This window comes from Geobacillus sp. BMUD (genome assembly GCF_013096845.1).
Taxonomy (GTDB): Bacteria; Bacillota; Bacilli; order Bacillales; family Anoxybacillaceae; genus Geobacillus; species Geobacillus vulcani.
On the sequence record NZ_SDLA01000003.1, the window covers coordinates 1 to 225,440 of the forward strand.

General features: G+C 51.2%; 192 protein-coding genes, 5 tRNA genes, 1 rRNA gene, 13 pseudogenes and 1 CRISPR repeat array. Of the genes and pseudogenes, 166 read left to right on the forward strand and 45 right to left on the reverse strand.

What is annotated here, in order from left to right; genetic code table 11:
* The 6 genes from ETC05_RS05715 to ETC05_RS05740 form a co-directional block, all read left to right on the forward strand.
* Positions 1-233, forward strand: a 23S ribosomal RNA gene (locus ETC05_RS05715); the annotation flags it as partial.
* Between the two features lie 474 nt (positions 234-707).
* Positions 708-779 (forward strand) — tRNA-Gly (locus ETC05_RS05720).
* Positions 780-788: 9 nt separating this feature from the next.
* Positions 789-862, forward strand: a tRNA-Arg gene (locus ETC05_RS05725).
* A gap of 100 nt (positions 863-962) precedes the next feature.
* A tRNA-Gly gene (locus ETC05_RS05730) sits at positions 963-1,033 on the forward strand.
* A 173-nt stretch (positions 1,034-1,206) separates the two neighbouring features.
* Positions 1,207-1,283: transfer RNA gene (locus tag ETC05_RS05735), tRNA-Arg, on the forward strand.
* A 567-nt stretch (positions 1,284-1,850) separates the two neighbouring features.
* The gene (locus tag ETC05_RS05740; protein ID WP_171660559.1) at positions 1,851-4,664 is read left to right on the forward strand and encodes a tetratricopeptide repeat protein; all 2,814 of its coding nucleotides are present in this window, start codon (positions 1,851-1,853) and stop codon (positions 4,662-4,664) included.
* A gap of 105 nt (positions 4,665-4,769) precedes the next feature.
* Here ETC05_RS05740 and ETC05_RS05745 read toward each other — a convergent pair whose 3' ends face one another.
* Positions 4,770-6,011, reverse strand: coding sequence for an aminopeptidase (locus ETC05_RS05745; protein WP_031408811.1), 1,242 nt, complete (start codon positions 6,009-6,011; stop codon positions 4,770-4,772).
* A gap of 344 nt (positions 6,012-6,355) precedes the next feature.
* Here ETC05_RS05745 and ETC05_RS05750 point away from each other — a divergent pair, with 344 nt between their 5' ends.
* Positions 6,356-7,792 carry a sodium/proline symporter gene (locus ETC05_RS05750; RefSeq protein ID WP_171660560.1) on the forward strand — a complete coding sequence of 479 codons (1,437 nt, stop codon included), beginning with the start codon at positions 6,356-6,358 and terminating at the stop codon, positions 7,790-7,792.
* A 145-nt stretch (positions 7,793-7,937) separates the two neighbouring features.
* Here ETC05_RS05750 and hpaB read toward each other — a convergent pair whose 3' ends face one another.
* Positions 7,938-9,383 (reverse strand): 4-hydroxyphenylacetate 3-monooxygenase, oxygenase component, encoded by a 1,446-nt coding sequence (gene hpaB, locus ETC05_RS05755; protein ID WP_171660561.1) that lies wholly within the window; start codon positions 9,381-9,383, stop codon positions 7,938-7,940.
* Positions 9,384-9,620: 237 nt separating this feature from the next.
* Here hpaB and ETC05_RS05760 point away from each other — a divergent pair, with 237 nt between their 5' ends.
* The 6 genes and pseudogenes from ETC05_RS05760 to ETC05_RS17785 form a co-directional block, all read left to right on the forward strand.
* Positions 9,621-11,288: a class I adenylate-forming enzyme family protein gene (locus ETC05_RS05760; RefSeq protein WP_202807094.1), complete on the forward strand. Its 1,668-nt coding sequence runs from the start codon at positions 9,621-9,623 to the stop codon at positions 11,286-11,288.
* A gap of 58 nt (positions 11,289-11,346) precedes the next feature.
* Entirely contained in the window at positions 11,347-12,894 is a 1,548-nt protein-coding gene (locus tag ETC05_RS05765) for an acyl-CoA carboxylase subunit beta (protein ID WP_031408818.1), read from the forward strand.
* Between the two features lie 313 nt (positions 12,895-13,207).
* On the forward strand, positions 13,208-13,492 hold the full coding sequence (locus ETC05_RS05770) for an autorepressor SdpR family transcription factor (protein ID WP_031408820.1): 285 nt from the start codon (positions 13,208-13,210) through the stop codon (positions 13,490-13,492).
* On the forward strand, positions 13,479-14,126 hold the full coding sequence (locus ETC05_RS05775) for an SdpI family protein (RefSeq protein ID WP_031408822.1): 648 nt from the start codon (positions 13,479-13,481) through the stop codon (positions 14,124-14,126). Before ETC05_RS05770 ends, ETC05_RS05775 begins: the two co-directional genes overlap by 14 nt.
* 22 nt (positions 14,127-14,148) lie before the next feature.
* Positions 14,149-14,931 carry a YhfC family intramembrane metalloprotease gene (locus ETC05_RS05780; protein ID WP_171660563.1) on the forward strand — a complete coding sequence of 261 codons (783 nt, stop codon included), beginning with the start codon at positions 14,149-14,151 and terminating at the stop codon, positions 14,929-14,931.
* Positions 14,928-15,068: pseudogene (locus tag ETC05_RS17785) on the forward strand (VOC family protein); the annotation flags it as partial. The gene ETC05_RS05780 and the pseudogene ETC05_RS17785, both read left to right, overlap by 4 nt.
* A 50-nt stretch (positions 15,069-15,118) precedes the next feature.
* Here the strand turns inward: ETC05_RS17785 and ETC05_RS05785 are convergent.
* Entirely contained in the window at positions 15,119-15,304 is a 186-nt protein-coding gene (locus ETC05_RS05785; protein WP_031408827.1) for a small acid-soluble spore protein H, read from the reverse strand.
* 206 nt (positions 15,305-15,510) lie between these two features.
* Between ETC05_RS05785 and bioF the strand changes: the two genes are divergently transcribed.
* The gene (gene bioF, locus ETC05_RS05790) at positions 15,511-16,683 is read left to right on the forward strand and encodes an 8-amino-7-oxononanoate synthase (protein ID WP_171660564.1); all 1,173 of its coding nucleotides are present in this window, start codon (positions 15,511-15,513) and stop codon (positions 16,681-16,683) included.
* Positions 16,684-16,762: 79 nt separating this feature from the next.
* On the opposite strand, the gene ETC05_RS05795 is transcribed toward bioF, so the two are convergent.
* From ETC05_RS05795 to ETC05_RS05800, 3 genes are all read right to left on the reverse strand, one after another.
* Positions 16,763-16,836, reverse strand: a tRNA-Pro gene (locus tag ETC05_RS05795).
* Between the two features lie 156 nt (positions 16,837-16,992).
* The gene (locus tag ETC05_RS18060) at positions 16,993-17,124 is read right to left on the reverse strand and encodes a hypothetical protein (protein WP_256371105.1); all 132 of its coding nucleotides are present in this window, start codon (positions 17,122-17,124) and stop codon (positions 16,993-16,995) included.
* Between the two features lie 19 nt (positions 17,125-17,143).
* Positions 17,144-17,605 carry a Uma2 family endonuclease gene (locus tag ETC05_RS05800; RefSeq protein WP_171660565.1) on the reverse strand — a complete coding sequence of 154 codons (462 nt, stop codon included), beginning with the start codon at positions 17,603-17,605 and terminating at the stop codon, positions 17,144-17,146.
* 73 nt (positions 17,606-17,678) lie between these two features.
* On the opposite strand from ETC05_RS05800, the gene ETC05_RS18065 reads away from it, so the two are divergent.
* From ETC05_RS18065 to ETC05_RS05880, 16 genes are all read left to right on the forward strand, one after another.
* Entirely contained in the window at positions 17,679-17,810 is a 132-nt protein-coding gene (locus ETC05_RS18065) for a hypothetical protein (RefSeq protein WP_256371106.1), read from the forward strand.
* Positions 17,811-17,982: 172 nt separating this feature from the next.
* Positions 17,983-18,954 carry a glutaminase A gene (gene glsA / locus ETC05_RS05810; protein ID WP_171660659.1) on the forward strand — a complete coding sequence of 324 codons (972 nt, stop codon included), beginning with the start codon at positions 17,983-17,985 and terminating at the stop codon, positions 18,952-18,954.
* Positions 18,923-19,327 carry a cytosolic protein gene (locus tag ETC05_RS05815; RefSeq protein ID WP_171660566.1) on the forward strand — a complete coding sequence of 135 codons (405 nt, stop codon included), beginning with the start codon at positions 18,923-18,925 and terminating at the stop codon, positions 19,325-19,327. The genes glsA and ETC05_RS05815 overlap by 32 nt, the downstream gene beginning before the upstream one ends.
* Positions 19,328-19,543: 216 nt before the next feature.
* Entirely contained in the window at positions 19,544-20,566 is a 1,023-nt protein-coding gene (locus ETC05_RS05820; RefSeq protein WP_171660567.1) for a LacI family DNA-binding transcriptional regulator, read from the forward strand.
* Positions 20,567-20,608: 42 nt separating this feature from the next.
* Complete coding sequence (locus ETC05_RS05825) at positions 20,609-21,934, forward strand: ABC transporter substrate-binding protein (RefSeq protein ID WP_171660568.1); 1,326 nt, start codon at positions 20,609-20,611, stop codon at positions 21,932-21,934.
* A gap of 32 nt (positions 21,935-21,966) precedes the next feature.
* Entirely contained in the window at positions 21,967-22,854 is an 888-nt protein-coding gene (locus tag ETC05_RS05830; protein WP_171660569.1) for a carbohydrate ABC transporter permease, read from the forward strand.
* The gene (locus ETC05_RS05835; protein WP_368668028.1) at positions 22,848-23,690 is read left to right on the forward strand and encodes a carbohydrate ABC transporter permease; all 843 of its coding nucleotides are present in this window, start codon (positions 22,848-22,850) and stop codon (positions 23,688-23,690) included. Before ETC05_RS05830 ends, ETC05_RS05835 begins: the two co-directional genes overlap by 7 nt.
* Positions 23,691-23,723: 33 nt before the next feature.
* Positions 23,724-24,779, forward strand: coding sequence for a zinc-dependent alcohol dehydrogenase (locus ETC05_RS05840; protein ID WP_171660570.1), 1,056 nt, complete (start codon positions 23,724-23,726; stop codon positions 24,777-24,779).
* A 23-nt stretch (positions 24,780-24,802) separates the two neighbouring features.
* Positions 24,803-25,603, forward strand: a complete 801-nt coding sequence (locus ETC05_RS05845; RefSeq protein WP_171660571.1) for a sugar phosphate isomerase/epimerase family protein — start codon at positions 24,803-24,805, stop codon at positions 25,601-25,603.
* 82 nt (positions 25,604-25,685) lie between these two features.
* Positions 25,686-27,374: a sugar phosphorylase gene (locus tag ETC05_RS05850; RefSeq protein ID WP_171660572.1), complete on the forward strand. Its 1,689-nt coding sequence runs from the start codon at positions 25,686-25,688 to the stop codon at positions 27,372-27,374.
* A gap of 33 nt (positions 27,375-27,407) precedes the next feature.
* On the forward strand, positions 27,408-29,519 hold the full coding sequence (locus ETC05_RS05855; RefSeq protein ID WP_171660573.1) for an alpha-galactosidase: 2,112 nt from the start codon (positions 27,408-27,410) through the stop codon (positions 29,517-29,519).
* 583 nt (positions 29,520-30,102) lie between these two features.
* A complete protein-coding gene (locus tag ETC05_RS05860; protein ID WP_171660574.1) occupies positions 30,103-31,419 on the forward strand; it encodes an ABC transporter substrate-binding protein in 1,317 nt (438 codons plus the stop codon).
* 184 nt (positions 31,420-31,603) lie between these two features.
* Complete coding sequence (locus ETC05_RS05865) at positions 31,604-32,911, forward strand: carbohydrate ABC transporter permease (protein ID WP_031408848.1); 1,308 nt, start codon at positions 31,604-31,606, stop codon at positions 32,909-32,911.
* Positions 32,912-32,928: 17 nt separating this feature from the next.
* Entirely contained in the window at positions 32,929-33,756 is an 828-nt protein-coding gene (locus tag ETC05_RS05870; RefSeq protein ID WP_031408850.1) for a carbohydrate ABC transporter permease, read from the forward strand.
* A 269-nt stretch (positions 33,757-34,025) separates the two neighbouring features.
* On the forward strand, positions 34,026-34,472 hold the full coding sequence (locus tag ETC05_RS05875) for a MaoC/PaaZ C-terminal domain-containing protein (RefSeq protein ID WP_031408851.1): 447 nt from the start codon (positions 34,026-34,028) through the stop codon (positions 34,470-34,472).
* 233 nt (positions 34,473-34,705) lie between these two features.
* Positions 34,706-36,001 (forward strand): MFS transporter, encoded by a 1,296-nt coding sequence (locus ETC05_RS05880; RefSeq protein ID WP_031408853.1) that lies wholly within the window; start codon positions 34,706-34,708, stop codon positions 35,999-36,001.
* Positions 36,002-36,444: 443 nt separating this feature from the next.
* On the opposite strand, the pseudogene ETC05_RS05885 reads toward ETC05_RS05880, so the two are convergent.
* A pseudogene (locus tag ETC05_RS05885) lies at positions 36,445-36,733 on the reverse strand (DUF4351 domain-containing protein); the annotation flags it as partial.
* Positions 36,734-36,970: 237 nt separating this feature from the next.
* Between ETC05_RS05885 and ETC05_RS05890 the strand changes: the two are divergent.
* The 5 genes from ETC05_RS05890 to ETC05_RS05910 all read left to right on the forward strand — a co-directional run bounded on the left by ETC05_RS05890 (position 36,971) and on the right by ETC05_RS05910 (position 42,275).
* Complete coding sequence (locus ETC05_RS05890) at positions 36,971-37,969, forward strand: LacI family DNA-binding transcriptional regulator (RefSeq protein ID WP_031408857.1); 999 nt, start codon at positions 36,971-36,973, stop codon at positions 37,967-37,969.
* Between the two features lie 116 nt (positions 37,970-38,085).
* Positions 38,086-39,165: a Gfo/Idh/MocA family protein gene (locus ETC05_RS05895; protein ID WP_031408858.1), complete on the forward strand. Its 1,080-nt coding sequence runs from the start codon at positions 38,086-38,088 to the stop codon at positions 39,163-39,165.
* Positions 39,166-39,284: 119 nt separating this feature from the next.
* Positions 39,285-40,034: a ThuA domain-containing protein gene (locus ETC05_RS05900; RefSeq protein WP_171660575.1), complete on the forward strand. Its 750-nt coding sequence runs from the start codon at positions 39,285-39,287 to the stop codon at positions 40,032-40,034.
* On the forward strand, positions 40,031-41,185 hold the full coding sequence (locus ETC05_RS05905; RefSeq protein WP_171660576.1) for a Gfo/Idh/MocA family protein: 1,155 nt from the start codon (positions 40,031-40,033) through the stop codon (positions 41,183-41,185). Before ETC05_RS05900 ends, ETC05_RS05905 begins: the two co-directional genes overlap by 4 nt.
* Positions 41,186-41,303: 118 nt before the next feature.
* Positions 41,304-42,275, forward strand: a complete 972-nt coding sequence (locus ETC05_RS05910; protein WP_031408864.1) for a sugar phosphate isomerase/epimerase family protein — start codon at positions 41,304-41,306, stop codon at positions 42,273-42,275.
* A 174-nt stretch (positions 42,276-42,449) separates the two neighbouring features.
* Here ETC05_RS05910 and ETC05_RS05915 read toward each other — a convergent pair whose 3' ends face one another.
* From ETC05_RS05915 to ETC05_RS05925, 3 genes are all read right to left on the reverse strand, one after another.
* On the reverse strand, positions 42,450-42,926 hold the full coding sequence (locus ETC05_RS05915) for a CBO0543 family protein (protein WP_031408866.1): 477 nt from the start codon (positions 42,924-42,926) through the stop codon (positions 42,450-42,452).
* Positions 42,927-43,073: 147 nt separating this feature from the next.
* Positions 43,074-43,406: a hypothetical protein gene (locus ETC05_RS05920; protein WP_031408868.1), complete on the reverse strand. Its 333-nt coding sequence runs from the start codon at positions 43,404-43,406 to the stop codon at positions 43,074-43,076.
* A gap of 70 nt (positions 43,407-43,476) precedes the next feature.
* Entirely contained in the window at positions 43,477-43,935 is a 459-nt protein-coding gene (locus ETC05_RS05925) for a CBO0543 family protein (protein WP_031408870.1), read from the reverse strand.
* 222 nt (positions 43,936-44,157) lie between these two features.
* Here ETC05_RS05925 and ETC05_RS05930 point away from each other — a divergent pair, with 222 nt between their 5' ends.
* The gene (locus tag ETC05_RS05930) at positions 44,158-44,484 is read left to right on the forward strand and encodes a nucleoside triphosphate pyrophosphohydrolase (protein ID WP_031408872.1); all 327 of its coding nucleotides are present in this window, start codon (positions 44,158-44,160) and stop codon (positions 44,482-44,484) included.
* On the forward strand, positions 44,477-46,924 hold the full coding sequence (locus ETC05_RS05935) for a DEAD/DEAH box helicase family protein (RefSeq protein WP_171660577.1): 2,448 nt from the start codon (positions 44,477-44,479) through the stop codon (positions 46,922-46,924). Before ETC05_RS05930 ends, ETC05_RS05935 begins: the two co-directional genes overlap by 8 nt.
* 148 nt (positions 46,925-47,072) lie before the next feature.
* Here ETC05_RS05935 and ade read toward each other — a convergent pair whose 3' ends face one another.
* Positions 47,073-48,803: an adenine deaminase gene (gene ade, locus ETC05_RS05940; RefSeq protein ID WP_171660578.1), complete on the reverse strand. Its 1,731-nt coding sequence runs from the start codon at positions 48,801-48,803 to the stop codon at positions 47,073-47,075.
* Positions 48,804-48,977: 174 nt separating this feature from the next.
* Between ade and ETC05_RS05945 the strand changes: the two genes are divergently transcribed.
* From ETC05_RS05945 to ETC05_RS05960, 4 genes are read left to right on the forward strand one after another with little or no spacing between them, the layout of a single operon-like run.
* Positions 48,978-49,607 carry a YhbD family protein gene (locus ETC05_RS05945; protein ID WP_031408878.1) on the forward strand — a complete coding sequence of 210 codons (630 nt, stop codon included), beginning with the start codon at positions 48,978-48,980 and terminating at the stop codon, positions 49,605-49,607.
* Between the two features lie 3 nt (positions 49,608-49,610).
* A complete protein-coding gene (locus ETC05_RS05950) occupies positions 49,611-50,315 on the forward strand; it encodes a polymer-forming cytoskeletal protein (RefSeq protein ID WP_031408880.1) in 705 nt (234 codons plus the stop codon).
* A gap of 5 nt (positions 50,316-50,320) precedes the next feature.
* Positions 50,321-51,043 carry a polymer-forming cytoskeletal protein gene (locus tag ETC05_RS05955; protein WP_031408882.1) on the forward strand — a complete coding sequence of 241 codons (723 nt, stop codon included), beginning with the start codon at positions 50,321-50,323 and terminating at the stop codon, positions 51,041-51,043.
* A gap of 15 nt (positions 51,044-51,058) precedes the next feature.
* Positions 51,059-52,570, forward strand: a complete 1,512-nt coding sequence (locus ETC05_RS05960) for an MDR family MFS transporter (protein ID WP_171660579.1) — start codon at positions 51,059-51,061, stop codon at positions 52,568-52,570.
* Between the two features lie 115 nt (positions 52,571-52,685).
* On the opposite strand, the pseudogene ETC05_RS17790 reads toward ETC05_RS05960, so the two are convergent.
* A pseudogene (locus tag ETC05_RS17790) lies at positions 52,686-52,903 on the reverse strand (LysE family transporter); the annotation flags it as partial.
* 366 nt (positions 52,904-53,269) lie between these two features.
* On the opposite strand from ETC05_RS17790, the gene ETC05_RS05970 reads away from it, so the two are divergent.
* The 9 genes and pseudogenes from ETC05_RS05970 to ETC05_RS06010 all read left to right on the forward strand — a co-directional run bounded on the left by ETC05_RS05970 (position 53,270) and on the right by ETC05_RS06010 (position 58,097).
* Complete coding sequence (locus ETC05_RS05970) at positions 53,270-53,635, forward strand: YidH family protein (protein WP_031408889.1); 366 nt, start codon at positions 53,270-53,272, stop codon at positions 53,633-53,635.
* A gap of 109 nt (positions 53,636-53,744) precedes the next feature.
* Positions 53,745-54,140: a rhodanese-like domain-containing protein gene (locus tag ETC05_RS05975; protein WP_171660581.1), complete on the forward strand. Its 396-nt coding sequence runs from the start codon at positions 53,745-53,747 to the stop codon at positions 54,138-54,140.
* Positions 54,107-54,367, forward strand: coding sequence for a metal-sensitive transcriptional regulator (locus ETC05_RS05980; protein ID WP_031408893.1), 261 nt, complete (start codon positions 54,107-54,109; stop codon positions 54,365-54,367). The genes ETC05_RS05975 and ETC05_RS05980 overlap by 34 nt, the downstream gene beginning before the upstream one ends.
* 102 nt (positions 54,368-54,469) lie before the next feature.
* A complete protein-coding gene (locus ETC05_RS05985) occupies positions 54,470-54,697 on the forward strand; it encodes a sulfurtransferase TusA family protein (RefSeq protein ID WP_031408895.1) in 228 nt (75 codons plus the stop codon).
* Between the two features lie 50 nt (positions 54,698-54,747).
* Positions 54,748-55,230, forward strand: coding sequence for a DsrE/DsrF/DrsH-like family protein (locus tag ETC05_RS05990; RefSeq protein WP_171660582.1), 483 nt, complete (start codon positions 54,748-54,750; stop codon positions 55,228-55,230).
* A gap of 90 nt (positions 55,231-55,320) precedes the next feature.
* Positions 55,321-55,449, forward strand: a pseudogene (locus tag ETC05_RS05995) (rhodanese-like domain-containing protein); the annotation flags it as partial.
* A 36-nt stretch (positions 55,450-55,485) separates the two neighbouring features.
* Entirely contained in the window at positions 55,486-56,055 is a 570-nt protein-coding gene (locus tag ETC05_RS06000) for a sulfurtransferase TusA family protein (protein WP_171660583.1), read from the forward strand.
* A gap of 51 nt (positions 56,056-56,106) precedes the next feature.
* Complete coding sequence (locus ETC05_RS06005; RefSeq protein ID WP_171660584.1) at positions 56,107-57,243, forward strand: MBL fold metallo-hydrolase; 1,137 nt, start codon at positions 56,107-56,109, stop codon at positions 57,241-57,243.
* Positions 57,244-57,314: 71 nt separating this feature from the next.
* Positions 57,315-58,097, forward strand: coding sequence for a sulfite exporter TauE/SafE family protein (locus ETC05_RS06010; protein ID WP_171660585.1), 783 nt, complete (start codon positions 57,315-57,317; stop codon positions 58,095-58,097).
* 331 nt (positions 58,098-58,428) lie between these two features.
* Here the strand turns inward: ETC05_RS06010 and desB are convergent, their stop codons facing one another.
* Together desB and ETC05_RS06020 are read right to left on the reverse strand one after the other, a co-directional pair.
* The gene (gene desB / locus ETC05_RS06015) at positions 58,429-59,547 is read right to left on the reverse strand and encodes a Delta(10) desaturase DesB (RefSeq protein WP_171660586.1); all 1,119 of its coding nucleotides are present in this window, start codon (positions 59,545-59,547) and stop codon (positions 58,429-58,431) included.
* 345 nt (positions 59,548-59,892) lie between these two features.
* Positions 59,893-60,306, reverse strand: a complete 414-nt coding sequence (locus tag ETC05_RS06020) for an EamA family transporter (RefSeq protein WP_031408908.1) — start codon at positions 60,304-60,306, stop codon at positions 59,893-59,895.
* Between the two features lie 187 nt (positions 60,307-60,493).
* Here ETC05_RS06020 and ETC05_RS06025 point away from each other — a divergent pair, with 187 nt between their 5' ends.
* The 10 genes from ETC05_RS06025 (at position 60,494) to ETC05_RS06070 (ending at position 72,868) form a co-directional block, all read left to right on the forward strand.
* Entirely contained in the window at positions 60,494-61,354 is an 861-nt protein-coding gene (locus ETC05_RS06025; protein ID WP_031408910.1) for a Cof-type HAD-IIB family hydrolase, read from the forward strand.
* A gap of 680 nt (positions 61,355-62,034) precedes the next feature.
* Complete coding sequence (locus ETC05_RS06030) at positions 62,035-63,429, forward strand: hypothetical protein (RefSeq protein WP_171660587.1); 1,395 nt, start codon at positions 62,035-62,037, stop codon at positions 63,427-63,429.
* A 285-nt stretch (positions 63,430-63,714) separates the two neighbouring features.
* Positions 63,715-64,557 carry a citryl-CoA lyase gene (locus ETC05_RS06035; protein WP_031408914.1) on the forward strand — a complete coding sequence of 281 codons (843 nt, stop codon included), beginning with the start codon at positions 63,715-63,717 and terminating at the stop codon, positions 64,555-64,557.
* A 3-nt stretch (positions 64,558-64,560) separates the two neighbouring features.
* Positions 64,561-65,994: an aldehyde dehydrogenase family protein gene (locus ETC05_RS06040; protein WP_171660588.1), complete on the forward strand. Its 1,434-nt coding sequence runs from the start codon at positions 64,561-64,563 to the stop codon at positions 65,992-65,994.
* An 18-nt stretch (positions 65,995-66,012) separates the two neighbouring features.
* Positions 66,013-67,011: a zinc-dependent alcohol dehydrogenase gene (locus ETC05_RS06045; RefSeq protein WP_171660589.1), complete on the forward strand. Its 999-nt coding sequence runs from the start codon at positions 66,013-66,015 to the stop codon at positions 67,009-67,011.
* A complete protein-coding gene (locus tag ETC05_RS06050; RefSeq protein WP_031408921.1) occupies positions 67,008-68,771 on the forward strand; it encodes a thiamine pyrophosphate-binding protein in 1,764 nt (587 codons plus the stop codon). The genes ETC05_RS06045 and ETC05_RS06050 overlap by 4 nt, the downstream gene beginning before the upstream one ends.
* Before the next feature lie 30 nt (positions 68,772-68,801).
* Positions 68,802-69,638: a sugar phosphate isomerase/epimerase family protein gene (locus tag ETC05_RS06055; RefSeq protein WP_168368650.1), complete on the forward strand. Its 837-nt coding sequence runs from the start codon at positions 68,802-68,804 to the stop codon at positions 69,636-69,638.
* A 260-nt stretch (positions 69,639-69,898) separates the two neighbouring features.
* The gene (locus ETC05_RS06060; RefSeq protein WP_171660590.1) at positions 69,899-70,915 is read left to right on the forward strand and encodes a TRAP transporter substrate-binding protein; all 1,017 of its coding nucleotides are present in this window, start codon (positions 69,899-69,901) and stop codon (positions 70,913-70,915) included.
* 84 nt (positions 70,916-70,999) lie between these two features.
* Positions 71,000-71,584, forward strand: coding sequence for a TRAP transporter small permease (locus ETC05_RS06065; protein ID WP_031408928.1), 585 nt, complete (start codon positions 71,000-71,002; stop codon positions 71,582-71,584).
* Positions 71,585-72,868: a TRAP transporter large permease subunit gene (locus ETC05_RS06070; protein ID WP_171660591.1), complete on the forward strand. Its 1,284-nt coding sequence runs from the start codon at positions 71,585-71,587 to the stop codon at positions 72,866-72,868.
* A gap of 103 nt (positions 72,869-72,971) precedes the next feature.
* On the opposite strand, the gene ETC05_RS06075 is transcribed toward ETC05_RS06070, so the two are convergent.
* Positions 72,972-74,288: an MFS transporter gene (locus ETC05_RS06075; protein WP_171660592.1), complete on the reverse strand. Its 1,317-nt coding sequence runs from the start codon at positions 74,286-74,288 to the stop codon at positions 72,972-72,974.
* 520 nt (positions 74,289-74,808) lie between these two features.
* Here ETC05_RS06075 and ETC05_RS06080 point away from each other — a divergent pair.
* The 6 genes from ETC05_RS06080 (at position 74,809) to ETC05_RS06105 (ending at position 83,151) form a co-directional block, all read left to right on the forward strand.
* Entirely contained in the window at positions 74,809-75,567 is a 759-nt protein-coding gene (locus ETC05_RS06080) for an IclR family transcriptional regulator (protein WP_031408933.1), read from the forward strand.
* A gap of 13 nt (positions 75,568-75,580) precedes the next feature.
* Positions 75,581-76,354: a type I 3-dehydroquinate dehydratase gene (gene aroD / locus ETC05_RS06085; RefSeq protein ID WP_031408935.1), complete on the forward strand. Its 774-nt coding sequence runs from the start codon at positions 75,581-75,583 to the stop codon at positions 76,352-76,354.
* A gap of 26 nt (positions 76,355-76,380) precedes the next feature.
* A complete protein-coding gene (locus ETC05_RS06090; RefSeq protein ID WP_171660593.1) occupies positions 76,381-77,580 on the forward strand; it encodes a CaiB/BaiF CoA transferase family protein in 1,200 nt (399 codons plus the stop codon).
* A gap of 187 nt (positions 77,581-77,767) precedes the next feature.
* Positions 77,768-78,796: a LacI family DNA-binding transcriptional regulator gene (locus tag ETC05_RS06095; protein WP_031408939.1), complete on the forward strand. Its 1,029-nt coding sequence runs from the start codon at positions 77,768-77,770 to the stop codon at positions 78,794-78,796.
* Between the two features lie 16 nt (positions 78,797-78,812).
* Positions 78,813-79,379 carry a shikimate kinase gene (locus ETC05_RS06100; protein ID WP_171660594.1) on the forward strand — a complete coding sequence of 189 codons (567 nt, stop codon included), beginning with the start codon at positions 78,813-78,815 and terminating at the stop codon, positions 79,377-79,379.
* Between the two features lie 514 nt (positions 79,380-79,893).
* On the forward strand, positions 79,894-83,151 hold the full coding sequence (locus ETC05_RS06105) for a hypothetical protein (protein WP_171660595.1): 3,258 nt from the start codon (positions 79,894-79,896) through the stop codon (positions 83,149-83,151).
* A 171-nt stretch (positions 83,152-83,322) separates the two neighbouring features.
* Here the strand turns inward: ETC05_RS06105 and ETC05_RS06110 are convergent, their stop codons facing one another.
* The gene (locus tag ETC05_RS06110) at positions 83,323-83,733 is read right to left on the reverse strand and encodes a hypothetical protein (RefSeq protein WP_031408945.1); all 411 of its coding nucleotides are present in this window, start codon (positions 83,731-83,733) and stop codon (positions 83,323-83,325) included.
* Positions 83,734-84,018: 285 nt separating this feature from the next.
* Between ETC05_RS06110 and ETC05_RS06115 the strand changes: the two genes are divergently transcribed.
* From ETC05_RS06115 to ETC05_RS06125, 3 genes are all read left to right on the forward strand, one after another.
* Positions 84,019-86,070: an ArnT family glycosyltransferase gene (locus ETC05_RS06115; protein ID WP_171660596.1), complete on the forward strand. Its 2,052-nt coding sequence runs from the start codon at positions 84,019-84,021 to the stop codon at positions 86,068-86,070.
* 242 nt (positions 86,071-86,312) lie between these two features.
* Positions 86,313-87,275, forward strand: coding sequence for a glycosyltransferase family 2 protein (locus ETC05_RS06120; protein WP_171660597.1), 963 nt, complete (start codon positions 86,313-86,315; stop codon positions 87,273-87,275).
* Complete coding sequence (locus ETC05_RS06125; RefSeq protein ID WP_031408951.1) at positions 87,247-87,657, forward strand: GtrA family protein; 411 nt, start codon at positions 87,247-87,249, stop codon at positions 87,655-87,657. Before ETC05_RS06120 ends, ETC05_RS06125 begins: the two co-directional genes overlap by 29 nt.
* Before the next feature lie 266 nt (positions 87,658-87,923).
* Here the strand turns inward: ETC05_RS06125 and ltaE are convergent.
* The 3 genes and pseudogenes from ltaE to proB form a co-directional block, all read right to left on the reverse strand.
* Positions 87,924-88,955: pseudogene (gene ltaE, locus ETC05_RS06130) on the reverse strand (low-specificity L-threonine aldolase).
* 81 nt (positions 88,956-89,036) lie between these two features.
* Positions 89,037-90,281, reverse strand: a complete 1,245-nt coding sequence (locus tag ETC05_RS06135) for a glutamate-5-semialdehyde dehydrogenase (protein ID WP_171660598.1) — start codon at positions 90,279-90,281, stop codon at positions 89,037-89,039.
* Positions 90,278-91,402 (reverse strand): glutamate 5-kinase, encoded by a 1,125-nt coding sequence (gene proB, locus ETC05_RS06140; protein ID WP_171660599.1) that lies wholly within the window; start codon positions 91,400-91,402, stop codon positions 90,278-90,280. Before proB ends, ETC05_RS06135 begins: the two co-directional genes overlap by 4 nt.
* Before the next feature lie 459 nt (positions 91,403-91,861).
* Here proB and ETC05_RS06145 point away from each other — a divergent pair, with 459 nt between their 5' ends.
* From ETC05_RS06145 to ETC05_RS06245, 21 genes are all read left to right on the forward strand, one after another.
* Positions 91,862-92,068 carry a hypothetical protein gene (locus ETC05_RS06145; RefSeq protein WP_156961396.1) on the forward strand — a complete coding sequence of 69 codons (207 nt, stop codon included), beginning with the start codon at positions 91,862-91,864 and terminating at the stop codon, positions 92,066-92,068.
* Between the two features lie 92 nt (positions 92,069-92,160).
* Positions 92,161-93,840, forward strand: coding sequence for a dihydroxy-acid dehydratase (gene ilvD / locus ETC05_RS06150; protein ID WP_171660600.1), 1,680 nt, complete (start codon positions 92,161-92,163; stop codon positions 93,838-93,840).
* 488 nt (positions 93,841-94,328) lie between these two features.
* Positions 94,329-95,660, forward strand: a complete 1,332-nt coding sequence (paaK, locus tag ETC05_RS06155; protein WP_171660601.1) for a phenylacetate--CoA ligase PaaK — start codon at positions 94,329-94,331, stop codon at positions 95,658-95,660.
* 94 nt (positions 95,661-95,754) lie between these two features.
* Positions 95,755-96,723 (forward strand): 1,2-phenylacetyl-CoA epoxidase subunit PaaA, encoded by a 969-nt coding sequence (gene paaA, locus ETC05_RS06160; RefSeq protein ID WP_171660602.1) that lies wholly within the window; start codon positions 95,755-95,757, stop codon positions 96,721-96,723.
* A 12-nt stretch (positions 96,724-96,735) separates the two neighbouring features.
* Positions 96,736-97,089: a 1,2-phenylacetyl-CoA epoxidase subunit PaaB gene (gene paaB / locus ETC05_RS06165; protein ID WP_031408967.1), complete on the forward strand. Its 354-nt coding sequence runs from the start codon at positions 96,736-96,738 to the stop codon at positions 97,087-97,089.
* Positions 97,065-97,892: a 1,2-phenylacetyl-CoA epoxidase subunit PaaC gene (paaC, locus tag ETC05_RS06170; protein ID WP_171660603.1), complete on the forward strand. Its 828-nt coding sequence runs from the start codon at positions 97,065-97,067 to the stop codon at positions 97,890-97,892. Before paaB ends, paaC begins: the two co-directional genes overlap by 25 nt.
* 156 nt (positions 97,893-98,048) lie before the next feature.
* On the forward strand, positions 98,049-98,525 hold the full coding sequence (gene paaD / locus ETC05_RS06175) for a 1,2-phenylacetyl-CoA epoxidase subunit PaaD (protein WP_031408971.1): 477 nt from the start codon (positions 98,049-98,051) through the stop codon (positions 98,523-98,525).
* Between the two features lie 24 nt (positions 98,526-98,549).
* The gene (locus tag ETC05_RS06180) at positions 98,550-98,861 is read left to right on the forward strand and encodes an EthD family reductase (RefSeq protein ID WP_031408974.1); all 312 of its coding nucleotides are present in this window, start codon (positions 98,550-98,552) and stop codon (positions 98,859-98,861) included.
* Positions 98,854-99,630, forward strand: a complete 777-nt coding sequence (locus tag ETC05_RS06185) for an enoyl-CoA hydratase/isomerase family protein (protein ID WP_171660604.1) — start codon at positions 98,854-98,856, stop codon at positions 99,628-99,630. The genes ETC05_RS06180 and ETC05_RS06185 overlap by 8 nt, the downstream gene beginning before the upstream one ends.
* 12 nt (positions 99,631-99,642) lie before the next feature.
* Positions 99,643-100,416, forward strand: a complete 774-nt coding sequence (locus ETC05_RS06190) for an enoyl-CoA hydratase-related protein (protein ID WP_031408979.1) — start codon at positions 99,643-99,645, stop codon at positions 100,414-100,416.
* A gap of 17 nt (positions 100,417-100,433) precedes the next feature.
* Positions 100,434-101,951, forward strand: coding sequence for an aldehyde dehydrogenase family protein (locus ETC05_RS06195; RefSeq protein ID WP_031408981.1), 1,518 nt, complete (start codon positions 100,434-100,436; stop codon positions 101,949-101,951).
* A gap of 303 nt (positions 101,952-102,254) precedes the next feature.
* Positions 102,255-103,118 carry a 3-hydroxyacyl-CoA dehydrogenase gene (locus ETC05_RS06200; RefSeq protein ID WP_171660605.1) on the forward strand — a complete coding sequence of 288 codons (864 nt, stop codon included), beginning with the start codon at positions 102,255-102,257 and terminating at the stop codon, positions 103,116-103,118.
* Between the two features lie 26 nt (positions 103,119-103,144).
* Complete coding sequence (locus tag ETC05_RS06205; protein WP_031408984.1) at positions 103,145-104,356, forward strand: acetyl-CoA C-acyltransferase; 1,212 nt, start codon at positions 103,145-103,147, stop codon at positions 104,354-104,356.
* Between the two features lie 259 nt (positions 104,357-104,615).
* Positions 104,616-105,473 (forward strand): phenylacetic acid degradation operon negative regulatory protein PaaX, encoded by an 858-nt coding sequence (gene paaX, locus ETC05_RS06210; protein ID WP_031408986.1) that lies wholly within the window; start codon positions 104,616-104,618, stop codon positions 105,471-105,473.
* A 293-nt stretch (positions 105,474-105,766) separates the two neighbouring features.
* Positions 105,767-106,717, forward strand: a complete 951-nt coding sequence (locus ETC05_RS06215) for an NAD(P)H-dependent flavin oxidoreductase (RefSeq protein ID WP_031408988.1) — start codon at positions 105,767-105,769, stop codon at positions 106,715-106,717.
* Positions 106,718-106,903: 186 nt separating this feature from the next.
* On the forward strand, positions 106,904-108,046 hold the full coding sequence (locus ETC05_RS06220) for a Leu/Phe/Val dehydrogenase (RefSeq protein ID WP_171660606.1): 1,143 nt from the start codon (positions 106,904-106,906) through the stop codon (positions 108,044-108,046).
* Between the two features lie 118 nt (positions 108,047-108,164).
* Positions 108,165-109,178: an ABC transporter substrate-binding protein gene (locus ETC05_RS06225; protein WP_031408991.1), complete on the forward strand. Its 1,014-nt coding sequence runs from the start codon at positions 108,165-108,167 to the stop codon at positions 109,176-109,178.
* Positions 109,179-109,192: 14 nt separating this feature from the next.
* Positions 109,193-110,185: an ABC transporter permease gene (locus ETC05_RS06230; protein WP_031408992.1), complete on the forward strand. Its 993-nt coding sequence runs from the start codon at positions 109,193-109,195 to the stop codon at positions 110,183-110,185.
* A complete protein-coding gene (locus tag ETC05_RS06235; protein ID WP_171660607.1) occupies positions 110,160-110,954 on the forward strand; it encodes an ABC transporter ATP-binding protein in 795 nt (264 codons plus the stop codon). The genes ETC05_RS06230 and ETC05_RS06235 overlap by 26 nt, the downstream gene beginning before the upstream one ends.
* 40 nt (positions 110,955-110,994) lie before the next feature.
* Positions 110,995-112,065, forward strand: coding sequence for a pyruvate dehydrogenase (acetyl-transferring) E1 component subunit alpha (pdhA, locus tag ETC05_RS06240; protein ID WP_031408996.1), 1,071 nt, complete (start codon positions 110,995-110,997; stop codon positions 112,063-112,065).
* On the forward strand, positions 112,062-113,057 hold the full coding sequence (locus tag ETC05_RS06245) for an alpha-ketoacid dehydrogenase subunit beta (protein WP_031408998.1): 996 nt from the start codon (positions 112,062-112,064) through the stop codon (positions 113,055-113,057). Before pdhA ends, ETC05_RS06245 begins: the two co-directional genes overlap by 4 nt.
* Positions 113,058-113,226: 169 nt before the next feature.
* On the opposite strand, the gene ETC05_RS06250 is transcribed toward ETC05_RS06245, so the two are convergent.
* Both ETC05_RS06250 and ETC05_RS06255 read right to left on the reverse strand, forming a co-directional pair.
* Positions 113,227-113,751: a gamma carbonic anhydrase family protein gene (locus ETC05_RS06250; protein WP_031409000.1), complete on the reverse strand. Its 525-nt coding sequence runs from the start codon at positions 113,749-113,751 to the stop codon at positions 113,227-113,229.
* Positions 113,752-113,909: 158 nt separating this feature from the next.
* Complete coding sequence (locus ETC05_RS06255; RefSeq protein ID WP_171660608.1) at positions 113,910-114,527, reverse strand: hypothetical protein; 618 nt, start codon at positions 114,525-114,527, stop codon at positions 113,910-113,912.
* Positions 114,528-114,857: 330 nt separating this feature from the next.
* On the opposite strand from ETC05_RS06255, the gene ETC05_RS06260 reads away from it, so the two are divergent.
* From ETC05_RS06260 to ETC05_RS06280, 5 genes are all read left to right on the forward strand, one after another.
* Positions 114,858-116,348 (forward strand): peptide MFS transporter, encoded by a 1,491-nt coding sequence (locus ETC05_RS06260; RefSeq protein WP_031409005.1) that lies wholly within the window; start codon positions 114,858-114,860, stop codon positions 116,346-116,348.
* A 185-nt stretch (positions 116,349-116,533) separates the two neighbouring features.
* Complete coding sequence (locus ETC05_RS06265) at positions 116,534-116,794, forward strand: DUF2642 domain-containing protein (RefSeq protein ID WP_031409007.1); 261 nt, start codon at positions 116,534-116,536, stop codon at positions 116,792-116,794.
* 337 nt (positions 116,795-117,131) lie between these two features.
* Positions 117,132-119,189: a BglG family transcription antiterminator gene (locus tag ETC05_RS06270; protein WP_031409009.1), complete on the forward strand. Its 2,058-nt coding sequence runs from the start codon at positions 117,132-117,134 to the stop codon at positions 119,187-119,189.
* A gap of 26 nt (positions 119,190-119,215) precedes the next feature.
* Positions 119,216-119,482 carry a PTS sugar transporter subunit IIB gene (locus tag ETC05_RS06275; RefSeq protein ID WP_031409011.1) on the forward strand — a complete coding sequence of 89 codons (267 nt, stop codon included), beginning with the start codon at positions 119,216-119,218 and terminating at the stop codon, positions 119,480-119,482.
* A gap of 134 nt (positions 119,483-119,616) precedes the next feature.
* Positions 119,617-120,879: a PTS ascorbate transporter subunit IIC gene (locus ETC05_RS06280; RefSeq protein ID WP_031409012.1), complete on the forward strand. Its 1,263-nt coding sequence runs from the start codon at positions 119,617-119,619 to the stop codon at positions 120,877-120,879.
* 337 nt (positions 120,880-121,216) lie between these two features.
* Here ETC05_RS06280 and ETC05_RS06285 read toward each other — a convergent pair whose 3' ends face one another.
* Positions 121,217-121,597 (reverse strand): hypothetical protein, encoded by a 381-nt coding sequence (locus ETC05_RS06285; protein ID WP_407059694.1) that lies wholly within the window; start codon positions 121,595-121,597, stop codon positions 121,217-121,219.
* A gap of 440 nt (positions 121,598-122,037) precedes the next feature.
* Here ETC05_RS06285 and ETC05_RS06290 point away from each other — a divergent pair, with 440 nt between their 5' ends.
* Positions 122,038-123,195 (forward strand): CapA family protein, encoded by a 1,158-nt coding sequence (locus ETC05_RS06290; protein WP_031409016.1) that lies wholly within the window; start codon positions 122,038-122,040, stop codon positions 123,193-123,195.
* Between the two features lie 46 nt (positions 123,196-123,241).
* Here the strand turns inward: ETC05_RS06290 and ETC05_RS06295 are convergent, their stop codons facing one another.
* Together ETC05_RS06295 and ETC05_RS06300 are read right to left on the reverse strand one after the other, a co-directional pair.
* Positions 123,242-123,835: a class D sortase gene (locus ETC05_RS06295; protein WP_171660609.1), complete on the reverse strand. Its 594-nt coding sequence runs from the start codon at positions 123,833-123,835 to the stop codon at positions 123,242-123,244.
* On the reverse strand, positions 123,836-125,149 hold the full coding sequence (locus tag ETC05_RS06300) for a processed acidic surface protein (RefSeq protein WP_171660610.1): 1,314 nt from the start codon (positions 125,147-125,149) through the stop codon (positions 123,836-123,838).
* Between the two features lie 198 nt (positions 125,150-125,347).
* On the opposite strand from ETC05_RS06300, the gene ETC05_RS06305 reads away from it, so the two are divergent.
* The 15 genes and pseudogenes from ETC05_RS06305 (at position 125,348) to ETC05_RS06365 (ending at position 137,812) form a co-directional block, all read left to right on the forward strand.
* Positions 125,348-125,665: a hypothetical protein gene (locus ETC05_RS06305; RefSeq protein ID WP_171660611.1), complete on the forward strand. Its 318-nt coding sequence runs from the start codon at positions 125,348-125,350 to the stop codon at positions 125,663-125,665.
* 537 nt (positions 125,666-126,202) lie between these two features.
* Positions 126,203-126,409 (forward strand): PaaD-like zinc ribbon domain-containing protein, encoded by a 207-nt coding sequence (locus tag ETC05_RS18280; RefSeq protein WP_253263957.1) that lies wholly within the window; start codon positions 126,203-126,205, stop codon positions 126,407-126,409.
* A pseudogene (locus ETC05_RS18190) lies at positions 126,348-126,722 on the forward strand (aldehyde dehydrogenase family protein); the annotation flags it as partial. The gene ETC05_RS18280 and the pseudogene ETC05_RS18190, both read left to right, overlap by 62 nt.
* Positions 126,721-126,992, forward strand: a pseudogene (locus tag ETC05_RS18145) (enoyl-CoA hydratase/isomerase family protein); the annotation flags it as partial. The pseudogenes ETC05_RS18190 and ETC05_RS18145, both read left to right, overlap by 2 nt.
* Before the next feature lie 128 nt (positions 126,993-127,120).
* A complete protein-coding gene (locus ETC05_RS06315; RefSeq protein ID WP_368668029.1) occupies positions 127,121-127,996 on the forward strand; it encodes a PaaX family transcriptional regulator in 876 nt (291 codons plus the stop codon).
* A 321-nt stretch (positions 127,997-128,317) separates the two neighbouring features.
* On the forward strand, positions 128,318-129,292 hold the full coding sequence (locus ETC05_RS06320) for an MBL fold metallo-hydrolase (RefSeq protein ID WP_171660612.1): 975 nt from the start codon (positions 128,318-128,320) through the stop codon (positions 129,290-129,292).
* Between the two features lie 281 nt (positions 129,293-129,573).
* Positions 129,574-130,509, forward strand: coding sequence for a Phenylacetic acid catabolic protein (locus ETC05_RS06325; protein ID WP_171660613.1), 936 nt, complete (start codon positions 129,574-129,576; stop codon positions 130,507-130,509).
* Positions 130,509-130,835 (forward strand): metal-sulfur cluster assembly factor, encoded by a 327-nt coding sequence (locus tag ETC05_RS06330; RefSeq protein WP_171660614.1) that lies wholly within the window; start codon positions 130,509-130,511, stop codon positions 130,833-130,835. Before ETC05_RS06325 ends, ETC05_RS06330 begins: the two co-directional genes overlap by 1 nt.
* Entirely contained in the window at positions 130,832-131,065 is a 234-nt protein-coding gene (locus ETC05_RS06335) for a hypothetical protein (protein WP_171660615.1), read from the forward strand. The genes ETC05_RS06330 and ETC05_RS06335 overlap by 4 nt, the downstream gene beginning before the upstream one ends.
* On the forward strand, positions 131,065-131,709 hold the full coding sequence (locus ETC05_RS06340; protein WP_171660616.1) for a Phenylacetic acid catabolic protein: 645 nt from the start codon (positions 131,065-131,067) through the stop codon (positions 131,707-131,709). The genes ETC05_RS06335 and ETC05_RS06340 overlap by 1 nt, the downstream gene beginning before the upstream one ends.
* Before the next feature lie 148 nt (positions 131,710-131,857).
* The gene (locus tag ETC05_RS06345; RefSeq protein ID WP_171660617.1) at positions 131,858-132,655 is read left to right on the forward strand and encodes an enoyl-CoA hydratase/isomerase family protein; all 798 of its coding nucleotides are present in this window, start codon (positions 131,858-131,860) and stop codon (positions 132,653-132,655) included.
* A 124-nt stretch (positions 132,656-132,779) separates the two neighbouring features.
* On the forward strand, positions 132,780-134,357 hold the full coding sequence (locus tag ETC05_RS06350; RefSeq protein ID WP_171660618.1) for a benzoate-CoA ligase family protein: 1,578 nt from the start codon (positions 132,780-132,782) through the stop codon (positions 134,355-134,357).
* 24 nt (positions 134,358-134,381) lie between these two features.
* Positions 134,382-134,831 carry an acyl-CoA thioesterase gene (locus ETC05_RS06355; protein WP_171660619.1) on the forward strand — a complete coding sequence of 150 codons (450 nt, stop codon included), beginning with the start codon at positions 134,382-134,384 and terminating at the stop codon, positions 134,829-134,831.
* A gap of 73 nt (positions 134,832-134,904) precedes the next feature.
* Positions 134,905-136,683, forward strand: a complete 1,779-nt coding sequence (locus ETC05_RS06360) for an adenine deaminase C-terminal domain-containing protein (protein WP_171660620.1) — start codon at positions 134,905-134,907, stop codon at positions 136,681-136,683.
* Positions 136,684-136,834: 151 nt separating this feature from the next.
* On the forward strand, positions 136,835-137,812 hold the full coding sequence (locus ETC05_RS06365; protein ID WP_171660621.1) for a bile acid:sodium symporter family protein: 978 nt from the start codon (positions 136,835-136,837) through the stop codon (positions 137,810-137,812).
* Positions 137,813-137,974: 162 nt separating this feature from the next.
* Here the strand turns inward: ETC05_RS06365 and ETC05_RS06370 are convergent, their stop codons facing one another.
* From ETC05_RS06370 to ETC05_RS06380, 3 genes are all read right to left on the reverse strand, one after another.
* The gene (locus ETC05_RS06370; protein ID WP_171660622.1) at positions 137,975-138,796 is read right to left on the reverse strand and encodes a rhamnogalacturonan acetylesterase; all 822 of its coding nucleotides are present in this window, start codon (positions 138,794-138,796) and stop codon (positions 137,975-137,977) included.
* Positions 138,797-139,046: 250 nt separating this feature from the next.
* Positions 139,047-139,502, reverse strand: coding sequence for a CBO0543 family protein (locus tag ETC05_RS06375; RefSeq protein ID WP_171660623.1), 456 nt, complete (start codon positions 139,500-139,502; stop codon positions 139,047-139,049).
* Positions 139,429-140,574: a DUF2515 domain-containing protein gene (locus tag ETC05_RS06380; RefSeq protein WP_171660624.1), complete on the reverse strand. Its 1,146-nt coding sequence runs from the start codon at positions 140,572-140,574 to the stop codon at positions 139,429-139,431. The genes ETC05_RS06375 and ETC05_RS06380 overlap by 74 nt, the downstream gene beginning before the upstream one ends.
* Positions 140,575-140,658: 84 nt before the next feature.
* Between ETC05_RS06380 and shc the strand changes: the two genes are divergently transcribed.
* The 5 genes from shc (at position 140,659) to ETC05_RS06405 (ending at position 146,642) form a co-directional block, all read left to right on the forward strand.
* Positions 140,659-142,515: a squalene--hopene cyclase gene (shc, locus tag ETC05_RS06385; RefSeq protein ID WP_031409036.1), complete on the forward strand. Its 1,857-nt coding sequence runs from the start codon at positions 140,659-140,661 to the stop codon at positions 142,513-142,515.
* 243 nt (positions 142,516-142,758) lie between these two features.
* The gene (locus ETC05_RS06390; RefSeq protein WP_171660662.1) at positions 142,759-144,009 is read left to right on the forward strand and encodes an esterase/lipase family protein; all 1,251 of its coding nucleotides are present in this window, start codon (positions 142,759-142,761) and stop codon (positions 144,007-144,009) included.
* A 960-nt stretch (positions 144,010-144,969) separates the two neighbouring features.
* Complete coding sequence (locus tag ETC05_RS06395) at positions 144,970-145,554, forward strand: Uma2 family endonuclease (protein ID WP_171660625.1); 585 nt, start codon at positions 144,970-144,972, stop codon at positions 145,552-145,554.
* A 9-nt stretch (positions 145,555-145,563) separates the two neighbouring features.
* Entirely contained in the window at positions 145,564-145,869 is a 306-nt protein-coding gene (locus ETC05_RS06400) for a 4a-hydroxytetrahydrobiopterin dehydratase (protein ID WP_031409044.1), read from the forward strand.
* Positions 145,866-146,642: a 3-hydroxybutyrate dehydrogenase gene (locus tag ETC05_RS06405; RefSeq protein ID WP_171660626.1), complete on the forward strand. Its 777-nt coding sequence runs from the start codon at positions 145,866-145,868 to the stop codon at positions 146,640-146,642. The genes ETC05_RS06400 and ETC05_RS06405 overlap by 4 nt, the downstream gene beginning before the upstream one ends.
* A gap of 219 nt (positions 146,643-146,861) precedes the next feature.
* Here the strand turns inward: ETC05_RS06405 and ETC05_RS06410 are convergent, their stop codons facing one another.
* Positions 146,862-147,389, reverse strand: coding sequence for a YceI family protein (locus ETC05_RS06410; protein ID WP_171660627.1), 528 nt, complete (start codon positions 147,387-147,389; stop codon positions 146,862-146,864).
* A gap of 163 nt (positions 147,390-147,552) precedes the next feature.
* Between ETC05_RS06410 and ETC05_RS06415 the strand changes: the two genes are divergently transcribed.
* The 4 genes from ETC05_RS06415 (at position 147,553) to ETC05_RS06430 (ending at position 151,898) form a co-directional block, all read left to right on the forward strand.
* Positions 147,553-148,410 carry a MurR/RpiR family transcriptional regulator gene (locus ETC05_RS06415; RefSeq protein ID WP_171660628.1) on the forward strand — a complete coding sequence of 286 codons (858 nt, stop codon included), beginning with the start codon at positions 147,553-147,555 and terminating at the stop codon, positions 148,408-148,410.
* A 134-nt stretch (positions 148,411-148,544) separates the two neighbouring features.
* Complete coding sequence (gene murQ, locus ETC05_RS06420) at positions 148,545-149,432, forward strand: N-acetylmuramic acid 6-phosphate etherase (protein ID WP_063165737.1); 888 nt, start codon at positions 148,545-148,547, stop codon at positions 149,430-149,432.
* Positions 149,433-149,456: 24 nt separating this feature from the next.
* A complete protein-coding gene (locus tag ETC05_RS06425; protein ID WP_171660629.1) occupies positions 149,457-150,821 on the forward strand; it encodes a PTS transporter subunit EIIC in 1,365 nt (454 codons plus the stop codon).
* A gap of 12 nt (positions 150,822-150,833) precedes the next feature.
* Positions 150,834-151,898: a MupG family TIM beta-alpha barrel fold protein gene (locus ETC05_RS06430; RefSeq protein WP_171660630.1), complete on the forward strand. Its 1,065-nt coding sequence runs from the start codon at positions 150,834-150,836 to the stop codon at positions 151,896-151,898.
* Between the two features lie 132 nt (positions 151,899-152,030).
* Here ETC05_RS06430 and ETC05_RS06435 read toward each other — a convergent pair whose 3' ends face one another.
* The 6 genes from ETC05_RS06435 to ETC05_RS06460 form a co-directional block, all read right to left on the reverse strand.
* Positions 152,031-152,936: a response regulator gene (locus ETC05_RS06435; RefSeq protein ID WP_031409058.1), complete on the reverse strand. Its 906-nt coding sequence runs from the start codon at positions 152,934-152,936 to the stop codon at positions 152,031-152,033.
* Between the two features lie 38 nt (positions 152,937-152,974).
* Complete coding sequence (locus tag ETC05_RS06440) at positions 152,975-154,234, reverse strand: sensor histidine kinase (RefSeq protein ID WP_171660631.1); 1,260 nt, start codon at positions 154,232-154,234, stop codon at positions 152,975-152,977.
* Between the two features lie 210 nt (positions 154,235-154,444).
* A complete protein-coding gene (locus ETC05_RS06445; RefSeq protein ID WP_031409061.1) occupies positions 154,445-155,095 on the reverse strand; it encodes an amino acid ABC transporter permease in 651 nt (216 codons plus the stop codon).
* Between the two features lie 16 nt (positions 155,096-155,111).
* On the reverse strand, positions 155,112-155,765 hold the full coding sequence (locus ETC05_RS06450) for an amino acid ABC transporter permease (protein WP_031409063.1): 654 nt from the start codon (positions 155,763-155,765) through the stop codon (positions 155,112-155,114).
* A gap of 84 nt (positions 155,766-155,849) precedes the next feature.
* The gene (locus ETC05_RS06455; protein ID WP_031409065.1) at positions 155,850-156,695 is read right to left on the reverse strand and encodes a glutamate ABC transporter substrate-binding protein; all 846 of its coding nucleotides are present in this window, start codon (positions 156,693-156,695) and stop codon (positions 155,850-155,852) included.
* A gap of 27 nt (positions 156,696-156,722) precedes the next feature.
* On the reverse strand, positions 156,723-157,451 hold the full coding sequence (locus ETC05_RS06460; protein WP_031409067.1) for an amino acid ABC transporter ATP-binding protein: 729 nt from the start codon (positions 157,449-157,451) through the stop codon (positions 156,723-156,725).
* A 453-nt stretch (positions 157,452-157,904) separates the two neighbouring features.
* Between ETC05_RS06460 and ETC05_RS06465 the strand changes: the two genes are divergently transcribed.
* The 20 genes and pseudogenes from ETC05_RS06465 to tnpA all read left to right on the forward strand — a co-directional run.
* The gene (locus tag ETC05_RS06465) at positions 157,905-158,852 is read left to right on the forward strand and encodes an aldo/keto reductase family protein (protein ID WP_171660632.1); all 948 of its coding nucleotides are present in this window, start codon (positions 157,905-157,907) and stop codon (positions 158,850-158,852) included.
* A gap of 332 nt (positions 158,853-159,184) precedes the next feature.
* Positions 159,185-160,900 (forward strand): sigma-54 interaction domain-containing protein, encoded by a 1,716-nt coding sequence (locus ETC05_RS06470; protein WP_171660633.1) that lies wholly within the window; start codon positions 159,185-159,187, stop codon positions 160,898-160,900.
* Positions 160,901-161,151: 251 nt separating this feature from the next.
* Positions 161,152-162,339, forward strand: coding sequence for an iron-containing alcohol dehydrogenase (locus ETC05_RS06475; protein ID WP_171660634.1), 1,188 nt, complete (start codon positions 161,152-161,154; stop codon positions 162,337-162,339).
* Between the two features lie 198 nt (positions 162,340-162,537).
* Complete coding sequence (locus ETC05_RS06480; protein ID WP_171660635.1) at positions 162,538-164,001, forward strand: CoA-acylating methylmalonate-semialdehyde dehydrogenase; 1,464 nt, start codon at positions 162,538-162,540, stop codon at positions 163,999-164,001.
* Between the two features lie 557 nt (positions 164,002-164,558).
* Positions 164,559-165,867, forward strand: a pseudogene (gene celB, locus ETC05_RS06485) (PTS cellobiose transporter subunit IIC).
* Positions 165,868-166,019: 152 nt separating this feature from the next.
* Positions 166,020-167,468, forward strand: coding sequence for a PTS mannitol transporter subunit IIBC (locus ETC05_RS06490; protein ID WP_171660636.1), 1,449 nt, complete (start codon positions 166,020-166,022; stop codon positions 167,466-167,468).
* A 382-nt stretch (positions 167,469-167,850) separates the two neighbouring features.
* A complete protein-coding gene (locus ETC05_RS06495; protein WP_171660637.1) occupies positions 167,851-169,944 on the forward strand; it encodes a BglG family transcription antiterminator in 2,094 nt (697 codons plus the stop codon).
* Between the two features lie 5 nt (positions 169,945-169,949).
* Positions 169,950-170,393, forward strand: coding sequence for a PTS mannitol transporter subunit IIA (locus ETC05_RS06500; RefSeq protein WP_171660638.1), 444 nt, complete (start codon positions 169,950-169,952; stop codon positions 170,391-170,393).
* Positions 170,393-171,556: a mannitol-1-phosphate 5-dehydrogenase gene (locus tag ETC05_RS06505; protein ID WP_171660639.1), complete on the forward strand. Its 1,164-nt coding sequence runs from the start codon at positions 170,393-170,395 to the stop codon at positions 171,554-171,556. The genes ETC05_RS06500 and ETC05_RS06505 overlap by 1 nt, the downstream gene beginning before the upstream one ends.
* A gap of 189 nt (positions 171,557-171,745) precedes the next feature.
* Positions 171,746-172,440: direct repeats of the CRISPR family, unit length 30 nt; unit sequence GTTTTTATCGTACCTATGAGGGATTGAAAC.
* A gap of 227 nt (positions 172,441-172,667) precedes the next feature.
* Positions 172,668-173,708: a tripartite tricarboxylate transporter substrate binding protein gene (locus ETC05_RS06510; RefSeq protein WP_171660640.1), complete on the forward strand. Its 1,041-nt coding sequence runs from the start codon at positions 172,668-172,670 to the stop codon at positions 173,706-173,708.
* Positions 173,709-173,761: 53 nt separating this feature from the next.
* Positions 173,762-174,217, forward strand: coding sequence for a tripartite tricarboxylate transporter TctB family protein (locus tag ETC05_RS06515; protein WP_171660641.1), 456 nt, complete (start codon positions 173,762-173,764; stop codon positions 174,215-174,217).
* A 13-nt stretch (positions 174,218-174,230) separates the two neighbouring features.
* Positions 174,231-175,758, forward strand: a pseudogene (locus ETC05_RS06520) (tripartite tricarboxylate transporter permease).
* Between the two features lie 71 nt (positions 175,759-175,829).
* Positions 175,830-177,428 (forward strand): ATP-binding protein, encoded by a 1,599-nt coding sequence (locus ETC05_RS06525; RefSeq protein ID WP_171660643.1) that lies wholly within the window; start codon positions 175,830-175,832, stop codon positions 177,426-177,428.
* 12 nt (positions 177,429-177,440) lie between these two features.
* Positions 177,441-178,133, forward strand: a complete 693-nt coding sequence (locus ETC05_RS06530) for a response regulator (RefSeq protein ID WP_171660644.1) — start codon at positions 177,441-177,443, stop codon at positions 178,131-178,133.
* A 51-nt stretch (positions 178,134-178,184) separates the two neighbouring features.
* The gene (locus ETC05_RS06535) at positions 178,185-179,111 is read left to right on the forward strand and encodes an AEC family transporter (RefSeq protein ID WP_171660663.1); all 927 of its coding nucleotides are present in this window, start codon (positions 178,185-178,187) and stop codon (positions 179,109-179,111) included.
* 69 nt (positions 179,112-179,180) lie between these two features.
* Positions 179,181-179,761: pseudogene (locus ETC05_RS17805) on the forward strand (RpnC/YadD family protein); the annotation flags it as partial.
* 376 nt (positions 179,762-180,137) lie between these two features.
* Entirely contained in the window at positions 180,138-181,154 is a 1,017-nt protein-coding gene (locus tag ETC05_RS06545) for a LacI family DNA-binding transcriptional regulator (RefSeq protein WP_031409101.1), read from the forward strand.
* A gap of 18 nt (positions 181,155-181,172) precedes the next feature.
* On the forward strand, positions 181,173-182,717 hold the full coding sequence (locus ETC05_RS06550; RefSeq protein WP_031409103.1) for a gluconokinase: 1,545 nt from the start codon (positions 181,173-181,175) through the stop codon (positions 182,715-182,717).
* Positions 182,718-183,130: 413 nt separating this feature from the next.
* Positions 183,131-184,480, forward strand: a complete 1,350-nt coding sequence (locus ETC05_RS06555; protein WP_171660645.1) for a GntP family permease — start codon at positions 183,131-183,133, stop codon at positions 184,478-184,480.
* A gap of 279 nt (positions 184,481-184,759) precedes the next feature.
* A pseudogene (tnpA, locus tag ETC05_RS06560) lies at positions 184,760-184,963 on the forward strand (IS200/IS605 family transposase); the annotation flags it as partial.
* On the opposite strand, the gene aspA reads toward tnpA, so the two are convergent.
* Together aspA and ETC05_RS06570 are read right to left on the reverse strand one after the other, a co-directional pair.
* Positions 184,953-186,365, reverse strand: coding sequence for an aspartate ammonia-lyase (gene aspA, locus ETC05_RS06565; RefSeq protein WP_031409107.1), 1,413 nt, complete (start codon positions 186,363-186,365; stop codon positions 184,953-184,955). The pseudogene tnpA and the gene aspA sit on opposite strands and share 11 nt — an antisense overlap.
* Complete coding sequence (locus ETC05_RS06570; RefSeq protein WP_031409109.1) at positions 186,366-187,376, reverse strand: asparaginase; 1,011 nt, start codon at positions 187,374-187,376, stop codon at positions 186,366-186,368.
* A 180-nt stretch (positions 187,377-187,556) separates the two neighbouring features.
* On the opposite strand from ETC05_RS06570, the gene ETC05_RS06575 reads away from it, so the two are divergent.
* Complete coding sequence (locus ETC05_RS06575; protein ID WP_031409111.1) at positions 187,557-187,886, forward strand: helix-turn-helix domain-containing protein; 330 nt, start codon at positions 187,557-187,559, stop codon at positions 187,884-187,886.
* A 14-nt stretch (positions 187,887-187,900) separates the two neighbouring features.
* Here the strand turns inward: ETC05_RS06575 and ETC05_RS06580 are convergent.
* A pseudogene (locus tag ETC05_RS06580) lies at positions 187,901-188,270 on the reverse strand (hypothetical protein).
* Positions 188,271-188,625: 355 nt separating this feature from the next.
* Here ETC05_RS06580 and ETC05_RS06585 point away from each other — a divergent pair.
* From ETC05_RS06585 to ETC05_RS06650, 14 genes are all read left to right on the forward strand, one after another.
* On the forward strand, positions 188,626-190,023 hold the full coding sequence (locus tag ETC05_RS06585) for a methyl-accepting chemotaxis protein (protein WP_171660646.1): 1,398 nt from the start codon (positions 188,626-188,628) through the stop codon (positions 190,021-190,023).
* 318 nt (positions 190,024-190,341) lie between these two features.
* Positions 190,342-191,598 carry an urea ABC transporter substrate-binding protein gene (gene urtA, locus ETC05_RS06590; protein ID WP_171660647.1) on the forward strand — a complete coding sequence of 419 codons (1,257 nt, stop codon included), beginning with the start codon at positions 190,342-190,344 and terminating at the stop codon, positions 191,596-191,598.
* Between the two features lie 65 nt (positions 191,599-191,663).
* Complete coding sequence (gene urtB / locus ETC05_RS06595; protein ID WP_216366352.1) at positions 191,664-192,557, forward strand: urea ABC transporter permease subunit UrtB; 894 nt, start codon at positions 191,664-191,666, stop codon at positions 192,555-192,557.
* A gap of 9 nt (positions 192,558-192,566) precedes the next feature.
* Positions 192,567-193,625 (forward strand): urea ABC transporter permease subunit UrtC, encoded by a 1,059-nt coding sequence (urtC, locus tag ETC05_RS06600; protein ID WP_031409118.1) that lies wholly within the window; start codon positions 192,567-192,569, stop codon positions 193,623-193,625.
* The gene (urtD, locus tag ETC05_RS06605; RefSeq protein WP_031409120.1) at positions 193,600-194,364 is read left to right on the forward strand and encodes an urea ABC transporter ATP-binding protein UrtD; all 765 of its coding nucleotides are present in this window, start codon (positions 193,600-193,602) and stop codon (positions 194,362-194,364) included. Before urtC ends, urtD begins: the two co-directional genes overlap by 26 nt.
* Complete coding sequence (gene urtE, locus ETC05_RS06610; RefSeq protein WP_144974746.1) at positions 194,343-195,044, forward strand: urea ABC transporter ATP-binding subunit UrtE; 702 nt, start codon at positions 194,343-194,345, stop codon at positions 195,042-195,044. Before urtD ends, urtE begins: the two co-directional genes overlap by 22 nt.
* An 80-nt stretch (positions 195,045-195,124) precedes the next feature.
* Complete coding sequence (locus tag ETC05_RS06615) at positions 195,125-195,430, forward strand: urease subunit gamma (protein ID WP_031409124.1); 306 nt, start codon at positions 195,125-195,127, stop codon at positions 195,428-195,430.
* 43 nt (positions 195,431-195,473) lie between these two features.
* Positions 195,474-195,800 carry an urease subunit beta gene (locus tag ETC05_RS06620; RefSeq protein WP_031409126.1) on the forward strand — a complete coding sequence of 109 codons (327 nt, stop codon included), beginning with the start codon at positions 195,474-195,476 and terminating at the stop codon, positions 195,798-195,800.
* Between the two features lie 4 nt (positions 195,801-195,804).
* Entirely contained in the window at positions 195,805-197,514 is a 1,710-nt protein-coding gene (ureC, locus tag ETC05_RS06625) for an urease subunit alpha (protein ID WP_031409128.1), read from the forward strand.
* 11 nt (positions 197,515-197,525) lie between these two features.
* Positions 197,526-197,972: an urease accessory protein UreE gene (ureE, locus tag ETC05_RS06630; protein WP_031409130.1), complete on the forward strand. Its 447-nt coding sequence runs from the start codon at positions 197,526-197,528 to the stop codon at positions 197,970-197,972.
* Positions 197,965-198,642: an urease accessory protein UreF gene (locus ETC05_RS06635; protein WP_031409131.1), complete on the forward strand. Its 678-nt coding sequence runs from the start codon at positions 197,965-197,967 to the stop codon at positions 198,640-198,642. The genes ureE and ETC05_RS06635 overlap by 8 nt, the downstream gene beginning before the upstream one ends.
* Positions 198,643-198,707: 65 nt before the next feature.
* Positions 198,708-199,322 carry an urease accessory protein UreG gene (gene ureG, locus ETC05_RS06640; RefSeq protein WP_031409133.1) on the forward strand — a complete coding sequence of 205 codons (615 nt, stop codon included), beginning with the start codon at positions 198,708-198,710 and terminating at the stop codon, positions 199,320-199,322.
* A complete protein-coding gene (locus ETC05_RS06645) occupies positions 199,319-200,134 on the forward strand; it encodes an urease accessory protein UreD (RefSeq protein ID WP_171660648.1) in 816 nt (271 codons plus the stop codon). The genes ureG and ETC05_RS06645 overlap by 4 nt, the downstream gene beginning before the upstream one ends.
* 20 nt (positions 200,135-200,154) lie before the next feature.
* A complete protein-coding gene (locus ETC05_RS06650) occupies positions 200,155-200,778 on the forward strand; it encodes an urease accessory protein UreH (RefSeq protein WP_031409137.1) in 624 nt (207 codons plus the stop codon).
* A 111-nt stretch (positions 200,779-200,889) separates the two neighbouring features.
* On the opposite strand, the gene ETC05_RS06655 is transcribed toward ETC05_RS06650, so the two are convergent.
* A complete protein-coding gene (locus tag ETC05_RS06655; RefSeq protein WP_144974738.1) occupies positions 200,890-201,369 on the reverse strand; it encodes a GNAT family N-acetyltransferase in 480 nt (159 codons plus the stop codon).
* An 87-nt stretch (positions 201,370-201,456) separates the two neighbouring features.
* On the opposite strand from ETC05_RS06655, the gene ETC05_RS06660 reads away from it, so the two are divergent.
* On the forward strand, positions 201,457-202,818 hold the full coding sequence (locus ETC05_RS06660; RefSeq protein WP_171660649.1) for a D-serine ammonia-lyase: 1,362 nt from the start codon (positions 201,457-201,459) through the stop codon (positions 202,816-202,818).
* A gap of 15 nt (positions 202,819-202,833) precedes the next feature.
* A pseudogene (locus ETC05_RS06665) lies at positions 202,834-203,395 on the forward strand (sugar O-acetyltransferase).
* Between the two features lie 141 nt (positions 203,396-203,536).
* Here ETC05_RS06665 and ETC05_RS06670 read toward each other — a convergent pair.
* The 6 genes from ETC05_RS06670 to ETC05_RS06695 all read right to left on the reverse strand — a co-directional run bounded on the left by ETC05_RS06670 (position 203,537) and on the right by ETC05_RS06695 (position 210,496).
* Entirely contained in the window at positions 203,537-204,187 is a 651-nt protein-coding gene (locus ETC05_RS06670; protein WP_171660650.1) for a cyclase family protein, read from the reverse strand.
* Positions 204,184-205,011, reverse strand: coding sequence for a carbon-nitrogen hydrolase family protein (locus ETC05_RS06675; protein WP_031409144.1), 828 nt, complete (start codon positions 205,009-205,011; stop codon positions 204,184-204,186). The genes ETC05_RS06670 and ETC05_RS06675 overlap by 4 nt, the downstream gene beginning before the upstream one ends.
* A gap of 1 nt (position 205,012) precedes the next feature.
* Complete coding sequence (locus tag ETC05_RS06680; protein WP_171660651.1) at positions 205,013-206,386, reverse strand: purine-cytosine permease family protein; 1,374 nt, start codon at positions 206,384-206,386, stop codon at positions 205,013-205,015.
* A 79-nt stretch (positions 206,387-206,465) separates the two neighbouring features.
* Entirely contained in the window at positions 206,466-207,926 is a 1,461-nt protein-coding gene (locus tag ETC05_RS06685; RefSeq protein WP_171660652.1) for an aldehyde dehydrogenase family protein, read from the reverse strand.
* Between the two features lie 33 nt (positions 207,927-207,959).
* On the reverse strand, positions 207,960-208,934 hold the full coding sequence (gene speB, locus ETC05_RS06690) for an agmatinase (protein WP_171660653.1): 975 nt from the start codon (positions 208,932-208,934) through the stop codon (positions 207,960-207,962).
* Positions 208,935-209,101: 167 nt separating this feature from the next.
* Positions 209,102-210,496 carry a sigma-54 interaction domain-containing protein gene (locus tag ETC05_RS06695; RefSeq protein WP_171660654.1) on the reverse strand — a complete coding sequence of 465 codons (1,395 nt, stop codon included), beginning with the start codon at positions 210,494-210,496 and terminating at the stop codon, positions 209,102-209,104.
* Between the two features lie 160 nt (positions 210,497-210,656).
* On the opposite strand from ETC05_RS06695, the gene gabT reads away from it, so the two are divergent.
* The 4 genes from gabT to ETC05_RS06715 all read left to right on the forward strand — a co-directional run bounded on the left by gabT (position 210,657) and on the right by ETC05_RS06715 (position 216,820).
* On the forward strand, positions 210,657-212,003 hold the full coding sequence (gabT, locus tag ETC05_RS06700; protein WP_171660655.1) for a 4-aminobutyrate--2-oxoglutarate transaminase: 1,347 nt from the start codon (positions 210,657-210,659) through the stop codon (positions 212,001-212,003).
* A gap of 389 nt (positions 212,004-212,392) precedes the next feature.
* Positions 212,393-213,730, forward strand: coding sequence for an aspartate aminotransferase family protein (locus ETC05_RS06705; protein ID WP_171660656.1), 1,338 nt, complete (start codon positions 212,393-212,395; stop codon positions 213,728-213,730).
* A gap of 147 nt (positions 213,731-213,877) precedes the next feature.
* The gene (locus tag ETC05_RS06710) at positions 213,878-215,287 is read left to right on the forward strand and encodes a sodium:solute symporter family protein (protein WP_031409157.1); all 1,410 of its coding nucleotides are present in this window, start codon (positions 213,878-213,880) and stop codon (positions 215,285-215,287) included.
* A gap of 105 nt (positions 215,288-215,392) precedes the next feature.
* Positions 215,393-216,820 (forward strand): aldehyde dehydrogenase family protein, encoded by a 1,428-nt coding sequence (locus tag ETC05_RS06715; RefSeq protein WP_171660657.1) that lies wholly within the window; start codon positions 215,393-215,395, stop codon positions 216,818-216,820.
* A 95-nt stretch (positions 216,821-216,915) separates the two neighbouring features.
* On the opposite strand, the gene ETC05_RS06720 is transcribed toward ETC05_RS06715, so the two are convergent.
* Positions 216,916-218,376 (reverse strand): glycosyltransferase family 39 protein, encoded by a 1,461-nt coding sequence (locus tag ETC05_RS06720; protein WP_031409161.1) that lies wholly within the window; start codon positions 218,374-218,376, stop codon positions 216,916-216,918.
* 194 nt (positions 218,377-218,570) lie between these two features.
* On the opposite strand from ETC05_RS06720, the gene ETC05_RS06725 reads away from it, so the two are divergent.
* The 5 genes from ETC05_RS06725 (at position 218,571) to chvE (ending at position 225,282) form a co-directional block, all read left to right on the forward strand.
* Positions 218,571-219,335 carry an enoyl-CoA hydratase gene (locus ETC05_RS06725; RefSeq protein WP_031409162.1) on the forward strand — a complete coding sequence of 255 codons (765 nt, stop codon included), beginning with the start codon at positions 218,571-218,573 and terminating at the stop codon, positions 219,333-219,335.
* Between the two features lie 453 nt (positions 219,336-219,788).
* Positions 219,789-220,790 carry a substrate-binding domain-containing protein gene (locus tag ETC05_RS06730; protein WP_031409164.1) on the forward strand — a complete coding sequence of 334 codons (1,002 nt, stop codon included), beginning with the start codon at positions 219,789-219,791 and terminating at the stop codon, positions 220,788-220,790.
* Between the two features lie 30 nt (positions 220,791-220,820).
* Entirely contained in the window at positions 220,821-222,599 is a 1,779-nt protein-coding gene (locus ETC05_RS06735) for a cache domain-containing sensor histidine kinase (RefSeq protein WP_031409166.1), read from the forward strand.
* 13 nt (positions 222,600-222,612) lie between these two features.
* On the forward strand, positions 222,613-223,818 hold the full coding sequence (locus ETC05_RS06740; RefSeq protein ID WP_171660658.1) for a response regulator transcription factor: 1,206 nt from the start codon (positions 222,613-222,615) through the stop codon (positions 223,816-223,818).
* Between the two features lie 387 nt (positions 223,819-224,205).
* Positions 224,206-225,282, forward strand: a complete 1,077-nt coding sequence (chvE, locus tag ETC05_RS06745; protein WP_031409169.1) for a multiple monosaccharide ABC transporter substrate-binding protein — start codon at positions 224,206-224,208, stop codon at positions 225,280-225,282.
* Positions 225,283-225,440: the final 158 nt, after the last annotated feature.

A 225,440-nucleotide genomic window follows, 5' to 3' on the forward strand; every position in this document is an offset into this window, starting at 1 on the left:
GGGATGGACGCACCGCTGGTGTACCAGTTGTCCCGCCAGGGGCACCGCTGGGTAGCTATGTGCGGACGGGATAAGCGCTGAAAGCATCTAAGCGTGAAGCCCCCCTCAAGATGAGATTTCCCACCGCCAAAAGCGGGTAAGATCCCTCGAAGATGACGAGGTCGATAGGTCCGAGGTGGAAGCGTGGCGACACGTGGAGCTGACGGATACTAATCGATCGAGGGCTTAACCTAGAAAAGTGGAAGCGCCGCGTTTCGCTCTCGAAGCCAAATGTTCTTCACCCGCAGGGGCGCTCGCGCCCCGAGGGGGAAGGTTATTTGGCAGAAGAGAGCTAGGCGCTGGAACTGGACAATAGAAAAGCGCAGGCGAGCGGTTCGCCGCGACGGGCAAATGTTCTTCGCCCGCAGGGGTGCTTGCACCCCGAGGGAGAAGGTTATTTGACCCCGAGCGGCGGCGAGCCGGAGCTAGACAGTGCGAAAAGCGGAGGCCGCCTGCCTATCGGCGAAACGCGCTGGAGGGCCTGCGAGGAGGCTCGAACCAAGCAAAGCTTGGTTCTGCGTGGGTGGTGCCACAGGAGCGTATGCAATGTGTCGCCGCCACAGCAGGACCGAAGCGTCGCGAGCCGATGGCGGCCGGAGCTAGACAGTACGAAGCGCGGCTTCTTCCGACGGTTATCTAGTTTTGAAGGAATGAATTCCTCTCATGATGCGGAAGTAGTTCAGTGGTAGAACACCACCTTGCCAAGGTGGGGGTCGCGGGTTCGAGTCCCGTCTTCCGCTCTCAATGATGCGCTCGTAGCTCAATTGGATAGAGCATCTGACTACGGATCAGAAGGTTAGGGGTTCGAATCCTCTCGAGCGCGTTTATCCACTAGCTTTAAGAAAGATATTGACAAAAAAGAAATTAGCGATTATATTTTTATTGCAGTCGTTTCTAAGACAAGCTCCAATGATATTGATCATGCGGGTGTAGTTTAATGGTAAAACCTCAGCTTCCCAAGCTGAAGTCGTGGGTTCGATTCCCATCACCCGCTTTCCTTTATTTTATCGTGAATATCGTGTAGATATCGTCCCAGTAGTTCAGCAGGATAGAGCAACGAGCGAGACATCTTCGAATGGGCTGCGAGTTGCCCCGACGCATCAGGCTTCTTTGTGTTAGCTGGTAGAGGAAGGGGCAGCAGGAAGATTAGAGTGTCGTCTTGGTTATGTCCCAGTAGCTCAGCAGGATAGAGCAGCGGCCTTCTAAGCCGTCGGTCGGGAGTTCGAGTCTCTCCTGGGACGCCACTTACATACGATCGGTTCGGGTTAACATTGCCGAAACCCTTGATATGACCGCGTTTGCGGTCATTTTTCATTTTTGGGGAATCCTGAAAAAAACGATAGAATGCGAAAAAATTTTGCACGAATTTTGCACAGCTATTTAGCATGGTACAGCTCCTCCATTGCAAGGTCAACTTGCCTAAAATATGCGAGTATGTTTGCGGCGTGGTTACAATATCTTTATGTCCGAGACTCCAAAAAACGTATTTGATATTCCCTCCTTAATATAAAGCATGGAGACGTGAGTATGCTTGAGCCCATGGCAAGCGATTGTTTCCATCCCGTTTTTTTTGCGTCTCCCATTTCGCGCCCTCCTGCTGAAAATTGAAAGGATCTATTGGTTGTGTGTCGAATGCTTGCCCATCTTTCTCTTTTTTTGCATCCCGCGCTTACCGCGATCGCAGAAGCATTTTTTCGTTAATGGAACAGCTATGTTTTGTCTTGCAAATGAAAACAAATTGAAACGTTCCTTTCCGCGAAAGTTTGTTAAAATATATGGGATAGAAATAAAATCATAAATCGTGCCATACAATGAACATGCATGGCAAATATACGAGTCAGGTGATCGACATGGGGTTTGAACAGCAACTGGTTCATAAAACATTTTACGAGACGTTGATCGAGGCGGGAGAATGCGACATTGTCAGCGCGCTTGGCGATATTTTTTTCACGGCGCATCGGGATGGCACTGATTTGTCGTCCATTCGCTTTGCCCAAGGGGAAGTGTATTTCCACCGCCGCGACTATGAAGCGGCGATCTTTAAATGGGAACAAGTCCATCATGACGATTTGCGCCCTTGGGCGCAAAAAAACATCGCCGACAGCTACTATGAGCTTGGACGGCTCGAGCTGGCAGAGGAGCTGTACCGCTCGATTGAGACGGAAAGCGAAACGTTGCATGCGGAAATCATTTTATGCCTGTTTTCGCTCTACCGTGAGTTGGGGGAAAAAGCGAAAGCGGATGAAATGATTAAGCGCGGCGTGACGTTGTATCCGGATTATCCGAACATGACCGAATGGGCGCGCGCCTTTTTCGAGGAGCAAGGTGATTGGGAAAGCGCCGTCGAGCTTGCTTTAGGAGAGGCGGTGCGGACCTCGGCGCGCCGCTGGGCGGACATCTTGACCGGTTATGTGGAACAAGGACATGCGCGAACGATGGCGCCTGCGCGGTTTTCACGCTGCCTAGCGCTGTTGTACGAAACCGATCGCGTGAAGTTTGAACGGCTTGTGCAGGCACTATGGAACGGTTATCGAGATGGAGACCTCTATTTTTCGTGGCTCGCGGAGTGGAATCGCCTCTATGATGAGTTGGCGATCGGCCGCGACTATGACTGGAAGCGAATTCCCGGCCTTTTAGGGGAAGCCTATGCGGGATTGATGAAAGGGCCGTATCGATTGAAAGAGTTGGTGGAAGTTGTTCCACCGCTTGTCAAAAGCTGGGTGAGTTTAGCTGACGGTCCGGAGACAGCCGTGGCCGCAGCTGCCTTGTTGGCGTGGAGTGAGAAATTTCCTGAGGCGTTTGAAGAAGAGACGGTCAACGACGCCGCTAAGCGGCTCGTCCATGCGAAACGGCAGGCTGGGGAAGCGGGTGTGTCGCTATTTGAAGAAATTGCCGATTGGGCGGAAGAGCAGCGGGCGGGCTCGCATTTCCGCTTCCGCTGGTTCGTGCGGCAGCTGTCTGATTCGCGGACGCATTTCGTTTTGATCGCTGGGGCGTCGCGCCATGAGCGGTTGGCGTTTTTGCGGACGTTGGTCGGCGAGGCAGCGTTGGCGGCGCCGTCTGCGCCGGTGATTGCGTGGAGAAACGGTGGGGAGATGGAAGTCGCGAAAATCAGTGACGACCAGTTTACCGTTTTTTCGAGTATTGACGAATTTCAACAGGCAACGGGCGGCCGCGGAAGCCGATTCCCTGATGACGCTGTCATTGAATGCAAGGCGCCGTTTTCACTCGTGCCGCAAGGGATTGTCTTGTTGGATATCGGCCCGCTCGGCGGGCGCGCTTCATCCGACCATGAAGCGCTTGTGTCGTTTTCGCTTGCTGACAGCATTCTCTTTCTTCTCAACGGAGAGGATCCGTTTTCTAGCGCCGATGAACAGTTGATGCTACAGCTTCGCGAGCGGGCGCCGAATGCGCCGATGTACGTTTTGCTTCCTCCGGGCGACGGAATGGTGGATGAAGAGGAGACGGCGAGAATCGTTGAGGAAGTGGAAGCGCACGTTCGTACGATTGTTCCGGGGGCCCATGTTATGGTCTATTCGCCCCATGCGCCAAGCCGCAAGCAGCAACAATTCCTCGTCGGCTGGTTTGAGGAGATGCGCCGCCATGTATCATCGGTCCGCCGCGAGGAAGCGATTTTAACGACGATCCGCCAGTTCATCGCTCATTTGTTCCGGCAGCGGGCCGAGGCGGAAAGCCGGTTGGCGGAGCTGGTCGTGTGGAAAAAAGAAATGGCGGCTAAACTCAGCGGCGCTATTCATCAGTTTGGCGACCTGCAAGAGGAAAAAATGTCCAAAACGGCAAAGTCATTCCATACTGTCTTGGCGGAAATGCGGGGCGAGCTGTCTGCGGCGATTCCCGATCTGTTGCGCAACATGGCGGATCTTGTGAGCGAAGACAGCGATTTTTCCCGTTTGCATCTTGAACTGAACCACAAAGCGAACGAACGGCTTCGTGCTTACCTTGATGAACAGGCGCTGCCAAAGCTGCGCCGCTCCATGGAACAGTGGATTGCAGCGACGGAAGACGAATTCAACGAATGCCAGGCGTTTTTGCATGAAATGGGTGAAGGGTTTAACGCCATGTTTGGCGATGAGCGGCTCAAGCTCGAATGCGATTTTCGCCTTCTCGCCGATTGGCGGCGCGATATGGATCGGTTGATCAGCGGGGTGCAAATAGACAAGGTGAACGTTTTCTTGCGGAGAACGCCAAGCCAGCTGCTGTTGAAAGGGGCGGGAAAACTGCTCGGTGCTTTTGCGCAAAACAAGGCAATGCTGGCGCAAAAGTATAAGCAGTTCATCCAGGCGCAAGATTACGCTGAGGTGGTGGAGGCGATCATCCACCAGTTGCTGCTGCCGTTTGAATGGTTTGCTAAATCGCTTGAACGCGATGTCACCCGATTTTTCCATGCGCCGTTGACAGGGCTCGATGAAACGTTGAAACGGTTGGAGCTGGAGATTGCTGCCCAGGAAGGTGAGCTCAAACATATGCGCACAAATCCGGAGGCGTACCGCGACCCGCTCGTTCTCTTTAGCATTCGTTTGCGGCAATGCGAGCAACTGGCGCAGGCGGCATCGGCCGCTGTGCATTTGCGGCAAGATGAAAACAACCCTATCGGTTCGCTTTGATCGTTGCGTGTGAATCCGTGTTGGAATGGAATCAGGCTGCGCCAACGGTCGGGTCTGCCCGCCTGTTGGACGCAGCCTGATGGCTTAGAGTGAAGGGAAACCAGCTTACGACAATTCGAACGCCCAGTTGCCGCGGCGGAAAATCGGTTCGCGCTTGCCGTCTTTGGTGACGCCGTCGATGTTCAGTTCGGCCGAGCCGATCATAAAGTCGACGTGGACGAGGCTGTCGTTGACGCCGCGGCGGTCAAGCTCTTCTTTGGACAGCGCCGCGCCGTTTTCGATGTTCGTCGGGTACGCTTTGCCCAACGCAAAATGGCAAGCGGCGTTTTCATCAAACAGCGTATTGTAAAAAATGAGATTGGACAGCGATACGGGCGACTGATGCGGCACGAGAGCGACTTCGCCGAGGCGGCGCGCCCCGTCGTCGGTGTCAAGCAAATGCTTGAGCGTCTCATATCCTTCTTCGGCGCTGAAGTCGACGACTTGACCGTCTTTGAACGTGAGCGTAAACCCATCGATGACGTTGCCATTGTAATTGAGCGGCTTCGTGTTGCGGACGGTGCCGTTGACGCCGTCTTTATGCGGCATCGTAAACACTTCCTCGGTCGGCATGTTCGGGTTGAAGCGCACCCCGTTTTGACTGGTCGCGGCGCCGCCGTGCCAAACATGCCCGTCGACGAGCTCGACCGTGATGTTGGTGCCCGGCGCTTCGTAAACGAGCTGTTTGTATTGCTTGTTGTTTAAGTAATCGACGATGCGGGCGAGCCGATCATTATGTTCGCGCCAAGCAGCGATCGGGTCCTCTTGGTCGACGCGGACGATGCGGAAAATCGCTTCCCATAGTTTGTCGATGGCTTCTTCATCACGCAGATCCCCAAATACTTTTTGCGCCCATGCCGCCGTCGGGACGGACAGGAGCGACCAACAGTTCCGATCGGCCATGATGGCGCTCCGATAGTTGGCGAGCGCTTGGGCGGCCGTTTTATTGGCGGTGGCGATCCGCTTCGGATCGACGTCTTTTAACAAGTCAGGATTAGGGGCGTAAATGGATAAAAAGGCTGCTCCTTGTTCGACGAGCTCTTCCATCGCTTTGGCCCGCCACATCGGATATTCGGAAAACGCTTCCTCAGGGGCGTGATGAAATTTGATGTATGTAAGCGCCTCATCGTTCCACTCGACATACACGTGTTTCGCCCCGGTTTCGTACGCCGTTTTGGCGATTTTGCGGACGAGCGGCGCCGCCTCGAGCGGGGCGTTGACAAACAGCGTCTGCCCAGGCTGAATGTTGACGCCGACTTTCACGGCCAATTCGGCGTATTTGTCCAATTCCTTCTCCCAACGGTTCATCTTGTTCACTCCTTTTTTTGGATTCATCTCCACTTTATTATAATTCGAGCCGTCTGGCAACTTGTAGTGTTCCACATGTTGATTCTGTCCGAGCGAAACTTTGCAAGGTGAGACGCGGTGTCATGCTGGAATAACTGGCTCGTTTGCCACATATGTAAAGAGTAAACAGATGCCTGTGAGGAGCAACCATTCTCGCTGTCACTGGCATGATCGTCGATCGTCGCAGTCTGATGATAGCGCCATGTTTATGGAAGGGGAGTGGGATTGGCAGGCCGAGAAGAGAAAGACATCCCTGCAGATTCCGTGTGCGCCTGTGCAAAACCGTACAACAGGGAGGAACAGCGATGAGTGGCATCATCTTGGCGGAACTCGTGCTGTATTGTCTTGTGATGGCGGCGCTTGGCTATTGGTATGGGAAAAAGGAGATGAGCCATTCCGACTTTTTGCTTGGGGGAAAACGACTGCCGGGTTGGGCGCTCGCTTTTTCTGAGCGGGCGACGGGCGAATCCGCCTGGCTGTTGCTTGGCTACACGGGGTTTGTATTCGCCAATGGGCTTTCTGCGATTTGGGTGGCCGTCGGCATTGTCATCGGCATCGTCTGCGCCTGGCTCTTTTTGGCCGACCGGTTTCGCCAAGAGGCGGAGCGATACGGTGCGCTGACGTTGCCCGGTTATTTAGCGAAACGGTTCGGCGCGCATGGGCAAACGATTTTATGGCTTGCGACTGTCCTTATTTTTAGCTTTATGATGTTTTATTTCAGCGCGCAAATTGCCGGAGCGGGCAAGACACTGTTTGCCGTGTTTCATATCGATCCGCAGCTTGGCATGGTCATCAGTGTGGCGATTGTCATTATCTTGTCATACACCGGCGGGTTCGTCAGTGTCGTTTGGACGGATATGATTCAAAGTATGCTCATGCTGGCGACGCTCGTGATTTTGCCCATTGTGGCGTTCGTGGAAATTTATAGTGGTGGCTTGTCGATCAGTGAAGCGCTTCATCACGCGAAGCCGGGCCTCGATTCATGGACGGGGGGAGTCACTGGATTTGCGCTTGGGCTATTGTTGTTTAACAATTTTGCTTGGTTTTTTGGCTATCTGGGCGGACAGCCGCAGCTGAGCGTCCGCTTCATGGCGTTGAAAGACGCCCGCGAGGCGAAAACGGCCAAAACAGTGGCGATCATTTGGACGCTGATGGCCTATGGCGGCGCGTTTTGCATCGGTCTTGCGGCGATTGCCCTTTATCAGGGCCATTCCTTCGCCGACGTGGAAACGGTATTGCCGCATATGGCGCTCGATTTGTTGCCGCCGTGGCTCGCGGGGGTATTGCTGTCGGGCATTTTGGCGGCCATCGTGACAACGGCCGATTCGCAGCTGCTTGTCATCACGAGCGCCATTAGCGAAGACATTGCGCGCCGTTCATTGCGCCTTCGTCTGTCGGAAAAGCAGCTTGTCGCGCTTTCCCGCGCGGTGGTGGTCATCGCCGGACTGCTCGGTTTGGTGCTGGCGATGACATCCGAGTCGCTCGTCTATCTCGTTGTCAGCTGGGCATGGGCGGGAATCGGCTGCACGTTGTCGCCGGCGATTTTGCTCTCTTTCTTCTGGAAGCGGTATTCCGGCATCGGCGTCATCGCCACGATCGTTGCTGGGTTTCTCAGCACGGTCATCTGGATTTCCTCGCCGCTTGAGGCCATCATCAGTTCACGGTTTACGACGTTTGTCATTGCGCTGGCGGCCGGGGTGTTGTTTAGCCTGCTGTTTCCCGATCGTCAGCGGACGACGTGATCGATCACGTCAATCCATTCGCATGAGGGTGTCCCGAAAGAGGCGGGACACCTTTTTTCTGGACGGAACGCTTGATGATCTCCCGCCTCTTTGAAGAAAAGGCGGGCGTTTATGCCAGCCCGGTGCTGTGGTTGCTGCCGTTTTGTCAACGTTGTTCGCTGTCTAAAAACCGTCGCACCATTTGGGCGCATGCTTCCCGGTCGCAGCGATGGTAAAAGGTTGTCGCAAACCGGGCTGGATCGCCGAAGAAAAACCGTTCGTACAGCGTCTGCCGCGTCCCGAAGGCGCTCATCGCCAGATCCCAGGCGAAGCGGAACAGCTGCACCCGCTGTTCGGCCGGAAGCGTCGCTGCCTGCAAATACCGGTCCAAATCCGGGCGGAGCGGGGAAGAAAAGTCTGCTTCCGTCGGCAGGCAGACAAGCCCGCTGGCGCCAAGCAGCTGAACGATGTCGGCAAAGCGCGGGTACAAGCGCGGATACAAAAAGGCGGCAGCGTAAAGCGGGGCAGGATCGGGCACCATGGTGCCGCGCCGGTCCGGTTTCGCGTGGAGCTCGGCGGTGAGAAGCATCCCCCGAAGCGCTTCAAGGGCGGCGGCGATTTCCCCGATTTTTTCTTGCACATGCTGGTATCCGCCAATTTGGATGGATTCGCTGAGCAGCTCCACCGTTCCAAGGAAAAATTCGGTTTTCACGATGCGCCGCGCCAGCACTTGGTGCAGTAGCATAATGGCCAAATGGGTTTCTTCATCCAGCTCTTTGACCACCCATGCGTTTTTGTAGAAAAAGATCCGATCCCACGGAACGAGCACATCGTCAAATACGACAATGGCGTCGATTTCATCAAAGTGCGCGCTGAGCGGGCCGTCAAACGAAGAGGCGCCGGCAGCAAAAGAAGGGCGGCAGATGAACTTCAACCCCGGCGTGTTGCTCGGAATCGAAAACGCGTACATGTATTCATCGCCAAGAAGCGTCCCGCCGGCCGGCAAAACGAGAAGTTCGTCAGTCATGCCGCCTTGAGTGGCGAGCAGGCGCGCGCCTTTGATGACGAGTCCGTCTGTCGTTTCGCGGATCACTTTGGCGGCGATCGGCTCGCCGTCTTCTTCCATATAGCCGAGGGAACGGTTCACTTGCGGGTTGACAAACGTATGGGTGAACGACAAGTCGTTGTTGATCGCCCGCTCATAGAGGTGTTCGATATGTTCGGCGTAGGACGGGTGCTGCTGCCCGAAAAAATCGGCCGCGGAAGCGAGCGCCATCACGGCGGTGTTCATGTAGTCGGGAGACCGCCCCATCATCCCCGCTGTCAAGCGCGCCCATTCTTGGAACGCCAGGCGCCGGTGTTCGAGATCGTCTTTTGTCGTCGGCCGCAAAAACGCCGCGCCGGCCAGCTCCCCCGTCGATGTGCGGAACGTCAGCACCGGCTGTTTGTTTGGATGGTGCTGGGCGTCATATAAGCGCGCTTGGCTTCGCATCACGCCGGCAAAAGCCGGGTGTTCCGACAGCTTTCCCTCGACCTGAGCGCCGTTGATCCATACATTTGACCGAAGATTGTCAATGCGCTCGATATATTGGGTTCCGTTACTAATGGCCATAGTCTCCATCCCCCTTTTTTCCGTAAAGACCGTTTATGGCCATTGTATGCGCGCCTAGAAAAAAGGGGAGGAGTTCATCTGCGTTGCCATGTCGGAGAAAATAATGGGTCGTTCGAAAAAGGAAATCAACGAATGACAGCGAAATTCTATTCATAGGAATGAAGCAGAGGACATGATCATAGGTTGAAAGCGTTTTCTAAAACGAAAATACTGACCGTTCAGTATTCTATTCGGAGGATGGTGAAACAGGTGAACCAAACGCGCCCGTATTGGCCGAGCGGGTTGCCGAAGAAGCTCCGCTATGTGCTCGGCGAACAGCCGCTCTATCATTATTTGCGCCACCGCGGTGAACGTGAAGCGAACGAACCAGCGTACATCTTCTACAATACGGTGATCACATGGGGGACGTTGCTTGACCATGTCCACCGGTTTGCCCGCTATTTGCGGGAAAAGGGGGTGGAAAAGGGGAGCTGCGTGGCTTTGTACATGCAAAACTGTCCACAATACATCATCGCTCACTTCGCCGTTCAGCAGCTTGGCGGCATTGTCGTTCCGCTCAATCCGATGTACCGCGAATCTGAACTTGCCTACTTCTTTTCCGAAGTGCCGCTTGTCGGCATCATCGCTGGGGAAGAAGGATTATCCCGCATTCAACAAGCTGAACAACAAACGGCGCCGCTGTCGTTTACGGTCGCTTGTCATTACGGTGACTATGCGGATCCGGCAGGGGAGATCCCGCTTTGCGAAGAGGTGCTGCAGCCGAAGCAGACGTGTGAAGGCGCGGATGAGCTCACCGCCATCATCGCCGCTTCTCCGCCGCTTGATGAGACCGCTCCCATTGACTTGTGGAACGATGTCGGGTTGATCGTTTTTACGTCCGGGACGACCGGTCGGCCGAAAGGAGCGATGCTCACCTATGGTAATGCGCTATTTAAGACGGCCGCATCGGCCCAAGCGAACCGGCTGACGGAAAAACCGGAAACGTTGATGGCCCATTCCCCGCTTTGCCATATTGCCGGCATGGTGATGGGACTGAATATGCCGGTGTACACGGGACATCCGTGCGTATTATTCACCCGCTTCGACCCGCTGGCGACGATCAAAGCCATCGAAACGTACAAAGTCACGGCATGGTACAGTATCGCTCCGATGAACGCGGCCATCCTGCAGGCGCTCTCTTCTGTCAATGCGGATTTATCGAGCCTAAAACGCAACTTAGCGACAAGCTTCGGCCTGCCGGTGACGAAAGACCTTGCTGAGCGGTGGGCGGAAGCGACCGGTGGCTGCCTGTTGTATGAAGCCGCCTACGGGTTGAGCGAGACGCATACGTGTGACACGTTCATGCCGGATGACCGTGTGAAATTTGACTCGTGCGGCATCCCAACGTATGAGACAGACATTCGCATCGTGGACCCGGAAACGAAACAAGAGCTTGGGACCGGACAGTCGGGGGAAATTGTCGTCAAAAATCCGGGGGTTTTTAAAGGCTACTTCCGCCGCGATGACGCGACGAACGAGACGCTGAAAGATGGGTGGGTGTACACCGGCGATATCGGGTATGTCGATGAAGACGGCTATTTGTATTTCCAAGGGCGGCTGAAAGAGATGATCAAAGTGTCCGGCTACAGCGTCTTTCCAGAAGACGTCGAAGCGTTGTTGAACGAACATCCGGCCGTCAAGCAATGCGCAGTCATCGGTGTGCCTGACCCGATGAAAGGGGAAGTTCCGAAAGCGTTTGTTGTTCTTCACGATTCGTACAAAGGAAGGGTCGCGCCGTCTGACTTGATCGAATGGGCGAAAACGCATATGGCGGCGTTCAAGTATCCGCGTTATATCGAGTTCATTGATGAATTGCCGGCGACGCCGTCAGGCAAAGTATTGCGAAAGCTGCTTCCAAGAGAATAACATAGCGGCGGGGACACGGGCCGCCCTGCCTTTTCCAAAAAAAAAAAGGGGGATCATGGTGGAGAATTTGCGGCAATTAACAGACGAACTGATGGCGAAAAAAGCGAGCGCTGCGTTGGGCGGCGGCGAAGAGAAAATCGCCAAGCAGCACGAGAAAGGGCTGCTAACTGCCAGAGAGCGGATCGCCCTGCTTGTGGATGCGGGAACTTTTATCGAGTTCGGACAGCTGAACGCGTCCGACCAGCCCGGCTTGGAAGAAACAACGTATGGAGACGGGCTTGTCGCCGGCATCGGCAAAGTGAATGGCCGACCGGCGGTCATCATCGCCGGGGATAAAACGGTGCTCGCTGGAACGGAGGGGAGCGTTCATTTGCGCAAGTCGCGGCAAATGCATGCACTGGCTGTGCGCAATGGCTTGCCGATGTTTTTCCTCCATGAAGGCGGTGGGTTGCGCATGCCGGACGGGATGGGGTCGGACGGGATCAGCGACAAATTGTTTCCACGCGAGCTGCTCGCCCACCACCGGCAAGTGCCGACGATGGCGGCGATTTTGGGGGACAGCTACGGTGGGCCGACATGGACGGCGGTCAGCTGTGATTTTGTCACGCAAATGAAGGGGACATGCATGGCGATCGCTGGGCCGCGCATGCTCGAATTGGCGAATGGGCAGCGCGTCACGCCGGATGAGCTCGGCGGCGTAGACATCCACCATAAATATACCGGACAGATTGACGCCGATGGCGAGACAGAGGCAGAATGCATCGAGCAACTAAAAAGGTTTTTTTCATACATGCCGCAAAACGCTAACGAGCGGCCGCCGATGCGGAAGACGGATGATGACCCATACCGGATGGTTGAGGAAGTGTTTTCAATTTTGCCGGACAAACGTAGCCGCGTCTATGATATGCGAAAAATTATCGCCTGCCTTGTTGATGAAGGAGACTATTTTGAGTATCAGAAACAATTTGGCAAGGCGCTGATCGCCGCTTTGGCGTATCTAAACGGTCATGTAGTCGGCATCATCGCCAATCAGCCCAACCAATACGCAGGAGCGCCCGGGCCGCAGGAATGCCAAAAGGCGACGGAATTCATTTGCTTGTGCGACTCGTATCATATTCCGATCATCTTTTTGCATGACACACCGGGGTTTCGCATCAGCGTCGAGGCGGAAAAAGCGAAAATGGCGACGAAAATCATGGTGTGGAATCAGGCGCTTGCTCTATCAACCGTCCCAAAAATTTCGGTTGTCATCCGCAAAAGCATTGGCGCGGCGTACGGCAATATGTGCGGACCGGGGATGGGAGCGGATGTGGTCGTCGCCTGGCCGAGTGCGGAAATCAATTTCACCGGTCCGGAAGTCGGCATCAACGTCGTATACGGCCGCGAGCTTGAACGTGCCGACAACCCGCATGAGCGGCGTCAGGAGCTGCTCATGCAGTGGTCGTTTGACAGCTCGCCGTATGGGGCGGCGCGCAAACATTTGATCGACGATGTCATCCATCCGGCGGAGACGAGAAAATTCCTTTGCCAGACACTTGAATATTTGCTTACATCCAAGCGCGAAAAAAGTGAGCGCTTGCTCGCCGCTTGGCCCACGGGGTTTTAACGGAAATCAGTGGGAAGCCAAGCCCCACGTTACCATGGACTCCGGGGGCGCCTAGCTGTGCGTCCTCCTTTCCACTGATATCTACGAGGGAAAACGGGAAAAGACATTGACAGTCAAATGGAATATTCTTTAATTAATAGCGAATCGTTTATCCGATATTTAGATGTTTTTCTAAATATCTAATTATATACGTATACATGTATGAAAACCTGTTCACATTGGTGCATAAGAGACAACGACAAACGAAAGCTCTCCCGGTGGTTGTCAACCCCTTAAGATGCATCCCAAAATCGTTCACAAGGTGGGATTACCATTGTCGTTCAACGAGGCGTTTAAAGCGATTGCTGATCCGACGCGCCGGAAGATTTTAACGTTGCTCCGGGAAGGAGAGTTGACGGCAGGAGAAATCGCTTCGCATTTTGCTATGCAAAAGCCGAGCGTATCGCATCATTTGAAAATTCTCAAGCAGGCTGATTTGGTGCAAGACCGGCGTAGGGGACAGCATATCTACTACTCTCTGAACACGACGGTGTTTCAAGATTTGCTTCGCTGGTTTTACGATTTTGTCGAAAAGGGGGAGAGACATGATGAACGTTAGCCGGCTGACGATCGTGTTGGCGATTCTCGCTTATTTCTTGAGTTTGGCCGTCCTTCCGTATTTGCCGGATCAAGTGGCGATCCATTGGAACGCATCAGGGGAAGCTGATGGCTTCAGCAACAAATGGTTTGGCGCCTTGCTGCTGCCCGTTCTCATGACGGTGTTCACGTTTTTGACGGCGGTGTTGCCGAAGCTCGACCCGAAAAGAGAACATTACGCCCGCTTTCAAAAAAGCTATCGTATTGTCAATGCGGCGCTTTCCTGCTTTTTCTTGGCGCTGCATGCCGTGACATTGGCGTACAACCTTGGATTTTCCATCGATGTTGGGGCGTTCATGCCGCTTGCCATCGGCGGTCTGTTTCTTGTCATCGGAAATTATCTGCCGAAAATCAAACACAATTATTTCATCGGCATTCGCACACCGTGGACATTAGCGAGTGAGACGGTTTGGCACAAAACGCACCGTCTTGGCGGCAAAGTGTTTATCGCCATGGGGATTTTGTCGATGCTCACCGCGTTTTGGCCCGGAGAGATGAGGGCTGTTTTGTTTCTCGTCATCATCGTTGTCGGCAATTTGTATCTTATCGTTCGATCGTTTCTTTATGAGCAGCAAGAACAACGCAACCGCTCATAAATAAGCGGGAGGGGGAGAGGACGTGGGAATGATCGGTGCGGCGGTGCAGCTCGCCATTTCGTTGTTTGTTCCAGTTGGTCTCGCATGGTACGGAAGAAAAAAAGGATGGCTTTCGTGGAAAGCGCTCGGCATCGGAGCGCTGATGTTTCTCTTGTTTTCACAAGTGTTGGAAAAAGCGCTTCACATCGCTCTCCTCGAACCGGGACGGCCGGCGCTGAAAGGGACGGACAGCGTTTTGCTCTTTGTGTTGTACGCCGCGCTTGCTGCCGGCGTGTTTGAGGAAATCGGCCGTTATGTCGGGTTTCGCTGGCTGTTGAAAAAAAACCGGGCGTATGGCGACGGCTTGTCATTCGGGCTTGGGCACGGCGGGGTGGAAGCAGTGCTGCTTGGCGTGTTTGGCGCTGTGAACACGATTGTGCTTCTGAGCTTGATTCAATCAGGCGCCTTCGACAAAACGATCGCCCCATCGCTCCCGGCAGGCCAGGCGGAGCTGATCAAAGAACAAGTGCTGCACACGCCGTTGGCAATGTACGTGTTGGGCGGCATAGAACGGCTGTTTGCTTTGGCGGTGCATGTGGCGCTGTCGCTCCTCGTTTTGCTTGGCGTGCGCCAGCGGCAGTTCCGTTATGTCCTGTACGCGATTTTGCTTCATGCGGCAATGGACGTCTTGCCGGCGCTTTATCAAGCGAAAGTGGTCACAAACATCTGGGCGGTCGAGGGAGTGCTGCTCATTTGGGCGGTTGCTGCGGTTTCGTTCATCCGCCGGATCAAACCAGCGTTCGCACAGGGGGGAGAGGAACGATGATTCGTATCAAACGGCTTGATCATGTGCAAATTTGCATGCCATTTGGCGCTGAGGATGAGGCGCGTGCGTTTTATACGGATGTGCTCGGTTTTCAGGAAATCGAAAAACCTGAGTCGCTGAAGGCAAACGGCGGACTTTTGATTAACAAAAACGCGGGAGAAAGGACGATCCCTTTCTCCCGCGTTTTTCATGACGAATGCTCTTCTAAGCTGGCGACCGGCACGCTTTGTTTTTGATTCGGATTGTCAAGCGGATGGATCGTTGCCATCCCTTTTTGCTGGTCGACATGCTCAATGTAAATGCGCTGGCCGTTGTACGTGACGTTCGCCATCACCGGCGACGACGCGATTTCTTGTGCCCGACGGACATCCATTTCTAACACCTCCTTTTTGCCGATAACACGTATAGTATGACATGTCTGCGGTTGGACTATGCATGTGGTCGAGGGTGGAAATCAATAATTAACAGAACTATGTGCTAAATAATCAGCAAACGAAACTGACCATCTTTTCCTAGCCGATTCGCGGTTTTTAATGTAAACTATTTTTTATAAAAAGTTTACATATAAGGGGGATAGGGATGAAAACCGAACTAATCGCCAAACTGCACGAATGGGAACAAAAAGCGCAAAAGCGCCAGCTGCGCCGAGCACAGGCCTCAGGCGCTTCGGTCATCCTGAACGGAAAGCCGATGTTGAATTTAGCGTCCAACAATTATTTAGGGTTGGCGGATGACCAACGGCTCATTGAAGCGGGTTGCGAGGCGATGCGGGCCTACGGAGCCGGAGCGGGTGCGTCACGGCTTATCGTCGGCAACCATCCGCTCTATGAGCGGGCGGAAGCCGCGTTGAAACAGTGGAAAAAAGCAGAGGCGGCTCTTATTTTCAACAGCGGCTATACGGCCAACATCGGCGTGTTGACAGCGTTGATTGGCCGAGATGATCTTGTCTTTAGCGATAAGTTGAACCATGCGAGTTTGATTGATGGCATCCGACTGAGCAAAGCCGCCTGTTTCCGCTACCGGCATAATGACGTCGATCAATTAGAATCATTGTTGAAGCAATCTTCGCCTGCGAAGCGAAAATGGATCGTCACCGATGCTGTTTTTAGCATGGACGGCGATCTGGCGCCATTATCGGAGCTTGTCGAGTTGAAACGGCGCTACCGCGCGATATTGATTGTGGATGAAGCGCACAGCGGAGGGGTGCTTGGGCCGAACGGCGAAGGGCTGCTTCACCATTTCGGGCTCGAGAAAGAAGAAGATGTGATCGCCATCGGCACTTTCAGCAAAGCGCTCGGCAGCTTCGGAGCGTATGTAACCGGCGAGCCGTGGCTGATCGACTACTTGATGAACAGTGCTCGCAGCTTCATTTTTACGACCGCCTTGCCGCCTGCTGTCCTTGCCGCCAATGAAGCGGCCATTCGTATCGTCCAATCCGAACCGGAGCGGCGTGAGCGGCTGCACGCCTTAAGTGAACGGTTCCGCATGAGTCTGAAACAGCTCGGCTTTGACACTGGCGGCAGCGAGACGCCGATCGTTCCCGTACTGGTCGGTCCGAACGACCAGGCTGTGGCGATGAGCGAGTTGCTGCAGGAAGCGGGCCTTGCCGCCATCGCCATCCGGCCGCCGACCGTCCCTGAGGGAACGGCGCGCATTCGCTTTTCCGTCACCGCCGCCATGACGGCAGAAGACGTTGATATGGCTGTTGACCGTATCGCTTGGGCAGGAAGGCAGATCGGATTGATTTCATAGGGAAAAACGGCGTCAAGAGGAGGAAACGCGTGAGAGAACAAAAAAACCAGCCGGATGTTTTTCGGCTGGTTTCCTTCGATCGGGATGACAGGATTTGAACCTGCGACCCCACGCACCCCATGCGTGTGCTCTACCAAGCTGAGCTACATCCCGAAATGGTTTGTCAGACATACTTCATTATACAAGAAAAACAGGATAAGATCAATGGCTAATTTTCCATGAAGTCAGAAAAGGATGCCGTTGAAAGGCCATTGGCATCCGACAAGGCTTCGTCTGTCAGCCATGGATTAGCCGTGCTGTGAAACGAGGTTATGCCATCGATCGAGCGATTTGCTCCAACTGTTCACGAATCTGGCCGCGGCACACTCTGCTGTGGTAACAGACGACCGTCTCGATGTCAAAATCAAGCAACTTTCGGACAGACCGCCTCGCTTCGTCCATATCGGGCGTTTCCTCTTTTCTACACGCCTTGGAACACGAGCGCCGTGTCAATCGTTCCGATGACAGAATCGAACATTTCGCCACAGGAGATGATCGTTTCGGCGTATCGATCATGTTCGAGTGTGCACTGACGGATCGTTTTGTTGTAGGGGTCGGCGATCCAGTATTCTTCCACTCCGTAGGCGCAGTACAAATCTTTTTTCAGCGTCACATCGATTTTGTAGGTTGACGGGCTGACAACTTCGATGACAATGAGCGGCCGCCCCTTATAGCCGCCGATGATTTTTTCCGGTCGTTCGCAATAGACAGCGACATCCGGCTGGATAAACTCGTTCATCACGTTTCCGTTCTTTTCGAGTTTCACGGATAAGTTGGAAATCGGTTGGCATGGGCTTTTTCCTTTGATCATGGAAACAAGATTGTCGCAAACGATTTGATGTTCCCATGACGGGGACGGGGACATGTTGATGGCTTCTTGCATGCTCCTCACCTCTTTTTTTATTATACTTGAAACCGTTCTCCCTTGCCTACAACAAGGTTGTTGGAGAAAGACGATGGATGTCTATGTGCTTGAAGAAGGGAGATTCCGCCATCAAGGGATGTATGTTCGCGATGAGACGATTCCTGTCCGCATGTTTCCTGGATTTGCGATCGAATTAAAAAATGTGTTTGCCGAAGAAGAGTAAGAAAAACGGCTGCTGTTCAAACAGCAGGCTCAGGCTGCCGACTTGAGAGGAGCGGGGCGGTTTTTTGCCGGCGGTCCGCTTGGCGAGGGCAAAGCGCCCCCGTCGGAAACCGCCGCTGTTTGAATCGTTTGGGCATAGAAACGGAAAAAATAGGCGATACTAACGATCGGTGATGCTTGTGTACAATCAAGAAGAACTGGCCCGCTTTGTCGAAGAAGCGAAGCCGTACGCCTGCTATGGCAAAGTGGCCGATTATATTCCCGCTCTAGCCAAAGCGAATCCGAATGAACTGTCAGTCGCCGTTTACACCCCGGACGGTAAGGTGGTGAGCGCCGGCGATGTGACGGTGAAAGTGACGCTCCAAAGCATCTCGAAAATCATTGCGCTCGCCCTTGTCTTGATCGACCGCGGCGAGGATGAGGTGTTTCGTAAAGTCGGCATGGAGCCGACGGATTATCCGTTTCATTCCATTGCCAAGTTAGAGGAAAAACCGGCCAAGCCGCTGAATCCGATGATTAACGCCGGCGCGCTTGTCGTCACGTCGATGATTGAAGGCGGCTCGGTGCCCGAACGGCTGAAACGGTTGTTGGCGTTTGTCCGCCGTCTCGCTGGCAACGAACACATCTCGTACTCCGACGAAGTGGCCCGCTCCGAATTTGTAACCGCGTTTTTAAACCGATCGCTTTGCTATTTTTTGAAGCAACACGGCATTATTGATGAAGACGTTGAAGAGTTGATCGACTTGTACACGAAGCAGTGTGCCATTGAGATGACGTGCGTCGACTTGGCGCGCATCGGCTTGGTGTTCGCGCTTGACGGGCGCGACCCGCATTCGGGCAAACCGCTCATGCCGTTGGATGTCGCCCGCATTTGCAAAACGTTCATGGTCACGTGCGGCATGTACAATGCGTCGGGTGAATTTGCCATCAAGGTTGGCATTCCGGCGAAAAGCGGCGTCTCGGGCGGCATTCTCGCCGCCGTGCCCGGGCGGTGCGGCATCGGCATTTTCGGCCCGGCGCTTGACGACAAAGGGAACAGTCTAGCCGGGGTGAAACTGCTCGAGCGGCTGTCCAAAACGTATTCATTAAGCATTTTTGGAGGAGGGAATGACAGTGAAAACATTTACGGTCCAGTTTCACCGTGAAGATGATGTGGAAGCGATGAACGTCGGCAAGTTGAGCCAAGAGGATTTTGACAAGGCGACCGAAGGCGGAACGCGGCATTTGTTTGATCTTGACACGAACATCGGCTATTTTGTCTTTTTCGATGCCGAGGATCGCGAAGGCAACGTGTCGTATTTAATGCTTCAATACGAAGAAGACAGCGAAGATCCAAGCGCGTGCTACAGCTTTGAGCTGAAAGACTTTTATGAGTTTATGGCGCTCTACTTAAACGATCTCGAATTCGCGGAAGAAGAGGAAATGACGGAAGACGGCGAAGAGGAATACGGTCCGATTCACCATTTGGCGCATTTGCTGTATCATATCGTCGAGGAAGGGAAGAAAATAGACATATAAAAGGGAGACTGATCCTGAACAGCAAGGTTCAGAGCTTTTACATGCTACGGATCAATATAAAATTTCCAGTCAAGCTCTGTTAGCGTGCAGTTGTATCAAGAGAAATTCGGCCATAGTTTTTAATAAAAAAATAAAATTCTTAATATTGACATTAATGTAGAGGTCTTGATAGAATGAAAACGCAACCAAAAACGTTTTCGATTAGGGTGGTTGATATTGGTTTCCATTAGAGAAATTGCAAAAAAAGCTGGTGTTTCTGTCTCCACGGTATCGAGAGCACTGAACAATTATGGAGACGTCAGCCCACAAACACGTGAAAAAATTTTGCGGATTTGCAAAGAACTCAACTATTTCCCTAATGCAGTGGCACGAAGTCTTGTTCAAAAAAAGACGAATACGATTGGAATTTTCTTTGGTAATAAGGTGAACTCGGGTTTTGATCACCCTTTCTTTCTTGATGTGATTTCTGCTGTTCGTGAAGAAGTTGGAAACGCGGGGTACGATTTGCTGATTTTTACGAACAAGAACAAAAAGTTGGCCACGTATACAACACTGTGCCGAGAACGCAGTGTAGACGGTGTTGTTTTATTGCTAACGGGTGAGGGAAAAAGAAAAACGGAACAACTTGTGGAGCTTCAAAACAGCGGGATTCCCTGCATTGCGATCGACATTCCTTTAGAAGGGGAAACATGCACATATGTGGAGTCCGATAATTACGGGGGCGCTCGGAAGGCCGTGCAACATTTAATTGATCTTGGCCATAGGGTTATTGGATTTATAGGGGGTGATGAAATTAGTAAAACAAGCTATGATCGAATGAGAGGTTATCAGGATGTTCTTATGGAAAACAGAATAGGGGTTGATCCGTCACTGATTCAATTAGGGTATTTTTCGCGCGAAAAAGCCATGGAGTCTGCTCGGAATTTAATGGTGTTCCGTCCGGAGATTACTGCTTTTTTTGCTGTAAGTGATGAGATGGCGATGGGGGTTATTGACGGATTAAATGAATTAGGATATCGCGTTCCCACCGATGTATCGGTAGTGGGATTTGATGACATCAAAGAAGCAAAATACAGCCAACCTCCATTAACCACGGTGAGACAAGATAAGTATGGATTGGGAAGTATAGCAGCGAAAACGTTATTGAAAATTATTGACAATCCGGGGGTGAAAGTGACACCAACTGTTTTACCCTGCAACCTGATTATTCGAGAATCAACTTCGCCGCCAAATAGATAATTTTTTTGAAATGACCAAAAACGTTTTTGGAGGTGGGTTAGATTGTTCAACAAAAAGAAGATTTGTGCATTCCTTTCTCTATCACTTTTCTCGCTATCCATTTTGTCAGCTTGTAGTCAAGAAGGTGATCAGTCTAATGCCAAAAATGGAAACGGAAAAGATGTAACGATTCAGTATTGGCATGCTAATGTCGAGGAAGAGAGAGTTCAGTTGTTGAAAGAGTTGATTCAAAAGTTTGAAAAACAAAATCCAGGGATTCATGTGCAACAAGTTCCTGTTCCGGAAGAGGATTTGCCAAACAAAATCTCTGCGGCGATGGGAGCTAATCAATTACCGGCTATTATTGAGAGCGGTATTGAACAAACGTTACTTCTTAGTGAGGAAGGAGTCAGCGATACGAAACTTCATGAAGAAATTATCAATGAGATAGGCAAAGATGATTTCTTCAGGGGAGTTTTAGATACAACGAAATCTCCTGATGGCAACGGGTATCTTGGCGTTCCGATATACGGGTGGGTACAAGGGATTTGGTACAATAAACGGCTGTTTGAAGAAAAAGGATTAGAAGCTCCGACTACTTGGGAAAATATTTTAAAAGCAGCAAAAACGTTCTATGATCCTGCAAACAAAAAATACGGCATTGTAATAGGAACCCAGAAGGATCAATTCACAGAACAAACGTTTAGTCAGTTCGCTCTCTCGAATAATGCGGCCATTTTTGACGAAAAAGGAAAGATAAACGTTGATTCCCCTGAGATGAAAGAATCCCTTAATTTCTATAAAGAATTAGCCAAGTATACACCTGAAGGGGCGGAGAGCTGGCGTGAAGCAAAAGAAATGTATTTGTCAGAACGTGCCCCGATGGTCATGTACTCCACGTATATTATGGGAGATTTGTCACAGAATACACAGTTAGCACAATCGACAGGTTTTGCAATTCCAGAAAAGAAAAAGAAGGCTTCGTTTGGCCAAATTACATCATTTGTGATTACGAATACGATAAGCGAAGATGAACGAAACGCGGCCAAGCGGTTTACTAAGTTTTTGATGGAAAAGGAAAACTATATTAAGTTTTTGCATATGTCACCGGGAGGGCAAAATCCAACGAGAAAGTCGATTGCTCAAGATCCTGAGTACCTAAATAATGAGGTGCTTAAAACATTCGGGGAAGTAGCAAGCCAAATCCCATTCGGACTGGAGAATTTACAGCGTTTTGATGTCGTGAACGGCAAAATCTATCCAGAAATGAGCGATATTTCAGCGCAGTTTATTATTAGTGAAGGCATTTATAATATGACAGAGCATGGAATCCAGCCGGATGAAGTGACCAAAACGGTCAAAGAGAAAATAGAAAAGGTGATGAAATAAAAGATAATAATATTTTTGAAGGAAGTGAAATCGTGTTCAACCTAAAAAGAAACAGGGGATCTTTACAAGCCCAAGAAGCTCATTTAGGATACCTCTTGATTGCGCCAGCTTTTTTGCTGGTGGCACTGATCATCTTTTACCCTGTCACCTATAATATTTGGCTCAGTTTCCATGATGTTTCATTAAACCCGAATAAACCGGATATTTTCATTGGTTTGGAGAATTACAAGACCCTGCTTGTTGATCGAGAGTTTTGGCATTCTGTCATGATTACGCTAATATTCACAGTTGTAACGGTTGCCGGGGCCACTATTGCTGGCCTTGGCACTGCCCTTCTGTTAAATCGACCGTTCGTGGGAAGAAAATTAGTGCGCTCCGTTATTTTGTTGCCGTATGTAGCGCCGATTATTTCATTGGTTTTCGTTTGGCAGTATATGTTTAATCCCGTTTACGGAATGGTGAATTATACGTTGGTTGAGCAGTTGGGGTTATTTAAACAAAGTATAGACTGGTTAGATAATCCTGTCGCGGCGATGTGGTTAGTCATTTTGTTTGATATTTGGCATCTATTTCCATTCTCTTTCATGATGATCCTTGCTAAATTGCAGGCTATTGATTCTACCTTATATGAAGCGGCAGAGATGGATGGAGCTGGCGGATGGCAGAAGTTTCGGTATATTACATTACCTGAATTGCGATTTGTAATTGGTGCTTTGGTGATCCTTCGTTTTATTTGGAATTTTTACAAATTTGATGAGATTTATTTGTTAACCAAAGAAGTGCCTGTTGTGAGTGTATATGCCTATGAAACAGCTTTTGCTACTTATGATCATGGACGGGCGGCTGCCATTACAGCGCTGTTGTTTGTACTCATTATGGTTCTGGTGGTAGTTGCAGTAAGGAGAGTGCTCAAGTGGTGACGAAAAAAGGAATGGTGCACCGATTTGTTTTCTATTGTCTCCTTGTTCTAACGGTAGTAACGACGGTATTCCCGTTTTTGGTCATGCTGAGTACAGCACTAAAATCCAATGAAGAGGCTCTATCTTATCCTCCTACATTCATTCCGAATGAAATTACTTTTAAGCATTTCCTAGATGTGTTAAATCCAGAAAAATTTCCATATTGGACGTATTTTAAGAACAGCATGATCATCTCTCTATCTACTGCTTTCTTGGCTGTGGTAGTAGGAACTTTAGGGGCTTATAGTTTTGCTCGTCTGCAATATAAAGGAAAAGCGCTTTTTCAAAAAGGCGTGATGCTCATATACATGTTTTCAGGAGTATTGTTAGTCGTTCCTCTTTATCAGATGGTCACGGCTATTGGTCTTTATGATTCAAAAATCTCATTGATCGTGACCTATATTGTTCTAACTTTACCTGTGTCTTTGTACATGTTAGGAAATTACTTTCGAACAATTCCTGAATCTCTTGAGGAAGCAGCAATGATTGATGGGCTTAGCCGTATACAAGTGATATGGAAAATTGTGCTTCCTTTGTCGATGCCGGCAATCGTCTCCGTGTTCATATATGTGTTCATGATCGCATGGAATGAGTACTTGTTTGCTTCAGTGTTTATTATCTCTGAAGAAAATATGACGTTGCCGTTAGGGTTGAGTCATCTGTTTCATACTAAGCATTATATATGGGGACGGATGATGGCTGCCTCACTTTTGACTGCTTTGCCTATCGTCATTTTGTATGCCCTTATTGAAAAGTATTTTAGCAGTGGTTTGACTGAAGGCGGAGTCAAGGAATAATGACTAAAAATATGATAAGGGAGAGAAGAACCAATGCCTAGACAATTAGTTGCTATTGCCCCACGACAAGCCAGTCTTGTCGAATATGAAGATAGAGATATTTTGCCTCACGAAGTGAAGATTGAGGTGAAATACGCTTCACCCAAACATGGAACAGAGATCGCCGATTTTCGGGGAGAAACCCCATTCTTGGATGAACGGTACGATCAAGAGTGGAAGTTATTTGTCCGTAGAGATCAAGATGAGGAGAAGGGTGTAAAGTTTGGTGAATGGAATCTCGGCAATCAGTGGGTAGGAATTGTTACAGAGGTGGGATCTGAAGTAACAGATTACCAGGCAGGGGATTGGGTATGTGGCTACGGGGGCATACGAGAGACCCATATTGTAAATGGGGTCAATAACTATCGGCTTCGTAAAATGCCATCAACTATGTCGTGGAAAAACGCGTTATGCTACGACCCTGCGCAGTTTGCCTTGGCTGGTATTCGAGATGCTCATATGCGCCCGGGGGACAGGGTGGCTGTCATTGGTTTAGGAGCGATTGGACAAATTGCCGCGCAGATTGCGAAAAAATGCGGTGCCAGTTATGTTGCGGTTGTCGACCCGATTGCCCTTCGTCGGGAGGCGGCGCTAAAAGCGGGAGCGGATGAGGCGTTTGATCCTACAGTCCAAGATGTAGGGTTGGAGTTAAAAAAAGCTACAAACAAACTGGGAGTCGATGTCATCATTGAAACGAGCGCGAGCGCATCTGCCCTTCAGGATGCTTTCAGAGGATTGGCGTATGGGGGGACCATCGCTTACGTTGGTTGGGCAAAGGAATTTAAGGGAGGATTGAATTTGGGCAAGGAGGCGCACTACAATAACGCAAAAATAGTCTTTTCACGCGCGGCAAGTGAGCCGAATCCAGATTATCCGCGCTGGGATCGAAGAAGGATCGAGGATGTATGTTGGGAATTTCTAAAATCGGGTGTCATTGATTGTGAGGAAATTATTTATCCAGTGATTTCGTTTGAAGACTGCGCTCAAGCCTATAGTGAGTATGTAGACCGCCATCCAGAGCGAAGTATTAAATTGGGCATTACATTTTAAATTTTAAGGTCAGGAGGAGCAGCATGAAGCTTGCGACTCAGGATAAATCATTTTTTCCGCAGAACATGAAAGAAAAATTGGAAGCTATCCGTTTGATGGGATTTGACGCTTTTGAGATCGATGGAAGTAGATTGATCAATGAATTTCAGGATGTAAAGAAGGCTGTGCAAGAGACTGCTGTGCCGGTAGTGACGGCATGCGGTGGATATCGTGGTTGGATCGGTGATTTTGACAAGGAAAAACGCAAGAGTGCTGTTCAAGATATTATAAGCATCCTGTGTCATCTTGAGAGAATTGGGGCGCAAGGGATTGTTGTTCCCGCTGCGTGGGGAATGTTTTCCAAACGATTGCCTCCTCTTATTCCTCCTCGATCGGAGGAACAGGACCGGGCTGTTCTATTGGACTCGTTGGATAAACTGAATGAAGCGGCCAAAGAAACTGGAACTTATATTTACTTAGAACCATTAAACCGTTATGAGGATCATATGTTAAATCGACTGGAAGATGCTGTTTCCCTCATCGAAGAAGGAAGATTTTCCAACGTAAAAATTACAGCAGACTTTTTTCATATGAATATTGAAGAGCCAAAAATTGAGGATAGCATACGTAAAGCAAAGAAGTATATAGGTCACGTTCATCTGGCCGATAGTCACCGCTATCAGCCTGGAGACGGGCATCTAGATTTTTCTTCAGGATTGAAGGCGTTAAAGGAAATTGGTTACACGGGTTACTTGGCATTTGAGTGTCGAGTTCTTGGAGTGCCAGAACTTGAGGTGTATCGCCAATCGGTTAAATATATTCGGGAGCTCCTGCAGAGGATATAATTTGATCTTTTTTGGCAGAAGGTTATGAAATAAGCTGTGCCAGTATTGAAAATGATTAGTAGTGGAAGGGAGAACATAGGCAATGATCATCCCTCTTGAAAAAGAGCAGAGTATGCGCCGGAAGCTAAATTTATTATATGGAGAACAAGAATACACAGTTTATAAGAGAATAACAGAATTATTACAACCATACATGAATAGAAGACCAGAGCCTAAACCTTGGGTAACAGAAAAAGACATTATGTTAATTACATATGGCGATTCTATTAAAGAGGAAGGTACTCTCCCGCTACAAACCCTTAAGGAATTTCTATTAAAGTATGTTAAGAAGACCATAACAGCTGTCCATATTTTGCCTTTTTATCCTTATACTTCAGACGATGGTTTCTCAGTAGTCGATTATCGGCAAGTAAATCCTGAGTTAGGGGATTGGACGGATATTCAGTCACTATCGAACGAGTTCGATCTGATGTTTGATGCTGTAATCAATCATATTTCAAAAAGTAGTGAATGGTTTCAAGGCTATTTGCGTGGAGAGAAAAAATACGCAGAATATTTTATTGAGGCTGATCCTAACCTCGATTATAGCCAGGTAGTTCGCCCGAGGACGTTGCCATTGTTGACTGAGTTTGACACGACTCATGGAAAAAAGTATATTTGGACCACGTTCAGTGATGATCAAATTGATCTCAATTATAAGAACCCTGATGTTTTGTTGGAAATGCTGGATATCCTTATTCTATATGCTTTAAACGGGGCAAGGTTTATTCGTTTAGATGCTGTTGGGTTTTTGTGGAAGAAGCAGGGGACTTCGTGCATGCACTTAGAAGAAACCCATGCTCTTATTAAACTTATACGTGACGTAATCGATTTGGTTGCACCGGGAACGATTTTAATTACAGAGACGAATGTTCCTCATAGCGATAATATTACTTATTTTGGGAACGGTTATGATGAAGCGCACATGGTATATCAGTTTCCGCTTCCGCCGTTGACCTTATTTTCTTTTCATACCCAAAATGCTCGCAAACTGTTAGAATGGGCAGACCGTTTAGAACCCCGTTCTGATGCTACCACATTTTTTAACTTTTTGGCCTCCCATGATGGCATTGGGTTGAGGGCAACAGAGGGGATTTTAACCGATGAGGAAAGACAATTATTAGTCGATAAAACGATTGAACATGGTGGGCGGGTTTCATACCGGGATAACGGTGATGGCACAATGAGCCCCTATGAATTGAATATCACTTACCTCGATGCGCTAACTCACCCGTTCGAAGAAGAAAGCGTACGCATTAAGAGATTTTTAGCTGCCCATATGATTTTGCTGTCTATGGCCGGGATGCCAGGGATCTATATTCATAGTCTGATCGGTTCCCGTAACGATTATAAGGGCATGGAAGAGTCGGGAATCAATCGCCGAATCAATCGTCAAAAAATAGACAAAGATCGGTTGTATATGGAGCTTGAATCAAACTCATTGCGCCGCAACATTTTTGTGCAGTTAAGCAAGTTTATTCAACAACGGAGAACACAAAAAGCGTTTAATCCACAAGCGGAACAAAGAGTTCTATTCTTAGACGAACGGGTATTCTCCATATTAAGAACCAATGAACAGACTGGCGATCAAATTTTGGTGCTGGTCAATGTTTCGAAACAAAATGTTGAGCTGAAAACGGAATATGTGGGAATGGATATCATTTTAAATCAACCGATCGACAGAACGATTTTTCTAAGGCCATATCAGACAATGTGGATTAAGACAAAATAGTGTCAACTCGATATTCGAGCGGACGGTGAGAAAATGCCTATCAAATATATTCCAGAAAAGCAAATATGGGTTATCACCACTGATCTTACTGATTACGTGATCGGAGTAGATGCAGAAGGAATTTTGCAACATGTATACTGGGGAGGAAAACAACCGCTGCTGTTAGACTATATGGACTTGCCGAAATCCATTGAGCATCCTGGTGGGGGACCTATTGGGCCCCACCGAGATGAGATCATGCCTTGGGGAGGGTTGCGATTTACGGAGCCAGGGATCAAGCTTACATTTTCTGACCATATCCGTGATTTGCATCTTATCTATGACAGGCATGAACTCTTGAATTCGGATCAGTTAGTGATTTATTTGAAAGATACCCTCAAGCCGCTTACGGTGAAACTGAACTATAAAGTGATCAAAGAATATGATTTGATTGAGCGTTATGTTGAAATCGTAAATGAAGGAACGGAAGGGCTCCAAATTGAGCAATTGATGGGAGCTATCTGGCATTTGCCAGTCTATCCTGAGTACCGACTAACATATTTAGCCGGTCTTTCTAGAGGAGAGACTCAAGTCAGAACAGAGTGGATTCAAGAGGGCAAAAAGGTGCTGGAAAGTCGACACGGGAGAACCAGCCACCAGTTCAACCCTTGGTTTGCGATCGACTTTGGGCAGACAACTGAAGAATATGGTGACGTATACTTTGGAGCCATCGCTTTTAGTGGCAACTGGAAGATAGTGATTGAAAAAACTCCGTATCAGACGCTACAAGTGGCTACAGGATTCAATGACTTTGATTTTGGTTGGACATTAAAACCGGGTGAGATACTTCGATCCCCAATCTGTATAGGAGGATTTACAGCGAAGGGGTTTGGGGAAGCAAGCCGTCAAATGCATCGATACCAAAAAAAATATATTCTTCGAAATGGCCATAAAGTAAGAAAAGTGATGTATAACTCTTGGTACGCTACGGAATTTGACGTGACTGAGGAGGGGCAGAGAAGGTTAGCTGAACAGGCAGCAAAGTTGGGAGTTGAACTGTTTGTAGTGGATGATGGCTGGTTTGGCGCTCGGGATCATGATCGTGCGGGATTAGGAGATTGGTTTCCAAACAAAAGGAAATTTCCAAAAGGTCTGCATCCATTAATTCAACACGTGAAATCGTTAGGAATGGATTTTGGAATTTGGGTTGAACCGGAAATGGTCAATCGTGATAGCGATCTTTACCGGAGCCATCCGGATTGGGTTTATCGTTTTCCGGGAAGGAGAAACACGGAACAACGAAATCAGCTTGTCTTAAATCTATCTAGGCCTGATGTCGAAGAGTATATTTTCTCTATGTTAGATGATTTGCTGTCCAATCATGAAATTGATTACATTAAGTGGGATATGAATCGTTCATTCAGTGAACCTGGTTGGCCGGAAGCCCCTCCGGAACACCATAAGGAAATATGGGTGAGACATGTTCTTGGCGTTTATCGTATACTGGAGCGGTTACAAAGAAAGCATCCTCATGTGGCATTTGAATCGTGTTCAGGTGGCGGAGCCAGAATTGACCTTGGGATCATGAGATATATCGACAATGTTTGGCCGAGCGATAATACGGATCCCTTTGACCGGTTGTTTATTCAGGAAGGATATACCTATGCCTATAATACGAAAGCGATGTTATGTTGGGTAACGGATGTGCCGGATGAAAATAATTTGCGTACAACGACGTTAAAATATCGTTTCCATAGCGCCATGATAGGGTCTCTTGGCATTGGATTGAACTTGAATAAATGCAGTGAATTGGAGCTTCAAGAATGTAAAAAATATATTCGCCAATACAAAGAAATCCGTCCCATCATCCAAGATGGGGATTTGTACCGGATTCTTTCTCCGCGCTCTTCTTACGGAGCGGCCTTTCAGTATGTGAGTCCAGATCGCTCTCGGTCTGTTTTGTTTGTATTTCGACATCGTCAACAATTCCGCCATCCTTTTCCTCCTATTCAGTTGAGGGGACTTGATCCAGAGGCGGTATACTTGTGCAGACAGTTAGGTATAAAGCGCAGTGGCACTTCACTGATGACCAGAGGGATTTCGCTTGACCTAAGAGGAGATTATGCTAGTGAGCTTATAGTATTTGAAAAAGATATCAATTACTGATTGTTTACAGTTGATGACTCAAAATGAGAGCACAAGAAGGAACAGATTCCGTTGATTAGAGCTCAACGTTGGAGAAAAAAGCAAGTTTGACTAATCTAAGTGCTTCATTAAATATTAGAGTTGGTTTTCCGTAACGGAAAGAGCGGCAATCCCAGCCAAACGGCTTGGGGTTCTTTGTTTATAGGACAAAAAAAGAATTTAGGGACTTGACGAACGATTTTGCGGCGATGTAAGATGGTTTTGTAATCGATTACATAACGAAGTTTGTGAAAGGAAGCCGACAAAGCGGATAAGGGGCGCGATGATGATAGACAAGTTGTCTTCATTGAAAGGAGAAACGGATAGACGGTGTCCCCTTTTCGCCTTTGACGAGAAAAGAACAGAATAGGCGAAAACGAGGATGGTTCGTCCATTTGTATGTAATCGATTACAAACAATCGATGCATAGACAAGCAGTGGGGGCTGCCAAAGCAAAAGGCGATGGATGTCATGTCCGGGGGGTGATTCGGGCAGTCGAAGCAACCACCATATGCGACGCCGTGCGGTGTTTGACAAATCAAAAATCTAAAGGGGGAGAACGACGATGAAAAAGACGTTGAAATCATCCGCGCTTTTGTTAGCGCTTACGATGGGGCTTGCGGCATGCTCCGGCGGCCAAAGCGCCAGCGATGCGGGCCAAGACAGCAAAAAAGAAGAAGGGAAAACAGGGCAATCCGAAAAAGTCGTGAAAATTGTCTATGCCCGCGGCCAAGATTCCACGAAAGCCACTGAAAAAATCATCGAAGCGTTCGAGAAAACGCATCCGAACATCGATGTGGAATTTCGCGAAATGCCGGCTGACACCGGGAAGCAGCATGATGCGTATGTGACGATGTTAAACGCGCAGTCGTCGGAAATCGATGTCATGGATCTCGACGTCATTTGGCCGGCTGAGTTTGCTCAAGCGGGTTATACGCTGCCGCTCGACCGCTTTATTGAGAAAGACGGCATTGACCTGAGCAAATACAACCAAGGGGCGCTCGCGGCCGGCAACTTCAATGGCAAGCAATGGGCGATGCCGAAGTTCATTGATGCCGGCATGCTGTTCTATCGCACCGACTTGGTGCCGAAAGACAAAGTGCCGAAAACATGGGATGAACTCTTGAAAGAGGCGAAAGAGCTGAAAGGAAAGGGCGGCACGAAATTCGGCTATTTGATGCAGGCCAAACAATATGAAGGATTGGTGTGCAACGCCGTCGAATTTATCGCCTCTTACGGCGGACAAATCGTCGATAAAAACGGGAATGTCGTGATCAACAGCCCAGAAACGATCAAAGGGCTGAAGAAAATGGTGGAAATCGTCAAGTCCGATGTTGTGCCGAGCAATATCACCACCTTCACTGAACCGGAATCGCATACCGCGTTCATTGAAGGGCAATCGCCGTTTATCCGCAACTGGCCTTATCAATACGCGCTGGCGAATGACAAAGAACAATCGAAAATCGTCGGCAAAGTCGGCGTGGCTCCGCTCCCGGCCGGGGACAAAGGTTCGGCTGCCGCGCTGGGCGGCTGGATGACCGCGATCAACAAATATTCGAAACATCCGAAAGAAGCATGGGAATTTGTCAAATTTATGACGGGGCCGGAGGGGCAAAAAATTTCCGCGATTTACGGTGGTTTAGCGCCGACGCTTCCGGAGCTGTTTAAAGACCCGGATGTCTTAAAAGCCAATCCGTTCTTTGCGGAAGAAGGATTTGTCAATGCCTTGAACGCTGCTGTGCCGCGCCCGGTCGTCCCGAACTATCCGGAAATTTCGGAAATCATCCAAATTAACGTATCCAAAGCGCTGGCCGGGGAGCTGACGGTCGAACAAGCCGTGGCCAATATGGAAAAAGAAATGAAAGCAACCTTGAATAAATAAGGAGAATGACTTGGCCGGCGCTCGGCAGCGGCCCGAATCTGGCCCAACGCCGGCCAATGCCCCATCAGCCAAACAAAGAGAACGCGATGTTGATTTTACCATTTTTGATTCATTAGCCTTCAGGCCGTCGTCTGCCCGGTGCTGAAGGCTAATATCCTTTCCAAGCAGAAGGGAGAGAACAGCGATGAGGAATGAAAAGCGAATGGAGCGCCTGTTGGGCTATTCGCTTGTCGCGCCGGCCATGCTGCTTATTTTGGCGATTGCCATTTGGCCCGTCATCCAGTCCTTTTATTACAGCTTGTTCGACTATCGGCTCAATGATCCGACCAAATCGTCGATTCACTGGAGTTACAGCCTCGATCTGGAAGGATATCTACAAAACTATCCGTTCCTCAAAAGCGCCCTCAAGCAGGAAATGGAGGCTGCGGATGAACAAACGAAACAAACATTGGCGCAAATCGAACGAAAACTCGCGAAACTGGACGCGGCGATCCGTTCCGACGATCAAGTGGCGAAGCAATATGACAAAGTGAACGAAGTGCTCGACAATTTTGGGACGCCAAGCGATGAGCTGAAGATCGCCGAGCTGGACAAACAGACGGCCGAGCGGCTGACCGACACGGTTCATGATGTCGTCCAGACGCTCAAGGAGATGAAAAAAGCGGGCGAACTGCGGCAAGCGGATAAAGTCGTCGGCTTGGCCGAAGGGCTCGAAGGGGTTGTGATCGAGCCGAACTTTGTCGGCCTCAAGCATTATAAGGACAGCTTCAGTGACATGCGCTTATGGAAAGCGTTATGGAATACGACGTTCTTTACGGTGGTGTCGGTCGCCATTGAGCTCGTGTTAGGGCTTGGAATTGCGTTGCTCATTAATAAGGCCTTTTTTGGCCGCGGGTTGGTGCGGGCAACGATTTTGATTCCGTGGGCGATTCCTACCGCCGTATCCGCGCTCATGTGGAAATTTTTATACGATGGACAAAACGGCATTGTCGCCAAATATTTCGAAACGATTGGCCTTGTCGACCGAATGGGGGATTTGTTGACAACGGAAGCAGGGGCGATGTTTGCGGTCATTTTTGCCGATGTATGGAAGACAACCCCCTATATGGCGCTCTTGTTGCTCGCCGGGCTGCAAACGATCCCGAGTTCGTTGTATGAAGCCGCCTCGATCGACGGAGCGACCAAATGGCAGCAGTTCACGAAAATCACGCTGCCATTGTTGAAATCAAGCATTTTAGTCGCGCTGCTGTTTCGCACGCTCGATGCGTTCCGCGTCTTTGACTTGATTTACGTCTTAACCGGCGGAGGGCCGGCGAACTCGACGGAGACGATTTCGATTTTAGCGTATAAAGTCATGTTCTCGCAGACGAATTTCGGCGCGGGATCGGCGCTTGCTGTCATCGTGTTCCTCTGCGTGGCGGTGATTTCCATGATCTATATTCGCTGGCTTGGGAAAGATTTGTTGTCTGATGGCTCCAGCGTCAAACGATAACGAAAAGAGGTGAGACCATGCAAAAAAAAGCCGGTCCGTTCTTTTATGTGTTTTTGGCTCTGTTCGTGTTCTTTGTGATGTTTCCGTTTTTATGGGTTTTGCTTAGTTCCATTAAGCCGCTCAGCGAATTGTTTGGCGACAAAGCGTTTGAATGGTTTACGAGCCATCCGACGTTGAAGTCCTATGTATCGGTCTTTGTCAATTACCCGTTTTTGCGCTATTTATGGAACAGTACGGTCGTGGCGACCATTACAACGGTGTATACGGTCTTTGTTGCCGCGTTTGCGGCTTATGCGATTGCGCGCCTCGAGTTTAAAGGCAAGACGGTCATTCTCGGCTTGGTGCTGGCCGTATCCATGTTTCCGCAAATTGCCACCATTTCACCAATTTACATGTTTGTGAAAAAGTTCGGGTTGACGAACAGCTACTTGGGATTGATCATTCCGTATACGACGTTTGCTTTGCCGTTGTCGATTTGGCTGCTCGTCACCTTTTTCCGCAAGATTCCGTTTGATTTGGAAGAAGCGGCGAAAATGGATGGGGCGACGCCGATGCAGACGTATTTTAAAATCATTTTGCCGCTTGCGGTGCCAGGGGTGTTTACGACGTCCATTCTCGTCTTCATTGCTGCATGGAACGAATTTTTATTTGCCTTGACGATCAATACAGCGGAAAAATACAAAACTGTCCCGGTCGGCATTGCCATGTTCCAAGGCCAGTATACGATCCCGTGGGGCGAAATTTCCGCGGCCACTGTGATTGTGACGATCCCACTCGTCGTCATGGTGCTGTTGTTCCAGCGCCGCATCGTCTCTGGGCTCACGTCCGGCTCGGTAAAGGAATAAGGGATCAATTCGAAAAAGGATGCCAGGTGAGCATCCTTTTGTTTTTTGCGGCAATGCGAATGTTGAAACACGAAACAGAGAAAGAGAAAGTTCTATCCGCTCCACTCCGTTCATATGTTAATGGCAGACGTCTAGCGGGGAGGGATGCGTAAAAGCCAACGATATGCACGATTAATATTCTGAATATTTACAAAAATGGAGATGGCAGCCGGAAAGGGGGTGGAATTTGTTTTTCCTCTTTTTTGCACCAGTCAAGGGGAGGGGAAGGCGTGCGATTTGACCGTCCGTTTGAACAGTATGTGCTTGGCGAGCGCCACCGTTCGCGCGGGCGAACGATCACCGAAGCGGATATTGTTCAGTTTGCCGGCGTTTCCGGCGATTTTTATCCGTTGCACATGGATCGGCAATATGCCGAGCGGACGCCATTTGGCGAGCGCATCGCCCATGGGATGCTGACGCTGTCGGCGGCGACAGGGCTGTGGGTGATGGAGCCGGGATGCGTGCTCGCCTTTTATGGGATTGATGCGCTCCGTTTCGTCCGTCCGGTGAAAATCGGCGATACGATTTATGTAGAATCAGAAGTGACGAAGCTGACGGTACGGGGGGAGCGAGCGGGGTTGGTCACGGTGCATCAGCGGATCGTCAACCAACGAGAAGAAACGGTCGTCGATGCCGTTGTGCATGTGCTTGTTGCCCGGGAAGGGAAAGCTCCATGACGGGCTTATGACATGGTGTCGCGGTCCGATAAAGAAACGAATGCATGACATTTCGGTTTTTGGAAGCGCTAACATTATGTTTGTTTTTTTGCTATCATCTATTTGTTTTTCCATTTCCGTGAAAATCCCACGTTGGTGAGTGGTGATTTTCATGCCCGGGTGGAGGGTAAAGTTGCTCATGGACCTTTTCTATAAAATGCGCGCAGTTTGATTGCGTGAAAGGGGTGTTGTGAATGGCCGTAGCGATGATGGATGCGGCGGAATTGAAGCGCCAAAAAAAGAGGGCGGCGATTTCAAGTGTGGTCGGCACGACGATTGAATGGTACGATTTCTTCCTTTATGGGACGATGGCCGCTCTCGTGTTTCCACAGTTGTTTTTCCCACAAAATGATTCATATGTAGCGCTCATGCAGTCGTTTACGACATTCGCCTTAGGGTTTATTGCGAGACCAGTAGGGGCGGCGATTTTCGGCCACTTTGGCGATCGGATCGGACGCAAGGCGACCTTGGTCGTCACCTTGCTGTTGATGGGATTGGCGACGGCGTTCATCGGCCTGATGCCGACATATGAGCAAATCGGCCTGTGGGCGCCGGTGCTGGTGACTGCGCTGCGCCTGATTCAAGGCATTGGCGTCGGCGGGGAATGGGGCGGTGCCATTTTGATTGCGATGGAGTGGGAAGAAGGCAAACGGCGCGGGTTGATGGCTTCGCTGCCGCAAATGGGTGTGCCGTTCGGGCTGTTGTCCTCTTCCCTTGTGACGACGCTCATGTTGGCGGCAGGCGGCGACAGCTTTTATGCGTGGGGATGGCGCGTTCCGTTTCTCGTCAGCTTCCTTCTCATCGCCGTCGGGCTGTATATCCGGTTGAAAGTGCTCGAATCGCCGCTGTTCCAAGAAGCGATGAAAAAACAAGAAACGAGCAAGATGCCGGTCGGCGAAGTGCTGGTCAAGCATCCACGCGAAATTCTCTGGTCGGCGCTTGCACGGGTGATTGAAAACGGGTCATTCTACATTTTTGTCACGTTTATCGTCAGCTATGGGACGACATTTTTGGGGATGGAAAAAAGCATTTTCGTCAATGTGACGATTATTGCCGCGATCATTAACGCGCTCTCGATCGTTTATTCCGGCCATTTATCCGACCGGTGGGGGCGGCGGCGCGTCTATATGACGGGAACGATTTTGTTGATGCTTTGGGCGTTTCCGTATTATTGGCTTGTCAATACAAAAAGTGTTGGGCTGATCTTTTTGGCGACGGTCGTGGCCATGGTGTTCCACGGCATGCTGTATGGCCCGCAGGCGGCCATGATCGCGGAAAACTTCCCGACGCGCCTGCGCTACAGCGGCGCCTCGCTCGGCTACCAGTTGGCATCGATCATCGCCGGCGGTCCGGCGCCGCTCGTGAGCACGTGGCTGCTGCATAAATACGGCAGCGCAACGGCCATCTCCTTCTATATCGTCGTCATGGGCTTGATCTCGCTGGCCGGGGTGAAAATGCTGCAAGACCGTGCGCGCCAGGCGCTTGAGTAATATCGGATCGGCGCCTTTGCTTCGATGCAAAGGCGCCTTTTTACCTTGTCTGCTTACAGTGTGGATGGTCGGATAGGTTTGGGTGAACTACCCACCACCTACGCTTCGCTTAGAGGTGGGGCTTCAACATAATTCCGAAAGAAGTCTCCCACTTCAAGCGTGTGAAGGGCGTAGCCCAACGATCAGTGGGAGATGAATTTCGGTTGGCGTTAGCCAAATCTTATGATAAATTGAATATATCATATGTTTCTTGATAAGTGGCTATATGGGGGTTGAGTGGACAAATGAATAGGCGAGAACCAAGCAGATTCCTTCCACTCGTAAAATAGCCAAGGTAGAAAAGAACTTCCGTCATGTCGGATATCTAGGGTTGGGACGACCCGAAGTCACGCTCAGGGAGACGAAAGGTTGCTTTCGTCGCGGAACTGAGAAGCTCTCACTTCAAGCAAAGCTAAGTGGGAGTAGTTCACCTCGATTTTCTCACTTTCAGTATACCCCCATTTTGCCAAGAAGGGCAGCCGCAATCAGATTGTCATGCCGAATAGAATCCCGCCAATGTTTCTTGCGCAGCTCTACGGGGAAAAAGCGAAACTGCAGCACATCGCCAAAGGGAAATTTGATCGAGAATACGGACGGTTCCTCACGGAGGGCATCATAGCTGAAGACGGCGATCGGAACGATGCGGGTGCGGTACTTTTCGAACAAACGGCTGAAATAAAGAAACATTCGCTCCCGAACTTTTGGTTCTTGTCGAAAGAGTGGGGGGCGCTAGTCTTGGACAATGCCCGTATTCATCATGTGATACGTCTTTTATAGAGACGAAGATTTGAACCCTGTCCCGCCTACGCTTGCGGTTGGAGTGGGAGGCATCGATTCATCGACGGATCGAAAAAACAATGCTTGACAACCGCCCAGTCTTTTCGATACGATGGTGATGTAATCGATTACATAACTGAGAGGACTGCACCGATGGCAAGCATAAAAGATGTAGCGAAGCGGGCAAACGTATCGACGGCCACCGTGTCGCGCGTGCTGCGCAACGCGAGCAACGTCACTGAAGAGACGAGGCAGCGCGTGCTCGAAGCCATTGAAGAGCTGAACTACCAGCCGAACGTGCTTGGCCGGTATTTGCGGCGGATGGAGACGGAAACGGTGCTTGTCGTTGTGCCCGATATTACGAATCCGTTTTTCTCAAAGGTGTTGCGCGGCATTGAAGCGGTCGCCCTCGAGCATGGCTATCAGGTGCTGCTTGGCGATACGCAAAACGATGCCCGGCTTGAGGAGCAGTATTTGAATTTGCTGCCGCAGCGGCAAGTCGACGGGATGATTTTTTTGACCGCCCGCATCCGCAAAGAGCTGGTGGAAGAGATGGCGCGGCAGTTTCCGATCGTCTTGGCGTGCGAGTATTTGGAAGGGACGGACATCCCGACCGTTTCGATCGATAACATCAGCAGCGCCCGCAAGGCGACAGAACACTTGATCCGCCTTGGCCATCGCCGCATCGCCCACCTATCCGGGCCGATGAACATCATTTTGAGCCGCGATCGGCTGCGCGGCTATCAACAGGCGCTGGCCCAGCATGAGCTTGAGGAGGACGCTGCGCTCGTGCAGGAAGGCGATTTTACCTATGAGTCCGGATATAATGTCACATTGAAGCTGCTCGCTCTTGAGAAGCCGCCGACCGCGATTTTCGCCGCCAACGATGAGATGGCGATCGGGGCGATCAAAGCGGTTCGCCATCGCGGCGGGCGCGTTCCGGACGATGTGGCGGTCGTCGGATTTGACGACATTCAAATGGCCTCGATTTTTGAACCGAGCCTCACGACAATCGCCCAGCCGATGTTTGAGATCGGCCAAAAAGCGATGGAGCTGTTGCTTCAATTGATTGAAGGAAATGACGTGGAACGCCGCCAGTTTGTGTTGCCTGATCAGCTCGTTATCCGCGAATCGTGCGGGGGGAAGCGCTAAGCGCCATGGAGGCGCTTCTTCCCAGCGGCGGGGCAAGGAATCATTTTTTGTCGCTTGATGTAATCGATTACATCGGGCGGCAATCGCAGATCAAATCGACGCAAGGGGGAAGAATGATGAAAAACAACCGTCCAATCCGTCTTGGCTTGATTGGAGCCGGAGGGATTTCCAACGAACACATCAAGGCGGCGCTAAAGCTTTCGGAGCGCACCGTTTTGCAAGCGATTTGCGACGTCAATGAACAAGCAGCCGCGGAAAAAGCGAAAACGTACGGCATTCGCGATGTGTACAGCGACTACAAAGAGTTGCTCGCCTCGCCGGACGTCGATGCGGTCATCATCACGGTGCCGAACTTTTTGCACGCCCGAGTGTCGGTCGACAGCTTGCGGGCCGGAAAACACGTGCTTTGCGAAAAGCCGATGGTGACCAAAGCGGAAGAGGCGGACGCCATCATCCGCGCTCGCGATGAATCGGGCAAGCAGTTTATGGTAGCGCTGAACAACCGGTTCCGCCAAGCGGCGCAATGGCTTCATGAGCGAATCCAATCCGGCGCGTTCGGCGAGATTTATTACGCGAAAACAGGCTGGGTGCGCCGCCGCGGCATTCCCGCATGGGGGGCATGGTTTTTTGACCGTGAGCGCTCCGGGGGCGGCCCGCTCATCGATTTGGGCGTCCATATGCTCGATGTCACGCTCTGGCTGCTCGGGAATCCGAACCCGGTTGCCGTGACCGGGAAAACGTACGCCAAATTCGGTCCGCGCCATCAAGGAGCATGGCCGGGGACATCGTTTGCGCCGAACGCTGCGTATACGGTCGAAGATTTTGCTTCCGCGTTCATCCAGCTCGAAAACGACGCGACGGTGCTCCTTGAGACGAGCTGGGCGTCGCACATTGAAGAAGAGCGGGCGTATGTCGAGTTTCTCGGCACGGAAGGCGGCGTGCGTTGGGAGTGGAATGTGGCCGGCAACCGCCAAGAAGTGAAATGGTTCCGCAATGAATACGGCGTCCCGGCTGATGTCACGCTCCATTTTGACGATCAAAGCGAACGGGTGGCGCTACTTGACCATTTCTTGACGAGCATCGCCGAGAACACACCGCCGCTTTGCACCGCTGAACAAGGGCTTACGATCGCCAAAGTGTTGGAAGCGATTTACGAATCGTCTGAACAAGGTCGGCAAGTCCGCCTCGAATGGTGAGAAACGCTCCATGAATCGCGCTGGAGTCCCAACGAGTCGCGAACATGGAGAAACATTCCAAAAAAACACTCCGCCTAGCCGCGTACAGGCAGGCTGAAAAAACAAGGGGGAGCGAACGGATGACCACACCGATCCGCGTCGTCGTTTGGAACGAATTTCGCCATGAAAAAAAAGATGAACAAGTCAAAGCGATTTATCCGGAAGGGATGCATGCCGTGATCGCAGGCTACCTGGCTGAAGCCGGGTTTGACACGGCGACCGCTGTGCTCGACGAACCGGAGCACGGCTTGACCGACGAAGTGCTCGACCGGTGCGACGTCCTCATCTGGTGGGGGCATATCGCCCATGATGAAGTGAAAGATGAAGTGGTCGAACGCGTCCACCGCCGCGTGCTCGAAGGAATGGGGCTCATTGTCCTTCATTCCGGCCACTTCTCGAAAATTTTCAAAAAGCTGATGGGGACGACATGCAATTTGAAATGGCGCGAAGCCGATGAAAAAGAACGTCTCTGGGTCGTCGCCCCGGGCCACCCGATCGTCGAAGGAATCGGGCCGTACATCGAGCTCGAGCAGGAAGAAATGTACGGCGAGTTTTTCGACATTCCGGAGCCGGACGAAACGATTTTCATCAGCTGGTTTGAAGGCGGGGAAGTGTTCCGCAGCGGCTGCACGTTCACGCGCGGGAAGGGGAAAATTTTCTACTTCCGTCCTGGCCATGAAACGTACCCGACGTACCATCACCCGGACGTGCTGAAAGTGATCGCCAACGCCGTCCGCTGGGCCGCGCCGGTCAACCGCGGGGAAATCGTCTTCGGCAACGTCAAGCCGCTGGAACCGATCAAAGCGAAACAAGGGGGAGTGACGCTGTGAAACCGATCAATGTCGGCATCATCGGCACCGGCTTTTCCGCTTCATCCCATATCGAGGCGCTCCGCCGCTTGCCGTTGGTGAACATTGTCGCCATCGCCTCAAGCAGCCAAGAAAAAGCGGAAGAAGCCGCGCGCCGGTTCGGGATTCCGAAAGCATACGGCGACTACCGAGCGCTGATTAATGACCCGGACGTGGAAGCGGTCCATAACTGTACGCGCAACGTCTTGCATTTTCCGATCAACAAGGCCGTGCTGGGGGCGGGGAAACATTTGTTGTCGGAAAAGCCGCTCGCCATGGACAGCGAGCAGTCGGCCGAACTGAAACAACTGGCGGAAAAAAGCCCGGGGCTGAGCGCTGTCTGCTTCAACTACCGCCACTACCCGCTCGTTGCTGAGGCGAAAGAGCGGCTCGCCCGCGAAGCGAAGCGCGTTCATTTCGTCTATGGCGGCTATGTGCAAGACTGGCTGCTTTATGACACCGACTACAACTGGCGGCTTGACCCGGCGCAAAACGGCCCGTCGCGCGCCATCGCCGACATCGGCTCGCACTGGTGCGACACAGTGCAATACGTGCTCGGCAAACGCATCGTCGAAGTGTTCGCCGATTTGCGCACCGTCCATCCGGTTCGCTACAAGCCGAAACAGGAAGGAAGCACGTTCACATCCGGACACGCTCAAGACGCTGAACCGGTGCAGATTGATACGGAAGACGGCGGCAGCGTGCTTGTCCATTTTGACGACGGCACCCACGGCGCATTCACGATTTCCCAAGTGAGCGCCGGCCGGAAAAACCGGCTGTATTTTGAAATCGCCGCCGATGCCATGACGCTCGCTTGGGACCAAGAGCACCCGAACCGCCTTTGGGTCGGGCGCCGCAACGGCCCGAACGAAGAAGTCGTCCGCGACCCGGCGCTTTTGTCGCCGCGCGCCGCCTCGCTCGCCCATTACCCGGGCGGCCATGAAGAAGGCTGGCCGGACGGGCTGAAAAACTTGTTCCTGGACTTTTACAGCGCCATCAGCCGGAAACAGCGCGGTGAGGCGCTCGGCGAGTTGCCGTTTGCGACGATCGCCGACGGCCATCATACGATGACGATCGTTGACGCCATTTTGGAAAGCCACCGGACGAAACAATGGGTGCGGGTGGCGGAATAAATGGTGTCAGTTTGGCCGCCGCCAGCACGGGCGCGAACGGCGCGCCAAAACGAAATGAAACGTTGGGGCCGACCGCCGACTGACCGGCCCTACACCGCGAGAAGGGGGAGAAAAACAAATGAAAGTAGGCGTATTTACCGTCTTGTACCAACAGTTGCCGTTTGAAGACATGCTCGACAAAGTGGCCGCGATGGGCATTGAAGCCGTCGAGCTTGGCACCGGCAATTACCCAGGCAGCGCCCATTGCGATCCGGATGCCCTGTTAGATCAGCCGGACAAAATCAAGGCGTTGAAAAAAGCGGTTCACGACCGCGGACTTATCATCAGCGCGCTCAGCTGCCACGGCAACCCGCTCCATCCGGACAAAGCGTTTGCGAAACAATCGCATGACACGTGGCGGAAAACAGTGAAACTCGCTGAGCAGCTCGAAGTCCCGGTCATCAACGCCTTCTCCGGCTGCCCGGGCGACCATCCCGGCGCCAAATATCCGAACTGGGTCACGTGCTCCTGGCCGCCGGATTATCTGGAAATTTTAAAGTGGCAATGGGACGAAGTCGTCATCCCGTACTGGCGCGAAGAAGCGGCGTTCGCCAAGGAGCACGGCATCACGCAAATCGCCTTTGAAATGCATCCGGGCTTTGTCGTCTACAACCCGGAAACGCTCCTCAAACTGCGCGAGCACGTCGGCGAAGCGATCGGCGCCAACTTCGATCCGAGCCACCTGCTTTGGCAAGGCATCGACCCGGTTGAAGCGATCAAACTGCTCGGCCGCGAAAAAGCGATTTTCCACGTCCATGCGAAAGATACGTACTTGGACGAAGCGAACATCCGCAAAAACGGCGTGCTGGATACGAAGCATTACAGCCAAATTCTCGACCGCTCGTGGGTGTTCCGCACCGTCGGCTACGGGCAAAGCGAAAAACGGTGGCGCGACATCGTCAGCGCCTTGCGCGCCGTCGGCTATGACTATGTACTCTCCATTGAACACGAAGACATGCTCGCCTCGATCGACGAAGGGCTGTCCAAAGCGGTGGCGCTCCTCAAACACGTGCTGTTCAAAGAAGAACTGCCCGAGATGTGGTGGGCATAAAAAGAAGGCGGCAAGGAGCAGGGCTCTTTGCCGCCTGTGTGCTTGCTTCGACATCTGCTGCCAAGAGGACCTCGCGCTGTCGCCATAGGGGCTTTATGCGGACATTCGTCCGGCCGCCAACGGCTTTTTGCGGAAAACAAAAATGGGCTTGGGTGCTTTTAGAAAGAAAAACGGTCATGAACGACAGCGGACAGACTCTTCCCAGCGGTTGATCAGCTTCATCAGGATTCGAACGAAAAACGATAGGAGAAAGATCGTGACAAACGAATGCATCCATGTCCACGTATGATATCGAATCAAATTTGTATGCCTTTCATAAAGAACCTCCACGAATGTCAAAGCAGCTGTATACAAGACACATTGCCCGACAATGCCGAAAATGCTTGAATGGTATGATGTTCGATAAAAATACACGCACATGACTGGGTAGAGAACATATTCAAACAAGATGCTGGTGTCGAAGTATTGCCCCAAAAACCTCACCGGATAATCGAGCAAGTGCTTTTCGACCACAATCACACCGAAGAAGGTGGAAAAATAAGCTTTCAATAAAAACACGAGAATCACGTCTTTAATGGGTGGTTTGCGCAAACTGAAAGCCAGTAGGATGAGCCCTAGAGCCAACAACGCCCATAAATGGATTCGATCCATGTCTTCACCCTCTCCTGTTAGGGCACTCTGTTGCCCAGTCTATGCGGTCAATAAGGATAGCATAGTTTAGTTCGCTGGGAGGAATCAGGCATGTGTGCCAGCGCGTCTGTCAGCTGTTCATGTAGGATGGCTCGGGGGCAACCGCTTTTACATAGCGCGCGCTGTCTGGCTGCGGATGCGCCCCTTGAGCAGCAGAAGCTGATGACCATCCACCGTCAAATCAATCATCGCCCCGTTCAATATGTCTTCGCCTGATTTTCGCCCGTCCGCCTGCAAATACTTCACTCGATACCATTTTCGTCCATATTCAAAATACAGATACTGTCCGCGCTGGAAGTCGATCCAAAACTTCACCCGCTCGCCGTTTACAGTCTTCCATACATATCCCCACGCCCGGTCTTGGCGGATTGGCGCCATTTTCGGGCGCGCGGAATTGATGGCTTCGTAATACAGGCGGTGTTTGATGTCAAACAGCACCATCCCGTTCGCCTCCTTTATGGACAACTATACTATATGTATAGCGCGAACTAGGAGAAATAGACATGCCAACTCACCCGTTTTCTTGAAGCAGCCGTCCGGCAAGCAGGCGAACCGCGAGCGTTAAAAGGAACATGGCCACGAAGGAGTGCACCCATGTCCAGCCATGGTACTCAATCAAATCCGTATATCGTTCAAATACTACTTCTAATGCCGTCATCGCCGCCGCATACCCCGCACATTGGGCCACCACGCCCAACCCGCGTGAACGCCTTGATGTCGCATACACGTATACGCTAACGACCGGATAGAGAAGATATTCAAAAATGACACTGTTGCCCGTATAAGCCGCAAAAAAACGGATCGGATACTCGAGCAGCCCGGCCCCCGCCGTGACCGTGCCCAAAAAACTCGTCGCATACGCATTGAGCAGAAAGGAGATCGACACCTCTCGCAACGACAACAAGCGGAAACTAAGCAAAAGCAATCCGATGCCGATCGCCACGAGCAGCCAAAGCAGCAGCCATTCCATACAAACCTCCAAGCACGAATCGTGTCGATTTTTCTTAGTATGGCACGGGGGAGGGGGGAGTATGTGAAGTTTTTGGCTTAATTATTTGTAACGATTGATAACGGTTTTATTTAGGCAGAAACAATATTCCTTAGGAAAAGGGGCCTTCTGCTTGTTCTTTCTATGAAAAAAAGGCGAGATTTTGTAAAATAATCGTATAGTCTCGTAGATGGAGGAATGGATATGCCGATATACAATAAACTCGTTCGCGACCGCATTCCGGCCATTATCGAACAAGCCGGAAAAACGTTCACTACTCGCATACTCGACGCGGAAGAATATAGGAAAGAACTACAGAAGAAAGCGTTTGAAGAGCTTGAGGAGTATGTTCAGTCAGCGACCGACGAGGCCGCCCTCGAAGAGCTTGCGGATGTGTTGGAAATTATTCATGCCTTAGCCGCATGTCATGGCGCTTCGATCGAACAAGTGGAACAAATCCGGGCGAAAAAAGCAGAAGAGCGCGGCGGCTTCCGTGAAAAAATTTTTTTGGTCGAGGTTCATGATGAGTAAAGTCGAGTTGATTTCCCGGCGGCTCATTGACAAGCTGCGGGAACAGATAAGCCGCTCGTCGACAATATACATACTGACATCGTTTGCCATGAAATCTGGAGTCCGCCTTTTGAAAGACAGTCTAGAGGCGGCTGCACGACGGGGTGCAGACATCAAAATTTGTGTTGGGGATTATTTGTTTGTCACCCAGCCGGAAGCGTTGCGTGAACTGATTTCGATTCATCCCGACATCGAAGTGCGCCTGTTTAGAAGTGATGGGATTTCGTTTCATCCGAAGGCTTACTTGTTTGAAGATAGCGAACAAGGCTACTTTGTCATCGGGTCTTCTAATTTATCCCGTTCGGCTCTCACAGACGGCATCGAGTGGAATGTGGGGCTGGATAAAAGTGTTGATGAAGATGTATTTGCCGAAGCGATGGAGCAGTTTTTAAAGCTGTTTTACGCTCCGGAAACGGTGCCGGTCAACACCGAAACAATCGCTGACTATGAAAAACAGTATCAAGATAATCACCAACGCCATCCTAACCTATCTCGTACATGGGTTGAGGCAGAGGAAATCGAGTTGATGCTTCCGACGGAAACGGAAAAGAAGCAGGAGGTGGAAACGGCAGACAAGGCCGATGTTGTTCATGAGACGGCTACTCCATATGGAACGATCCAGCCGCGCTTTGCCCAAGTTGAGGCGTTGGAGCGGTTGGAAGCTGCGTATGAAGAAGGATACGATAAAGCGATGGTTGTCATGGCGACCGGGCTTGGGAAAACGTATTTGGCCGCTTTTTTTGCCCGCCGTTTTTCGCGAGTGCTGTTCATCGCCCACCGCGAGGAAATTCTTCGCCAGGCAAAACAGTCGTTCGAACGTGTGATCCCGGATCGAACGGCGGGTATATACGACGGCAATCAAAAAGACGGAAGTGCGGATATGGTGTTTGCCTCGATCTTTACGCTGAGCATGAAAAAACATTTGTTTTCGTTTCGTCCTGACTCATTTGACTTAATTATTGTGGACGAGTTCCACCATGCGGCGGCCCGCTCGTACGAACGCGTCCTTCGTTATTTTCAGCCGAAATTTTTGCTTGGCATCACCGCCACTCCAGATCGGAACGACAATAAAGATGTGTACGCGATTTGCGATGGAAACGTTGCCTACCGCATTGACTTTATTGAAGCAGTGCAGCGCGGTTGGCTTGCGCCGTTTCACTATTATGGCGTGTACGATGATACCGATTATTCGCAAATCAAATGGCTCGGCAACCGCTATGATGAGGAAGAGCTGCTTCAAGCGCAACTTCGCGAGGAGATGGCGGAGAACATTTTGCGAGCGTGGGAGCAGTATAAGAAAACAAGAACACTCGTCTTTTGTTCATCGATTCGGCAAGCCGATTTTCTGTCCCGATATTTCCAACGCCATGGCTACCGGACGATCAGCCTTCATTCGAAGCAGACGGCCATTTCGCGCAAGCAGGCCATTGACATGTTGGAGCGCCGTGAACTGGACGCTATCTTCACCGTCGATTTGTTCAATGAAGGGGTCGATATTCCTTCTGTCGATACACTTTTGTTCGTGCGGCCGACGGAATCGCTGACCGTCTTCACCCAGCAAGTCGGGCGCGGGCTGCGGCTGTATGAAGGCAAGGACTACTGCGTCATTATTGATTTAATCGGAAACTACCGCAATGCCGATGTCAAGCTGCGCCTGTTTGATGCACAGCGGGGCGAAACGAAGAAAAAAGCGAGGGAATCCGTTGTGCCAACGGTTCCGGAACCATGCGAACTGCATCTTGATGTCCAGGCCATCCATCTTCTCGAGGAGATGCAGAAAAAACGCCAACCGCGCAAAGAACGGCTGCTGGCCGATTACAGACAGCTCAAGCAGGAGTTGGGCAGACGACCAACGTATTTAGAATTGCATCTCCAAGGCCGAAGTGAAGCGGCGGAGTACAAACAAGAGTTCAACTCTTATGTCGGCTTTTTATATTGGGCCGGGGAGCTGTCAGATTTAGAGAAGGAAGTGTTTCTCAAGCATGAACCGTGGCTTGTTGAGGTTGAGCGGACGGTAATGTCGAAAAGTTATAAAATGGTTGTCTTAAAAGCCATGCTCGAGCGCGGGCCTTCGGGCTGGCATGAGCCCATCACTCCGCAACAAGCGGCACCGTTCTTTTACCAGTATTTAACAGAAAAAGAATACCGGAAGCGCATCGATTTTTCCGACGGGGAAACGAAACGACTTTGGGAGTATGATGAGGAAAAAGTGAGCAAACTGATCGCCCGCATGCCGATGACGAAATGGAGCGGCAGCTCAAAGGGACTGATTTCCTTTGTAAACAATGTGTTTGCGCTCCAATTTTCCATCGCCCATGAACATGAAGAAATCTTGTACAATTGGACGAAAGAAATTTGTGAGTATCGGTTGCATGTGTATTTTGAGAGGAAAAGTGGATAGATGGACAAGTCATCAACTACATGTGTTCACAAGCCGTATAACGTGAATGTCGATGCTGCACATCGCAGTGAAAAGGGTGTCTCGTCGCTTTGGGAGACACCCTCTTCGCTTATAGCGAGACTAGGCTCGTATATGTGGAGTCCATCCGTTATGCTTCGACCGGGATAAACTCCCAACGTTTAACGTCAAATAGTCCTTGATCGGTCAGCTTGAGCTCGGGAATGACCGGCAAGGCGAGAAATGACAGGGTGATGAACGGATTGAAAGAGCCGTCTGCGCCGATTGCTTTAAGTGCTTGTTCAATCTGTTTCAATTCGTTTAGCACCTCGGTATAGTCTTTTCCAGTCATCAATCCGCCGATTTCAAGCGGCAGGCTGGCGAGCACCGTTCCATTTTTGACGACGGCAAGTCCGCCTTGTTGTTGGCGGAGCTGTTCGATGGCGATGACGAGGTCACCGTCGTTTGTTCCGGCGGCGATGATGTGGTGCGAATCGTGTGCGATCGAAGAGGCAATGGCGCCTGCTTGGAAGCCGAAGCCACGGACGATGCCAAGGCCGATGCCAAGCCCGCGATGGCGTTCGACGACCACAAGCTTCAACAAATCCCGTTCGACCGAAGGGGAAAAGGCTCCGTCCTGGACATCGACTTCGGTGATGCGATGATTCGTGTGCAAGTGGTTCGGGATGATCTCCATGACATGGGCGTTGTTTCCTTTCCGCATCGGAATGCGAAGATCAGCTTCGGTGACCGGTTGGCAACGGATTGATTGCCGTAATTCCGATTGGACGCGGCAAGCTGACGATTCAGAGTGGAAGGTGGTTCGGCCGTGTTCGGCGACGAGTCTGCCGGATTTGAATACATGGGTGATATTCAGTGTTTCCAAATCTTCCAACAGCAGAAAATCGGCATCGTATCCGGGGGCGACCGCGCCTTTGGTCGACAACCGGTAGCACTCGGCGGCATTTAACGTAGCCATTTGGATGGCCAGAAGCGGATCGAGCCCAGCGCGAATGGCCAGCCGCACGTTATGGTCGACGCTCCCTTCGAACCATAAGTCGTCCAGATGTTTGTCATCCGTGCAAAACAGAAAGCGGCGCGCGTTATGCTCAGTGACGGCGGGAAGAAGTTTGTCAAGATCTTTGGCGACTGAACCTTGGCGAATGAGCACGTACATGCCGCGGCGAATGCGTTCTAACGCTTCGTCGGCGGTGACGCATTCATGATCCGTATGGATGCAGGCGCTACGGTAGACGTTGATGGCATCGGCATCCAGACCGGCCAAGTGGCCGTCGATGAGACGGTTGGAGTTGGCCGCGAGCGCCAGTTTGTCAAGCATGGACGGGTGTTGTTCCCTTAATGACGGATAGTCCATCACTTCCGCCAAGCCGAGAACGCGCTCATCGTTGAAAAACGGTGCTAGGTCCGCAGCTGACAAGACGGCGCCGGCATGTTCAAAGGAAGCGGCCGGCACGCACGATGGCAACATGATATATACATCAAGCGGCGTCCGCTTGGCGTCGTCGAGCATAAATTGAATGCCGTGGACGCCGGCGACGTTCGCGATTTCGTGCGGGTCGGCGATCACCGTAGTGACCCCATGCGGCAGAACGACGCGGGCGAATTCGCTCGGGGGCACCATCGACGATTCGATATGCACGTGTCCGTCAATCAGTCCAGGACAAATATAGCGTCCTTTGGCGTCCATCGTTTCTTTGCCTTCATAGCGGCCGATGCCGACGATCGTCCCTTCGGCAATGGCGAGGTCCCCTTCGACGATTTCGCGTGTAAACACGTTGACGATTTTTCCGTTTTTGATGACGAGATCGGCTTTCGTTTGTTTTGCGGCAGCGGCGATTTTCTTCTGCAACGTTGAATGCATGTTTCTCTTTCTCCTCTCTTCATAATGTGAATCGCGATGCCAGTGGAAATTGGCTTCATTGTACTGAGCTAGACGGCAGGTTGTCAATCGCCTTGTCTCATTTTTTGACATATGCCCCTTTACAACGTAACAATGTTATGTTACATTTATGGTTGTGAGGGAGGTGAGCTGCTCATGGAACAGGAATTGATTTCGAAAAAAGAACTGCTTGAGCTGACCGGCATTTCATACGGCCAGCTGTATCGCTGGAAGCGGAAAAAGCTGATTCCGGAAGAATGGTTTATTCGCAAATCGACATTCACTGGGCAGGAGACGTTTTTTCCGAGAGAAAAAATCTTGGCTCGCATTGAGAAAATCAAGGAGCTGAAGGATGAGCGGTCTCTCGATGAGTTGGCGGCGATGTTTGCGCCTGATCCGGCGACGGTCGTCATGACGAAAGAAGAAATCGTAAAACGTCACATTGTTTCGGACGTCGTGTTGCAATTATTGAACAACCAGTTGAGCGATCGAAACGACGTTTCGTTTGTGCAGCTTCTTTCTCTTTATCTTGTTGATCGGCTGCTTCTTTCCGGCGAGATCAGCATGGAAGAGGGAAAAAACATATGGAAGATGTTTGAGAGCCATTATCCAAAACTGCAAGGAAAATCATGTGAGCTGATCGTTCTTCGCAAAATGGGGATGGCGACTTGCTTTTTGGCGGAAGGGGCAGTCAACTTGTACATCGAAGAAGGAGCAAAGCTCGCAGCGCGGCTGCATGTGCCGGCATGTATTGAAGAGTTAAAGCTGAAGCTTTCGGAGGGATGAGAAATGGAGCGGCGTGATTTGGTCATTGCCGGAACGGGGCATGCGTCCGGCGGGCTGTACAGCTTGGTGAAATTATCGGGGAATGGAAAGCTGTATGGCGATCTCGATTGCTTGGAGATGCAAGTGCAAGGAAATGCGACCGTCGAAGGAAGCGTGAAAGCCAACAACGTTCATATTGCCGGGAAAGGCCATGTGACAGGTGGGATGGAGTGCGAGTGGATGAAAGTGAGCGGGAGTGTGAAAATTGGAGAACATGTGCAATGCCAGGAGGCGACGGTTCGCGGCCACGGCTTGGTGAAAGGCTCATGCACGGCGGAGACGATCCGTGTCCATGGCGAGCTCGACGTTGGCGGTGACTGTTCGGCCGAGCGGATGGAGGTCGAAGGGCATTTCTCCGTTGGCGGGCTGTTGAACGCAGGCTATATCGAAGTAAAGCTGTTTGGTCCGAGCCGCGCTACGGAGATCGGCGGGGAAACGATTATGGTAAAGAGGCAAGGAGGTTCGCTGTTCAAAAAATGGTTTTTTCCAGCGGAGTTGACCGCCGATGTGATCGAAGGGGATGTCATTCATCTCGAACATACTACGGCGAAAACGGTGCGCGGCAACCGCGTGACGATCGGGCGGGGATGTCACATCGAGCGGGTCGAGTACCGAGAAGCATTGGAATGTGATGAAGAGGCGAAAATCGGAATCATAGAGAAAGGGTGAGAACGATGGCGGCGAGAAATTTGACCATTAACGGATCGGCGTTTTCGGGCGGCGGCACGTTCCATCACGTGACGGTCCGCGGCGATGCGACGATTCGCGGCGATGTCGAATGCGACCGCTGCAAAGTGTTTGGCTCGGCAGACATGAAAGGAGCGCTCACCGCCCGCCAGCTTCGCCTGTTTGGCCAAGCGAACATCGACGGTCCTGTGCGTATGGAGAAAATGGATGTGTTCGGGGAAGCAGACATTCGCGGCCATGCCCATCTGCAGCATCTTCAGCTGCGCGGGATGGTGCAGGTGGAGGGGAACGTGGAAGCGCATGCGATTCGCGGCTATGGCGAGCTGTCGGTGTCGGGAAGCTGCGAGGCGGAAAAGGTCGCGTTGACCGGCGTCGTGCGAGTCGGACAGACGCTGAATGCCGAACAGGTGGAATTGTCGCTCTATTTTGCCGACAGTTCGGTCAAGGAAATTGGCGGCCGGACGATTTCCGTCAAGCGAAACAAAACGTGGAACGCCATTCACTGGCTGACGCGTTTTTCTTCCTTATCCGCCACGTTGGAGGCGGACACGATTGAAGGCGATGAGATTTATTTGGAATATACGAAAGCCGCGATCGTCCGAGGAGAGCGGGTGACGATCGGCCCAGGCTGTGAGATCGGGCTTGTTGAATATCAGATGGCGTTTGCCCAAGACGAACATGCCATGGTGAAAGAAAAAAGACAGAGGTAGAGGGAGAGGGAACGGATGAAGAATAAGGAAACGAAAACGGGATTGGTCGTGATCGCGCTGTTGCTCGGCATTTTTGTCGCCTCGATGGACAATACGATTGTGGCAACAGCGATGGCGACGATTGTCGCCGATTTGGGCGGGCTCAAGCAGTTTGTTTGGGTGACGTCGGCGTATATGGTGGCCGAGATGGCGGGGATGCCGATTTTTGGGAAATTGTCCGACATGTACGGACGGAAGCGATTTTTCTTATTTGGCATCATCGTGTTTTTAATTGGGTCGGTGTTGTGCGGCATGGCGCAAACGATCGTGCAGCTCAGCATTTTCCGCGCCATTCAAGGCATCGGTGGCGGGGCGCTCGTGCCGATCGCGTTTACGATTATGTTTGACATTTTCCCGCCGGAGAAGCGCGGGAAGATGGGCGGGCTGTTTGGCGCGGTGTTTGGCTTGTCCAGCATTTTCGGCCCGCTGCTTGGCGCGTATATCACCGATTATCTCAACTGGCGCTGGGTGTTTTACATTAACATTCCGCTTGGGATTGTCGCGTTTTTCTTGCTTTGGATCTACTACCGCGAGTCGCCGAAGCATGCGAAGCAAAGCATTGACTGGCTTGGCGTGATGACGCTTGTTCCGGCGATCGTCTGCCTGATGTTTGCGCTGGAGCTTGGCGGCCAGAAGTACGCGTGGGACTCGGCCGTGATCATCGGGTTGTTTTCGGCGTTTGCCTTGCTCTTTCTCGTGTTTTTGTATGTAGAAACGAAAGCACAAGAGCCAATCGTATCTTACCATATGTTTCGCGAGCGCCTGTTTGCGTCAACGACGTTGGTCGCCTTTTTCTCCGGCGCGACGTTTGTTGTCGCCACCGTGTACATCCCGATTTTTATCCAAGGGGTGACGGGCGGTTCGGCGACGAATTCCGGATTGATTTTGTTGCCGATGATGCTTTCGACGACGGTATCAGCCCAGCTCGGCGGCTTTTTGGCCGGGAAAACGAGCTACCGCAACGTGATGTTCGGGTTTATGTTGCTGTTTACGGCTGGGATCGGGCTGCTTGGCACGATTGATGAGCATACCACGCGGCTTACGGTGACGTTGTACATGATTATTGTTGGGTTAGGGGTTGGAGCATCGTTTTCGGTGCTCGGCATGGCGGCGATCCACCATTTTTCTGAAGCGGAACGGGGAGCGGCCAGCTCAACGAACTCGTTTGTCCGGTCGCTCGGCATGACGGTCGGCATTACCGTGTTTGGCATCATTCAGCGCAACTTGTTCACCGATCAATTGGCCGAGCAGTTTCGCGGCATGGCGCAAGGGGCGCCTGGAGCGAATATGCACGATCCGCGCGCGATGTTGTCGCCGGAAGCGCGGGCGCACATCCCGGCCCCTGTGCTCGACCGTTTGACCGAAGCGCTCGCCTCGTCGATTGCCGATACGTTTTTATGGGCGCTCATCCCCGCGGCGCTGACGATCGTTTGTGTGCTGTTGATGTCCAACGATCGGCTCGCTGCGCCAATGAGGATGAAAGAGTAAGAGATGGAGAAAGGGTGTCTCAAACGATTCGAGACACCCTTTTCATCTATACGCCCCTGGAAGGAATGCGGCTTTTGCTCTTTTGGATGCGAAACAGAGGCCAGTGTCTGGCGGGGACAGCGCCAATGTACTTGAGCAGCGAAAACAGCAGCGCGGATTTCATAATCATCGCCGAAATCCCAAGGGCGGCCGCCAACGCATGGATCGACAAGGCGCAACAAACGCCGAGCGTGGTTTTCATCCCGCCTTTTTCCCTATGGAAATGGTGTTTTTCGTCACAATCGCCGTATCCGGACCAGGCAAAACGATGAGAAAAGCGGATAAGAATAACAAAGGAAGGAAAGATGAATCAACGCGAATCGCCGCCTTTCCAAACAGGCTGCGGTCAGAATCGTCTCACAACAATGATTATATCGTCAGATTGTTTTTGTGCTGGGACGTGGAAAATGCCGCTTTTCCCTCCGCAAACGGTTGGGGCAAGACCATTGACAACCTATTGAATCGCTAGTTAATATACCTATAGGGGTAGATGTGTACGAAAAACGCTGTTTCAGTTGCCCCTAGATTGTAAAGCATGTTGGATGTCAAAGCCATCCATCTGGGTGAACTCGCTTATTCCGCCGGCTGATGGATGGGGGAAGGTGAGGATTCGTTGGCCGATCAGGCGGCAGAAAGGCAAGAAGGCGGGGGAGAAAAGAGATGAAGGAGGAAAAACAACCGACAGAGGATTCCAAATATATTCAGCAACATTTGGCGAACGAGCGGACGTTTCTCGCCTGGATTCGCACGTCGATCGCGGTGGTCGGGATCGCGTTTTTGGTCATCCATTTGCATGAAAAGTCAACGAGCAGTGCATTGTCTACGGCGATTGTCCAATGGATCGGAGCGTTGGCGGTCGTGATTTCGATCTGCACCATTATTTTTTCTACCGTCAGTTATGCGATAAAGGCAAAACAAATTAATGAACAGACATTCCGACCGTCACGGCCCTTAATCTGGTTTTTAGCGTCTTTGTTGCTGTTGATTACGGGGTTGTTCGGTTACTATTTTTTGAGCTTGCTTTAGCAACGACACTGTATGGGGAACAAAGGTTTTGGAAATAGATGTTTGTTGGACATATACCATGCGGGGCATATCATCGCCTTGCATAGGTGAAGAAGAGGAGGGTGAGCTGTTGATCGGGAGCAGTTTGTTGCTGATTTTTCTGATTGTGTTCGTCGTGGCGCTGTATCGACGCTACGGTTCGGTAAAAGGTGTTTTGTGTCTTCCGGTCGATCAAGTGCCGAACCGCTTGCTTATTGTCGATTTGCGTGATTATAATGAAGTCAATGGCCCTATGTTTCGGCACGCACTGCATATTCCCGTTGCCTATATCAAACGGCAGCTGCCGTCCATTCCGCGGCAGCCATTGCATGTGATCGCCCAAGATGCGGTCGAAAAAAATATCGGCATTCGGTTGCTGCGCAGCTACGGTTATGAGGTGAAAAGCTACTCAATCGCGGCTTGTGATTGTCAAGAAAGGGGGCGAACGAGCCGGTGGAATATAACAAAGAAATCAAAAACCGCTTAAAACGGATTGAAGGACAAATTAAAGGCATCCTTGGCATGATGGAACAAGGCAAAGACTGCAAGAGCGTCGTTTCCCAGCTATCGGCGGCGCGCAATGCCATTGACCGCGCCATTGCGGTGATCGTCAGCACCAATTTGGAACATTGTCTGCGGGAAAGCATGGAAAAAGGAGAAAGCACAGACCATCTTGTCAAAGAAGCAGTGGAGTTGCTTGTGAAAAGCCGTTAATACGTTGCTCAACAAAAAGTGTTGACAACGTTCTTTTTCTCATGGTAATATACCTATAGGGGTAATGGTAATAAAATTTCTGGTGTGAAGGAGGTCATCATCATGAACGTCGCAAAAGTATTGGATGCAAAAGGATTGGCTTGCCCGATGCCGGTGGTGAGGGCGAAAAAAGCGATAGACGAATTGCAATCAGGTCAAGTGCTCGAGGTGCACACGACCGATAAAGGGGCGAAAAACGACTTGCCTGCATGGGCGAAAGCGAGCGGCCATACGGTGCTTGATGTGAAAGAAGACAATGGTGTGTTGATGTTCTGGATTCAAAAAGGATAATTTTCACCTTTTTATATACCCACACAGGTATAAGGAGAGGAGGTAGCAAGATGACACAGCCGAAGAAAAAGACAACGATCATTTTGTTCAGCGGCGACTATGATAAGGCGATGGCGGCTTACATCATCGCCAACGGCGCTGCGGCTTATGATCATGACGTGACGATTTTCCACACGTTTTGGGGGCTGAATGCCTTGCGGAAAGAGGCGCCCGTTCCGGTGCAAAAAGGGTTTCTTGAAAAGATGTTCGCCAAAATGATGCCGCGCGGCGCCGACCGCATGGGACTGTCGCGCATGAATTTTGCCGGCATCGGCCCGAAGCTGATCAAAAAGGTGATCAAAAAGCATAACGCCATGTCGCTTCCGCAGTTGATCGAGATGGCGAAAGAACAGGGTGTGAAGCTTGTCGCCTGTCAAATGACGGTCGATTTGCTTGGACTGAAGCCGGAAGAATTGATTGACGGCATTGAGTTTGCGGGGGTGGCTGCCTATTTGGCCGATGCTTCGGAAGGAAATGTGAACTTATTTATTTAAAATGAGGGAATGGTATGTCGCAAACCATCATCAACATCATTTTGTTTCTTTTGCCTGCTTCGTTGCTCGCCGGCCGCTTCATTCTGCCGAAAAGAATATATTCTTGTCTGCCGTTCCGGCGGACGGAGCGGCCGCGCGGCGGAGTTTCTTGACAGCCGCGGTTGCCGCGTCGTCAACATGACAGGCGGCATGCTGGCCTGGGAAGGGCCGATCGAATAAACCGGTCGAATAAACCATCAAGGAGGGAATTTGTCAATGATTAAAGTCGATATGACGGTAGACGCGAAAGGATTGTCCTGTCCGATGCCGATTGTCCGCACGAAAAAGGCCATCGGTGAGCTGCAGCCAGGCCAAGTGCTGGAAGTGCAAGCGACGGATAAGGGCTCCAAAGCCGATATTAAAGCATGGGCGGAAAGCACAGGGCATCAATATGTAGGAACGATTGAAGAAAATGGGGTGTTGAAACATTATATCCGCAAGTCAGCGGAACATGAAACACGCAAAGAAATGACATTTCCTCATGTCGTATCGAATGAACAACTGCAAGAAAAACTTCACGATCCGGATTCGTTTGTCTTGGATGTCCGCGAACCGGCGGAGTATGCGTTTGGCCATATTCCGGGTGCGGTCTCGATTCCACTTGGGGAGCTCGAGAATCGGATGGCTGAGCTTCCGAAAGACAAAACGATTTACGTCGTGTGCCGCACAGGGACGCGGAGCGATTTGGCCGCGCAAAAGCTGGCCGAAAACGGATTTGACCGTGTGCGCAACGTTGTTCCAGGCATGTCGCAATGGAACGGGCCGCTTGATTCCGCTCAATCGTAATAGAGCGGCCTTTTTCAACAATCAAATATACATCGGGGGGTATATGATAAGATGGTGAAAGAAATGACCGTACAACAAATGACGGAAAAGGTGTTAAACAAAGCATCGTTGTTCATCTTGGATGTTCGCAATGAAAGTGATTTTCGCGATTGGAAAATCGAAGGGGAAAACTTCGCGTATTTGAACGTGCCGTATTTCGAATTGATTGACGGCGTGGATTCGATTGTCGACCGTCTTCCGAAAGACCAAGACATCGTCGTCGTGTGTGCGAAGGGCGGATCGGCGGCGTTTGTCGCTGAGCAGCTGGCAGAAGCCGGGTTTGACAACGTGTATACGCTCGCCGGCGGGATGCAGGCGTGGAGCGAGCATCTCCATCAAGCGAAGGTATACGAAGATGATCAATTGAAAATTTACCAATTCATCCGCGTCGGCAAAGGATGCCTGTCGTATATGGTCATCTCAGGAAGCGAAGCGCTTGTCGTCGATCCATTGCGGTTTGTCGATGTGTATGAACAAGTGGCCAAACAAGAAGGGGTAACGATCACGCATATCGTGGATTCGCACTTGCATGCCGATCATTTGTCCGGCGGCAAAGCGCTGGCTGAACGAACGGAAGCAGCGTACTACTTGATGAAAAGCGAAGGGGCGGTATTCGATTTCGAGCCGCTTGAACAACATGAAACGATCGACTTTGAAAACGTTCATCTTGAAGTGCTGGCGGTGAAAACGCCAGGGCATACGCCAGGCAGCGTCTCGTTCTTCGTCAACGGCAAATGGCTGTTCTCGGGTGACACCATCTTTGTCGGTGGTCTCGGACGCCCGGACCTTGGCGGCAAAGTGGCCGAATGGGCGGAAGATTTGTATCACACCGTATATGAAAAAGTGGCAGCCATGGCTGATGATGTCATCGTTTTGCCGGCGCACTACGCGAACTTAGACGAAGAAATCAACGCCGAGGGGTATGTCGGCGATACGCTAGGCCGCATCCGCGCCCGCAATGAGATGATGCAAAACAAACCGAAAGACGAATTCATCGATCTCGTCATCCAAAGCGCCAAAACGGAAACCCCGCCGAACTTCGAAGACATTGTCGCCATCAACCGCGGTCTCAAAACGGTGGATATCGAAACACAACGAGAGCTTGAGATCGGCCCGAACCGCTGCGCGCTGCATCATACTCATGCCTAAAGAAGCGGCACAGATTAGCAAGGGACGGGGGCGTGCCCCGTCCTTTTTGAAAACAAAAGGGGGGATGGTCAATGGGTGTTTCGCTCGCATTTCTCATTGTCATCTTTTTAATCGGTTTTGTCGGTTCGTTTATTTCTGGGATGGTGGGGATCGGTGGATCGATTATTAAATATCCGATGCTGTTATACCTCCCGCCGTTGTTTGGGCTGGCGGCGTTCAGCGCCCATGAAGTGTCCGGCATTAGTGCCGTGCAAGTGTTTTTCGCCACGATCGGCGGTGTGTGGGCGTATCGAAAAAGCGGCTATTTGAACAAATCGCTCATTCTCTATATGGGCGTAAGTATTCTTGTCGGCAGTTTCGTCGGCGGCTATGGTTCGAAGTTGATGAGCGAGGGAGCGATTAACGTTGTTTACGGCATCTTGGCCGCGTTGGCGGCGATCATGATGTTTGTGCCGAAAAAAGGGATCGATGACATCCCGCTTGATCAAGTGACGTTCAACAAATGGCTGGCGGCCGCTTTGGCGTTTCTGATCGGCGTCGGGTCCGGCATCGTCGGGGCGGCGGGGGCGTTTTTGCTTGTGCCCGTCATGCTCGTTGTCTTGAAAATTCCGACGCGCATGACGATCGCCACGTCGTTGGCCGTTACATTCATTTCCTCGATCGGCTCGACGTTCGGGAAAATCGCCACCGGCCAAGTCGATTACGTTCCAGCATTCATCATGGTCATCGCGAGCTTGCTTGCCTCACCGCTCGGGGCAAAAGCCGGACAAAAGATGAATACGAAAGTGCTGCAAGTGATCTTGGCAGTATTGATTTTGGCGACAGCGGTGAAAATTTGGGTGGATATTTTATGAGTGGATCGATAGACGACGAAAAATGATATGTGTGAAGGCGAAAACGGATCATGTTTCGCCCGGCAAACGAACTCGTTCATGGTTGGACCGGCTGCGTGATGTGAGCAAGCGGGAAAAAGGAAGGAGGAGGTTCACCAAGCGGTGAGCCCCCTCTTTTTCACTGCCTATCTGTATCCGCTCCGCCAAGAAAACGTGTCTCTCGGCCGCATGCCACGGTCGTTTCGCCTTGTTGCGGATCGGCTTGCGCCCGCCAGCGCTTTCCCCTGCGGCGGATGCAGCGGCATCGGGCGCTAATCATTCCGTTGATGATGCAACGTTTGGTGCGTCATGTTTATGCCTTGCCCGCTCCGGACGCGTTTTTCCATTTTGTCTTCCGCGTCGCCGGCGATGCTTCGGCGTCTTCTTCCCGCCTGCGGGGCACGATCTCATCGGGATCGAGTCCGTTGCCAAGCGTGCCGTACACATGACCTTGCTTTGGTTCGATGAGCTCATTGTGCTCGTAGTAGACGCGCGGCGTTTTCCAAAGCGCGGCCAGCGCTTTGGTCATCGGCATCTCGTGGTAGCGGTCCGGCCACATCCGTTTGATCTGCTCTTTCACGAGCGGATAGTATTTTGAGCTCATCGCCGGAAAAAGATGATGTTCGGTATGATACGAGAAATGGAAGTGGAGAACATCCACCCACTTCGGCACGGTGACCGACAAGCTGTTCGCCAACGGGTCGTTGACCGGCACCAATGGATTGAGGCGGTGGTTGGTCGAAATGTAGCCCATGACGATCATGTTGGCGACAAGCAGCGGAAGCAAAAAGGCGAACAGCCACTTTTCCCAGCCGATCAGCCATAACAACCCGATCCAGGTCGTCCACGGCAAGAGAAATTGACATAGGACAACGATGCGATTTTTCCAGCGGAAGTCTTGCCAAAACGAAACGAGCATCCGAATCGAGTGGACGGTAAACATCACCGACAAGGAGGCAAACGCGAAACTAGCGCGAACTGGGAACGGAATGCGGTAAACCCAGCGAAGCAGGCGGCTTTTCGCCAATTGTTCCATGCTTGGCCAGGCGTCAGGGTCTTTTTCTTCATGTTGGGTATGCACATGGTGGGTGGCGTTATGCCATTTTCGCCATAGCTTCGGCCCGGTGCATAGCGGCCAAAAGGCGAGCGCCCCGAGAAGATCGCGCAGCCACGGCGTTTTGACGACCGTGCCGTGCAAAATTTCATGGCCTAAAAATCCTAGCGCCGCAAAACTGAAACCGAGCACAATGGAAATGAGGAGGTTCCATACAGGATGGAAGTCGAAAAGGGACACAGCGAGGATGCCGCCAGTGACCACCAGCAAATAAGCCAAACCTCCCAACAGACGGGATCTCACAGGCTGAAACGCTTTTTTCGGCAAATGCGGGGAAATTTTCGCCGCATACCAGCCGAACGGGTGAAAATCATTCATTCAAAAATCTCCTTCCACATCACTCTTCGCTCGATGTGCCGCGCGATCATGCAAGCGCGGGTTCATCGCCGCGATCATTCATTGAATGAAGGTGATCAAATGCCGAGTGGCTTTTCATCATAGTGAAGACCATCATATCATCTTTTCCCTCGTCCTGTCTATAAAAAAGCGAAAAAATTGTGGCGCGTGCCAGGCAGAGAGAGGGAATGATGCGTGGCGCCGTCAAACGGCGGGCTCGTTCGCGGAGCTCGGGAGGGGGCGGAGAGGAGGGCTAGGGCGCATCGTTCCCCTGATGGCCGGCTGGCAGCCGAGAGGGAAGACAAGGCGCCCGCTGAGACGGACGGGCTACAACATCATCAGCAACGTCCCCGCGGTGATGAGCAGCACCCCGATCACGACCTTCGCGGAGAGCGGTTCACCGAGAAACATCGCCGCAAACAAAATCGTCAGCACCAAGCTCGATTTGTCAATGGCCGAAACGCGGGACACATCACCGATTTGGATCGCTTTGTAAAAACAAAGCCACGACAATCCGGTCGCCGCCCCGGACAAACATAAAAACCACCAGCTCTTGGGAGAGATCGATTTGATGCCATGGTGGGCGCCGGTCAACCACACGATGGCCCAGGCGAGCACAAGCACGACCGCAGTGCGAATGGCGGTCGCCAAGTGAGAATTGACGTTTTCAATCCCGATTTTCGCCAGCACCGACGTCAGCGCCGCAAACACCGCCGCCAACAAGGCGTAAACGATCCACATGGGCATCCCTTCGCTTTCATTGAGAATTTTTTTCATCTATTATACTATGAAAAGCGGGAAGATTTCACGTTTTTGCCATCGTTTTGTTATAATAGGGGAGCGCCTATGAGGACGGCTCTAGTGGAAAGCGAGCTGCTGGTTTACGGGCCGCGGTGTGGAGAACAGCGAAAGAGAGAGGGATGGATCTATGCTTATTGCCTTAGATATGGATGGAACGCTGTTGAACGGGGAGGGAAAAATCAGCGAACCAAATCGGCAAGCGATCGCAGCCGCACAAGCGCAAGGCCATATCGTAGCCGTCGTCACCGGCCGGGCGCGCAAAGACGCACTCGCCCCGCTTCGCGAGGTGGGGCTCGTCTGCCCGATCGCCAGCTTAAACGGGGCGATCGTCACGCTCGAAGACGGCACTGTCATCAGCGAGGCGCCGCTTGAGCGGGCGACGGTCCGCCCAGTGCTTGAGTGGGTGCGCGAACAGGCGGACTTGTATTGTGAGACGTACACGGGCGATGCGGTCTATGTCGGCTTGCATAACCGCGCTCAGTGGGAAGCGCTCGCTTCGGAGATGGCTGAGGCGGCGCCAGAGGTGAAATGGCTCGTGAACAAACAGTTCCAGCAGGCGCGGGTGACGTACGTCGACGACATCCGCACCGTGTGGGACGACCCGGCGCGGGTGATGTATAAGCTGCTGATTTTCGCCCTTGACCGCAAGCGGCTTCTTGATGCGGCGTCCCGTTTCGCCCCGCTCCCCGGCGTCACGGTCACCTCGTCGCATCCGCACAACATTGAGATGAACAACGAACGGGCGACGAAAGGGGAGGCGCTTAAGCAACTCGCCGCCCATTACGGCATCGATATGCGCGATACGGTCGTCTTTGGCGACAGCCATAACGACTTGTCGATGTTTGAGGTGGCGGGCTGCCGCGTCGCCATGGCCAACGCCGCCCCCGAATTGAAAGCGAATAGTGATTTCGTCACCCTCTCCCATGAGGAAGACGGCGTGGCGGTGGGGCTTGAGCGGGTATTGGCGCGGCAGGGAACAAGCCGATGACCTTCCTCAGCTGCACACCCCAAAACACCCGCAAAAACGGCAGGGGGGTGTGCAAGCCTCTTTTTCTTTCGATTCACGAAATATAGTATTGATAGATCAACAGTTTGAACGTTTGACAGATTCGGTCAGATGTACAAGTTGACATAACCACTTTTTATGTTTTGCAGGGGTGTGAGGGGTGTGCAAAATGGCCTCTTGCCGCCTTAGAAGGCTGGTGAAAAACAGCGATCGCCCCTAGCCGACGTCGGATGACGTGAAACGAGAAGCTGATGTCGCAAAGTTTCTCAATTTGAGAAACAAGGCGGTGAAGCAACCTGTTCCTTTTGTCACCATCCTTTTAGAGAATCAATGGTAAAATAAAGGTGCTGTTGAAAGTAGTGGGCCTCGCGGAGAGGATTGAAACAGGTTTACGTTGCTTTTCCTGACCTCGCTTGGTTTCACGTTGAAAGAATTGGTCCTTGCGGAGAGGACCTAAATCGGCCATCCCGCCGGATTGCTTGACAAAGGATGGGGCATTTTTCGGCGGTTTGGTCTATGGAACACCTAGGAAGGGCGATGTTGCCGTTTTCCTAGGTGTTTTTTGTTTGGAGGGAATGAACATGCGGGGGATGAAAGTGAGAAAAAGTCTGTCTTGTCTTGCGGAAGAAAGCCGGTTTATGATTGGAGAGAGGTGAGTGATCATGGAAGGAAGGAATCTAAAGCGCATGATTGGAACACTGCGGGTACCGTTGTATACAGCAGTGGTGGTGTTGTATGTCGTCGCTCAGTTTGTTGATGCAGTGGTGATCCGCTACGTGATGGGGGGTGCGGCTGTTTTGGCACTGGCCGTTTCGGCGTTTTACGTTCGGGGGGTGTATGCGGTGTCAGGGACCGTTTTTTTCGTGTTGGGGGTCAGTCTGTTTCTTTATTATGGCGATTCGTTGTCGACGTTTGTCCTTCATTTTGAGCGGGTGTTAGGGCTATTGGCGCTGTTTTTCGTTCTGCCGTTTATGAACACGCTCATTCGTGTCGGGCGGTATGATCAAAGTTTAAGCCAATGGCTGCAATGGAAAACAGGGCGTGCCGCATCGCTATATCGGCGCAGTTTCAGTGTCTGTCATTTGCTTGGACTGTTTTTAAATATTGCGACCATCCCGCTTCTTGTCCGTTCGTTGCGGGCAGCGCTGCAGAATTGGGACAGAGGGAAGGCCGAGACGTTTTACGTGCGGAATTTGTTGCGGGCGTATGCGCTTTGTCTAACATGGAGTCCGATGGAAGTGATGATCAGCACGACCATTGACTTCACCGGTGTGCGCTATTATGAGGTCGCGCTGTTTTTGTTGCTTTTAGCAGTGACGATGGCACTGATCGATTGGGGAGTGGCAGGTGTTTCGTATCGCAACGATCCGTTGGCTGACAATGGGGAGGCGAATGGGGAAACGGTTGGTTCGGTTGGCAAAAAAGCCACCCAGTTGCTTGCGGTGCTCGTCGTGTTTACGGTGTTCGTTTCCTTGTTGCAACACTGGCTTGGCAAAGGCTTTTTGTTTTCGGTTGTTCTGTTGCTTGTTCCGTTTTGTTTCGGGTGGGCGCTGCTCGCGCGTCGGTTGAAACGGTATGGGACGATGGCACTTCGTCATTGGAAAGAGAGAACGGAAGGACTGGCCAACTACTTTTTCATGTTTTTAGGAGCTGGGTTGTTTGTGGAGATGCTGTCCCGGTCCTCGCTCCTTGCCGTGCTCGAAGGATGGTTTCGCGCGGGGGCGGAGCATGCCGTCTGGTTGTATGTCATGATTGCCGCTTACTTTTTCGTTACATCGTTCGTTGGCTTCCATCCGCTAGTCAGTTTAACGCTGCTGATGCCGCTGTTAAAGCCCATTGTGACGCTCGTTCCGGCGGTGCCGCTGTCGATTGTGCTCATTTGTTGCAGCTTGTCCACGGTGATGTACAGTCCGTACAATATTTCCGTTTCGCTGTTGGCCGATGAGCTTGGTGTCAATCCGTACCGCGTCGGGAGATGGAATATCGGTTTTGCGATCGCTTATATGGCGGCAGGGATCGGTGTCGCGATGGTTGCTGAAATGTTAGTTCATCGTTGACAACGTTTTCAGTGGTGGATATAATGAAGATGAAGCTGCTGAATTTTTTGATAAGTTCCAATGGTTTGACGTTAGATCGATCCAAAAGAAAATAGATTTCACTTCGAGTGATCAAAGGGAGACAGGCGGGAGAGCAAGGGAAAGTAAGCTTGGCCCTTGTCTAGATCGATCTAATCGTCAGCAGCCGTTAGTTTAGATCGATCTAAATATAAGTTTCTGGCGTTTTTAGATCGATCTAATAGGCAGGTGGCTCGATCAACGCTCAGAAGGAGGGACAGCCTAGCCATGAAACAACGAAGCGCCCTCGATATGTATGCCGATGGGGCGGCATGGTGGGAAACGTCGATCAGCGACGTTCGCAAAAATGAAATTCTCGTTCGTGGTTATCCAATCGAAGAACTGATCGGCAACGTCTCGTATACGCAAATGCTTTATCTCCTATTATGCGGCGAGATATTGAGCGAGAAAAAAGCGAAGTTATGGGAAAGCGTCCTCGTCGCTGGGGCGGACCATGGTCCGCGCGCGCCATCAATTGCGGCAGCCCGCATGGCGGCGACGTGCGGTATTTCCTTTAACTCGTGCGTCGCGACCGGCATTAACGTGCTTGGCGATGTACACGGGGGAGCGGTGGAGAAAGCGATGGCGCTATTTTATGAAACGAACGGGCAGATTGAAGCTCGCGGTGGAGACGACGCGATCAGCACCGTGGTCAGTGAACGGTTTGAACAGTTTCGGCGCGAAGGGCGGAAGCTGCCTGGATTTGGCCACCAGCTTCATGACGATGATCCGCGCGTCAAGCGGCTGTACGCGTTGGCTGAGCGGCTTGTGGAAGAGGGAGAGATCAGCGGGCGATATTTAACGATCGCAGAAACGTATCGCTCCCAGCTCGAGAAGGCGAAAGGGAAAAAAATGACGATGAATATCGACGGGGTGGCGGCCGCGATCCAGTGTGAGCTCGGCGTGCCGGCTGCAGCGGCGAAAGGTGTGTTTGCTTTGTCGCGGGGAATGGGCATTGTCGCTCACGCGTTTGAAGAATGGCAAAACGGGGTGTTGATCAAAGGGCCGTGCCCGAACCGCAGCGATTTGGTCCGCTACACTGGGCCGGAGAGACGTCATTTTAAAAAGTAGGTGATGAACGTGAGAAAGGCGCAATTGTACATTAATGGAACATGGGTAGGAGACAACCGCGCGGTGGAGCCGGTGAAAAACCCGTATACAGGGGAAGTCATTGGTGAACAGCAACTGGCGACGCCCGACGATGTCGAAAACGCCTTAGCTGCGGCGTTTGCGGCGAAAAAAGAAGTAGCTCGCATTCCAGCTTATGAGCGGGCACGCATCTTAAAAAAGGCGTCGGCGCTGCTTGAGGAACGGAAAGAAACGTTTGCCCGCTATATTTCCGAAGAACTTGGAAAACCGCTGAAAAATACGTTGGATGAAGTGTCTCGTTCGATTGAAACGCTCGAACAGTCCGCGGAGGAAGCGAAACGGCTGTTTGGGGAAACGATCCCTGGCGATGCCTCGGCGCGCGGGACGAAGGCAGTGGCGCTCACCTTCCGCGTGCCAGTTGGTGTGGTGGCGGCGATTACGCCGTTTAACGCCCCACTGAACTTAATTTGCCATAAAATCGGTCCAGCCTTTGCGGCGGGCAACAGTGTCATTTTAAAACCGGCGCCGCAGACGCCGCTCATTGCGGCGGAATTGTTGAAGCTGATGCTTGAGGCCGGTCTTCCGCCGCGCGCCATCAACATGGTGCTTGGTGGTGCGGAAGTCGGGCAGCAAATCGTGAAAGATGACCGCGTCAATGTCATTTCGTTTACCGGCGGCGTGGTAGCGAGCCGCAACATCTGCGCGCTAGCTGGCATGAAAAAAGTATTGCTTGAACTTGGCGGCAATGCGGCGACGATTGTTCACGAAGATGCCGACCTCAAACGAGCCGCCGCGCTTTGCGCCAAAACCGGCTACAGCAACTCCGGGCAAAGCTGCATTTCTGTCCAGCGTATTTACGTACATGAGTCGGTCGTCGAGACGTTTACCGACTTGCTTAAACAGGAAGTCGAAGCGTTGAAAGTTGGTGATCCGCTCCTGCCGGACACCGATGTCGGCTGCATGGTCGATGAACGGGCGGCGGATCGGGTGATGGATTGGATCGATGAGGCCATCGCGGGCGGGGCGACGCTTGTCTGCGGTGGAAAACGGCGCGGGGCGACGGTCGAGCCGACAGTGCTCTTTAACCCGCCGAAGCGAAGCAAAGTCGTTTGTGAGGAAGTGTTCGGCCCGGTCGTCAGCGTTATCCCGTACCGGACGATTGACGAAGCGATTGCGGAAACCAACGATTCTTCGTTTGGCTTGCAAGCGGGGCTGTTTACGAATCGAATGGATGTTGTTTATCAAGTCGCCGAAGCGTTGGAAGTCGGTGGGGTCGTTATTAACGGCACATCGAATTTCCGGTTGGATCACTGGCCGTACGGCGGCGTGAAAAATAGCGGCATCGGCCGCGAAGGCCCGCGGTATGCGATCGAAGAAATGACGGAAATGAAAATGATTGTATGGCAGTTTCCACAGTGATGATGGGTGGTGGACAACATGTTAGGGCTTTATGTCGCCAAGCCGAATGAGCTGGAATTGCGGCACCTCGATTCCATCCGTTCTCCGGTGGGGGATGAGGTGAAAATCAAGCTGATTTACGGGGGGATTTGCGGATCGGACCTCGGGGTGTTCAAAGGAAAACTCCCTCACGCGAACTATCCGGTCCGGGCCGGCCATGAGCTAGTCGGTGTCGTCGTGGAAAAAGGCGAACAGGCGGCGTATGACATCGGGACACGGATCGTTGTGTTGCCGAATACGTATTGCGGAACGTGCGACTTATGCCAAAAAGGGTTGACGAACATCTGCCGGCATAAACAATCGCTCGGCATTAACGTCGACGGTGGGTTTTCGCATGAGTTCGTCATCTCGTCGAAGTATGCGCTTCCTGTTCCTGATGATCTACCGGACGAAAAGGCCGTGCTCGTCGAGCCGTTTGCGGTTGTCGTGCATGCGTTGCAAAAGGTGAAAATCGAACAAGGGATGAAAGTAGCCATCATCGGCTGCGGCAATGAAGGGATGATGGCGGCGGTGTTAGCCCGCCATTTGGGAGCGGACGTGACGGCGATCGACATCAATCCGCTGAAACTCGAAACGGTGAAAGCGATGGCGGATATTCGCACGCTTGCGCCGAATGCACTGGCCAATGAATCGTTTGACGTGGTCATTGAAGCAGCGGGTACGCGCGAAGCGGTCGAACAGGCAGTGGAGCTCGTCGCCCCAGGCGGTCATCTTGTGTTGATCGGTTTTGCGAATGAAGCGACGTTCCCGGTCGTGCGCCTCGTTCGCAACGAAGTAACTGTGCATGGCTCGATCATCTATCGCTTCCCGGATGACTATGTGCAAGCGATTCATTATTTGCGGACGATGCCGTATCCGATCGAGCGGGTGATTTCGTGCATTTTCCCGGTCCGCGACTATCAGCAGGCGTATGACTTGGCGTCATCTGGAAATGCGGGCAAAGTGGTTTTAAGTTTTCAAGAGGAGGAAGAGCGATGAAAAAAGGGGTAGCCGAACAGTTAGTCCGGTATTTGGAAGACCGCGGTGTCACGCATATTTTCGGGCTTTGCGGCCATACGAATATCGCGGTGTTGGCGGCGCTTGAGCATAGTCCGATCAAGTTTGTCAACGTCCGCCATGAACAAATTGCTGCTCATATGGCGGATGGCTATGCGCGGGCGAAAAAAGAAACAGCCGTCGTATTATGCCATGTCGGCCCGGGGTTGACGAATGCGGCGACAGGGGTCGCCAATGCGGCGCTCGACTCCATTCCGATGGTCGTCATCGCCGGCGATGTGCCGAGCCATTATTATGGGAAACATCCGCACCAAGAAATCAACTTGCATGCGGATGCGTCGCAATATGAAATTTACCGCCCGTTTGTGAAGCGGGCATGGCGGGTCGACCGGCCGGATTTGTTCCCGGAAATTTTAGAAAAAGCGTTCCAGCTGGCGGAGAGCGGTCGTCCGGGTCCGGTGCTCGTCTCCGTACCGATGGATATTTTCTCAAAAGAGGTGGACGTGTCGCTGTTTGAAAAACAAAAGCGGCATACGAAAGCGTTGCATAAGCCGTCGATTGATGATGAAACAGCAAAACAAGTCATTGAAAACATCATGCAGGCAGAGCGTCCGCTTGTGTATGTTGGCGGTGGCATTATGCTTGCCGATGCCGCGGAAGAACTGAAAGCGTTTGTCGAACACTTTGACCTTCCTGTTGCTCACACGTTAATGGGGAAAGGAGCGATGCCGGATGACCATCCGCTGGCGCTGGGCATGAGCGGATTTTGGGGAACGAAATTTGTCAATGACATGTGCCGCAACGCCGATGTCATTTTGGCATTGGGGACGAGATTTTCCGAAGCCGATTGTAGCTCGTGGGAGTCGGAGTATACATTCAATATTCCGGAAACGAAACTCATTCATATTGACATCGATCCGAATGAAATCGGACGCAACTATCCGACGGAACTCGGTATTGTCGCCGATGTCAAGCAAGCGCTTACCGTGTTGAACCGCGTGGCCAAACAAGTCGTGCCGCAAGGGCGGTCGGACGAAGCGCTGAAAGAACGGATCGCCAGCTATAAGCAAGAGTTCCGGCAACAAAACGAACAGCATATTCGCGATGACAGCTATCCGATGCGTCCGGAACGCATTTTGCATGAAGTGCGGGAAGTGTTGCCAAGAGACGCCATCATTACAACGGATGTCGGTTGGAACAAAAACGGGGTCGGCCAACAGTTCCCGGCGTATGGAGCAGGGACGATTTTAACGCCAGGTGGCTATGCGACGATGGGCTTTGGCGCTCCGGCGGCGCTCGGGGCGAAAATCGCCTGCCCGGATCGCGTCGTCGTGTCGCTCGTTGGAGATGGCGGATTTGGGCAAAATCCGGCGGTGCTGGCGACAGCGGCTGAGGAAAACATCGCCGTTGTTTGGGTCATTATGAACAACTACGCTTTTGGCACGATCGCCGGACTGGAAAAAGCGCATTTTGGCACGACACACGGAACAGTCTTCCAAAAAGATGGCCAACCGTATTCGCCGGATTATGCGGCCATTGCCCGGGCGTACGGCATCGAAGGAGTGAAAATCCGCTCGGCGGAAGAGTTTAAACCAACGCTCGAGCGAGCCATCCAAGCGAACAAACCGTTTGTCATCGATGTGGAAATGATCAACGTCCCAACGCCGACATCTGGCCACTGGAACATTATGGATATCTATTCCCCGGGTAAGCGTGTTCACCATGTTGCGGTTGAGCGGTAATGAGGAACATTGAAGATTGGGGGGACGGATATGGCGAGAACCTTTTCATTGGCTCATCTAACGGTGCTCGGCTGCCCACCGCCGGAGATGACGCACATCGCTGCCCGAGCAGGATATGATTACGTCAGTTTCCGGATCATTTACATGGGGTTGCCCGGTGAGCCGAATTATGCGTTAGCCGAAAACCCGCAGCTGCTGCGGGAGACAAAGGAAGCGTTGCGGGAAACGGGAGTTAAGCTGTTGGATATCGAACTGGCCCGCATTGATGCCGATATTGACCCCAAACGGTATGAACCGGCCATGGAAGTGGCGGCTGAGCTTGGCGGCCGCCACGTCTTAAGCAGCATTTGGACGACCGACCGCAGCGTCTATATCGAACGGTTTGCTGAGTTGTGCGAGTTGGCAAAGCCATACGGGCTGACTGTTGATTTGGAGTACGTGCCGATTGCTGCTGTGACGAATTTGGCTGGGGTCATCGATGTATTAAATACGGTGAAACAAGACAATGCCGGAATCATGATCGATCTTCACCATTTCCATCGCGCGGGAGATTCGCCGGAAGCGTTAGAGAGCGTGCCGAGAGAATGGTTCCATTTTCTCCATCTTTGCGACGCTCCTGGCGAGATTCCAGCATCGAAAGAAGAGATGACGAGAATTCTCCGTGAAGAGCGGCTGTATATTGGGGAAGGCGGGATTGATATCGCCGATATTGTTCGCCGTATGCCGGAAATTCCTTGTTCGATCGAGCTGCCGAATATCCAGCGGGTAAAGGAATGGGGCTATGAAGAACATGCACGACGTTGCCTGCAGTCGGCAAAAGAGTATTTTGCCCGCCATTTTACGGAACAAAGCGACCTGTCGGCGTGATCGACAAACAAAAGCTTGGCAGCGCTTCCTACAGGGAAGGCTGCCATACACACAAGTTTAGTTATCTGAAAATTTAATATATAAATAAATGCTTCATTCATTTGGTTGTTTCCCGCATAGCCGACCGCGGTCGAGAGGGAACACAACGGTTTGCGGCAGAGCAGGAATGCGGGTTCAACATACAAGGCGTACAGCCGATGGATCCATTCGGCTGTATCGACCAGCTTACATTGAAAGAAGAAATAAAGGGGGAAAAGTGAATGAAAAAGATGTTGGTATTGTTCGTTGCTTGCCTGTTGGTTTTTGCGGGGTGTTCATCAAAATCGGAGACACAAGGGGGCGGCGCGGCGAAAAAAGCAGAACCAAAAGTCATGAAGATGGCCGTTGCGACATCGAAAGACCGTTCACTGACAAAGGGATTGTACAAGTTTGCTGAAATCGTAGAAAAAGAGACAAACGGATCGATTAAAGTGGAAGTGTACCCGGACGGACAACTTGGAGGAGACTTAGCCGTATTTGAAGCGCTGAAGATGGGAACGATTCAAGGATCAACGATGTCGACAGGCCCGATCGCTTCCTTTGCGCCGCGCCTTGGGGTGTTAGATCTTCCCTTTTTATTCAAAGATCGAGAAACCGCTTACAAAGTACTGGATGGGGAAATTGGACAAGAATTGCTAAAAGATTTGCCTGCTACCGGAGTGATTGGCCTGAACTATTGGGAAAACGGGTTCCGTCATTTGACGAACAATAAACGGGAAATCAAAAGCGTGGACGATATTAAAGGATTGAAAATCCGAACGTTGGAAAATGACCTGCATATTGACTTGTGGAAAGAGTTGGGAGCCACTCCAGTGCCGATGGCCTTTACGGAGCTGTTCACTGCTTTGGAACAACACGTGGTGGACGGTCAAGAAAATCCGGTCGGAAATGTCGCGATCAACAAGTTTTACGAAGTGCAAAAATATTTGACGAAAACTGGGCATGTGTACAATGCGAGCCCACTGCTCATCAGCAAAAAGTTTTGGGATACGTTGACGGACAAAGAAAAAGACGTGATCACGAAAGCGGCGGAAGAAGCAAGAGATTACCAGCGTCAATTGAATAAAGAAGAAGACGACAAAATGTTCGACTATTTAAAACAGCAAGGAATGGTCATTACCGAACTATCTGAAACAGAAAAACAAAAATTTATTGACAAAGTGCAACCGGTCTATAAAAAATATGCGCCGAAGTTCGGTGAAGATTTAGTGAACCAACTGCTTGAAGCAGGAAAATAACAGAATGGCACAACGGCTCTTAAGGGGAAATGCCCCTTAAGAGTCATTCCATTCTTTGATGACAGACTTTAGGGGAGGAACACAATGAAAAGGATCGGAGCCGTTCTGGAGAAGACGCTCAATGCATTGATGGCGCTATGTCTCGCTTTGATGTCTATTCTTGTTTTCGGCAACGTTGTGTTGCGCTACGGATTTAACTCTGGCATTACGTGGTCGGAAGAAATGTCCCGCTTCCTCTTTATTTGGATGTCGTTTTTCGGGGCCATTGGCGCGTTAAAAGACAACGACCACTTAGGCGTTGACACGCTGCTTAGGAAGCTGCCGTCTAGCGCCAAACGCATCGTCTTTGTCATTAGCAACGCGATCGTACTTTATGTGCTCTATTTGCTTTTTGATGGAAGCTGGAAGATGACAATCAGCGGCTTGGAAAGCAAAGCCCCAGCGACTGGGCTGCCGATGGCGTTCATTTATGGAACCGGGCTTGTCGTGAGCATCGGCATGGGCATCATCACTTTGTTTCATATGTATCAGGCGCTGTTTCGCCCCGGTGCGATTGATGAGCTGACGAGAATGAAAGAATCGGAAGATGAGATCATCACTGTCGCTCACAGTGAGGCAATAGAGCTGCCACACGAACGGAAACAGAGCGCCGCCGGAGGTGAGCGGTAGATGGCATTGGTGGTATTTGTCGGATCGCTGCTCGGCGTGATGGCGCTTGGGATGCCGATCGCGTTTGCCTTGCTCGTCAGCGGAGTCGCTCTTATGTTTTACTTGAATATTTTTGATACGCAAATCATCGCTCAAAACTTGATCAGCGGGGCGGACAGCTTTCCGCTCATGGCCATTCCGTTCTTTATTCTCGCCGGGGAGTTGATGAACGCCGGGGGCATTTCCAAGCGGATCATCCGCTTTGCCTTGGCGCTGGTTGGCCACATTCGTGGAGGGCTCGGGTATGTGGCGATCATCGCAAGCGTACTGTTCGCGGGGCTGTCAGGATCGGCGGTGGCTGACACGGCAGCGCTGGGCGCCATTTTGATCCCGATGATGGTCAACGCCGGATACAACCGCAACCGTTCGACAGGCCTCATTGCCGCGGGCGGCATCATTGCGCCAATCATTCCGCCGAGCATTCCGATGATCATTTTCGGGGTAACGAGCGGGGTATCGATCACCAAGCTGTTTATGGCCGGCATCGTTCCCGGAATTTTGCTTGGAATTACGTTGGCGGTGTGTTGGTGGTGGGTGACCCGAAGCGATCAAGTGGAAGTGCTTCCGCGTCAGTCGGCGAAAGAAATTTGGCGGGCGACCCGCGAGGCGTTTTGGGCGCTGTTGTTGCCGGCGATTATTGTCGGTGGGCTTCGCGGAGGGGTGTTTACGCCGACGGAGGCCGCAGTGGTGGCCGCGTTTTACGCCTTGTTTGTCGGTTTGTGTATTTATCGTGAACTGAAACTGAAAGACTTGTTCCACGTGCTCGTGGCCGCATCGAAAACGACGAGTGTCGTCATGTTTTTGGTGGCGGCGGCCATGGTGTCAGCGTGGTTGATCACTGTCGCCAATATTCCGGCCATTGTCACGGACGTGCTGGCGCCGTTTATCGATCATCCATTAGCGCTGCTGCTGGCCATTAACGCGTTGGTGCTGTTGGTCGGGACGGCGATGGATTTGACGCCGACCGTGCTCATTTTGACCCCGGTGTTAATGCCGATTATCGAAAAAGCCGGGATCGATCCAGTGTACTTTGGGGTGCTGTTTATTCTAAACAACTGCATTGGACTGCTCACTCCGCCGGTCGGCACGGTGTTAAACGTCGCCTGTGGGGTGGCGAAAATCAACATGGAAGACATTATGAAAGGGGTTTGGCCATTTTTGCTTGCCGAAACGATTCTCTTGCTTTTGTTGATTTTCTTCCCGTCTCTCGTCACCGTGCCGCTCGGATGGTTTACGGGGCATTGAACCGGATCGATTTCGCATTGAGGTGGGGCAAAGCTTTGTTCACTGCAAAGCGGCAGCATGAAAAGACGCCTTCGCTAGTTGGACGAAGGCGCTTCTTTTTTCGTTACCGCACTTTTATGTGCTTGATGTTTGTATTTTGCTTTGTTTCTGCTTCAGCCATCGGCTCAATTGGTTCTAAATCTGTCAACAGGAATAAATAGCTGAAAATGCCGGCAAGCAAAATGAGTGCGGCGACGAGAAACGCGTACATAAACGAGCCGGTCGCTTGAACAATAAAGCCCGTAACGATCGGCGCGACGATGGCCATCGAGTTGTTGCCGAACGTCAATAGACCGGTCAACGTTCCGATGGTGCCTGGCGGGGCAATAAACGTCGGAATGCTGTAGGCGATCGATGACGTGATAACTAAACCGCCGAGCGCAATGGAAATGCAAACAATGGCGATGTTCGGGTTTGTCGTAAAGGCGGCGCCGATGACGGATAGCCCGAGCAACATCCCGGCGACAAGAAACGTTTTTCGCACGCGCGTGGAGTTGCCTCCTTTGTGCACCAATCGGTCGATGAGCCATCCGCCGATCACGATTTCTGAAATCGTGCCGACGATCCACGGAATCGAAGCGTACCAGCCTGATTTTAGCACTGACATGTGCATTTCCGTTGCCAAATAGCCGGGAAGCCATGTGAGAAACAGAAACCACGAGTAGCCATACGCGGCAAACCCGATCAACGTCGCCCATACTTTTTTCTTTGTCAGCAAATACCGAAGCGTCTCCCAAACGTTGCTGGATGTTTCATCCGACTTTTGCGCTCCACCTTGGACAATGTAGTCATACTCTTCCTTGGACAGCCGTTTGTCTTCATGTGGCTCTCGGTACATCGTCCAGAAGATGACAGCGTAAATCAGGCTGAGCACCGCGGTCGTATAAAACCCAGCTCGCCATCCCCATTCAGTGATGATCCAGGCGATGATCGGGGTGCCAATGGCGTTTGAGAGCTTCGACTGGGCGTCGTAAAGAGAAATCGCGGTAGCCCGCTCATGGCGCGGAAACCATTGGCCGACCGCTTTAGCGGCGGAAGGGAAATACGGTGCTTCCCCAACTCCTAATAATACGCGTGACAAAATGACAAGCCCTTGGCCGCTGGCGATGGCGGTGAGGAAACAGGCAACCGTCCAAATGATCGTTCCGACACGCGTCACCCATTTAACACCAATTTTATCAAGGATGACACCAGCTGGGATTTGCAAAATGGCGTACGACCAGGCAAAGGCAGACAACAAAATGCCGATCTGTCCGGGCGTGAGGCCGAATTCTTTGGACAGCGGCTGAATGCCGACGGACATATTGATGCGGTCAAAATAGTTGATAATGACTCCTAAGGCGATCAAGAATGCTATCGCCCAACGGCGTTTGTTCTTCATTACCTGCTCACCACCCTTGTTTTGATGAGAGAAAACGCATACAGTGTTAGACCGAAAAAATAGCGTGGTTTAATCCGCCATCGCATTGGGACATTCCGTCATTTATCAAACGCTTGGCTTGCCGATGTTCACTTATCATTCGCCCCCTTCCTTGTTCCATTGTATGTAACTCATTTTCTTTTAACGGAACCCTTGAGTGGATTATAACAAAATTCGTTTTCTTTTGTCCATCATTTGTTAAAAAATTTGGACTGTTTATGTTAATGCATTCAGATCATGGACGGACATTGGGCTAAAAACGGCTTGCGTTCTGCGGCTGGATAGTTGAATAGGAGAGATGAATGAGAATGGGACGCCCTGTTCCTTGGGGACGGCTTGCGGTTGTCTTTGAAAGCGAAAAAGAAGGAAACGAAAAAACTTGAATGACGTGGAGCAAAGATGCTAAAATGGGAGTAAGGTTCCACTGAAAGAAATTAAATTCCGTTAAACGGAACTTAGGGAAGCGAGGGAGACGAACAAGTTGAAGGAGGAAAAGAAACACGAGGCAGGCTTACGAACGGTGCAGAGGGCCATTGATATCTTGTATTGTTTTACCCTCGAGGAGCAAGAGCTATCACTCACGGAAATTGCGAAAAAAATTTCGCTCGCCAAATCGACGACGACGCGCTTGCTCGCCACACTTGAACAAAACCGCCTGATCGTCAAAGACCCGGAGACGTTGAAGTATCGACTCGGTCAAGGGTTGTATTATTTAGGACATATTGCCGGCAAGTCCATCGAAGTAAGAGAAATCGCCAAACCGGTAATGGAACGTCTGCGCGATGAGACACGGGAGACGGTGAACTTGTATGTGCTCGAACAAGACGCCCGCGTTTGCATCGAACAGTGCGAGGGGCTTCAAGCGCTGCGCCATATGGTAAAAATCGGCGAACGGCTGCCGCTTTGGGCGGGAGCGGGGGGAAAAGTGCTGTTGGCGTATCAATCTCCTTCGTTTCAGGAGCGCATTTTGGCCCAAGTGCCGGCGAAGGAGCGAAGGACTCGTTTAACCGCTGAGCTGGAGATGATCCGGCAGCGCGGCTCTGCCTCAAGTATTGATGAGCGAGAGGTCGGTTCGGCGGCGGTCGCCGCCCCGATTTTCAACATTCACGGAGAAGTAAATGCCTGCCTATCGATCTCAGGACCGACGCACCGTTTTACGCCGGAGACGATCGGCTGGTTTGAATCGCTAGTCAAAGAGGGAGCCCAAACGATTTCAGAAAAGCTAGGTTACCGTCAGTAAGGGGGAGATCAATATGGCTATTTCAAAAGGCGCGATCAACGTGCGCAACATATCCATCGGGGGTGAAGAGCCGTGCATTTGCGCTCCGGTTGTGGGGGTGGACGCCGAGCAAGTGTTAGCTGAGACAAGGCAAATCAGCGCGAAAAAACCGCATCTCATCGAGTGGAGAGCCGACTTTTTTAACGGTATCCATGATGATCGTCAAGTGGTAGCGACGGCGAAACAGATGCGGACGATCGCCGGAGAGATTCCGATTTTGTTCACGGTCCGCTCCGAGCGCGAAGGGGGAAGACCGATTCCGTTGACGGAAGAGGAAAAAATACGACTGTTTGAAACGGTGTGCCAAAGCGGAGCGATCGATTTGCTTGATTACGAGCTCGTCCATGAGCCGTATGTGGCCACTGTACGCCAGCTTTCCCGCCAATACGGGGTGCGGCTCATTTTGTCCTACCATAATTTTGACTTCACTCCGGCCAAAGAAGAGCTCGTAGCCAAAATGCGCCAGGCCGGGAAATATGGCGCTGATATCGCCAAAGTGGCGGTGATGCCGAAATCGCTGCAAGATGTGCTTGTATTATTGCAAGCGACGGAGGAAGCGCGGCAGGAGCTGCCGATTCCGCTGATTACGATGTCGATGGGGGGGCTGGGTGCCATTACCCGCTTGGCCGGAGGGCTGTTTGGCTCGGCAGTGACGTTTGCGGTTGGCCAGCAAAGTTCGGCCCCGGGGCAAATTCCAATTGAGGAAGTCAAGGACGTCTTATCGGTCATCATGAAATATAGCCAATGAATGAGAATTTGAGGGAGGAGAAGCCAATGGGACGTTTGCCGTTAGAAGGTGTCAAAGTGCTTGATGTTTCGACGATGATCGCCGCACCGTTTGGCGCGGTATTGCTCGGCGACTTTGGCGCTGACGTCATTAAAGTGGAGTTGCCGGGAAAAGGTGATACGCTGCGCCATGTCGGGCCGTTTAAGGATGGCGAGCCGCTTCGCTGGCCAGGGCTGGCACGTAATAAGAAATCGCTCACCCTTGATTTGCGCAAAGAAGAAGGAATGAGCATTTTCAAGCAACTCGTCCGCCATGTTGACATCGTCATTGAAAACTTCCGCCCTGGCACGTTGGAAAAATGGGGCGGCGGATATGAGGAGCTGAAACGGATCAATCCGAAGCTGGTGATGATCCGCGTCTCCGGTTACGGCCAAACGGGGCCGTTTCGGGAAAAAGCCGGGTTTGGCACACCGGCGACGGCATTCAGCGGGTTTACGTACTTGCAAGGGTATCCAGACCGCCCGCCGGTCAGCCCGTCTTTTTCGTTGACAGACTACATCACCGGCATTTACGTGGCGTTTGCGGCGGTGACCGCCATTTACTACCGTGATGTTCATCCGGACGGGGAAGGACAGATGGTTGATATCGCTCTTTACGAATCAGTATTCCGCATGATGGAATTTTTAATTGCCGAATACGACCAATTGGGCAAGGTGCGCGAGCGGTCGCCGGGATTGTCGGGACATTCGAGTCCAGCCGGCACGTTTATGACGGAGGACGGGCATTGGGTCGTGCTCGTCGCAAGCACCGATTCGACGTTTGAACGGTTGGCAAAGGCGATGGGCAGAGAAGATTTATTGACGCACGAGAAGTTTTGCACCAATGCACGGCGCCTCGCCCATCATGAAGAAACGAACGGGATCGTTGCCGACTGGATTCGTTCCAAACCGCGCGACGAACTGCTCCGGATTTTGGACGAACACGGGGTGCCGGTCAGTCCGATTTTAAGCATCAAAGATATTTTCGAGCATCCGCATTATCAGGCGCGGGAAAATATTATCGAAGTGGCTCATCCGCGTCTTGGCAAGATTAAAGTGCCTGGAATTGTTCCAAAATTCGAAAAAACGCCGGGCTCGGTGCGTCAGCTTGCGCCAGACTTGGGGGAGCATACGCAAGAAATTTTGCAAAGCATGCTCGGTATGTCTGAGGAAGACATTCGGCGACTGAAAGAAAAAGAGATTATCTAAGCGGGGTGGCACGTCCCGTCTATTCCCGGCATCTCATTTGGAGATGGCGGGCTTTTTTGTGAGGCTTAACCGTGCGGGTGAAAACGTTTCTTTTTGGCGACCGCCCGCGCCTTGCATTGACACTGCTTGCGGCCACCCTTTATACTTTTGGTAGGCGAAAGCGACGGTAAAGCAGGTGATTCGAACGGTGTCAGATAAAAAACGTTCCCGCGTGACACTCGAACAAGTCGCCAAACACGCTGGCGTGTCGCGGGCGACCGCCTCCCTTGTCGTCCGCGGGAGTCCGAATATTTCGAAAGAAACGCGGGAAAAAGTGCTTCAATCGATGAAAGAGCTCGGCTACGTCTACGATCGCGTGGCCGCTAATTTGCGCTCGCAGCGCTCTTCGACGGTCGGGCTGATCATTACTGAGCTTGACAACCCGTTTTTTTCCGAGTTGCTTGTCGGGGTTCATGAGGCGCTCGACCAAGAAGGATATACGGTGATTTTGGGCACAACATTTGATCGGCCGGAAAAACAAGACGCATTGTTGTCGACAATGCTCGAACACCGGGTTGGTGGGGTTATTATGAGCCCGGTTCCAGGTTGTTCGACAGAGATGCTCGAACGGTTGCGGCAATGGGATATCCCGGTGGTGCTGTTTGCTCGCGAGGAAATTCCTGCGGGACAATTTGATTATATTGGCATCGATAATGTAGCTGGCGGGCGGATGGCGGCCGAGCATTTGATCGCTCAAGGGCATCGCCGCATTGCGTTTATTGGCGGTTCTCCGCATTCGTCCGTATGGAAGGCGCGCCAAAGGGGATACAGCGAGGCGCTGCGCGCTGCAGGCATCGAGGTAGATGACGCATTGCTTGTGCCGTCGGCGACAACAAGACAGGGCGGGCGAATGGCGACGAAACGTGTTTTGCAACAACCGAATCCGCCGACAGCGCTCTTTTGTTATAACGATGTTGTCGCCTTCGGGGCGATGCTCAGCTTAAAGGAGGAAGGAATCGTTCCAGGGCGTGATATCGCGGTCGTCGGATTCGATAACATTCAAGAATCCGCTTTGTTTCAACCGCCGCTTACGACTGTCGCCGCATTTCCTGAGAAAATCGGCGCCTTTGCCGCCAAACAGTTGCATGAGCGCATGAAAGGGGATGCGGGCGCGCCAAAGCGGACGATTTTGCCGCCGGAGCTCGTCATCCGCCAGTCCTCAGGGAAGAGAGAGTAAAAAGAGGTGAAGCAACGTGGAGAGGCAGACGATCATCCCGCTCCGCGAGCGGAACATCATATTGATCGGCTTTATGGGGGCGGGAAAAACGACGATCGGGCAGCTGGTGGCGAAAAAGCTGTACCGCGATTTTATCGATGTCGACGCGGAAATCGAGCGGCGGCACGGGATGTCGATTCCGGAAATCTTCGCGCAAAAAGGGGAAGCGTACTTTCGCAAGGTGGAGCGCGAGGTAATCATCGATTTATGCACGAAGACAAGGTTGAAAATTTTATCGCTTGGCGGCGGCGCGTATTTGCAGGAGGAGGTGCGGCGCGCATGCCTCGCTCATGGGATCGTTTTTTTCCTTGACTTGTCATGGGATCAATGGAAAGAAGAGCGCCTGCCGCTCATTGTCGACAGCCGGCCGGTGTTGAAAAATAAAACATTGGAAGAGGTGGAGCAGCTGTTTTTCCAGCGGCAGTCGGCTTACGCCCTCCATCATTCCCGCGTGGTGCTGAATGAGCTTGAGGCCGAACAGGCGGCCGAGCAAATCGTCGAGTCGATCAAATGGACGTGGGATGTATATGAACCGAATCGATAGATGGTCATGACGAAAAGGCAGGCTCTTGTCGGGAGCTTGCCTTTTTGTGTTGGATGGCCGCGGCGAGAGCCGGTGGCGGAGCGGTAATCTGACAGTAATGATGCAGGCCGACTTCGTGCCTCGGTTGAATGGCTGCATCGAAAGCCGGTGACGGAGCGGGAGAGGCTGGCGTTGTCATCGCGGTTTTTCCAATAGCGAGTTTTGTGGGCGTGGCCAAAGCGGTTCGGGGGCCAGATCCGCTTGTCCTCACCTTGCGTTCAGTCTCGCGTCCTTGATCGGCAAGGGTGTGGATGTGAGTGATGGACGGACTCGTTTTCGGAAGCCATCAGAGAGACTCACTTTGTGTTGGGGATCGGACATTGGGGGCGCGTTCAGCGAGCGGGGGAGGACGAACGACCCTGCGTTTCTTTTCTTTTTTGGGCAGAAATGCCTGTTTGTTTCTTTGTTTGTTCTTGCCGGACAAGCGCTCCTTTTGTTATTAAGGAAGATACCGGGTGTGAGGGAGAGTGGGAAGATGGAGAAAAGGGCGTTCCGCTGGCTTTATGTGTATATTGTCTTGGCGGTGCTGCTTCTGTCGGCGCCGTATTGGCTTTGGTGGCTGAAGCCGGAAACGGAGCTTGAGCTGCTCATTGTCGATGACACGGTGCCGGATCGGTCGTACCGCGAGCACCAAGGGCTTGTTTGGCTGCTCCGGGCGCAAAAGTACGTGCACCGGAACGGTGAGACGTATGATGCGGCGCGCGATTATGTCGGATTTGTGCCAAAGGGCGGCGGGGCATACGAAGTGCGCCCGCTTCCGAACACGATGGATCGCTATGATGCCGTGTATGTCGTCGACACGTACGGCGTCTATGAAGAAGAGTTCATTCGCCAGCGGACGGACGGAGCGCGGTCGGCGAAAGTGCACGGCGGGCTGGACGGCGAGACGGTGAAGGCGCTTTGGCGGTTCGCCCGGGAAGGGGGAAACACGTTGATCGCCGAATTCAACTCGATGGCCCACCCGACAGCGCAGGAGGTGCGCGCGTCGTTTGAATCGCTGTTCGGCTTCCATTGGACGGGGTGGATCGGCCGTTATTTTCCCGATTTATCCAGCCGGGAAGTGCCGGCGTGGGTCAGGGAGAACTACGAACAACAATATGGGACGCCGTTTGCGTTTCGCGGTCCGGGAATTGTGCTTGTGGATGAACGCGATCGGTTGATCGTTTTGGACCGGCGCGATCTTGGCGGCGATGGCGTCGTGTTTTCGTATACGAAAGCGGGAAAAGCGCGGTGGGGCCAACATGAGCGCGCTCCTTATTCGTACTGGTTTGACATCGTCCAGCCGCTTGATCCGGACGATGTGTTGGCGACCTATACGTTGTCGCTTTCCAAACGCGGGAACGAGAAACTGCGCGCCATCGGGGTTCCGGTTTCGTTTCCGGCCGTTGTCCGCTATGAGACGCGCACGTACCAGTCGTACTACTTTTGCGGCGATTACGCCGATCAAGGCAGTGTGCCGTCGATTTACCAAACGGTTGGATTCGATCGATGGCGCAAGTGGACGGCGAGCAGCCGCCCGGATGATGAGACGGCGTTTTACTGGAAAGTGTACGTGCCGATGATGAAAGCCATTTTGCAAGAAATCAAAACGTATCAAGAGGAGAAGAAGCGGCCTGCCGCTACAGAAACGGCGGAGCAGGACGGCATCCGCTTGGCGGGGACGGTCGGGCGCGACGATCTGCAAGTATACCGCCGCGGGCGGTGGGAGCCATTGCTCATCAAAGGCGTCAACCTCGGCATCAGCAAACCCGGCGCGTTTCCGGGCGAGGCGAAAATCACGAAGGAAGAATACTTCCGCTGGCTTCAGTATATCGGGGCGATGGGGGCGAACGCCGTCCGCGTCTACACGATTCATCCGCCGGCGTTTTACGAAGCGCTCTACGAATACAATCAAACCGCCAAGCAGCCGCTCTATTTGTTTCACGGCGTTTGGATCGATGAAGCGATGATGCTTCGGATCAAAGATGTTTGGTCCCCCGCGGTGGACGGGGCGTTTCGCGCCGAGATTCGCCGCACGATCGACATCATCCACGGCAACGCCAACATTCCAAAGCGGCCGGGCCACGCCGGGGGAGTGTACCGATATGACCTTTCCCCTTATGTCCTCGGGTGGATTTTCGGTGTCGAATGGGATCCGGACGTTGTTGCCGCCACGAACAAAGCCCATCGCGGATCAGGGGATTACCGCGGGACATATGTGTATACGAAGGGAGCAAGCCCGTTTGAAGCGTGGCTCGCGCGTGCGGTCGACGAAGCGGTCGGCTATGAGACGGAAACGTATGGGTGGCAGCGGCCCGTGAGTTTCACCAACTGGGTGACGACCGATTTCCTTCGTCATCCGGCCGAGCCGTTTGTCAAAGAAGATCTTGTTTCCGTCAATCCGAATGTCATGTACGCCACCGACAAGCTGCGCGCCGGATGGTTCGCTTCGTATCATATTTATCCGTATTATCCGGATTTTTTGAACAGAGAAGAAACATATATCCGCTATGTCGACTCGCGCGGCGAGCATAACAGCTATGCCGGCTACTTGCATGAGATGAAGGCGGCTCACCGGATGCCGATTCTCGTCGCCGAGTTCGGTGTTCCTTCGTCGCGCGGCATGGCGCACCGAAACGTGCACGGCAAACACCAAGGGTTTCTGTCGGAACATGAACAAGGGATGATCGACCGGAAGTTGTTTGAAGATATCGTTCATGAGCGAATGGCCGGCGGGCTGTTGTTTTCGTGGCAAGATGAGTGGTTCAAACGAACGTGGAATACGATGGAGTATGACAATCCAGACCGCCGCCCATTTTGGCTGAACGTACAAACGAACGAGCAACATTTCGGCCTGCTTCGCTTCGACCCGGGGCCGAGCGCAGCGGCGACGATCCAAGTCGATGGGAGGAAAGACGATTGGACGTTCAATGGAATCGATCCCGTATGGTCGGACGGAGAGCGGGCGCTGTATGTCACGAGCGATGAAGGATATTTGTACGTGCGGCTTGACGGTGCGCGCATCACCTATGAAACGACGACGTACATTGCGTTTGATACAATTCCAGGCCAAGGGCAATCGCGCCTCCCGGGCCTTTCCGGCGTGCGCACGTCGGGGATTGACTTTGCTTTAGTCATCCATGGAAAGCAGCGTGCCCGGCTGCTTGTCGACAGCTACTATGACACGTTTTCTTATCATTACGGCCATCAGCTGCACATGATGCCGATGGCGCCGTACGCCCATCGCAAAGATAACGGAGTATATCATCCGATCCGGTTGACGCTGAATAAAAAGCTCGAGGAAGCCGATGGCAAGGCCGTGCCGTTTGATTCGTATGAGACCGGGGTGCTTCGCTTCGGCACCGCCAACCCGGCCGATGCGGCCTATGACTCGCTTGCCGATCTCAGCGTGAGCCGCCGCGGTGATATGTATGAAATCCGCCTGCCGTGGGCGCTGTTGAATGTCACTGATCCAAGCCGGCGCGAGGTGATGGGCGATATCTGGTCAAAAGAAGGTCTAAAAAGCCGAAAGATCATCCCCGGCATCCGCCTCGGCGTGTACGTCGCCGACGGGGAGCGCTCATTTTCGTTCCCAGCGCTGGAAGGAAATGTGCTGCCGGCTCGGCAGTTTTACACGTACACGTGGCCGACGTGGGAGACGCCGCGCTACCACGAGCGGCTGAAGCCGTCGTATGAAGCGATGAAAGCGGCGTTTTCCGGCGCGGACATCGCCAAGCGGCAAGGAAACGAATAAGAAGAACGCCCCGCAACATTGGCCGCTGTTCGACACATCGATGACCGATCAAGGCGGTCGTCTGTTCAAAAAAGAATCTGCCTTGAAGAGGGGCAAGCACGAGACAAAAGCCCAACCGGCCGTCAAGCAGAAACATGCTGGCGGCCGGTTGGCTTGTTTCTTTTTCAGTTTTCAGGAGATTTCGTTTTGTCCAGCCCGGGAACGGAGTTTTCGTTCATGTTGGAGGGTTTTGCGGGCGAGGAAGTCGACCGTTTCCTGCGTTTCCGACCATTCAAGGCGCCAATAGTTCATTTTCGTTTCCAAGCGCTCAAATCGAGCATCCGTGCGCTTTTCCAGATCCAAAAGTTTTTGGTGCAACCGGTCTTCCGTCTCTCGAATTTTGGCATATAGCCGATTTTCGGTATCCTGAATCTCGGCGCGCAATCGGTCTTCTGTTTCTTGAAGTTCAGTACGTAATCGGTTTTCTGTATCTTGAATTTCGGCGCGCAATCGCTCTTCCATTTCCTTCATTTGTTGACGGAGTTGATCGGAATGCAAGTCAAGCGCCTTTAGAATTTGCTGCACGATCGTTTCGCCTTCCATGAGTTTCACCTCCTTTACTCTGATCATAGCACATGGCCGGCATCGGGAAAATGAAAATCTAGTCCACTCGTTTCATTTTTTCACCAAACTTTCACCAACACTATGTAACGTAACCATAGAAGACGGGTGATGATAAGAAGCGTGTTGTATCACCCCCTTGTTTTTTAAATGAAGAAACCTTGGGTGGGATCGGCTTCTCGTTTCATGTCATCTGACGTCAGTTAAGGGGCATCGCTGCTTTTCCCCCTTAGTAGGAAAAAAGAAAACGAGGGAAAGGGAGAGTTCATGAAGAAAAAACAATGGAAATTGGACGGATGGATCATCGCGATCATGGTCTGGTCGGCTTTTTTGCATCTCTATCAAATAGGAAACAGCGGTTCCAACGTCTATTACACAGCAGCGGCGAAAAGCATGGCAGCAAGCTGGAAGGCGTTTTTCTTTGCCGCCCTCGACCCAGAGGGATTTATTACCGTTGATAAGCCCCCAGTCGCTCTTTGGTTGCAGGCGCTCAGCGTGAAGCTGTTTGGCGTTAGTGATTGGAGTGTTTTGCTTCCGGAAGCGGCGGCGGGGATCGCGGCCACATGGATGATTTATGTCATCGTCCGGCCGTGGGCCGGACAGACAGCGGCGCGGTGGGCAAGTTTCGCCTTTTCTTGCACCCCGGCGTTCGTCGCTGTGGCGCGGACGAACAATATTGATGCCGTTTTGGTGTTCACATTGCTCTTTGCGACTTGGATGCTGATGAAAGCGGTGATGACGCAACGATGGACGTGGCTGGTTGGCAGTTTTGCGGTCGTCGGCATCGGGTTCAATATGAAAATGTTGCAGGCGTACATGGTGCTCCCGGCGTTTTACTTATTTTACTGGCTCGCTGGGCGGGTGCCGTGGAAAAAACGGGTGGGACATTTGCTGTTGGCGACGATCGTGCTGCTTTCGGTTTCGCTTTCGTATGCGGCTGCGGTGGCGCTGATTCCTGCTGATAAGCGTCCGTATATCGGGGGCAGTCAGACGAATTCTGTGTTAGATTTGGCGCTTGGATATAACGGAATTGAGCGGTTGACCGGGGAAGCTGGACCGGGTGGAGGAAAGGGGAGGGCGGATGTTAACGGCAACGCGCAGCCACCTGTTGATGACAAGCCACCGTTCAACGGCAAAGCGGGAACGGCGTTTCCGGATGGGTCAGGAGGGGCGCCGCCAACGGTGGGCAGCCAACTGCAAAGTCCGCCATCTGTGCCTGGAGGTGGGATGGGTGGCATTGGTCGCGGCGAGATTGGTGACCCGGGCGTCCTTCGTTTGTTTCAACTGCCGCTTGCCGGGCAGGCGAGCTGGCTGTTGCCGTTTGCGGCCGTTGTAGCGATCGGCTTGGGAATAGACGTATGGCGACGCCGGCAGATGACCGCGTTTCATCAATTCTTGCTCTTTTGGTTCGCCTGGCTTGGTCCGATGCTCGTATTTTTTAGCATTGCCGGATTTTATCACCGCTATTATTTAAGTATGCTGGCGCCGGCTATAGCAGTATTAGTGGGAGCGGGTGGAGCGATGTTGGCCTTGTTGGCGTCCAGCGAACGGTGGACGAGGTGGTTGTTCCCGGCCGCCCTGGTGGCGACGTATGCGTTCGAAGTATGGACAGCCTGGCAATACCGTAGTTCGTTCTCCCCAGTATGGCCGCTCGCTGTCGGATTTTATGGGTCTGCAATGGTTTGCCTTTGGTTCGCGATGGAAGGCCGCGAGCATGGAAGGCGGATCGTCTATCGAGCTGCGCTCATTGGCGTGCTGGCATTGCCGGCCTATTGGTCGCTGACGCCAGTGCTATATGGGACAAACAGCACCATTCCATACGCTGGACCAGATTTACAACGAGATAGAGGCGCGCCCATGCCGACAGCCGCGATGCCGGATGGACAAGAGGAGCGTTCGCTGAGAGGAGAGACGGGACAACCCGGCGATGGAGCGGGGCGGTGGCAAACTTCCCGCTCGTTGACAGCGTTAGTGTCCTATTTGGAGCAGCATGCGGGTGAAGCCAAATATTTAGCGGCCACCATCCGTGCGACCGAGGCGGCGGAGTTGATGCTTCACACCGATCGAGCGGTGATGGCGATGGGCGGATTCGGCGGAACGGATCCCGTACTAACGCCGAAGAAGCTAGAGGAAATGGCTCGCAACGGTGAGGTGAAGTATTTTCTCCTTTCCGGTGAAGGGCGAGGAAATCATGAGCTTGTTCAATGGATTCAAACACATTGCAAAGAAGTTCCATTTTCAGAATGGAATGGCGGAGAAAAGGCCTTAAACGGTGGAATGGAGCGCAGAGAAATGACGCTCTACGTATACAATGGATAAAGGGCTCGAGAAAAACAAGCCGATATCCATCGCTGTTTTTCAAAACTAGGACATTCGTAGAAAAGCGTTTTTTATGGGATTCTCCATTAAAATAATTGAAGCTGATTCAAGCCGATCATTGGCGGGTGATCAGCTTCGTAGCCGAAGAAATCCATAGAGGAAAACGTAAAGCAGGCGGTGGCAAAATTGGTGAGGGTGTTCGTAGCCGAAGAAATCCATAGAGGAAGCAAGGAGGGAAATCGATGGCGACCTATTCTGTCATTATTCCTGTCTATAATGAAGCGCTCGTGATCCGTGAGACGTACCGACGGCTGAAAATAGTGATGGAGCAAACGGGTGAGCCGTATGAATTGTTGTTTGTGAATGACGGCAGCACCGATGGGACGCTCGATATCTTGAGGGAACTGGCCGTGAAAGATGAAACGGTGAAGTACATTGACTTCTCCCGCAATTTCGGTCATCAAATCGCGATTACAGCAGGAATGGATTACGCCTCTGGCCAAGCTGTCATCATCATTGACGCCGACTTGCAAGATCCTCCTGAACTGATTTTGGACATGATCGCGCGTTGGAAAGAAGGGTATGATGTTATCTATGCTCGGCGCGTCAAGCGGAAGGGGGAGACGTTGTTCAAGCGATGGACAGCGTATGTGTTCTACCGCTTGCTGCGGGCGGCGACCGAGATCGACATTCCCGCTGATACCGGCGATTTTCGTCTCATTGACCGGAAAGTGTGTAATCAGTTACGCTATATGCGGGAGCGAAATCGTTTTGTCCGCGGGCTTGTCAGCTGGGTCGGTTTTCGGCACATAGCGGTGGAATACGAGCGAGAGCCGCGGCTGGCTGGGGAGACAAAGTATCCACTGAAAAAGATGATTCGTTTTTCGTTAGACGGCATTACGTCTTTTTCGCATAAGCCGCTCAAATTGGCGAGCTGGCTTGGGTTTGCTTTGTCGGCGGCAAGTGTGGTCGGCATGATGGCGGTATTGTACTTGAAGTGGTTCACCCATTCGACCGTGGCCGGATGGGCATCGCTTTTGATGGTCATGCTGTTTTGCAACGGAGTGACGATGACGATGCTTGGGATTACCGGTGAATACATCGGCCGCATTTACGATGAAGTGAAAGAGCGGCCTCTATATATTGTCAATGAAACATGGGGAGTCGGAACGAGACATGAACGAAAGCCTTCCTACATTCCGTAAAGAAAAACAAGCCATATGGCGGTTTGCCGTCGTCGGGGTGGGCAATACGGCGGTCGACTTCGCTGTCTTTTTTCTGCTCACTGCCGCAGGCGTTCCTGCGGCCGCGGCGCAAGTCGCTTCTTACGGCGCCGGGGTGGCAAACAGCTACGTTTGGAACCGGCGCTGGACGTTTCAAATGAAGCAAAAGGCGAATATCGGGGAATTGCTTCGGTTTCTTGCGGTCAACGGGCTGTCGCTTGGGGTGTCGCTTGTCGTCTTGTTGGCGGCCGAACGGCTCGGCCCGCTTTGGCTCGCGAAAGGTGCGGCCACGGTCATGGGCATGGCGGTGAACTTCGTTGGCAGCCGCTGTTGGGTGTTTGCGGCACCGCGAAGCGAACGTTGACAGAAAGCAGGGACGGAGAACAACGAAAACGACCCGAAAGCCATAGGCGGTCCAGGTCGTTTTCTGTTTAGAAGGGACTGTAAAGGAAAACGATATTTTACAAAATCTATTGCCTTTCAGAAAAGGTCCATGGGCAACGTTTTGCCCTCCACCCGGGGATGAAAATCCGCGCCAGTTCGGCATTTTCACGGAAAAAAGAAATATGGTGTTCAAAAGGTGTTTCCAAATCGGGAAGGATGAAAACTCATACCTATTTGCTGAATCTGTTAGAACAATTGCCGCTTGATTCGTTCGAGTGCGGTTTGCACTAGATCGGCGGTGATTTCCCGGTGGGTGACGAAGCGAATGACGCCGTCATCAAACGGGCTGGCCAAGATGCCGGCTGTTTTCAAAAGGGCGATAAACGCTTCGTTGGAAAGCCCGGTGTCGCGAATATGGCAAAGGACGATGTTCGTTTCGACTCCATCGACATCGACGGACAGGCCGGGAATGGCCGCCAGCCCGTTCGCGAGCAGGCGGGCGTTTGCGTGGTCTTCGGCGAGGCGGTCGACCATTGTTTCAAGGGCGATGATGCCCGGCGCAGCCAAGACGCCGGCTTGGCGCAGACCGCCGCCGAGCCGCTTCCGCCATTTGCGCGCCTCTTTAATGAAGGAGCGGCTGCCGGCCAGCACCGATCCGACCGGTGCGGATAGTCCTTTTGAGAGGCAGATTTGCACCGTATCGGCATATTTCGTGAATTCCGTCACCGGCACTCCGGCGGCAACGGCGGCGTTAAACAGCCGCGCTCCGTCAAGGTGGACGGGAACGCCGTATTCGTTGGCGACATGGTAGATCGCTTTCATCGTTTCCACGGAAATGACTTTTCCACCGGCTTTGTTGTGGGTATTTTCCAAGCAAACGAGCCCGGACCGCGGATGGTGGATGTCGTCGCTGCGGATCGCTTTTTTGACGTCATCCGGGTCCATCGCACCGTTTGTCCCGCGGATCGGCCGCGTTTGGACGCCGGCGAGCGCCGCTGCCGCTCCCGCCTCATACAAGAAAATGTGCGATTCGGCTTCCAATATCACCTCATCCCCCGGGCGGCAATGCGTCAAGATGGCGACTTGGTTTCCTTGCGTGCCGCTTGTGACGAACAAGGCGTCTTCTTTTCCAAGCATTTTGGCCGCCAACGCTTCTCAACGGTTGACGGTCGGATCTTCGCCGTATACGTCGTCGCCGACTTCGGCTTCCAACATCGCCCGGCGCATCTCTGGCGTCGGTTTGGTCACGGTATCGCTGCGAAAATCAATGAACGGCATCGTGGCACCCCTTCTTTCCTGATCGTTGTATGCATCAAAAGGACGGGAGCGCACGGGCGGGGGCCCGCTTCCCGCCCTTGGTCATACGGTTCGAATTTGCCCGCTCCCATACACGAGCGATTTCGTTGTCGTGATGGCCACAAGCCCCATCGGCCCGCGGGCGTGCAGCTTTTGCGTGCTGATGCCGATTTCTGCCCCGTAGCCGAACTGTTCGCCATCCGTGAAGCGGGTGGACGCGTTATGGTACAACACCGCCGCGTCGACCGCTTGGAAAAAGCGGCGGACGTGCGCCTCGTTTTCGGTGATGATCGCTTCCGAATGTTTCGTCCCGTAGCGGCGGATATGCTCGATCGCTTCATCGACATCGTCGACGAGTTTCACGGCTAAAATCGGCGCCAAATATTCCGTATGCCAGTCTTCTTCTGTCGCTTCGTTGACAAACGGATGCATAGCGGCAAGGCGGTGGTCGCTGCGCAGCTCGACGCCGCGAGCGTGAAGCGCCTCAAGCAGTTCGCCAGCGTACGGCCACCGTTCATGAATGAGCACCGTTTCAACGGCGTTGCAGACGGACGGACGCTGCAGTTTGGCGTTTACGACGATATCGATTGCCATCAGCCGCTCGGCCGATTCGTCGATGAAAATATGGCAGTTGCCGACGCCGGTCTCAAGCACCGGTACGGTGGCGTTTTCGACGACCGAGCGGATCAGCCCCGCTCCGCCGCGCGGAATGAGGACATCAAGATAGTCGTTGAGGCGGAACATGCGCTGGGCCGTTTCCCGGCTCGTGTCTTCGAGCAGCTCAATGGCGGTTTCCGGGATGGCCGTTGTGCGAAGCGCCTCTTTCATGACCGCCACAAGCGCTTTGTTGGAATGAAGCGCCGACGAGCTGCCGCGGAGCAAGACGGCGTTGCCCGTTTTCAGGCAAAGGCTGGCGGCATCGACCGTCACGTTCGGGCGCGCCTCATACACCATGCCGATCACCCCAAGCGGCACGCGCACGGTTTGAATGCGCAGCCCGTTTGGCCGCGTCCATTCGGCAACGATTTCCCCGACCGGGTCAGGCAATGAAGCGACTTGGCGGACGCCGCCGATGATTTGATCGATCCGTTCATTCGTGAGCTGCAGCCGGTCAAGCAAAGCCGGCGACAGCCCTTGCGCGCGGCCGGCGGCCATATCGTTTTCGTTTGCCGCCAAAATGACGGCCCGTTCGCGGTCGATGGCTTGGGCGATCTGTTCCAATGCCGCATTTTTTTCTTCGGTAGACAGCATGGCCAACGTTTGTGCCGCCGTTTTCAACCGTTCGGCTTTTTCCAGCAGTTCGTTCATCTTTGGACACGCTCCTTTCGCAAAGTGACCCAATTGTTGCGGTGGATGACTTCCGGGCGGTGAAGGTAAGAGTATTGCCGGGCCTCTTCGCTCGGCCGCCCTTTCACTTTTTTCAAATCGGCGGCGGCGTAATACACTTGGCCGCGGCCGATGGTGACGCCTTTTTCATTGACGACGTCGACGACATCCATCGCATGGAAGTCGCCGGAAACGGCCGTGACGCCGGCCGGAAGCAAGCTTTTCCCGCGCACAAGCAGCGCTTCCTCGGCGCCGCTGTCAACGGTGATCGTGCCGGAAACGGGGGCGTGATAGGCGATCCATTGCTTGCGCATTTGCATTTGTTTCGGAAACGGAGCGCCGATGTACGTGCCGTCCCCTTTTCCAGCCAAAATATCGGCGAGTTTTTCTTTGCCGCTTCCCGTGCCGATGAAGACGCTGACACCGAACGAGAGCGCTTTTCGGGCGGCCAACAGCTTTGAGCGCATGCCGCCGGTGCCGACTGCCGAGCCGCTGCCGCCGGCTGAGGCGAGCATCTCGCTTGTAATCTCCGGCAAAAAGGCGTACTTTTTCGCCTGTGGGTTCGTTTTCGGATTGGCGTCGTACAGCCCGTTAATGTCGGTGAGCAAAACGAGCGCATCGGCGTGCAAAAAGCCGGCGACCAAGGCGGAAAGCATGTCATTGTCGCCAAACGTCAGCTCCTCAGCGGAAACCGGATCGTTTTCGTTAATGACCGGGACGGCGCCGTGCTCAAGCAATGTCGTGATCGTCGCAAACAAATTGCGAAACCGCTCGCGGCTGTAAAAATCGCTGCGCGTCAACAACAATTGGGCGGCGGTGAAGCCGAATCGGGCGAACGCCGAACTGTACGCCTGCATGAGCAGGCTTTGTCCGACGGCGGCGGCCGCCTGTTTGCCGGCGAGCGTCGTCGGCCGCGCCGGGTAGCCTAACGGTCCGAACCCGGCAGCGACCGCCCCCGAAGTGATGAGAATGACGTCATGGCCAAGCTGTTTCAGGTGCGCAATGGCTTCGACGTGATCATGAAGTTTGTCAAGGCATAGGCCGCCTTTTGGATCGGTGAGCGAGCTGCTCCCGATTTTGACGACGACGCGCTGCCGTTTCATGGCGTTCCCTCCTTTGCGTGTTTTGCCGCTGTCTATGCCATTGTTGTTTGCCGCCCGTTGGAAAGGCGGCCAACAAAAAAACGCTTCTCCTCCTTTGGCAAAAGGACGGAAAAGCGTTCCGCGGTACCACCTTTTTTGGCGCACAAAGCGCCCACCTCTGGCCTATAACGCAGGCATGCGGCTTATGTTTGCATAAGCGGCCGTCTAGGGCAGGTTCAACCGGCTTCCCGCGAGGAACCTTCCAGCCTATGGGTTCCACTCTCTGGCGCGTTCCCTCGGTTTACTAGTCCCGTGCCGTTCCCGTCGATCCATTGTCATCGTCCAGAACGATAGATAGTTTGTAAGAAATTATGCCGGCAAATTCGGCTGTTGTCAAGAGAGAAGGAAACGGAACGATCAACGCAGCGCAAACCGCTCGTTGTCCTCCGCCGGGAAACCTGGTGACCGCCGTTCCGTTGGGTGGAAGCATGGAGAAAAAGCGCAAACCGCCTTTATTTCCCAGCGAACGCCGGCGATGGTACGAACAGCATTTTCACCAGCTTTTCCGGTCTGTTTGGCGAGGCGATCGGGATACAGCCGCTTTCGCTGGCGCAAAGGAATGGCGAACGGCCGGAGCTTGGCTGGGAAGCGGCGCTGCCGCTGACTTGGACTGCGGGCAGCAAATGAAAACGTATTCAAAATAAAGATAATTGTCTTTCTATTAGAAAAAGTGGTACAATACTAGCAACCTAGCACTTTGTACGATGGAGGGACAACAGATGAAAAAACGGCGCAGCGACATGATCAAAAAAGGGTTTGACCGCGCTCCGCATCGGAGTTTGCTGCGGGCAGCTGGCGTGAAAGACGAAGATTTTGACAAACCGTTCATTGCCGTGGTCAACTCGTACATCGACATCATTCCGGGACACGTCCATTTGCAAGAGTTTGGAAAAATTGTCAAAGAAGCGATTCGCGAGGCGGGCGGCGTCCCGTTTGAAATGAATACGATCGGCGTTGATGACGGCATTGCGATGGGCCATATCGGGATGCGCTATTCGCTTCCGAGCCGGGAAATCATCGCGGATTCGATTGAAACGGTCATTTCCGCGCACTGGTTTGACGGTATGGTGTGCATTCCCAACTGTGACAAGATTACGCCGGGGATGATGATGGCAGCGATGCGGCTCAACATCCCGACGATTTTCGTCAGCGGCGGGCCGATGAAAGCCGGTGTCACGAAAGATGGGCGCAAAATCTCGCTTTCGTCCGTGTTTGAAGGCGTCGGCGCGTATTTGGGTGGAACGCTCGATGAAAAAGGGTTGGAAGAGCTCGAACGCTACGGCTGTCCGACGTGCGGGTCGTGTTCCGGCATGTTTACCGCCAACTCGATGAACTGTTTGGCTGAAGCGCTTGGGTTGGCTTTGCCGGGCAACGGCACGATTTTGGCGGTCGACCCGGCGCGTAAAGAGCTCGTCCGCCGCTCAGCGAAGCAGCTCATGTATTTGATTGAGCATGATATTAAGCCGCGCGACATCGTGACGGAAAAAGCGATTGACAACGCGTTCGCGCTCGATATGGCGCTCGGCGGCTCGACGAACACGGTGCTGCATACGCTGGCGATCGCCAATGAAGCTGGCATTGACTACTCGCTCGAGCGGATCAACGAAATCGCCGCCCGCGTGCCGCACTTGGCGAAGCTCGCACCGGCCTCCGATATTCATTACATTGAAGATTTGCACGAAGCCGGCGGCGTCTCGGCGGTGCTGAATGAATTGGCGAAAAAAGAAGGGACGCTGCATTTGGATACGCTGACCGTCACCGGCAAGACGCTCGGTGAAAACATCGCCGGCTGTGAAGTGAAAAACTATGACGTCATTCGGCCGATTGACAACCCGTATTCGGAAACGGGGGGCCTCGCCATTTTGTTCGGCAACTTGGCTCCGGACGGTGCCGTCATTAAAACGGGCGCGGTTCAAGGCGGCATTACGCGCCATGAAGGCCCGGCGATCGTCTTTGATTCGCAGGAAGAGGCGCTGGAAGGCATCGCCAGCGGCAAAATCCAACCGGGTCATGTCGTCGTCATCCGCTATGAAGGGCCAAAAGGCGGCCCAGGCATGCCGGAAATGCTTGCGCCAACATCGCAAATTGTCGGCATGGGGCTTGGCACCAAGGTGGCGCTTGTGACCGACGGCCGCTTCTCCGGCGCCTCGCGCGGCCTGTCGGTCGGGCATGTGTCTCCGGAAGCGGCGGAAGGCGGCCCAATCGCCTTCATCCAAGACGGCGACATCATTGAAATCGACACAGTGAAACGGACGATCAACGTCAAGCTGTCCGACGAAGAGCTTGAACGCCGAAAAGCGAGCTGGAAAGGCTTTGAGCCGAAAGTGAAAACCGGGTACCTCGCCCGCTACTCGAAACATGTCACCTCGGCGAGCACGGGCGGGATTATGAAAATTTAGTAGTTTGTCGTATGGATGAATCGAAATCCGTTCACGCAACGCTTCCGAGGATGATGAAAATTTAGTGGTTTGTCGGAAGGGGATCCAGCCGTTTACGGATCCCCCTTTTTTATTTTTTCTCGCGCCGATTGCCTCAACTGAAAAGCGTATTCGACTAAATATGAAGCATGGGGGCGTCGCGAACGTTTTTCTGCGCGGACTTCCGCCGCAAACGGCAAGTGTTCGGGAGAAAGCGGGGCGCCTGTTTCTGCTTGCCTTTGTCTGAAACGAAGAACCGAAAGCGACTGCTCCTTTCTCACTTGGATGCAGGCAAAAATGATATTGACATTTTATACTATTTAGACTATTTTAAGATTAGATATGATATTTTATATATGTTACGTTAATATAACGTTATATATTTCTTGTATTTTTGGAAGCGTTTTAAAAACTATTCAACTCACTTGATCATGTGGCTGAATAGTTACAAAAAAGAGGGGGCGGAAACGATGATTTTGCATGACATCGAGACGGCTGCACGCCGTGAGCTTGAGGCGCTCCAGCTCGAGCGGCTGCGGGTGACGGCGGAGCGGGTGTATGCGCGGGTGCCGTTTTATCGGCAACGGTTTGATGAATGCGGAGTGAAGCCGGAGGACATCCGGACGCTTGAGGATGTGCGCAAGCTCCCGTTTACGACAAAGCGGGATTTGCGGGATCATTATCCGTTTGGTTTGCTCGCGGTCGATCTTTCCCAATGCGTCCGTGTGCACGCTTCAAGCGGCACGAGCGGCAAACCGACGGTGGTCGCTTACACGAAGCAGGACATTGAGCACTGGGCCGATATTGTGGCGCGGGCGATTGTCATCGCGGGCGGAAAACCGGGGGATGTGATTCACAACGCCTATGGATACGGGCTGTTTACGGGCGGGCTCGGGCTGCATTATGGCAGCGAGCGGCTTGGCGCCGTGACGGTGCCGGTATCCGGGGGCAACACCGACCGGCAAGTGATGATCATTGAAGATTTTCAGCCGACTGTCATTTGCGCCACGCCGTCCTATGTATTGAACATTGCCGAACGGATGAAGGAGCTGGGCAAAGATCCGCGGCAAACATCGCTCAAATACGGCATCTTCGGTGCAGAACCGTGGTCCGAGGAAATGCGGCGCACGCTTGAAGAAACGTTTGATATGAAGGCATGCGACATTTACGGGCTGAGTGAAGTGATCGGCCCGGGGGTGGCGATGGAATGCCACGAAGCGCAAAACGGCCTCCATATCGCTGAGGACCATTTCCTTGTGGAAGTGATCGACCCGAAAACGCTCGAGCCGGTGGCGGAAGGGGAAGAAGGAGAGTTGGTTTTTACGAGCTTGACGAAAGAGGCGTTTCCGGTCATCCGCTACCGGACGGGCGACATCGCTTCCGTGACGAGAGAGCGGTGTGCTTGCGGGCGGACGACGGCGCGCATGTCGCGGGTCAAGGGGCGGGTTGATGATATGATCATCATCCGCGGCGTCAATGTGTTCCCGTCGGAAATTGAGCACCATCTGCTTCGTGTCTCGGAACTGGCTCCGCACTATCAGTTGCACCGTCTCCGCCACGGACATTTGGAAGCGCTTGAGCTACATGCGGAAGTGACCGACCGTTTTTACAGCGAGGTCGGGGGAGATTTGCAAAGCGAGCAGGCCGCGGCCCTTGCCCGGCGCATTCAGTCATTGTTGAAAACGCACTGTCTTATTTCGATTGACGTCCATCTCCATTCGCCGAAAACGCTCCCGCGGTCGGAAGGAAAAGCAGTGCGTATCGTTGACCGTCGCCATCTTGAAGCACCGCAATCCATTTGATCAAGAAAGAGAAAAAACGATTGCAAAATGTATAACATTAAAATATAATAACGTTAAACAAACGTTATATATATTAAATGAGAGGTGTATGGGGATGGCGTCTATCATGACGTTCACCCGCCTGTCAGATGAGGAGAAATACGAACGGTTTATGCAGCGCATCGAGGCGGGGGAAAAGATCGAAGCCGATGACTGGATGCCGGATGAATATCGAATGACGCTCATCAAGCTGATTGCGATGCATGCGGTGAGCGAAATTATGGGAGCGCTTCCGGAAAAAGAATGGGTGCCGAAAGCGCCGTCGCTGCGCCGGAAGCTTGGCATCATGGCGAAGGTGCAGGACGAGATGGGGCACGGCCAGCTGCTGCTGCGGGTGGCGGAAGATTTGCTGGCGCCGCTTGGGAAAACGCGGGAAGACATTATCGAAGATTTATTAAACGAACGGTTGAAGTTTCATAACGTGTTTCATATGCCGGCGCCGACATGGGCGGACGCCGGGCTGATCGGATGGCTTGTCGACGGGGCGGCGATTATGACGCAGACGAACATGCTGGATGCCTCATACGGACCGTACGCACGGGCGCTGAAGCGCATTTGCGCCGAGGAAGTGTTTCACGCCCAGCACGGCGAGTCGATCATTTTGGCGCTCGCCGAAGGGACGAAGGAGCAGAAGGAGATGCTGCAAGAGGCGCTCAACCGTTGGTGGGAGGCGTTGCTCATGTTTTTCGGCCCGCCGACGGCCGACACGACGGGAACCTCGAAGCAAGACATCACGATCAAATACCGCATCCGCACGAAAACGAATGAACAGCTGCGCCAAGACTTCTTTACGAAATATGTGCCGCGCATTTGGGCGCTTGGTCTGAAGATTCCGGATGAGACAATGCATTTTGACAAAGAGAAGGGCCAATGGATTTACCAGCAGCCGGACTGGGAGAAGTTTAAACAAATCATTCGCAATCATGGACCAAAATCGCAAGAGCGGCTGGAGCTGAGGCGGACGGCATACAAGCAAAACGCCTGGGTGCGCGAGGCGCTCAGTGCGGTGCGGACGGCCGGATGAGGAGGGATGGCCATGGCGGGGAAAGAACGAGGATTTTATCAAGTGTTTGAGGTGTTCAGCCGCAAAGCGCCGGATGCACCGATGCAGCATCAATTCAGTCTGCTTGCCCCCAATGAGGAGATCGCGCTCGTGATGGCGCAGGAAAACTTTATGCGCCGTGAGCCGGTCGCTGACCTTTGGGTCGTAAAGCGGGACTATATCCGGCGGATGAGTGAAGACGAAAAAGCAGCGCTCAAGCGGCTTGACAACAAAGATTACCGGCTGACGCGGGGATATGGGGATTTGAAAAAGCGGTGGCGCAAATATGAACAACAGGCGTTTGACGAAAAAGAAATTTTGTCATGGAAAGGCGAGATTCAACGATGAGTGAAAAGCATGTCGATGCGAACGGCCGGGATGCGTTGACGGAGCTGTTGTTCCAGCTGGCCGACGATGACTTTTTGCTTGCCTACCGCGGCTCGGAATGGCTCGGCCTGGCGCCGCATATTGAGGAGGACATCGCTTTTTCTTCCATCAGTCAGGACACGATGGGCCATGCGGCCATGTATTATCAGCTGCTTGAAGATCTTGGCTGTGGATCAGCCGACGAACTGGCGCACGCCCGCCCGGCTTCGGCCCGGCGCAATGCGGTTTTGCTCGAACGGGCGAACGGCCCGGGGCATTATTTGCGTGAGCCTCGCTATGATTGGGCGTTCACCGTTGTTCGCCACTATTTTTATACGCAGGCCAAGCGCGTCCGTCTCGAATCGCTGACCAAAAGCAGCTATGCCCCGCTCGCGGAAGTAGCGGCGAAAATTCAAGTGGAGCTGCACTACCATTTGCTTCATTGGCATACGTGGTTTGTCCAGCTGACGAATGCCCCTGGGGAAGCGCGGACGCGAATGACCAAAGCCATTCAAGACGTGGCCGCTGATTTTGCCGGTGTGTTGACGCTCGGAGCGAAAGGAACGGACATGGTGCGGTGGGGGCTGATTGATGAGGAAAAGGTGCTGACCGAAAACACCATTGCCGCGCTGGCGCCGGCGTTTGCCGAGGTGGGGCTTGAGTGGCCGATGCCGTTTGGCATGAAGCATGGCAACGGCCGCAACGGCGAACATACGCCCGATTTGGACGAAGCGCTGGCGACGTTGTCAGAAGTATACCGCGCCGTCCCGCATGCGATATGGTAATGCCGGCGCCGCTGTTTGCCAACATGCGGCGTTGGGCGTGACGCCTCTTTATGACGGACGAAGTGTTTGTTCAAGGAGCAAAACGGTGCACTATTGGCGGCACTAGGCAGCCCAAGCGGGAAAGCGGCAGCGGGTTGGAAAATGTGAGGGAGAGCCATGACAAATGAAGAGGTTTGGAAAGCGTTAGAAACGGTGAAAGACCCAGAGATTCATTCGATTAGCATTGTCGAGCTTGGGATGGTGGAACAGGTTGACGTTCGGGATGAAGCGGTCTCGGTCTGTCTGCTGCCGACGTTTCTCGGTTGTCCGGCGCTTGATATCATCCGCACGCGGGTGGAGGAAGCGGTGAAGCAAGCAGGGGCTTCGGCGGTGACGGTTGAGTTTCTCCGCCATCCGCCGTGGACGTCCGATCGGATCAGCGAAGCCGGACGGGAGCGGCTGAAGCAGTTTGGCATCGCTCCGCCGCCGCGGCAAATGCCGTCAGGGGCGTGGCAAGTCGAGTGTCCGTATTGCGGGGCGGAGCGGACCATCATGGAAAATTTGTTCGGCCCGACCGCCTGCCGCAGCATTTTCTACTGCAAACAATGCAAAAATCCGTTTGAGGCGATGAAGCCGGTATTGATTTCGGGATAAGAAAAGGGAAAGGAGACGTTCGTGATGTTTAAAATGATTGCCTTGTACAAACAGCCGAAAGATAAGGAACAGTTTGACGCCCATTATTATGGAACGCATGTGCCGCTGACGGAAAAAATTCCTGGCCTCCGAAAAATCGAGGTGACGAAAATTACGGGGACGCCGATGGGGACGGAAAGCGAGTACTATTTGTTGTGTGAAATGTATTACGACAGCCAAGAGGCGTTCCAAGAGGCGATGAAAACGAAAGAAGCGAAGGCATCGGCCAAAGATGTCATGTCATTTGCCGGCGATCTCGTCACCTTTATGGTCGGTGAGGAAGTGGAACATGAGTGAGTGGACGTTCCTTGCGGTGCGGCAAGAGGGAGCGGTTGGCGTCATTGAACTGGCCCGCCCTGATGTGTTGAATGCGCTCAGCCGTCAGATGGTGGCGGAAATCGTCGCTGCCGTCGAATCGTTCGACCGGGATGAAGCCGTGCGTGTCATTGTGCTCACCGGGCGCGGGCGGGCGTTCGCCGCTGGGGCCGATATTCAAGAGATGGCGGACGATGACCCCATTCGTCTTGAGTGGCTGAACCAGTTTGCCGATTGGGATCGCCTGTCTCTCGTGAAAACGCCGATGATTGCCGCTGTCAACGGCTTAGCGCTCGGCGGCGGCTTCGAGCTGGCGCTGTCATGCGATTTGATCATCGCTTCGGCCGCGGCGGAATTCGGTTTTCCAGAAGTCAATCTCGGCGTCATGCCAGGAGCGGGAGGCACGCAGCGGCTGACGAAGCTCATCGGGCCGAAGCGGGCGCTCGAGTGGCTTTGGACCGGGGCGCGCATGTCGGCGAAAGAAGCCGAGCAGCTAGGGATTGTCACCCGCGTCGTCAGCCCAGAGCTTTTAATGGAAGAAACGATGCGGTTGGCCGGGCGTCTTGCTGAACAGCCGCCTTTGGCTCTTCGGCTGATCAAAGAGGCGGTGCAAAAAGCGGTCGACTATCCGCTGTATGAAGGCATGCAATTTGAGCGGAAAAACTTTTACCTATTGTTCGCCTCGGAAGACCAAAAAGAAGGAATGGCGGCCTTCCTCGAAAAACGAAAGCCGCGCTTCCAAGGAAAATAAGGGGGGCGTCCGATGTACGAAACGATCCGTTATGAAGTGAAGGGGCAAGTCGCCTGGCTGACGCTCAACCGCCCGGATCAGCTCAATGCGTTTACGGAACAAATGAATGCGGAAGTGACAAAGGCACTGAAGCAAGCAGGAGCGGATCAAAACGTCCGCTGCGTGGTGATCACCGGCGCCGGCCGAGCGTTTTGCGCCGGCGAAGACTTGAGCGGCGTGACGGAAGAAATGGACCATGGCGACGTGTTGCGCACCCGATACGCGCCGATGATGAAAGCGCTTCATCATCTGGAAAAGCCGGTTGTCGCCGCGGTGAACGGAGCGGCGGCCGGCGCGGGCATGAGCTTGGCGCTGGCGTGTGATTTCCGGCTTCTCTCGGAAAAGGCGAGTTTCGCTCCCGCGTTTATTCACGTCGGTCTTGTGCCGGATGCGGGGCATCTGTACTATTTGCCGCGCCTCATCGGGCGGGCAAAGGCGCTTGAGCTTGCGGTGCTCGGGGAAAAAGTGGCTGCCGAGGAAGCCGTTGCTCTTGGGCTGGCCACCAAGGTGATTCCGCTCTCGTCTTGGGAAGAGGAAGTCAAGCAGTTTGCCGAGCGGCTGGCGGCCATGCCGACGAAGGCGATTGGACTGATCAAACGGCTGCTTCGCGAAAGCCAAGAAGCGACGTTTGACCGCTACCTCGAACGGGAAGCGGAATGCCAGCGCATCGCGGGATTGACATCCGACCACCGCGAAGGCGTTAAGGCATTTTTTGAGAAACGGAAACCGATTTTCCAAGGAAACTAAGCAAGGGGGAAAAAACGATGGCGACTGTCAAGCAAAAGAAAATGGAACCGATGCCGACGAAACGCGATTTCTATCATTTGATTATAAATGGGGAGCGGGTCGAAAGCGCCGCGGGCGAAACGTTGGTCGTCACCAATCCAGCCACGGGCGAACCGGTCGCTCGCGTCGCCAAAGGGACGCGCGAGGATGCCGAGCGTGCGGTGCAGGCGGCGCGGCAAGCGTTTGACCGCGGGAAATGGCGTCATTTTCCGGTGCAAAAACGGGCGCGCATCTTATACCAAATTGCGTCCATCATGCGCGAACGTTTCAATGAATTGGTGGAGTTGGAAATTTTGAATACCGGCAAAGCGTTGTCGGCGGCTCAAGGGCAAGTGATGCAGGCGATTGAAGACTTTGAATTTTTCGCTGGGGCGATCATTGGGCACCGCGGGGCGGTCAACCCGATGCCGGGGGCGTTTCACAACTATACAGAAAAGGAGCCTGTCGGCGTGTGCGCCCAAATTATTCCTTGGAACTATCCGCTCATGATGGCAGCTTGGAAAATTGCGCCGGCCATTGCCGCGGGATGCTCGGTTGTCGTCAAACCAGCGTCGCTGACGCCGCTCACCTGCCTTGTGCTGGCGGAAATTTGCCATGAGGCTGGCGTGCCGGAAGGGGTCGTCAATGTGGTGACAGGCGCCGGAGCGGAAGTGGGGGACTATTTGGTCGAACATCCGCTTGTCGACAAAGTGGCGTTTACCGGATCGACGCCGGTCGGGAAGGAAATTATGGAGAAAGCGGCGAAAACATTAAAACGGGTGACGCTCGAGCTGGGTGGCAAATCGCCGAGCCTTGTGTTTGCGGACGCTGATTTGGAAGCCGCTGTCGCCGGCTCATTGTTCGGCATTTTCTACAACAGCGGCCAATCGTGCGAGGCGCGCTCCCGCTTGTATGTGCATGAAAGCATCTATGACGCGTTTATGGAAGCGTTCGTGGCCAAAACGAAACAGCTGAAGCTCGGTGATCCGTTTGATGCCGGCACGCATGTGGGAGCGATCATCAGCCGCAGTCAGCTCGAAGTGATCGATGAGTATGTGCAATCCGCGGTCGCTGATGGAGCGACGATCGCCGCCGGCGGAAAAGAGGCGGTCGTGGCCGGCTTTGAAAACGGTTACTGGTATGAACCGACGATTTTGACGAACGTGAACCATCAAATGAAAGCGGTTCGCGAAGAAATTTTTGGACCGGTTGTCGTCGTGATGAAATTCCGCGATGAAGCCGAAGCCGTTGAATTGGCGAACGACAGCGACTATGGACTGGCCGCCGCGATTTGGACAAAAGATCATGGCCGCGCTGTTCGCGTAGCCAAACAGCTGCGTTCCGGCATTGTCATGGTCAACAGCCCATTCTCCGCTTTCCCAGGCACGCCGTTTGGCGGCTACAAACAGTCCGGATTTGGGCGCGAGCTGTCTGTCGAGGCGCTTGATTTGTACACAGAAACGAAAAGCGTGCTGTCGTATTATGGTCCGCGTCCGCTTAATCCGTTTGGCGTCTAAGGCTTTTCACCGTTTTGCGTTTGTCACGATACGAGAGCGTGTCGCGTCCTTGGAAGCAGCGTCCAGTTTGTCGCCCTTGAAGGCAAAGGCCGGTTAGGGCGAGCGATGGAGAGACACGTCCGCTCGATTGATGCGTTTCCATTTTTGGTGGCGGGCGGCCATGAGACAGATCTGTCCGGCTATCGAGCACCCCGTCGCTCGTGATGGGGTGCCCATTCATTTGACGGCGTCCGCTGCTTGGTGAAAGGCACACCGGCTTGAGGCATCCGCCATGATATGCGAGAGCAGGAGAGGGGGAAGACGATGATCGAACGCCTTGTTGTCGTCGGCAGCGGCGTGATGGGGAGAGGCATTGCCTATGTCGGCGCTGTCGGCGGATTCCAGACGATAGTAGTGGACATTCAGCAAGAACAGTTGAAGAGCGCCCAGAAAGAGATTGCTTCGCTGTTCGAACAAGCCGTTGCTCGCGGGAAATTGACCGACAGCGAGCGGCAAGAAGCCGAGGCGCGCCTGTCGTATTCACTTGATTTGGCGTCCGCTGTGCGTGATGCGGATTTGGTGATCGAGGCGGTGCCGGAAAAGCTTGAACTGAAAAAACAAGTGTTCGAGACGATGGACGCCCATGCGCCGGCGTCGTGCTATTTTGCGACGAATACGTCCACCATGAGTCCGACCGAAATCGGTTCGTTTACGAAGCGGCCGGAGCGGGTGATCGCCATGCACTTTTTCAATCCGGTCCATAAAATGAAGCTGGTGGAAATCATCCGTGGCCTTGAGACGAGCGACGAGACGGCGCGAGTGGCGAAAGAAGTGGCCAAGCGAATGGGGAAAGAGACTGTTGTCGTCAATGAATTTCCGGGATTCGTCACCAGCCGGATCAGCGCCCTTGTCGGCAATGAAGCGTTTTACATGCTGCAAGAAGGGGTCGGGACGCCGGAAGAGATCGACAAGGCGATCAAGCTCGGCCTCAATTTCCCGATGGGGCCGTTTGAGCTCGCAGATTTAGTTGGGCTTGATACGCGACTGAACAACTTAAAATATTTGCACGAAAAACTCGGAGAAAAATACCGCCCGGCGCCGCTTCTTGAGCAATACGTCAAAGCGGGGCGGCTCGGCCGCAAAACCGGCCGCGGCGTCTATGACTATACGAATCGGGAAAACAGCTGATCCGCTAGAAAAGGAAGGGAGAGAACATGGGCAGAGAAGTCGTGATTGTCGATGCCGTGCGCACACCGATCGGCCGCTATAAAGGGGCGTTGAAAGACGTGCGGCCGGACGATTTGGCCGCCGTCGTCATCCGGGCGCTCATGGAACGCAACCCGAACGTGCCGCTGGAGCAAATCGACGATGTCGTATTTGGAAACGCGAACCAGGCGGGGGAAGACAACCGCAACGTCGCCCGCATGGCGGCGCTGTTGGCCGGGCTGCCGATTGAGGCCGCGGGGGTGACGGTCAATCGGCTGTGCGGTTCGGGGCTTGATGCGGTCAATTATGCGGCGCGGGCGATTTTGGCCAATGAGGCGGACATCGTGATCGCGGGCGGCGTGGAAAGCATGACGCGCGCTCCGTTTGTGATGGCCAAACCGTCAAGCGATTTTCCGCGCGGCAATATGGAGATGTACGACACGACGATCGGCTGGCGCTTTATCAATCCGAAGATGCACGAAATGTACGGCACCGACAGCATGCCGCAAACGGCGGAAAATGTGGCGAAGCGATTCGGTATTACACGCGAGGCGCAAGATGAGTTTGCTTACGAAAGCCAAATGAAAGCGAAACAAGCGCTCGAAACGAACCGGTTTGCGGATGAACTCGTGCCGGTCGTTTATGACGATCGGAAAGGAAACCGGATCGTTGTCGACAAGGACGAGCACCCGCGCCCGGATACGACGTTGGAGAAGCTGGCCAAGCTGCCGCCGCTGTTTGAAAACGGCACCGTAACGGCTGGCAATTCCTCGGGCATTAATGACGGGGCGGCGGCGCTGCTAGTCATGAGCGCTGAGAAGGCGAAAGAGCTTGGCCTCAAGCCACTGGCCACTTATGTTGTTTCGGCGGTCGCCGGCGTTGAACCGGCGGTGATGGGGATTGGCCCGGTTGTGGCGACGCGCAAAGCGCTGCGGCGCTCCGGGTTGTCCATCGATGACATTGGGCTGATCGAGCTGAACGAGGCATTTGCCTCGCAAGCGCTGGCATGCATCCGGCAGCTTGAGCTTGATCGGACGAAAGTGAACGTCAACGGGGGGGCGATTGCGCTTGGCCATCCGCTTGGCGCGAGCGGCGCCCGCATTTTGACGACATTGATTTACGAAATGCGAAAACGCGGCGTCACCTATGGCTTGGCAACGATGTGCATCGGCGTCGGCCAAGGAATCGCGACGATTGTGAAAAACGCCGATGAACGGTGAGAGCGCCTTGCCTTGGTTCGGTAGAAAGGTTGGTTATGTTCAAACGACGGCCCGTCATACAGCCAGCTCAAATGATGCCTGCCTAAGTTAGATGAAGCTACCGAAGCTGTGGCCGCATGTTTTTATCTCATCGAGAGCCGCCTGCCTTTTTAGTGGTGCGGCTCTTTTTTATTCCTTTTGTTTTTTCGTCCGTCTTGCCAGCGTGATAAAAGTTTGTTACGATTATAGTTCGAAAACAAGATAAAGGGAGTTTCGTCAGATGAATACGCGCTCACTCATTTTTACGATTTACGGCGACTACATCCGCCATTACGGCGGTGAAATTTGGATCGGCAGCTTGATCCGCCTTCTTCGCGAGTTCGGCCATAACGACCAGGCGGTGCGGGCAGCGGTGTCGCGCATGAGCAAACAAGGCTGGATTCGCGCGGAAAAACGCGGCAATAAAAGCTACTATTCGCTCACGGAGCGCGGCGTCAAGCGGATGGAAGAAGCGGCGCGGCGCATTTACAAAACGCGTCCCGAGCATTGGGACGGGAAATGGCGCATTCTCATCTATACGATTCCTGAGGATAAGCGGCATTTGCGCGATGAACTGCGAAAGGAGCTTGTTTGGAGCGGTTTCGGCACGATTTCCAACAGCTGTTGGATTTCACCGAATAATTTAGAGCAACAAGTGTACGACTTGATCGACAAGTATGACATCCGCCCGTATGTCGACTTCTTTCTTGCCGAATACGATGGACCGCATACGAATAAGCAACTTGTGGAAAAGTGCTGGAACTTAGAAGAGATCAACCAAAAATACGAGCAGTTTATTGCGGTCTACAGTCAAAAATATGTCATTGACAAACATAAAATCGAGCGCGGCGAAATGTCGGACGCGGAATGTTTTGTCGAGCGGACGAAGCTCGTCCATGAATACCGAAAGTTTTTGTTCATCGACCCCAGCTTGCCGGAAGAGCTGTTGCCGAATGAGTGGATGGGAAGCCATGCGGCCGCCTTGTTCAACGATTATTACCAACAACTCGCGGCACCAGCCAGCCGTTTCTTTGAAGCGGTGTTTCAGGAAGGGGCAGAGCTTGACAAAAAAGAAGAGGAAGAGATATCTGTGGAATGAACCGGGATGCACGGCGCAACGCTGTGCATCCCGGTTGCCGTTTATGGAACGTTTGGTATGGGACTGTGGCAGAGGAAAGTTGCCGCCGAATGAACATCGTCGGTTTGCCCGTGCACCGATCGTTGCAGGTTTTTCATTGCGGGCGTCGTATTGAATGATGACGAAATGACAAAATGCCCAGTTATATTGGGAAGGAAACATGAAATTGATGTTACACTCAAATCGTTCTCATCTTCGAAAAAATGTGGTATTATGTATAACATATAACGTATTTTTTACGGAGTGTGAACATAATGAATGATGTTTGCCGTTTGCTTGACCTTCATTATCCGATCATTCAAGGCGGGATGGGCAACATCAGCAACGCGGAACTGGCGAGCGCCGTATCGGAAGCCGGGGGGCTTGGAACGATCGGAGCCGGAACGATGCCGCCCGATGAGGTGGAGGCGCTGATTATCGAAACGAAGCGGCGCACCAACCGTCCGTTTGCCGTGAACATCCCATTGCAGGTGACGCCGCACGCCGCGGAGATCGCCGAGCTTGTCATCAAACATCAAGTGCCGGTCGTTTCGCTTTCCGCCGGTAATCCGGCGCCATGGATTCCACGTTTTGCCGAAGATGGCATCAAGGTGATCGTCGTCGTCGCGTCGGTCAGCCAGGCGAAAAAAGCCGAGGCGGCTGGGGCGGATCTCATCGTGGCCGAAGGATATGAAGCGGCAGGGATTAACTCGCCGCTCGAGCTGACGACGATGACGCTCATCCCGCAAGTGGCTCGCGCCGTCCGCGTTCCGGTCATTGCCGCCGGCGGCATCGGCGATGGGCGTGGGCTGCTTGCCGCGCTGGCTCTCGGCGCCCAAGGGGTGCAGCTCGGCACAAGGCTTGTGGCCACGAAGGAAGCGCCGTTTCATGAAGCGTATAAACAGCGGCTTGTCGAGGCAAAGGAAAATGAAACGGTTATTGTCGGCCGCTCGGTCGGGCGCATCCGCCGTGTTATGCGCACGCCATATGCGGAGAAGCTGCTGGAGTATGAGCAGCAGGGCATGCCGCTCGAGCAGTTTCAAGAATATACATCGGAGGAGCGCCATCGCCGCGGCGCGCTTTCTGGTGATTTTCAGGAAGGATTTATCAACGCGGGGCAAATCGCTGGCCTCATCGATGACGTGCCAACGGTGGCCGAGCTGTTTGAACAAATGATGACGGAAGCCAAAACGCAGTGGCAATCATTATCCACGCTATTTCGCTGATCGAACGAAGACGCCTGTCAAACGGCGTCTTTTTTTGGCGATGAAAAATTGGTTGACAGAGGATTGACACTAACAATGAACATCGTTACTATAAAAATAGTATTACGTTATTTTAACGTGATAATATTTTTTGTTATATTAACTTGAAAACGCTTTCAAGCGGTAAAGCAAAGGAGAGGGGAAGCGATGAATGTCATGCTATCCGCAAATGTGCCACAAACTTTGGATTTGTTTTTTCAAATGCGTGAACATGAACAGGTGGTGTTTTGCCTCGACGAAGCGACCGGCCTAAGGGCGATCATTGCCATTCATAGCACGGCTCTTGGGCCGGCGCTCGGCGGCTGCCGGATGCATCCGTATGCCACGACGGAAGAGGCGCTCGCCGATGCGCTTCGGCTGTCGAAAGGGATGACGTATAAATGCTTGGCTGCCGATGTCGATTTTGGCGGCGGCAAGGCGGTGATCATCGGCGACCCGCGCAAAGACAAATCGCCGGAATTGTTTCGCGCTTTCGGCCAGTTCGTTGAGTCATTAGGCGGCCGGTTTTACACGGGCACGGATATGGGGACGACGCCGGACGATTTCGTGCACGCGCTGAAAGAGACGAATTGTATTGTCGGCGTTCCGGAAGCGTATGGCGGAAGCGGAGACTCATCGGTGCCGACCGCCGAGGGCGTTGTTTACGGCATTCAGGCGACGAACAATGTGGTGTTCGGCAGCAAGCACTTGCATGGCAAAACGTATGCAGTGCAAGGACTCGGAAAAGTCGGAAAGAAAGTGGCGCTTCGTTTGCTTGAAGAAGGGGCGGATCTGTATGTGTGCGATTTGAACGAAGCGGCAGTGGAAGAGGTCGTAGCGTACGGCAAGCACATCGGGGCGTCCGTCAAACCGGTAAACGGAACGGATATTTATCGCGTCGAAGCCGATGTGTTCGTCCCGTGCGCATTTGGCGGTGTCATCAACGATGAAACGATCGCCGAGCTGCGAGTGAAAGCGGTCGTTGGCTCGGCAAACAATCAGCTGGCTGACAAACGCCACGCCCGCATGTTGAAAGAAAAAGGCATCGTGTATGCTCCCGATTATATCGTCAACGCCGGCGGGCTCATTCAAGTGGCCGATGAACTGTATGGAGCGAACAAAGAGCGGGTGCTGGCGAAAACGAAGGCGATTTACGATACGCTGCTCGCCATTTATGCGCGGGCCGAATCGGAAGGAATGACAACGATCGAGGCAGCCGACCAATTTTGTGAAGAGCGGCTCGAAAAACGCAAACGCCGCAATCATTTCTTTACACACCAAAAGCGGCCGAAGTGGGAGATTCGACGTTAATGCGAAGCCTATCCATATGAAAATATTTATCTGAAAATACACAATATAACACCTTATTTTTGTATTCAGATAAAAACTTTTGAAAAGCAGCGATCAAAGGAGCGAGGAGGAATCATTCATGAAACAAGCGATCAAACGCTTCGCGATACCGATCGTTTTCGGAGTTTTGGCGCTCTCAGGGTGTGGGGGAGAAGAGAAGGCTGCGACGAACGGTGCGAAAGAAAATGGAAAGCAGAAAACGTTTACGATTGGCGTCACCCAAATCATTCAACATCCGTCGTTGGACGCCGCCTTCAATGGATTTAAAAAGGCGCTTGAAGACGGGGGATTTAAAGAGGGAAAAAATGTTCGGTACCATATTCAAAATGCCCAAGGCGACATGAACAACAGCCAAACGATCGCGAATAACTTTGTATCGGACGGAGTTGACCTCATTTTTGCCAACTCGACTCCGAGCGCGCAAAGTGCGCTCAATGCCACGAAAGACATTCCAATTGTGTTTACATCTGTGACGGATCCGGTCGGTGCCGGTTTAGTTCCATCAATGGACAAGGCAGGGGAAAACATCACGGGAACAACGGACAGCCATCCCGATGCGATTCGCAAAACGATTCAATTCATCGATGAGCAAACGGATGCGAAAACCGTTGGGCTTATTTATAACGCGGGCGAACAAAACTCAGTGGCGCAAATTGAAAAAGTGAAGGAAGCGGCGAAACATACGGATTTGAAGTTGGTGGAAGCCTCCGTTTCGACCACAGCCGAGGTGAAACAGGCGGCAGAGTCGTTAGTTGGCAAGGCAGATGTGTTTTACATCGTGACGGACAACACCGTTGTATCTGCCATTGAATCGGTTGTCAGCGTTGCCAACGAGAAAAAAATCCCTGTTTTTACGGGAGAGCTCGATTCATTAAAACGAGGCTGCTTTGCGGCGTATGGGTTTGATTACTACGATATCGGCTATCAAGCGGGGCAAATGGCAGTCGCCATTTTAAAAGGAGAAGCCAAACCATCAGAGATCAAACCAGAATATCCGAAAAAATTAAAATTGGTGATCAATAAACAAGCAGCGGAAAAACAAGGAATCAAACTGAAGCCTGAATGGGATCAAATGGCAGAATACATCGAATGAAAGGATGAACGATTTTGTTGACGGCAATGACAGGAGCGGTGGAATCAGGACTGATTTATGCCATCATGGCATTAGGCGTCTATTTATCGTTTCGTATTTTAGATTTTCCGGATTTAACGGTGGACGGCAGCTTTGTGACCGGGGCTGCGGTGGCGGCGACGTTGATCGTCAATGGGGCCAATCCATTTATGGCGACGTGTCTGGCGCTTTTCGTTGGATTCGCTGCAGGGTGTATGACCGGGCTTCTTCATACGGCGGGGAAGGTCAATCCGCTTTTGTCGGGCATTTTAATGATGATCGCGCTGTACTCGATCAATCTTCGTATCATGGGACGTTCGAATGTACCTCTTTTAAATCAAAAGACCGTCTTTACAACCATTCAAGAATGGGGGACAACGTTCGGACTTGACTCGGCCGCAGCGAAAACATGGGGAATTCTCCTGTCGATGACGTTGCTTGCTCTTTTGTTTAAATGGTTCACAGACTGGTTTTTGCAGACGGAAATGGGGCTTGCGATTCGGGCGACGGGCGATAATCCGCGCATGATTCGCAGTCTGTCGGCGAACACCAACTTGCTCATTGTCTTCGGGTTGGGCCTTTCCAATGCCATGGTCGCGTTCTCGGGGGCGCTGGTTGCCCAGTACGGCGCGTTTGCCGATGTCGGGATGGGAATTGGCATGATCATTATCGGTCTGGCTTCTGTGATTATCGGCGAAGCGGTATTTGGAACGAAAACGATCGCGCGAGCCACGCTGGCCGTGATCGGTGGAGCGATCATGTACCGCATTGTCGTGAGTCTCGCTTTGCGCGTCCAATTTCTCGAGACAGGGGATGTGAAGCTCATTACGGCATGCATTGTCATTTTGGCGCTCGTTGTTCCGCAAATGGCTCGTCAACAAAAAGAGAAAAAACGCAAAGAAGAAAAAAGACGGAATCGGGCGCAGGTGACGGCCGTGGCCGCAACAGGAAAGGGTGAGGCGGATGTTGCAGTTAAAAGGGATTTATAAAGTGTTTCACGAGGGAACGCCTGATGAAAAGATCGCGCTCCAAAACATTCATTTAACGCTTCGAAAAGGCGATTTTGTCACTGTGATCGGCAGCAACGGAGCAGGCAAATCGACCTTGATGAATGTGATTTCAGGAGTGTTGTTTCCTGATGAAGGAACGATTTGGATTGACGGTCAAGATGTCACCATGATGCCGGAATACGTCCGCTCCCACTATATCGGGAGAGTGTTTCAAGATCCGATGGCCGGAACAGCGCCAAACATGACGATTGAGGAGAATTTGGCGATGGCGTATACACGCAATCAAAAGCGCACGCTCCGCCGCGGAGTGACGAAAAAACGGCGCGATGAGTTTCGCGAGTTACTCTCCACCCTTCATCTCGGTTTAGAAAACCGTCTTCAGGCGAAAGTCGGCTTGCTCTCGGGCGGAGAGCGGCAGGCGTTGTCTTTGCTGATGGCGACGTTCACCGAACCTGCCATTTTGCTGCTCGATGAACATACAGCGGCCCTCGATCCGGCTAGGGCGGAGTTGATCACCAACTTAACAAAAGAGATTGTGGAGCGATATCGATTGACGACCTTGATGATCACCCATCATATGCAGCAAGCCATCGATTTAGGGAACCGTCTCATCATGATGGATAAAGGGCAGATCATTTTGGAAGTGGATGAGAATGAAAAGAAACGCTTAACGGTAGAAAAGTTGCTCGCGGAATTCCAACGCATTCGCGGGGAACAGCTCGTGAGCGATCGTGCGATATTGAGCTGATGGATCGGCCATTCGACATCATGGAGAGGAGGAATATGATATGGAACTCGATTTTCCGATGGTGCAAGTATTGAATGAAGAAGGAGCGATCGTGCAGCCTGAATATCGTGAACAAATCACGAAAGAATTGACGATGTCGATGTATCGCCATCTGATTCGCACGAGAATGGTTGACCGAAAATGTGTCAGCCTGCAGCGGCAAGGGCGCATTGGGACGTACGTGCCGTACGAAGGGCAAGAGGCGTGTCAAGTCGGAAGCGCGCTTGCCCTCAACGACGGCGATTGGATGTTTCCGACTTACCGCGATCATGGAGCGATGATGACGTTCGGCCGTTCCTTAACGCAAACGCTTTTATACTGGAAAGGTCGGACGGAAGGGTGTGTTCCACCTGAAGGGAAAAAAATCGTTCCGCCGAGCGTTCCCATTGCCACGCAACTCCCTCATGCAGCGGGGGCGGCGTGCGCTGAAAAATGGAAGGGGACGAAAAATGCGGTGATTGTGTACTTCGGTGATGGGGCGACATCGGAAGGAGACTTCCATGAGGGATTGAATTTCGCGAGCGTTTTCCACGCGCCTGTCGTCTTTTTCAACCAAAACAACCAATATGCGATTTCCGTTCCGATTACCCGTCAGATGAAGACAAAAACGATCGCGCAAAAAGCGTTGGCGTACGATATTCCCGGCCTTCGCATCGATGGAAATGACGTGTTTGCTGTGTATTTCAAAACAACTGAGGCGCTCGAGCGGGCGAGAAATGGAGGGGGGCCAACGTTAATCGAAGCGGTGACATGGCGTTATGGCGCCCATACGACGTCCGATGACCCGTCCAGATATCGCGATCAGGAGGAAAGCAAGAAACGGCGTGAAACAACCGATCCAATCAAGCGGGTCGAGCGCTTCATGCAGCGGGAAGGGTGGTGGGATGAAGAATGGGTGAATCAAGTGCAAGAGGAAGTGAACGCCGAAATCGAGCAGGCGGTTGTGGAAATGGAACGTTACCCAAAAGCGAATGTGTCGGACATGTTTGATTTTGTGTTCGCCCAACCGACATGGACGATTGCCGAGCAGAAAGAAGCGTATCTTCAGTGGAAACGGGGGATGGAAAGATGATCACCAAAGTAGGCGTCAAATCGCTCACCATCGTGCAAGCGGTCAATGATGCGCTTCGCACCATGCTCAAAGAGCGTGAAGATGTCATTCTGCTTGGGGAAGACATCGGGAAAAATGGCGGTGTGTTTCGCGCGACCGAAGGATTGCTGGAGGAATTTGGCGAGGAGAGGGTGGTGGACACGCCGCTAAGTGAAGCTGGATTTACGGGTGCGGCGATTGGAATGGCGCTGAATGGATTTCGTCCTGTCGTCGAAATTCAGTTTTTAGGTTTTATCTATCCAGCCTATGAACAAATCATGACCCATGCGGCGCGCATGCGTGCGCGGACAAGGGGGCATTTTACCGTGCCCTTGGTCATTCGCGCCCCGTACGGAGCGGGCGTGCGAGCCCCGGAAATTCATTCGGACAGCACGGAAGCGCTGTTTACCCATATGCCGGGAATCAAGGTCGTCTGTCCCGCGTCGCCATATGACGCCAAAGGGTTGCTCATCGCCGCGATTGAAGACCCGGACCCTGTCCTCTTCTTAGAACCGATGCGCAGCTATCGCGCGTTTCGCGAAGACGTTCCGGAAGGAAAATATACGATTGAAATCGGCAAAGGAAAAAAACGGCGGGAAGGGGACGACGTGACCGTCATTGCGTGGGGGGCCATGGTGCCCGTTGCGATGAAGGCGGCGGAAGAAGCGGAGAAAAAAGGGATTTATGCCGATGTCATCGACTTGCGTACGCTTTATCCGCTTGACAAGGACCTCATCGCCGAGTCGGTGCAAAAGACAGGGAGAACCGTGATCGTTCAGGAAGCGCATGCAACGGGTGGATTGGCTAATGACATTCTTGCTGTCATCAACGATACTTCGTTTTTCTATCAAAAAGCGCCGGTCGAACGGGTGACGGGATTTGACGTTCCGGTGCCGTTTTTCGCTTATGAAGACGATTATTTGCCAACGCCAGCGCGCGTTTTGCATGCCATTGAAAAAGTTATGAACTTCTGAAAATAGAAGCAAAACCGCGTGATGAGTGTGGAAGATGATTGTGCAAAACGCGGATGAATCATAAACGAAGAGCCATGCCCTCTGGCTGGCTCTTTTTCTTTTAACGATAAGGTGTACAGACAGATGGCTGTGAATATCGTTTTTTTGTGCAACCAGCTGTTTTATAGCGTTATTGCCGATGATTGGCCAGCTGTTCGCGATACTCTTTTCCTTTTTGAACGTATGTATCAATCGACAGCTGGATGAGCTCAAGGTCTTTGTCCGTCAGCTCACGCACTACTTTTCCGGGGGAGCCGATGACGAGCGAGCGGGGTGGAATCTTTTTGCCGGATGGAATCAATGTGTTGGCGCCGATGATGCATTCTTCGCCGATTTCGGCTCCATCCAAAATCGTCGATCCCATGCCGATGATCGAGCGCCGGCGGATCGTGCAGCCGTGAAGGATCACATTATGCCCGACCGTCACTTCATCTTCCACAACGAGCGGCGATCCTTCGTACAAATGGCATGTCGTATTGTCTTGAATGCTCGTCCGTGCGCCGATCGTAATCGGCCCTTCATCGCCGCGCAACACGGCGTTAAACCAAATCGTCGATTCCGGCCCGACGGTGACGTCTCCGATCAAATAGGCCCCCGGAGCGATGAATGCAGTTTCATGAACATTCGGACGTTTTCCGTTATACGGATATAGCATCCCCACATCCCCTTCCATTGGTGATCGGTATGACAATAAGTATAACACATTTCGTACGAGAACGGAAATGGCCGGAATGGAAAATGCCTTTTTCCGTGTTGGGAAGCATCGATCAATGTGCAACGCCAAGGGGAGCGAAAGCGGCAATGGGGCGGATATTAGCTTTTGACGGCAAGACGGAGATCAGCGATCGCCGCTTCATGTTCAAGCGTCCGGCGGCATAGCACATCGATGACTCGCTCTTGGCGCAGCAATAGTTGCATTTGTTGCTCTTGATTTTGCTCAAGCCGTTTCACGATCGCATCGATTTCCCGAATAGCTTGATGAACAGTGGCAAATCCCTTTGCCATGTCGGCTTTGATTTCATTCAACTCCGCTTTCGTCGCCATATTCGCTTTCATGTCCTCAAGTTCTTGCTTGGTGGCCATGTTGGCTTTGATGTGTTCAAGTTCTTCTTTGGTGGCCATGCGGATTTTGATGTCCTCGAGCTCCTGTTTGGTGGCCATGTTGGCTTTGATGTGTTCAAGTTCTTCTTTGGTGGCCATGCGGATTTTGATGTCCTCGAGCTCCTGCTTGGTGGCCATGTTGGCTTTGATGTGTTCGAGTTCTTCTTTGGTGGCCATGCGGATTTTGATGTCCTCGAGCTCCTGCTTGGTGGCCATATTGGCTTTGATGTCCTCAAGCTCCTGCTTGGTGGCCATATTGGCCTTCATCTCTGTCATTTCCCGCTGCATGATTTCCAGCTTGTCCAAAATCAGATGCCACGGCTCGCTCATGGGCAACATCCTTTCTTAATTGTCAATAAGATAAGGAAATTGCGGTGGATGCATAGATGCAGATGAGATGGAAAAGAAGAAATGGTGCTGTTGGGGAAACCACGATTCCCTGCCATTGATTATACATGATCCACGAAAAGCGGAAAAGGATTTTCCGGGAGCGAAGAAAACGGAAGGGAGAAATGTTTTCAGAACTTTTATTTAAATAATATTATTTTTCTTAATGTTATTGTTTTATTTGCTATTTAATAAATCATACAAAATTTTTTTGACAATATAAACATAATGAATTATTATATTAAAAGAATTTAAAGGAGGTAGGTAGTAGTTATGGCATCCATCGACAAACAACAAATCGCTGCCAGTGTTCCGCAGCGGGGCTTTTTCGGCCACCCGAAAGGGCTGTTTACGCTCTTTTTCACCGAGTTTTGGGAGCGCTTTTCGTACTACGGCATGCGCGCCATTTTAGTGTACTACATGTATTACGAAGTATCGAAAGGCGGGCTCGGTCTTGATGAACATCTAGCGCTCGCGATTATGTCGATTTATGGGGCGCTTGTGTACATGTCCGGAATCATTGGCGGCTGGCTTGCCGACCGGGTGTTCGGTACGTCGCGCGCGGTCTTTTACGGCGGCCTTCTCATTATGGCTGGTCATATCGCCCTGGCGATTCCGGGCGGGGTGGCGGCGCTGTTTGTTTCGATGGCGCTCATCGTCCTGGGAACGGGGTTGTTGAAACCGAACGTCTCAAGCATTGTCGGCGATATGTACAAGCCTGGCGATGACCGCCGCGACGCCGGATTTAGCATTTTTTACATGGGGATTAATCTGGGCGCCTTTTTGGCTCCGCTTATTGTTGGAACGGCCGGGATGAAGTACAACTTCCACCTTGGCTTCGGACTTGCGGCTGTCGGGATGTTTCTCGGGCTTGTCGTGTTTGTGACGACAAGAAAGAAAAACCTCGGTTTGGCGGGGACGTACGTGCCCAACCCGCTGACGCCGGAAGAAAAGAAAAAAGCGGCTTTGATCATGGCCACGGGAGCGGTCGTGATTGCCGTGCTGCTAGCAATCTTGATTCCAAACGGTTGGTTCACGGTGGAAACGTTTATTTCCCTTGTCGGCATCTTAGGAATCATCATCCCGATCATCTATTTTGTCGTGATGTATCGCAGCCCGAAAACGAAGGCGGAGGAGCGATCGCGTGTGATCGCTTACATTCCGTTGTTCGTCGCTTCAGCGATGTTTTGGGCGATTCAAGAACAAGGATCGACGATTTTGGCGAACTATGCGGACAAGCGGACGCAGTTGGATGTAGCAGGCATCCACTTGTCGCCTGCATGGTTCCAGTCGCTGAACCCGCTATTTATCATTATTTTGGCTCCGGTGTTCGCTTGGATGTGGGTGAAGCTCGGTAAACGGCAGCCGACGATCCCACAAAAATTCGCACTGGGTTTGTTGTTTGCCGGCCTGTCGTTCATCGTCATTCTCGTGCCGGGCTATTTGAGCGGCGGGGGGCTCGTCCATCCGATTTGGCTTGTGTTAAGCTATTTCATCGTCGTGCTCGGCGAGCTTTGCTTGTCGCCGGTCGGTCTGTCGGCTACGACGAAACTCGCCCCGGCGGCGTTTTCGGCGCAAACGATGAGCCTTTGGTTTTTGTCAAACGCTGCGGCGCAAGCGATCAACGCCCAGCTTGTCCGTTTTTACACGCCGGAAAATGAAACGGCCTATTTCGGCACGATTGGCGGGGCGGCGCTTGTACTAGGCTTGATTTTATTGGCCATCGCTCCAAAAATCGAGAAATTGATGAAGGGGATTCGTTAAAGAATGTGATCCTCCTAGCCTTGATTGGCTGGGAGGATTTTTTGATTTTTACCCCTACATTTTGTTTAGAGGCGGGAGACTTCTTGGCAAGTGGCGTGAAAAATCCGCTGTTGCATTGGTTAGCATGACCATACCTTTTTCTTCTGCCAACATTAACATAATTAGTGTAGAAAGGAGGGGAAACGATGGATTTTAAACATCAAGCCCGTCAGCTAATTGGACAGCGTGTAACTGTTGTGACGGTGCATGGAAAATTTCACGGGACATTATTGGGAGTCGGCGATGATTTTATTGTTATGCGGGTGAATATTGGAGGAAGACTACGGCGTATTCTGATCCGTTTGGCATTAATTATCGCGCTGCTTCGGTTAATAGGAACAGGAAGCGGATATGAACCTCATCGTTCGTCTGACGATGAGGAATGGGAACGATATTTAGAGGATTGAACTATTCTTTACGATCGGGATATGATCGTGCAAAGATAAGTCGAAGAAAAACTGGGGGGGCAATGACAACTGCCTTACGTTCACTCCTTCTTAGGAAGCGTCCACGCACGGTTAGTGCAGGAGTTCGGACAAGGAAGGGACAGATAGTTTAGATGGTGCCACACAAGTCGATCGTGTGGCTTTTTTATTGAATCAGTCCAATTTTTGCGCAATTGGGGTGTTGGAATTTGGGCTTATCTTTTCAAGAAAATCAACTATAATGAGCAGTAAGGAGGATTCGGATTCTCTAATCAAAAGTCCAAGAATTTGCACGACTGAATAAAAGGAGCGCTCCATCATGATGCTCAATGCCCGTTGTATCCAACTTGTGAAGTTGTTGCTTCGTTCTTCTCTTTATCTTACCGCTGACAAGTTGGCGCAATCATTGAATGTATCCAAACGAACGATTTATTACGATATACAAAAAACGAATGAATGGTTGCGTCACGAAGGGATGAAGCCGATTCAATATGCGCGCGGGCTCGGATTTCGCTTGGATGATGAAGTGAAACAAGAAATAACAACAAAGTGGAACGCATTACAACCTGCCCGACATTACACATATCAGCCCTGGGAGCGAAAAGCTTGGATTGGTTTATGGATTTTGACTCGCGTTCATCCGCTGTATTTGTGTGATTTTTTAGAGAAATTACAGGTAAGCAGGAGCACGTTGCTCAATGACATAAAGGAACTGAAAGAAGATTGGCGGTCATTTCAGTTGCAACTGGTGTTCCATCGCAAAAAAGGGTATTTTGTGGTAGGTAAGGAAATCCAAAAGAGGAAATTGATGATTCGTTGTGTTCATCAACTATTAGGGACGATGGATGACCAGCATTTCGCTGCAGAGTTGTTGGTTGGGTTTCAATGGCCAATCTTTGATTGGATTCGCCAATTCGAGTCTGCTTTTTCTATTCGCTATGCGGGTGAGGTGATTCAAACTTTACCTATTTATCTCGCATTGTTCCAAAGACGGTGGGCTAGAGGCAAATTTGTACAAATGGATGAGCAAGAGAAAGAAGTGTTAAGGTCAATGCGGGAATACCGGATTGCTGATCATCTCGTTAGACAAATTGAAAACGTTTCCCAAATATCCATTCCGAATGATGAGGTTTGTTATTTGACGACCCATTTACTCAGTTTTCGAATTGCAGATGACAAGCAAATGGATCAGAACGATGACATCGCTGCGTTGAAACGAATCATTCGACATATGGTAGATGATTTTCAAACTTATGCCTGTGTACAATTCAAGCGTCGCGAAGAGTTGGAAAAAAATTTATTGGTTCATATGAAGCCTGCCTATTATCGACTGAAATATGGTTTTCATTTACAAAACGACCTGACCGAATCGGTCAAAGCCAACTATCCAGATTTATTTATCTTAACAGAAAAAGTCGTCCATCATTTGGAAAATGTAGTTGGCCAGCCGGTCAGCGACGATGAAATTGCTTATATCGCCATGCATTTTGGCGGATGGTTGGACAGAGAGGGAGTGTCGGTTCCAGTACGGAAAAAGGTGTTGATCGTCTGCGAGAGCGGGATTGGAACATCGCGAATGTTGCAAAAACAATTGGGGGAACTGCTATCAACGGTTGATGTCATTGGTGTCGTTTCAACAAGGGAATATAATTATACTTCTCTTGCGGGACATGTAGATTTTGTGGTGACGACAACACCATTGCAACCGAAGGATGTGCCTGTTTATATGGTTCATCCTATTTTAACAACGGAGGATAAAATGTTGCTTTTGAGGGAGATCGAAGGATGGACAGAAACTGTATCCCTTGATCTTGAAGCGGTGATGGACATCATCAAAAAACACGCAATGATCATCGATGAAAAAACATTATATCAAGAACTAAAGGCTTACTTCAGCCACAGTAAAAGAAAGGAGATTGGGCAAAAACCGATGCTAAAAGATTTGCTTACGAAGCGACATATTCAGATTATTGAAGAGGCAGGTGATTGGAAAGAGGCGATTGTGTTAGCGGCAAGACCGTTATTGGAAGAGGGCTATATTACAAGTGAGTATATTGAAGCTATGATTCAAAACGTTCTCACACTTGGGCCTTATATTGTGGTTACACCAGGAGTGGCCTTGCCTCATGCCCGGCCGGAGCAAGGCGCAAAAAAACTAGGCATGAGCTTTCTTCGAATCAAAAAAGGTTGTCTGTTTTCTGACAGGGAAGAAGATCGAGTGTATGTTCTGATTGTGTTGGCTGCCATTGATCATGAGGCTCATTTAAAAGCGTTATCTCAGCTGACAACGTTGTTGTCCAATCAAGAACATATGCAAACGTTGTTTAAAGCTGAATCTGTAGAAGAAGTATTGACATTAGTGGAAAGGTACTCTTAATAAAAAGCAAGTAGGAGGCGGGAAGGATGAAGAAAATCTTGGTTGTTTGTGGAAATGGGCTGGGCAGCAGTTTTATTATCGAAATGAATGTGAAAAAGGTGTTAAATGAACTAGGAATCGAAGCAGAAGTATCCCATACAGATTTAACAACAGGCCAAACAGAAAAGGCGGATTTATATCTAGGAGCGAGAGACTTAGTAGAAGTACTTGATGACGGTACACGCAATGTAGCCAAGTTGACGAATATTCTTGACCTTGATGAATTAAAGCGGGTCCTAAGAGAGAGATTGTGATAACACTAAAAAAGCAGGCAATTCGCCTGCGACAAAGGAAAATTTACTATATAACAAAGTATACAAAAATAAAATTAGAAAACAAGAAAAAGTCCATTAATCGCTCATTTATGAGTGAAAAGGGGGAGTACGTGGTGTTTCATTTCCTTATGAAAGATGTGCTTGGTTCACCGGCCATTCTAGTGGGATTGTTTGCCTTAATCGGTTTGTTGCTGCAAAGAAAGAGTTTTCCAGAGATCGTTTCAGGCACATTAAAGACTGTCATGGGATTTATCATTCTTGGCGGCGGGGCCAATATTTTAATCGGTTCGTTGAATATTTTTGGGAGAATGTTCGAAAAAGCTTTTCATATTAAGGGGGTCATTCCAAATAATGAGGCGATTGTAGCCATTGCCCAACAAACATTTGGAAAAGAAACAGCGCTGATCATGTTATTTGGAATGATAGTGAACATCTTGATTGCGCGATTGACCCCTTTTAAATACATTTTCTTGACAGGGCATCATACGTTATTTATGGCGTGTTTAATTTCTGCTGTTTTTGCGACGGGTGGAGTAACAGGAGTTCCGCTTGTGGTCATCGGTTCTATTATTTTGGGAAGTTTGATGGTGTTGATGCCCGCCATTTTGCAGCCATACATGCGCCAAGTGACCGGAACGGATCAGATCGCGTTAGGGCATTTCGGTTCGCTCGGCTATTTTACATCAGCATGGATCGGGAAGCGATTTGGAAACAAGACCCAATCTACTGAAGATATTAAAGTGCCAAAGTCATTGGGGTTTCTTCGTGATACATCGGTGGCCATGTCGTTGACCATGGTGCTATTATTCTTTATTGTTGCGCCGTTTGCCGGAAAAACGTTTATCGAGAAGGAGTTAAGCGGCGGTGTCAATTTTCTTGTCTTCTCTCTTATGCAAGGGATCACGTTTGCTGCAGGAGTATATGTCGTACTAGCAGGGGTGCGGATGCTTATTGCTGAAATTGTTCCGGCATTCAAAGGAATTGCGGATAAGGTTGTACAAGATGCGAAACCAGCTCTTGATTGCCCAGCAGTCTTTCCATATGCCCCGAATGCCGTTATTGTTGGATTTTTGTCGAGTTTTGCAGCAGGGATTCTTTCGATGTTTATTTTGCCGCTCGTTGGGTTAAAGGTCATCGTTCCAGGGTTAATTCCGCACTTTTTCACGGGAGCCGCTGCCGGTGTATTCGGCAACGCTACAGGCGGTAGGCGGGGAGCAGTGCTGGGTGCGTTTGCTAACGGCATTTTGATTTCCTTTTTGCCGGCACTTTTGCTTCCAGTACTTGGATCGCTTGGGTTTGAAGGGACGACGTTCGGGGATTCGGATTTTGGGATTGTAGGGATTTTGTTAGGGTATTTGATAAAGTGGCTTTCATAAGTTAAAAACGGATATGCTGGATGCTTTCTCATTACAAAGGATTGTACTGGCCCTATTGGAGAGGAGATCGCACGGCGAACTCTGGAGATGGCGGGACGTTGAGAGCAGTTTGCCCGGCGCAAGCGAGGCTTGCGCCGGCACTGTGCGAAGGATTTTCATATCTTTAGATCGCTTCAACCCTGCGAGTGTGAGGTTATTGTGGTTATTATAAAGAAAAAACATGTTTTCTCTACTGTAGCCTTATGGTGGGGTAGCGGGGTTTTTTCGAAAGACGATGGACGGTGAAACGGGAAAAGTAGACCATGCATTTGGAAACAGTCGGGATGAAAGGAACTTGTTACTCCACCTTCTTCAGCAAATAAATCTCCTCTTCCACCCGCGCGATGCGGCCAAGTTGATAATCAAGACGCTGATGAATGAGGGAGATGTCTTCTTTGGTCGCCATGTTTCCGTGAATGTCGGCGACTTCGCCGCGAAGGTTGGCGATTTCATGGCGAATGCCGTCTTGAATGCTTCGTTGCTCGAGTTGATTGTCGCGGATCGCTTTGATCATCTCAGTATTTTCTTTTGTTTGCTCCTTTAGCCAGCGCAGTTCTTCTTCTTGTTTGTCCATTCGCTGTTCAAGCTGATCCATGCGCCGTTCGAGCTTGTCCACCTTTTGTTTCACCAGCTGGATTTCCTGTTTCATGGCGTCCATGTCTTTCTTCACGGTGTCCATGTCTTTCTTCATGATGTCCATGTCTTTTTTCATGATGTCCATGTCTTTTTTCATGATGTCCATGTCTTTTTTCATGATGTCCATGTCTTTTTTCATGGCGTCCATGTTTTGCATGACCGTTTGCATGTCTTGTTTCATGACGGTCATGTCCTCGACTAGGCCTTGGACAAGCACAGTCAATTGGCGTAAAAGCTCTTCCATTGAGAAACTCCTTTCTGTGTAAGATTAGTGTTCATGAGGGGCGTTTCAACCATGAAATGTGAGGAGTTGAAGATGTGGAAATGGGGGAGGAAACGCCTGCAAGCTCATTATATCATGGCTTGGCTAGGTCATCACTCCTAAATTGAGGAAAAGAAAAAGGATAAATAGGGGGTGTGTTGAATACGTCATTAGCAGAAGTTTTGGTAGTTTGAAGAAAATAGATTGATAGGAGAGGGAACATGAACGCATGGATCAAGGGGAGAAATACGGCGCTTATGTGTATGGCGTCCATCTTTTTATTTTCATGCAGCAATGCGGCTGATCGCGGCGTCGAGGAAGTGCTGGCGGCGCCAACCGAACTGACCGGGCAAACAATTGAGCATCCACCGTTGCCGAGTCCGATCGATAAGATGGCGATAGCGTCAGCCTCTGCCAAACAAGCGGCGCCGAACCCGAACGAAGTGCGCATCACCATCAGCGCTGCGGGCGATGTGACGCTTGGGCGTGATGAAAACTACGGTTATGCGTATTCGTTTGATGAAGAAGTGAAAAAGCACGGATTGCGCTACTTTACGAAATACATTGAGCCGATCTTCAAGAAAGATGATTTTACGACCGTCAATTTGGAAACGACGCTGACGACCTCGACGCGGAAGGCAAGCAAGAAATTTCGTTTTCGCGGCCACCCGAGTTATGCGAAAATCTTAACCTATGGCGGCATTGATGCGGTCAATCTCGCGAACAACCATACGTACGATTATTTGCAGCAGGGATACAAGGACACGATTGCCAGTTTAAAAAAGGAAAATATCGGTTATTTCGGTCGCACGCTCCGGCTGTTGAAAACGGTGAAAGGGGTCCAAATCGGGGCGCTCGGCTATGAAGGCTGGAGCAACACCAGCACGCTGCGCAAGCAAATCGCCAACGATATTCGCATGCTTCGGAAACAAGGAGCCGATCTCATCCTCGTTCATTTTCATTGGGGAGTGGAACGAAGCTATGTGCCAAACAGCACGCAAAAGGCGCTCGGCCGCTTTGCGATTGACAGCGGCGCCGATTTGGTCGTCGGCCATCATCCGCACGTCGTCCAGGGGATTGAAGAGTATAAAGGCAAATTCATCGTTTACAGCCTTGGCAATTTTATGTTTGGCGGAAACAAAAATCCGAGCGACAAAGATACGTTTGTCTTCCAACAAGTGTTTTCTTTTCAAAATGGCAAGCGGACGGCCAAAAAAGAAATCCGTGTCATCCCATTTCGCATTTCATCGGTGACGACAAGAAACAATTATCAGCCGATGCCGTTAACGGGAAAGGAAGCAGACCGGGTGAAACGGAAAATTGTCTCGCTGTCGGCGAAAATCAAAAAGCCGACTTGGACGGCGTACGAAGGGAAGTAAAAAAAGGATGGCCCTTGTTTCGGCCATCCTTTCGATTTTCGCAAGGTTAAGAGCGTTCATTGATTAAGTTGGCGACGAGCACGTACCGCTGCGGAGCGGGGCCGACGTAGCGGAATGGATAACACGTGGAAACGGTGAGTGTCGCTTTCGGCTTTGGAACGATGACCGTCCGGTCGTCGGCATCGACGATGCGCACTTTGCGCACTTTATAGGTGAATGTGCCAGCGGACGTGCGGACGATCAAGAGATCGCCTTGGCCAACTTCGCCAAGACGGCGGAAGACCGTGTCGCGATGGCCAGAAAGCACGCAGTTGTCCGCCTCGCCTGGCAGGACACTGCCCGCGTAATGGCCGACCCCTTTTTCCAACTCGTCTTCATCTGTACCGTGGTAAATCGGCAGGCTGGCGTTGAGCTTCGGAATGATGAGTTCGCCGATTTGTTCACCGATTTTTGGTTGTTTTGAGTAGAGAGGAGCCTGGCTTCGAATCGGCGCGGCGTCCACTGGTCGCTCTGTTTCAGCGGACAGCGGCTTGGCCGCTTCCAGGCCGCTTTTCCATTTCAGACCACTAACGCCGACTACGGCGATTCCCGCTGCGATCAAGCTTGCTCCAAAAAAGCGCACGAGCCGTTTCCAGTTCATTTATTTCGCCTCGGCTCCTTGGCGGAAGCGGACAAGGAATGCACCGGCACCGATGAATGCCAAGCCAAACAGCATATAAGCGGCATACGGGGATGCCGTTTTCGGCAGTTTGGCTCCGGCTTCGGTCCGCTTCAGCGGTTTCGGCGTCGCCGGCTTCACTACTTTTTCGATTTTCGCTGCCTGGCCGCCTTGTTGTAAGTCTTTGCCGATTTCATCGAATAGGTCAGAGGCAAACATCTCTTCGGTCACGACAAAATCAGCCAGTAGCTCGCCGTCAGTGCTGTAAATTTCAACAAGCAAATCGTAGCCGTTCGCTGATTCCATTGTCAGCAGCGTCGACAGGCTGAGCGGCTTTTTCTCGCCGTCTTTCGTCAAATAAAACTTTGCTTCCAGCTGGAATGTGGAAAGCAGATCGGTCCATACATCGGCGATCTCAGCGATTTGCGTTGGCGATAGCTCCGTCATGCTGGTGAAATCGTACGCCCCGATCGCCTCAAGCCGTTGGCCGATTTCTTCCATTTTCTTGGCGAATTGCGGATCTTCCATATTCAGCGATTCAAAATGGGTATAGAGCTTTTCCAACTCTGCGTCCGTCAAACCGAGCTCGTCCAAATCCGGAAGCAAGTAGTCGATGACGGCCTCCGACAGTTCCTCGACCGTCGCATAATGGTCAAGCGAATCGCCGTTTTTAGACAGCAGTTTTTCCAACTGCGTCTTCGTCATGCCAATTTCTTGCAAAAATTCGTTTAATGTTTCCTCGGTCAACGGCGTCAAATTTTGATAATAATCGACAATATCTTTCAGCTCGCCGATTGAGTGGTAATCGGCCAACGATTCGCCGTGCCGATCAAGAAGAGCGATGAGCTCTTCCTTTGTCATTCCGCGTTCGTTTAGAAAGGCGGCTAGCGTTTCATCAGTGATCGGAACGGAGTAATTTTTAAACAGTTCGATATATTCTTCGAGATCATTGTAAAATAAAAACACATCGGTAATGGCCTGTGCCTCTTCCATTTCTCCATTGTCGATAAGCATTTGTCGAAGCTGTTGTTCGGTCAATCCGTGTTTGGCGAGCAACTGAGCTAAATTTTCTTCCGTGAGCGGCTCGCCGAGTTCGCGGCGTAATTCGTCCACGCTGTCAAACTCATCGAGCGAATAGCCTTCATAGTCCAAATAATTTTCCAGCTCTTCGACTGTGATCCCGGCTTCATTTAAATACTGCTCTAAAGCTGGATCGTTGCGTTCAATGGCGAACGCTGAAGCTGGCCATACAGTGGCTATGGATGCGGCCAAGGCAAAAGGAACGATGTTTTTCATGTCGTGACCTCCGTTTGTTTTTATATACGAATTCAGTATACAGGGACATGAAAAGGATGAAAATAGAGAAATATATGGAATTTTTTATATAGAAAAACCTTCCCGCTGGCATCTAATGTTTTCCATGTATGACTTTTTAGAGGCAACGTATGCTAACCGTTGAACGGGAGATGTCGAACAAAAGGAGGTGGAGGCACAATGGACCGCTTATTCCGTTTGTTCCGTGTTCAGCGCGGCCGCGGGTTATGGAATCCATGGTTGCGGGTTGTTAGACGGCGAAGAAACAATAACGCTATCTGGACGCTCGTCAGCGTAAGTTTAGGAGCGGCGGCGGCCGCGATGTTGAGGGCGAGACAAGGGGGACGCATGGCGTCGATGACGCAAGGCCCGATGCGAAACGTGATTCGCAGCTTCAACCGCTGGATGGGCCGGCGGATGGGAACGATGCGGCCTGTTGCAGTGGAGTTTGCTGAAGAAATGACTCCAGAGCGTCCGGGCAATCAGCAGGACCAATAACGGTTTTTTGCGTGTCCCACAAGCCGGTGATATTGCGCTCGCCGGCTTTTTCTATAGCGCCTGGTTTGATGGTTTGTGCATATAGGCGACACGAACGCTGCAGTGAATGGGCAAAATCATGGGATTCATTGATGTATCTTGCTTCGGAGATCAATATAAAAGATAGGTGTTATCACTTCTTGAAATCGGAAAACGACGGGACGAAACATGGAGTTGGCGTAAGGGAGTGTACGGCAAAAACAAATGTGGGGAAACGAGTCAGACAGTGGAGCAACGTTGCTCTACCTGTTTCAAGGCTTTTGAGGAAACCCGATGGAATGTAACGTGTCCCGTCGTTTTTCTTGATTAAGACGATCGTTCCTGTCCCACATCATTCAAAAAGCCATGAGCTGTCTCGAGTCGAATGAAAGGGCACAAGAAATATTATAAATTTTCATTCTTTTGCGTCTAATGATTGACAACGTGTTTAGATTTTTTGTATTATTATGTTAAAATGACGATATTAAATAAAACATAATAAGGAGGGGTGCCTAGCCGATGCCGGTACGTGGGGAGGTGCGCTGCGCGTTTTGCGGCTCAACGAACGTAGCGCCTCTATCGATGTTTGGGACCGCTCAGCTCGTTTCCCAATACTATTGCCATCAATGCAAAAGCGCGTTTGAGCGGGTGAGATGGAGAGACGATGCCAAGGAGGAAGGGGAAGCCACTGATGAGGATCAAGCAACATTATCCGCTGTTTACTAAACGGCTAGTATGTCGAGAGAAGCAACAGAGAAGTGTTTGAAACGATCAATCCGGCGACAGAAGAAGTGATTGCGGCCGTCGCCCAGAGCGACGAAAGAAGAGAAAGAAGATGTAGACCATGCCGTCGAGGCGGCGCGCGCGGCGTTTGAAGTCGGAGAAATGGCCAAAAATGACGGGGGCGAAGCGAGCTCTCCTGTTGAATCAAATTGCCAATTTGATGAGAGAGCGATTCGATGACTTGGTGTATGCGGAGGGGTTAAACAGTGGTAAAATGGTTGATGCAGCCAAAGGACAAATGATTATGCCATCAGAGAGAGGCGTTGGGCATTGGGCTGATGAATCGAGTGTTTTTGCAGGCGGGAACGAGAGAGCGAACATAGGAGTATGCACGCAAGCTCGCGAGTAAGCGCAACGCATGCAGTCTCCAACATCAACTTGGCGATCACGAACGGGAAGAAGTGCTGCTGAATGTGGCGATTCGCTATGAAGGGGAGGCGCGAAACTTGCTGTTTTGCTCGGAAGACGCCAGAGAAGGGGCGAGTATTCTTTTTTGGAAAAACGCCCGCTGAATTGGAAAGGCATTGAGAACGCATATCGGCCAAAACGGCCGATATGTTTTTATGACGCAATATGCATTTCAATGCTTGAAAGGGAAGGTGATTTGTACCATAATATAAAGAAAAATTCAAAAAAGACAAGGTGTGAACAGCAGTGAGGCCGAGATCGCTCATGTTTACGTTATTTGGGGAATATATTCAACATTATGGGAACGAAGTATGGATCGGAAGCTTGATCCAAATGATGTCCCACTTCGGCATTTCCGAATCGTCCATCCGTGGAGCAGCGCTGCGTATGGTGCAGCAAGGGTTTTTTGACGTCCGGAAAATCGGCAACAACAGCTATTACTCGCTGACGCCGAAAGGGAAACGGACGATGATGGACGGGTTCAACCGCGTCTATTCGCAACGGAACTACAAATGGGACGGTCAATGGCGCGTGTTGACGTACTCCGTTCCCGAGGAAAAACGGGAGCTGCGCAACCAAATTCGCAAAGAATTGAGTTTGATGGGGTTTGGTCTCATTTCCCACGGGACGTGGGCGAGCCCGAATCCGATCGAACCGCAAGTGATGGAATGGGTTAAAGACTATCATTTGGAGCCGTACGTCATTTTGTTTACGGCGAGCTCCATCGTGTCGCACAGCAATGAGCAAATCATCGAACGCGGCTGGAATTTCCCGTACATCGCCAAGGAGTATGACCGGTTTATTGAAACTTACGAACGAAAGTATGAAGAGTTCCAACATCGAGCTTGGAACAATGAACTGACCGACCGTGAATGCTTCATTGAACGGACGAAGCTCGTGCATGAGTATCGGAGCTTTTTCTTTATCGATCCAGGATTCCCGAACGACTTGTTGCCTGATGATTGGAGCGGAACGAGAGCGCGGGAGCTGTTTTTCAATGTCCACCAGTTGCTCGCCATTCCGGCCATCCGTTATTTTGAAACGTTGTTTGAGACCGCACCGGATCGTGAGGTGATATTTAATCGCGATAAGGCGATTAATCCATTTATGGAAATGATTTAACGTAATTTCCGAAAGAAGTCTCCCCCTCTCAAGGAGCGTGAAGGGCGACAGCCCAGTGAGTAGGTGGGAGATGAATGTGGGTTGGCTTTAGCCAAAGGTTCCTTTTCTAATCCTTTTCTCAACAGCTCTAGGATCGCTCGGTCCATTTCCCGTCACTAGACGGGATTACCCGAGAAGCCCCACTTCCATCGACCCATAAGGGGCGATAAGTGGTGGGGAGTTCACGCGTCCAAAAATAGGTTTTCGGATATCGGCGCTTAGCATGTCGACTTAAGGGAGCACGTGAACGGGGAAGAAAAAGATCAGGGGGAGGGGAAAAGAATGGCGCAGATTGAAATGGAAATAGTGGGAGATGGAATTTACCGCGTTCCGATCCCGGTTCCATTTCCGATGAAGTATGTCTATTGTTACATAGGTCGGGAAACGGATGGATGGAGCATCGTTGACGTCGGTTTTCGTTGTCTTGAGGCGATTCGCGCCTGGGAAGCAGTGTTTCGGCAGTTGGAAATCAAGCCGCGGCATGTTCGCGCCATTTACATCACTCACTTTCATCCGGATCATTTTGGCTTGGCCGGGTGGATGCAACAGCAGACGGAGGCGCCTGTCTGGATCAGCGAGCCGGATTATGCGATGGCGGAACGAGTGTGGGGGGAAGAGAGCGTTCAGGCGAGCGAAGTGGGTGCCATGTTTCGCCGCCATGGTGTGCCGGATGAGCTGGTAACGGACATTGAGGAGAGCATGTGGAAGCTGTCGTTGCGCGTCAGCCCGTTTCCGGTGCTAACCATTCTAGATCAGTCGGAGATTATGCTGGGGCAGCGGCGGTGGGCGGTCATACCGGTCCCAGGGCACAGCGATGGATTGATCAGTTTTTATCAGGCGGAATCGCGCCAACTGCTTGCATCGGACCATGTGCTTGATCGCATTACTCCGAACATTAGTGTATGGCCGGGCGCTTATCCGAATCCGCTCGAGCAATATTTCGCCTCGCTTCGCAAAGTGGAGGAACTGAAGGTGGATGTGGCTCTGCCTGCCCATGGCGCGGTCATTCGCCAATTTCGCGAGCGGATCGGAGATCTTTTTCGTCACCACGAACAACGGTTGCAAAAAATGAAAACGCTAGCAGGGGCGGGGCGCACTGCCTATGAAGTCGCCCATCGAGTGTTTGGCCATAAGCTGTTGACGGCGCACCAATGGCGGTTTGCGGTGGCTGAGACGCTGGCGCATTTGGAATATTTGGTGTCTGTGGGTGAATTGCAAAAAGAGGAGCATCGACATGCAATCGTTTATCGGCAATAACTGATGTCCAGCTGTTAATCAGCTGGATTTTTTTTTCTTTTTATGCGATTAGTGGCTCCATGAAAAATGTACGAACGGAAAACAAATGTTGTATGCTGTGGAAAACGACCGACTGGAATAAAGAGACACAATGGACAGGAGATCAACGAAAACAAAAGGATTTCCGACTAAAAATAATTTTCTTATTTTTCTAATTTTTGTGTTGACAATGATCTTTACGTTGCATTAACATTATGTATAGAATGCGATAGTTTAAAAAACGTAATAAGGAGGTTGGGGACATGGACCAAGCGACGCTGCTAAAAGAGAAAGTCCAAAATGGATTTATCGTCGAAGGCATTGAGGATATGAACGAAGAGTATTTAACCGCGTTGAAACAGACGCTGACGATCGTCGGCGACACTGAGTTGTTGAGCGTCCCGCCATTGCTTACGGTATACGGTCAAGCGCCGACGTTAAACAGCAAAATCACAGCGCTGGCCATTATGCAGGATGAAATCGGCCATGCCCACATCGCCTATCGGCTGTTGAAAGATTTGGGCGAAGACGTCGATCAATTGCTCTATGAACGAGAGCCGTATTGCTGGAAAAATCCGTATGCTTTTGACTTCGAACTCTCAAACTGGATTGAACTTGGCGTCTTTAACGCCTTTTTTGATCGTGCGGGCTACACCCTTCTTGGGGATGCGTTCGAGCATACATCGTACGGGCCATGGAAGCGGGCACTCGTCAAAGTGGACAAGGAGGAGCTGTTTCATCTTCGCAACGGGGAGATCATTATGCGAACAGCGATGCAGGATCCGAATTTGCGCGAAGAAGTACAAAAAGCGGTTGACTGGATGTTTTTAATGGCGCTCGAGTTTTTCGGGGTTGGGGATCGGTTGAAAAGCCGCTCAGCACAGCTGGAGTACCGCTTAAAAGGGCGGACGAATGATGAACTGCGGCAAAAATGGCTGTCAACGGCTGTTCCGTTCTGCGAATCGATCGGCGTCAAAGTCCCAGCCCATTACGATGAGGAGCAACAAAAATACGTGCTTGATGTGCCGTTCCCGTGCAAGTTTGACCCGGTGAACAAACAATGGCTGTTCGATCAGCCGGATACGTGGGACAACGTCGTCAAACGGTTTAAACAGCGGGGCCCGAAAAATAAGGAATTCGTGGAACGGATTCAACGCGGGGCCAAAGAGCTCGAACAACTGCGAAAGGAAGCGGTGTGATGGACAGACGGAACGCCGAAACTAGAAAGTATTGGCAAGCACTGAAAGAAGTGATGGATCCCGAATTTCCAATCAGTGTCGTCGATATGGGATTGATTTACGATATTGAAAAAACGGGCGATGAACTTCATGTCACGATGACATATACGGCTGTCTCATGCGCCTGTATGGAATGGATCGAGCAAGACATTCGCAACCGTTTGCTTAAGGAAGAGGAGATTCGTGACGTGCATATTCACGTCGTTTGGGATCCGCCGTGGACGGTCGATCGGATCAGTCCAGAAGGGCGCGAGAGATTGAAATATTGGGGGGTGAGCTCTACATGACAGCGGTCCAACAACGAAAAACGTTTGACATTTTCGCTCGGGTGAAACGGGGCGACCAACTAGCCCACATCGGCACGGTAGAGGCGGAAAACGAGGAGTTGGCGAAAGTGTATGCTTCTTACACGTACGATGAGGAAGATTGGGCGGAAATGGTCGTTGTCGACCGCAGCGAGCTCGTTTGGGTAAGAAAACCGAAATGGCTATTCGCCCATAAGGGGGAGAGGGCTTAATGGAACAAATGCAGCCGGCTGTGCATTCGCTGATTGAGTTGCTTGAAACGATCGCTGACAATAAATACGTACTCGGCGACCGCCTTGTTGAGGTCGGGATCAGCGGTCCCAATTTGGAAGCCACGCTGGCATCGATCGCAATGGCGCAAGGAGAGCTGGGACATGCGCGCTTATTATATAACTGGTGTTTTGATTTGCGCGGATTGAAGGGAAGAAAACCGGAAATATACAGACAAACCGGAAAAGCGCTGGCCAGCGCCATCAATGTTCATAACTGGATCACGCTCATTGCCGCACTATATGCAATAAACACCGCCATTGACGCTGTTTTGCAATCCGCACTTGATGCCAAACATCCTGCCATTGTATCGCGAATCCAGAAGTTGATCCGAGAACAACAAGATCATCTTGTATACGCCAAACATTGGGCGCAACAGCTCATTCATGATCGCGGCGCTGTTCCGCATCGTTTCCGCGAAGCGTTGAACGCTGCGGCGAATGAGACGGTGGCTTGGCTAAAAAAGGTTGAAAACAAGGAAGATCTGCAACAGGAAGGATACTTGCCAAACGGAGTCAAGCTCGTTGAACAGCTTCAGCAGGAATTGAAAACGGTTGTGGCTGAACCTTTCGTTCAGTTGAAATAACAACAGCACACAAGGAGGTGAGGAACAAGCGGTGTTCTTTCTCTCTCTCTCTCTTGAATCGCAAGGGAAATGAACTTTCAAAGCAAGGTCTATCCGTCGTTGCCTGTATGAAACCATCAAAAAATTTTACGGAAGGGGAATGAAAATAATGACAGCTGTAGAAACGAAAAAACAATATTTAACTGTTGTCAAAGAAGATAGAATTGCTGAGATTCACTTGCACATTAACAAATCGAACTCGTATGATTTGGAATTTTACAAAGAGTTCAATGCAGCCATCGATGACATTCGCTTTGACTCAGACATCAAAGTCGTCATTATTATGAGTGATGTGCCGAAGTTTTTTTCGGCAGGGGCGGACATTAATTTCCTGCGGTCGGCCGATCCGCGGTTTAAAACACAATTTTGCCTGTTCTGTAACGAGACACTTGATAAAATCGCCCGTTCGCCGCAAGTATACATTGCCTGCTTAGAAGGACATACGGTCGGCGGCGGCTTGGAGATGGCACTCGCGTGCGACTTGCGGTTTATGGGCGATGAAGCCGGGAAAATCGGGCTGCCGGAGGTGACGCTCGGGGTGTTGGCCGGAACGGGCGGGACGCAGCGGCTGGCGCGGCTCGTTGGGTATTCGCGGGCGCTCGATATGAACATTACGGGAGAGACAATCACGCCGCAGGAGGCATTGGAGATTGGGCTGGTCAACCGGGTATTCCCGCAGGCGGAAACGAGAGAGCGGACGCGGGAGTATGCACGCAAGATTGCGAACAGCGCGACGTATGCTGTCTCCAATATCAAGCTGGCGATCATGAACGGGAAAGAAATGCCGCTGAACGTGGCGATCCGCTACGAAGGTGAGCTGCAAAACTTGCTGTTCCGCTCAGAAGACGCGAAAGAAGGGATGAGCGCCTTTTTGGAAAAACGCCAACCCAATTGGAAAGGCATTTAATGTGAGGTGAGCGAAGCCCTTAAAAAAGGATAGGTGCATCCTTTCGAGGGCTTCGCTGCCCAGTTTGTTTGGCACGCCGATTTACCGGGCAGTTCAATTTCATGAGGAATGGGATGGTGAAACGATGGAATTGCGCGGGTTCGGAAGGCTGTACAATGCGGCGGGGTTGTTTATTGATCATAACGTTCATAGCGGATTAGGCGATAAAACGGCGATTTATTACCGCGATGAGCAAATTTCGTACCGAACATTGCAAGAAAAAGTGAACCAGACCGGCAATATGCTGCGGGAGCTTGGCTATCGGATGGAAGACAGGCTGGTGATGATCTGCCACGATACCCCCGAGTTTATCTATACGTTTTTTGGCGCCATCAAAATCGGGGCAGTGCCGATTCCAGTCAATACGATGATGCAACCGTCGGATTATGAATATTTTCTGAATAACAGCCGGGCGAAAGGGTTGGTCATTCACGAAGATTTATGGGAGCGCCTTCAGCCGATTCGTGAGCGATTCGCTTTTTTGCAAGATGTGATTGTTATTTATGAAAACGCTAACAATTCTGTTGAGGGAACGCTTTCCTTTCATCGGTTGCTCGTCCGCGCTGGTCGGGAGTTGACAGCAGCGCCGACGAACAAGGATGATGCGGCATTTTGGCTGTTCAGTTCAGGAAGCACGGGTGATCCGAAAGGAATCATCCATTTGCAGCACGATATGGAATATGTGCTCAACACCTATGCGAGACAGGTGCTTGAAATCAATGAACATGATCGCTGCCTTTCCGCATCCAAACTGTATTTCGCTTATGGTCTCGGCGGGGGAATGTACTTTCCTCTAGGCGTCGGCGCCTCGACCGTGCTTGTGAAAGAGCGGCCTTCGCCGGAGGTGATGTTTCAGGCGATTGAAACATACAAGCCGACGATCTTTTTTGGCGTGCCAACGTTGTATGGTGCCATGATTGATTATGTGGAAAAAGCGGGCAGGCGCTTTGATGTTAGCTCATTGCGTGTTTGTGTCTCCGCCGGCGAAGCGTTGCCGCCCTCGTTTTATTATAAATGGAAACGGCTGTTTGGCGTTGACATTTTAGACGGCATCGGTTCGACGGAAGCACTGCACATTTTCATTTCCAACCGCATTGGCGACGTCAAACCGGGAAGCTCCGGAAAAGAAGTCCCAGGCTACGAAGTGAAAATCATTGATGGACAAAGGAATGAATTGCCGCCAAATGAAGTAGGCGACTTGATCATTCGCGGCGACTCGATCGCCCATGGATATTGGAATCTTCATGAGCAAAACAAACAAAAATTCGTCGGCGAATGGCTGTATATCGGTGATAAATATTACCGCGACGAAGAAGGGTATTACTGGTATTGCGGGCGCTCCGATGACATGTTGAAGGTCGGCGGCATTTGGGTTTCTCCGATCGAGGTAGAAAACTGTTTGTTGCAGCATGACGATGTGTTGGAAGCGGCCGTGGTAGGTGTGGAAAATGAAAACGGGTTAGTGGTTCCGAAAGCATTCGTCGTGTTGAAAGACGGCGTTCCTCGTTCGGCCGAGAAGGAAGAAGAGCTCAAGCAATTTGCAAAGCAACATCTGGCCCACTATAAATACCCGCGCATTATCGAATTGATCGACGAACTCCCGAAAACAGCCACCGGAAAAATTCAGCGTTTTAAACTGCGGCAACTATTGAAACAACGATGAACGAGGCGAAAGGAACGATCGACTATGAAGCAAAATGAGTTTCAGCTGCGCGTTAACTTTGGCGACACCGATGCAGCTGGCATCGTCTATTATCCAAACTACTTTAAATGGTTCGATATTGCCGCCCATCAGTTTTTCCGCAGCATCGGGCTGCCGCCGGCGAGATTGATGAAGGAGCAACATATCATTCTGCCGTTGTTGGATGTTGGCTGCACGTTTGAGTGTCCATTGTATTACGACGACATTATTATGATTCGAACTACAGTTGAGGAAGTCAACCGTAAAACGATTAAATTGCGCCATGAAGTGTTCCGACAAGATGTGCGGACCGGCCATGGATTTGAGTTGCGGGGTTGGGTGAAAGAGGAGAACGGACGCATGTTTGCTCTGTCGATTCCTGATGATGTCCGACAGCTGCTGGAAGAAGACGGTGTAGGGGCATGCGTCCATATGAATCCGCTGCTAAATGCTTAATGATGCGAGAGCCAAGTTCGCCTTGTTGCGTCTTGGCTTGCTTTTTCTCTAATTCGAGAAAGGGGGAAGAGAAGTGATTCGAATAGCGAAGCGGACGGAGTTGATTGAAGTGGCGCAAGGGCGCCGTCCGGCCGATATCGTCATTCAAGGCGGAATGGTCGCTAACGTCTATTCCGGTGAATTTTTGCGCCAAAACGTCGCTATTTATCAAGATGCGATTGCCTATGTTGGGGAAAACGAGGTCGCCGTTGATGAGCATACGGTTATAATTGACGCAGAAGGGATGTATGTGTCCCCCGGGTTCATTGAGCCGCATGCCCATCCGTGGGTGCTTTACAATCCCGTCAGCATGACGGCCAAGGTGTTGCCGCTCGGCACGACAACAACAGTCAATGACAACTTATTTTTTTATTTGCACTTCGGTCCCGATGGATTTCGGCAGCTGGTTGAGGATTTGCGGGCATTGCCGGGCAATTTCTTTTGGCTTGTTCGTTTGGTGTCGCAAGCTGATTTTCCAGGAGAGCGCGATTGGTTCGACCCGCAGGAAATCCGAGAGCTGCTCGAGATGGATGAAGTCGTCGGGACGGCGGAAGTGACAAGATGGCCGTTGTTGTATCAAGGTGATCCTTTTTTAGTCGATACGATTGAAACAGCTAAACGCTCTGGAAAAGTGGTCGATGGTCATACCGCTGGCTGTTCGTACGAGAAGCTCAACAGCATCGCTGTGAGCGGTGTCAGTTCTTGTCACGAAGCCATCACGGCTGAAGAGGCGCTTCATCGCTTGCGGCTCGGCCTATGGACGGCGCTTCGTCATAGCTCGCTCCGCCCGGATTTTCCTGAAATTATCCGCTTAATTACCGAGAAAAACGTGAGCACACAGCGGATTACGATGACCGTAGACGGTCCACACCCAGGCTTCATTGAGCGGGAAGGGTTTGTCGACGGATTGGTCCGGAAGGCTGTGGAGCTTGGCGTACCGCCGATGACCGCCCTGCAAATGGCGACGATCAATGCGGCGACGTATTTGCGGTTGGACGATGAAATCGGCGGCATCGCCCCGGGGAAACTGGCGGATGTCATTTTGCTCCCTGATTTGGTCACTTTCAAGCCGTCGCTTGTTATTTCCAAAGGAAGCATCGTCGCCCGCGACGGCAAGTTGCTCGCACCGCTGCCAGCCATTGATTGGAATCGATATGTGTCAAAAAAGCCGTTTTTGTTTGCGAAAGAGCGGCTTGATGATGAGCGTTTATACCGCTATCCGCACCCGGAGCCGGATCAGCCAGTACCGGCCGCGTATTTTAAAAGCAATGTCATTACCGAACGGAAAGAGGTGGCTCTTCCGTCCATTGACGGCTATGCGGATCTTTCCCAGCATCCAGGGTTGTTGTACGCCTCGTTGATCGCTCGCAATGGCCAATGGGTTGCGAAAGCCATTTTGGGACGGTTTGCCGTCGATATTGACGGCATGGCGTCCACATACAACACCACGACCGAGCTGCTTGTCATCGGCAAACGTCCAGAAGCGATGGCGGCGGCAGCGAAGCGGGTGCATGAAATGGGCGGTGGAATTGTTGTCATCGATGGCGGCCGGCCGGTGGTGGAAATTCCGCTGCCGTTTACCGGCATGATGACAACCGACCATTCGTTTGACACGGCTGTCCGTTTCCATGATGAGCTGCTGGCCGCTCTTCAAGAACGCGGATTTCCGTTCCATGATATTTTGTATACGCTGTTGTTTTTGACATGCGACTTTTTGCCAGGACTTCGCTTGATTCCGTACGGGTTGTACGATGTCAAACGGAACGAGATTTTGCTGCCGGCTGAAAGGATCGGGGAAAAGGTAGCGAAATAAGCAATAGCGCGTGCGGCCAAAGCCCAATCGTCGGCCATCGGTTTCATGGAAAATCGGTTATTCTCATCAGGCGATGACGATGTATAATTAAGAGGGTAGACGAATCGAAGGCGATGATCCTCGCTCATGACTAGATTTGGAGATGAAACCGATGTGGCAATCGATCAACCGTCGGCTTGAGAAGGCGCTGCCGTTTCTTACGCCGGCGAGTGTGGCAGCCGGCGTCTGGCTAGCGGACGAACTGCACCGCTATGCCGCGCTTGTGCCATGGCTGTTTGCGTTCATGACGTTTAGCGGCAGTTTGCGCTTGCGCTTGAACGATTTGAAAGCAGCGCTGATCCATCCTGCTCCGATCGTTGCGGCGCTGTGCCTCCTTCACTTTGTCATCCCGCTCTGGGCGTTTGGGCTTGGCCATCTGTTTTTTGGCAGCGACCGTTTGACGGTGGTCGGGTTTGTGTTGGCGGCTGCCATTCCGACCGGGGTGACGAGTTTTATTTGGGTGTCGCTCGGCCGCGGAAACTTGGCGCTTGCCCTTTCTGTCATTTTGATTGATACGTTTTTATCGCCCATCATTGTGCCGCTGACATTGCTTGTATTAGCCAAAAGCGTGGTCGAGCTCGACGTGGGTCAGATGATGCTCGGTTTGTTTTTGATGATTATTTTGCCGTCATTCGCCGGCATGTTCGCGAGCGAACGGCTGTCTACTCAAGCGAACGAGCAGTTGGCGGCGGTGCTGTCGCCGTTTTCCAAGCTGGCGCTGGCGTTTGTCGTCATGATCAACAGCGCGGTCGTTGCCCCGTATTTTGGCCGTGTTGACGCCCGGCTGTTTTTCATGGCGTTGCTCGTCTTGGCGATCGCGAGCTCCGGTTATGTTCTTTCTTGGATGGCGGCCCGATGGCTCGGGTTTGCCCCTTCGGATATTATTGCGTTAACGTTTATCGGCGGAATGCGTAACATTAGCGCCGGTGCGGTGCTGGCCATGACCTATTTTCCACCGCCAGTGAGCGTGCCGGTCGTGCTCGGCATGCTGTTTCAGCAAGTGCTTGCGTCCCTATACCACCGCTTGTTGAACAAAATGTACCATTCACCATCGAGCGGCAAAGCGCCATACGTCGGAAGCGCCCGGTAGAGATGGAAAGGGCAGGTGGTATGCTGGCTATCAGACAGCGCCTAGCGGGAGTAAAAAGTGAAAAAACACCCGTCCTAGGTGGGGCGGGTGCGGGAAAAAGCAGGTGAGGTGCTGCCGGCGTTACGGCGTTTCAGCGCTGAGGCGGTCTAGTGACCGCCTGGCTTAACGGTCTCGTATAGGTTCTCGTTCCGGTGAACAGATGAGGTGGCGGCGAAGAGGAAGGTTGAGTTCGACAATCCCTTCAGCGACGAGCCGGGCGATTTCTTTCGCCCCCCGCCGGTGAAAGTGGGTGTTGTCTTTGATGCCGTTTGGGTAATTACGGTGTTCGCCCGGCTCAAGCCATAAAAAGAGCCGTTTCGTCTGTTCCGGGCCGAGCTGTTCAAACCGTTGTCTGCTTTTTGCCGTCAAATCGATGACCGGAACGTGCTCTCTCTCCCCAAGCGCCTTCATGGCCGCAGGATAAAGTCCATGCGAGTTGAGCGCCCGCCCATCCGCAGAAAAGCGCCGCCGCTCGACCGGAGTGATGAGGACGGGAATCGCCCCTTTCACGCGGGCGCCGTCAATATATTGTTTTAAATATGCTTGGTAAGAGGCGAACGGTTCGGTGTAACGCTCAGGATCGTTCGCCTTTTCGTCGTTATGGCCAAACTGGATGAACAAATAGTCTCCTTGCTTGAGCTCGTGCAAAATGCGATCGAGCCGTCCTTCCTCAATAAAACTTTTCGCACTTCGGCCGGAAGCGGCCCTATTTTTCACGATCACCTTATCGTCAAACCAATCCCCCAGCATTTCGCCCCATCCAGCCCGAGGAGCGAGGGAAGGGGGGGCGGCGGCCACTGTAGAGTCTCCGGCCAAATAAACGGTCGTGACGGTTTCTTTGCCTGCTTTGGACGCTTTTCCATCTGTGGCTGTTCTGGATAGAAGAACAGCGGCGGCGATGATGATGATCCCCCACCATACGAAAGCGCCTTTTGTTCTTTTCAATCACTCCCCTCCCATCCGACAGCGGCTCGTTTTTTTCCGCCGGTTTTGGTTGGCCGTGAAAACGCTCATCCCCCTTGAGTCGCCATTTCATGCCTAGGTGGAGAGCAAACGTTGCTCATGGACCTTTTCTGTGAAACTCCCGCGCCGGCAAGCGGTGATGTTCATCCCCGGGTGGAGGGCAAAAGGTTGCCCATGGATCTTTTCTGTCGTTATCGTGGCTTGTGGTTCACATGTTTATGCACCGTCTTAGTCAGTCCATTCTCTGAAATCGGCGGTAACATTTCCAGATCATTGCAAGAAATACGCCATAGCCGACAAGCGAATACCAGTGGCTCCATTCAGGGGTGTGAATGAACCAGCCCACTTCTTCCGCTTTCGACTCGAATGCCGATATCAATGCTGATAGCGAGAGGATGGCAGCTGCCCGTCCGATGCGTCCAAGCCGCTCCATGAAGGCAAGAAACAAAACGGTGCCAAGCGGCAGCACGATAACGGTAAAGAAAATATCGATCGAAAAGACAGAAGGAAAGGGACGTTTCGGAAACGTATACAGCCCTTTTCCCACAAAATACAAATCCAAATACGTCCCCGCCCAGGAAGCGAGCAGCGCCGAAGCCATGTAGGCGCGGCGGCTAGCGCGCGTGAAAGAAGGCGTGTTTGGCGATGATCGCCAGCTCCATTTTTTCGAGCGTTTCACAATAGGCATTGACCATCTCCCCATTCACTGATGCTTCCATTTTCACAAGATAGTGGACAACGTGCGGGTCCGTAAACCAATCGCCGGGTTCGGCCGCTTCGTGGACGATGTTTTTCCACGCGTGACGAAGCTGCGGGCTGTACAGGCGCGGGGCGCCGGGAACGATTCGGCAATCGCGGATGCGGCGGCGGTACGGCTCCCTTGGGAACGACTCGCACACGTCGTTAAACAAATGCGGCCAATAGTCTTTGCGCGAGCCGGTATGCGGATGTCTTGACGCCCAATGAACGATTTTTTCCAGCGTTTCACTGTCGTCGAACAAAATGGCGTACAGCCGTTTGCCGAGCAAAATACGTTCATGGAGCGACTCAAATTGATGGAGTGTTTGGCCAATCAAGGCGGTGCCGCCCTGGCCGTCGTCATACGGGAACAAAATGTGATTGAAATGGAACAGCTCTTGCAGTTTAAACCCGAGCGTCTGAAAGACCGTTTGCCGAAATACGGGATGTTGAACGACCCGTTGCTCCAAGTAGTTTTGTTCGTTAATGACTAGGGCGATTGCCAACGTGTACGGGTCGCCGCGGCGCCAAAAATGTTGCCATATCGTTTCCATAAACGTCGAGACGCCAAGCCATGGCAATAAATAAAATAACGGCTCTCCCCGCTTTTTGCTTTCCTCATACAACAAAAACTGCGGATAAATGTCTTGGAAAATGAGCCAATTGCCGCGCTCCAAAAAGGCGAAAAACGACTGCCGCTCGTCTTCCGAGAGCAGCCTCATGAGCAGTTCCCCTTTTAAATCGGTCATATTCCAGCCGCCGTTGCGCGACACCATATGCCCTAAAAATGCCCAATGAATTTCGCGATGGCGCAAGTAAAAATTGAGATAGGCCGCTGTCCGGGTGACATTGTTTTCGTTTTGCTCCGCCGTCACCGCCTGGATGCGGCGGATGAGCTGCCGCTCTTTGGCTGTCAGATCGCGTTCTGATACCGCCGTTGTTCCTTTCTTTTTCTTCAACTCTCGATAGACATCAACGAGAGAAAGGGGAAGAGACGAGGTTTTCGGTTTACGACAACGCATGATGACCTCCTTTTGGCGCATCATGGGCTCGCCAATTGAATAAATATGGAAAGAAACGGGATTTTCGAAAAAAGGTGGCGATGAATGGTGGCTGATGAACGAAGTGTGCTCATTGATGCGCTCAAACAGTCCCAAGCAGCTGATGGATCGTGGCGGTTTCCGTTTGAAACCGGCATTTCCACCGATGCCTATATGATCATTTTACTGCGGACGCTCGAAATAAATGATGAACCATTGATCCAAGCGCTCGTCGAGCGAATCGAAAGCCGTCAGGAGGCAAACGGGGCGTGGAAGCTGTTTGCCGATGAAGGAGACGGCAACGTGACGGCAACAACCGAGGCGTATTATGCCTTGCTTTACTCCGGCTACCGAAAAAAAACCGATCCGCACATGCAAAAGGCAAAAATGCGCATTTTGGAAATGGGCGGTTTAGAGAACGTCCATCTATTTACAAAAGTGATGCTGGCTTTGACCGGACAGCACCCATGGCCTAGACGGTTTCCGCTGCCGCTTGCCTTTTTCCTTCTCCCCCCGTCGTTTCCGCTTAATATGTATGACCTTTCCGTGTATGGAAGGGCGAACATGATTCCGCTTCTGGTCGCCGCGGAGCGCCGGTACAGTAGGAAAACGGCGAAAAGCCCAGACTTGTCTGATTTGGCCGCTTCCCGCGGAGGTTGGCGGCTGCCGGAAAACCGGGCGCTATGGTCATACATCAAGCGAGCGTTGACCGGTTTTCCAGACGAGCTGCACGATGCCGCCAAACAACGCGCCGTCCGTTATATGTTCGGTCATATCGAGCCGGATGGAACGTTGTACAGCTATTTCAGCTCGACGTTTTTGTTCATTTTTGCGTTGCTCGCGCTTGGTTATCCAAAAGACGACCTGCATATTGCCCGGGCTGTTCGCGGTTTGCGCTCACTGCGAACCGAAATCGATGGGCATACGCATATGCAATATACCACCGCTTCCGTCTGGAATACGGCGTTGGCGAGCTATGCGCTGCAGGAAGCGGGCGTGCCGTCGACTGACCGGACGATTGAGAAAGCGAACCGCTATTTGTTGTCGCGCCAGCACATTCGCTACGGCGACTGGGCGGTGCACAATCCGCACAGCCTACCGGGCGGCTGGGGATTTTCCGATGTGAATACGATGAATCCGGACGTCGACGATACGACCGCCGCGCTGCGCGCCATCCGTCGGGCGGCGGCCAAAGAGACGGCGTTTCGCCATGCGTGGGACCGGGCGAATCGATGGCTGTTTTCAATGCAAAACAATGACGGCGGGTTTGCGGCGTTTGAAAAGAACGTAGGCAAACGGTTTTGGCGGTATTTGCTGATCGAAGGGGCGGAATTTTTGTTGATGGACCCGTCAACAGCGGATTTGACCGGACGGACGCTTGAATATTTCGGAACGTTCGCTGGATTAACAAAAGACCACCCCGCCGTCGCCCGCGCCGTCGACTGGCTGCTTGACCATCAGGAAGCTGACGGCTCGTGGTATGGGCGCTGGGGGATTTGCTATGTATACGGCACATGGGCAGCGGTGACGGGGCTTTCGGCTGTCGGCGTCTCGGCCGATCATCCGGCGATGCAAAAAGCTGTTCATTGGCTTTTAAGCATCCAAAATGCTGATGGCGGCTGGGGTGAGTCGTGCAAAAGTGACGGAGCAAAAACGTATGTGCCGCTTGGCGCCAGCACGCCCGTCCATACCGCTTGGGCGCTCGATGCACTGATCGCTGCCGCCGAGCGGCCGACCCCGGAAATGAAAGCCGGTGTTCGCGCCCTAGTCCGTATGCTTCATCACCCGGATTGGACCGCCTCGTACCCGGTCGGACAAGGGATGGCCGGCGCCTTTTACATCCATTATCATAGCTACCGCTATATTTTTCCGCTGTTGGCGCTCGCCCATTACGAGCAAAAGTTCTGTCTGATTGCCAATTAGCTAACAGCCCATACATGGGTAAAAGCGAAGGAGATGATTGAACGAAAGATCTCCTAGAGTGGAGAGTTCTTCTGCAGTTAGCCAGAAACGAAATGCATCAGTATAGAAGTGGGCCTTCTCTTTCCCTCACAAGAAAATCCGACAATTGCCGGGATTGAATATCCTGATTATTATGTATAGAATATTCAGGCAATTAACCATAAGGAGGTTCAGTCTATTCGAGGGGAGGAGAAGGAGAGCATGATGAAATGCTGTCGGGTTCTGTTTCTGTTGCTCGGATTATGGTTTGTGTTCGGTCTATCGATCGCGGGAGGGCGGGCCGAAGCGGCAGCTTCACGCGCCAATGATGCCCCCATCGTGCTTCTCCATGGTTTTACCGGCTGGGGAAGGGACGAAATGGTTGGATTCAAGTACTGGGGCGGCGTGCGCGGCGATATCGAACAATGGTTGAACGACAACGGTTATCGAACTTATACGCTGGCGGTTGGACCGCTCTCAAGCAATTGGGACCGAGCGTGTGAAGCGTATGCTCAGCTTGTCGGCGGGACGGTCGATTACGGGGCAGCCCATGCGGCAAAGCACGGTCATGCGCGGTTTGGCCGCACGTATCCCGGCCTGTTGCCAGAATTGAAACGGGGCGGCCTCATTCATATCATCGCCCATAGCCAAGGAGGACAGACGGCCCGCCTGCTTGTCTCACTCCTAGAGAATGGCAGCCAAGAAGAGCGGGAGTACGCCAAGGCGCACAATGTGTCGTTGTCACCGTTGTTTGAAGGTGGACATCATTGTGTGTTGAGTGTGACGACCATTGCCACTCCTCATGACGGAACGACGCTTGTCAATATGGTCGATTTCACCGACCGCTTCTTTGATTTGCAAAAAGCGGTGCTGAAAACGGCGGCTGTCGCCAGCAATGTGCCTTACACAGACAGCGTGTACGACTTCAAACTCGACCAATGGGGACTGCGCCGCCAGCCGGGTGAATCGTTCGACCATTATGTTGAACGGCTCAAGCGCTCCCCGGTTTGGACGTCCACAGATACCGCCCGCTACGATTTATCCATTCCCGGCGCTGAAGCGCTGAACCGGTGGGTGCAAGCGAGTCCAAGCACGTATTATTTGAGTTTTTCCACCGAGCGAACGGAGCGAGGCGCATGGACCGGAAACCATTATCCGGAGCTCGGCATGAATGCATTCAGTGCAGTCGTCTGCGCTCCGTTTCTCGGTTTGTACCGCAATCCGACGCTCGGCATTGACGACCGCTGGCTTGAAAACGACGGCATCGTCAATACGGTTTCGATGAACGGTCCAAAACGTGGGTCGAGCGATCGAATCGTGCCGTATGACGGGACAATACAAAAAGGGGTTTGGAATGACATGGGAACGTACAATGTCGATCATTTGGAAGTCATTGGCGTTGACCCGAATCCGTTGTTTCCTATTCGTTCCTTTTATTTGCGCCTTGCCGGGCAGTTGGCAGGCTTGCGGCCGTGAACTACTCCCACTTAGCTTTGCTTAAAGTGGGAGCTTCTCAGTTCCGCGACGAAAGCAACCTTTCGTCTCCCTGAGCGTGACTTCGGGTCGTCCCAACCCTAGATATCCGACATGACGGAAGTTCTTTTCTACCTTGGCTATTTTACGAGTGGAAGGAATCTGCTTGGTTCTTGCCTATTCATTTGTCCACTCAACCCCCATATAGCCACTTATCAAGAAACATATGATCAGTTTATCATAAGATTTGGCTAACGCCAACCGAAATTCATCTCCCACTGATCGTTGGGCTACGCCCTTCACACGCTTGAAGTGGGAGACTTCTTTCGGAATTATGTTAAAACAAGCATTTGGCGAAAAAGAGGCTGACTCAAACGGCTGTCTACCTTTCAGGCAACATATCGTGCGGCAGAAGCAGTCAGTACGTATATATAGCGGATGAAAAAGGGTGCTCCCAGCCCTTTGGGGACACCCTTCCTTTCGGTTCACACCCCACACCGGCAAGCGGTGATGTTCATCCCAGGTCGAGGAACTATTTATCATCCATGGCCCCTTTCAAGGATCGCAATTGAATCGTGCATCCGGCTTCCCAGCATCGTTTCCCAAGCGAAAAACGTTGTAGCATCGGCCGTTCTTGTCGTCCATTCACTCATCACGATCAAGGGTAACAGCTGTTTTTCACCAGCCTCCGATGAAAATGCCGCGCCTTGATCGGTCATTTTTTAGGAGGCTGGTGATTTACTCGCGCAACCGCTTCTCGGAATCGTTTCTTGAGTAGAAAAAGCTTGTTGCATCAGTCTCTATGTTCGCGCATTCAATCATCGATCAAGGCAAATAGGGATTTTTCACCAACCTTTTAGGGAGCAAGGGCTCATGAATGTTTTTTGCGGAGCAAGCTCTTAAGCTGTATGACGGCCGCGGATGTCCGATGGTATAATAAGGGTAAAGCAAGCGGATGGGGGAATGGACGTGAAGCCGACAGAGCGGCAAAAGAAACGGTATACGTATCAAGATTATGTCAAGTGGGACGGAAGGTGGGAGCTGATCAACGGCGTGCCCTACAACATGGCACCAGCTCCTTCATTTGTCCACCAGTCTATCGTCGGGGAATTGTATGTCGCTTTGCGGGCATTTTTTCGTGAAAAAGGATGCACGGTGGTCATGGCGCCATTTGATATACGCCTTGATGAGCAGGGGGACTATGAACAGGCGAAGCATGTCGTGCAACCAGATATCTGCGTCATTTGCGATCAAAGCCAAATTGGCAGCCGAGGCTGCGATGGTCCGCCTGACCTGGTAGTGGAAGTGCTTTCACCCAGTACAGCGTTGAAAGATCGAAATGAAAAGTATATGTTGTACGAACAGTTTGGCGTCAAGGAATATTGGATCGTCGATCCGCTGCATCGGACGGTGGAAGTGTACGGCCGTGGTGAGAAAGGGTACGAGAAGCGGAATGTCTTTGGCGAACGCGATGCCCTTGTCTCATTTTTGTTTGCGGAGTTGTCCATTCCATTGGCTGACGTATTTCAAAGTAATCATAGAGAGTGAGGGATCACAGTGCGGTTAACCGAAGAGGAAGTGCAAGCGCTGCTTGCCAAAGCAGACGGCTGGAAGCTCACCGACGAGCGGTGGATCGTGAAAAAATACCGCTTTCAAGACTACTTGCAAGGCATTGAGTTCGTCCGGCGAATCGCCGCCATTTCCGAAAACGCCAACCACCATCCGTTCATTTCCATCGACTACAAGTTGATCACGGTGAAGCTGTCTTCGTGGCGTGCGAAAGGGTTGACGACGCTCGATTTTGACTTGGCGAAGCAGTATGATGAGGTGTATGAGCAGATGAAGCAGGGGGAAGGGGAATGATGGTGCATCGCACAGCCCTCGTCACCGGAGCGGCGCGGGGGATCGGCTATGAAGTGGCAAAAGCGTTGGCAACCAACGGCGTGAACGTCGTGCTTGCTGACTTGAAGCAGGAAGAGGTGGAACGGGCGGCAGAGTCGTTGCGGCAGCTAGGTTGCGAGGCCGTCGGCGTCAAGTGTGATGTAACGGCGGAAGAAGAGGTGAAGCAAACGATCCATGAAACGGCCAAACGGTGGGGGCGTCTCGATATTGTCGTGAACAACGCCGGTTTGCAATATGTCGCCAATATCGAAGACTTTCCGACCGAGAAGTTTGAGCAGTTGATCCGCGTCATGCTCGTTGGGCCGTTTTTGGCCATTAAGCATGCGTTTCCGTTGATGAAGAAGCAGCGCTACGGCCGCATCATCAACATGGCGTCGATCAACGGATTGATCGGGTTTGCCGGAAAAGCCGCCTACAACAGCGCAAAACACGGGGTAATCGGCTTGACGAAAGTGGCGGCGCTAGAAGGGGCACCGTACGGGATTACGGTGAACGCGCTTTGTCCGGGGTATGTCGACACAGAACTCGTCCGCAATCAGCTCGCTGATTTGGCGGCGACAAGAAAGGTGCCGCTTGAGAAGGTGCTCGAGGAAGTCATTTACCCGCTCGTGCCGCAGCGTCGGCTCTTGTCCGTTGAAGAAGTCGCCCATTATGTTCTCTTTTTGGCAGGCGAACAAGCGAAAGGCGTCACTGGGCAGGCGGTCGTGATCGATGGCGGGTATACGGCGCAATGAGGCGAAACAAAATGTTGGCATCGCACAGCGGTTTCGTTTCAAAGCCGAAAAGGATTGACTCTGAAGGTGATCCGCCAGAACATGTGGTCGAAATGGTTTTGTGTGCGGCTTATTAGGAAAAGGGGATTCGCCTTCAATGCAGCATCGTGTTGTTCGATGTGTATATAGCCGCAAAAGAAGGTGTCCCGAGGCAACGGGACACCTTCTTCGTTGCGCCGCTCAGCTGAGGGCGAACTCAAAGCTGGCGTTGAGTTTTACCTCTTTTCCGACGAGGAATCCGCCTGTTTCGAGCGCGACGTTCCACACCAATCCGTAATCTTCACGATTGATCGTTCCTTCGACGTCAAAGCCGACGGTGATGCCGCCGGTAAGCGGGTTTTTCACTTGACCGTTGTATTCGACTTTGAACGTTTCCGTTCTCGTCACGCCGCGAATCGTCAGCTGTCCGGTCACTTCGTATTCAGTGTCGGACAGTTTGCGCACCGAGTCGCTGACAAACGTGATGGTCGGATAGTTCTCGACGTCGAAAAAGTCGGCCGAGCGGAGGTGGTTGTCGCGGTCGGTGTTTTTCGTATCGATTGAAGCGGCGTCAACCGTTACCTTTACTTTCAGCGACTCCAGTTCATTCACATCGCCTTGCACGTCGACGTCAAAGTTGGTAAATTCCCCTTTTGCTTTGGAAATCATCATATGCCGGACTTGAAAAGTGATCGAGCTGTGCGCTTTGTCAAGTTGGAATGTTGTCATTGTTCTCCCCCTCTTGGTTACTTCATCATTCCATCATTAATCATAGCAGATATATATCTTGAATTCAAACATTTTTTATTCAAGTTTTTTGTGGTGTAGAGTCCAAAGGGATATCCATGATAAGATGGAAATAGCAACAGTGGCCGGAAAGGATGGGACCATGATGAATGAAATAGGGATCTTAGCGAAAATCGAACAGCAGTTCGAGCAATTGTCACCGGCGGAACAAAAAGTGGCTGCCTATCTTCTTCGCCATGCGGAGCTGATTCCGACGATGACCACCAAAGAGTTGGCGCGGGCAGCTGATACAAGCGAGGCGAGTGTCGTTCGCTTTTGCAAGGCGATCGGCATCGGCAGCTTTCCGGGATTGAAGCTGGCGCTTGCCCGTGAGTTGGCGATGGCGGATATGAACATTAATGATTTTTCCATCATTGACAAGCCGAATGCGCCGTATGAGCTGTTTATGAAAGTGACCTATGTGAATAAGGCGGCCATTGAGGCGACGACGACAACACTCGATAAGCGCGAGTTAGAAAAAGCCGCTGAGGCGATGATCAAAGCCAAGAAGATGGTTTTTTACGGAGTAGGCGGCTCCGCGGCCGCAGCGGTGGACGCTAGTTATAAGTTTACGAAGCTTGGCTACATGGCAGCAACATCGCCTGATTTTCATACGATGCTGCCACTGGTGGCCCATTTGAAAGAAGGAGATGTGTTCGTGGCCATATCGACGTCAGGGCGGACGAAAGATGTATTGGAGATCGCCCGGTTTGCCAAAAAGCAGCAGGCGACGGTCATTGCCATTACAAAGCTTGATCCTTCATCACCGTTATATAAGGAAGCGGATATTCGACTTGCGCTGCCGGATGTTGAGCAAGATCATCGCATTGGCAGTATGGCATCGAGAATGGTGCAGCTCAACGTGATCGATGCCTTGTATTTGATTACGTTCCATCGGGTGGGAAGCCGGGTCATTGAACGATTTCATCAAACAAGAGAAGAAGTGGTGCGGTTGCGGAGGTAAAGCGGGCCTGAGACGGGCCCGCTTTTTTTGTGGGAATGTTTCAAACAAAAAAGAATAGATTGATATTTTATTTCATAAATTTATAATATAATTATGAAATATAATTTCTTAAAACGTGCAAAGAGGTGACAAAATTGCTTGAACATCTCGCGACAGAACAACGAAACGAAAAAACGAAACATTTGGATGAAATGACGACAAAAGAAATTTTGCACGTCATGAACGAGGAAGATCAGGCCGCGGTTGCCGCAGTAGCTGAGCAACTTGATTGTATTGAAAAAGTCGTCCATCTTGTCATCGCCGCATTTCGGCGCGGCGGGCGGTTGATTTACGTCGGGGCGGGGACGAGCGGCCGGCTCGGATTGCTTGATGCGGTCGAATGCCCGCCGACATTTGGAACTGAACCGTCCATGGTGCAGGCGGTCCTTGCCGGAGGACCGGAAGCGATTGCGAAGGCGGTGGAAGGAGCGGAAGATGATGAAGAGGCTGCTGTTCGCGATTTACAGGCAGTCGGCTTGACGGAAAACGATGTTGTCATCGGCATTGCAGCAAGCGGCCGAACGCCATATGTGGTCAGCGCCCTTCGTTATGCCAAACAAATCGGGGCATCGACCGGAAGCATCGCCTGCAATAAAGGAGCCGCCATCAGTCAGTATGCCGATGCGGCGGTGGAAATCGAAACAGGGCCGGAAGTGTTGGCTGGTTCAACGAGGTTAAAAGCTGGGACAGCGCAAAAAATGGTGCTCAACATGATTTCTACGGCAGCGATGGTCGGTATTGGCAAAGTGTATGGGAACTGGATGGTCGATGTACAGGCGACAAATGAAAAGTTAAAAGAGCGGGCAAAGCGCATTTTAATAGAGGCGACAGGAGTCAGCGCCGAAGAGGCGTCCCACTATTATGAACAGGCCAAAGGGGAGGTGAAAACGGCGATCGTGATGATTTTGCGCCAATGCGGTTATGAAGAGGCAAAAAAACGACTGCAACAAGCAAAGGGGTTTGTGCGTAAAGCGCTTGAATAACGAAATAAGGGGGAGAGAACGATCATGACTCGAGAACAACAAATAGCAATATCGATACTTCAGTACGTTGGGGGAAAAGAAAACATCATCCGCATTGCCCATTGCATGACGCGGGTGCGCGTGTCACTGCGCGATCCGGGCAAAGCGAACATTGACGCCTTAAAACAGATCGAAGGGGTCATGGGAGTCATAGAGGATGAGACTTTGCAAATTGTCGTTGGCCCTGGTGTTGTCAATAAAGTGGCGGCTGCGCTATGCGAACTTACCGGTCTAGAACTTGGGGAAGTGATCGAAAATGAGGCTGAGGATATTGCGGAGCGGACAAAAGCAAAGGTGAAAGCGCGTCAGCAAACGCCGCTAAAGCGGTTGCTTCGCAAAATCGGCAGCATCTTCATCCCGCTCATTCCCGGGTTGGTGGCGTCAGGGATTATTAACGGAATCGCCAACTTTGCGAAAAACGCCGGCGTTGATCCGCAGACGACGTGGCTGCAGCTGTTGTTGTTGATAGGCGGGGGGATTTTTGCCTCACTTGGCGTGTTAGTCGGATATAATACAGCGAAAGAGTTTGGCGGCACTCCTGTATTAGGGGCGATTGCCGGTATTCTCGTCTTCAACCCGGCATTGGCTGATATAAAGCTATTTGGGGAAGCGCTTACACCTGGGAGGGGAGGACTGTTTGCCGTTTTGCTTGCCGCTTGGCTCATGGCGGCGGTCGAAAAACGGGTGCGTTCGTTTGTGCCGAATGCGGTCGACATTATCGTCACGCCGCTTATCACCGTGTTAATCGTCTGTCTGTTTACCTTGATCGCCGTGCAGCCGCTTGCCGGTTGGTTGTCGTTAGCGATTACAAGCGGGCTGAAAGCGGTGCTTGACATCGGCGGAGTAGTCGCGGGTGCTGTGTTGGCCGGAACGTTTTTGCCGCTCGTGATGGTCGGACTGCATCACGGATTAACCCCGATTCATATGGAGTTGATTCAAAAATTGGGCTCGACGCCGCTACTGCCGGTATTGGCGATGGCCGGAGCTGGTCAAGTCGGGGCGGCGATCGCCGTGTATGTCAAAACAAAAAACGAGCGGCTTCGCAACATTATCAAAGGGGCGTTGCCGGTTGGATTTTTAGGCATCGGGGAGCCGCTGTTGTACGGGGTGACATTGCCGCTTGGGCGGCCGTTTGTTACCGCGTGTCTTGGGGCGGCGGTCGGCGGTGCATTTCAAGCGGTGATGAAAACAGCGGCGCTTGGCATTGGCGTATCCGGGCTGTCACTCATCCCGCTTATTGCCGATGGAAAGTATGTGATTTATTTCATTGGACTCGTCATTTCGTACACGTTTGGCTTCCTATTTACGTATTGGTTCGGGTTTAAAGAAGAAATGGCCGCGCATATTTAGTGGGGGATGATAATGCTTTCTTTTTCGTTTTATCTTTTTCAGCCGCTCGAGCAAATTGAAGACATCTTTCGGCTTGCAGCGCAGCTTGGGGCGAAACAATTGTTCACCTCATTGCGTGTTTCAAAAGGCCAAGAGCTTAGGGAGCGAAAAAAGCTTGATCATATCGGCCAGTTTGCTTCCCGCTATGGCATTGGGGTCGTGGCTGATGCCACCCCCGCCGTCATAGCACGTCTGTCAGCTGATGCCGACATCACAACGGTGCTCGGGCGTTGGGGGATTGTCGGGCTGCGGTTGGATGACGGTTTTTCTATGAAAGAAGCCGCTTCGTTGTCCAAACAAATGAGTGTCGTGTTGAACGCAAGCACGGTGACAGAACGAGAATGTAAGGAGCTAGCCTCTTATCAAGCGGACGAATCCAATGTGGAAGCATGGCATAATTTTTATCCGCGACCGGAGACAGGTTTGGGAGGGGAGACGATGCTAGCGCAAAATCAATTGTTGCGCCGGTATGGCATCGAGACGATCGGTGCGTTTATCCCTGGGGATGCGAAAAAACGAAGTCCTCTCTATGAAGGGCTGCCGACATTAGAAGCACATCGGAACGCCGATCCGGTTTATGCTTATATTGAACTTACGGAAACCTATGGCGTGAATAAGGTGTTCGTCGGTGACCTCGCCGTGTCGGATGGGGTGCTTAAGCGCATAGATTGGGTGCGGTCAGATGTCATTCCTATCCGCTACCGGCCGATTGTCCGAGCGGGTTGGTTGGCTTTGGTCGAAACGATGCATACGAACCGGCGCGATGCGGCTCGCGATGTGATTCGTTCCGTTGAATCGCGCTGCTCCATTGCATGGCCGCAGGAAGCGTTGCAGCCTCTCCCCCCGGTGCCGCGTCGGGCAGGCCGCATCACGATCGATAACGAACGTTATGGCCGGTACGCCGGTGAACTGCAAATGACTTTGGTTGACCTCCCGCCCGATGACAGAGTCAATGTGATCGGTGAGGTGATCGAGGAAGATGTATCGCTGCTTCGCTTCGTTCATGGCGGCCGCCGCTTTTGTCTCATTCGTTGGTAGCAGGAAGACTCCATCGGTTGCTAGCGTGATGAAGATATAGAGAGGTGGCTGCCTGATTCTTTGTCGCGCCTAGGGGCAACGAGAGCAAGCCCATGGCCTGCCCTCGAACTTGAAAAGGCGTATCATCACCCTCTAGATTCGTTTCAGTTCGAGAAAAAAAGCGGTTAAAAACTTGCGCACATTCATCCGGCATTCCGTCTCGTTCTGGCCTCGCTCGAGTTCTTTCATGCGCCGGCGGATGTCCGCAAAATCAAACAGTCTTGGCGCGAAATGCTCAAACGTCGGATTGGTGTAATCGGTGAGGCCGAGGGAGGCGAGATGGGTGAACGCCTGCAAGACAAGCCGACGGATGCGCTGTTCCATCGCTCGCGCTTCTTTGCTTGTTTCCGCAGGCGACAGGCCATATTCCCGCCTAACGAGTTCCGCGTACAGCTCTTTCAACGGTGGCAGTTCCCGCACCGGACGGCCTTTTGCTTCCTGTTCGGCCAGCCAACGCATCACAAGAAGCACATCCGCGCTGCCCGCCTCGCCGGCGACGCCAAGAAGAAGGAGAAGCTGCTCGGCCTGCTGTTCAATGGCGGCTTGGTTCGGAATGGATTCACGAGCGGCCGACGGCGGCTCAAGACCTTTCAGCACTTGGCGGATCGACTCAAGCGAACGGATGGCTGACATATGATCGGCGACCCGCTTGAGCACTGACAGCACTTCGTAGCGGTTGATCGGTTTTTGAATGTACGTGTCGATGCCTTGCAAATAGGCTTGGCCGATCATTTCTTTGTTTTCGACTTGAGAAATCATGATAAAGGTTCCGGCAAATCCTTCTTCCCGCAGCGCCTTGATCGTTTGAATGCCGTCGCGCCCCGGCATGAGTAAATCGATGAGCACGACATCGACGTCAAGCAAATCGGCGGTGCGGACGTTGAAGCCGTCCTCAGCGAAGCCGACCACCTCTCCGAGCCCCGATTCATGGATTAACTTTTCCAGCATCTTTCGGACTGCCGGGTCGTCTTCGATGAGAAAAAAACGAAGTCCTCCCATCCCTTTGTTCTCCCCTTTCTTGATGGTGCCGCGGCCATTCAAACAAGATGTGCCCCTTGCGGCGGTACAGGTGGACGCTCGTTCTGAAAGGCATCGGTTTGCGCCTGCAGCAGGCGGGACGTCGGAACAACGAGGCGAAAGACGGTCTGGCCGGGTTCGCTTTTGACGAGCTGCAGATGACCGCCGAGCGCCTGGGCGATGTCACGGGCATGGGTCAGTCCAATTCCTGTTGATGGATTGCCTTGGCGGTCGTATTTCGTCGTAAAGCCTGGTTGGAAAATCCAGGCGATATCATCAGCGGAGATGCCAGGGCCGTCATCTTCCACTTCGATGACCAACCCGTTTCCTTCCAAGCGCGCCCGCAGCTCGACCGCTCCGTTTTTGCGAATGGCTTCGACCGCATTGGACACCAAATTGTTCAATACGGAAAGCAGTGGATAGAGCTGATCAGTGGCCAAGTCGATCTGTCCGTGATAGGAAAACGTGATCGCTTTTCCAGACAGGCTGGCGTATTTTTCGTTGGCGCGAATCACCATCGCGCACAATTCAGCGATGGGAATGCGCCCCCTTCCTGACTGGCGGCCGATCAGTTTGGACAGACCGGCGAAAATGCGCTGCATATCTTTTTTTGCTTCATGAATATGTTCGGCAAGGTCGAGAGCGATGCGCGGTTCAACCGGTTTGCCTTCCACAAGGCGCGAGTAAAGATCATAACTTTGGCGCGTCATGTCTTCCATGAGCGCCATCGATTTTTGCAAGTAAAACATCTCTTCGTAAAGCCCGCTGTTGACCATCATCAGCCGCTCAAGCTCTTCTTTTCTTGCCTCGGCCAGAGAGCGGACATGTTTGGTCATCCACATATTGTAAACGCCAATGACACAAAAACTGCGCAAAATGGCAAACAGCGACAGCACGACGAGCATGTGGCCGCTAAACGGGAACGATTCTCCCATTCCATAGCGAATGGCAAGCTCGCAGCCGTTGGCGAGAAAGTCCAGCGCGGCTCCCATCACTCCCGCGCGGATGGGCGCCGCCATTTGCCGGCGAAAGTGAACCATGGCCGCCATAGCCGCAAAGCTGATGTAATATCCGGCGGCCGGAAGGTGAGTCCATAGGCTTTCTGATGCGGATGGCTCCCCCGTTAAGGCGTCGAGAAAAACGCGAAACCCGACGACCACCGCTCCGGTGCTTGCGCCGATGACAAGCGGGGGAAGGGAAGAAAAGGCGACCAGCCCAAGAACAAAAACGGCGCTGCCGAGCGAGACGCGAAACGGGCTGTCAAACGGGTTCATTTTCATTTCGCCCAGAAACGCGGTCGCCGAAAGCAAAAGCAAAAGAAGCCAAACAGGTTCTTTTTTCGCGAGTGTCAGTGGATGTCACCGCCTTTGTGAAAGTCATGGCCTAGTTTGCAACTCTATTATATAACAGAAAAGCGAAAACAACGGCCTTTTTTAAAAGATAGCAAGAAAAAACCGTATGCCCCAGCTGAAGAAGGGGATACGGTTCTATCACCGCTGGCGGTATTCCAACCGCCGCGAGACGAGTGACAGCGAATAGTTGACGATAAAATACATGAACGCAACGAGAATAAAAATCGGAATGACGAAATTGACGTTGCGCCCGTTAATGATTTGCGCATGGTTCATCAATTCGGGCAAGGAGATGACAATGGCCAGCGATGTATCTTTTAATAAGGAAATAAACTGGCTGACGATCGGCGGCACCATGCGTCGCAACGCTTGCGGCAAAATGATGTACCATAACGTCTGCCCATACGTAAGCCCCGATGAACGCGCCGCCTCGATTTGCCCTTTATCGATCGACTGCAGGCCGCTGCGGACAATTTCTGACAACATGGCCGATTCAAAAATGACCAAGGCCGAAATGGCTGCGTATAGTTTATCGAGCTTCAAGCCGACTTCCGGAAGGGCGAAATACGTAAAGAAAATGATCAAGAGCAGCGGCAAATTCCGGATTGTTTCGACCAGCACGGCGAGCAGTTGAGAAAGCACCGGGATTTTTGTGTAGCGAATGACCCCGATGATAATGCCGAAGATAAAACTTAAAGCAATGGAAATGAACGCCACTTCCAATGTGACGAGAAACCCTTGAAGCAAAAACTTCAAATGGGCGGGCGTGTAGGCACCGGCAAAATCCATGATGCACCCTCCTTTCCTACCGCGCCTTGAGCAGCCGGCGTTCTAAGTAGCCGACACCAAGGCTGAGCGGGATCGTTAAGACGAGGTAAAACAAGGCGACGAAAATATAGACGTCAAAGGTGACGAACGTTTTCGAGGAAATGAGATCGCCGAAATACATCAAATCAAGCCCGGCAATGACGCCAAGAACGGACGAATTTTTTACTAAATTGATGAACTGATTGCCAAGCGGCGGAATGACGATTTTCACCGCCTGCGGCAAGATGACGTAACGCATCGCCTGCAAATAGGTCAACCCGGACGAGCGCGCCGCTTCCATTTGTCCTTTCGGCACTGCTTGGATGCCCGAGCGGATCGCTTCAGCGATAAAGGCGGCCGTATACACCATCAGCCCGAGCGTTCCGGCGGTAAACGAGTCAAAGCGAATGCCGATGGCGGGCAAGCCCATAAAAAAAACGAAAACGATTAAGACAAGCGGAATGTTGCGGATGAATTCTACGTACGCCGTTCCGATCCAATTGAGCGGACGAATCGGCGCGATGCGGAAAATGGCGATGATGGTCCCAAGGGCCAAGCTGCCGATGAGAGCCAGCACGCTGGCTAAAATCGTATGGCCAAATCCTTGCATATACAAATCCCAATGTTCAACCAAAATGGAAAAGCGCAGCACGGCGATCAGCCTCCTTTCTTCGCTGAATGAAGGGCTTTGGGCAAACAGGTGGGCGGATGCGTTCCGCCCACCGTGTTTCGCCTGTCATTGTTGCGGTTTTTTGCCGATCCATTTTTCGTAGATCTTATCGTATTCGCCGTTTTCTTTAATTTCTTTTAAGTATTCATTGATGACTTGCAGCAGTTCTTTGTCCCCTTTGCGGACGGCGATGCCGTACGGCTCTTCGGTGAACGTTTCATCAAGGACGCGGTAGTTCGGGTCTTGTTTCGCCATCCCCCAAAGCAGCGCGTTGTCCGTTGTCAGCGCATCGCCTTGGCCGGCTTTTAACGCGGTAAACGCTTCCGCGTAGTTTTCAAATTCAAGCACGTTGACTTGCGGCGCGACTTTGCGGATGTTTTCCGCCGATGTCGAACCTTTCGCCGTCAGAACGGTCATGCCTTTTTTCAAGTCTTTCACGCTGTTGATCGGGCTGTCTTTTTTGACAAGCAGCGATTGCCCAGCCATAAAGTACACATCCGAGAAATCCACTTCTTTTTTCCGTTCCTCGGTGATCGTCATGGTGGCGATAATGGCGTCAATTTCCCCGTTGTTCAGCATCGGGATGCGCGTTTTGGATGTCACTTCTTTCAATTCAATTTTGTTTTCATCGCCGAGAATTTTTTTCGCCAACCCTTTGGCAATATCGATATCAAATCCTTCCACTTTGCCGGTTTCCGGATTTTTCAATCCAAATAAGTTCAAATCGTATTTGACGCCAACAACAAGTTTGCCGCGTTGTTTAATTTTTTCAAGCGTATTGGTCGCTTTCGCCGTTTCTGACGATGTTCCGCCTTCTCCTTTGTCCGTCGTGCTGCAGCCTGTCAAGGCGACAGCGCTCAATAAGGCCGTTAAGGCGACGGTAATCCACCATTTCCATGCTTTCTTTCTCATGAGAAAACCCCCTTTGATTGACCGGAATTAATGGTTTAAAATGCGGCTTAAAAAGACACGCGCCCGTTCCTCTTTCGGGGCCGCGAAAAACTCCTCAGGCGGCGCTTCCTCTAAAATGCGCCCTTGATCCATAAAGACGATGCGATCGGCCACCTCGCGGGCAAACCCCATCTCATGGGTGACGACAACCATCGTCATCCCTTCTTTCGCCAGTTGCTTCATGACATCCAACACTTCGCCGATCGTTTCCGGGTCAAGCGCCGATGTCGGTTCGTCAAACAGCATGATTTTCGGTTTCATCGCCAATCCGCGGGCGATGGCGACGCGCTGCTGCTGGCCGCCGGAGAGCGCGGACGGGTAAGCGTTTGCTTTATCTGGAATGCCGACTTTTTCGAGATAATACATGGCGATGTCATTGGCCTCTTTTTCCGACATGCCGAGCACTTTGCGCGGCGCCAACGTGATGTTTTGCAAGACGGTCATATGCGGGTATAAGTTGAAATGTTGGAACACCATGCCGATATTGCGCCGCAGTTCATTGATGTTGATCTGTTTGTCATTCACTTTGACGCCGTCAACGATCAACTCGCCGCTTGAGATCGTCTCGAGCCGGTTGATGCAGCGCACAAGCGTGCTTTTGCCTGAGCCGGATGGCCCGATGATGACGACGACTTCTCCTTGGTTGATCGTCAAGTTAATGTCTTTGAGCACATGAAAATCGCCGTAGTATTTGTTGACCTGGTGGAAATAAATCAATATCCCCCCTCCTTTGTGACAAATTTGTGAACGTTTTTCGAATTCATTGTAAATATGCGTCTACGAAAATCTACGGAAATCTACAAAAAATTTTGCTTGTTTGCAAAAAATCATCGATTCCAACACTTGTGAGTGAAACGGGAACAGGGTTCATCACCACAACATGTACTTGACAGACGGTACACTTCTCTGAACAAGTGTATGCAAAAAATGATTTGTTTCCTGTTCTTTTTTGGATAAAGGTATGTTATGAAAAAATCAAGTACAACTTTTGGTGAGGAGTCGGGAGCAGGCTGTCTTTCCAATGTCTGGGCGGAAGGCAGGGCCGTTTTTGCATCCTGGGGATTGTTTGGAATAGTCAGGCAAATTTCTTGGCGATCAAGCGGTCGAGGAGTATAATCAAATTGTCAACCATTTGACATTGGTGCCATTCATAAGGAGAGGGGAAGGAAAATGAAGTATCGCAAACTCGGCCGCACCGGGCTTAAGGTGAGCGAAATCAGTTTAGGCAGTTGGCTTACATACGGCAATTCCGTAGAAAGAGAAACCGCCATTCGCGTCATTGACAAAGCGTATGAGTTGGGCATCAACTCGTTTGACACGGCGAACGTGTATGCGCGCGGAGAAGCGGAAAAAATCGTCGGCGAGGCGCTCCGCAAATATCCGCGCGAGTCGTACGTCATCGCGACGAAAGTGTTTTGGCCGATGGGCGACGGCCCGAACGACCGCGGTCTGTCGCGCAAGCATGTGTTTGAGCAGCTCCATGCGAGCTTAAAGCGGCTGCAACTGGATTATGTTGATATCTACTATTGCCACCGCTATGACAAAGAGACGCCCGTCGATGAAACGCTGCGCACGATCGACGACCTCGTCCGCCAAGGGAAAGTGCTTTATGTCGGCGTCAGCGAATGGACAGCCCAGCAAATTCAAGAAGCGCTCGGCGTAGCCGATCGCTATCTGCTTGATCGGATCGTCGTCAACCAGCCGCAATACAACATGTTTCACCGCTACATCGAAAAAGAAGTCATCCCGGTGTGCGAACAAAACGGCATCAGCCAAATCGTCTTCTCGCCGCTCGCTCAAGGGGTGCTGACCGGCAAGTACAAACGCGGTCAAGCGCTGCCGGCTGGCAGCCGCGCCGCCGATCCGAAAGCGAACACGTTCATCCAAGGATTGCTCAATGACGAAGTGTTAATGAAAGTGGAACGGTTGGAAAAGATCGCTGCTGAGCTCGGCGTGACGTTGTCGCAGCTTGCCCTCGCTTGGGTGCTGCGCCAGCCGAACGTCGCCAGCGCCTTAATCGGCGCCAGTCGCCCGGAACAAGTAGAAGAAAACGTCAAGGCGGTCGATGTCGTGCTGAGTGACGAAGTGCTTGAGAAAATCGAGGCGATTTTAGCGTAACGGGAATGCGGAGACAGGCCAGTGAGGCGCCTGTCTCCGTTTTTTTGGGCGAGTGGAGTGCATTCGCTTTCCCAACTGACAGCTGTTTTTTCAGCATGATTTTCAAGGAAAAGATCCATGGGCAGCTGTTTCCCCTCCACTCAGGGATGAACATCACGGCTTGCCGGCTTGCGGTTTTCACGAAAAAAAGGTCCATGGGTAGCGCGGTCCGCTCTCGACACGGAGATGAAAATGACTGCTTGCTGACGGGATTTTCACGAAAAAAAACAGAAGGATTTTTTGAGGCCAGTAGCGAACGGTACGTGAAAAGGGAACAGGGAAGGGGGATCACGATGACGGTGGGTCATGGCGCATCAGTGACCCTTGGCCGCCATCAAACGTTGCAGCAGGCGGCTCAGTTGCTGGCGGCGCACGGGATGGACGCCGTTGATGTCGTCGATGAATGCGGGGGCTCGGTCGGCCGATGCACGTGGCGGATGCTGCTATGGGCGGTGGCGCATGGAATGGATCGCATGATGACAGTGGAAGATGTATTGGCGGCATTTTCGATCGAGGGCGGGACGGAGCCGAAAGAGGACGGCACGGAAGCACCCGACGCCAAAGAGGATTCAAGGGCAACGGCCGAGCTTGAACGACTGCGGCGTGAGTTGGAAGAAACACACCGCTTGGCGGAAACGATGAAAACGGTGCTGGATGCGGCGTATGAAGGGGTCGTCGTCGTTGATGGAGATGGCGTCGTTCGGGAAATCAACCGGGCGTACTGCCAGTTCCTCGGCATCCGCCGAGAAGACGCGATCGGCAAGCATGTGACAGAAGTGATCGAAAATACCCGTTTGCATATTTGTGTGCAATCCGGCATTCCAGAGCGCGGATATATTCAAAAAATTTACGGCCAGCCGATGGTCGTGCATCGCATTCCGATTTGGCGTGACGGCAAAGTCATCGGGGCGATCGGCATGCTGATTTTCCAAGGGGTGTCGGAAGTATATGAAATTTTTCGGCGCCTGCAAGAGCTGTCGCGCGAGGCAAGCCGTAAGGAACAAAACAAAGCGTCGGCGTCAAGCCAAGAGGGGACGGCGCCTGCCGTTAGCGGGGTTGCACGCATCATCGGCCGCCATCCGACGATCGTTGCGGTGAAACAAATGATTCAGCGGGCGGCGCGTGTGCCGTCGACCGTGCTCATTACCGGCGAAAGCGGAACGGGGAAAGAGATTGCGGCGCGAGCGATCCATGAGGGGGGTCCGCGTGCGGACGGGCCGTTTGTCAGTATCAACTGCGCCGCCATCCCGGAAGCGCTTTTGGAAGCAGAACTGTTTGGCTATGAGGACGGAGCGTTCACCGGTGCGAGAAAAGGGGGGAAACCGGGCAAGTTTCAGCTTGCCCATGGGGGGACGCTGTTTTTAGATGAAATCGGTGATATGCCGCTTGCGATGCAGGCGAAGATGTTGCGCGTGCTTGAGGAAAAGAAAGTGGAAAAAGTGGGCGGGATATCGGGGACAGAGGTGGACGTGCGCATCATTGCCGCGACGAACAAGCCGCTCGAGGAGATGGTGCGGGGCGGAACGTTCCGGGAAGATTTGTTTTACCGCCTGAACATTATCCGCATCCACCTCCCGCCGTTGCGTGAGCGGAAGTCGGATATCCCCGCCCTCATCGCGCATCATATGGAACGGCTTTGCCAGCAGTATGGGGTTCGGGGGAAATCTTTTTCAAAAGAGGCGATGGAGGTGTTGGTCAGCTATTCATGGCCAGGCAACATTCGCGAGCTGGTCAATGTCATCGAGTGGCTCATTAGTATGGTGGAAGGGGAGAAGATTGAGCGCGAACATTTGCCTGCCTATTTGTCCGCCATTCAGCCGATGGCGGCATCTATGCAATATGGCGGTGTGAACATCGCCGACCGGTGGAAAGAAATGGTCTACCAATCCGAACGCGAACGCATCGCTGCCGCCCTTGTCGCGGCGAACGGCAATAAGGCGGAAGCAGCGAGGAGACTCGGCATTCACCGATCTACATTATATGAGAAATTAAAAAAGTATGGATTTTGAGCGTTCTCCGCTGAGAAGGGGGGTTCTCGGTCCATGATGATCAACAACGGCAGACGGGCCGTTGTTTTTTTGTTGAGGGGAAAAGGGTGTTGGGAGAATGTCGGATAATGTAGGGGATGTGTAGGTAAAGTGTGGGGGGGATTCCGTTAAGGAGATGGAAAATTCCTAATCATAACACGTTTCTAGTTTGGCATAAAGTTTGCATATAGAAGATATTGAAAACGATATCAAAGGAAGAGGGAGGCGGAACAATGTACGAGCTGTTGGTGCCGAACCGGGTTATTTATGGGTGCGAAACGTTTCATGAAGTCGGCCGGCAAGCGAAAGCGCTCGGGTCGAAAGCGTTCATTGTCAGCGATCCGGTGATGGAGAACATCGGCCTTGTCGCCCGCTGCGAACACTATTTGCAGGAAGCGGGGGTGCCATTTGCCAAGTATACAGGGGTCGACAAAGAACCGACGGATGTTCATGTAAAAGAAGCGCTTGACGTCTGCCGGAGCGAACGATGTGACGTCATCATCGCGGTTGGCGGCGGCAGCAGCATCGATGCCGCGAAGGCGGTGACAGTGATGATGACGAATGAGGGAACGATCAGCGACTATGTTGGCAACGCTAGGATGTTCACGAAAAAACCAGTACCGCTCATCGCCATTCCGACGACGGCCGGCACCGGTTCCGAAGTGACGAAAGTGACGGTCATTATTGATACGAAGACAGACGTCAAAATGATGATTTCCCAGCCGGCGCTCCTTCCGGCCGTGGCGATCGTTGACCCGCTTCTTACTGTCTCATGCCCGCCATCCGTCACCGCGGCAACCGGTGTCGATGCGCTTTGCCACGCGATCGAGGCGTATATTTCCCGACGAGCCCATCCGGTGACCGATGTGTTGGCGCTATCCGCCATTGAGGCGATCATCGGTCATTTGCGCCGGGCGTATGAAAACGGTCAAGACATCGAAGCGCGGGAGAAAATGGCGATCGCGGCGATGAAGGCCGGCATGGCGTTCTCGAACGCCTCGGTGACGCTTGTGCACGGCATGTCGCGGCCGATCGGCGCGCTTTTCCACGTGCCGCACGGCGTGTCCAATGCGATGCTGTTGCCAGGGGTGCTTGAATTTACAAAAGACAGCGCCACAGAACGGTTGGCGGTGGTCGCCCGGCTCATCAACCCGCAGCTGAAGGACGTTTCTGATGCCGAAGCGGCCGATGCGCTCGTTGAAGAAGTGAAACAGCTTTGCCGTGATTTGCACATCCCGAATATGAAAACATGGGGCATTGACAAAGCGGCATTCGACAAAGCGGTCGATAAAATGGCGGCTGACGCGCTGGCAAGCGGCAGTCCCGCAAATAACCCGAAAGTGCCGACGCATGGGGAAATTGTGGCATTGTACCATTATTGTTACGACTATCAGTACAACACTAAAACCGTCAGTTCGTGAATCAGACGACGGGGATGGCGATTGCAGAATGCATGGCAGCGGCCAGCCGCAAACAGACGGCAAAGGACGCCGCTTTTTGGAAGCGTTCAGCTTGCCAACTGTTCCCGCACAAGGGAGCATTCGCCGCTGAATCGATCACGCTTGTGCGCGTTCATGAGCCAATCTGTTGAAAAATCGATGAGAAAGGTGGTTTCATCGATGAGCTCTGTAACGGAGACAAAAACATTGAAAAACTTGATTGGCGGCCAGTGGGTCGCCTCGACATCCGGAAAAGAAGAAATCGTGCCGAACCCGGCGACGGGAGAAGTGTTGGCGAAAGTGCCCCTCTCTTCGCGCGAGGAGCTGGATGCGGCGGTGGCGGCCGCGAAGGAAGCGTTCCGCGAATGGCGGAAAGTGCCGGTTCCGCGCCGCGCCCGCATTTTGTTCCGCTACCAGCAGCTGCTTGTCGAGCATTGGGAAGAGTTGGCTAGAATGGTGACGCTAGAAAACGGCAAAGTATACGAGGACGCGTACGGCGAAGTGCAGCGCGGCATTGAATGCGTCGAGTTTGCGGCGGGGATTCCGACGCTCATGATGGGGCAGCAGCTGCCGGATATCGCGACCGGCATCGAATCGGGCATGTATCGCTATCCGCTCGGTGTCGTCGCTGGGATTACGCCGTTTAACTTCCCAATGATGGTGCCGTGCTGGATGTTCCCGCTCGCCATCGCTTGCGGCAATACGTTTGTATTGAAGCCGTCCGAGCGGACTCCTATGTTGGCCAATCGTCTGGCGGAGCTGTTCACCGAAGCCGGCCTGCCGCCGGGAGTGCTGAATATTGTCCACGGAGCGCACGAGGTCGTGAACGGCATTTTAGAACATAAAGACATTAAAGCCGTCTCGTTCGTCGGCTCGCAGCCGGTTGCGGAGTACGTGTACAAAACGGCCGCCGCCCACGGCAAGCGGGTGCAGGCGCTTGCCGGTGCGAAAAACCATTCGATCGTTATGCCGGACGCTGACCTTGATCTGGCGGTGACAAACATCATCAACGCCGCGTTCGGTTCGGCGGGTGAGCGGTGCATGGCGTGCTCGGTCGTCGTTGCCGTCGGCGGAATCGCCGATGAGTTGGTCGAACGGCTCAAAGAAGCCGCCGACCGCATCCAAATCGGCAACGGGCTTGACCAAGGCGTCTTTTTAGGCCCGGTCATCCGCGAGGCGCATAAAGAACGGACGATCAAATACATTGAAATCGGCGAAAAAGAAGGCGCACTCCTTGTCCGCGACGGCCGCCGCGACTCGGCGACAAGCGGCAAAGGATACTTTATCGGCCCGACGATTTTTGACCATGTCAAGCCGGGCATGACGATCTGGACGGATGAAATTTTCGCTCCGGTTCTCTCGGTCGTCCGGGCCCGCGATTTGGACGAAGCGATTGAGATCGCCAACCGGTCGGAGTTCGCCAACGGCGCCTGCATTTACACCGACAGCGCCAAAGCGATCCGCCAGTTCCGCGAAGAAATCGACGCGGGCATGCTTGGCGTCAACGTCGCCGTCCCCGCGCCGATGGCCTTTTTCCCGTTCTCGGGCTACAAAAACTCGTTCTATGGCGACCTTCATGCCAACGGTCGCGACGGCGTCGAGTTTTACACGAGAAAGAAAATGGTGACGGCGAGATATCAGTAAGCGAATGATGAAGAAAGGGTGTCCCAAATGTAGCAGGGCACCCTTTTTTACTATATATGTCCCTACTCTCACCACTACTCATTTATTCTAGTTTTTTAATGGAGGTACCGTTGAGTTAGACTCTTTTCGCGAAAATTCTACTTTGGTGAGTGGCGATTTTCGTGCCCGGGTGGAGCACAGAAGGTAGCCCATAGGTCTTTCGGTGAAAATCCCGTGCCGGTGAACAGTGATTTTCATGCTAGGCGGGAGCGAAATTTACCCATGGATGTTTTGGATCATGTTTGCTTCTTTCGAGTTGTTTTTATGTTTGTTGAGGTATGGAATACAAAAAACAAGTAAAGATGTCCATAGTTAAAGGGTGTTTAGCTGTTCGGATGCTAGATTGCCTTCAGAGATTATTAAAAGATGTCAACAATGCTTAGGACAAAATTGTAATATTTAACAATCATGATTGTAAGCGTTTTATTATAAAATTCTACATGAGAAGGATATGATTGGTAGAAGTGTTTGTTGGGTTATGGGTATGACCAGACTATAAAGAGTAGGGAGGCGAATACATGAATACGTTCATGAGATTTCTAGATGAAAAGTTTATGCCTGTTGCGGCAAGGGTAGGAGAACAGCGGCATCTACAGGCGATCCGCGATGGTATCATTATGACAGTCCCTTTAGTCATTATTGGATCACTTTTCCTGATCATCGCCTTTCTTCCTATTAAGGGGTATGAATCATTTATGTCAAGCTTGTTTGGGGGTAACTGGCAAAAAAACCTGCTTTACCCGGTTGGTGCGACATTTGACTTGCTTGCTATATTTGTAGCTTTTGGAGTTGCCTATCGACTGGCTGAAAGATATAAATTAGACTCAGTATCCATTGCGATCGTTTCAGTCGCCTGCTTTCTGTTAGCGACACCTTACAAAATCTCCTTCACTCCTCCAGAAACAGACAAAGTTTATCAAGTCGATGGAATTCCAACTGCACTAACGGGGAGCAAGGGAATGTTTGTCGCTATTATTATCGCTATTTTAACAACAGAAATTTATCGTATTGTCGTCAAGAGAAATATGGTCATTAAGATGCCAGCCGGTGTACCCCCAGCTGTAGCTAGGTCGTTTGCTGCCTTGTTGCCAAGGATGGCGGCCATAATAACCGTTTGGTTGTTGCGGTTGTTGCTCCAAGTTACTCCGTTCGAAAACATGCACAACATTGTCTTCACTCTCTTAGGAAAGCCTCTTTCTCTCCTTGGAGGTTCGTTGGCGGGGGCCGTTATCGCAGTGGTTATCGCGCAGATGTTGTGGGTAACAGGCATCCACGGACAGGCCATTGTGTGGGGAAATTATGTCGCCTGTTTGGTTGGCGCGTGTAGATGAAAATCGGCTTGCCTTTACGTCCGGAAAAGAAATTCCCCATATCATAAATGTTCAGTTTATGGATATCTTTTATTCTATTGGAGGTTCAGGGACAACACTCGGTTTGGCACTCTTGCTTTTATTTAAGTCACGCAGCAAACAGTTAAAGCAACTAGGAAGGTTGGCAATTGCCCCGGGATTGTTCAATATTAACGAACCAATTATTTTTGGGCTGCCTATGGTGATGAATCCGGTTATGATGATACCGTTTATTCTCGTTCCAGTGGTTATTGTTACAGTTTCGTACTTTGCAATGGATTTAGGTTTAGTCGCAAAAACAGCTGGAGTGATGGTCCCTTGGACAGCACCTGTAGGAATAGGGGGATTTCTAGCTACGGGGGGTAAATTTTCAGGGGCGGTATTGCAGTTATTCAATGTGGCTTTGTCAGCAACATTATATTATCCATTTTTTAGAATATGGGATAACCCAAAATATAAAGAAGAACAACAATCTTAAATATAAATTCGAATTGGCTTCATCTTCACCGCGTGTGTTTTTTTTAAAGTGTCAACAACCTCCTTGACAAAGTCGCATTTACTTCTCATTGAAGGCCGGTTGTAAGCGTTTTAAGATAAAGGTACAGTCAAACAAAAAGGAGGAACAAACTTATGACGCATACAACCGGAAACGAAACAGGCTTCCGTGTAAAGATTCAACGGTTTGGTGGTTATTTGAGCGGCATGATTATGCCGAATATCGGAGCGTTTATCGCCTGGGGGTTGATCACGGCGTTATTTATCCCGACCGGCTGGTGGCCGAATGAGACGTTTGCCAAGCTGGTCGGGCCGATGATTACGTACTTGTTGCCGCTGTTGATTGGGTATACGGGCGGCAAAATGATTTATGACGTCCGTGGCGGTGTCGTCGGAGCGACGGCGACGATGGGGGTCATCGTCGGTTCGGAAATTCCGATGTTTTTAGGCGCGATGATCATGGGGCCGCTCGGCGGCTATGTGATCAAAAAAGTGGACGGCCTCTTGCAAGGAAAAGTGAAACAAGGGTTTGAGATGCTTGTCAACAACTTCTCGGCCGGGATTGTCGGCGGCGTGTTGACGCTGCTCGCCTTTAAAGGGGTGGGCCCGATCATTTCTTTGATCAGCCAAACATTAGCGGCAGGGGTCGAAAAAATTATCGCTTGGCACTTGTTGCCGCTGGCGAACATCTTCATCGAGCCGGGGAAAGTGCTGTTCTTGAACAACGCGATCAACCATGGGATTTTAAGCCCGCTCGGCGTCGAACAGGCAGCGCAAACCGGGAAATCGATTTTGTTCCTGTTGGAAACGAATCCTGGGCCAGGACTTGGCATTTTGCTGGCGTACTGGCTGTTTGGCAAAGGGATGGCGAAACAGTCGGCGCCAGGGGCAGTGATTATTCATTTCTTAGGCGGGATTCATGAAATTTACTTCCCGTACATTCTCATGCGTCCGATCTTGATTTTGGCGGCGATGGCCGGTGGAGTGAGCGGGGTATTCACGTTTACGGTATTCCATGCTGGGCTGGTGGCTGTGCCGTCGCCAGGAAGCATTTTTGCCCTGTTGGCGATGACGCCAAAAGGAAATTACCTCGGCGTGCTCGCTGGTGTGTTCGTCGCCGCAGCGGTGTCGTTCCTTGTCGCTTCGGTTTTCCTAAAAGCGGCGAAGCAAAACGAAGAGGAAGAAGATTTGGCGAAAGCGGCGGAGAAAATGGAGCAGCTGAAAGGGAAAAAGAGCCAAGTCGCTGCCGCGCTGCAACACAATGAAGCGGCTTCGCCAGCTGTGGCTCAATCCGCTCCTAGCCGGGTGAAAAAAATTGTGTTTGCCTGTGACGCCGGAATGGGGTCGAGTGCGATGGGGGCGTCGATTTTGCGCAATAAAGTACAAAAAGCCGGCCTTGATATTGAAGTCACGAACACGGCGATCAATCAGCTGCCGGCCGACGCCGATATTGTCGTCACCCACCAAAATTTAACCGACCGGGCGAAAGCGAAACTGCCGAACGCGTATCATGTGTCGGTGGAAAACTTCCTCAACAGCCCGAAATACGATGAGTTGATCGAGCAATTGAAAAAGAATACGTAGATCTTGAAAAGAACGCAGGGGAGTCATGGTCCCCTGCGTTTTTATCATCCGAAACAGAAGAAGTTCTCTACGTCTCCGCGTTGGCGCAGGCGGTGGGAGGATATCATTGGTGAAGGCTCCCGCCCGGATTTGTCTTTGGCCGTGCTGATGAGCTCGGACGTGGATCTGCCCCTATCTTTGTCGTAGGCGGTCATGCGGCTGGAACAACGGAAGCCGCTGAGATCGTATGGACAATTAAAAAATGTCAACAATAACAATGACGAAAACGAAACATCTATTCATTGTCACATCAAGAAAAAAGCCCTTACAATAAGAAATGAGAAGACGCTCAAATATTTTAAACGTGTCAACAGTATGGCCTCAGGATTGGAGGTGAACGGCGATGTACGTATCGGCCCGGGAGCGAAAGCTGCTTGAGCGTTTGTTGGCTGATGAACGGGAAATGACGGTCGGCGAACTGGCTGAGGAGCTGAATGTCAGCGCCCGCACGATCCACCGTGATTTGCAAGGCCTTGAGTCCGTTTTGCGGCGCTACGGGCTCGAGTTGGTGAAAAAAGCGGGGGTCGGCATTCGTCTCGCGGGGGAAAAGAAACAGAAGCAGGCGCTGGCTGTGGAGCTGCTTCATCTTTCTCACCGTGAATATACGCCGGAAGAGCGGCAGCTGATGATTTTAATCGCCTTGTTGGAAGCAGACGAGCCGGTGAAACTCGTCTCATTGGCGAATGACCTAAACGTTACGGTCGCTACGGTCAGCTTGGATTTGGATAAACTGGAGAAAACGGTTGAAGCGTACGGGCTTTCGCTCATTCGCAAGCGCGGGTACGGCGTCGAGCTTACCGGTTCTGAATCGGCGAAACGGCGTCTCATTGGCGAACTGCTATTTCGCCATGTCGATGAACACGAATTTTTGGCGCTGATGAAAGAGACGATCCAGAGACGGCCGGACGACCCACTCGATACAGTGGCGGAAAAACTGCTCGGGCTGGTCGACCGGAAAAAGTTGGCCGTCATTGAACAACAAATCGCGCAGGTGAAAGAAACGTTCCCGTTTACGATGGCCGACAGTTCGTACATCGCCTTCGTCGTCCATTTGGCGCTCGCCATCGAGCGCATCAGACGGGGGGAAGCGATTCATTTCGACCCGCGTGATTTGCAGGCGCTTCAGGCGACGAGGGAGCATGAAATCGCGGAGATGCTGGCCGAATCGTTAGAAAGAGCGTTTGGCATTGACATCCCCAAAGAAGAGATCGGCTATATGACGATGCACTTAATGGGAGCGAAATGGCGCAGCCGCCAAGGAATTTTGGCGGAGGAGCCGAGTTTGGCCGTCGGCATGAAAGCGCAGCAGCTCATCCGTTTCGTCAGCCGCGAGCTCGGTGTCGATTTGTCCGCCGACCGGACGCTATACGAAGATCTCGTCGTTCACTTGAAACCGGCTTTGTACCGTTTAGAGCACGGGATGGGGGTCGCCAACCCGCTGCTTGATCCAATTAAGCAAGACTACGCGGAACTGTTTGCCATTGTCGCCGACGGAACGAAGCAGCTGTTTGGCGATGTTTCAGTGCCGGAGGAGGAGATCGGCTATTTAGTGCTTCATTTTGCGGCTGCACTCATGCGGGAGAAAAAAGGCTGGCGGGCGCTCGTCATTTGTTCAAGCGGGCTCGGGACGGCAAAAATTTTGGCGACAAGGCTGAAGAAAGAGATTCCAGACATCGCTGTCATCGAACAAGCGTCCGTGTTTGAATGGAAAACGAAAGACGTAAGCGCGTACGACCTCGTCATTTCCACCGTGCCGCTTGCGGAGGAACGCGGCCCGTATTTCATCGTCAGCCCGATGTTGCGGGAGGAAGAAGCGCGGGCGATCCGCGCGTTTTTAGAGCGAAAATCGGCGGCTGTGGCAAAACCAGTAGCACACGAGCAAGATCCGCAGCCTAACCGGCTGACGCTGAAAACGATGAAAGCCATCGGGCGCATCAGTGAGACGATCGTCGGCATTTTAGAAGGATTTTCGCTGCAGGTTGTCAAGCACCGCACCGTTCACGGGCTCTTGTCCGACGCTTGCCGCCGGCTTGAACAAAGCGGCGTCATCGTCGATGCCGAAGCCGTCATCGGGGAGCTGCGGCGGCGGGAGTCGCTGGGCGGGCTCGGCGTCCCTGGCACGTCGCTCGCGCTTTATCACGCCCGCAGCTTCGCGGTCCTTCGCCCTTCGCTGACGATGTATCGGCTTGATGAGCCGCAGACGGTGGCGGGCATGGACGGGAACCCGATGGAAATCAACACCGTTGTGCTGCTTCTTGGCCCTGCGGATGCGGACGAGGAGACGCTTGCTGTTTTAAGCCATATCAGCTCGCTGTTAGTCAAAGATGAGCAAAGCATCGCCGTCTTGGCGCACGGCGATGAGGAACAAGTGTATTCGCTTATCAGCACCCACTTGGAACAATTTTTTGATCATTATTGGACATCGGCGAAGGAGTGAACGAGATGTTGAGCCATTCAATTTTAAACAAAGAAAACATTATGCTAAATGCACAACCAAAAACGAAAGAAGAAGCGATTCGCCTGGCCGGCGACGTGCTCGTCAAGCAGGGGTATGTTGATCCAGCCTATGTGGACGCGATGCTGGAGCGGGAGGAACTGACCTCCACCTATATCGGCAACAGCGTCGCCATCCCGCACGGAACGGAAGCAGCGAAATCGCTCATCAAGCATTCTGGCATTTCGATCGTGCAAGTTCCGGGCGGCGTTGATTTTGGCGGTGGCAATCAGGCAATGATCGTCATCGGCATTGCCGGCAAAGACGGGGAACATTTAGATATTCTGTCGAAACTCGCGCTTGTCTGCGCGGAAGTAGACCATGTCGAAGCGATGGCGAACGCCAAAACGGCTGAGGAAATTCTCGAGCTTCTTCATGAGGTGAACGGCTAATGCGGGCCGTCCACTTCGGCGCCGGCAACATCGGCCGCGGCTTTATCGGCAGCCTGCTGGCGGCGTCGGGATATGAGGTCGTGTTTGTCGATGTCAACGAACAAATCGTCCGTTTGTTGAAGGAGCGGGGAGCGTATCGCGTCATCGTTGCCGGCGAGCGGCGGGAAGAACAGTGGGTGCGCGGCGTTTCCGCTCTCAACAGCCAAACGGAACGGGAACATGTCATGGAGGCGATCGCGGCCGCCGATCTCGTGACGACCGCGGTCGGCCCGCACATTTTGCCGGCCATTGCGCCAGTCATCGCCGCTGGGCTCGAGCGGCGCTTCACGGTTCATCAGAAGCCGCTTCACGTCATTGCCTGTGAAAACATGATCGGCGGCACGGAAGCGCTGAAAACGCACGTCTTTGCCCATCTTTCCGCGGCTGGGCAACAGCTGGCAGATGAAAACGTTGGTTTTCTCAATTGCGCCGTCGACCGCATCGTTCCAAACCAAACGAACGATGATCCGCTCGCGGTGACGGTCGAGCCGTTTTTTGAATGGGCGATTGAAACGCGAAATGTTATCGGCGCCGTTCCACCGATTCAAGGGGCGCATTTTGTCGCTGACTTAGGGCCGTATATCGAGCGCAAATTGTTTACGGTCAATACCGGCCACGCGTTGGCCGCCTATTTAGGCTATCAAAAACAATACCAAACGGTTCAGGAAGCCATGAAAGACAGCGACATCCGGACGAGTGTCGAGCAGGCGCTCAGTGAGTCGGGAGCTGTCTTAGTGAAAAAGCACGGATGGAATGAAGAAGAGCACCGTTCCTATATCGAAACGACGATCGGGCGTTTCATCAATCCGTCCCTTTCCGATGATATCGTCCGCGTCGCCCGTTCACCGATCCGCAAGCTCGGGCCGAACGACCGGCTCATCGCCCCGGCTGTGCGATATTACACCTTATTCGAAAACGTCCCGTCCGGGCTTGTCAAAGGCATCGCCGCGCTCTTGCGGTTTGATGAGCCTAGCGATGCCGAAGCTGCTGCTCTCCAGCAAACGATTGAACAAAGCGGTGTCGAAGGGGCGCTTCGGCAATACGCGGGACTGGAGCATGACCATCCGCTCGTCGTGGCGGTGAAGGAAGAATATGCTCAAATGAAACAAATGGATTCGCGTTAAACTCGGAAATCCTCTTATATTCTGTCGTCGACCTCCAATCGCGCAAAAACCCCCGGGGGTCGACGACAACCGTTGAAAGCGCCCGAACCTTCCAGCTATCGAAGGAAAAAGAAATTGACACAATTTTTGAAACATGCTATTCTGAAAGCAGCTGCCAAGGGAAACGCCTGATTTCACGGGCTTTGTTTGGTTTTTATCGTACCTATGAGGGATTGAAACTCTAAGGAGGCAACAATAAAAAAATAAATATAAACAGGTTTTTATCGTACCTATGAGGGATTGAAACACGAATGGCAATATGACTGACTTTCAAGACCGCCAGTTTTTATCGTACCTATGAGGGATTGAAACAAACGAGATATGAAGCCTATGCGATTGGTATACAGGTTTTTATCGTACCTATGAGGGATTGAAACCTCAAGAAGAGCTAGCAAAGGCCGTTGGAACAACCCGTTTTTATCGTACCTATGAGGGATTGAAACCCATAAGCCGTTGTCAGTGGATTGTGAATCATCATCGTTTTTATCGTACCTATGAGGGATTGAAACGGAAAGTGGATTTACATTCCTCCCGATGAAAAAGAAGAGTTTTTATCGTACCTATGAGGGATTGAAACGGGTTTTCCGAAATAGACATTTAGATTTTTTCAAGGGTTTTTATCGTACCTATGAGGGATTGAAACATAAGCACAAAAATTTATCATCAACTTGCTTCAATTGGTTTTTATCGTACCTATGAGGGATTGAAACGAAGTTCCGCTATGTACTTCTACACCTCCTCTTCCAACAGTTTTTATCGTACCTATGAGGGATTGAAACTAAATTTCCTCGTACTGATCGGGATCGACAATTTCTGTTTTTATCGTACCTATGAGAGATGAACCAAGAGAAGGCCGTCTATGTGGCGGTCTTCTTCTTTTGTTTTGAAAGATGGGAGCCATTGTCCTCCGCGATGAAAGAAATGAAGTTGGGTGAAGGATGCTTACAGCGGGGCAACCTTGTGAACAAAATGCACAAAATTCATTTTATTTTCAAAAACTTCACGCCGATTTGGCGGCGTGGTAACGTTATGAATGAAAACGTTATCAAATAAAACAAGGGGGCAAGGGAGAATGAAGAAAAAAAGATGGTGGGGATTGTTCGCCGCTGGGATGATGACAGTGGCCTTGGCGGCCTGTGGCGGCAATGAATCGGCAGGATCGAAATCATCCGGTTCGAACGCTGGCTCATCGGCCTCAGACTATCCGACGAAGCCGATCACTATTGTCGCTCCGTCCGGGGCGGGCGGTGGTTGGGATTTAACGGCCCGCGCGATTACGAAAGTGCTCGATGAGGCGGGGCTTGTCAAACAGACCATGACGGTTGAAAACAAACCGGGCGGCGGCGGGGCGGTCTTTATGGCTGAATACGCCACCCAAGATGTGAAAAATGACTACAAACTATTTGTCAACTCTCCACCGATTATTATCAATAACTTGAAAAAAGAAGGGAACAGCCCGTTTGGTTACAAAGACACAACGCCGCTCGCCCAGTTGACGAAAGACTTCGGAGTCATTGTTGTCAAGGCCGATTCCAAGTTTCAAACATTGACCCAATTGCTTGATGCGATTAAGCAAGATCCGAAATCGGTCACTGTGGCCGGGGGATCGGCGCCAGGCTCGATGGATCATTTAGTCGCCATTCTGCCAATCTATAAAGCTGTCATTGATCCGAAATCGATCAAATATGTTTCGTACGATGGTGGTGGCGAGGCGATGGCTGCGTTGCTTGGCGGCAACGCCGATGTCATTGCGACGGATGCCTCTTCTGTTGGCGAATATCTCAAAGCCGGTAAAGTGCGGGTGTTGGCGGTTTCGGCTCCGGAGCGCCTCGACGGTGTGTTGAAAGACGTGCCAACCATGAAAGAGCTTGGCATTGATGCGGAATTTACAATTTGGCGCGGAGTTTTTGGGCCGAAGCAAATGTCTCCCGAGGCAAAAGCGTTTTGGGAAGAAACATTGAAAAAGTTGTCTGAGCACGAGAAGTGGAAAGAAGAACTGCAAAAACAAGGCTGGGCGGCGGAATACCGCAATTCGGACGAGTTTACGAAATTTTTGCAAGAGCAGGAGCAACAAGTCGGTGATCTCCTAAAGTCGCTCGGTATGCATAAGTAAAGATCATGGGGAAGAACGTTCTTCCCCTTTTTTCCAAGACAGGAGGTGCAACGATGAACAAAACGGCTGATCGAATCGCGGCGGTGGCATTCTTGGCGGTTGGTTCCTTGTTTATGGCGGAAAGCTTGCGCCTATCGAAAAGCGCCTACGGCAGTGCGGTAGGACCGAACGTATTTCCGTTTTTGCTTGGACTTGTTCTAGCATTATTAAGCATTAAGTTGTTGTTTGAAACGAGGGGCTATAAGGAGGCGGTGGGGGAGAAGCCGCGACGGCAGTACAAAAAGTTTCTCATCATTTTCATTGCTGCTGTTTTCTATGCGGCGTTGCTTGAAACGGTTGGGTATGTAATCACGACGTTTCTGTTTCTTGTTATCGGCTTTCAAACGATGGAAAAGGGGGCGCTATGGAAGTCGATCGCCATTGCCGCCGGCTTTTCGCTCGGCGTCTACGGCCTCTATGTGAAACTGTTGCAAGGAACGCTGCCAAGCTGGCCGATTTGGTTCCAATGAAAGGAGGGGCATCATGGGTACACTATCGTTTTTGCTTGACGGATTTCAGAACGGCGCTGCAGCCGCATAACTTGCTGTTTGCGTTTATTGGGGTGCTGATCGGCACGGCGGTCGGTGTGCTTCCTGGGATTGGCCCGATGAGCGGGGTGGCGCTGCTCATTCCGGTGACGGCGTCGATGACATCGGGCTTGAGTCCCGAGCAGGCGGCCGCCAGTTCGATCATCTTGCTGGCCGGCGTGTATTACGGGGCGATGTATGGCGGTTCGACCACTTCTATTTTGTTAAATACGCCTGGGGAATCGTCATCGGTTGTCACGACGCTGGACGGTTATCAAATGGCCCGGCAAGGAAGGGCGGGGGCGGCGCTTGCCATTGCCGCGATCGGCTCTTTTGTCGCCGGAATCGTTTCGCTCATCGGCCTCGTCTTATTGGCCCAACCATTGTCGAATGTGGCGCTGAAGTTCGGCCCGGCCGAATATTTTTCGCTCATGCTGCTCGGGTTGGCGGCGGTGAGCGGACTGGCCGGCAAATCGATGACGAAAGCATGGATCATGACGGTGTTCGGTTTGTTGCTTTCTACGATTGGGCTCGACAATGTTTCCGGCGTGGCCCGCTTTACGTACGACATTTCCTATTTATATGGAGGTCTCGAGTTTTTAACCGTAGCGGTCGGGCTATTTGCGTTAGGAGAGGTATTCAAGTCCATTCTCCATCATGAGACGAACGACGGGGACATCGCCAAAATCGGGCGTATCTTGCCGACCAAATCGGACTTGAAAGAAAGTGCGGGGCCGATCGCCCGCGGATCGCTGCTTGGGTTTTTCATCGGCGTGCTGCCGGGAGCTGGAGCGACACTTGCTTCCTTTTTCTCGTATATTCTTGAAAAGAAAATGAGTAAACATCCAGAAAAGTTTGGCCAAGGGACGATCGCCGGCGTCGCGGCGCCGGAATCGGCGAACAACGGGGCGTCCGGGGGCGCGATGATTCCGCTCTTGACACTAGGGATTCCCGGTTCGGGTACAACCGCGATTTTGATGGGTGCGCTTATTATGTACAACGTCCAACCGGGTCCGTTGTTGTTCGATGAGCATCCGGCTGTTGCATGGGGATTGATCGCCAGCATGTTTATCGGTAACGTCATGTTGCTCATTCTCAACATGCCGCTCGTCAAAGTGTTCGCGAAAATTATCCAGACGCCGACGAAATATTTATTGCCGCTTATTATCGCCATTTCCGTCTTTGGCGTGTATGCGGTGCAAGTGACGACGTTTGATGTGTTCCTGCTGCTGGCGTTTGGTCTGCTTGGCTACTGGCTTGCGGAGCACGACTATCCATTGGCACCGCTTGTGCTAGGGCTTGTTCTCGGGCCGATGATTGAAAACAATATGCGTCGGGCCTTGACGGCATCGAATGGCGATTATCTCGTTTTCGTTGAAAAGCCGATTTCGCTTGTTTTGTTGGTGATCGCCTTTTTATGGATTACTGTGCCGTTTGTCATGAAATTAAGAGGGAAAAGGGTCATTGTCAGTGAAGATATGTAGTATATAGAAGAAAGACGTTCCGCCTAATGGGGGGATTGTCTTTCTTTATTTCCGTTTGAGGGGCAAAAGCAATGAAGCTTCAGACACGGTTAATGGTTATCATTTGTTCATTGTTGCTGCTTGTAATTGTGGTTTTAACGTTTCTGTTTCAACATATGTTTGCGGCAACGCTTAAACAACAAATCGGCATGCGGGCGCTAAACGTGGCGGAAACCGTTGCCTCCACTCCGCTTGTGTGTGAGGCGTTTCACGATCCGAATCCGTCCGTGCGCTTGCAGCCGTTTGCCGAGCACATCCGCCAAAAGACGGGGGCGGAATATGTAGTGATCGGCAACCGCCAAGGCATTCGCTACGCCCATCCGCTGCCGGATCGGATCGGAAAATCGATGGTGGGGGGTGACAACGGAGAAGTGCTCAAAGGCAAGGCCATTATTTCCGAGGCGGTCGGTTCGCTCGGTCCGGCCATCCGCGGAAAAGCGCCGATTTTGGATGAAAACGGACATGTGATTGGCATTGTTTCAGTTGGTTTTTTGCTGGAGGATATTCAGCGCACGGTGTGGTCGTATAGTGTGAAGATCTTTCTTTTCTCCGTTCTTGCCCTTTTGCTCGGGGCGGCGGGCGCAGTGGCGATTGCCAAGGCGGTGAAAAAATCGATTCACGGTCTTGAACCGGAAGAAATCGGCTTGTTGTATCAAGAAAAACAGGCGATTTTAGAAGCGATTCGTGAAGGAATTGTTGCTATCAATCAAGAGGGAACGATTACAATGGTCAATCGAACCGCGTTGAAGTTGCTTGGGTATGAGAACGAACGTGGTGTATTGGGAATGCCTATCTTACAACTTATTCCCCACTCGAGGTTGCCTGAAGTCATTCGAACGGGGCAGGCGGAATTTGACGATGAAATGGTGTTAGGTGAAGAAACGGTCATTGCGAATCGCGTTCCGATAAAAGATCAAACGGGCCGCGTGATTGGAGCGGTGTCGACGTTTCGCAACAAATCGGAGTTGTACCGCCTAACGAAAGAGCTGTCGCAGCTGCGAAGCTATGCGGATGCGTTGCGGGCGCAAACACACGAGTTTTCGAATAAGTTGTATTTGATCTCCGGTCTGATTCAATTGGAATCGTATGAGGAAGCGCTTGAATGGATTACAAAAGAAACCGACTTGCAACAAAACATTGTCCGGTTTATCATGAAGGAAATTCCGGATCCGATCATCGGCGGGCTGTTGATCGGCAAGTTCAATCGCGCCAACGAGCTAAAAATTACGTTTACGATTGATCGGGAAAGCAGTTTCCGCGATGTGCCACCTGCGATCGACCGCGACCATTTGGTGACGATTATCGGCAACTTGTTGGATAATGCCATGGAGGCGGCTCTCCATAACGGGAAAGAAGAGAAGCGAGTGACCATTTTTTTGACGGACTTGGGCGACGATTTGATTATTGAAGTGGAAGATAACGGTCCCGGCATTGATCCTGCTTTGGCGGAACGAATATATGAACGAGGGTTTTCGACAAAAGCCAATGGCCGTCGAGGATATGGGTTGGATCTCGTCAGTAAAGCACTGACGATGCTTGGCGGGCAAATCACATACGAGTCGAAACAAGGAGCGGGAACGGTGTTTACCGTCATTATCCCGAAGCGGCTAGCTCAGGCTGGCCATCATTGAGAGGGGGAAGAGATGTCGGTGATTCGTGTGCTGATTATTGAGGACGACCGCCGCATTGCCGAGATCAATCGGCGCTTTGTGGAAAAAGTAGAAGGGTATGAAGTGGTCGGCATCGCCACTAATGCTGAAGAAGCGAAGGAGCTGACCGAGGTGCTGCGGCCGGACGTTCTGTTGCTTGATGTCTATTTTCCAGACATGAACGGCCTCTCTTTTTTAAAGTGGGTGCGTGAACGTTTTTCCAATATCGACATTATTATGATCACAGCAGCCCGCGAAATTGACGCGCTAAAACAGGCGCTGCACGGCGGGGTGTTTGACTATATTATCAAACCGATGATGTTTGACCGTTTTGTGGAAACATTAAATCGGTATAAAGAGTATCACGGTAAAATGCAGCAGTGGATGAAAGAAAAAGAGTGGATCGATCAAGAGGATGTCGACAAACTGATCGGGCGGGAGGCTCCGGTTAAGGACCAACCGATGCTTCCAAAAGGCATTCAGCCGTTAACCCTTGAAAAAGTGCTGATGGTGGTGAAACAGTGTCAAGATGGTGTGACGGCCGAAGAAGTCGGACGGCAAATCGGCACGAGCCGAACGACGGCCCGCCGGTATTTAGAGTACCTTGTCTCCACAGGGCAAGTATCGGCTGATATTGTTTACGGATCAGTCGGCCGCCCGGAACGAATTTATAAAAAGAGAGGTTGAGCAAGAAGTAAAGCGGCCTTCATCATGGATAAAGAAAGCGGGGGAAGAGCGTTGGCCGTTTTTAGTGGCATTTTGCTTCAAGTGATGGTTCCGATGCTGCTTATGGTCGGGGCGGGAGCGCTATTGCACCGTCTGTTTCATTTTGACATGAATACCTTGTCCAAGCTGAATATGTATGTGCTGTTGCCGGCTGTTGCGTTCATTAACGTGTATGACAGCGAATTGAACGGGAATGTGTTGGCGTCCGTATTCGGTTTTCTTTTTTTGCAAAGCAGCGGATTGATCGTGTTGAGCATGATGATGGCAAAATGGTTCAAACTTGATCGAAGCATGGCGGCGGTGTTTCAAAATACGATTGTGCTCAACAACTCAGGCAACTTTGGCATTCCAGTGAGCCAATTGGTGTTTCACCAGCAGCCGCTTGGAGCGGCCATTCAAATTGTCGTAACGATATTTCAAAACTTTCTCACGAATACATATGGCGTTTACCAGTTTGTTTCGGGAAACGGGAAACAAGGAAAGTGGGTTGCCGAACTATGGAAAAATCCGGTTCTTCATGCGTTATGGCTAGGTGTTGTTTGCCGTTGGCTGCATGTCCCGATTCCCTCATTTGTATGGACGCCGCTTCAACGCATCGCTGACGCGTTTTTAGCCATCGCCCTCTTTACATTAGGGGCGCAAATCGCTTATGCCCGTTTTACCGCTTTGCCGCCGCTATTGTATGTGAGCGTGTTGGGCCGCCTGCTCGTTTCGCCGCTATTGGCTGCGGCATTCATCTTTCTGTTAGGGCTTGATGGGGTGACGGCCCAAGCGCTGCTCATCGCCAGCTCCTACCCTTGTTCGCGCAACACCGCTTTGTACGCGCTTGAATACGATTGTCATCCCGACTACGCTGCCCAGGCAGTGCTGTTATCCACGATGCTTAGTGCCATCACAGTAACGGGCGTCGTCTATGCCGCGCGACTGTTGTTTTCGTAAGTTTCGTGTGGCGGCGGTATGGGAGGAAGACTGCTGCTATCTAAAGGGCTACTTTTTTTGCTTTCCGTGAAAATGCCGCGCCGCATTGTTCCAATTGCCATCTTCAGCTATGACGAATCCCGCAATGAACCTTCTTCGTGGCGCATCCAGTTTCCGTTCTTGACCGTTCTCGATTTTCGTTATTTGACGGTGGAGCTATGCAAACTGCCGTGGCGCGCGTACATCCGCCATGACAACCCCGTCGCCACCGCGTTGGTAAGCAAAATGGGGTATAATGAAGAAGAGAAGGTCGAAGTGAAAAAAGAGTTTTTGCGCCTGCTCGTCCGTCTTGAGCTCGATGAGGCGAAACAGCGGTTGTTGTTCGGCTTTTTTGAAACGTATTTGCGGCTGTCTGAAGAAGAGGAAGCGAAACTGCGAAACGAGGTGAGTCAAATGGAGACGGAGGAGGCGAAGCAAGTCACGGAGCTCATCACTTCGTACGAACAGCGGAGAAGCGAACAAGAGGTCAAACAAGGAATCAAACAGGGGCGCCAACAAGGGATCGAGGAGGGAAGCTTGAGGTGGTGAAGCGCATGCTCGCTAAAGGATATGACGTCGACACGATCCGCGAACTGACTGGACTGCCGGTCGAGAGGATTGAAAAGGTGAAGGAGTCAACCCGGCTTTTCGCCGAAGAGACAAACGTTGCCGTCGATCGCCAATTGCATCAAAGCCCAGGGATCGACGGCTTTACGTCCATAAAGCTTGATCAACGCGGTAAGTTCTGTGATCAGTTTGACAACAGAGAAGGTTCGCTCAGTCCATTCAATGTCGTCAGACAGGACGCTCCGAGAAGTATTGCTTTCGTCAAATGGAATAATAGATCGGTAATACAAGCCTGTATGTTTTCCGGCGAGGGGACGAAAATCAAGGGAATTTTACGAAGAAGTATTGTAAACCGCTTTCATTTGTTTTATAATAAAGCTAAACCGGTTTATGAAAGCGCTTTGAGAGCTAAATCGATTTAGGGCAAGAGAGGGATCCCTGTTGAAAAAAGTCACGATGGCCGATGTCGCGAAATTGGCCAACGTTTCCAAAAGCACGGTTTCGCAATATTTGAACAAACGCTACGAGTATATGAGCGAGGAAACGAGAAAGCGCATCGCCGAGGCGATTGAGGAACTTGGCTATCAGCCGAACGTGATCGCTCGCAGTTTGAAACAAAAAACGACGGCGACCATTGGCGTGATCGTTTTTAATATGCTTCATATGTTGACGACGCAAGTGCTGCACGCGATTGAAGAAGAGTGCCAAAAACGCGGCTTTCAAGTCATTGTCTGCAACTCCGGCGATGATCCGGAAAAAGAGAAAACATACATCGAGATGCTGCTGGCGAAACAGGTCGACGGGTTGATCGTCTTTCCCACGGGGAAAAATGAAGACGTTTACCAACGCCTTGCCGCCGAGCGGTTTCCGCTCGTCTTTGTTGACCGGATGGTGCCGGGAGTCGAGGCGGACAGCGTGCTGTTGGACAACTTTGGCGCGGCGGAGATGGCGGTTGATTATTTAGCATCGGGCGGTTATGACCGCATCGCCATTGTCACCCCGCCGCTCGTTCCTTACAACGTGCCGCGGATGGAACGGTTGGCAGGGTTTCGGGCGGCGATGGCGAAAAGAGGGTTTGACATTGACGATAGGAATGTCATCGCCGCTGATCCGGCCGTGCTGCCTGAGGAACTGAAAAAACGGTTTGCTGAGTCCCACCGGCCCAACGCCTTGTTTGCGATTAACGACTTGACATTGATGGGCGTTTTACGGTTTGTCAAGGAGGCGGGTGTGCGCATGCCGGATGAGCTGGCGATCATCAACATCGACGATGTGCCCTTTGCCGATATTTACACGCCAGCGCTGACGACGATCGCCCAGCCGACGTTTGCGATGGGGAAAAAGACGGCCGAGCAGGTATTTTTACAAATCGACCGGAAACGGTCGGGCAAACCGCAAGTGTTTCGTTTCTCTCCGATACTGAAGGAACGGACATCGGTTAGACGGGAGAATAGATGAAGGAAAGGAGGAGAAACGATGACTATTGATGAGCAAGTCGTCATTGGGGTGGACATCGGGACGACAAGCACGAAAGCGGTCGTTTTCGGAGAACGCGGTCGGGTGTTGGCTTCCTATGCCGTTGATTATCCGATCATCCAGCCGCATCCAGGCTTTGCCGAACAAGATCCGGAAGAGCTGTTTGCGGCGGTCATTCAAGCCGTCGGGGCGGTGACGATCCGCCATCGGATTCGTCCCCAGCAGGTGAAAGCGATCGGGTTGAGTGCGGCGATGCACTCGATCATGGCGCTTGACGAATCCGGGCGGCCGCTCACTCGCTTACTCATTTGGGCCGATAACCGAAGCGTCGCCCAAGCGGAGCGGCTGCTGAAAGAGAACAACGGTCTTGACATTTATCGGCGGACGGGAACGCCGATCCATCCGATGTCTCCGTTGCCGAAACTGCTTTGGTTGAAAGAGAAGCAGCCGGATGTGTTTCGGCAAGCCCGTTGGTTTGTCTCTGTGAAAGATTATGTGCTTTACCGCCTATATGGCGATTATATCGCTGACCATTCGTTGGCTTCAGCGACCGGGTTGTTCCGCCTGGATACGCTTGATTGGGACGAGGACGTGCTTTCGTTTCTTGGCATAAGCCGCGAGCGGCTGCCGCGTTTAGCCCCAGCGACATACATCTTGCAAGGGATGAAGAAAGAATGGGCGGATAAAATGGGGGTATCCGCTGATGTGCCGGTCATTATCGGCGCAAGTGACGGCGTGCTCGCCAACATCGGTGTCGGCGCGGTGCTTCCGGGCGAGGCGGCCATTACGATCGGGACGAGCGGAGCAGTGCGGACGATCGCCGCTGCCCCGACGACCGATGAAAAAGGGCGGACGTTTTGTTATGCCTTAACGCCTGGCTATTGGGTCGTTGGTGGACCGACGAACAACGGCGGCATTTTGCTTCGCTGGCTGCGCGACGAGTTTGGCGCCCAAGAGCGGGAAGTGGCGAAAAAGCTCGGCATCGATCCGTACGATTTGTTGACGAAATATGCCGAACGCGTCCCGCCCGGAGCGGAAGGATTGGTGTTTTTGCCGTTTTTATCAGGCGAGCGGGCGCCGTATTGGAACGCGAACGCGCGCGGGACGTTTTTTGGCCTTGGCCTTCACCATCGGCGCGAACATTTGATTCGGGCGGTGATGGAAGGCGTCTGCTTCAGCATCGTATCGGTAGCGCTCGCGATCCGCGATGTCACCGGGCCAATGACCGAAATCCGCGTCTCCGGAGGCTTTGCGAAATCGCCGTTTTGGCGGCAAATGCTTTCCGATATGCTCGGCAAACCGCTTATTGTGCCGCAGACGCATGAGGCGTCGGCGCTGGGAGCGGCGGCAGTGGCGCTGCACGCGTTAGGGGAACTGCCTTCTTTGGAAATGGTGAAAACGTGGATGGACACGACCGCCCGTCATGAACCGAAGGAAGAACATACGCTTATTTACGCTGAGCTGTTTGATTTGTACAGCCGCTTATATGAGCGGTTAAAAGAGGAGTTTGACATCATCGCGGCGTTTCAGCGGCAAGGAGGGTAACAGGCGCTGTCACCTAAATCGGTTTAGGAAGCATCGGCTGCTCCTAAATCGATTTAGGAGAACGTGCGGCCTCGCTTACTTCTTGTTGAAAACGCTTGCTCACTGAGCGAAATCGATTGATTCGAGACGTTGAGAAAAGGAGAGGGGGTGAAGAGCGTCGGCAGGATGAAACCTCAGCCTTGATGGTTGCGCACCTGCCACGTGAGCACATCACTCAAGAAGAAACGATGGTCGAAGAGTCAATCAATAAATGGTGATGACATAGCGTATACCGCTTTTCCGACGGATCGTTTCTCAAATCGAAAAAACCTTGCAACATCGGTTCTTCTTTGCATAATGGACGCTTATGGATTGGGAGAAACCGCTGTTTTTCACCGCTTTCTCAAATAGACGAATACAAGGGGGAACAAGTCATGGGAATTGCCATTGTCATTGCCGCCATTATTGTTTTATTGTTATTGATTACCGCGGCGAAAATGCATCCGTTTGTTGCACTCATTTCCGTTTCCGTCGGTGTCGGGCTGGCGATGGGGATGCCGCTCATCGCTCCGTCGCCGGAAACACCAGGGATCATCGACTCGATTAAAGCAGGGCTTGGCAATACGCTCGGCTTTTTAGCGATCGTCTTGGCGCTTGGGACGATGCTCGGCAAAATGATGGCTGAGTCGGGCGGTGCGGAGCGCATTGCGAAAACGCTAATCAATCGGTTTGGCCAAAAACGCGTCCATTGGGCGATGATGGTCGTCGCCTTTTTAGTCGGGATTCCGGTCTTTTTCCAAGTCGGATTTGTGCTGCTCATTCCGCTCGTCTTTACGATCGCAATGGAGACGGGCATCTCGCTTGTGACGATCGGCATTCCGCTTGTCGCCGGTTTGTCGGTGGTGCACGGCCTCGTCCCGCCGCACCCGGCGGCGATGGCGGCTGTCGGCATCTTTAAAGCAGATGTCGGAAAGACGATTCTTTATTCCATCATCGTCGGTCTGCCGACGGCAATCATTGCTGGACCGCTGTTTGGCAAATGGATCGGCTCGCGCATACACAAATCCGTGCCGGCCGACATCGCCGAGCAGCTCGTGCAGCAGAAAGAAGCGCGTGAACTTCCGGGTTTTGGAAATACGCTGTTTACCATTTTGCTTCCCGTTATTTTGATGTTGATTGCTTCTGTGGCCAACGTGACGCTTGATCAAAAGTCCGAAGCAGCGAAAGTGTTGCGCTTTATCGGTGATCCGATCGTCGCGCTGTTGATCGCCACGGTTTATTCATTCTTTAGCCTAGGCTATGCCCGCGGCTTTACCCGTGACGCCGTCCTGAAATTCGCCAACGACTGCCTCGGTCCGGTCGCAAACATCTTGCTTGTCATCGGAGCGGGCGGCGCGTTCAACAAAGTGCTGCTCGATTCCGGCATCGGCAATCAAATCGCGGAGGTGGCGAAACACTCGCACTTATCCCCGCTCCTGTTAGGCTGGGGCATCGCCGCTCTCATCCGCGTGGCGACCGGGTCAGCGACCGTGTCGATGATGACCGCGGCCGGCATCGTTGCGCCGATTGCTGCGAGCATTCCGGGAACGAACGCGGAGCTCCTCGTTTTGGCGACCGGTGCTGGGTCGTTGATCTTGTCACATGTCAATGACTCCGGGTTCTGGATGATCAAAGAATATTTCGGCATGACGGTCAAGGAAACGCTCATGACATGGACAGTGATGGAAACGATTATTTCGGTGGTGGCGTTTATGTTCGTCTTGCTGTTGAATGTGGTTCTATAACAACAGAGTGGAAGGGGCTGACCCAAAAGGCGATCTCTCCTCAAGAAAGACACAACATATCGTGTGGCAGGGAAGCGGCTGGTGCTTATATATAGCGATGAGAGAGGGTGTCCCAGTCGTTTTGGGACACCCCCTTTTTAACATAATTCTGAAAGAAGTCTCCCACTTCAAGCGTGTGCAGGGCGTAGCCCAACGATAAGTGGGAGATGAATGTCGTTTGGCGTTAGCCAAAGATTTTGGTATAATCAGTCTTAGATATATAAAAGGATTGATATATCAATGAAATTGGATAGTAATAATCATTCAGTATTCTTATTGTATTATCATCTTGTATTGGTTGTAAAGTATCGCAGAGAAGTATTCACCGATGAAGTATCTGATTTTGCAAAAGATATGTTTATAGAAATCGGGAAAAAATATAACATTACTTTGATAGAGTGGAATCACGATAAGGATCATATCCACATTTTCTTCAATGTTTACCTGCGATGCCCGGACTTGTCATCGCATACGGGTCTAAAATATCATTTAATTGCTTTTCGTTCAACAAATCGTACTCGATACATAATTCACGCACCGATTTTCCTGTTTGTAGCGCTTCTTTCGCTACGCGCGACGCCGCTTCATAACCGATGTACGGATTGACTGCCGTAATGACGCCGATGCTGTTTTCGACATGTTGTTTTAGCCGTTCTTCATTCGCTTCAATGCCGGCTAAACAGTAGTCTGTAAACACGCGGAATACGTTGTCCATCATATGAAGCGACTGAAGCAAATTAAAGACGAGCACAGGCTCCATGACGTTTAGTTCTAACTGACCAGCTTCTGACGCTAAACAAATCGTATGATCGTTTCCAATGACTTGAAATGCCACTTGATTGACGACTTCTGCCATGACCGGATTCACTTTCCCCGGCATAATGGACGACCCCGGCTGGCGAGGAGGCAACGTAATTTCCCCTAACCCTGCGCGCGGGCCAGACGCCATAAGACGAAGATCGTTCGCGATTTTTGACATGTTGATCATACATACTTTTAACGCGGCTGATACTTCCGTATAAGCATCTGTATTTTGCGTCGCATCGACGAGATGTTCTGCACGCACAAGCGGTAAGCGCGTCAACTGAACGAGATGAAAAATGACGCGTTCAATATAGGCTGGATCAGCATTTAAGCCCGTTCCGACTGCCGTCGCCCCGATATTAACTTCATACAAATGTTGGCGCGACTGAGCGATGCGCTTCATATCGCGAGCGACGACGCAGCGGTACGCTTCAAACTCTTGCCCGAGCCGAATTGGAACAGCATCTTGTAAATGCGTTCGTCCCATTTTAATCACATGGTCAAACCGTTTCGCCTGATCGGCGAACACATCATGCATATGTTCCATCGTTTGAAGCAGTTGACCGATCATCTTCAGCACCGCAATATGAATGGCAGTCGGAAACACATCGTTTGTCGATTGCGACATATTGACGTGCGTGTTTGGGCTAATGACATGGTAACTCCCTTTTCGCTCCCCCAGCCATTCAAGTGCGCGATTCGCGATCACTTCGTTTGTGTTCATGTTGATGGACGTTCCTGCGCCACCTTGAATCGGGTCGACGATAAATTGATCGTGCCATTGCCCGTCGATCACTTCCTCGGCTGCTTTCACGATCGCTTCACCGATGCGCCGCGGAAGCTGACCTGTTTCCATATTCGCGAGCGCTGCCGCTTTTTTTACGGTCGCCATCGCTTGAATGAGCTCGCGGTGAAGACGATACCCTGTAATCGGAAAATTTTCGGCCGCACGCATCGTTTGAATGCCATAATAAGCATCGTACGGAATTTCTTTTTCACCAAGCAAATCGCGTTCGATTCGTACTGCTTTCGTTTGCATCATTTATGCACCCCAACTTTCCCCTTCTTTTTCTGTCATGTCATTGGCAATCGGTGTTTCCATTATCTTTTTTACGTCAAGCACATTCGTCGTTTTCCCTAACGCCCACATGAGCTTCGGCACGATCGCTTCCGTGTTCATATCGCCTGATAAAATGACGGTATTTTGCGCCACTTTTCGTCCAACTTCATATAAAGTTAAATCTTCTCCTTCTTCTAAACATTGCGTCGTAATGACAACGGCCATGCCATCATCGATCAGTTCCTTCATCTTCGGCAACAAATTGCGCCCTTGAAACGGCACACCGCCGCTTCCGAAACTTTCGATAATGACGCCGCGATATAAATGGCGAATGTAATCAAATATTTCTGGCTTCGTGCCCGGATGAAGCTTCAGTAAAAACACGTCCGGGCAAAGCGACGGATCAAATTGCAACTTGCCGCTCGGCTTTGGCAGTTCGTATTGATAATCGATGCGATCGTGATGAATGTAAGCGACGTACGGATGGTTAATGCTTTCGAACGCATCATAGCTTTTCGTCCGCATTTTTACTGCCCGCGTTCCTAAAATGACGCGCCCATCGAAAACGACGAACACCCCACTCACATTCTCGCACGCAAAACGAAGCGCATCGCGTATATTTTTTTTCGCATCCGTTTTCCGAAAGCCGATCGGCACTTGAGAGCCGGTCAATACAATCGGCTTATTCACGTTTTGAAGCATATATGACAACGCAGCTGCCGTATACGCCATCGTATCCGTTCCGTGCGTCACGACAAAGCCGTCATAGCGATTGTATTGCGTATAAATCGCCTCCGCAATGTCACGCCAATGCTCCGGCTGCATGTTTGTGCTGTCGATGTTCATTAAAATTTGGCTATCTAAATGATACGGCTGATTTTCAATCGTAATGTAGCTCGTCAGCTCCTGTGCCGTCAGCTTTGGCGTAAGCCCTTCTTCGCTCGGCACGGAAGCAATCGTACCACCTGTCGCAAGCAGCAAAATGTTTTTCATTATCGTCACCTCAAATATGGCAGTTTTGGATCATCTCTTGTATTGGTTGTGTCATGTAGTGTAAACTATAAATACATTCGTTCGCGATTCGCGTACATTCATTTCAATTATATTTAGAAAAAGGGAAAATAACAAGTGTTTTTATTCATTTCGCGAACAGCAAAAAGGGGGAGAAAAATGATGATTTCGAAACGATTATCGGAATTAAGAAAGAGAAAGCAATGGTCGTTGCAATATATTGCCGATCAACTGAATATCGCAAAAAGCACATATGCCGGCTATGAGTCCGGTTATCGCCAGCCGTCGCTCGAAGCTGTCAAGGAGCTGGCGGTGTTGTTTGGCACAACGACAGACTACTTACTCGGGGCAACAGACGAGGAGCAACCGTCGATTGAGCTCACTCGCCCGACGGTTCGACTGACAGTAGACGGTGAAGCAGTGACGGAAGACGAAATCATTCAACTCATCGCATTCATCCGCGCGAAACGGGAAATCGAAAATAAAAAATAGGCGCCATGCAACGCCTATCCAATCACATCAGCAACATCGCGCGCCAATTGCGCAACAGATGCATACGGCGCATCAAGTTGCAACATGCGGCGCAACGCGCAACGCGCCTCTTTTGACAAGGAAAGTTCGTCTTCCCAGCTTTTCTCTTTGTCCTCTGTTGGCTCATAAGAAGAATACAACTTCAATTATATATTCCATGACAAGATGCGGAATGCCGCGCACGTCGAACATATCATATAGCTTTGGAATTTGCGGATGGTTTAGCTTTCGTAACATGAGCGCTTCTCGTTCAAACGATGCGATTCGCTTCTTTTTCCCGAGTTCGACAGTGACTAGGCAAACCAAATGCCTCTCGCCCCTTGATACCAAAGGGACGAGAGGCATTTGGGCATACTTCAGGCGTGTATCTAGGAGACCGGTGATTAAAGGAAAAACCCATTTATCTATTGAAGAAAACTTGTCATGCCGGTATTCCTTGCTCTCCTAATGTCACCGAGTTGGACGTGAAATATGTTTTTCATCGTGCTTCAAGAGAAGAGCTTTGCCAAATTGAAAACCTGCATGGTGACCATTTTTCTTTCCATCTACAAACAGGCGCTGGTGAAGAAAACGTCATTTTTTCAGTCTTCTACCTTACGACAGCCTTATTTTTCGTCGGTGTCGCTTGTTTTGACATGTTCCTTTCATTTATTTTATGTTATAATAATGTAATAAAATATTACATAAGGAGTGACGAAAGTTGATTTTTGCGAGGCGTGCGGAGAGAAAAACAAGGCGTGAATCCGCTTGGCCATGGCAGGAGGAAAAGCATGAAGAACGAAAACAAATCGCTCGGCAAATTGTGGTGGCCGTTGATCAGCTCAAGGCAGTGATGGAACAGATGAAACTGGCGGCGCTTTCGCTAAGTCACATTTCCGATTCAAGCCAGAACAGCGCGGCAGAGCTGATGAGCCATAGCGAAAAAACAGTCGAGTATACAGAGAAAGTAGCGAAAAAAATGCGGGCCATCGAGGAAGCGGCTAAGGAAATTGCCGCATCTTCGAACGACATTCATGCAAGCAGCCGGCAGTTTTCTGAACAATGGATGCATTCATGGAATTCATTAGAAACGTTGCAAAAGGAAATCCGAACATTGCGCTCCCGCCATGAAACATTGTTGAGACAAATGGATCAGCTTGTTTATCATTCTCAACGCATCAATCAAATTATATCGGTGATCGGTGAGATTTCACAGAAAACGAGAATTTTGTCGTTAAACGCCAACATAGAAGCGGCTCGTGCCAGAGAACACGGGCTTGGGTTTGCAGTCGTCGCGCGTGAAATTGGCATGCTGGCGAATCAAACATCGGAGGCAGTTCAACAAACACAGGACATTTTGTCGCTCATTCAAGGGGAAATCGCAGCGACGACCGATATCGTTCGCGAAGAAACAAAGCAGATCGATGTCGAAGAAAAAGAAATGGAAGCGATTATGACGTTCCTTCATTCGTTGCAGCAGCAGCTGAATAATATGATGGACCTCGTCTCTTCTTCTGCCGAGTCAGCATCCGGGCAGTCGGACAGCGTGAAAGAAATTGTCGGCCTGCTTGAAGAAATTGTGCAATTGAGCCGGGAAAATCAACAGTTTGTCGAGCGTGTGGCGGCGGATATGAACGAACAGCATGAGAACGTCAGGCAGATTTTGCGCATTAACGAAGCGTTGCAAAAGACGGCGGGGGATCTGCAGCAAACAGTTGGACGTGATTGGATGAGAGAAACGATTTTTGTGGATGATGCAGTCGTAAAAAACGCGATTCATAAACTATCGGCTTTGCTTCAGTCGGCTCCGTTGGAACAAATGGATGAGACCATCCACTGTCGGGTGCTGGACCAATTTTTAGCCCAGAACGGAGAATTTGAGGCTGTTTGGTCGAATCGTCTTGATGGCACGTTTGTCTATTCGAATCCACCAGCCGGATTGGTCAACGCCAAAGTCCGGCCGTGGTTTCAGGAAGCCAGTAAAGGAACAGTGTACGTTTCTGATCTGTATGTATCGGCATTGACGAAACGTGTTTGTGCCACGGTTTCTGCTCCCATTGCGAATCATAACGGTCAAATTGTCGGAGTTATCGGAGCGGATTTGGCGCTTTCGAAATGAGAGATGCCCCAAAAAGGTGCATGTGTGCCTTTTTGGGGTGTTTTTTGTTTTTTAGGCACGAATGACTTTAGAAACAAGGGGTATGCTCTTTTGTGATAATAAATATAACAAAAATATGTTATAAAATATGACAATACTGTTGAATCAATGATATCTAGGCCTTACACTGCTAATCAAGAATACATCCTCAAGATGGTTTACACAAAATGGATATCGCTCGTCACCTTGAGGAACAAGGGAGGGAGGCCGCTTTCCTAGATTAACGAAATATAAGGAATCATTGGTTTTTAGAAATGAATAAGGGGGAAGGATGTCCGAATGAAACCAAAATTCATGCGGAAGTTATGGTTGCTTTTATGCATCAGCGTTTTTGCCCTTGGTGGATGTGCGGCGTCATCAGCTGTGGATCAAGCAAAAAACGAAAACAAAAAGGATTCGTCTTCGGCTAGTAAAGAAGGCGATACGGTCAAAGTAGGGATTCTCCATTCGCTGAGCGGAACGATGGCCATCAGTGAAGTGTCGCTGCGCGATGCCGAATTAATGGCGATCGAGGAAATCAATGCATCCGGAGGGCTGCTCGGCAAGAAAATTGAACCGGTTGTGGAAGATGGGGCGTCGGACTGGCCGACGTTTGCCGAAAAGGCGAAAAAACTGCTGCAAAAAGATCGAGTGGCCACCATTTTTGGCGGTTGGACATCGGCGAGCCGCAAAGCGATGCTTCCGGTTGTGGAGCAAAACAACGGGCTGCTTTGGTATCCGGTGCAATATGAAGGGATGGAGTCATCACCGAACATCTTTTACACCGGGGCGACGACGAATCAACAAATCGTTCCGGCGGTTAGTTGGCTCTTGAAAAACCGTGGCAAAACGTTTTTCTTGCTTGGGTCGGATTACGTCTTTCCACGGACCGCGAACAAAATCATCAAGGCTCAACTGAAGGCCGAAGGCGGGCAAGTGATCGGTGAAGAATATACGCCGCTCGGCCATACCGATTATAGCACCATTATCAGCAAAATCAAACAAGTGAAACCGGCTGTTGTCTTCAATACGCTCAACGGCGATAGCAATGTCGCCTTTTTCAAACAGTTGAAAGACGCTGGCATCACGCCGAAAGACGTGACGGTGATGTCCGTCAGCATCGCAGAAGAAGAAATCCGCGGGATCGGGCCGGATGTGTTGGCCGGTCATTTGGCTGTGTGGAACTATTTCCAGACGACCGATACACCGGAGAATAAGGCGTTTGTACAAAAGTATAAACAAAAGTACGGACAAGACCGCGTGACTGATGATCCGATTGAAGCGGCGTATACAGCAGTTCATTTATGGGCCGAAGCGGTGAAAAAAGCCGGTTCTTTTGATGTGGATCAAGTGAAAAAAGCTGCGGCCGGCCTTGAATACAAGGCGCCGGAAGGAATGGTGAAAATTGACGGGGAAACGCAACATCTATGGAAAACGGTGCGCATTGGCGAAATCCAAGCGGACGGACAATTCAAAGAGTTATGGAATTCCGGCCAGCCGGTGAAGCCAGATCCGTATTTAAAGAGCTACCCATGGGCGAAGGGATTAAGTGAATAGTTCACTTGGAAGGAAGGAGTTTCCTTCTTTCCTTCCCGCCCAACCGATACGAGAGGGGGATAGCGATGTTCATTGACCAATTATTCAACGGGCTGAGCCTCGGTTCAATTTTGCTTTTGATTGCCATAGGGTTGGCGATTACGTTCGGGCTGATGGGTGTCATCAATATGGCACACGGTGAATTGATGATGGTCGGAGCGTATACAACTTATGTGATCCAACAATGGTTTGCCAACGATATGCCGCACTCGGCAGGACTGTATTTTGTAGTTGCCATTCCGTTGTCATTTTTGATCGCCGCTCTGCTTGGGTGGGGGTTGGAAAAAAGTTTAATCCGTCATTTGTATCGCCGTCCGTTGGACAGTTTGTTAGCGACATGGGGGATCAGTTTGATTTTGCAGCAGACGGCCCGCCTCATCTTTGGGGCGCCCAACGTGGCCGTTGTGCCGCCAAGCTGGCTGGATGGCGGAATCCGCTTGTTCGGGGCGGTGTTTCCGTATAAACGGTTGTTTATTCTTTGTCTTGTGTTGGCGATCATTTTCTTTCTCTATCTGTATCTAATGAAAACACGAGCTGGCCGACGCATTCAAGCTGTTACCATGAACCGGTCGATGGCGGCCTGCCTCGGCATTGCCACGCAAAAGGTCGATGCTTACTCGTTTGCCATCGGTTCAGGGTTGGCGGGAGTGGCGGGATGCGCGTTGACCTTGCTTGGGCCGATCGGGCCAACGATCGGCACTTACTATATTGTCGATGCGTTTATGGTCGTCATTTTAGGGGGAGTAGGAAAACTGGCCGGGACGCTGCTGGGGGCATTTGGCATTGGCTTGATTTCGACGTTCGTCGAGTATTCCACAAGCGCCACTATGGCCAAAGTCATTGTGTTCGTTTTGATTATTGCGTTCTTGCAATGGAAACCATCCGGTCTTCTTAACGTGAGAACGCGGTCGCTTGATTGAGGGGGGAGCATGGTGAATAAACGTTGGGGATACTGGCTGTTTTTTGCCGCCTTGTTTCTTGCGCCGTTTTATTTGACCGAGTTTCGCTTGTCCCTGCTCGGCAAATTTCTTTGCTTGGCCATCGTGGCGGTCGGCATCTCCCTCATTTGGGGTTATACCGGCATTTTGAGCCTTGGCCATGGGGTGTACTTCGGATTAGGCGCTTATTGCATGGCGATGTATTTGAAGCTCGAAGCTTCGCGAGGGCATTTGCCTGATTTTATGGAATGGAGCGGCGTACGCGAACTGCCCTGGTTTTGGAAGCCGTTTGCGTATCCTATGGCGGCCATTGCCGCCGCGATCGCTCTTCCTACGTTGCTAGCTGCGCTATTAAGCTATTTCACATTTAAAAATCGGATTAAAGGCGTCTATTTTTCTCTTCTCTCCCAGGCGGTGGTCGTCGTATTGGTGACATTGTTTATCGGCAAGCAAGAATGGACAGGTGGAACGAACGGCTTGACCAATTTTTCAACTGTATTTGGTTTTTCGCTATCATCGCCGCTCACGCAAATCGTTTTGTATTGGCTGACAACAGTCTGTCTCGCTCTCATTTTCGTCGCGGCGCGCCGCTTGACGTCCGGACGGTTGGGGAAGGTGCTCATCGCGATTCGCGACGCGGAAAACCGGGTCCGTTTTTTAGGATTCAATCCGACCGTCTATAAAGTGTTTGTGTATAGTTTGTCGGCAGCTTTTGCCGGGGTGGCCGGAGCGTTGTTTGTCTTGCAAGTCGGGCTCATTTCCCCAGAGATGATGGGGATTATTCCTTCAATTGAAATGGTGTTATGGGTTGCTGTCGGCGGACGCCACTCGCTCATGGGCGCGATCGTTGGCGCGATTGTCATGAACACGGCGAAAAGTTTTTTAAGCGAAAATTATCCCGACCTATGGTTGCTTTTGTTAGGCGCGCTGTTTGTCGTTGTTGTGTTATTCGTGCCGAAAGGATTGGCGGGCATTTATGAATCGCTCGTTGCTGTTCGCATCAAAGCAAAAAGGGGGCATGAACGTGAAGCCCGTGTTGATGTGTCGTGATGTGATTGTTGACTTTGATGGATTTCGCGCTTTGCAAGGTGTTGATCTCGCCGTTTACCCTCATGAAGTGCGGTTTTTGATCGGCCCGAACGGAGCGGGGAAAACAACACTTCTCGATGTCATTTGCGGACGGACGAGAGCGACGGACGGTCGAGTGATGTTTTTCTCCCATGACATCACGAAACAGCCGGAATACGAGATCGTGCAAATGGGGATTGCCCGGAAGTTTCAAAGCCCTTCCATTTTTCCGTTTTTGACAGTATGGGAAAATATGGAGTTGGCCATTCGTCAAGATCGGCGCTTGCGTTCTGTTTTGCGGGCGAAGCGGACCGAAGAAGAGGAAGAGATCATGGCAGCCCAACTAGAGAGAATGGGATTGCTTGATGAACGTCATCGCTTAGCCGGCACTCTGTCTCATGGACAAAAACAGTGGTTGGAAATCGGCATGCAACTGATTCAGCGTCCGCAACTTCTCCTATTGGATGAGCCGATTGCTGGCATGAGCGCAGCGGAACGGGAGCGCACGGGGGAATGGCTTCATGAAATTGCTGAACATTGTGCGGTGATCATTGTGGAGCATGATATGGACTTTGTCCGCCGCTATTCGAAACAAGTGACGGTGATGCATGAAGGAAAAGTATTGTGCGAAGGCTCGATTGATGAGGTGCAGCAAAACGAACAAGTCATCGATGTGTATCTTGGAAGGAGGAAAAACGCATGTTATGTCTCCGGAATGTAACCGCTGGCTATGATGAAAGTGTTGTGCTCGATCAAGTTCGCATGGAAATTCCTCTCAGCCGGGTGACAGCGGTGTTAGGCAGAAACGGGGTCGGCAAAACGACGTTGATGAAAACGATCATCGGGTTGATTCGCCCGATGTCAGGCGTGATCGAATGGGAAGGAGAAGATATCACGCGATGGCCGCCGGAGCGGCGGGCGCGGGCAGGGATCGGTTATGTGCCGCAAGGGAGGGAAATTTTCTCTGCGCTGACAGTGGAAGAAAATCTCCTTCTCGGGTTGGAAGCGCAGGCCGAGAACGTCCGTCCTCAGCCGATCCTTGAGGAAATATATGCATTATTTCCAGTCTTAAAAGAGATGCGCCAGCGAAAGGGAGGGGATTTAAGCGGCGGACAGCAACAACAGCTGGCCATCGCCCGCGCGTTAGCCGGCGAGCCGAAACTGCTCTTGCTTGATGAACCGATGGAAGGCATTCAGCCGTCGATCGTTGAGTTGATTCATGATGTGATTATGAAAATCGCCGAAGAAAAGCAGGTCGGCATCGTGTTGGTCGAACATAACGTGGAGCTGGCGTTTTCTTGTGCCGATCATTTCTATATTTTGGATTGCGGCACTGTCGTGGCGAAGGGGGATGTCGATGAGGCGGATTTGACTTATATTCAATCGTTTCTTGCTGTTTAAGCCACAGGCCGCGGGTTAGCGATGAGAGATTTCTTAAACCTGCGAGAATAGGTGGGGGCATTTAAGAGGGGGAGAGATGAGTGAAACTGACTCCGCGCGAACAGGAAAAGCTGTTGATCGTCGTGGCCGCCGATTTGGCGCGCCGCCGGAAAGAACGAGGATTGAAACTGAATTATCCGGAAGCGGTGGCGCTCATTACGTATGAGCTGTTGGAAGGCGCCCGCGACGGACGGACGGTGGCGGAGCTGATGCAATACGGCGCAACGATTTTGACGCGGGACGATGTGATGGAAGGAGTCGCTGACATGATTGAAGAGATTCAAGTGGAAGCGACGTTTCCCGACGGTACGAAACTCGTCACCGTCCATCAGCCGATCCGGTCGTAACGACGCCGGTCGATTCAATGAAAGTGGATAAAGGAGTGGTCCTATGATCCCAGGAGAATATCGATTGCGTGACGAACCGATTGTTTGCAATCGGCAGAAACCAGTCACGAAACTGACGGTCATCAACCGCGGCGACCGCCCGGTGCAGGTTGGTTCCCATTTTCACTTTTTTGAAGTCAACGCATTTCTTGAATTTGACCGGCAGGCGGCGTATGGAAAGCATTTGAACATTCCAGCCGGGACAGCGGTTCGTTTTGAGCCCGGAGATGCGAAGCAAGTAGAGCTTGTTCCGTTCTCCGGCGAACGCCGGGTGTACGGATTAAACAATATGATCAACGGTCCGCTTGATGGCAGCAAGAAGGGAGAGTAAGAGAATGAGTTTTTCTATGTCAAGACGGCAATACGCGGATATGTTTGGGCCGACGACTGGGGACTGCATCCGGCTAGCGGATACGGACTTATGGGTTGAAATTGAGCATGACTATACGGTTTACGGCGATGAAGTGAAATTCGGCGGTGGGAAGGTGATTCGCGACGGGATGGGGCAACATCCGCTCGCAACCCGCGACGAAGCGGTCGATTTAGTGCTGACGAATGCTGTCGTCGTTGATTACACTGGCATTTACAAAGCCGATATCGGGATCAAAGACGGGAAGATCGCCGCTATCGGCAAAGCTGGGAATCCGCTGTTAATGGACGGCGTCAATATTGTCATCGGCGCCTCAACGGAAGTGATCGCGGCGGAAGGAAAAATCGTGACCGCCGGCGGGGTCGACGCCCATATCCATTTCATTTGCCCGCAGCAAATCGAAACTGCTTTGTCATCCGGCATTACGACGATGATCGGCGGCGGGACCGGACCGGCGACTGGAACGAATGCCACGACGTGCACGCCGGGAGAGTGGAACATTTACCGGATGCTTGAAGCTGCCGAAGCGTTCCCAATGAATATCGGTTTTTTAGGAAAAGGCAACGCATCGGCGAAAGAACCGATCACTGAACAGGTCTGCGCTGGAGCGATTGGGCTCAAACTTCATGAAGACTGGGGAACGACGGCGGCGGCGATTGACGCATGCTTGCGGGTGGCCGATGAGTACGATGTGCAAGTCGCCATTCATACGGATACATTGAATGAAGGCGGGTTTGTCGAGCATACGCTAGAGGCCATTAACGGGCGCGTGATTCATACATACCATACGGAAGGAGCCGGAGGGGGGCATGCGCCCGATATTATGAAAGTTGCCAGCTTCCCGAACATTTTGCCTTCTTCCACGAATCCGACGCGGCCGTATACAAAAAACACGCTTGATGAGCATTTGGATATGCTAATGGTGTGTCATCATTTAGATCCATCTGTTCCAGAAGACATTGCGTTTGCCGATTCGCGCATTCGCAAAGAAACGATCGCTGCTGAAGATATTTTACACGACATCGGCGCGTTCAGCATGATCAGTTCCGATTCGCAAGCGATGGGGCGCGTTGGGGAAGTCATTTTGCGTACATGGCAAACGGCGGACAAAATGAAAAAACAGTTTGGCCGCTTGCCGGAGGAAACGGGGCGGGGCGATAATGTCCGCGTCAAACGGTATGTCGCTAAATACACGATCAATCCAGCCATTACTCATGGGATTGCCGAATATGTCGGCTCGGTGGAAGTCGGAAAATTCGCAGATTTGGTCGTTTGGCATCCCGCTTTTTTCGGGGTCAAGCCTGAGCTCGTCATCAAAGGCGGGATGATCGCCTACAGCGTGATGGGCGACCCGAACGCCAGCATTCCGACGCCGCAGCCCGCTCTGTACCGCCCGATGTTCGCCAGCTATGGCGCCGCCATCGCGAAAACGTCCATCACCTTTTTATCCAAAGCGGCGCTTGAACGTGGCATTCCTGATAAGCTGGGGCTGCAAAAAACGGTGAAACCGGTCGGGAATATTCGCCGTTTATCGAAAAACGATATGGTGTTCAACAACGCCATGCCCCACATCGATGTTGATCCGCAGACGTATGAAGTGAAGGTCGACGGGCGGCTCATTACGTGCGAGCCGGCCGAAGTGGTGGCCATGGCGCAACGATATTTTCTTTTTTGAGGTGATGGCAGATGATTATTGAAACGATTGTCGGCAATATTCAAACCCTCTCTTCTCTTCCCCCGCATATTGAACGGGTGTACATGGCGAGCGACGATTTAGTGAAGCGAATCCAGCGGGTCGTGACCGATCATGGGCGGGAACTTGGCATTCGCCTAAAGGAAGCGAAAGAATTGGCGGATGGAGATGTATTGTGGATGGATGACTATAACGCGATCGTTGTTTCCGTTCTTCCTGAGGATTTGCTTGTTATAAAGCCGGTTTCGTTGAAACAAATGGGGGAGATCGCTCATCAACTCGGCAACCGCCATTTGCCCGCCCAATTCGAGGAAGGGGAAATGCTTGTCCAATACGACTATTTAGTCGAAGAGCTGCTCAAACAGCTGCACATCCCGTACAAGCGGGAAAAACGGAAAGTAAAACAAGCGTTTCGTCATATCGGCCACCGCCATGACTGACCAACAGCTATTGTGGCTGTTGCAGCTCTCGGATTCGAATTTTCCATCTGGAGCATTTTCCCATTCCTTTGGGTTTGAAACATACATGTACAATGAGCAAATTTGTGATGCCAAAACATTTCGTGAATCACTTATCGTTTACATTCAAACCCAGCTGACGTATACGGATGGATTAGCGTGCCGGATCGCCTATGAGCAGTTGAAAGCCAACAGCATTGAAGGACTGCAACGGTTGAACGAAACGCTGTTTGCTCTCTGCCTGGCGAAGGAAACGCGGGAAGGAACGAGAATGATCGGAGAGCGTTTATGGAAACTTTGCCGCCACATTTATTCGGTCGATGAACTCGATGAGATCGTACAAACGAAGCAGTCCATTCATCCGGCTATCGTGTTTGCGGCAGTCGGTCGCAAAATCGGGGCAACCAAACAAACGACGGTGCTGACGTATTTGTTTGCTTCCGTACAAACGATGGTGCAAAACGCGGTCCGCGGCATTCCCCTCGGCCAAACGGACGGGCAACAGCTGCTCGTCATGGTGCAGCCATATTTGATTCATGCCACGAACATCATCGAGATGCTCGGCGAAGAGGAGCTCGGGGCGGCAGCCATTGGCTTAGAAATCGCGCAAATGCAACATGAACGCCTTCCGGTCCGGTTGTTTATGTCATAATACTGGACAAACAAAAAAGCGCCTATTTGGGTTGGAATGAAAAACGAAGAAGGGGGAATATCATGATAGAACCGGTACGAATCGGCATCGGCGGCCCCGTTGGCGCCGGCAAAACGATGCTTGTCGAGAAACTGACGCGGGTGATGCACCACCGCTTTAGCATCGCGGTCATTACGAATGATATTTATACAAAAGAAGATGCCCAATTTTTAATCAAACATAGCGTTCTGCCGGAAGATCGGATTATCGGCGTCGAAACAGGCGGGTGCCCACATACCGCCATTCGCGAAGATGCATCAATGAATTTTGCGGCCATTGATGAACTGAAGCGGCGCCATCCGGATGTCGAGCTCATTTTTATCGAGAGCGGCGGCGATAACTTGGCGGCGACCTTCAGTCCGGAGCTTGTTGATTTCTCCATTTACGTCATCGACGTCGCCCAAGGGGAAAAAATACCGCGCAAAGGCGGACAGGGGATGATTAAGTCGGATTTGCTCGTGATTAATAAAATTGATCTTGCCCCTTTCGTCGGTGCCAGTCTGGAAGTGATGGAACGGGATGCCAAAGCGGCGCGAGGGGCGAAGCCAGTCATTTTTACAAATTTAAAAGAAGAGATCGGGCTTTTTGACGTTGTGGATTGGATCGAAAAACAGGTGCTGTTGGCAGGGTTGGACGAATGAGCTGGACGGGGCGTTTGCAATGCACAGCGGTCGTGAAAGACGGCCGCACCGTCATTTCTGACACTTATAATGAAGGAGCGCTGAAACTGATGCGCCCTGTTTATCTCGATTCTGCTCATCCGACATTATATCTTGTTCACGTTGGAGGAGGATACGTCAATGGCGACTGCTACGAGATCAATATGAAGTTGCAGTCTCACGCCAGATTGATGGTGACGACACAAGCGGCGACAAAAGTATACAAAACCCCGTATGCGCCTGTTTGGCAATATACGCAATTTTCCTTGGGTGATGAAAGTGTTCTCGAATATTTTCCCGATCCTCTCATTGCCTACGAGCAAGCCCGTTTTATCCAAGAGACCGTCGTTCATGTAACAAGCCGTTCGACATTTATGTATGGGGAGATCATCACGCCTGGTTGGTCAGAGAGCGGCCAACTGTTCCGCTACGATTGGATTCGTTCGAAACTGAAGGTGTATCAAGACGAGGCGCTCGTTCTGTTTGATCATCTGTACTTGGATTCGCGGCAGCACTTAACGAGCATGCTGCAGCTTGGCGGCTATACGCATGTCGGATCATTGGTGGCTCTTTCTCCGTTCATCACAAAGGAAGTGTTAGAACAGTTCAACCAATTCATGGAAGAAATGCCGCGAGAGGTTTGCTGCGGTTTTTCAGCGGCAGCCGTTCCAGGCTTTTCTGTACGTATATTGGCGTATGAAACATCGGCCATTGAAGCGATATTTCAACGTATCCACCAGTTTATTCGCCACCAATGTGGTGAGAAAGCGCCAGTTTGCTGGAGGAAATATTGACAAGAGAAAGGAAGAAGACAATGGGAACGATATGGCCTGTGCTCTTGTTTGGATTGCTGCTAGGAATGAAACATGCGACAGAACCGGATCATGTTATTGCGGTTTCTACGATTGTCAGCCGAACAAAAAAACTTTCCCTTTCGTCGCTGGCCGGCATGTTTTGGGGAATCGGCCATACGTTGACGCTGCTCATCGTCGGGATGGCGATGATCGCTTTTGAGCGACAAATTCCTGAACAGGTTGCTTCTTACCTTGAAATGGTCGTTGGCGTTATGATCGTCATTTTAGGAATTGCCAGTTTTCGCTCGCCAATGAGCATGGATCATCATCGCCGTGGCGATATTCATCATTTTCATATCAAATCGACATTGATCGGCATTGTTCATGGTTTGGCCGGAAGTGCCGGAATGGTGTTGTTGACGATGACGACGGTCAAAGGAACTTGGATGGCCTTTTCCTTTATTTTGCTTTTTGGCTTAGGGACGGTCATCGGCATGATGTTGTTCACCACACTTCTTGGCGTTCCGTTCGTTTGGATGAAAGTGAAACGGCAAGCCATAAGCCAATGGATGGTGAAAACCGTCTCCCTCATTAGCATCGCCTATGGAGTATATTACATTTATCATATAACCACCGAGCTTTAATACTCCTAGCGACTAGCTTCATAGGTGAGGAGTATAAAATATTGGAAGAAGCACTAGCCTTGGGAGAAGGCTGGTGCTTCTTTTTCAAGAAGACGTCATCATTGCACCGTGTCACCCTAGTGGTTTCACAAGCAACAGCTCATCCCGAATCGGAATGCCATCAGCGCTCATCAACGGAATGCTTGGCTTGATTTGCCGTGCTTTGTCGACAGCATTCGGAAAGACATTCACGATTTGATAGCCGCGCTTTTGATAGAAACGAAGTGCATGCAAGTTGTCATTCGTCGTGATCAGTCGAACCGCGGTGCACCCTTGTTGCCTCGCCCATGTTTCTGCCTCATGCAAAAGGGCGCTGCCGACGCCGCGGTTTTCCATTATGCTGTCTAGCGAGATGATCTCGCATTCGTTTCCGCGAATCACAAACGTAATGAGCCCGATGATCCGCTGTCCATTCTCGACAGCGGCAAATCCATCCAGCTCGCTGCAGTCATAAGCACCAGTCGACACCACCATTTGTGGACTTCCCCAATGTTCGATAAAAAACTGGTTGACTAGAGCGCGGTCTAATTGTTTTGTTGGGACGATGTTCAAGATCGTTTTCCTCCCCTATACCAGCGATTCACGTTTTCTATTATACTGGAAGTAGATGCTTTTTACATATGGATGAGGAGGAAACACATGGATAACCGAATCGCAGCGGGGAAAACGATTCTACAATGGATCAGGGAACTTCCGTTGTTGGAGAATATGATCAGAACAGAAGAAGTGTTTTGGCCGAATCCAAACATTTGTTCATTTGATCAAGCCGCCCGACATCTTCCGCTCGGCGAACGCGATGTCAAGGAAGCTGAAGAACGGTTGGCGCGCTTTGCCCCGTATATCGCCAAGGTGTTTCCGGAAACGCGGGACACTGGCGGAATCATTGAATCGCCGCTAATAAAGATTCCGAAAATGCAACGGTATTTGGAAGAGATGAGCGGGCAGCTGATCGAAGGGGAAGTATGGCTAAAATGCGACAGCCATCTTCCCATCTCCGGATCGATCAAGGCGAGAGGGGGGATTTATGAGGTCTTGAAACATGCCGAAGACCTCGCGCTCGCAAACGGTTTGATTTCCATAGAGGATGACTACGCGGTCTTCGCTGACGAGGAGTTTCGGGAGTTCTTTTCCCGCTATTCGCTTGTCGTTGGTTCAACGGGAAATTTAGGCCTGAGCATCGGAATCATCGGCGCGCGTCTTGGATTTCATGTGACGGTGCATATGTCGGCGGACGCGAAACAGTGGAAGAAAGATTTGCTGCGAAGCAAAGGGGTGACGGTGGTCGAACATCTCACCGATTACAACAAAGTGGTCGAAGAGGCGAGAAGACAATCGGCTGAAGACCCCGCCTCGTATTTTATCGATGACGAGAATTCGATTCATTTGTTTTTAGGATACGCGGTGGCGGCGTTGAGGTTAAAGCAACAGTTAGAAGACAAGAACATCATCGTCGATGAAGATCACCCGCTGTTTGTGTACCTTCCTTGTGGAGTTGGCGGCGGACCGGGCGGGGTGACGTTTGGTTTGAAACTTGTGTATGGGGATCATGTGCATTGCTTTTTCGCCGAGCCAACCCATTCGCCTTGCATGCTGCTTGGGATGATGACGGGTGAGCACGATCGCGTCTCGGTGCAGGAGTTTGGCATGGATAACCGAACCGAAGCCGACGGGCTGGCCGTCGGCCGCCCTTCGCGACTGGTCGGAAAGATGCTGGAACACGTCATCAGTGGCGTCTATACAGTGGACGATTCCACCCTTTATCGGCTGCTCGCGGCGATGATCGATACGGAGGAGATCCGCTTGGAACCGTCCGCGTTGGCAGGGGTCGCAGGGCCTGTGCGGCTGTTTCAAGACCAAGCGGGGCAAACGTATCTCAAGCAACATCATTTGAAAGAAAAAATGAACCAAGCCACCCATATTTGCTGGGCCACAGGCGGAAGCATGGTGCCGAAGGACGTGATGGACGCCTACTATCAGGAAGGGAAACGCCGGCAAGGGTGATGCCGCCGAAAGAGCATGACGGCTTTTTCGGCCGATCCGCTGCTTGTGAAAGAGCGGGCGAGACGGCTCGTTCGCTTATATTAATGAAACATTGGAAACGGAATATGAAAAGCGGGTTCAATTGTTAAGGGAACTGTTCGGCTCAACAGGAAAACAGCTGTACATCGAGCCGAACTTCCGCTGTGACTATGGGTATAACATTCATGTTGGCGAACATTTTTTCATGAACTTTGATGGCGTCATTTTAGACGTCTGTGAAGTGCGGATCGGTGATCATTGTTTTATCGGTCCTGGTGTGCACATTTATACGGCGACGCATCCGCTTGACCCACATGAGCGAAACAGCGGCCGTGAATCCGGAAAACCGGTCGTCATTGGCAATAATGGTTGGATCGGCGGGCGAACTGTGATCAACCCAGGTGTCACGATCGGTGACAACGCCGTCATCGCCTCAGGCGCTGTCGTGACAAAAGACGTTCCCGCCAACGCGGTCGTTGGCGGAAACCCAGTGAGAGTCATCAATAGGGGGCAGGTGATTGACTCGCGCAACCGCTTCCCGGAATCGTTTCTCAAGTAGAAAAACCTTGGTAGCACCAGCCCCTATTTTCACCCGTTCACCCATCGATCAAGGAAAACACCGGTTTTTCACCAACCTTCTAGAGGGAGGGCGCCCTGCATCGAAGAAGATACGGGGCGTTTCGTATGTCCGATCGATTGATCACCCCCATTGCACCGCCACCGCCCGAACGGGCGAGCCATCGCCGCCGGGCAAGGAAAGGGGCAGAGCGATAATGTATGGGTCATCAAAATCGATTTGATCGAAGTTGGTGAAGTTTTCTCCGATCACCCCGTTGGCGCCGAGAATCCGTTCATGGGCGCGAAACGAGGAACCATCCGGCGGATCGATGTTCAGGGCATCGATCAAAAACGTGCGAACGCCCCGTTCGAGCATCGCTTCAATGACATCCGGCGCGACGTACGGGTGGCGAAAATACTGCTCCGTTCCGACGTATGACGACCAACCGGTGTGAAACAAAACGATCGTTCCCGGCGACAGTTTCGGCATATACGGGGCGGCATCCGTCATCGTCACCGCTTCCCCTTCCGCTTTCCCTGTGGCATCGATCACAACGCCGTGGCCGAGAAAATAAGTGAGCGGCACGTCATCCAACCGCCAGCCGTGCTCGCAAAAATGGAACGGCGCATCGACATGGGTGCCGCTATGCGAACCGAGCACAAGACGGCTGACGTGGTAGCCGTCAGCGGCGAACGTTGCCGCCGGTTCGATGTGCGGCTTCGGATCCCCGGGGTAGACGGGAAGGTGGGGTGTCAGCGGTATGGAGAGATCGATGAGTTTTTTGATGATCATTTATCACTCCCCCAATTCCATTCTCGGTACAGGTCTATTCGTCGTTCGTCCATCATTGTATAAAAGTTTTTCTTTAATGCTTGGTGTTCGTTTGGATCGATGGTTGCATGGATCATTTCTTCCCTTCCAGCCATGTTGGCCGTGGCGATTTTATTCCCATCTGGTCCATAAATAGAGGATAAACCAAAGAAATAAAAAGAAGAAGAGCGGCCGATTTGATTGCACACAGCCACATAAACCGTATTATCGATCGCTCTGGCCATGGCGAATTTTTGAAACGGTACATGAAAAGGAGATTCCCAGGCACACGGGGCAAGAAGAATCTCAGCCCCGTGAACTCCCAAATACCTTGCTAGTTCCGGAAAAGCTAAGTCCCAACAAATCATCAGACCGATGCGGCCAAGGTCGGTATCCACCAGCACCGGCTTGGCTCCCGAAGAAAACCAGGCTTTTTCAAAAGGAGTCAAGTGGATTTTTCGGTAATTTCCGATACATTGTCCATTGGGATGAATCAACATAAGAGAGTTGTATATATTTTCTATATCGTCTTTTTCAACGTATCCGTAAGCAATGTACAATTGAAATTGTTGGGCCATCCGGCTCATATACTGGAACGTAGACCCATCAGGTGTCTCAGCCAGCTCTTTTAGTACTTCTGACAGTACATAACCAGTAGTGCAAAGTTCCGGGAACAGAAGAAGGCGGACATTAGGGAACTGTCGTTTGCACTCATTGATGATCGCTTTCATTTTGGCCAAGTTGGCGTCAATGTCGCCGTCGGCCGGCGTCATCTGCGCCAACGCGATGTCAAACGATCTGTTCATATCATCCCTCCAAGTGAGTGGGAGATTCAAGCTCGACCATATTCGTGCTCGCATATATTTGTTTTGTCCATTTCATCAATCCCCAATAAACAGCTCCCGATAAAAGAAACGTTAGCATGGTGGAGCCGACGGCAAGCGGATGAATGTACGTAAAATAATAGGCGAAGACAGCTCCGACGATATAGGTGACGTAGGCGGCGATGTTGACTCCTTTTTGATAGCGATAGTGACCTTTTGTATCGTACAAAATATCTTCGGTATCATATACTCCTTTTTTGATAACAAAGTAATCAACGAGCACTATCGCAAACACAGGAATGAACAACGTGGCAATCAGCATAATGAAGTTAAAGAAATGGGACATTAGCACTTCTTTCAGCAAGGCGCCAAGCGTGCAAATCACTCCCATGATCAACGTTGGTTTCCAAAAGCCTGTGCGCGGGAAGACGTTCATAAACGACATCGTGGCGCTATATAAGGCCATGACATTGGTCGAGAGTACAGAAAAGAAAACGACGATGGATGAGATCAATCCAAACCCGTAAGCGGCAAGGAGAATGGTGGGATCATAAGTCCGTTCCATGTTGGAGGCAATGCTAAAGCCGCTGACGACAGCGCCGAGACCCATTGCGATAATGGAAGCGACAAGATAGCCAAAATACGTTCCCCAAAACCCGCTTGTTTCTGAGCGGCAGTTGCGATTGAAATCGCAAACCGTCGACATCCAAGAAAAGGCGGTGGCGACGACGATGTCAAAGGCGATGATCGTGGTGATGGATGGATGCTCGCTCAATTTCATTTCGACGAGTGTTGAAATGTCGTAAGTCGTAAAAATTTTGTAAAAAACGAGGAACGATAAAATCAGCATAGCAATCGATATATATTTCTCTATCCGTTCCACCCCTCGGTGGCCAAAAATCGTAATGATCACAACAAGAAGCTCCGTCAAGATCACAAATAGATTAATATTACTGTATCCAGTGGTGTAATGAACGGCATAATTCAGACTAAGGCCAGCCATATAGGCTTGAATCCAGCTCCAGCCGATTAAAATGATGGTGTTGACAAGGGCGGGAAGGATGGCTCCTTTTTGTCCAAAGGCCGCTCTTGTGATCACCATTGTAGGGAGCCCGGTGCGGATGCCGATGTTTCCGGTAAGGGCGAGCGGAATGGCGCCGATCGCCGAACCGACAATGATCGCCAGCATGGCGTTGGAAAAGGAAATGTCAGGAACAAACATCATACCCGTCATGACAGTCGTAATCACCACATTTGCTGCAATCCAAAGGGTAAACGTGCTAAAGAAGTTCATGCTTCGTTCGTTCATCGGGGTCGGCCGAATATCATCATGGCCCAACCGTTCTATCCATTTCATGATGATCGTTCCTCCTTGTTTTTTCTATTTTTAATATTCAGAATAATAACCTTACACTGATTTCGTCCTAAGGACGAAATCAGGAGCGTGATGGATACCATCCGAGTGATTTGCCATGTTGGCTGATGTTCACATGCTTTGTTTCCGTAAAAGCGGCAAATCCTTGCGGCCCAAGCTCCCGACCGATTCCGCTTTGTTTCATGCCGCCCCAAGGAGCATCGACATAAGGAGTGTGATAGCTGTTAATCCAAATGGTTCCAGCTCTCAATTTTCCGGCGATTCGTTCCGCCCGTTCGAGATCGCGGCTGAATATGCCAGCTGCTAGTCCGTATATTGTATCGTTCGCCAGGCCGATGGCTTCGTTGTCATGTTCAAACGTTTGCAAAGTAATGACAGGACCAAAGATTTCTTCTTGGACGATACGCATGTCTTGACGGACATGGGTGAAAACAGCAGGGGTGAGATAATACCCCCGTTCCTTGATTCGTTCTCCACCCTGTAGCAGCACCGCTCCTTCCTGCAAGCCGATCTGGATATATGTTTCCACTTTTTTTAAATGTGAGGAGCTGATTAACGGTCCCATCTCCGTGTTTTCCGCGAAAGGATCGCCAATACGGAGGGAAGCCAGTCTTTGGGTCAGCTGATCAATAAACGAATTATAAACACGCCGTTGTACAAGAATGCGCGAAGCAGCCACACACACTTCCCCTTGATTGAAGAAGGAGGCAAACAGTGCCCACTCGACGGTGCTAGTAAGATCGGCATCGTCAAAAATGAGCAGCGGGGATTTTCCGCCGAGTTCCAAAGACACTCGCTTCAAACCACGAGCACATTGTTCGTAAATCCATCGTCCGGTTTTCGTTCCGCCAGTAAACGATATTTTTTCCACATCAGGATGTGTCACCAATGTTTCTCCAACCGGCGAACCGCTGCCAAGCACGAGATTAAACACGCCCGGCGGGAGACCGATGGAATCGATCAGCTTCGTCAGTTCTATGAACGATAGCGGCGTCAGTTCTGATGGTTTAAATACCACTGTATTTCCCGCCGCAAGCGCCGGGGCCAATTTCCATATCCCCAATAAGAGTGGGAAATTCCAAGGCACGATGAGAGCGCATACCCCGATCGGTTCCTCAATGACTTTGCTTGTCGTGCCATCGGTTCTTTTCTTTTCCTCGATGGTCCGTTGCTCAACAAAATCGGCGTAGTAACGGAGGCATTGGATCGAATCACTGACATCGAGGCGCGATTCGCGAATCGGTTTCCCTGTATTCAACGTCTCAATGGCAGCGAATGTTTCCGCGTTCTGTTCCAACAAATCAGCCAGTTGCCGAAGGACGGCAATTCTTCTTGCCGGATTGGATGGCCAATCGGTGTATTGAAAGGCATGACGGGCCGCTTGGATTGCTTCTACTGTTTGTTGTTGGGATGCTTCATTGATTTCTATGATGACTTCCTCATTCGAAGGATTGATCACCGCCCTTTTTTCTCCTTCTCCTTTGTACCATTTTCCGTTGATATACACATGGTCCTGAGCCATTGAAAGCCGCTCCTTTTTGTTTGTGACATGTTTTTAGGATGTTGTCGTTGTCGATAGGTTGTTGGTCTGTGACCGCTTTTTCTTTAACGCCACAAGTGTAATCATCTCATACATAATCGCAGAAGCCAATAGAGCGGTCACTTCTCCGTTGTCGTAAGCAGGCAAAACTTCGACGAGATCAAACCCGACAATATTTAGTCCATCGAGTCCCCTTACGTATTCGAGTGCCTCGTAGCTGGTTGGTCCGCCCACTTCCGGTGTACCAGTCCCTGGGGCAAAAGCAGGATCGACAAAGTCAATATCGTAAGAAACGAAAACCGGTTTGTCACCGATGCGTTGATGGATGCGGCGCATCACTTCCACAAAGCCAATTTGTCGAATCTCTTGCATCGGAATCACTTCAAAACCAAGCTGTCGGGCGTCCTCGATATCATCAGCACTGTAAAGCGGTCCGCGCATCCCGATTTGAATGGAATGATCCACATCAAGCAACCCTTCCTCGACAGCGCGGCGGAACGGTGTGCCATGCATATATTTTTCTCCGTAGTAATGGTCCCACGTGTCGCTATGCGAGTCAAAATGAACGAGCGCGATGGGTCCAAAGCGTTCGTAAAAAGCCCGCAAGTGCCCCAATGTAATGGAGTGATCCCCGCCCATCAGAATCGGAATGATATCTTTCTTCAACAATGGTCGCAACTCTTCGACGATACGATCATACGTGCGCAATGCATTGCCGGGAATGACATCAATATCCCCGTAATCGACGCCGGAACAATAGGCAAAAATATCAATATCCATATCTGGATTGTAAGGGCGAAGCAAGACAGAAAAATTGCGAATGTGCTGTGGGCCATATCGTTGTCCGGTTCGGTTTGATGCCGCGGTGTCAAAAGGAACGCCAACTATGACAAAATCGACATCGTCTGTTGTTTTGATCTGTTCCAACCGCATAAAGGTGCGAACCCCGCAAAAACGGGGCGATTGGGAAGAATCTTTCGGTTTATACATGTCAAGACCTCCTTGGGCAGTGAAAAATGTTTCGTGATGGTTTTAGAAGCAAAAAGTGTGCCAAAAAGGGGAAGTAGACAAGAAATACGCAAACAAGGATGCTTTTACCGTCCATCCTTGCTTGCGTATGTTCAAAAATGAGCGAACGCTTCATTCAAAGATGAATCTTAATTCGTTTTTGAATCAACACCGTATTTTTTCAGCTTTCGTACGACCGTTGGCTGGCTGATGCCAAGATAATCAGCCATCTCGTATGTTGTTTTGCACTGTTTGACGGCGCGCAGAAGCCATTGCCGTTCCACTTGTTCAATGGCTTCTTTTAATGTCGACGGTTCGTTCCGTTTTTCCAACGATTGATGGGGAGTGATCAACTCTGGATATTTCTGGATCGAAAAAGGAAGATATTCCGGATAAATGGCTCTCGTTTCAGAAGTAATGACTAACCGTTCGATCATATTCTCCAGCTCGCGCACGTTGCCTGGCCAGTCGTACTGAACGAGATGGTCGACAATGGATGGATGAAAGTATTTATCCATTTGGTATTTTTGGTTGAATTTTTTCAAAAAGTATTGTGCCAGCATGAAAATATCTTCTTTTCTCTCACACAAAGAAGGAACATAAATCGGGATCACATGCAAACGATAAAATAAATCTTGGCGGAACTTTCCTTGCTTCACCATCTCTGCTAGGTTCTGATTTGTCGAGGCGATCAGGCGAAAATCGACCGTTCGTTCTTTAATGCCTCCAACGCGTATGACTTTTTTCTCTTGAAGCACTTTCAGCAGTTTCGCTTGCATCGAAAGAGGAAGCTCGCCAATTTCATCAAGGAAGAGAGTTCCTTTGTCGGCCAGTTCGATCAGCCCCGGTTTTCCTGTTTTTTGCGCACCGGTAAAGGATCCTTTTTCATAGCCGAACATTTCCGATTCAAACAGTGATTCAGGAATGGCGCTGCAGTTGACCTCAATAAACGGTTCATTCCGCCTCGGGCTATGGAGGTGAAGGGAACGGGCGAATACGTTTTTTCCGACTCCAGACTCGCCGAGGAAAAGAACCGTCGCGTCCGATTGGGCCACGCGGTGCACGAGCTTCCAAATTCGTTCCATCGCCTTGCTTTGAATAACGATATGTTCCGGCTTCAACTCCTCTATTTCCATTTGATAATGTTCCATCTGCTTTCTCAGCTTTTCATAGTCTTCTTTCAAACGCTCCAACTCTGTTAAATCATGGGAAAAACTGATGACCCGGACAAGGCGGTTTTGTTGGTCAAATACAGGCACGCCTGTCGCCATGACAACTCGTCCGGTGGCGGTTTGCTGCATCAATTGGACCTCTTTTTTCTCCCGTAATACTCTCGCTGTAACTGAAGGGCAAAAGACGTTTTCTTTTTCTAATTGATAAACCGATTTTCCGACTAAATAAGAGACGTCCTTTCCGTATATGGACAAGCAATTCGGGCTGGCACGGAGAATGATCCCGTTTTCGTCTGCGATCACAATATTGTCGTTTGATGATTTCAATATCGCGTCCAATTCGAATTCCAAAACATCAGCTGTACGGTGCATACTTTCCCTCCTAGCAGTCTGTGAGGCTTCTATTACTAACTTTATCAAAGAGGCGAAAAAATCCTTTTTCCTTGTTATATGATTTTGCATGAAGTTTTTGGCATGTTTTTTGCGTATCTAAAAAGATGGATCATGATGCACAATGGGACGGAGGGAGAAGATGAAGGCAGAAACAAAAAAATATATCCAGGTAAAAACAGCGATTCCGGGACCAAAAGCAAAGGAGCTATTAAGAAAAAAAGAACAGAATGTTCCGAGAGGGCCGTTTAACACTGTACCGACTTTTGCGGCCAAAGGAGAAGGAGCGCTCTTAACCGACGTGGATGGAAATACGTTTATCGACTTGGCTGGGGCGATTGGAAGCCTCAATGTCGGTCATTGCCCGCCAAAAGTGGTAGAAGCGATCCGCAAACAAGCTGAGCAGTATATTCATCCGTGTTTCCATGTTATGATGTATGAGCCGTATATTGAGTTGGCCAAGATATTAAACCATATTACTCCAGGAGTTCATCATAAAAAGACCTTTTTCTTGAACAGCGGGGCAGAAGCAGTCGAAAATGCCGTCAAAATTGCACGAAAGTATACAGGGAGAAAAGCCATTCTCTCTTTTGAAAGAGGGTTTCATGGGCGAACCTTGTTGGCGATGTCGCTGACAAGCAAAGTGAAACCATATAAATTTGGTTTTGGACCTTTTGCACCGGATACGTACAAACTTCCGTATCCCTATTATTACCGAAAGCCAGCAGGCATGACAAATGAGGAACTGGATGCTGAGCTTTTACGACAACTCGAGGACTTTTTTCTCTCAGAAGTCCCGGCGGAAGAGGTAGCTGCCATCATTATGGAGCCTGTGCAAGGAGAAGGCGGGTTTATTGTTCCGTCAAAAACATTCGTTCAAGGGGTCAAACAAATTTGTGAAAAATACGGGATTTTGTTTATCGCCGATGAGATTCAGACCGGATTTGGACGAACAGGGAAGATGTTCGCCATTGAACATTTTGACGTTGTGCCTGATTTAATGACCATGTCGAAGTCCATCGGAGCGGGTGTGCCGATCAGTGCGGTGACGGGAAGGGCGGAAATCATGGATGCACCCAATCCGGGAGAAATCGGCGGGACATACGGAGGCAGCCCGCTTGGTTGCGTGGCCGCTTTGGAAGTGATTCGCATGTTGCAACAAGAAGGGTTGGTTGAACGGGCCAATGTCATTGGACAAATCGTCATCAATCGGTTCAGACAGCTGCAGGAGAAATATGAGGCGATCGGGGATGTACGGGGGCTTGGGGCCATGGTAGCCATCGAATTTGTCACTGACGCAAAGACAAAAGCACCGAATAGGGAATTAACGGCCGCCATTTTGCGAGCATGCCATCAACGAGGTGTGATCGTCATGAGTGCCGGTCTGTACAGCAATGTCATTCGTCTATTAACGCCGCTTGTCATCACAGATGAACAGTTGGAGGAAGCATTGGATGTCATCGAAGAGGTCATTGCTGAATTGGCATGATCAGTGGTTCCTGGTCAAACTACTCGTAAAAACTTCGTGATGCAGTCGAAAAAGGTGATGGCGATATTATCTTTTTGAGACCGTGCCACCTTTTTGTGGTGCGGTTTTTTTGATTTGAGACTCATTCTACTCCGAGAGAATGTTTTCTGAAGGAAGAACAATCTGCGTTGATTCAAATGTGTTGATTCAAAAATGAATTATTGATTCAACAATGAATTAGATCGGTTGTGGGATTGTAAGCAAAGCCATCATGATAGGAACCGGTTAAAACAGAGGGATAGAAATCAATGAGTATAATTGACTAAAAATATTGAATAGTGTTAAAGGTGGCACAGAACTTGCGAATCCGTTTTCGATGAACAAAATGGCTTGGTCGAAGGGGGATGTACATGACACAAGGCAACTGGCTGCCTCTCTTTCACAAAATGCATGATTTGCTCGCGCCAACGATGGCGAAAGACCATCCGAATTTGCCGGTTGTTAAGGAAGAAGGATGTTACTATTACGGACTGGATGGAAAAAAATATCTTGATTTCACTTCCGGTATTGCTGTGGCCAATACGGGTCATCGCCATCCAAAAGTCGTGCAGGCTATCAAAGAGGCCGCAGACCGCCTGATGCATGGGCCGAGCGGTGTCATCATGTATGAATCAATTTTGCGTTTGGCCGAAGAGCTGACAAAAATTTTGCCGGAAGGGCTTGACTGCTTCTTTTTTGCCAACAGTGGAACAGAGGCGATTGAAGGAGCAATCAAATTAGCAAAACACGTGACGCGACGACCATACGTCATTTCGTTTACCGGATGTTTTCATGGCCGTTCGTTAGGGGCGCTTAGTGTCAGCACATCGAAAAGCAAATATCGGAAATACTTGCAGCCCAACGGCTTGACGTACCAACTTCCATATGCCAATCCAAAACATTGTCCGGTAGGAGAGGATTCTGATGTGTACTTCGCTCGTAAGCTTGAACAGGATGTAGAGTCCTTGTTTGCCCATCAAGTGACTCCGGAAGAAGTGGCATGCATGATTGTCGAGCCAGTGTTGGGAGAAGGAGGATATATCGTTCCTCCGAAAGGATGGCTGCGCAAAATAAGGGAAATTTGTGACCGCCATGGTATTTTGCTTATTTTTGATGAGGTGCAGACAGGATTTGGGCGCACAGGGGAATGGTTTGCCGCTCAAACATTTGGCGTTACCCCAGATATTATGGCCATTGCGAAGGGCATCGCTTCTGGGTTGCCGCTCAGCGCAACAGTTGCTTCGAAAGAATTGATGAAACAATGGCCGCTCGGCAGCCATGGGACAACGTTTGGCGGCAACCCCATTGCATGCGAAGCGGCGCTAGCAACTTTAGAAGTATTTAGGGAAGAAAAATTGTTGGAAAATTGCAGGGAAGTTGGGGAATACGCACGAAAAAAACTGGAATTGTTAAAAAGGAAGCATCCCGTCATTGGAGACGTGCGTTCGATCGGTCTGATGATCGGCATCGAGATCGTCCACCCGCATACTGGCGAACCGAATGGGGAGGGAGTGATGAATATTTTGAATCGTTGTCTGCACAAAGGTGTTCTTTTCTACCTATGCGGCAATCAAGGAGAAGTGATTCGCATGATCCCGCCACTGATCGTGACAAAAGAACAGATTGGCGAAGGATTAAGCATGCTCGATGAGGCGTTGACCGAATATGAAGAGGAAATCGGTGTGCATTCGTTCGCTTCTGGAAAATGAAAAAAAGAGGGAGGCACATGTCGATTACCATTTAGAAACTGGATGTATTCACCAACTGATGTCGTGTTTCGTTGAAGGAATGTTTGCCTTTATGAAAGGATCGCGAAGGACATGGATTTCTGATTATAAGAGGATGGGGGAATGGGTATGAACGCACTAGATACTGGAGTTCTCTTATGTTATTTTCTCGTATTGATCGGCGCAGGGATTTTGGGGGCGAAGCGGGCGAAAACTGTTGAAGATTTTGCGTTGGCAGGCCGAAATCTTGGATTATTTGTTTATCTTGGCTGCCTGTCTGCTGTGATTTTGGGAGGCGCTTCAACGATTGGGACAGCAAAATTAGGGTATCAATTTGGGATTTCAGGTATGTGGTTTGTTTTTATGATTGGTTTGGGCATTGCTGTGCTTGGCCTGTTTTTTACAAACCAAATTTATGGCGCCAACGTGACGACCATCAGCGAACTGCTTGGCCGCCGTTACAATCAGGAAACGCGTTTGATCAGCGCGTTGGTGGCAGCGATCTATACGTTGATGGTTTCGGTAACACAAGTCATTGGGATGGGCACAATCATTCATGCGGTTTTAGGTTGGAGCATGACCGTTTCGATGTTAGTTGGCGGGGGGATCGTGTTGTTTTATACGATTCTCGGAGGAATGTGGAGCGTGACGATGACGGATATCATTCAGTTTATCGTCATGACTGTTGGCATTTTCTTCGTGATGCTGCCGATGAGTTTGTCCTATGTCGGTGGATGGACATCACTTTTGGAGCGATTGCCAGCGTCACATTTTGATCTGACATCGATGGGATGGGCAAATATTTTTCAATACTTCTTGCTCTATACATTAGGAATGGTGGTATCACAAGATATTTGGCAGCGGGTGTTTACGGCCAAAACACCGAACATTGCTCGAGGTGGCGCAGTATATGCGGGTCTTTACAGCATCGCTTATGCCGTGGCGTTAAGCGTCATTGGCATGTGCGGGGTGATGGTTTTTCCGAATATAAACGATCCACAAAACGTATTTGCCAATATGTCATTAGAGATTTTGCCGCACGGCTTGTTAGGGCTCATTTTGGCCAGTGTATGTTCTGCTCTCATGTCAACGGCCTCCGGAACATTGCTTGCCTCATCTACTCTGTTATCACATGATATTTTGAAGCAATATTGGTTTCAGAATATAAGTGATCGACAGTTTGTCCTATTATCCAGAATGATGACGCTAGCAGTGGGGATTGTCGCTATTATCTTTGCTATTTGGATTCAGGATGTGCTTGTTGCATTGGATGTCGCCTATGCCATTTTGTCAGGCGCCATTTTCGTACCAGTGATTTTTGGCTTCTTTTGGAAGCGAGCAACGGCGAAAGCTGGCTTTTACTCTATCATTATTAGTTCCATCGTTGTGCTGGTTGGTTTAGCGATGGAGGGATTAAGCTCAACCTATCCGATTATGTATGGAATTGGGGCGAGTATCGTTTCGATTGTGATTTTTTCCTACCTTTTCCCATCCTCCAATCTGAAAGAGGAGATAGAGGACCAGCAACATGTCCTATAAATGGATCAGAAAAGAGGATTCTAACAAATTTGCGACGAAATAAAAAATGTTATTAACACAGGCAATGTTTGGATTGCAAATACTAGTTAGGGAAAGGATGAGAACATGGCGGAAAGAAAAAAACTATACATCAACGGCGAATGGCGGGAAGCGAAGTCTTACACCGAACTGAAATCACCGTATTCACGCGAGACGATTGCCGAAATTCCGATGGCCAACGAACAAGAAGTTGATGAGGCGATCGCCGCGGCGTATGCGGCGCGGCAGACGATGGCCGCCATGCCGGCGCATGAACGGGCCGCTATTTTAGGGCGGGTCGTCGAACAGCTGAAAGAGCGGCAAGAAGAAGCGGCGAAGTTGATCGCCTTGGAAGCCGCCAAGCCGATCACCACGGCGAAAGGGGAAGTCGCCCGCACGATCCAGACGTATACATTCGCCGCCGAAGAAGCGAAGCGCATCCATGGCGAAACATTGCCGCTTGATGCGGCGCCGGGCGGGGAAAACCGCATCGCCATCACCGTCCGTGAGCCGATCGGCGTCATTGGGGCGATCACGCCGTTTAACTTCCCGATGAACTTAGTCGCTCATAAACTTGGTCCGGCTATCGCTTCAGGCAATACCGTGGTGTTGAAACCAGCGAGCCAAACGCCGCTGTCGGCCTACTTTATCGCCGAGCTGTTCGAGAACGCAGGCTTGCCGAAAGGGGTGCTCAACGTCGTCACAGGAAGCGGCCGCACGGTCGGCGACCAAATCGTCGCCGATCCCCGCATCAGCATGATCACGTTCACCGGCAGCCCGGAAGTGGGCATCGCGATCCGCAATAAAGCAGGTTTAAAGCGGGTGACGTTGGAGCTTGGCTCGAACTCGGCCGTCATCATTGACGAGCAGGTCGATCTTGACCGCATCATCCCGCGTTGCGTATTTGGCGCGTTCACGTTCCAAGGGCAAGTGTGCATTTCGCTCCAGCGCGTCTATGTCCATGAAAAACGCTATGACGAGTTCGTTGAAAAATTCGTTGCTGCGGCGAAACAGTTGAAAACAGGCGACCCGCTCGATCCAGCAACGGATGTGTCGGCGTTAATCACGCCAAACGATGTCGATCGCGCGCTTTCTTGGATTGAAGAGGCGAAACAAGGCGGCGCGAATGTCGTCCTTGGCGGCGAGCGCGACGGCAACATTTTGCTTCCAACGGTCATTGTCGATGCTGAACCGACAATGAAAGTGTCATGCCAAGAAGTGTTCGCCCCGATCGTCTTGATCAACCGCGTCCGCTCGATTGACGAGGCGATTGCGCTTGTCAACGACTCGCGCTACGGTTTGCAGGCGGGCATTTACACCGATAACGTCCATACCGCGTGGAAAGCGGCGAAACAACTGCACGTCGGTGGCGTGCTCATCAACGACATCCCAACGTTCCGTGTCGACCATATGCCGTACGGCGGCGTGAAAGAAAGCGGGTTCGGCCGCGAAGGAATTCGCTATGCGATCGAGGAAATGACGGAGTTGAAATTGATTATTTTTAACCAGAATTAAGCGGGATGAGAAGAGATTGGAGTAAAGTTTGTTCCTAAAATTCTAGAAGAATGGTTGCGCAGCCTTGGAGAGAGTGGCACTCCAAGGCTGTATGTTTAAGCGTGCTTTTCCAAAATATATCCCCAACGGTTCGAGGCGAGAACAGACAGGTGGTATTTATGCTCGAGCTGTTTGCTGAACCATGCTTTTTTCACGAGAAGCAGGCTTCGGCTTGTATGCAAGAACGTTTTCAGCCCTCCGTGCCGAGGTTTGAGGTCATTCGCAAGCTCTGCTGTCAAGACCGCATTTTGCGGCCAGCGACCTTTCTCGTGCAACGGATGGTACATAAACAGTTCGTATCCATGAACAGGCATTTGGGCGGTCTGCTGAAGCAATGCCAGTTCGAAATTTGGCTTGGGATGATGGATATAATGTTGAATATTCGTTTCGTAAAACGATGCGACGAACAACAGTCCAGTCAGCAACACTCCCCGCGCTCCCCACGTTCCTTTTCTCCATAATTGACTTGCGCAAATGCCAATCAACATGCAAAGCGGCGGATAGACAGGGAGGATGTACCATCTGATTTTCGTCTTAGCTATGGTAAACATGAGAAGCGGGACGCAAATCCAAAGCAAAATCCCGATCACATCTTCTTTCAATCGATGGTCTGTTCCTTCAAACGCTAAAAGACGAACGCCTTGCATGTAACTGATGACCATGATTCCGACCAAGAGCGCCAGCCACCAAAAGAAAAAATGAACAAGAATGATGCCGTAGTAGGTTTCATCGCCAATATGACCCTCAATGGGCCGAGTGGAGCGTAACAACAAATCATAGGCGATCATTTGCTTAAAAAACCGCCATCCATCATAGTGGTAGCGGGCAAGAACCCAAGCGAGCACAGGAACAGCGAAACTGAGGGCCGCCCTCCACCAGGCGCGCCAGTGAAATGACTCCCATTGTCGAGTGATTAGGAAATATACAGCCATGATCAACAGAATGTTCCCTGCATGCCAACTTTTCGTTAAAAAAGCGAGTGAACAGGCAAGGCCAGCTGCATACAACCATCGCGTCTGCCGTCTGGCGGACAGCAAAGAAATGATGGATAACGTAAAGAAAAATACAAAGAGAGAATCCGCATCTCCTGTGCGAGCGCAATGGTTGAGAAGATATTGGGTGCTAGTCGACAAGGCAAGCAATGATATGATAGCAGCCATGCGGCCAAATCGCTTTTTCATAAATAAAGCAATGACTATAGCCATGAAGATAGCGCAAACGCCAGACATCAGTCGCAAGCCAAGAGCGTTCAGCCCAACCAACTTATAACCAACCATAATAGCCCAATAACTAAGGGGAGGTTTTAAATTCCAGTAATCAGGGTGCCTAAGATATGTGTTGACGATCAAATTTCCATGTTTTAACATTTCGTAAGCATTGACGCCATGTCGCGCTTCGTCCCAGCTGGAAATAGGAAATTTTCCGAGATTATAAAAGACATTGTAAACCATCATAGAAAATATCAATCCCGCCAATACATAAAATGACACGTTTCGTAAATAGCCTGGCTTTCTCATTATACCAACCCCTTCATAGGCAGAAACCTCTTGCTTTTTTATTTAGATGCAAAAAGTAACGCCGTGATAGAACCTATTATAAATAGACGAATATGTCAAGCATTGATGTTTTGGCAATATTTTTGTTAACAGCAAGGAATTGAGGATCCCTATAGAGAATGAATAAATGAATCATCATTCAGAGGGGGAGAGCAATGGAAACAGTTGCGCTGACATTTGACCAAAACAAAGCAATATTGGAACTGAACCGCCCGCAGTCGCTCAATGCGATGGATGGACAAATGTTAACAGAACTTGTCGGCGCATTGCGGCAAATCGAAGAAAGTGACGCTTCGATCGTCGTCATCCGCGGCAAGGGAAGAGGATTCTCGGCAGGTGGCGACATTAAGACGATGCTTTCTGTCGATGACCCGGGCCAATTTCAGACGGTGATGAACACGATCCAAGAGATGATCATGCGATTGTATACGATGCCGAAAATCACCGTTTCGCTCATCCATGGGCCCGCTGCTGGTCTTGGGTTCAGCTTTGCGTTGGCGAGCGATTACCTCATCGCCACAAAAGAAGCGCGCCTCGCCATGAACTTTATCGGCGTTGGCCTCGTCCCTGACGGCGGCGGGCATTTCCTCTTGGCGCAGCGCGTCGGTACCGCGAAAGCGAAACAAATCATTTGGGAAGGAAAACCGATGAGCGCCGATGAAGCGCAGCAGCTTGGCCTCGTCGATTTCGTTGTCGATCATGAGGAGCAAGCCGAACAATTCATCGCTTCCCTGCAGGAAAAACCGCTCCAAGCCATGATCGCCACGAAACAGCTGTACGCCGAGCAAACAAAGGCGGACTTGCTTCGCGTCCTAGAGCTTGAAACCGACGCCCAACAGCGCATGCGGCAAACCGAAGATCACCGCGAAGGCGTCCGCGCCTTTTTAGAAAAACGGAAGCCGGTGTTTCGGGGGAGGTGAGGACGGAAAAGACTGAGAGTTCGACACTAACACTATTTTATGAAATAGAATAGGTTGAGACCGCTATGATATATAACTGTTAGTGTAGTTAACGGTGAAAGATCGACTATACCAAGTTGAGATTTTGTTTTACATCCAAGCTGATCACTCGCTGCTTTATATTGTAGTTAGATGAAAACCGAAACGAAAAATCAGAAATTTATAGCGAAAAGGGAACAGAACGATTAATCCATCGAATGAAATTATGATGAAACGGTTGTCTCACCTGTTTTTGAGACAATCTTTTTTGTTTTGGATTTTGCCGTTCAGACATGGTACATTGATTAAGGAAAAGCCTTCTCCTATTGCCCTCGAAAGAAACGTCATCTATACTTAGGGGAAATCCTGCATCATTCCGTCAGTTTTTGTTGCCATAAGTTTTTGATTCAGGAGAGTTCAAGGGGGATTAGCATAGTGAAGAAGTTACTACTCATTTATGCTTGTTTAGTCAGTTTGTTTATTCTTTATATATACCGCTATCATTTAGAAATTTCTCGCCTCCGTTTAGCTTCTCAAGGAGAGACAGCGTTTCAAGGCAAACCAGATGAAAAATACGTCATGGTCACTTTCCAATCAGGTATGGATTATTGGAAGCGCTGTCTGAAAGGATTTGAAGATGCAGCGGAAGCATTGAACGTCTCCGTGGAATATCGGGGGGCTACCCAATATGATGTCAACGAGCAAGTTACGGTGCTGGAACAAGTGATCGCGAGAAAACCGGCAGGTATTGCTGTTTCCGCCATTAATCCGACCGCGCTGACAAAGACAATCAATAAAGCTGTTGAGAAAGGGATTCCAGTTGTATTATTTGACTCGAATGCTTCGGGAAGCAAGGCGTTTTCGTTTCTAGGGACGAATAATTATAGTGCTGGAGTGACAGCTGCTCACGAAATGGCAAAACTACTGAGAAATGGCGGAAACGTTGCCGTGATTACCTCCCCCCATCAACTTAATCATCAAGAGAGAACGAGAGGATTTGTTGAGACGATCTATGAAAAATATCCACGAATGCAAGTGGTGGCTGTGAAGAATGGAAAAGGAGACACTATGGTCTCAAAACAGGCGGCAATAGAGATTTTGCGAGATTATCCGGATGTGCAAGGGATCTTTGCCACAGAAGCGAACGGAGGAGTTGGCGTGGCGGAAGCAATCAAAGAGCTAAATAAGAAAGAGATTACGGTCATTAGTTTTGATACAGAAAAACAAACATTAGATTTGGTGAAGGAAGGTGTGATCGCTGCGACATTGGCGCAAGGAACATGGAATATGGGGTACTGGTCGCTGCAGTTTTTATTTCATCTCCATCATCATCTTACCTCACCATCACGATCGGGGGATTTACCGCTACCCGCGTATGTTGATACAGGAATTACGATCGTTACACGAGAAAATGTGGATCATTTTTATGCCAAATGACTACAGAGAAACGAGTGATTGACGTTGCGAATGCTGAAGCGTTGGCGGGTTAGCCATTGGCCGATACGATACAAGTTTGTTTCGTTGTTACTCATCTCAATGATTGTGCCTGCACTCTGCTTAGGAAGCTTGGTAGGGTGGACGGTGGATCGAATTATTGAACGACAAGTAAATGAAAATACGTTGCAATTGATTAGCCAAGTCAATCAGACATTAGAGTTTTATGCCAATAATATGCAAAACGCAACGTATCTGATTGCTTTTAATCCGCAAATAAAAGCGTTCTTGGATCGTAGAGCGCCTCGCAATGATTATGAAATGCGTCAATTTTTGCAAGGAATCACTACGTTGTATCCCGAGATTGCGGGGATTTTAGTTGTTAACGAGTATGGCGACTATATAAGCAATGAAATGTACAGCCGTTCTCCCCGGCCGTTAACAAGGGAATCATGGTATCGTGAGGCTGTGAAAAATAAAGGGATTTTTAAAATGCTCGGTCATCCGGTTGGAAGAAATGTTATTTCTCATGCCCATTATACAAGTGCAGAAGTCATATCCGCGGTTCGAGCCATTGTGGATCCCGAGACACAAAACGTGAAAGGGGTTGTACTGGTTGATTTAAAGTTGAGAGTCATTGCGGAAGCGACAAAAAATATCCGTCTTGGAAAATGGGGATATTTACTGGTGATGGATGAGCAAGGGAAAAGCATCTATACTCCGAGCCGTTCCACAGTGACAGCTGTCCCGATGCGCTGGATCAAAGGAAATAGCGGTTCATTTTTCAAGAACATCAATGGACAACACGTTCAGTTTATTTATCAGCGCTCGCCGTTTACGAATTGGACAACAATCGGAGTGTTTCCCAGTGATGAATCAGCACTAGAAGTGAAAGAAATCCGTTTTTATATCGTCAGTTTTATTTTTTTCGTCTGTTTTATTGCCATTGGTACTTCTTATTACCTGTCGTTTTCATTATCTCGTCCGATCAGCCAGCTGACGGCATTTATGAAAAAAGCGCAAGCAGGCGATTTAACGGTTCGTTATCATGGGGAGCGTATGGATGAAATTGGGATATTGGGTCGAAGTTTCAACCACATGTTGGATCAAATGCAGCATTTTATTTCTTTGGCGGAATGGCAAGAGCGACAGCGGTGGGAGGCAGAGTTGCGGGGATTGCAAGCCCAAATTAAACCGCACTTCCTTTACAATACATTAGACACCATTCAATGGATGGCGCGCAAAAAAGGGGCTGATGATGTTGCCGAGTTGGTCAACAATCTGGCAAAGTTGTTCCGCATTGGGTTGAGCAAGGGGAAGGATATGATTCGTTTGGCTGAGGAAGTAGAACATACGAAAAGTTATTTACGTATCCAGGAAGTTCGCTATAAAGATAAGTTGGACTATACCTTTGATATTCCGGAACATCTGCAACAATTTTATGTGTTAAAGTTGCTGTTGCAGCCGATTGTAGAGAATGCGATTTATCACGGTATCAAACAGAGAAGAGGACAAGGGCATATTTGGATTCAAGCGCGAGAACATGAAGGAGCGATGTATATTTGTGTAAAAGACGATGGCGTCGGAATGTCACGGGAGCGGCTACAAGAGTTGCAGAAAAGTTTAGCCATTGACTTTACATCGGGAGACCAAGAAGGAAAGATGAAAAAGGTGAAAGGGTACGGAATGGTGAACGTACAAGCCCGCTTACAGTTAACATTTGGTCCTCGCTATCGACTGTATATCGATAGTCAGGAAGGGAAAGGGACAACCGTGACAATTGTGCACCCGATCATCCCCCATCTTCCTTAGGAGGAATGGATTCATGTGGAAAGTGTTGATTGCAGACGATGAGGCTATCATTCGTGAAGGAATTCGGGAATCAATCGATTGGCATGAATTTAACATGGAAGTTGTTGCAGAAGCAGAAGATGGGGAAGAGGCGTTGGAATTCGCCTTGCAGCATCGAGTCGATGTATTGTTTGTCGATTTAAGCATGCCGATTATGGACGGGATTACACTGATGAAACATGCGCGGGAGAAGTTGCCCCATTGCCGTATGATTGTGATTACCGGTTATGATGAGTTTTCGTATGCGCAGGAAGCGATTCGCCTTCAAGTGGATGATTATTTATTAAAGCCCACTCATCCGCAGCAATTGCGCGAAGTAGTCGCAAAAGTGAAGGAGAAGCTCGAACAGGAGCAACAGGAAAAACGATATATGGAACTGTTAACAAATCAAGTACAGAAGCATGCTCACGTGCTTCGCCAGCAATTAGGAATGGAATGGGCGACAGGGCGACTGACAGAGGAGGAGATGGTCGAGCAACTGTCCTTGCTTGGACTTTCGTGGTCTTGCCCTGCGCAAATCATTGTCATCCAATGGTTTTCATTTAAAAATCAGCCCATTGTGAGCGATCGGGATCGGCAGTTGCTTTTATTTGCCATCGAAAACGCCCTCTCTGAATTATTGGAAGATGGCGACAAAATTATTTTTCGCGATTCGAACGAGCTCGTCGTTGTGATCAGCTGGAAAGCGATCAGCGAAGAACGGTGCAGGCAAATTGAAATGGCACTGAGGCAACATCTGCATATCAAAGCTAGTGTATATATAGAAGCAGTGCAAGGAGGAATAGGCGGGGTGAGGGCGGCATATGAAAAATGCAAAGAGCAAATGGAGAAAGAAAGCCGTATTTCTCCGATTGTCCGCCGCGCTAGGCAGTATATACAGAAACACTTTAGCCAGCCGGATTTGACGCTTGAGTCCGTGGCTCAGTTGCTCAATGTTTCCCCGGTTTATTTAAGCCGAATGATCAAACAAGAACTCGGCATTTCGTTTACTCATTTGTTGACGAAAACTCGGATGGAGAAGGCGTCGGAATTGCTTTTGTCTACTGAGTTGCCGATTCATGAAATTGCTGAACGCGTCGGCTATGATACACAGCATTATTTCAGCACGGCTTTTAAAAAGACGATAGGGGTGTCTCCAAATCAATATCGGAAAATGCACATAACAAAGGATACCTTTTGAGATGATCAGGGAGGAGCGAGCATTGGATGAGAGGAGACGGATCGAAAAGGTTATCCGTTACCAAAATGGATACGATTAGTGAAAAAGGGTGTCCCGATCCTTATGGGGACACCTTTTTCTTTCCGTGAAAACCTCGTCGGCAAGCGGCCATTTTCATCTCCGGGTGGAGAGCAGATCGTGCCGCTCATGGAACTTTCCGCAAAAATGTCCGTACCTTGATCCATCATTCTATGTCGAGATCAGAAGGGGTGTGTCCTCATTTTGAAAACGCTTCAACAAAGTTAAATTTTTATAAAAATAGTTAATTAATTAAAAAGACGGACAATTTGTCCCGTGGTATAGTAAGAACAGAAATTAAATATACGTACAAATTTGAGGAGGGAGAAAATGAAAAAGTCTTTGTTTGTACTAATTTTGTCGATATTTGTCCTGTCATTATCGGCCTGCGGGGGACTTGGGGCGAATGGAGGAAAAAATGGATTTGTCGGCATTTCTATGCCAACGAAATCTTCAGAGCGCTGGATTCATGATGGGAAAAATATGGTGAAAGAATTCGAAAAACTCGGTTATAAGACGGATTTGCAATATGCTGAGGACGTGGTTGAAAACCAAGTATCACAAATTGAAAACATGATCACCAAAGGGGTTAACGTGTTAGTGATTGCTCCGATTGATGCGGAAGCGTTGACGGACGTGTTGGAAAAAGCGCATAAACAAGGGATTAAGATCATTTCGTACGACCGTTTGATTAAAAACAGCAAGTATGTCGACTATTATGCAACGTTTGATAACTTTAAAGTCGGTGTGCTGCAAGGGCAGTACATTGAACAAAAGCTCGGATTGAAAGAAGGAAAGGGACCGTTCAACATCGAGTTGTTTGCCGGTTCTCCAGATGACAATAACGCCTATTTCTTCTTTGATGGAGCAATGTCGGTATTAAAGCCGTACATTGATTCCGGAAAGTTAGTGGTGAGAAGCGGGCAAACGAAGTTTGACCAAGTAGCGACATTGCGCTGGGATGGAGCTACGGCTCAAGCGCGTATGGATAACTTGTTGAGTGCGCATTATACGAATGCTCGCGTTGATGCGGTTTTGTCCCCGTACGATGGCATTAGCATTGGCATCATTTCTTCCTTAAAAGGGGTTGGCTACGGAACTCCGAGCAAGCCGATGCCGGTGATTACTGGGCAAGATGCGGAATTGGCTTCGGTGAAATCGATTATCGCAGGGGAACAAACGCAAACGGTGTTTAAAGACACGAGGGAATTGGCGAAAAAAGCAGTTGAGATGGCGGATGCGGTGTTGAAAGGGAAAAAGCCGGAAGTGAACGATACGAAAACGTATAATAACGGAGTTAAAGTTGTCCCAGCGTATTTGTTGGAACCGGTTTCGGTTGATAAATCCAATTATGAAAAAGTATTGATCGACAGCGGCTATTACAAAAAAGAAGATTTGGAAAAATAGAAGATACCGAGAAAACGGATATAAGGGATCTCCCGAGTTCGACAGTTTGAGGGGCATTTTAGGCAAATGAAAATGACCGAAATGCTGTTATATCAAGGATTTCACCACGCCTTCCCTAGAAAAAAACGCCGAATTTCATAGGCACACGATTTATTAAT

What these genes read in the sequence shown, in the direction of transcription:
- ETC05_RS05740 (WP_171660559.1), top strand. Translation starts at nt 1,851, where the DNA reads ATGAACATGCATGGCAAATATACGAGTCAGGTGATCGACATGGGGTTT.
- ETC05_RS05745 (WP_031408811.1), bottom strand. Translation starts at nt 6,011, where the DNA reads ATGAACCGTTGGGAGAAGGAATTGGACAAATACGCCGAATTGGCCGTG.
- ETC05_RS05750 (WP_171660560.1), top strand. Translation starts at nt 6,356, where the DNA reads ATGAGTGGCATCATCTTGGCGGAACTCGTGCTGTATTGTCTTGTGATG.
- hpaB (WP_171660561.1), bottom strand. Translation starts at nt 9,383, where the DNA reads ATGGCCATTAGTAACGGAACCCAATATATCGAGCGCATTGACAATCTT.
- ETC05_RS05760 (WP_202807094.1), top strand. Translation starts at nt 9,621, where the DNA reads ATGGTGAAACAGGTGAACCAAACGCGCCCGTATTGGCCGAGCGGGTTG.
- ETC05_RS05775 (WP_031408822.1), top strand. Translation starts at nt 13,479, where the DNA reads ATGATGAACGTTAGCCGGCTGACGATCGTGTTGGCGATTCTCGCTTAT.
- ETC05_RS05785 (WP_031408827.1), bottom strand. Translation starts at nt 15,304, where the DNA reads ATGGATGTCCGTCGGGCACAAGAAATCGCGTCGTCGCCGGTGATGGCG.
- bioF (WP_171660564.1), top strand. Translation starts at nt 15,511, where the DNA reads ATGAAAACCGAACTAATCGCCAAACTGCACGAATGGGAACAAAAAGCG.
- ETC05_RS18060 (WP_256371105.1), bottom strand. Translation starts at nt 17,124, where the DNA reads ATGGACGAAGCGAGGCGGTCTGTCCGAAAGTTGCTTGATTTTGACATC.
- ETC05_RS05800 (WP_171660565.1), bottom strand. Translation starts at nt 17,605, where the DNA reads ATGCAAGAAGCCATCAACATGTCCCCGTCCCCGTCATGGGAACATCAA.
- ETC05_RS18065 (WP_256371106.1), top strand. Translation starts at nt 17,679, where the DNA reads ATGGATGTCTATGTGCTTGAAGAAGGGAGATTCCGCCATCAAGGGATG.
- glsA (WP_171660659.1), top strand. Translation starts at nt 17,983, where the DNA reads ATGCTTGTGTACAATCAAGAAGAACTGGCCCGCTTTGTCGAAGAAGCG.
- ETC05_RS05840 (WP_171660570.1), top strand. Translation starts at nt 23,724, where the DNA reads ATGCCTAGACAATTAGTTGCTATTGCCCCACGACAAGCCAGTCTTGTC.
- ETC05_RS05845 (WP_171660571.1), top strand. Translation starts at nt 24,803, where the DNA reads ATGAAGCTTGCGACTCAGGATAAATCATTTTTTCCGCAGAACATGAAA.
- ETC05_RS05850 (WP_171660572.1), top strand. Translation starts at nt 25,686, where the DNA reads ATGATCATCCCTCTTGAAAAAGAGCAGAGTATGCGCCGGAAGCTAAAT.
- ETC05_RS05855 (WP_171660573.1), top strand. Translation starts at nt 27,408, where the DNA reads ATGCCTATCAAATATATTCCAGAAAAGCAAATATGGGTTATCACCACT.
- ETC05_RS05860 (WP_171660574.1), top strand. Translation starts at nt 30,103, where the DNA reads ATGAAAAAGACGTTGAAATCATCCGCGCTTTTGTTAGCGCTTACGATG.
- ETC05_RS05865 (WP_031408848.1), top strand. Translation starts at nt 31,604, where the DNA reads ATGAGGAATGAAAAGCGAATGGAGCGCCTGTTGGGCTATTCGCTTGTC.
- ETC05_RS05870 (WP_031408850.1), top strand. Translation starts at nt 32,929, where the DNA reads ATGCAAAAAAAAGCCGGTCCGTTCTTTTATGTGTTTTTGGCTCTGTTC.
- ETC05_RS05880 (WP_031408853.1), top strand. Translation starts at nt 34,706, where the DNA reads ATGGCCGTAGCGATGATGGATGCGGCGGAATTGAAGCGCCAAAAAAAG.
- ETC05_RS05890 (WP_031408857.1), top strand. Translation starts at nt 36,971, where the DNA reads ATGGCAAGCATAAAAGATGTAGCGAAGCGGGCAAACGTATCGACGGCC.
- ETC05_RS05895 (WP_031408858.1), top strand. Translation starts at nt 38,086, where the DNA reads ATGAAAAACAACCGTCCAATCCGTCTTGGCTTGATTGGAGCCGGAGGG.
- ETC05_RS05900 (WP_171660575.1), top strand. Translation starts at nt 39,285, where the DNA reads ATGACCACACCGATCCGCGTCGTCGTTTGGAACGAATTTCGCCATGAA.
- ETC05_RS05910 (WP_031408864.1), top strand. Translation starts at nt 41,304, where the DNA reads ATGAAAGTAGGCGTATTTACCGTCTTGTACCAACAGTTGCCGTTTGAA.
- ETC05_RS05915 (WP_031408866.1), bottom strand. Translation starts at nt 42,926, where the DNA reads ATGGATCGAATCCATTTATGGGCGTTGTTGGCTCTAGGGCTCATCCTA.
- ETC05_RS05920 (WP_031408868.1), bottom strand. Translation starts at nt 43,406, where the DNA reads ATGGTGCTGTTTGACATCAAACACCGCCTGTATTACGAAGCCATCAAT.
- ETC05_RS05925 (WP_031408870.1), bottom strand. Translation starts at nt 43,935, where the DNA reads ATGGAATGGCTGCTGCTTTGGCTGCTCGTGGCGATCGGCATCGGATTG.
- ETC05_RS05930 (WP_031408872.1), top strand. Translation starts at nt 44,158, where the DNA reads ATGCCGATATACAATAAACTCGTTCGCGACCGCATTCCGGCCATTATC.
- ETC05_RS05935 (WP_171660577.1), top strand. Translation starts at nt 44,477, where the DNA reads ATGAGTAAAGTCGAGTTGATTTCCCGGCGGCTCATTGACAAGCTGCGG.
- ade (WP_171660578.1), bottom strand. Translation starts at nt 48,803, where the DNA reads ATGCATTCAACGTTGCAGAAGAAAATCGCCGCTGCCGCAAAACAAACG.
- ETC05_RS05945 (WP_031408878.1), top strand. Translation starts at nt 48,978, where the DNA reads ATGGAACAGGAATTGATTTCGAAAAAAGAACTGCTTGAGCTGACCGGC.
- ETC05_RS05950 (WP_031408880.1), top strand. Translation starts at nt 49,611, where the DNA reads ATGGAGCGGCGTGATTTGGTCATTGCCGGAACGGGGCATGCGTCCGGC.
- ETC05_RS05955 (WP_031408882.1), top strand. Translation starts at nt 50,321, where the DNA reads ATGGCGGCGAGAAATTTGACCATTAACGGATCGGCGTTTTCGGGCGGC.
- ETC05_RS05960 (WP_171660579.1), top strand. Translation starts at nt 51,059, where the DNA reads ATGAAGAATAAGGAAACGAAAACGGGATTGGTCGTGATCGCGCTGTTG.
- ETC05_RS05970 (WP_031408889.1), top strand. Translation starts at nt 53,270, where the DNA reads ATGAAGGAGGAAAAACAACCGACAGAGGATTCCAAATATATTCAGCAA.
- ETC05_RS05985 (WP_031408895.1), top strand. Translation starts at nt 54,470, where the DNA reads ATGAACGTCGCAAAAGTATTGGATGCAAAAGGATTGGCTTGCCCGATG.
- ETC05_RS05990 (WP_171660582.1), top strand. Translation starts at nt 54,748, where the DNA reads ATGACACAGCCGAAGAAAAAGACAACGATCATTTTGTTCAGCGGCGAC.
- ETC05_RS06000 (WP_171660583.1), top strand. Translation starts at nt 55,486, where the DNA reads ATGATTAAAGTCGATATGACGGTAGACGCGAAAGGATTGTCCTGTCCG.
- ETC05_RS06005 (WP_171660584.1), top strand. Translation starts at nt 56,107, where the DNA reads ATGGTGAAAGAAATGACCGTACAACAAATGACGGAAAAGGTGTTAAAC.
- ETC05_RS06010 (WP_171660585.1), top strand. Translation starts at nt 57,315, where the DNA reads ATGGGTGTTTCGCTCGCATTTCTCATTGTCATCTTTTTAATCGGTTTT.
- desB (WP_171660586.1), bottom strand. Translation starts at nt 59,547, where the DNA reads ATGAATGATTTTCACCCGTTCGGCTGGTATGCGGCGAAAATTTCCCCG.
- ETC05_RS06020 (WP_031408908.1), bottom strand. Translation starts at nt 60,306, where the DNA reads ATGTGGATCGTTTACGCCTTGTTGGCGGCGGTGTTTGCGGCGCTGACG.
- ETC05_RS06025 (WP_031408910.1), top strand. Translation starts at nt 60,494, where the DNA reads ATGCTTATTGCCTTAGATATGGATGGAACGCTGTTGAACGGGGAGGGA.
- ETC05_RS06030 (WP_171660587.1), top strand. Translation starts at nt 62,035, where the DNA reads ATGGAAGGAAGGAATCTAAAGCGCATGATTGGAACACTGCGGGTACCG.
- ETC05_RS06035 (WP_031408914.1), top strand. Translation starts at nt 63,715, where the DNA reads ATGAAACAACGAAGCGCCCTCGATATGTATGCCGATGGGGCGGCATGG.
- ETC05_RS06040 (WP_171660588.1), top strand. Translation starts at nt 64,561, where the DNA reads ATGAACGTGAGAAAGGCGCAATTGTACATTAATGGAACATGGGTAGGA.
- ETC05_RS06045 (WP_171660589.1), top strand. Translation starts at nt 66,013, where the DNA reads ATGTTAGGGCTTTATGTCGCCAAGCCGAATGAGCTGGAATTGCGGCAC.
- ETC05_RS06050 (WP_031408921.1), top strand. Translation starts at nt 67,008, where the DNA reads ATGAAAAAAGGGGTAGCCGAACAGTTAGTCCGGTATTTGGAAGACCGC.
- ETC05_RS06055 (WP_168368650.1), top strand. Translation starts at nt 68,802, where the DNA reads ATGGCGAGAACCTTTTCATTGGCTCATCTAACGGTGCTCGGCTGCCCA.
- ETC05_RS06060 (WP_171660590.1), top strand. Translation starts at nt 69,899, where the DNA reads ATGAAAAAGATGTTGGTATTGTTCGTTGCTTGCCTGTTGGTTTTTGCG.
- ETC05_RS06065 (WP_031408928.1), top strand. Translation starts at nt 71,000, where the DNA reads ATGAAAAGGATCGGAGCCGTTCTGGAGAAGACGCTCAATGCATTGATG.
- ETC05_RS06070 (WP_171660591.1), top strand. Translation starts at nt 71,585, where the DNA reads ATGGCATTGGTGGTATTTGTCGGATCGCTGCTCGGCGTGATGGCGCTT.
- ETC05_RS06075 (WP_171660592.1), bottom strand. Translation starts at nt 74,288, where the DNA reads ATGAAGAACAAACGCCGTTGGGCGATAGCATTCTTGATCGCCTTAGGA.
- aroD (WP_031408935.1), top strand. Translation starts at nt 75,581, where the DNA reads ATGGCTATTTCAAAAGGCGCGATCAACGTGCGCAACATATCCATCGGG.
- ETC05_RS06090 (WP_171660593.1), top strand. Translation starts at nt 76,381, where the DNA reads ATGGGACGTTTGCCGTTAGAAGGTGTCAAAGTGCTTGATGTTTCGACG.
- ETC05_RS06105 (WP_171660595.1), top strand. Translation starts at nt 79,894, where the DNA reads ATGGAGAAAAGGGCGTTCCGCTGGCTTTATGTGTATATTGTCTTGGCG.
- ETC05_RS06110 (WP_031408945.1), bottom strand. Translation starts at nt 83,733, where the DNA reads ATGGAAGGCGAAACGATCGTGCAGCAAATTCTAAAGGCGCTTGACTTG.
- ETC05_RS06115 (WP_171660596.1), top strand. Translation starts at nt 84,019, where the DNA reads ATGAAGAAAAAACAATGGAAATTGGACGGATGGATCATCGCGATCATG.
- ETC05_RS06120 (WP_171660597.1), top strand. Translation starts at nt 86,313, where the DNA reads ATGGCGACCTATTCTGTCATTATTCCTGTCTATAATGAAGCGCTCGTG.
- ETC05_RS06125 (WP_031408951.1), top strand. Translation starts at nt 87,247, where the DNA reads ATGAACGAAAGCCTTCCTACATTCCGTAAAGAAAAACAAGCCATATGG.
- ETC05_RS06135 (WP_171660598.1), bottom strand. Translation starts at nt 90,281, where the DNA reads ATGAACGAACTGCTGGAAAAAGCCGAACGGTTGAAAACGGCGGCACAA.
- proB (WP_171660599.1), bottom strand. Translation starts at nt 91,402, where the DNA reads ATGAAACGGCAGCGCGTCGTCGTCAAAATCGGGAGCAGCTCGCTCACC.
- ilvD (WP_171660600.1), top strand. Translation starts at nt 92,161, where the DNA reads ATGAAAAAACGGCGCAGCGACATGATCAAAAAAGGGTTTGACCGCGCT.
- paaK (WP_171660601.1), top strand. Translation starts at nt 94,329, where the DNA reads ATGATTTTGCATGACATCGAGACGGCTGCACGCCGTGAGCTTGAGGCG.
- paaA (WP_171660602.1), top strand. Translation starts at nt 95,755, where the DNA reads ATGGCGTCTATCATGACGTTCACCCGCCTGTCAGATGAGGAGAAATAC.
- paaB (WP_031408967.1), top strand. Translation starts at nt 96,736, where the DNA reads ATGGCGGGGAAAGAACGAGGATTTTATCAAGTGTTTGAGGTGTTCAGC.
- paaC (WP_171660603.1), top strand. Translation starts at nt 97,065, where the DNA reads ATGGAAAGGCGAGATTCAACGATGAGTGAAAAGCATGTCGATGCGAAC.
- paaD (WP_031408971.1), top strand. Translation starts at nt 98,049, where the DNA reads ATGACAAATGAAGAGGTTTGGAAAGCGTTAGAAACGGTGAAAGACCCA.
- ETC05_RS06180 (WP_031408974.1), top strand. Translation starts at nt 98,550, where the DNA reads ATGTTTAAAATGATTGCCTTGTACAAACAGCCGAAAGATAAGGAACAG.
- ETC05_RS06185 (WP_171660604.1), top strand. Translation starts at nt 98,854, where the DNA reads ATGAGTGAGTGGACGTTCCTTGCGGTGCGGCAAGAGGGAGCGGTTGGC.
- ETC05_RS06190 (WP_031408979.1), top strand. Translation starts at nt 99,643, where the DNA reads ATGTACGAAACGATCCGTTATGAAGTGAAGGGGCAAGTCGCCTGGCTG.
- ETC05_RS06195 (WP_031408981.1), top strand. Translation starts at nt 100,434, where the DNA reads ATGGCGACTGTCAAGCAAAAGAAAATGGAACCGATGCCGACGAAACGC.
- ETC05_RS06200 (WP_171660605.1), top strand. Translation starts at nt 102,255, where the DNA reads ATGATCGAACGCCTTGTTGTCGTCGGCAGCGGCGTGATGGGGAGAGGC.
- ETC05_RS06205 (WP_031408984.1), top strand. Translation starts at nt 103,145, where the DNA reads ATGGGCAGAGAAGTCGTGATTGTCGATGCCGTGCGCACACCGATCGGC.
- paaX (WP_031408986.1), top strand. Translation starts at nt 104,616, where the DNA reads ATGAATACGCGCTCACTCATTTTTACGATTTACGGCGACTACATCCGC.
- ETC05_RS06215 (WP_031408988.1), top strand. Translation starts at nt 105,767, where the DNA reads ATGAATGATGTTTGCCGTTTGCTTGACCTTCATTATCCGATCATTCAA.
- ETC05_RS06220 (WP_171660606.1), top strand. Translation starts at nt 106,904, where the DNA reads ATGAATGTCATGCTATCCGCAAATGTGCCACAAACTTTGGATTTGTTT.
- ETC05_RS06225 (WP_031408991.1), top strand. Translation starts at nt 108,165, where the DNA reads ATGAAACAAGCGATCAAACGCTTCGCGATACCGATCGTTTTCGGAGTT.
- ETC05_RS06235 (WP_171660607.1), top strand. Translation starts at nt 110,160, where the DNA reads ATGTTGCAGTTAAAAGGGATTTATAAAGTGTTTCACGAGGGAACGCCT.
- pdhA (WP_031408996.1), top strand. Translation starts at nt 110,995, where the DNA reads ATGGAACTCGATTTTCCGATGGTGCAAGTATTGAATGAAGAAGGAGCG.
- ETC05_RS06245 (WP_031408998.1), top strand. Translation starts at nt 112,062, where the DNA reads ATGATCACCAAAGTAGGCGTCAAATCGCTCACCATCGTGCAAGCGGTC.
- ETC05_RS06250 (WP_031409000.1), bottom strand. Translation starts at nt 113,751, where the DNA reads ATGCTATATCCGTATAACGGAAAACGTCCGAATGTTCATGAAACTGCA.
- ETC05_RS06255 (WP_171660608.1), bottom strand. Translation starts at nt 114,527, where the DNA reads ATGAGCGAGCCGTGGCATCTGATTTTGGACAAGCTGGAAATCATGCAG.
- ETC05_RS06260 (WP_031409005.1), top strand. Translation starts at nt 114,858, where the DNA reads ATGGCATCCATCGACAAACAACAAATCGCTGCCAGTGTTCCGCAGCGG.
- ETC05_RS06265 (WP_031409007.1), top strand. Translation starts at nt 116,534, where the DNA reads ATGGATTTTAAACATCAAGCCCGTCAGCTAATTGGACAGCGTGTAACT.
- ETC05_RS06270 (WP_031409009.1), top strand. Translation starts at nt 117,132, where the DNA reads ATGATGCTCAATGCCCGTTGTATCCAACTTGTGAAGTTGTTGCTTCGT.
- ETC05_RS06275 (WP_031409011.1), top strand. Translation starts at nt 119,216, where the DNA reads ATGAAGAAAATCTTGGTTGTTTGTGGAAATGGGCTGGGCAGCAGTTTT.
- ETC05_RS06285 (WP_407059694.1), bottom strand. Translation starts at nt 121,597, where the DNA reads ATGGACACCGTGAAGAAAGACATGGACGCCATGAAACAGGAAATCCAG.
- ETC05_RS06290 (WP_031409016.1), top strand. Translation starts at nt 122,038, where the DNA reads ATGAACGCATGGATCAAGGGGAGAAATACGGCGCTTATGTGTATGGCG.
- ETC05_RS06295 (WP_171660609.1), bottom strand. Translation starts at nt 123,835, where the DNA reads ATGAACTGGAAACGGCTCGTGCGCTTTTTTGGAGCAAGCTTGATCGCA.
- ETC05_RS06300 (WP_171660610.1), bottom strand. Translation starts at nt 125,149, where the DNA reads ATGAAAAACATCGTTCCTTTTGCCTTGGCCGCATCCATAGCCACTGTA.
- ETC05_RS06305 (WP_171660611.1), top strand. Translation starts at nt 125,348, where the DNA reads ATGGACCGCTTATTCCGTTTGTTCCGTGTTCAGCGCGGCCGCGGGTTA.
- ETC05_RS18280 (WP_253263957.1), top strand. Translation starts at nt 126,203, where the DNA reads ATGCCGGTACGTGGGGAGGTGCGCTGCGCGTTTTGCGGCTCAACGAAC.
- ETC05_RS06320 (WP_171660612.1), top strand. Translation starts at nt 128,318, where the DNA reads ATGGCGCAGATTGAAATGGAAATAGTGGGAGATGGAATTTACCGCGTT.
- ETC05_RS06325 (WP_171660613.1), top strand. Translation starts at nt 129,574, where the DNA reads ATGGACCAAGCGACGCTGCTAAAAGAGAAAGTCCAAAATGGATTTATC.
- ETC05_RS06330 (WP_171660614.1), top strand. Translation starts at nt 130,509, where the DNA reads ATGGACAGACGGAACGCCGAAACTAGAAAGTATTGGCAAGCACTGAAA.
- ETC05_RS06335 (WP_171660615.1), top strand. Translation starts at nt 130,832, where the DNA reads ATGACAGCGGTCCAACAACGAAAAACGTTTGACATTTTCGCTCGGGTG.
- ETC05_RS06340 (WP_171660616.1), top strand. Translation starts at nt 131,065, where the DNA reads ATGGAACAAATGCAGCCGGCTGTGCATTCGCTGATTGAGTTGCTTGAA.
- ETC05_RS06345 (WP_171660617.1), top strand. Translation starts at nt 131,858, where the DNA reads ATGACAGCTGTAGAAACGAAAAAACAATATTTAACTGTTGTCAAAGAA.
- ETC05_RS06350 (WP_171660618.1), top strand. Translation starts at nt 132,780, where the DNA reads ATGGAATTGCGCGGGTTCGGAAGGCTGTACAATGCGGCGGGGTTGTTT.
- ETC05_RS06355 (WP_171660619.1), top strand. Translation starts at nt 134,382, where the DNA reads ATGAAGCAAAATGAGTTTCAGCTGCGCGTTAACTTTGGCGACACCGAT.
- ETC05_RS06365 (WP_171660621.1), top strand. Translation starts at nt 136,835, where the DNA reads ATGTGGCAATCGATCAACCGTCGGCTTGAGAAGGCGCTGCCGTTTCTT.
- ETC05_RS06375 (WP_171660623.1), bottom strand. Translation starts at nt 139,502, where the DNA reads ATGCCTATTGTGAAACGCTCGAAAAAATGGAGCTGGCGATCATCGCCA.
- ETC05_RS06380 (WP_171660624.1), bottom strand. Translation starts at nt 140,574, where the DNA reads ATGCGTTGTCGTAAACCGAAAACCTCGTCTCTTCCCCTTTCTCTCGTT.
- shc (WP_031409036.1), top strand. Translation starts at nt 140,659, where the DNA reads ATGGTGGCTGATGAACGAAGTGTGCTCATTGATGCGCTCAAACAGTCC.
- ETC05_RS06390 (WP_171660662.1), top strand. Translation starts at nt 142,759, where the DNA reads ATGAAATGCTGTCGGGTTCTGTTTCTGTTGCTCGGATTATGGTTTGTG.
- ETC05_RS06395 (WP_171660625.1), top strand. Translation starts at nt 144,970, where the DNA reads ATGGACGTGAAGCCGACAGAGCGGCAAAAGAAACGGTATACGTATCAA.
- ETC05_RS06405 (WP_171660626.1), top strand. Translation starts at nt 145,866, where the DNA reads ATGATGGTGCATCGCACAGCCCTCGTCACCGGAGCGGCGCGGGGGATC.
- ETC05_RS06410 (WP_171660627.1), bottom strand. Translation starts at nt 147,389, where the DNA reads ATGACAACATTCCAACTTGACAAAGCGCACAGCTCGATCACTTTTCAA.
- ETC05_RS06415 (WP_171660628.1), top strand. Translation starts at nt 147,553, where the DNA reads ATGAATGAAATAGGGATCTTAGCGAAAATCGAACAGCAGTTCGAGCAA.
- ETC05_RS06425 (WP_171660629.1), top strand. Translation starts at nt 149,457, where the DNA reads ATGACTCGAGAACAACAAATAGCAATATCGATACTTCAGTACGTTGGG.
- ETC05_RS06430 (WP_171660630.1), top strand. Translation starts at nt 150,834, where the DNA reads ATGCTTTCTTTTTCGTTTTATCTTTTTCAGCCGCTCGAGCAAATTGAA.
- ETC05_RS06435 (WP_031409058.1), bottom strand. Translation starts at nt 152,936, where the DNA reads ATGGGAGGACTTCGTTTTTTTCTCATCGAAGACGACCCGGCAGTCCGA.
- ETC05_RS06440 (WP_171660631.1), bottom strand. Translation starts at nt 154,234, where the DNA reads ATGAAAATGAACCCGTTTGACAGCCCGTTTCGCGTCTCGCTCGGCAGC.
- ETC05_RS06445 (WP_031409061.1), bottom strand. Translation starts at nt 155,095, where the DNA reads ATGGATTTTGCCGGTGCCTACACGCCCGCCCATTTGAAGTTTTTGCTT.
- ETC05_RS06455 (WP_031409065.1), bottom strand. Translation starts at nt 156,695, where the DNA reads ATGAGAAAGAAAGCATGGAAATGGTGGATTACCGTCGCCTTAACGGCC.
- ETC05_RS06465 (WP_171660632.1), top strand. Translation starts at nt 157,905, where the DNA reads ATGAAGTATCGCAAACTCGGCCGCACCGGGCTTAAGGTGAGCGAAATC.
- ETC05_RS06470 (WP_171660633.1), top strand. Translation starts at nt 159,185, where the DNA reads ATGACGGTGGGTCATGGCGCATCAGTGACCCTTGGCCGCCATCAAACG.
- ETC05_RS06475 (WP_171660634.1), top strand. Translation starts at nt 161,152, where the DNA reads ATGTACGAGCTGTTGGTGCCGAACCGGGTTATTTATGGGTGCGAAACG.
- ETC05_RS06480 (WP_171660635.1), top strand. Translation starts at nt 162,538, where the DNA reads ATGAGCTCTGTAACGGAGACAAAAACATTGAAAAACTTGATTGGCGGC.
- ETC05_RS06490 (WP_171660636.1), top strand. Translation starts at nt 166,020, where the DNA reads ATGACGCATACAACCGGAAACGAAACAGGCTTCCGTGTAAAGATTCAA.
- ETC05_RS06495 (WP_171660637.1), top strand. Translation starts at nt 167,851, where the DNA reads ATGTACGTATCGGCCCGGGAGCGAAAGCTGCTTGAGCGTTTGTTGGCT.
- ETC05_RS06500 (WP_171660638.1), top strand. Translation starts at nt 169,950, where the DNA reads ATGTTGAGCCATTCAATTTTAAACAAAGAAAACATTATGCTAAATGCA.
- ETC05_RS06505 (WP_171660639.1), top strand. Translation starts at nt 170,393, where the DNA reads ATGCGGGCCGTCCACTTCGGCGCCGGCAACATCGGCCGCGGCTTTATC.
- ETC05_RS06510 (WP_171660640.1), top strand. Translation starts at nt 172,668, where the DNA reads ATGAAGAAAAAAAGATGGTGGGGATTGTTCGCCGCTGGGATGATGACA.
- ETC05_RS06515 (WP_171660641.1), top strand. Translation starts at nt 173,762, where the DNA reads ATGAACAAAACGGCTGATCGAATCGCGGCGGTGGCATTCTTGGCGGTT.
- ETC05_RS06525 (WP_171660643.1), top strand. Translation starts at nt 175,830, where the DNA reads ATGAAGCTTCAGACACGGTTAATGGTTATCATTTGTTCATTGTTGCTG.
- ETC05_RS06530 (WP_171660644.1), top strand. Translation starts at nt 177,441, where the DNA reads ATGTCGGTGATTCGTGTGCTGATTATTGAGGACGACCGCCGCATTGCC.
- ETC05_RS06550 (WP_031409103.1), top strand. Translation starts at nt 181,173, where the DNA reads ATGACTATTGATGAGCAAGTCGTCATTGGGGTGGACATCGGGACGACA.
- ETC05_RS06555 (WP_171660645.1), top strand. Translation starts at nt 183,131, where the DNA reads ATGGGAATTGCCATTGTCATTGCCGCCATTATTGTTTTATTGTTATTG.
- aspA (WP_031409107.1), bottom strand. Translation starts at nt 186,365, where the DNA reads ATGATGCAAACGAAAGCAGTACGAATCGAACGCGATTTGCTTGGTGAA.
- ETC05_RS06570 (WP_031409109.1), bottom strand. Translation starts at nt 187,376, where the DNA reads ATGAAAAACATTTTGCTGCTTGCGACAGGTGGTACGATTGCTTCCGTG.
- ETC05_RS06575 (WP_031409111.1), top strand. Translation starts at nt 187,557, where the DNA reads ATGATTTCGAAACGATTATCGGAATTAAGAAAGAGAAAGCAATGGTCG.
- urtA (WP_171660647.1), top strand. Translation starts at nt 190,342, where the DNA reads ATGAAACCAAAATTCATGCGGAAGTTATGGTTGCTTTTATGCATCAGC.
- urtB (WP_216366352.1), top strand. Translation starts at nt 191,664, where the DNA reads ATGTTCATTGACCAATTATTCAACGGGCTGAGCCTCGGTTCAATTTTG.
- urtC (WP_031409118.1), top strand. Translation starts at nt 192,567, where the DNA reads ATGGTGAATAAACGTTGGGGATACTGGCTGTTTTTTGCCGCCTTGTTT.
- urtE (WP_144974746.1), top strand. Translation starts at nt 194,343, where the DNA reads ATGTTATGTCTCCGGAATGTAACCGCTGGCTATGATGAAAGTGTTGTG.
- ETC05_RS06620 (WP_031409126.1), top strand. Translation starts at nt 195,474, where the DNA reads ATGATCCCAGGAGAATATCGATTGCGTGACGAACCGATTGTTTGCAAT.
- ureC (WP_031409128.1), top strand. Translation starts at nt 195,805, where the DNA reads ATGAGTTTTTCTATGTCAAGACGGCAATACGCGGATATGTTTGGGCCG.
- ureE (WP_031409130.1), top strand. Translation starts at nt 197,526, where the DNA reads ATGATTATTGAAACGATTGTCGGCAATATTCAAACCCTCTCTTCTCTT.
- ETC05_RS06635 (WP_031409131.1), top strand. Translation starts at nt 197,965, where the DNA reads ATGACTGACCAACAGCTATTGTGGCTGTTGCAGCTCTCGGATTCGAAT.
- ETC05_RS06645 (WP_171660648.1), top strand. Translation starts at nt 199,319, where the DNA reads ATGAGCTGGACGGGGCGTTTGCAATGCACAGCGGTCGTGAAAGACGGC.
- ETC05_RS06650 (WP_031409137.1), top strand. Translation starts at nt 200,155, where the DNA reads ATGGGAACGATATGGCCTGTGCTCTTGTTTGGATTGCTGCTAGGAATG.
- ETC05_RS06660 (WP_171660649.1), top strand. Translation starts at nt 201,457, where the DNA reads ATGGATAACCGAATCGCAGCGGGGAAAACGATTCTACAATGGATCAGG.
- ETC05_RS06670 (WP_171660650.1), bottom strand. Translation starts at nt 204,187, where the DNA reads ATGATCATCAAAAAACTCATCGATCTCTCCATACCGCTGACACCCCAC.
- ETC05_RS06675 (WP_031409144.1), bottom strand. Translation starts at nt 205,011, where the DNA reads ATGAACAGATCGTTTGACATCGCGTTGGCGCAGATGACGCCGGCCGAC.
- ETC05_RS06680 (WP_171660651.1), bottom strand. Translation starts at nt 206,386, where the DNA reads ATGAAATGGATAGAACGGTTGGGCCATGATGATATTCGGCCGACCCCG.
- ETC05_RS06685 (WP_171660652.1), bottom strand. Translation starts at nt 207,926, where the DNA reads ATGGCTCAGGACCATGTGTATATCAACGGAAAATGGTACAAAGGAGAA.
- speB (WP_171660653.1), bottom strand. Translation starts at nt 208,934, where the DNA reads ATGTATAAACCGAAAGATTCTTCCCAATCGCCCCGTTTTTGCGGGGTT.
- ETC05_RS06695 (WP_171660654.1), bottom strand. Translation starts at nt 210,496, where the DNA reads ATGCACCGTACAGCTGATGTTTTGGAATTCGAATTGGACGCGATATTG.
- gabT (WP_171660655.1), top strand. Translation starts at nt 210,657, where the DNA reads ATGAAGGCAGAAACAAAAAAATATATCCAGGTAAAAACAGCGATTCCG.
- ETC05_RS06705 (WP_171660656.1), top strand. Translation starts at nt 212,393, where the DNA reads ATGACACAAGGCAACTGGCTGCCTCTCTTTCACAAAATGCATGATTTG.
- ETC05_RS06710 (WP_031409157.1), top strand. Translation starts at nt 213,878, where the DNA reads ATGAACGCACTAGATACTGGAGTTCTCTTATGTTATTTTCTCGTATTG.
- ETC05_RS06715 (WP_171660657.1), top strand. Translation starts at nt 215,393, where the DNA reads ATGGCGGAAAGAAAAAAACTATACATCAACGGCGAATGGCGGGAAGCG.
- ETC05_RS06720 (WP_031409161.1), bottom strand. Translation starts at nt 218,376, where the DNA reads ATGAGAAAGCCAGGCTATTTACGAAACGTGTCATTTTATGTATTGGCG.
- ETC05_RS06725 (WP_031409162.1), top strand. Translation starts at nt 218,571, where the DNA reads ATGGAAACAGTTGCGCTGACATTTGACCAAAACAAAGCAATATTGGAA.
- ETC05_RS06735 (WP_031409166.1), top strand. Translation starts at nt 220,821, where the DNA reads ATGCTGAAGCGTTGGCGGGTTAGCCATTGGCCGATACGATACAAGTTT.
- ETC05_RS06740 (WP_171660658.1), top strand. Translation starts at nt 222,613, where the DNA reads ATGTGGAAAGTGTTGATTGCAGACGATGAGGCTATCATTCGTGAAGGA.
- chvE (WP_031409169.1), top strand. Translation starts at nt 224,206, where the DNA reads ATGAAAAAGTCTTTGTTTGTACTAATTTTGTCGATATTTGTCCTGTCA.